This is a genomic window from Halopseudomonas sp. Lyrl_26 (assembly GCF_051948695.1).
Classification (GTDB): domain Bacteria; phylum Pseudomonadota; class Gammaproteobacteria; order Pseudomonadales; family Pseudomonadaceae; genus Halopseudomonas; species Halopseudomonas formosensis.
The window spans coordinates 172,040-395,735 of record NZ_JAYJLH010000002.1; the positions used below are offsets into that span (position 1 = coordinate 172,040).

190 protein-coding genes, 3 tRNA genes, 1 other RNA gene and 6 pseudogenes (1 of these 200 only partly in view) are annotated in these 223,696 nt (G+C 63.7%); 117 read left to right on the forward strand and 83 right to left on the reverse strand.

All coding sequences use genetic code 11. The annotated features are described in order from the left end of the window. The 4 genes from gpmI to VF673_RS04150 all read left to right on the forward strand — a co-directional run. A protein-coding gene (gene gpmI, locus VF673_RS04135; protein ID WP_440291001.1) for a 2,3-bisphosphoglycerate-independent phosphoglycerate mutase crosses the window boundary here: on the forward strand, nucleotides 1–1,427 show its 3' portion. The gene continues 112 nt to the left of window position 1, outside the view; only the last 1,427 of its 1,539 coding nucleotides appear in the window; its start codon lies off the left edge, out of view; the stop codon is at nucleotides 1,425–1,427. A 13-nt stretch (nucleotides 1,428–1,440) separates the two neighbouring features. Further along, nucleotides 1,441–2,619 carry a murein hydrolase activator EnvC family protein gene (locus tag VF673_RS04140; protein ID WP_440291002.1) on the forward strand — a complete coding sequence of 393 codons (1,179 nt, stop codon included), beginning with the start codon at nucleotides 1,441–1,443 and terminating at the stop codon, nucleotides 2,617–2,619. Between the two features lie 141 nt (nucleotides 2,620–2,760). Then, complete coding sequence (locus VF673_RS04145) at nucleotides 2,761–4,044, forward strand: S41 family peptidase (protein ID WP_273124271.1); 1,284 nt, start codon at nucleotides 2,761–2,763, stop codon at nucleotides 4,042–4,044. Continuing rightward, entirely contained in the window at nucleotides 4,041–4,970 is a 930-nt protein-coding gene (locus tag VF673_RS04150; protein ID WP_440291003.1) for a divergent polysaccharide deacetylase family protein, read from the forward strand. Before VF673_RS04145 ends, VF673_RS04150 begins: the two co-directional genes overlap by 4 nt. A gap of 67 nt (nucleotides 4,971–5,037) precedes the next feature. Here the strand turns inward: VF673_RS04150 and hisF are convergent, their stop codons facing one another. The 4 genes from hisF to hisB all read right to left on the reverse strand — a co-directional run bounded on the left by hisF (nucleotide 5,038) and on the right by hisB (nucleotide 7,904). Beyond that, complete coding sequence (hisF, locus tag VF673_RS04155; protein WP_440291004.1) at nucleotides 5,038–5,811, reverse strand: imidazole glycerol phosphate synthase subunit HisF; 774 nt, start codon at nucleotides 5,809–5,811, stop codon at nucleotides 5,038–5,040. Between the two features lie 19 nt (nucleotides 5,812–5,830). Further along, the gene (gene hisA / locus VF673_RS04160; protein ID WP_090538811.1) at nucleotides 5,831–6,565 is read right to left on the reverse strand and encodes a 1-(5-phosphoribosyl)-5-[(5-phosphoribosylamino)methylideneamino]imidazole-4-carboxamide isomerase; all 735 of its coding nucleotides are present in this window, start codon (nucleotides 6,563–6,565) and stop codon (nucleotides 5,831–5,833) included. A gap of 106 nt (nucleotides 6,566–6,671) precedes the next feature. Further along, nucleotides 6,672–7,310: an imidazole glycerol phosphate synthase subunit HisH gene (gene hisH, locus VF673_RS04165; RefSeq protein WP_440291005.1), complete on the reverse strand. Its 639-nt coding sequence runs from the start codon at nucleotides 7,308–7,310 to the stop codon at nucleotides 6,672–6,674. Next, a complete protein-coding gene (gene hisB, locus VF673_RS04170) occupies nucleotides 7,311–7,904 on the reverse strand; it encodes an imidazoleglycerol-phosphate dehydratase HisB (protein WP_090538809.1) in 594 nt (197 codons plus the stop codon). It lies immediately after the preceding gene. A gap of 139 nt (nucleotides 7,905–8,043) precedes the next feature. Between hisB and VF673_RS04175 the strand changes: the two genes are divergently transcribed. The 9 genes from VF673_RS04175 to VF673_RS04215 all read left to right on the forward strand — a co-directional run bounded on the left by VF673_RS04175 (nucleotide 8,044) and on the right by VF673_RS04215 (nucleotide 16,192). Continuing rightward, nucleotides 8,044–10,239: an AsmA family protein gene (locus tag VF673_RS04175; protein ID WP_440291006.1), complete on the forward strand. Its 2,196-nt coding sequence runs from the start codon at nucleotides 8,044–8,046 to the stop codon at nucleotides 10,237–10,239. Next, the gene (mutY, locus tag VF673_RS04180; protein ID WP_440291007.1) at nucleotides 10,236–11,279 is read left to right on the forward strand and encodes an A/G-specific adenine glycosylase; all 1,044 of its coding nucleotides are present in this window, start codon (nucleotides 10,236–10,238) and stop codon (nucleotides 11,277–11,279) included. Before VF673_RS04175 ends, mutY begins: the two co-directional genes overlap by 4 nt. Before the next feature lie 49 nt (nucleotides 11,280–11,328). Further along, complete coding sequence (locus VF673_RS04185) at nucleotides 11,329–11,601, forward strand: oxidative damage protection protein (RefSeq protein ID WP_090538806.1); 273 nt, start codon at nucleotides 11,329–11,331, stop codon at nucleotides 11,599–11,601. Between the two features lie 76 nt (nucleotides 11,602–11,677). Further along, nucleotides 11,678–11,753 (forward strand) — tRNA-Phe (locus VF673_RS04190). 195 nt (nucleotides 11,754–11,948) lie between these two features. Further along, nucleotides 11,949–12,731 (forward strand): ABC transporter ATP-binding protein, encoded by a 783-nt coding sequence (locus VF673_RS04195; protein ID WP_090538793.1) that lies wholly within the window; start codon nucleotides 11,949–11,951, stop codon nucleotides 12,729–12,731. Then, on the forward strand, nucleotides 12,728–13,480 hold the full coding sequence (locus VF673_RS04200; RefSeq protein ID WP_273126984.1) for an ABC transporter substrate-binding protein: 753 nt from the start codon (nucleotides 12,728–12,730) through the stop codon (nucleotides 13,478–13,480). The genes VF673_RS04195 and VF673_RS04200 overlap by 4 nt, the downstream gene beginning before the upstream one ends. A 51-nt stretch (nucleotides 13,481–13,531) precedes the next feature. Further along, nucleotides 13,532–14,224, forward strand: a complete 693-nt coding sequence (locus tag VF673_RS04205; protein WP_090538791.1) for an ABC transporter permease — start codon at nucleotides 13,532–13,534, stop codon at nucleotides 14,222–14,224. Nucleotides 14,225–14,244: 20 nt separating this feature from the next. Beyond that, complete coding sequence (locus VF673_RS04210; RefSeq protein ID WP_320330631.1) at nucleotides 14,245–14,922, forward strand: ABC transporter permease; 678 nt, start codon at nucleotides 14,245–14,247, stop codon at nucleotides 14,920–14,922. Next, entirely contained in the window at nucleotides 14,903–16,192 is a 1,290-nt protein-coding gene (locus tag VF673_RS04215; protein ID WP_440291008.1) for a methyltransferase, read from the forward strand. The genes VF673_RS04210 and VF673_RS04215 overlap by 20 nt, the downstream gene beginning before the upstream one ends. A gap of 431 nt (nucleotides 16,193–16,623) precedes the next feature. Here VF673_RS04215 and VF673_RS04220 read toward each other — a convergent pair. Continuing rightward, a tRNA-Thr gene (locus VF673_RS04220) sits at nucleotides 16,624–16,699 on the reverse strand. Between the two features lie 175 nt (nucleotides 16,700–16,874). Between VF673_RS04220 and VF673_RS04225 the strand changes: the two genes are divergently transcribed. Beyond that, nucleotides 16,875–17,093 (forward strand): hypothetical protein, encoded by a 219-nt coding sequence (locus VF673_RS04225; RefSeq protein WP_440291009.1) that lies wholly within the window; start codon nucleotides 16,875–16,877, stop codon nucleotides 17,091–17,093. 663 nt (nucleotides 17,094–17,756) lie between these two features. Here VF673_RS04225 and VF673_RS04230 read toward each other — a convergent pair. Continuing rightward, complete coding sequence (locus tag VF673_RS04230; protein WP_440291010.1) at nucleotides 17,757–18,458, reverse strand: ABC transporter ATP-binding protein; 702 nt, start codon at nucleotides 18,456–18,458, stop codon at nucleotides 17,757–17,759. Beyond that, nucleotides 18,458–18,565: pseudogene (gene livG / locus VF673_RS04235) on the reverse strand (high-affinity branched-chain amino acid ABC transporter ATP-binding protein LivG); the annotation flags it as partial. The gene VF673_RS04230 and the pseudogene livG, both read right to left, overlap by 1 nt. Here livG and cynS point away from each other — a divergent pair. Then, nucleotides 18,559–18,882: pseudogene (cynS, locus tag VF673_RS04240) on the forward strand (cyanase); the annotation flags it as partial. The pseudogenes livG and cynS overlap by 7 nt on opposite strands. A 72-nt stretch (nucleotides 18,883–18,954) precedes the next feature. Here the strand turns inward: cynS and VF673_RS04245 are convergent. Next, the gene (locus VF673_RS04245; protein ID WP_440291011.1) at nucleotides 18,955–19,806 is read right to left on the reverse strand and encodes a universal stress protein; all 852 of its coding nucleotides are present in this window, start codon (nucleotides 19,804–19,806) and stop codon (nucleotides 18,955–18,957) included. A gap of 193 nt (nucleotides 19,807–19,999) precedes the next feature. Beyond that, on the reverse strand, nucleotides 20,000–21,358 hold the full coding sequence (nhaA, locus tag VF673_RS04250; RefSeq protein WP_440291012.1) for a Na+/H+ antiporter NhaA: 1,359 nt from the start codon (nucleotides 21,356–21,358) through the stop codon (nucleotides 20,000–20,002). A 251-nt stretch (nucleotides 21,359–21,609) separates the two neighbouring features. Between nhaA and VF673_RS04255 the strand changes: the two genes are divergently transcribed. From VF673_RS04255 to VF673_RS04265, 3 genes are all read left to right on the forward strand, one after another. After that, nucleotides 21,610–21,846: a DUF2798 domain-containing protein gene (locus VF673_RS04255; RefSeq protein ID WP_440291013.1), complete on the forward strand. Its 237-nt coding sequence runs from the start codon at nucleotides 21,610–21,612 to the stop codon at nucleotides 21,844–21,846. Between the two features lie 224 nt (nucleotides 21,847–22,070). Then, entirely contained in the window at nucleotides 22,071–22,346 is a 276-nt protein-coding gene (locus tag VF673_RS04260) for a hypothetical protein (RefSeq protein WP_440291014.1), read from the forward strand. Then, nucleotides 22,343–22,606, forward strand: a complete 264-nt coding sequence (locus VF673_RS04265; RefSeq protein ID WP_440291015.1) for a hypothetical protein — start codon at nucleotides 22,343–22,345, stop codon at nucleotides 22,604–22,606. Before VF673_RS04260 ends, VF673_RS04265 begins: the two co-directional genes overlap by 4 nt. 9 nt (nucleotides 22,607–22,615) lie before the next feature. On the opposite strand, the gene VF673_RS04270 is transcribed toward VF673_RS04265, so the two are convergent. After that, nucleotides 22,616–23,449: an IclR family transcriptional regulator domain-containing protein gene (locus VF673_RS04270; RefSeq protein ID WP_440291016.1), complete on the reverse strand. Its 834-nt coding sequence runs from the start codon at nucleotides 23,447–23,449 to the stop codon at nucleotides 22,616–22,618. Between the two features lie 133 nt (nucleotides 23,450–23,582). On the opposite strand from VF673_RS04270, the gene VF673_RS04275 reads away from it, so the two are divergent. The 6 genes from VF673_RS04275 (at nucleotide 23,583) to VF673_RS04300 (ending at nucleotide 30,066) form a co-directional block, all read left to right on the forward strand. After that, a complete protein-coding gene (locus VF673_RS04275) occupies nucleotides 23,583–24,398 on the forward strand; it encodes a CoA transferase subunit A (RefSeq protein WP_090538784.1) in 816 nt (271 codons plus the stop codon). A 7-nt stretch (nucleotides 24,399–24,405) separates the two neighbouring features. Further along, nucleotides 24,406–25,173, forward strand: a complete 768-nt coding sequence (locus tag VF673_RS04280; RefSeq protein ID WP_273125305.1) for a CoA-transferase subunit beta — start codon at nucleotides 24,406–24,408, stop codon at nucleotides 25,171–25,173. Nucleotides 25,174–25,183: 10 nt separating this feature from the next. After that, the gene (gene pcaF / locus VF673_RS04285) at nucleotides 25,184–26,386 is read left to right on the forward strand and encodes a 3-oxoadipyl-CoA thiolase (RefSeq protein WP_440291017.1); all 1,203 of its coding nucleotides are present in this window, start codon (nucleotides 25,184–25,186) and stop codon (nucleotides 26,384–26,386) included. 209 nt (nucleotides 26,387–26,595) lie between these two features. Then, a complete protein-coding gene (locus VF673_RS04290; RefSeq protein ID WP_440291018.1) occupies nucleotides 26,596–27,360 on the forward strand; it encodes an HNH endonuclease in 765 nt (254 codons plus the stop codon). 704 nt (nucleotides 27,361–28,064) lie between these two features. Next, entirely contained in the window at nucleotides 28,065–29,237 is a 1,173-nt protein-coding gene (locus VF673_RS04295; RefSeq protein WP_440291019.1) for a DNA cytosine methyltransferase, read from the forward strand. Nucleotides 29,238–29,295: 58 nt separating this feature from the next. Then, on the forward strand, nucleotides 29,296–30,066 hold the full coding sequence (locus VF673_RS04300; RefSeq protein ID WP_440291020.1) for a GIY-YIG nuclease family protein: 771 nt from the start codon (nucleotides 29,296–29,298) through the stop codon (nucleotides 30,064–30,066). 140 nt (nucleotides 30,067–30,206) lie between these two features. On the opposite strand, the gene VF673_RS04305 is transcribed toward VF673_RS04300, so the two are convergent. From VF673_RS04305 to VF673_RS04315, 3 genes are all read right to left on the reverse strand, one after another. After that, complete coding sequence (locus VF673_RS04305; protein ID WP_440291021.1) at nucleotides 30,207–31,004, reverse strand: alpha/beta fold hydrolase; 798 nt, start codon at nucleotides 31,002–31,004, stop codon at nucleotides 30,207–30,209. A 133-nt stretch (nucleotides 31,005–31,137) separates the two neighbouring features. Beyond that, nucleotides 31,138–31,992: an acyl-CoA thioesterase gene (locus VF673_RS04310; protein ID WP_440291022.1), complete on the reverse strand. Its 855-nt coding sequence runs from the start codon at nucleotides 31,990–31,992 to the stop codon at nucleotides 31,138–31,140. Between the two features lie 237 nt (nucleotides 31,993–32,229). Further along, nucleotides 32,230–33,120, reverse strand: a complete 891-nt coding sequence (locus VF673_RS04315) for a carboxylate/amino acid/amine transporter (RefSeq protein WP_440291023.1) — start codon at nucleotides 33,118–33,120, stop codon at nucleotides 32,230–32,232. 148 nt (nucleotides 33,121–33,268) lie between these two features. On the opposite strand from VF673_RS04315, the gene VF673_RS04320 reads away from it, so the two are divergent. Further along, on the forward strand, nucleotides 33,269–34,684 hold the full coding sequence (locus tag VF673_RS04320) for a YdgA family protein (RefSeq protein WP_440291024.1): 1,416 nt from the start codon (nucleotides 33,269–33,271) through the stop codon (nucleotides 34,682–34,684). A 100-nt stretch (nucleotides 34,685–34,784) separates the two neighbouring features. After that, nucleotides 34,785–34,964 (forward strand): hypothetical protein, encoded by a 180-nt coding sequence (locus VF673_RS04325; RefSeq protein ID WP_320330540.1) that lies wholly within the window; start codon nucleotides 34,785–34,787, stop codon nucleotides 34,962–34,964. Between the two features lie 38 nt (nucleotides 34,965–35,002). Here the strand turns inward: VF673_RS04325 and VF673_RS04330 are convergent, their stop codons facing one another. Continuing rightward, nucleotides 35,003–35,776 (reverse strand): outer membrane protein OmpK, encoded by a 774-nt coding sequence (locus VF673_RS04330; RefSeq protein ID WP_440291025.1) that lies wholly within the window; start codon nucleotides 35,774–35,776, stop codon nucleotides 35,003–35,005. A gap of 60 nt (nucleotides 35,777–35,836) precedes the next feature. Continuing rightward, complete coding sequence (locus tag VF673_RS04335; protein ID WP_440291026.1) at nucleotides 35,837–36,229, reverse strand: globin; 393 nt, start codon at nucleotides 36,227–36,229, stop codon at nucleotides 35,837–35,839. A 173-nt stretch (nucleotides 36,230–36,402) separates the two neighbouring features. Here VF673_RS04335 and VF673_RS04340 point away from each other — a divergent pair, with 173 nt between their 5' ends. From VF673_RS04340 to cydC, 7 genes are all read left to right on the forward strand, one after another. Further along, entirely contained in the window at nucleotides 36,403–36,762 is a 360-nt protein-coding gene (locus VF673_RS04340) for a CidA/LrgA family protein (protein WP_440291142.1), read from the forward strand. Then, nucleotides 36,759–37,478 carry an LrgB family protein gene (locus VF673_RS04345; protein WP_440291027.1) on the forward strand — a complete coding sequence of 240 codons (720 nt, stop codon included), beginning with the start codon at nucleotides 36,759–36,761 and terminating at the stop codon, nucleotides 37,476–37,478. Before VF673_RS04340 ends, VF673_RS04345 begins: the two co-directional genes overlap by 4 nt. 156 nt (nucleotides 37,479–37,634) lie before the next feature. Continuing rightward, nucleotides 37,635–39,191: a cytochrome ubiquinol oxidase subunit I gene (locus tag VF673_RS04350; protein ID WP_440291028.1), complete on the forward strand. Its 1,557-nt coding sequence runs from the start codon at nucleotides 37,635–37,637 to the stop codon at nucleotides 39,189–39,191. Next, nucleotides 39,191–40,330, forward strand: a complete 1,140-nt coding sequence (gene cydB / locus VF673_RS04355; RefSeq protein WP_440291143.1) for a cytochrome d ubiquinol oxidase subunit II — start codon at nucleotides 39,191–39,193, stop codon at nucleotides 40,328–40,330. The genes VF673_RS04350 and cydB overlap by 1 nt, the downstream gene beginning before the upstream one ends. A 10-nt stretch (nucleotides 40,331–40,340) precedes the next feature. Further along, on the forward strand, nucleotides 40,341–40,457 hold the full coding sequence (gene cydX / locus VF673_RS04360; RefSeq protein ID WP_440291029.1) for a cytochrome bd-I oxidase subunit CydX: 117 nt from the start codon (nucleotides 40,341–40,343) through the stop codon (nucleotides 40,455–40,457). Continuing rightward, nucleotides 40,450–42,153: a thiol reductant ABC exporter subunit CydD gene (cydD, locus tag VF673_RS04365; RefSeq protein ID WP_440291030.1), complete on the forward strand. Its 1,704-nt coding sequence runs from the start codon at nucleotides 40,450–40,452 to the stop codon at nucleotides 42,151–42,153. The genes cydX and cydD overlap by 8 nt, the downstream gene beginning before the upstream one ends. Further along, nucleotides 42,150–43,772: a thiol reductant ABC exporter subunit CydC gene (cydC, locus tag VF673_RS04370; protein ID WP_440291031.1), complete on the forward strand. Its 1,623-nt coding sequence runs from the start codon at nucleotides 42,150–42,152 to the stop codon at nucleotides 43,770–43,772. Before cydD ends, cydC begins: the two co-directional genes overlap by 4 nt. A gap of 233 nt (nucleotides 43,773–44,005) precedes the next feature. Here the strand turns inward: cydC and VF673_RS04375 are convergent, their stop codons facing one another. The 3 genes from VF673_RS04375 to VF673_RS04385 form a co-directional block, all read right to left on the reverse strand. Next, nucleotides 44,006–47,290 carry a carboxyl transferase domain-containing protein gene (locus tag VF673_RS04375; protein WP_440291032.1) on the reverse strand — a complete coding sequence of 1,095 codons (3,285 nt, stop codon included), beginning with the start codon at nucleotides 47,288–47,290 and terminating at the stop codon, nucleotides 44,006–44,008. Beyond that, nucleotides 47,290–48,978, reverse strand: a complete 1,689-nt coding sequence (locus VF673_RS04380; RefSeq protein WP_440291033.1) for an AMP-binding protein — start codon at nucleotides 48,976–48,978, stop codon at nucleotides 47,290–47,292. Before VF673_RS04380 ends, VF673_RS04375 begins: the two co-directional genes overlap by 1 nt. 123 nt (nucleotides 48,979–49,101) lie before the next feature. Further along, complete coding sequence (locus VF673_RS04385) at nucleotides 49,102–51,501, reverse strand: penicillin-binding protein 1A (protein WP_440291034.1); 2,400 nt, start codon at nucleotides 51,499–51,501, stop codon at nucleotides 49,102–49,104. Between the two features lie 185 nt (nucleotides 51,502–51,686). Here VF673_RS04385 and VF673_RS04390 point away from each other — a divergent pair, with 185 nt between their 5' ends. The 12 genes from VF673_RS04390 to VF673_RS04445 all read left to right on the forward strand — a co-directional run bounded on the left by VF673_RS04390 (nucleotide 51,687) and on the right by VF673_RS04445 (nucleotide 68,858). After that, a complete protein-coding gene (locus VF673_RS04390) occupies nucleotides 51,687–52,751 on the forward strand; it encodes a pilus assembly protein PilM (protein WP_440291035.1) in 1,065 nt (354 codons plus the stop codon). Further along, entirely contained in the window at nucleotides 52,751–53,329 is a 579-nt protein-coding gene (locus tag VF673_RS04395) for a PilN domain-containing protein (protein WP_090538751.1), read from the forward strand. Before VF673_RS04390 ends, VF673_RS04395 begins: the two co-directional genes overlap by 1 nt. After that, a complete protein-coding gene (locus tag VF673_RS04400) occupies nucleotides 53,326–53,949 on the forward strand; it encodes a type 4a pilus biogenesis protein PilO (protein WP_440291036.1) in 624 nt (207 codons plus the stop codon). The genes VF673_RS04395 and VF673_RS04400 overlap by 4 nt, the downstream gene beginning before the upstream one ends. Beyond that, the gene (gene pilP, locus VF673_RS04405) at nucleotides 53,946–54,479 is read left to right on the forward strand and encodes a type 4a pilus biogenesis lipoprotein PilP (protein WP_440291037.1); all 534 of its coding nucleotides are present in this window, start codon (nucleotides 53,946–53,948) and stop codon (nucleotides 54,477–54,479) included. Before VF673_RS04400 ends, pilP begins: the two co-directional genes overlap by 4 nt. Nucleotides 54,480–54,536: 57 nt before the next feature. Then, on the forward strand, nucleotides 54,537–56,744 hold the full coding sequence (gene pilQ / locus VF673_RS04410) for a type IV pilus secretin PilQ (RefSeq protein WP_440291144.1): 2,208 nt from the start codon (nucleotides 54,537–54,539) through the stop codon (nucleotides 56,742–56,744). Between the two features lie 5 nt (nucleotides 56,745–56,749). Beyond that, nucleotides 56,750–57,265 (forward strand): shikimate kinase AroK, encoded by a 516-nt coding sequence (gene aroK, locus VF673_RS04415; RefSeq protein ID WP_440291038.1) that lies wholly within the window; start codon nucleotides 56,750–56,752, stop codon nucleotides 57,263–57,265. Nucleotides 57,266–57,328: 63 nt separating this feature from the next. Further along, on the forward strand, nucleotides 57,329–58,408 hold the full coding sequence (gene aroB, locus VF673_RS04420; RefSeq protein ID WP_440291039.1) for a 3-dehydroquinate synthase: 1,080 nt from the start codon (nucleotides 57,329–57,331) through the stop codon (nucleotides 58,406–58,408). A gap of 28 nt (nucleotides 58,409–58,436) precedes the next feature. Next, nucleotides 58,437–60,026 carry an AAA family ATPase gene (locus tag VF673_RS04425; protein WP_440291040.1) on the forward strand — a complete coding sequence of 530 codons (1,590 nt, stop codon included), beginning with the start codon at nucleotides 58,437–58,439 and terminating at the stop codon, nucleotides 60,024–60,026. Nucleotides 60,027–60,387: 361 nt separating this feature from the next. Next, nucleotides 60,388–64,836: a glutamate synthase large subunit gene (gene gltB, locus VF673_RS04430; protein ID WP_440291041.1), complete on the forward strand. Its 4,449-nt coding sequence runs from the start codon at nucleotides 60,388–60,390 to the stop codon at nucleotides 64,834–64,836. 64 nt (nucleotides 64,837–64,900) lie between these two features. Next, entirely contained in the window at nucleotides 64,901–66,319 is a 1,419-nt protein-coding gene (locus VF673_RS04435; protein ID WP_440291042.1) for an FAD-dependent oxidoreductase, read from the forward strand. A gap of 145 nt (nucleotides 66,320–66,464) precedes the next feature. Next, nucleotides 66,465–67,553, forward strand: coding sequence for a uroporphyrinogen decarboxylase (gene hemE, locus VF673_RS04440; RefSeq protein ID WP_440291043.1), 1,089 nt, complete (start codon nucleotides 66,465–66,467; stop codon nucleotides 67,551–67,553). Nucleotides 67,554–67,583: 30 nt separating this feature from the next. Beyond that, nucleotides 67,584–68,858, forward strand: coding sequence for a bifunctional O-acetylhomoserine aminocarboxypropyltransferase/cysteine synthase (locus tag VF673_RS04445; protein ID WP_440291044.1), 1,275 nt, complete (start codon nucleotides 67,584–67,586; stop codon nucleotides 68,856–68,858). A 67-nt stretch (nucleotides 68,859–68,925) separates the two neighbouring features. Here VF673_RS04445 and VF673_RS04450 read toward each other — a convergent pair whose 3' ends face one another. Both VF673_RS04450 and selO read right to left on the reverse strand, forming a co-directional pair. After that, nucleotides 68,926–70,716, reverse strand: a complete 1,791-nt coding sequence (locus VF673_RS04450) for an SLC13 family permease (RefSeq protein ID WP_440291045.1) — start codon at nucleotides 70,714–70,716, stop codon at nucleotides 68,926–68,928. A 163-nt stretch (nucleotides 70,717–70,879) separates the two neighbouring features. Next, nucleotides 70,880–72,313, reverse strand: coding sequence for a protein adenylyltransferase SelO (gene selO, locus VF673_RS04455; RefSeq protein WP_440291046.1), 1,434 nt, complete (start codon nucleotides 72,311–72,313; stop codon nucleotides 70,880–70,882). A 161-nt stretch (nucleotides 72,314–72,474) separates the two neighbouring features. Here selO and VF673_RS04460 point away from each other — a divergent pair, with 161 nt between their 5' ends. From VF673_RS04460 to VF673_RS04485, 6 genes are all read left to right on the forward strand, one after another. Beyond that, nucleotides 72,475–74,265 (forward strand): acyl-CoA dehydrogenase C-terminal domain-containing protein, encoded by a 1,791-nt coding sequence (locus tag VF673_RS04460; RefSeq protein ID WP_440291145.1) that lies wholly within the window; start codon nucleotides 72,475–72,477, stop codon nucleotides 74,263–74,265. 219 nt (nucleotides 74,266–74,484) lie between these two features. Beyond that, entirely contained in the window at nucleotides 74,485–76,269 is a 1,785-nt protein-coding gene (locus tag VF673_RS04465; RefSeq protein ID WP_440291047.1) for an acyl-CoA dehydrogenase C-terminal domain-containing protein, read from the forward strand. A 345-nt stretch (nucleotides 76,270–76,614) separates the two neighbouring features. Continuing rightward, a complete protein-coding gene (locus tag VF673_RS04470; RefSeq protein ID WP_440291048.1) occupies nucleotides 76,615–78,027 on the forward strand; it encodes a hypothetical protein in 1,413 nt (470 codons plus the stop codon). A 95-nt stretch (nucleotides 78,028–78,122) separates the two neighbouring features. Then, the gene (locus tag VF673_RS04475) at nucleotides 78,123–79,607 is read left to right on the forward strand and encodes an efflux transporter outer membrane subunit (protein ID WP_440291049.1); all 1,485 of its coding nucleotides are present in this window, start codon (nucleotides 78,123–78,125) and stop codon (nucleotides 79,605–79,607) included. Further along, nucleotides 79,604–80,815 carry an efflux RND transporter periplasmic adaptor subunit gene (locus tag VF673_RS04480; RefSeq protein WP_440291050.1) on the forward strand — a complete coding sequence of 404 codons (1,212 nt, stop codon included), beginning with the start codon at nucleotides 79,604–79,606 and terminating at the stop codon, nucleotides 80,813–80,815. The genes VF673_RS04475 and VF673_RS04480 overlap by 4 nt, the downstream gene beginning before the upstream one ends. After that, on the forward strand, nucleotides 80,812–84,054 hold the full coding sequence (locus VF673_RS04485) for an efflux RND transporter permease subunit (RefSeq protein ID WP_440291051.1): 3,243 nt from the start codon (nucleotides 80,812–80,814) through the stop codon (nucleotides 84,052–84,054). Before VF673_RS04480 ends, VF673_RS04485 begins: the two co-directional genes overlap by 4 nt. A gap of 45 nt (nucleotides 84,055–84,099) precedes the next feature. On the opposite strand, the gene pobA is transcribed toward VF673_RS04485, so the two are convergent. After that, on the reverse strand, nucleotides 84,100–85,284 hold the full coding sequence (pobA, locus tag VF673_RS04490; protein ID WP_440291052.1) for a 4-hydroxybenzoate 3-monooxygenase: 1,185 nt from the start codon (nucleotides 85,282–85,284) through the stop codon (nucleotides 84,100–84,102). Nucleotides 85,285–85,397: 113 nt separating this feature from the next. Here pobA and VF673_RS04495 point away from each other — a divergent pair, with 113 nt between their 5' ends. The 9 genes from VF673_RS04495 (at nucleotide 85,398) to VF673_RS04535 (ending at nucleotide 92,558) form a co-directional block, all read left to right on the forward strand. After that, complete coding sequence (locus tag VF673_RS04495) at nucleotides 85,398–86,288, forward strand: helix-turn-helix domain-containing protein (RefSeq protein WP_320330516.1); 891 nt, start codon at nucleotides 85,398–85,400, stop codon at nucleotides 86,286–86,288. Next, the gene (gene pcaQ / locus VF673_RS04500; protein ID WP_440291053.1) at nucleotides 86,275–87,198 is read left to right on the forward strand and encodes a pca operon transcription factor PcaQ; all 924 of its coding nucleotides are present in this window, start codon (nucleotides 86,275–86,277) and stop codon (nucleotides 87,196–87,198) included. The genes VF673_RS04495 and pcaQ overlap by 14 nt, the downstream gene beginning before the upstream one ends. A gap of 87 nt (nucleotides 87,199–87,285) precedes the next feature. Then, the gene (pcaH, locus tag VF673_RS04505) at nucleotides 87,286–88,005 is read left to right on the forward strand and encodes a protocatechuate 3,4-dioxygenase subunit beta (protein ID WP_273125744.1); all 720 of its coding nucleotides are present in this window, start codon (nucleotides 87,286–87,288) and stop codon (nucleotides 88,003–88,005) included. A gap of 12 nt (nucleotides 88,006–88,017) precedes the next feature. Next, a complete protein-coding gene (gene pcaG, locus VF673_RS04510; protein WP_273125742.1) occupies nucleotides 88,018–88,620 on the forward strand; it encodes a protocatechuate 3,4-dioxygenase subunit alpha in 603 nt (200 codons plus the stop codon). 16 nt (nucleotides 88,621–88,636) lie between these two features. Beyond that, the gene (locus VF673_RS04515; RefSeq protein WP_440291054.1) at nucleotides 88,637–90,013 is read left to right on the forward strand and encodes a 3-carboxy-cis,cis-muconate cycloisomerase; all 1,377 of its coding nucleotides are present in this window, start codon (nucleotides 88,637–88,639) and stop codon (nucleotides 90,011–90,013) included. Next, a complete protein-coding gene (gene pcaC / locus VF673_RS04520; protein WP_090538726.1) occupies nucleotides 90,006–90,404 on the forward strand; it encodes a 4-carboxymuconolactone decarboxylase in 399 nt (132 codons plus the stop codon). Before VF673_RS04515 ends, pcaC begins: the two co-directional genes overlap by 8 nt. A 167-nt stretch (nucleotides 90,405–90,571) precedes the next feature. Beyond that, nucleotides 90,572–91,720: an MFS transporter gene (locus VF673_RS04525; protein ID WP_440291146.1), complete on the forward strand. Its 1,149-nt coding sequence runs from the start codon at nucleotides 90,572–90,574 to the stop codon at nucleotides 91,718–91,720. A gap of 266 nt (nucleotides 91,721–91,986) precedes the next feature. After that, nucleotides 91,987–92,274, forward strand: a complete 288-nt coding sequence (locus VF673_RS04530; RefSeq protein ID WP_440291055.1) for a CopG family ribbon-helix-helix protein — start codon at nucleotides 91,987–91,989, stop codon at nucleotides 92,272–92,274. Continuing rightward, complete coding sequence (locus VF673_RS04535; protein ID WP_440291056.1) at nucleotides 92,271–92,558, forward strand: type II toxin-antitoxin system RelE/ParE family toxin; 288 nt, start codon at nucleotides 92,271–92,273, stop codon at nucleotides 92,556–92,558. The genes VF673_RS04530 and VF673_RS04535 overlap by 4 nt, the downstream gene beginning before the upstream one ends. Before the next feature lie 62 nt (nucleotides 92,559–92,620). Here VF673_RS04535 and VF673_RS04540 read toward each other — a convergent pair whose 3' ends face one another. From VF673_RS04540 to rpsU, 7 genes are all read right to left on the reverse strand, one after another. Beyond that, nucleotides 92,621–92,830: a hypothetical protein gene (locus tag VF673_RS04540; RefSeq protein WP_440291057.1), complete on the reverse strand. Its 210-nt coding sequence runs from the start codon at nucleotides 92,828–92,830 to the stop codon at nucleotides 92,621–92,623. A 10-nt stretch (nucleotides 92,831–92,840) separates the two neighbouring features. Then, on the reverse strand, nucleotides 92,841–93,194 hold the full coding sequence (locus tag VF673_RS04545) for a type IV secretion system protein (protein ID WP_440291147.1): 354 nt from the start codon (nucleotides 93,192–93,194) through the stop codon (nucleotides 92,841–92,843). A 178-nt stretch (nucleotides 93,195–93,372) separates the two neighbouring features. Beyond that, a tRNA-Ile gene (locus tag VF673_RS04550) sits at nucleotides 93,373–93,449 on the reverse strand. 113 nt (nucleotides 93,450–93,562) lie between these two features. Continuing rightward, nucleotides 93,563–95,941 (reverse strand): penicillin acylase family protein, encoded by a 2,379-nt coding sequence (locus VF673_RS04555; RefSeq protein WP_440291058.1) that lies wholly within the window; start codon nucleotides 95,939–95,941, stop codon nucleotides 93,563–93,565. Nucleotides 95,942–96,098: 157 nt separating this feature from the next. Further along, a complete protein-coding gene (gene rpoD / locus VF673_RS04560) occupies nucleotides 96,099–97,964 on the reverse strand; it encodes an RNA polymerase sigma factor RpoD (RefSeq protein ID WP_320330511.1) in 1,866 nt (621 codons plus the stop codon). An 87-nt stretch (nucleotides 97,965–98,051) separates the two neighbouring features. Further along, nucleotides 98,052–99,962, reverse strand: coding sequence for a DNA primase (gene dnaG / locus VF673_RS04565; RefSeq protein ID WP_440291059.1), 1,911 nt, complete (start codon nucleotides 99,960–99,962; stop codon nucleotides 98,052–98,054). A 195-nt stretch (nucleotides 99,963–100,157) separates the two neighbouring features. Further along, complete coding sequence (gene rpsU, locus VF673_RS04570; RefSeq protein WP_036989131.1) at nucleotides 100,158–100,373, reverse strand: 30S ribosomal protein S21; 216 nt, start codon at nucleotides 100,371–100,373, stop codon at nucleotides 100,158–100,160. A gap of 218 nt (nucleotides 100,374–100,591) precedes the next feature. Between rpsU and tsaD the strand changes: the two genes are divergently transcribed. Then, entirely contained in the window at nucleotides 100,592–101,623 is a 1,032-nt protein-coding gene (gene tsaD / locus VF673_RS04575; RefSeq protein WP_440291060.1) for a tRNA (adenosine(37)-N6)-threonylcarbamoyltransferase complex transferase subunit TsaD, read from the forward strand. Here tsaD and plsY read toward each other — a convergent pair whose 3' ends face one another. Further along, nucleotides 101,624–102,208 (reverse strand): glycerol-3-phosphate 1-O-acyltransferase PlsY, encoded by a 585-nt coding sequence (gene plsY, locus VF673_RS04580; protein WP_090539270.1) that lies wholly within the window; start codon nucleotides 102,206–102,208, stop codon nucleotides 101,624–101,626. It abuts the gene before it with no gap. Between the two features lie 54 nt (nucleotides 102,209–102,262). Here plsY and folB point away from each other — a divergent pair, with 54 nt between their 5' ends. Then, nucleotides 102,263–102,625, forward strand: a complete 363-nt coding sequence (gene folB / locus VF673_RS04585) for a dihydroneopterin aldolase (RefSeq protein WP_090539268.1) — start codon at nucleotides 102,263–102,265, stop codon at nucleotides 102,623–102,625. After that, nucleotides 102,622–103,185, forward strand: coding sequence for a 2-amino-4-hydroxy-6-hydroxymethyldihydropteridine diphosphokinase (gene folK, locus VF673_RS04590; protein WP_440291061.1), 564 nt, complete (start codon nucleotides 102,622–102,624; stop codon nucleotides 103,183–103,185). Before folB ends, folK begins: the two co-directional genes overlap by 4 nt. 104 nt (nucleotides 103,186–103,289) lie before the next feature. Here folK and VF673_RS04595 read toward each other — a convergent pair whose 3' ends face one another. From VF673_RS04595 to VF673_RS04640, 10 genes are all read right to left on the reverse strand, one after another. Continuing rightward, nucleotides 103,290–104,540, reverse strand: a complete 1,251-nt coding sequence (locus tag VF673_RS04595) for a multifunctional CCA addition/repair protein (RefSeq protein WP_440291062.1) — start codon at nucleotides 104,538–104,540, stop codon at nucleotides 103,290–103,292. Nucleotides 104,541–104,734: 194 nt separating this feature from the next. Beyond that, on the reverse strand, nucleotides 104,735–106,288 hold the full coding sequence (locus VF673_RS04600) for a SpoVR family protein (protein ID WP_440291063.1): 1,554 nt from the start codon (nucleotides 106,286–106,288) through the stop codon (nucleotides 104,735–104,737). Continuing rightward, nucleotides 106,285–107,559, reverse strand: coding sequence for a YeaH/YhbH family protein (locus VF673_RS04605; RefSeq protein WP_440291064.1), 1,275 nt, complete (start codon nucleotides 107,557–107,559; stop codon nucleotides 106,285–106,287). Before VF673_RS04605 ends, VF673_RS04600 begins: the two co-directional genes overlap by 4 nt. Before the next feature lie 130 nt (nucleotides 107,560–107,689). After that, nucleotides 107,690–109,612, reverse strand: a complete 1,923-nt coding sequence (locus VF673_RS04610; protein ID WP_440291065.1) for a PrkA family serine protein kinase — start codon at nucleotides 109,610–109,612, stop codon at nucleotides 107,690–107,692. A gap of 303 nt (nucleotides 109,613–109,915) precedes the next feature. Continuing rightward, on the reverse strand, nucleotides 109,916–110,728 hold the full coding sequence (locus tag VF673_RS04615; protein ID WP_440291066.1) for a symmetrical bis(5'-nucleosyl)-tetraphosphatase: 813 nt from the start codon (nucleotides 110,726–110,728) through the stop codon (nucleotides 109,916–109,918). A gap of 11 nt (nucleotides 110,729–110,739) precedes the next feature. Continuing rightward, entirely contained in the window at nucleotides 110,740–111,123 is a 384-nt protein-coding gene (gene apaG, locus VF673_RS04620; protein ID WP_320330504.1) for a Co2+/Mg2+ efflux protein ApaG, read from the reverse strand. Then, complete coding sequence (gene rsmA, locus VF673_RS04625; protein WP_440291067.1) at nucleotides 111,116–111,928, reverse strand: 16S rRNA (adenine(1518)-N(6)/adenine(1519)-N(6))-dimethyltransferase RsmA; 813 nt, start codon at nucleotides 111,926–111,928, stop codon at nucleotides 111,116–111,118. The genes apaG and rsmA overlap by 8 nt, the downstream gene beginning before the upstream one ends. Continuing rightward, the gene (pdxA, locus tag VF673_RS04630) at nucleotides 111,925–112,917 is read right to left on the reverse strand and encodes a 4-hydroxythreonine-4-phosphate dehydrogenase PdxA (protein ID WP_090539249.1); all 993 of its coding nucleotides are present in this window, start codon (nucleotides 112,915–112,917) and stop codon (nucleotides 111,925–111,927) included. Before pdxA ends, rsmA begins: the two co-directional genes overlap by 4 nt. Further along, nucleotides 112,918–114,210 carry a peptidylprolyl isomerase gene (locus tag VF673_RS04635; protein WP_440291068.1) on the reverse strand — a complete coding sequence of 431 codons (1,293 nt, stop codon included), beginning with the start codon at nucleotides 114,208–114,210 and terminating at the stop codon, nucleotides 112,918–112,920. It lies immediately after the preceding gene. Next, a complete protein-coding gene (locus tag VF673_RS04640) occupies nucleotides 114,200–116,941 on the reverse strand; it encodes an LPS-assembly protein LptD (protein ID WP_440291069.1) in 2,742 nt (913 codons plus the stop codon). The genes VF673_RS04635 and VF673_RS04640 overlap by 11 nt, the downstream gene beginning before the upstream one ends. Before the next feature lie 199 nt (nucleotides 116,942–117,140). Here VF673_RS04640 and VF673_RS04645 point away from each other — a divergent pair, with 199 nt between their 5' ends. The 15 genes from VF673_RS04645 (at nucleotide 117,141) to VF673_RS04715 (ending at nucleotide 130,439) form a co-directional block, all read left to right on the forward strand. Next, nucleotides 117,141–118,148 carry an aminoglycoside phosphotransferase family protein gene (locus VF673_RS04645; RefSeq protein WP_440291070.1) on the forward strand — a complete coding sequence of 336 codons (1,008 nt, stop codon included), beginning with the start codon at nucleotides 117,141–117,143 and terminating at the stop codon, nucleotides 118,146–118,148. A gap of 3 nt (nucleotides 118,149–118,151) precedes the next feature. Then, nucleotides 118,152–118,826: an N-acetylmuramate alpha-1-phosphate uridylyltransferase MurU gene (gene murU, locus VF673_RS04650; protein ID WP_090539241.1), complete on the forward strand. Its 675-nt coding sequence runs from the start codon at nucleotides 118,152–118,154 to the stop codon at nucleotides 118,824–118,826. Nucleotide 118,827: 1 nt separating this feature from the next. Beyond that, complete coding sequence (locus tag VF673_RS04655; protein ID WP_440291071.1) at nucleotides 118,828–119,598, forward strand: DnaJ domain-containing protein; 771 nt, start codon at nucleotides 118,828–118,830, stop codon at nucleotides 119,596–119,598. A 133-nt stretch (nucleotides 119,599–119,731) separates the two neighbouring features. Continuing rightward, entirely contained in the window at nucleotides 119,732–120,406 is a 675-nt protein-coding gene (rpe, locus tag VF673_RS04660; protein WP_090539238.1) for a ribulose-phosphate 3-epimerase, read from the forward strand. Between the two features lies 1 nt (nucleotide 120,407). Further along, complete coding sequence (locus VF673_RS04665; protein WP_090539236.1) at nucleotides 120,408–121,085, forward strand: phosphoglycolate phosphatase; 678 nt, start codon at nucleotides 120,408–120,410, stop codon at nucleotides 121,083–121,085. A 177-nt stretch (nucleotides 121,086–121,262) separates the two neighbouring features. Continuing rightward, on the forward strand, nucleotides 121,263–122,741 hold the full coding sequence (trpE, locus tag VF673_RS04670) for an anthranilate synthase component I (RefSeq protein ID WP_090539235.1): 1,479 nt from the start codon (nucleotides 121,263–121,265) through the stop codon (nucleotides 122,739–122,741). A 10-nt stretch (nucleotides 122,742–122,751) separates the two neighbouring features. Beyond that, entirely contained in the window at nucleotides 122,752–123,348 is a 597-nt protein-coding gene (locus tag VF673_RS04675; protein WP_440291072.1) for an aminodeoxychorismate/anthranilate synthase component II, read from the forward strand. A gap of 18 nt (nucleotides 123,349–123,366) precedes the next feature. Beyond that, on the forward strand, nucleotides 123,367–124,416 hold the full coding sequence (gene trpD, locus VF673_RS04680) for an anthranilate phosphoribosyltransferase (protein ID WP_440291073.1): 1,050 nt from the start codon (nucleotides 123,367–123,369) through the stop codon (nucleotides 124,414–124,416). Next, nucleotides 124,413–125,213, forward strand: coding sequence for an indole-3-glycerol phosphate synthase TrpC (trpC, locus tag VF673_RS04685; protein WP_440291074.1), 801 nt, complete (start codon nucleotides 124,413–124,415; stop codon nucleotides 125,211–125,213). Before trpD ends, trpC begins: the two co-directional genes overlap by 4 nt. Nucleotides 125,214–125,400: 187 nt before the next feature. Beyond that, the gene (locus VF673_RS04690) at nucleotides 125,401–125,976 is read left to right on the forward strand and encodes a cytochrome b (RefSeq protein WP_090539227.1); all 576 of its coding nucleotides are present in this window, start codon (nucleotides 125,401–125,403) and stop codon (nucleotides 125,974–125,976) included. Between the two features lie 4 nt (nucleotides 125,977–125,980). Continuing rightward, a complete protein-coding gene (locus tag VF673_RS04695) occupies nucleotides 125,981–126,556 on the forward strand; it encodes a YceI family protein (RefSeq protein WP_090539225.1) in 576 nt (191 codons plus the stop codon). Nucleotides 126,557–126,697: 141 nt separating this feature from the next. After that, on the forward strand, nucleotides 126,698–127,633 hold the full coding sequence (locus tag VF673_RS04700) for a siderophore ABC transporter substrate-binding protein (RefSeq protein ID WP_440291075.1): 936 nt from the start codon (nucleotides 126,698–126,700) through the stop codon (nucleotides 127,631–127,633). A 78-nt stretch (nucleotides 127,634–127,711) separates the two neighbouring features. Beyond that, the gene (locus VF673_RS04705) at nucleotides 127,712–128,722 is read left to right on the forward strand and encodes an iron chelate uptake ABC transporter family permease subunit (RefSeq protein ID WP_440291076.1); all 1,011 of its coding nucleotides are present in this window, start codon (nucleotides 127,712–127,714) and stop codon (nucleotides 128,720–128,722) included. Next, nucleotides 128,713–129,678, forward strand: a complete 966-nt coding sequence (locus VF673_RS04710; protein ID WP_440291077.1) for an iron chelate uptake ABC transporter family permease subunit — start codon at nucleotides 128,713–128,715, stop codon at nucleotides 129,676–129,678. Before VF673_RS04705 ends, VF673_RS04710 begins: the two co-directional genes overlap by 10 nt. Then, nucleotides 129,675–130,439: an iron ABC transporter ATP-binding protein gene (locus VF673_RS04715; RefSeq protein ID WP_440291078.1), complete on the forward strand. Its 765-nt coding sequence runs from the start codon at nucleotides 129,675–129,677 to the stop codon at nucleotides 130,437–130,439. Before VF673_RS04710 ends, VF673_RS04715 begins: the two co-directional genes overlap by 4 nt. A 627-nt stretch (nucleotides 130,440–131,066) precedes the next feature. Here VF673_RS04715 and VF673_RS04720 read toward each other — a convergent pair. Next, nucleotides 131,067–131,990: a LysR family transcriptional regulator gene (locus VF673_RS04720; RefSeq protein WP_440291079.1), complete on the reverse strand. Its 924-nt coding sequence runs from the start codon at nucleotides 131,988–131,990 to the stop codon at nucleotides 131,067–131,069. A 155-nt stretch (nucleotides 131,991–132,145) separates the two neighbouring features. Between VF673_RS04720 and VF673_RS04725 the strand changes: the two genes are divergently transcribed. Continuing rightward, nucleotides 132,146–133,327, forward strand: coding sequence for an acyl-CoA dehydrogenase (locus tag VF673_RS04725; protein WP_090539212.1), 1,182 nt, complete (start codon nucleotides 132,146–132,148; stop codon nucleotides 133,325–133,327). 54 nt (nucleotides 133,328–133,381) lie between these two features. Here VF673_RS04725 and VF673_RS04730 read toward each other — a convergent pair whose 3' ends face one another. The 5 genes and pseudogenes from VF673_RS04730 to ahcY form a co-directional block, all read right to left on the reverse strand. Next, entirely contained in the window at nucleotides 133,382–134,182 is an 801-nt protein-coding gene (locus VF673_RS04730) for a universal stress protein (protein ID WP_440291080.1), read from the reverse strand. 60 nt (nucleotides 134,183–134,242) lie between these two features. Next, nucleotides 134,243–134,830 carry a hypothetical protein gene (locus VF673_RS04735; RefSeq protein ID WP_440291081.1) on the reverse strand — a complete coding sequence of 196 codons (588 nt, stop codon included), beginning with the start codon at nucleotides 134,828–134,830 and terminating at the stop codon, nucleotides 134,243–134,245. A 244-nt stretch (nucleotides 134,831–135,074) separates the two neighbouring features. Beyond that, nucleotides 135,075–136,505, reverse strand: a pseudogene (locus tag VF673_RS04740) (DEAD/DEAH box helicase); the annotation flags it as partial. A gap of 272 nt (nucleotides 136,506–136,777) precedes the next feature. Further along, entirely contained in the window at nucleotides 136,778–137,614 is an 837-nt protein-coding gene (gene metF / locus VF673_RS04745) for a methylenetetrahydrofolate reductase [NAD(P)H] (RefSeq protein WP_440291082.1), read from the reverse strand. Between the two features lie 57 nt (nucleotides 137,615–137,671). Beyond that, on the reverse strand, nucleotides 137,672–139,078 hold the full coding sequence (ahcY, locus tag VF673_RS04750) for an adenosylhomocysteinase (RefSeq protein ID WP_440291083.1): 1,407 nt from the start codon (nucleotides 139,076–139,078) through the stop codon (nucleotides 137,672–137,674). Between the two features lie 80 nt (nucleotides 139,079–139,158). Here ahcY and VF673_RS04755 point away from each other — a divergent pair, with 80 nt between their 5' ends. Then, nucleotides 139,159–139,617: a c-type cytochrome gene (locus VF673_RS04755; protein ID WP_440291084.1), complete on the forward strand. Its 459-nt coding sequence runs from the start codon at nucleotides 139,159–139,161 to the stop codon at nucleotides 139,615–139,617. 69 nt (nucleotides 139,618–139,686) lie between these two features. Here the strand turns inward: VF673_RS04755 and metK are convergent, their stop codons facing one another. Further along, complete coding sequence (gene metK / locus VF673_RS04760) at nucleotides 139,687–140,877, reverse strand: methionine adenosyltransferase (protein WP_090539202.1); 1,191 nt, start codon at nucleotides 140,875–140,877, stop codon at nucleotides 139,687–139,689. Continuing rightward, a complete protein-coding gene (locus tag VF673_RS04765; RefSeq protein ID WP_440291085.1) occupies nucleotides 140,870–141,862 on the reverse strand; it encodes an ArsR/SmtB family transcription factor in 993 nt (330 codons plus the stop codon). Before VF673_RS04765 ends, metK begins: the two co-directional genes overlap by 8 nt. Nucleotides 141,863–142,094: 232 nt before the next feature. Here VF673_RS04765 and tkt point away from each other — a divergent pair, with 232 nt between their 5' ends. The 6 genes from tkt to VF673_RS04795 all read left to right on the forward strand — a co-directional run bounded on the left by tkt (nucleotide 142,095) and on the right by VF673_RS04795 (nucleotide 148,437). Next, nucleotides 142,095–144,095 (forward strand): transketolase, encoded by a 2,001-nt coding sequence (gene tkt / locus VF673_RS04770; RefSeq protein WP_440291086.1) that lies wholly within the window; start codon nucleotides 142,095–142,097, stop codon nucleotides 144,093–144,095. Between the two features lie 2 nt (nucleotides 144,096–144,097). After that, nucleotides 144,098–145,150 (forward strand): erythrose-4-phosphate dehydrogenase, encoded by a 1,053-nt coding sequence (gene epd, locus VF673_RS04775; RefSeq protein WP_320330485.1) that lies wholly within the window; start codon nucleotides 144,098–144,100, stop codon nucleotides 145,148–145,150. Nucleotides 145,151–145,189: 39 nt separating this feature from the next. Then, nucleotides 145,190–146,350, forward strand: a complete 1,161-nt coding sequence (locus VF673_RS04780; protein WP_440291087.1) for a phosphoglycerate kinase — start codon at nucleotides 145,190–145,192, stop codon at nucleotides 146,348–146,350. Between the two features lie 103 nt (nucleotides 146,351–146,453). Continuing rightward, nucleotides 146,454–147,518, forward strand: a complete 1,065-nt coding sequence (gene fba, locus VF673_RS04785; protein WP_440291088.1) for a class II fructose-bisphosphate aldolase — start codon at nucleotides 146,454–146,456, stop codon at nucleotides 147,516–147,518. Nucleotides 147,519–147,690: 172 nt separating this feature from the next. Next, nucleotides 147,691–147,966: a hypothetical protein gene (locus VF673_RS04790; RefSeq protein WP_440291089.1), complete on the forward strand. Its 276-nt coding sequence runs from the start codon at nucleotides 147,691–147,693 to the stop codon at nucleotides 147,964–147,966. 3 nt (nucleotides 147,967–147,969) lie between these two features. After that, the gene (locus VF673_RS04795) at nucleotides 147,970–148,437 is read left to right on the forward strand and encodes a hypothetical protein (protein ID WP_440291090.1); all 468 of its coding nucleotides are present in this window, start codon (nucleotides 147,970–147,972) and stop codon (nucleotides 148,435–148,437) included. 205 nt (nucleotides 148,438–148,642) lie between these two features. Here the strand turns inward: VF673_RS04795 and dbpA are convergent, their stop codons facing one another. Together dbpA and VF673_RS04805 are read right to left on the reverse strand one after the other, a co-directional pair. After that, the gene (dbpA, locus tag VF673_RS04800; RefSeq protein ID WP_440291091.1) at nucleotides 148,643–150,022 is read right to left on the reverse strand and encodes an ATP-dependent RNA helicase DbpA; all 1,380 of its coding nucleotides are present in this window, start codon (nucleotides 150,020–150,022) and stop codon (nucleotides 148,643–148,645) included. 86 nt (nucleotides 150,023–150,108) lie between these two features. Then, nucleotides 150,109–151,014: an acyltransferase gene (locus tag VF673_RS04805; protein WP_440291092.1), complete on the reverse strand. Its 906-nt coding sequence runs from the start codon at nucleotides 151,012–151,014 to the stop codon at nucleotides 150,109–150,111. Nucleotides 151,015–151,165: 151 nt separating this feature from the next. Between VF673_RS04805 and lnt the strand changes: the two genes are divergently transcribed. Beyond that, nucleotides 151,166–152,788 (forward strand): apolipoprotein N-acyltransferase, encoded by a 1,623-nt coding sequence (gene lnt / locus VF673_RS04810; protein ID WP_440291093.1) that lies wholly within the window; start codon nucleotides 151,166–151,168, stop codon nucleotides 152,786–152,788. Here the strand turns inward: lnt and VF673_RS04815 are convergent. The 4 genes from VF673_RS04815 to VF673_RS04830 form a co-directional block, all read right to left on the reverse strand. Further along, on the reverse strand, nucleotides 152,764–153,984 hold the full coding sequence (locus tag VF673_RS04815; RefSeq protein WP_440291094.1) for an NAD(P)/FAD-dependent oxidoreductase: 1,221 nt from the start codon (nucleotides 153,982–153,984) through the stop codon (nucleotides 152,764–152,766). The two genes, lnt and VF673_RS04815, sit on opposite strands and share 25 nt — an antisense overlap. Nucleotides 153,985–154,073: 89 nt before the next feature. Beyond that, nucleotides 154,074–154,226 (reverse strand): hypothetical protein, encoded by a 153-nt coding sequence (locus tag VF673_RS04820; protein WP_177197840.1) that lies wholly within the window; start codon nucleotides 154,224–154,226, stop codon nucleotides 154,074–154,076. A 14-nt stretch (nucleotides 154,227–154,240) separates the two neighbouring features. Further along, nucleotides 154,241–155,197: a cation transporter gene (locus VF673_RS04825; RefSeq protein WP_440291095.1), complete on the reverse strand. Its 957-nt coding sequence runs from the start codon at nucleotides 155,195–155,197 to the stop codon at nucleotides 154,241–154,243. A 73-nt stretch (nucleotides 155,198–155,270) separates the two neighbouring features. Further along, nucleotides 155,271–155,726 carry a transporter substrate-binding domain-containing protein gene (locus VF673_RS04830; protein ID WP_440291096.1) on the reverse strand — a complete coding sequence of 152 codons (456 nt, stop codon included), beginning with the start codon at nucleotides 155,724–155,726 and terminating at the stop codon, nucleotides 155,271–155,273. 150 nt (nucleotides 155,727–155,876) lie between these two features. Between VF673_RS04830 and VF673_RS04835 the strand changes: the two genes are divergently transcribed. Beyond that, nucleotides 155,877–156,593: a YebC/PmpR family DNA-binding transcriptional regulator gene (locus VF673_RS04835; RefSeq protein WP_090539172.1), complete on the forward strand. Its 717-nt coding sequence runs from the start codon at nucleotides 155,877–155,879 to the stop codon at nucleotides 156,591–156,593. On the opposite strand, the gene VF673_RS04840 is transcribed toward VF673_RS04835, so the two are convergent. The 12 genes from VF673_RS04840 to norR form a co-directional block, all read right to left on the reverse strand. Continuing rightward, nucleotides 156,588–157,385 (reverse strand): metallophosphoesterase family protein, encoded by a 798-nt coding sequence (locus VF673_RS04840; protein ID WP_440291097.1) that lies wholly within the window; start codon nucleotides 157,383–157,385, stop codon nucleotides 156,588–156,590. The genes VF673_RS04835 and VF673_RS04840 overlap by 6 nt on opposite strands. Continuing rightward, nucleotides 157,382–158,362: a diacylglycerol/lipid kinase family protein gene (locus VF673_RS04845; RefSeq protein WP_440291098.1), complete on the reverse strand. Its 981-nt coding sequence runs from the start codon at nucleotides 158,360–158,362 to the stop codon at nucleotides 157,382–157,384. The genes VF673_RS04840 and VF673_RS04845 overlap by 4 nt, the downstream gene beginning before the upstream one ends. 31 nt (nucleotides 158,363–158,393) lie before the next feature. Further along, nucleotides 158,394–158,660, reverse strand: a complete 267-nt coding sequence (locus VF673_RS04850; protein ID WP_440291099.1) for a DksA/TraR family C4-type zinc finger protein — start codon at nucleotides 158,658–158,660, stop codon at nucleotides 158,394–158,396. Between the two features lie 10 nt (nucleotides 158,661–158,670). Continuing rightward, nucleotides 158,671–160,317: an alpha-glucan family phosphorylase gene (gene glgP, locus VF673_RS04855; protein ID WP_440291100.1), complete on the reverse strand. Its 1,647-nt coding sequence runs from the start codon at nucleotides 160,315–160,317 to the stop codon at nucleotides 158,671–158,673. Between the two features lie 230 nt (nucleotides 160,318–160,547). Beyond that, nucleotides 160,548–160,742, reverse strand: a complete 195-nt coding sequence (gene tatA / locus VF673_RS04860) for a twin-arginine translocase TatA/TatE family subunit (RefSeq protein ID WP_177197839.1) — start codon at nucleotides 160,740–160,742, stop codon at nucleotides 160,548–160,550. Nucleotides 160,743–160,767: 25 nt separating this feature from the next. Further along, the gene (locus VF673_RS04865; protein WP_090539161.1) at nucleotides 160,768–161,343 is read right to left on the reverse strand and encodes a nitrous oxide reductase accessory protein NosL; all 576 of its coding nucleotides are present in this window, start codon (nucleotides 161,341–161,343) and stop codon (nucleotides 160,768–160,770) included. A 24-nt stretch (nucleotides 161,344–161,367) separates the two neighbouring features. Continuing rightward, nucleotides 161,368–162,195, reverse strand: a complete 828-nt coding sequence (locus VF673_RS04870) for an ABC transporter permease (protein ID WP_440291101.1) — start codon at nucleotides 162,193–162,195, stop codon at nucleotides 161,368–161,370. After that, the gene (locus VF673_RS04875; RefSeq protein ID WP_440291102.1) at nucleotides 162,192–163,118 is read right to left on the reverse strand and encodes an ABC transporter ATP-binding protein; all 927 of its coding nucleotides are present in this window, start codon (nucleotides 163,116–163,118) and stop codon (nucleotides 162,192–162,194) included. The genes VF673_RS04870 and VF673_RS04875 overlap by 4 nt, the downstream gene beginning before the upstream one ends. Then, complete coding sequence (locus VF673_RS04880) at nucleotides 163,118–164,419, reverse strand: nitrous oxide reductase family maturation protein NosD (RefSeq protein WP_440291103.1); 1,302 nt, start codon at nucleotides 164,417–164,419, stop codon at nucleotides 163,118–163,120. Before VF673_RS04880 ends, VF673_RS04875 begins: the two co-directional genes overlap by 1 nt. Nucleotides 164,420–164,497: 78 nt before the next feature. Beyond that, nucleotides 164,498–166,423 (reverse strand): TAT-dependent nitrous-oxide reductase, encoded by a 1,926-nt coding sequence (nosZ, locus tag VF673_RS04885; RefSeq protein ID WP_440291104.1) that lies wholly within the window; start codon nucleotides 166,421–166,423, stop codon nucleotides 164,498–164,500. A 37-nt stretch (nucleotides 166,424–166,460) separates the two neighbouring features. Continuing rightward, nucleotides 166,461–168,626: a transcriptional regulator NosR gene (gene nosR / locus VF673_RS04890; RefSeq protein WP_440291105.1), complete on the reverse strand. Its 2,166-nt coding sequence runs from the start codon at nucleotides 168,624–168,626 to the stop codon at nucleotides 166,461–166,463. Nucleotides 168,627–168,737: 111 nt separating this feature from the next. After that, nucleotides 168,738–170,300 (reverse strand): nitric oxide reductase transcriptional regulator NorR, encoded by a 1,563-nt coding sequence (gene norR / locus VF673_RS04895; protein ID WP_440291106.1) that lies wholly within the window; start codon nucleotides 170,298–170,300, stop codon nucleotides 168,738–168,740. Nucleotides 170,301–170,452: 152 nt separating this feature from the next. On the opposite strand from norR, the gene VF673_RS04900 reads away from it, so the two are divergent. Then, nucleotides 170,453–170,803, forward strand: a complete 351-nt coding sequence (locus VF673_RS04900; protein WP_440291107.1) for a hypothetical protein — start codon at nucleotides 170,453–170,455, stop codon at nucleotides 170,801–170,803. Nucleotides 170,804–170,830: 27 nt separating this feature from the next. On the opposite strand, the gene VF673_RS04905 is transcribed toward VF673_RS04900, so the two are convergent. After that, the gene (locus VF673_RS04905; RefSeq protein ID WP_440291108.1) at nucleotides 170,831–173,905 is read right to left on the reverse strand and encodes an efflux RND transporter permease subunit; all 3,075 of its coding nucleotides are present in this window, start codon (nucleotides 173,903–173,905) and stop codon (nucleotides 170,831–170,833) included. A 3-nt stretch (nucleotides 173,906–173,908) separates the two neighbouring features. Then, nucleotides 173,909–175,009 carry an efflux RND transporter periplasmic adaptor subunit gene (locus VF673_RS04910; protein ID WP_440291109.1) on the reverse strand — a complete coding sequence of 367 codons (1,101 nt, stop codon included), beginning with the start codon at nucleotides 175,007–175,009 and terminating at the stop codon, nucleotides 173,909–173,911. 85 nt (nucleotides 175,010–175,094) lie between these two features. On the opposite strand from VF673_RS04910, the gene VF673_RS04915 reads away from it, so the two are divergent. Together VF673_RS04915 and VF673_RS04920 are read left to right on the forward strand one after the other, a co-directional pair. Then, a complete protein-coding gene (locus VF673_RS04915) occupies nucleotides 175,095–175,733 on the forward strand; it encodes a TetR/AcrR family transcriptional regulator (protein WP_090539145.1) in 639 nt (212 codons plus the stop codon). 78 nt (nucleotides 175,734–175,811) lie between these two features. Then, nucleotides 175,812–176,048: a hypothetical protein gene (locus VF673_RS04920; RefSeq protein WP_440291110.1), complete on the forward strand. Its 237-nt coding sequence runs from the start codon at nucleotides 175,812–175,814 to the stop codon at nucleotides 176,046–176,048. Nucleotides 176,049–176,172: 124 nt separating this feature from the next. Here the strand turns inward: VF673_RS04920 and VF673_RS04925 are convergent. After that, nucleotides 176,173–176,597 (reverse strand): annotated as a pseudogene (locus VF673_RS04925) (IS5/IS1182 family transposase); the annotation flags it as partial. Here VF673_RS04925 and VF673_RS04930 point away from each other — a divergent pair. Continuing rightward, a pseudogene (locus VF673_RS04930) lies at nucleotides 176,598–176,801 on the forward strand (CoA transferase); the annotation flags it as partial. It abuts the pseudogene before it with no gap. Here VF673_RS04930 and VF673_RS04935 read toward each other — a convergent pair. Then, nucleotides 176,791–177,567 carry a GntR family transcriptional regulator gene (locus VF673_RS04935; RefSeq protein WP_440291111.1) on the reverse strand — a complete coding sequence of 259 codons (777 nt, stop codon included), beginning with the start codon at nucleotides 177,565–177,567 and terminating at the stop codon, nucleotides 176,791–176,793. The pseudogene VF673_RS04930 and the gene VF673_RS04935 sit on opposite strands and share 11 nt — an antisense overlap. A 202-nt stretch (nucleotides 177,568–177,769) precedes the next feature. Here VF673_RS04935 and VF673_RS04940 point away from each other — a divergent pair, with 202 nt between their 5' ends. From VF673_RS04940 to VF673_RS04955, 4 genes and pseudogenes are all read left to right on the forward strand, one after another. Beyond that, entirely contained in the window at nucleotides 177,770–179,464 is a 1,695-nt protein-coding gene (locus VF673_RS04940) for an L-lactate permease (RefSeq protein ID WP_440291112.1), read from the forward strand. Nucleotides 179,465–179,536: 72 nt separating this feature from the next. Further along, the gene (gene lldD, locus VF673_RS04945) at nucleotides 179,537–180,691 is read left to right on the forward strand and encodes an FMN-dependent L-lactate dehydrogenase LldD (RefSeq protein WP_320330464.1); all 1,155 of its coding nucleotides are present in this window, start codon (nucleotides 179,537–179,539) and stop codon (nucleotides 180,689–180,691) included. A gap of 12 nt (nucleotides 180,692–180,703) precedes the next feature. Beyond that, nucleotides 180,704–183,511, forward strand: coding sequence for an FAD-binding and (Fe-S)-binding domain-containing protein (locus VF673_RS04950; protein ID WP_440291113.1), 2,808 nt, complete (start codon nucleotides 180,704–180,706; stop codon nucleotides 183,509–183,511). A gap of 178 nt (nucleotides 183,512–183,689) precedes the next feature. Beyond that, a pseudogene (locus tag VF673_RS04955) lies at nucleotides 183,690–184,414 on the forward strand (transposase); the annotation flags it as partial. Between the two features lie 106 nt (nucleotides 184,415–184,520). On the opposite strand, the gene VF673_RS04960 reads toward VF673_RS04955, so the two are convergent. Together VF673_RS04960 and VF673_RS04965 are read right to left on the reverse strand one after the other, a co-directional pair. Further along, nucleotides 184,521–184,772, reverse strand: a complete 252-nt coding sequence (locus VF673_RS04960; RefSeq protein ID WP_440291148.1) for a hypothetical protein — start codon at nucleotides 184,770–184,772, stop codon at nucleotides 184,521–184,523. Nucleotides 184,773–184,873: 101 nt separating this feature from the next. Beyond that, nucleotides 184,874–187,051: a malate synthase G gene (locus VF673_RS04965; RefSeq protein WP_440291114.1), complete on the reverse strand. Its 2,178-nt coding sequence runs from the start codon at nucleotides 187,049–187,051 to the stop codon at nucleotides 184,874–184,876. A 205-nt stretch (nucleotides 187,052–187,256) separates the two neighbouring features. Between VF673_RS04965 and VF673_RS04970 the strand changes: the two genes are divergently transcribed. Next, on the forward strand, nucleotides 187,257–188,189 hold the full coding sequence (locus VF673_RS04970) for an alpha/beta hydrolase (RefSeq protein ID WP_440291115.1): 933 nt from the start codon (nucleotides 187,257–187,259) through the stop codon (nucleotides 188,187–188,189). Nucleotides 188,190–188,231: 42 nt separating this feature from the next. On the opposite strand, the gene VF673_RS04975 is transcribed toward VF673_RS04970, so the two are convergent. Further along, nucleotides 188,232–188,975, reverse strand: a complete 744-nt coding sequence (locus VF673_RS04975) for a DUF2059 domain-containing protein (protein WP_090539137.1) — start codon at nucleotides 188,973–188,975, stop codon at nucleotides 188,232–188,234. A 136-nt stretch (nucleotides 188,976–189,111) separates the two neighbouring features. Here VF673_RS04975 and VF673_RS04980 point away from each other — a divergent pair, with 136 nt between their 5' ends. Together VF673_RS04980 and VF673_RS04985 are read left to right on the forward strand one after the other, a co-directional pair. Next, complete coding sequence (locus VF673_RS04980; RefSeq protein WP_273127301.1) at nucleotides 189,112–189,756, forward strand: 2OG-Fe(II) oxygenase; 645 nt, start codon at nucleotides 189,112–189,114, stop codon at nucleotides 189,754–189,756. A 57-nt stretch (nucleotides 189,757–189,813) separates the two neighbouring features. Further along, complete coding sequence (locus tag VF673_RS04985) at nucleotides 189,814–190,332, forward strand: DUF523 domain-containing protein (RefSeq protein WP_440291116.1); 519 nt, start codon at nucleotides 189,814–189,816, stop codon at nucleotides 190,330–190,332. Here VF673_RS04985 and VF673_RS04990 read toward each other — a convergent pair. The 3 genes from VF673_RS04990 to VF673_RS05000 form a co-directional block, all read right to left on the reverse strand. Continuing rightward, on the reverse strand, nucleotides 190,296–191,195 hold the full coding sequence (locus VF673_RS04990; RefSeq protein ID WP_440291117.1) for an SdiA-regulated domain-containing protein: 900 nt from the start codon (nucleotides 191,193–191,195) through the stop codon (nucleotides 190,296–190,298). The two genes, VF673_RS04985 and VF673_RS04990, sit on opposite strands and share 37 nt — an antisense overlap. 61 nt (nucleotides 191,196–191,256) lie before the next feature. Further along, on the reverse strand, nucleotides 191,257–191,928 hold the full coding sequence (locus VF673_RS04995; protein ID WP_440291149.1) for a fumarylacetoacetate hydrolase family protein: 672 nt from the start codon (nucleotides 191,926–191,928) through the stop codon (nucleotides 191,257–191,259). 66 nt (nucleotides 191,929–191,994) lie between these two features. After that, nucleotides 191,995–193,386 carry an FAD-binding oxidoreductase gene (locus VF673_RS05000; protein WP_440291118.1) on the reverse strand — a complete coding sequence of 464 codons (1,392 nt, stop codon included), beginning with the start codon at nucleotides 193,384–193,386 and terminating at the stop codon, nucleotides 191,995–191,997. Nucleotides 193,387–193,557: 171 nt separating this feature from the next. Between VF673_RS05000 and serA the strand changes: the two genes are divergently transcribed. Further along, the gene (gene serA, locus VF673_RS05005) at nucleotides 193,558–194,787 is read left to right on the forward strand and encodes a phosphoglycerate dehydrogenase (protein ID WP_440291119.1); all 1,230 of its coding nucleotides are present in this window, start codon (nucleotides 193,558–193,560) and stop codon (nucleotides 194,785–194,787) included. Nucleotides 194,788–194,829: 42 nt separating this feature from the next. Here serA and mgtE (VF673_RS05010) read toward each other — a convergent pair whose 3' ends face one another. After that, a complete protein-coding gene (gene mgtE / locus VF673_RS05010; RefSeq protein WP_440291120.1) occupies nucleotides 194,830–196,173 on the reverse strand; it encodes a magnesium transporter in 1,344 nt (447 codons plus the stop codon). A gap of 229 nt (nucleotides 196,174–196,402) precedes the next feature. Between mgtE (VF673_RS05010) and VF673_RS05015 the strand changes: the two genes are divergently transcribed. The 3 genes from VF673_RS05015 (at nucleotide 196,403) to VF673_RS05025 (ending at nucleotide 199,128) form a co-directional block, all read left to right on the forward strand. Next, a complete protein-coding gene (locus VF673_RS05015) occupies nucleotides 196,403–197,005 on the forward strand; it encodes an outer membrane beta-barrel protein (RefSeq protein WP_440291121.1) in 603 nt (200 codons plus the stop codon). A 75-nt stretch (nucleotides 197,006–197,080) separates the two neighbouring features. Then, entirely contained in the window at nucleotides 197,081–197,758 is a 678-nt protein-coding gene (locus tag VF673_RS05020) for a response regulator (RefSeq protein ID WP_440291122.1), read from the forward strand. Next, nucleotides 197,755–199,128, forward strand: a complete 1,374-nt coding sequence (locus tag VF673_RS05025) for an ATP-binding protein (protein ID WP_440291123.1) — start codon at nucleotides 197,755–197,757, stop codon at nucleotides 199,126–199,128. The genes VF673_RS05020 and VF673_RS05025 overlap by 4 nt, the downstream gene beginning before the upstream one ends. Here VF673_RS05025 and rpiA read toward each other — a convergent pair whose 3' ends face one another. Next, nucleotides 199,129–199,809 carry a ribose-5-phosphate isomerase RpiA gene (gene rpiA, locus VF673_RS05030; RefSeq protein ID WP_440291124.1) on the reverse strand — a complete coding sequence of 227 codons (681 nt, stop codon included), beginning with the start codon at nucleotides 199,807–199,809 and terminating at the stop codon, nucleotides 199,129–199,131. A gap of 123 nt (nucleotides 199,810–199,932) precedes the next feature. Between rpiA and ilvA the strand changes: the two genes are divergently transcribed. Then, nucleotides 199,933–201,453 carry a threonine ammonia-lyase, biosynthetic gene (gene ilvA, locus VF673_RS05035; protein WP_440291125.1) on the forward strand — a complete coding sequence of 507 codons (1,521 nt, stop codon included), beginning with the start codon at nucleotides 199,933–199,935 and terminating at the stop codon, nucleotides 201,451–201,453. Here the strand turns inward: ilvA and VF673_RS05040 are convergent. The 5 genes from VF673_RS05040 to VF673_RS05060 all read right to left on the reverse strand — a co-directional run bounded on the left by VF673_RS05040 (nucleotide 201,450) and on the right by VF673_RS05060 (nucleotide 205,001). Next, nucleotides 201,450–203,294 (reverse strand): diguanylate cyclase, encoded by a 1,845-nt coding sequence (locus tag VF673_RS05040; protein ID WP_440291126.1) that lies wholly within the window; start codon nucleotides 203,292–203,294, stop codon nucleotides 201,450–201,452. The genes ilvA and VF673_RS05040 overlap by 4 nt on opposite strands. 362 nt (nucleotides 203,295–203,656) lie before the next feature. Continuing rightward, entirely contained in the window at nucleotides 203,657–204,259 is a 603-nt protein-coding gene (locus tag VF673_RS05045; protein WP_440291127.1) for a 5-formyltetrahydrofolate cyclo-ligase, read from the reverse strand. 4 nt (nucleotides 204,260–204,263) lie between these two features. Then, nucleotides 204,264–204,442: non-coding RNA, 6S RNA (gene ssrS / locus VF673_RS05050), on the reverse strand. A gap of 50 nt (nucleotides 204,443–204,492) precedes the next feature. Further along, nucleotides 204,493–204,795: a cell division protein ZapA gene (locus tag VF673_RS05055; protein ID WP_320330448.1), complete on the reverse strand. Its 303-nt coding sequence runs from the start codon at nucleotides 204,793–204,795 to the stop codon at nucleotides 204,493–204,495. Further along, a complete protein-coding gene (locus VF673_RS05060) occupies nucleotides 204,792–205,001 on the reverse strand; it encodes a TIGR02449 family protein (RefSeq protein WP_090539295.1) in 210 nt (69 codons plus the stop codon). The genes VF673_RS05055 and VF673_RS05060 overlap by 4 nt, the downstream gene beginning before the upstream one ends. A 174-nt stretch (nucleotides 205,002–205,175) precedes the next feature. Here VF673_RS05060 and VF673_RS05065 point away from each other — a divergent pair, with 174 nt between their 5' ends. The 11 genes from VF673_RS05065 to VF673_RS05115 all read left to right on the forward strand — a co-directional run bounded on the left by VF673_RS05065 (nucleotide 205,176) and on the right by VF673_RS05115 (nucleotide 219,960). Continuing rightward, nucleotides 205,176–205,739, forward strand: a complete 564-nt coding sequence (locus VF673_RS05065) for a UPF0149 family protein (protein WP_440291128.1) — start codon at nucleotides 205,176–205,178, stop codon at nucleotides 205,737–205,739. Between the two features lie 9 nt (nucleotides 205,740–205,748). Beyond that, entirely contained in the window at nucleotides 205,749–207,089 is a 1,341-nt protein-coding gene (gene pepP / locus VF673_RS05070) for a Xaa-Pro aminopeptidase (protein WP_440291129.1), read from the forward strand. Beyond that, nucleotides 207,086–208,279 carry a 2-octaprenyl-6-methoxyphenyl hydroxylase gene (gene ubiH / locus VF673_RS05075; protein ID WP_440291130.1) on the forward strand — a complete coding sequence of 398 codons (1,194 nt, stop codon included), beginning with the start codon at nucleotides 207,086–207,088 and terminating at the stop codon, nucleotides 208,277–208,279. Before pepP ends, ubiH begins: the two co-directional genes overlap by 4 nt. Nucleotides 208,280–208,302: 23 nt before the next feature. Further along, nucleotides 208,303–209,565, forward strand: a complete 1,263-nt coding sequence (locus tag VF673_RS05080; protein WP_440291150.1) for an FAD-dependent monooxygenase — start codon at nucleotides 208,303–208,305, stop codon at nucleotides 209,563–209,565. 61 nt (nucleotides 209,566–209,626) lie between these two features. Continuing rightward, entirely contained in the window at nucleotides 209,627–210,628 is a 1,002-nt protein-coding gene (locus tag VF673_RS05085) for an extracellular solute-binding protein (protein WP_440291131.1), read from the forward strand. Nucleotides 210,629–210,708: 80 nt separating this feature from the next. Next, nucleotides 210,709–212,337, forward strand: a complete 1,629-nt coding sequence (locus VF673_RS05090; protein ID WP_440291132.1) for an ABC transporter permease — start codon at nucleotides 210,709–210,711, stop codon at nucleotides 212,335–212,337. An 81-nt stretch (nucleotides 212,338–212,418) separates the two neighbouring features. Beyond that, complete coding sequence (gcvT, locus tag VF673_RS05095) at nucleotides 212,419–213,498, forward strand: glycine cleavage system aminomethyltransferase GcvT (protein ID WP_440291133.1); 1,080 nt, start codon at nucleotides 212,419–212,421, stop codon at nucleotides 213,496–213,498. Between the two features lie 65 nt (nucleotides 213,499–213,563). Next, nucleotides 213,564–213,944 (forward strand): glycine cleavage system protein GcvH, encoded by a 381-nt coding sequence (gene gcvH / locus VF673_RS05100; protein WP_440291134.1) that lies wholly within the window; start codon nucleotides 213,564–213,566, stop codon nucleotides 213,942–213,944. 59 nt (nucleotides 213,945–214,003) lie between these two features. After that, complete coding sequence (gene gcvP, locus VF673_RS05105) at nucleotides 214,004–216,889, forward strand: aminomethyl-transferring glycine dehydrogenase (protein ID WP_440291135.1); 2,886 nt, start codon at nucleotides 214,004–214,006, stop codon at nucleotides 216,887–216,889. Nucleotides 216,890–217,032: 143 nt separating this feature from the next. Continuing rightward, nucleotides 217,033–218,655 carry a magnesium transporter gene (gene mgtE, locus VF673_RS05110; RefSeq protein WP_440291136.1) on the forward strand — a complete coding sequence of 541 codons (1,623 nt, stop codon included), beginning with the start codon at nucleotides 217,033–217,035 and terminating at the stop codon, nucleotides 218,653–218,655. Nucleotides 218,656–218,766: 111 nt separating this feature from the next. Further along, nucleotides 218,767–219,960: a class I SAM-dependent rRNA methyltransferase gene (locus VF673_RS05115; protein WP_440291137.1), complete on the forward strand. Its 1,194-nt coding sequence runs from the start codon at nucleotides 218,767–218,769 to the stop codon at nucleotides 219,958–219,960. A gap of 105 nt (nucleotides 219,961–220,065) precedes the next feature. Here the strand turns inward: VF673_RS05115 and VF673_RS05120 are convergent, their stop codons facing one another. Continuing rightward, complete coding sequence (locus tag VF673_RS05120; RefSeq protein WP_090539089.1) at nucleotides 220,066–220,722, reverse strand: HAD family hydrolase; 657 nt, start codon at nucleotides 220,720–220,722, stop codon at nucleotides 220,066–220,068. A 142-nt stretch (nucleotides 220,723–220,864) separates the two neighbouring features. Here VF673_RS05120 and VF673_RS05125 point away from each other — a divergent pair, with 142 nt between their 5' ends. Beyond that, nucleotides 220,865–221,350 carry an RNA pyrophosphohydrolase gene (locus tag VF673_RS05125; protein WP_090539289.1) on the forward strand — a complete coding sequence of 162 codons (486 nt, stop codon included), beginning with the start codon at nucleotides 220,865–220,867 and terminating at the stop codon, nucleotides 221,348–221,350. An 8-nt stretch (nucleotides 221,351–221,358) separates the two neighbouring features. After that, on the forward strand, nucleotides 221,359–223,626 hold the full coding sequence (ptsP, locus tag VF673_RS05130) for a phosphoenolpyruvate--protein phosphotransferase (protein ID WP_440291151.1): 2,268 nt from the start codon (nucleotides 221,359–221,361) through the stop codon (nucleotides 223,624–223,626). The last annotated feature ends 70 nt before the right edge of the window (nucleotides 223,627–223,696 follow it).

The window sequence follows — 223,696 nt, forward strand, 5'->3', positions numbered from 1 at the left end:
TGTGGGCGAACGCGCCGCGGACGCTGATCTCCGGCTCTGGCATGGATGTGGGGCTGCCGGATGGTCAGATGGGCAACTCCGAGGTCGGCCACATGAACCTGGGTGCCGGTCGGGTGGTGTATCAGGACTTCACCCGGGTGACCAAGGCCATTGCCGACGGCGAATTCTTCGACAACCAGGCGATCTGCGCCGCCGTCGACCAGGCCGTCTCCGCCGGTCGCGCGGTGCACATCATGGGTCTGGTATCGCCGGGTGGGGTGCACAGCCATGAGGACCATATCGTCGCCATGGTCGAGCTGGCTGCCCGCCGCGGCGCCGTGCAGATCCAGGTGCACGCCTTCCTCGACGGCCGCGACACCCCGCCGCGCAGCGCCGAGCCTTCCCTGGATCTGCTGGAGCAGGCCTATCAGCGCCTGGGCAAGGGTCGCACCGCCAGCCTTATCGGTCGCTACTTCGCCATGGACCGGGACAACCGCTGGGACCGTGTCGAGGCCGCCTACAACCTGATCACCGAGGGGCAGGGCCTGTACCGGGCCGACAGTGCTGCCGAGGGCCTGAAGGCCGCCTATGCCCGGGACGAGAGCGATGAGTTCGTCAAGGCTACGGTGATCGGCGAGCCGGTACGGGTGGAAGACGGCGACGCCGTGATCTTCATGAACTTCCGCGCTGACCGGGCCCGTGAGCTGACCCGCGCGTTCGTCGAGCCGAGCTTCTCCGGCTTCACCCGCCAGCGCCAGCTGAAGCTGGCCGGTTACGTGATGCTGACCCAGTATGCCGCCGACATTCCGGCCCCCTGCGCCTTCCCGCCCTCGACGCTGGACAACGTGCTGGGCGAATACCTGGCCAAACAGGGCAAGACCCAGCTGCGCATCGCCGAGACCGAGAAGTATGCCCACGTCACCTTCTTCTTCTCCGGTGGTCGGGAAGAGCCCTTCGAAGGCGAAGAGCGCATCCTGATTCCCTCGCCCGGCGTGGCCACCTATGACCTGCAGCCAGAAATGAGCGCCCCCGAGGTCACCGACCGCATTGTCGAGGCCATCGAGCAGCAGCGTTACGACGTCATCATCGTCAACTACGCCAACGGCGACATGGTGGGTCACACCGGGGTGTTCGAGGCCGCGGTCAAGGCCGTGGAATGCCTGGACCAGTGCATCAGCCGCATCGAGGCCGCGCTGCACAAGGTCGGCGGCGAAGCGCTGATCACCGCTGACCATGGCAACGTCGAACAGATGGCCGACGCCAGCACCGGACAGGCGCATACCGCCCACACCTGCGAGCCCGTGCCCTTCGTCTATGTCGGCCCGCGCAAGGTGACCATGCGCGAAGGCGGCATACTGTCCGACGTGGCTCCCACCGTGCTGACCCTGCTCGGACTGCCGCAGCCGCAGGAAATGACCGGCCGCTCCATCCTCACCCTGCAAGACTGAGCAGGCTCGCTGCATGGGCTGGTTGGCCAATGCCGGATGCCGCGCCGCTGCCTGTGCAGCGGCGTTCGTCCTGCTGTGGCTGGTCGCTGCGCCGGCCCACGCCGAACCCGATGCCGAAGCGGCCCGGGCGGAGTTGCGCCAGACCGAGGCGGAGATCAACCGGCTCAAGCGGATGCTCGGCAATCTTCGGCAGGAGGTGTCCGGGCTGGAGAAGGAGCTGCGCGACAGCGAAAGCCAGATAGGCCGGCTGCGGCGTGAGGCCGGCGGCATCGAGCAGCAGATCCGCGATGGCGAGGCAAGACTGGCCGACCTGCAGAGTCAGGCCGCCGCCCTGCAGCAGGCGCTGGAAGAGCAGCAGGAACAGATCGCCCGCCAGCTGCGTGCGGCGCACCGCGCCGGGCAGCAGGATTACCTGAAGATGCTGCTCAACCAGGATGATCCGGCGCGCATTGCCCGCATGATGCGCTACTACGGGGATTTCAACCGCGCCCGCGTGGAAGAGATCAACCGCTACACCCAGACCATAGAACAGATCCGCCAGGCCAGTGCCAGCATTGCCGAGCAGCAGACCGCGCTGCAGCGTGATCGCGCCGTCCTGGTCGAGCGCCAGGCGGCGCTGGAAAGCGAAAGGGACAAGCGCAGCTCCATTCTCGCGAGTCTGCGCGAACGCCAGCGCACCCAGCAACAGGAGGTCAACCAGCGTGAAGCGGAGCGAGCCGAGCTGGCCGCGCTGATCAAGAAGCTGGACGAGGCCATCACCAGCATTCCTACCCCGGCCGGCAGCCTGCCCTTTGCCCAGGCGCGGGGCAAGCTGCCACTGCCGGTCAATGGCCAGATCCGCGCCCGCTTCGGCAGTCAGCGCGGCAGCGACGCGCGGCTCAAGTGGGACGGTCTGCTGATCGGCGCACCGGAGGGCACGCGGGTGCACGCCATTCACGGCGGACGGGTGGTCTTCGCCGACTGGCTGCGCGGCTCGGGACTTCTGCTGATTCTGGATCATGGCAACGGCTATCTGAGCCTGTACGGCCATAACCAGACGCTGCTGCACGAGGTGGGCACCTGGGTTCAGCCCGGGGACGCCATTGCCACTGTCGGCAACAGTGGCGGCCTGGGTGAGCCGGCGCTGTATTTTTCCATTCGCCATCGCGGCCAGCCACTGGATCCGGCCGCCTGGTGTATGCTGCCACGCTGAGAATGCTTTGAAAAAAACGCCTTCCTCGTTCATGCTGCTAGCGATACTCGAGCAAGCCAGCTGTGATCAGGGAGAGCGGGATCCCAGCACTGCGGCAGTCTGCCGATACATTTCAGGGGTGTTATGACGGGGAGAGTTTTGATGGCCGCTGTGCGTGATCTATCCATCACTGTCGGACTGCTTGTGGCCTTGGCCGGTGCACCGGCGCTGGCTCAGGAGCGGGAACCGGCGGCGCCGCTGCCCCTGAACGAGCTGCGGACCTTCACCGAGGTGCTGGAGCGGATCCGGACCTCCTATGTGGAGGAGGTGGACGACGCCACCCTGCTGGAAAATGCCATCCGCGGCATGCTCGAAGGGCTTGATCCGCACTCGGCCTACCTCGAACCCGAGGCCTTCCAGGGCCTGCAGGACACCACCACCGGCCAGTTCGGCGGTCTGGGGCTGGAAGTGGGGCAGGAGGACGGCTTCATCAAGGTCATCTCGCCGATCGACGATACCCCGGCCTCGCGGGCCGGCATCGAGCCGGGGGATCTGATCGTCAAGATCGATGATCATCCGGTCAAGGGCATGAGCCTGATGGATGCGGTCGATCGCATGCGCGGTCCCGCGGGCTCGAAGATCACCCTGACCCTGGTGCGCGGCGCCGGTCGGCCCTTCGATGTGGAACTGGAGCGGGCAGTCATCCGCGTGCGCAGCGTGCGCACCGATACTCTGGAGCCCGGTTACGCCTACCTGCGCATCACCCAGTTCCAGAACAATACCGGAGACGAGGTACGCCGCAGTCTCGCCACGCTCAAGGAGCAGGGCGAACTCAAGGGGCTGATCATGGACCTGCGCAACAACCCCGGCGGCGTGCTGCAGTCGGCGGTCGAGGTGGCCGATGCCTTCCTCAGCGACGGCCTTATCGTCTACACCAAGGGCCGGCTGCCCAACAGCGAGCTGCGCTTCAATGCCACAGCCGCCAACCCCGGCGGTGATGTGCCCCTGGTGGTGCTGATCAATGGCGGTTCGGCTTCGGCCTCGGAGATCGTTGCCGGCGCCCTGCAGGACCGTGGCCGGGCGGTGATCATGGGTACCGACAGCTTCGGCAAGGGCTCGGTGCAGACGGTACTGCCACTGAACAACGACCGCGCGCTGAAGCTCACCACCGCACTGTATTACACGCCCAACGGCCGCTCCATCCAGGCCCAGGGCATAGAGCCGGATATCGTCGTGCAGCGCGCCCAGCTGACCCGGGATGCGGATGAGGTCAGCTACCGCGAGGCCGATCTGCTGGGGCATCTGAACAACGGCAACGGCGACGGGCAGGAGCGTCCGACAGTGCGCACCCCGGCCACCGGTGCCAATGCCGAGCGCGACGCGGACTACCAGCTCAATCAGGCCTTGAACCTGCTCAAGGGGCTCAACATCACCCGTCGTCAATGAAGAGATGCATCGCCGGGCTGCTGGCGCTGTTGCTGGCAGCCTGCAGTGAACCCCAGGATCCCCCCGCCCCTGACCCCGACATCGCCGACCCCGAGCTGCAGCTGCCGGCCGGCGAGCCCCTGGTGGACGATTTTCACGAGCTGCGCTCCCGCTGGCTGGAGCTGGAACGGCCGGCGCTGGCGCCGCCGGAGCCCCTGCCAGAAGTAGTGGAAACTCCCCTCCCAGCTCCCGAGCCGGCCGAGCCACAGGACAGCACTCCAGCGGTAGCCATCATCATCGACGATGTCGGCCATAATCTGCGCCAGGGTCGTCGCCTGATTGCGCTGCCCCTGCCCGTGGCTCTGGCCATACTGCCGCAGACGCTGGCTGCCGAGCAGCTGGCCCGGGAGGCCGTGGCGGCGGGGCGCACCGTGCTGTTGCATCAACCCATGGAGAACGGCGCGGGTCTGTCCATCGGTCCCGGTGGCATGTACAGCGGCATGTCCCGGGAGCGCTTGCAGGCGCAGCTGCGCAGCAACCTCGACAGCCTGCCCGGGGTACGCGGGGTCAACAACCACATGGGCAGTCGGCTCACTGCCGAGCGCGAGCCCATGGACTGGGTCATGCAGGTACTGCGCGAGCGCGGACTGTTCTTCATCGACAGTCGGACCACGGCGCAGACCCAGGCGGCCATCGCGGCCGGTGCGGCCGGTGTGCCCCATTTATCCCGCCAGGTGTTTCTCGACAATCAGCGCACCCCGGAGGCCATTGGCCAGGCCTTCGATCAGGCACTGGCGATTGCCCGGCGTACCGGCACGGCGGTGATGATCGGCCATCCCTATCCGCAGACCATCGACTACCTTGAGCGGCGATTGACCGAGGATCTGCCGGCCATCGAGGGCGTGCAGGTGGTCAGTGTTGAGGAGTTGCTGGGACGCGGCGGCTGACCGCCCAGGGCAGGGAAGGAAGGGAACGGCTTCGCCCGGAGAGCAGGCGAAGCCGCAGGCAGGGCGCTCAGAGCCTGACTTCGATGCCCTGTTCGGCGAGGAAGGCCTTGGCCTGGGGAATGCTGTACTCACCGAAGTGGAAGATGCTGGCGGCCAGTACCGCATCGGCGCCGCCCAGCAGGATGCCGTCAGCCAGATGCTGCAGGTTGCCGACGCCTCCGGAGGCGATCACCGGCACGCCCACCGCGTCGCTGATGGCCCGGGTGACGCCCAGGTCGTAGCCGCTCTTCACTCCATCCTGATCCATGCTGGTCAGCAGAATCTCGCCGGCGCCCAGGGCTTCCATCTTCTTCGCCCATTCCACCGCATCCAGTCCGGTGGGCTTGCGCCCGCCGTGGGTGAAGATCTCCCAGCGGTCCGACTCACCGGGACCGGAGACGCGCTTGGCATCAATGGCCACGACAATGCACTGGGAGCCGAAGCGGTCGGCGGCTTCGCCGACGAAGTCCGGGTTGAATACCGCGGCAGAGTTGATGGATACCTTGTCGGCCCCGGCGTTGAGCAGGTTGCGGATATCCTGCACGGTGCGCACGCCACCGCCGACAGTCAGCGGGATGAACACCTCGCTGGCCATGCGCTCGACGGTATGCAGGGTGGTATCGCGGCCTTCATGGGTGGCGGTGATGTCGAGGAAGGTGATCTCGTCGGCACCCTGCTCGTTGTAGCGGCGGGCGATCTCCACCGGATCGCCGGCGTCACGGATGTTCTCGAACTTCACGCCCTTGACCACCCGGCCGTTTTCCACGTCCAGGCAGGGAATGATGCGTTTGGCCAGGCTCATGTCAGGTCTCCGCTGGAATCTATTGGTGGGCGTCGCACAGGGCCTGGGCCTCGGCGACATCCAGGGTACCTTCGTAGATGGCGCGGCCGGTGATGGCGCCGATGATGCCGGGGGCGCGGGCGTCGAGCAGCTGCTGGATGTCGCCCAGATTGTGGATGCCGCCCGAGGCAATCACCGGGATGCGGGTGGCATTGGCCAGTGCCGCCGTGGCTTCCACGTTGCAGCCCTGCATCATGCCGTCCTTGGCGATGTCGGTGTAGACGATCGCGGACACGCCGTCGGCCTCGAAGCGCCTGGCCAGATCGACCACCTGCAGTTCGCTGACCTCGGCCCAGCCGTCGGTGGCGACAAAGCCATCCTTGGCGTCAAGGCCGACAATCACCTTGCCGGGGAAGGCGCGGCAGGCTTCGCCGACAAATTCCGGCTCCTTCACCGCCTTGGTGCCGATGATCACGTAGCTGACCCCGGCGCGCACATAGTGCTCGATGGTTTCCAGGCTGCGGATGCCGCCGCCGATCTGGATCGGCAGGTCCGGATAGCGCCGGGCGATGGCGGTGACCACTTCACCATTGACCGGCTTGCCCTCGAAGGCGCCGTTCAGATCGACCAGGTGCAGGCGCCGGCAACCGGCTTCGACCCACTTGGCGGCCATGGCCACAGGGTCATCGGAGAAAACCGTAGCATCGTCCATCAGGCCCTGGCGCAGGCGTACGCAAGCGCCGTCCTTGAGATCAATTGCCGGGATAATAAGCATCGCAACCTTCCTGATTCAGTGTAGGGAAGCTGCAAGCGTCACGCTGCAAGCTTCAAACTAATAAAACGCACGGCCAGCTTATCGCTTGCAGCTGATAGCCTGCCGCTTACCAGCGGCCATCCCAGGCCAGGAAGTTCTGCAGCAACTGCAGGCCGTTGGTATGGCTCTTCTCCGGGTGAAACTGGGTGGCGAATACATTGTCCTGGGCCAGTGCCGCAGCAAAGTCCACGCCGTAGTGGCAGCGTCCGGCCATCTGCGTCGCCTTGCCCGGACGGGCGTAATAGCTGTGCACGAAGTAGAAGCGGGCGTTCTGCTCGATGCGGTGCCAGAGCGGGTGGTCGATGGTCTGGGTGACCTGGTTCCAGCCCATGTGCGGCACCTTCAGACGCTGACCCTGCTCCTGCAGGTCTTCTCCGAAGAAGTGCACGCCACCGGGAAACAGCCCCAGGCCATCCACACCACCGTTCTCTTCACTGTGCTCCAGCAGCATCTGCATGCCGACGCAGATGCCCAGCAGCGGCTTCTCGTCCACCAGCTGACGGACCACCTGGTCCAGACTGAGCCGGCGCAGTTCGCTGATGCAGTCGCGGATGGCGCCCACACCCGGCAGCACCACGCGGTCGGCATCCAGGATCTGCTCCGGCGAACTGGTGACCAGCACCTGTCTGGCGCCGGCGTGTTCCAGCGCCTTGGCAACCGAATGTAGGTTGCCCATACCGTAATCAATGACGGCAACTGACCCCATTTACAGCGAACCTTTGGTCGAGGGAATACGGTCGCCCATGCGCGGATCTATCTCCAGCGCCATGCGCAGTGCCCGGCCGAAGGCCTTGAACACGGTTTCGATCTGGTGGTGGGTGTTCTGCCCGCGCAGGTTGTCGATGTGCAGGGTCACCAGGGCGTGATTGACGAACCCCTGGAAGAACTCCTGGAACAGGTCCACGTCAAAGCGCCCCACTACCGCACGGGTAAAGGGTACGTGCATCTGCAAGCCGGGGCGGCCGGAGAAGTCCAGCGCCACGCGGGACAGGGCTTCGTCCATGGGCACATAGGAGTGGCCGTAGCGACGGATACCCTTCTTGTCCCCGACGGCCTTGGCAAAGGCCTGACCCAGGGTGATGCCGACGTCTTCCACGGTGTGGTGATCGTCGATGTGCAGGTCGCCGCGACATTCGATGTGCATGTCGATCAGGCCGTGCCGGGCTACCTGATCCAGCATGTGCTCAAGGAAGGGAACACCGATATCGAAGCGGGCCTGGCCGGTACCGTCCAGGTTGATCTCCACCTTGATCTGGGTTTCCGAGGTGTTGCGCTCGACACTTGCCTTGCGCTCCATCATGGCGATTCTCCGCAAATATTTCATCAGGGGCGGGCATTATACGTGTACCCCGCGGTCCGGGGCTATAGAGAGGGCAGGCGGTGGCGTGGCGACCCGACAAGCTTTACCCTGTACCCATTCGCAGAATCTGGGAGTGACCATGAAGAAACTGGCCGGAATCATCGGGCTGGCACTGCTCGCCCTTGTCATCCTGGCGGTCGGGGTGCTGTTCTTCCTTACCCGCCTGTTCGACCCCAACGACTACAAGGAACAGATCCAGCAGGCGGCGCGGGAACAGGCCAACATCGAGCTGACCCTGGGCGGCGACATCGGCTGGTCGCTGTTTCCCTGGCTGGGCATCGAACTCAAGCAGGTAGGCATTGCGCCGGTCGGCCAGCCCGAGCAGCCGCTGGCGGATGTGGGCAGCGTCGGTCTCGGCGTCGAGGTGCTGCCGCTGCTGCGTCGCGAGCTGCGCATGAGTGACGTCATTCTCGACAGCGTCCGGCTCAATCTGCTGGTGGATGAAAAGGGTGTAGCCAACTGGTCGACAGTAGGCCCCCAGGCGCAGGCCGAAGGTGAGGGCGCCGAGGCAGTCGAGCAGGGCCGGGCCAGCGCCGAGGCCGAAGCCGAGCGCCATGGCCAGCTGCAGGTCTCAGTGCAGAGCGTGCGCATCACCAATGCCCGTATCGAATACACCGATCGTCAGGCCAATCAGCACCTGCTGCTGGAGGAGGTCAATCTGCGAACCGGGGCGCTGATCGACCAGCAGCCCTTCGATGTGGAATTTCTCGGCCTGCTGCTCACCGATCAACCGGCGACCCGTGCACGTATCGATCTGAAAACCGTTGCCAGCTTCAGTCTGGCCGACCAGCTTTACCAGCTCGACGGTTTCGACCTGAAGGTCGACGCCAGCGGTGACCTGTTCAATGGCCGGGCGACCGGGATGCGCCTGCAGGGTGATGCGCTGGTGGATCTGGCCGAACAGACCGCCCAGCTGCGCCAGTTGCGCATGGCCCTGGCGGATCTGCGTGCCACCGGTGAGTTGTCTCTTACCGGACTGGACAGCGAGCCGGCGCTGGTCGGCAGTATCGACATCGCCCAGTTCGATGCCCGTACGCTGCTCCACGATCTCGGTCAGGAGCTGCCGGACATGGCCCATGCGGCGGCCCTGAGTCGAATTGCGCTGAGTGCGGATCTGGAGGGGAGCGCCAACAGCCTGATGCTGAACGATCTCAGGCTCCAGCTGGACGGGACTGAACTGCGTGGCCGGCTGGGCCTGGAAGATCTGTCCAAGCAGGCGCTGCGCTTCGAGCTGAGCGGCGACAGGCTGAACATCGATCACTACCTGCCGCCCACCGAGCAGACCGCTGACAGTGCCAGCTCGGCACCGGCGCAGGGCGGCAGCAGCTCCACCGCGAAGCCCGAGCCCTGGAGTAACGAACCGCTGCTGCCGCTGGAGACTCTGGCCGGGCTGAATGTCCACGGCAGTCTGGACCTGCAGCAGGTGCAGCTGACCGGCCAGAGCATCAGCCCCTTCACACTCACTCTGGAAGCGGCAGACGGCAATATCCGCCTGCGCCGCTTCGAAGGGGGCGTTTTCGGCGGTCAGTTCAGCGCCACCGGCACCCTGGGCGCCGGCCAGTTGCCGGCACCGCTGACCCTCAAGGGCAAGCTGAGCGGTATGGATTCACAGGCGCTGCAGCGTGCCTACGAGATGCCCGAGCAGGTACGCGGGCGTCTGAATCTGGAGATGGACCTGCGCACCCGGGGCAACAGCATGCGCAGCTGGATCGATGAGCTCAACGGCAACCTGAGCTTCGATGTAAGCGACGGCGCCCTGCTGGGCGTGAATCTCGAGCAGCGGCTCTGCCAGGCCATCGCCCTGGCCAACCGGGAGGCGCTGACCAGCGACTTCGGCGCCGAGAACACACCGTTCAACAAGCTGACCGGCAGCTTCCGCATCGTCAATGGAACCGTGCAGAGCCGTGATCTGGTGGCGTCGCTGCCGGGTATCACCGCCAAGGGCAACGGTGACATCCATCTGCCCGAGCAGCGCCTGGACTACGGCGTGGCGCTGGTGCTGGAGGGTGATCAGCGCGAGATGCCCGACCCGGCCTGCCGCATCAACCAGCGTTACGTCGGTGTGGAATGGCCGCTGCGCTGCGAAGGCTATCTGCATAACGCGGCCAAGAGCTGCGGGGTCGATACCCAGGGCGTGACCCGGATTGCCGGTCAGCTGCTGCGCAACGAGGCCGAACGCAAGATCGGCGACAAGGTCGAGGAAAAGCTCGAAGAGAAACTCGGCGAGCAGGCACCGGCGGTGCGTGATGCCATCAGAGGGTTGTTCAACCGGTGAGCGAAGACTTTTCCCGGGCGGTACTGGCCTGGTACGACCAGTTCGGGCGCAAGGATCTGCCCTGGCAGCACGACATGACGCCCTACCGGGTGTGGGTGTCGGAGATCATGTTGCAGCAGACGCAGGTAGCGACAGTGATCCCCTATTACCAGCGCTTCATGCAGACCCTGCCGGATGTGCATGCCCTGGCAGTCGCGGCGCCTGACGAGGTGCTGCACCTGTGGACCGGGCTGGGCTACTACAGCCGCGCCCGCAACCTGCACCGCACCGCGCAGATAGTGGTCAGCGAGCATGGCGGGGAATTCCCCGCCAGCGTCGAGGGGCTGCAGGCGCTGCCCGGCATCGGCCGTTCCACTGCCGGCGCCATCGCCAGCCTGAGCATGGGCCTGCGCGCGCCTATCCTGGATGGTAACGTCAAACGGGTACTGGCCCGCTACCATGCGGTGGAGGGCTGGCCGGGGGAGAAGGCGGTACATGACCGCCTCTGGCAGATTGCCGAGCGCTATACCCCGCAGCAGCGCTTCAACCATTACACCCAGGCGATGATGGATCTGGGCGCCACTTTGTGTACCCGCAGCAAGCCCTCCTGTCTGCTGTGCCCGGTGCAGGCCGGCTGCGAGGCGCGACGTCTGGGGCAGCCTGCCGCCTATCCGCACTCGAAACCGCGCAAGGCATTACCGGTGCGCGAGTGCGTGATGCCGCTGCTGGTCAATCCCAACGGCGAGATCTGGCTGCAGCGGCGGCCTGATTCCGGCCTCTGGGGTGGGCTCTGGTGCCCGCCCCAGCTGAATGATCACGGCGAGCTGGAAGATCTTCTGTCCGGCCTCGGCTGGCGCGTCGAGCAGCAGCAGGCCCTGCAGCCGCTGCGGCACACCTTCAGCCATTTTCATCTGGACATACAGCCACTGCTGGTACGGGTAGCACCCGCGCCCGGCGTGGCCGAACCGGGGCAGGTCTGGTATAACCTGCGCCAACCCGACCGCCTGGGACTGGCCGCGCCGGTCAGCAAGCTGCTCAGTCAGGTCGAGCAGCTGGTCTGAGCACCGCCTGAGGCCGTCCCCGAGCCAGTCCGTCAAGAGGAGAGTTTCCATGTCGCGCACCGTGTTTTGTCGCAAGTACCAGCAGGAGCTGCCCGGCCTCGAGCGCCCGCCTTACCCGGGCCCCAAGGGCGAGAAGATTTTCAACGAAGTCTCGAAAAAGGCCTGGGAAGAATGGCAGGCGCACCAGACCATGCTGATCAACGAACGCCGTCTGAACATGATGGATCCCGAGGATCGCAAGTTCATCCAGGCGGAAATGGACAAGTTCCTGGCCGGCGAAGATTACGCCAAGGCCGACGGCTATGTACCGCCCTCAGCCTAAGCGGCTGAAAAAAGTAAAAATATCTGCCGGCCATGCTTGACATGTCGAGTCTCGAATCGTTTAATAGCGCCCCGTTGCCCAGGTAGCTCAGTCGGTAGAGCAGGGGATTGAAAATCCCCGTGTCGGCGGTTCGATTCCGTCCCTGGGCACCATTATTCCAAGCCCGCTGGTTTTGCCAGCGGGCTTTTTTGTGTCATCTCGGTCCGTCCAGGCCGCGTCGGCAGATCTGCCCAGGTTGGCCGGGTCTGTATCGGTGTCGTAGCCTGTCGGTCCAGCGAAACGACTTATTGGTCATATCCCCCACCTGTGCTAGCTTTGCGGCATTGCTTCAGATTGGATAACTTTACGTGACACCCCCTGCTCTCGAAGTGCGCAACCTGCACAAGCGCTATGGCGATCTTGAGGTTCTCAAGGGCGTCGACCTGCTGGCCCGGGATGGCGACGTCATTTCCATCCTCGGCTCGTCCGGTTCCGGGAAAAGCACCCTGTTGCGCTGCATCAACCTGCTGGAAAACCCCCATCAGGGCCAGATACTGGTCGCCGGCGAGGAGCTCAAGCTCAAGCCCAGTCGCGACGGCTCCCTGGTGGCCGCCGACCATGCCCAGATCAATCGCCTGCGGGCGCGGGTGGGGTTCGTGTTCCAGAGCTTCAACCTGTGGCCGCACATGACCATCCTGGAGAACATCATCGAAGCGCCGCGGCGCGTGCTGGGCCAGTCCAAGGCCGACGCCATCGCCGCCGCCGAGGTGTTCCTGGAGAAGGTCGGCATCGCCGACAAGCGCCATGCCTATCCGGCCCAGCTCTCCGGCGGCCAGCAACAGCGTGCAGCCATCGCCCGCACCCTGGCGATGAAGCCCCAGGTCATACTGTTCGACGAGCCGACCTCGGCACTGGACCCGGAAATGGTCAATGAGGTGCTCATGGTTATCCGGGCCCTGGCCGAAGAAGGACGTACTATGCTGTTGGTTACCCACGAGATGGGCTTTGCCCGTCAGGTGTCCAGTCAGGTGGTGTTCCTGCATCAGGGACAGGTGGAAGAGATCGGCACTCCGGAGCAGGTATTCGACAATCCCACCTCCGAGCGCTGCAGGCAGTTCATGTCCAGCCATAAGAAGGAGCAGTATCGATGAAAAGCTACAAGGCAGTTCTTCTGGCGGCCCTGGCCGCTGTATTCCTGGGTGGCCAGGCAGTGGCAGCCGACAAGCTGCGTATCGGCACCGAAGGCGCCTATCCTCCCTTCAACGAGATCGACAACACCGGCAAGGCGGTCGGCTTCGATCTGGATATCGCCCACGCCCTGTGCGAGAAGATGGGCGCCGAGTGCAGTGTGGTGACCTCCGACTGGGACGGCATCATCCCGGCACTCAATACCCGTCGCTTCGACTTCCTGGTGGCCTCCATGTCGATCACCGAGGAGCGCAAGCGTGCGGTGGACTTCACCGACCCCTATTACACCAACAAGCTGCAGTTCGTGGCGCCCAAGAACAGCGACTTCAAGGTGGACAATGACTACCTCAAGGGCAAGACCATTGGCGCGCAGCGGGCGACCATCGCCGGTCAGTGGCTGGAAGAGAACCTCGGTGACGTGGTGACCATCCGCCTCTACGACACCCAGGAAAACGCCTATCTGGACATGGCCTCCGGCCGTATCGACGGCGTGCTGGCTGACGTCTTCGTGCAGTACGAATGGCTGCAGAGCGACGCCGGTGCCAACTTCGAGTTCAAGGGTGAGCCGGTATTCGACGACGACCAGATCGGTATCGCCGTGCGCAAGGGTGATCCGCTGCGCGAGCGCCTGAACAAGGCCCTGGCCGAGATCATCGAAGACGGTACCTACGACGAGATCAACGCCAAGTACTTCCCCTTCAGCATCCGCTGATGGAAGGCCGGGCCCTGCGGGGCCCGGTTCCGCTTATCAGACCTGACACACATGCCTGACTTACACGGATTCGGTCCAGCCCTCCTGGAAGGGACCTGGATGACCATACGCCTGTCGCTGGCCTCGGTGGCTCTCGGGCTGCTGCTTGGCCTGCTCGGTGCCAGCGCCAAGGTTTCCGGCAACCGCGCCCTGCGCGGTGTCGGCGGCTTCTATACCTCGGTGGTACGCGGTGTGCCGGAGACCCTCTGGGTACTGATGGCCTACTACGGCACCACCTCGCTGATGAACTGGCTCGGCAGCCACTTCGGCAACCCCTATCTGACCCTCAGCCCCTTCGCGGCCGGCACCATCGCCCTGGGGCTGTGTTTCGGTGCCTACGCCACCGAAGTCTTCCGCGGTGCCCTGCTGTCCCTGCATCCGGGCCAGCGTGAGGCCGGTCTGGCACTGGGCATGTCGCGGCTGCGCATCTTCTGGCGCATCACCCTGCCGCAGCTGTGGCGGGTTGCCCTGCCGGGGCTGGGCAATCTGTACCTGATCATGCTCAAGGATACTGCGCTGGTATCGCTGATCTCCCTCGAGGAGGTCATGCGCAAGGCCCAGGTGGCGGCCAACGCCACCAAGGAACCCTTCACCTTCTACTTCATGGCGGCACTGATCTACCTGGGTCTGACCGTCATCATCATGGCGGCGCTGCACTGGTTCGAGCACCGTGCCAACCGCGGCTATGCGAGGACCGAACTGTGACCTGGGCAGAACGTTGGGCAATGATAGTGCAGTGGGCGCCCATGCTCTGGGAGGGTACGCTGCTGACGCTCGAGCTGGTGGGCATCGCCGTGGTGGTGGGACTGTTCTTCGCCATCCCCCTGGGTCTGGCACGGGCTTCTCGGCACTGGTACATCCGTGCGCTGCCGTACAGCTACATTTTCTTCTTCCGCGGCACGCCGCTGCTGCTGCAGCTGTTTCTGGTGTACTACGGATTGTCCCAGTTCCAGGTAGTGCGCGACAGCTCCCTCTGGCCGTACCTGCGCGAACCCTACTGGTGCGCCCTGATCACCATGACCCTACATACCGCGGCCTATATTGCCGAGATCCTGCGCGGCGCCATTCAGGCCGTTCCGCCGGGTGAGGTGGAGGCAGCCCGGGCATTGGGCATGTCCAAACGGCAGGCCCTGCAGCACATCATCCTGCCCCGGGCCATCCGCATCGGTCTGCCGGCCTATGGCAACGAGGTCATCCTCATGCTCAAGGCCAGCGCCGTGGTCTATACCGTGACCCTGCTGGACATCATGGGCGTGGTGCGCACCCTGAACGCGCGTACCTACCAGTATGAGATGTTCTTCATGGTTGCCGGGCTGATCTATCTGGTCATTACCCTGGTGTTCACCCAGCTGTTCAAGCTGGTCGAGCGCTGGCTGAAAGTGGATGCCAGCCGCACCCGTTGACGCGGGCATCGACTACGCTGCCCGTTTTGCCGAACTGGATGCCTGGCTGCTCGAGCACCAGGCACTCTGGCGCCCGCGGCCTTTCACCACTGTGCATCTGCTCTGGGAGGCCGACTGGCCGGAACTGGCCAACTGGCTGCGCAGCCGCACGCTGGAGCAGGCCGAAGCGGCGCACAACCAGCCGCATCTGCTCGAGGGTGCACCAAGGCCCTTCGCCCAGCTGGCCCAGCGCGCCCTCGAACTGAGCCAATTGCCGCTCTATCAGCCAGCAGTCGATGCCCGGTTGTCGAGCACCCGCTCGACGACAGAACAGCGGCAGATTGCAGACCTGCTGAGCCGCCACATCCCCGGCCGCAAATGGCAGCAGATCACCCATTTCGCCGCATGTGTCCGTCATGGCTGGGGGCACCCTGCAACGCACTGGCTGGACTGGTGTGCCGGCAAGGGGCATCTGGGTCGGCTGTTGGCATGGCAGACCGGCAAGCCGCTGACCTGCCTGGAGCGCGATCCGCAGCTCAACCGACAGGGCGTAGAGCTGGGGCGTCAGCTGGGGGTAAGCAGCAGCCATGTGGATGCCGATGTGCTTAACCCGGACAGCTGGTCGCAGCTGCAGACCGAGCACAGCGTTGTGGCACTGCATGCCTGTGGGCAACTGCACATGACTCTGCTTGAACAGGCGGCTCGCCGGGGCTGCCGTCAATTGGCGCTGTCCCCCTGCTGCTACAACCGCATCGAGAGTGCCAGCTACCAGCCGATGTCCGCCCGTGCCCGTGCCAGCGTTCTGCGCCTGAGCCGGGAGGATCTCGGGCTGCCCCTGCAGGAGAGCATCACCGCCGGGCAGCGAGTGCGTCGCCTGCGCGACCAGTCCATGGCCTGGCGCCTGGCCTTCGATATCTGGCAAAGGCAGGTAAGGGGAGTGGATCAGTACCTGCCCACTCCCTCACGTCCGGAGAGCGCCCTGAGCCAGGGGATTGCCCACTTCTGCCGGGACCTGGCCGCCCACCACGACCTGCAACTGCGGGAGCCGGACGACTGGCAGGCTCTGGAACAGCAGGGCTGGCAGCGACTGGCCGAGGTGCGCAACCTGGAGCTGGTACCTGGGCTGTTCCGCCGACCACTGGAAATCTGGCTGTTGCTCGACCGGGCGCTTTACCTGCAGGAGTGTGGATATCAGGTGCGTCTGGGCCAGTTCTGCGAATCCACCCTGACCCCGCGCAACCTCCTACTGCTGGCCGAACTCCCTGACGCACAGCTCGCCCCCACCCTGTAAACCGGTTGCACACAGAGTTATCCACAGGGTTTCGCTTTCCAAAGTTATCCCCGAACGCTGTGCATAACAATGTTGATGAGCGCTTGGTAACCTGCCGCGAGCCGCGTATAACGCGGCCTGTAGCGAAGCGTACAAAAAATGATCGCTGTGAATGAGTGTGGAGAAACAATGGCTTACGAGCTTAATGTCAAGTAGCGCTGGAGAAGTAATTCACAAGTGAGGGTTTGAGGGAAATGCTTGACTGCAGATGCTTAAAGGACTCTGGGGTGACCAGGATCAAAGTGTCTGTGACCACCTCGCCACAGCTCGCGTGAAACCAGCTTTTCGATGATGACGGCCTTGGTTCGCTGTTGGGTTCCGAGAAGGTAACCCCCGGCGTAACCCACCCCAGAAACGAAAAAGGCCTGCATCTCTGCAAGCCTTGATCTACATGGTGCCGGCACCAGGAGTCGAACCCGGGACCTACTGATTACAAGTCAGTTGCTCTACCAGCTGAGCTATACCGGCGCGGGAATGCATTATATAGAGTGGGCAGGATCTGTAAAGCATTGACCTCAAAAAAGCCCGGCGGCACCGTCGGTGGGAACTCCTTGTCCTTGTGTGGTTCGGCAGGCGTTGGCCTGCTCCTTGCCTCGTCACTGCCGAGCAAAAACTCTGCAATCAACGGAACGAGGAACACACCATGGTTTCAAGTCGCGAAGAAGTTACCCGTCTGATCATCGCCAGCAAGGTGCGCAAGGGCCTTAAATGGCAGCAGGTTGCCGAGGTGGTGGGGTTGTCGAAGGAGTTTGTCACCGCCGGCTGTCTGAGCACCGCCCTCGGTGCGAAAAGGGTGTCGAGCCAGAGCACTTTCGCACCCGGGGCGGGTGCTCCTACGGTTCGAGGAGAATCCCGGTTTTGATGTGGGAGAACCCCGATTTAGATGTAGGAGCACCGCCCTCGGTGCGAAAAGGGAGTCGAGCCAGAGCACCTTCGCACCCCGGGGCGGGTGCTCCTACGGTTCGAGGAGAACCCCGGTTTTGATGTAGGAGGATCCCCGGTTTGGCTGTAGGAGCACCGCCCTCGGTGCGAAAAGGGAGTCGAGCCAGAGCACCTTCGCACCCGGGGCGGGTGCTCCTACGGTTCGAGGAGAACCCCGGTTTTGATGTGGGAGAACCCCGATTTGGCTGTAGGAGCACCGCCCTCGGTGCGAAAAGGGAGTCAAGCCAGGACACCTTCGCACCCGGGGCGGGTGCTCCTACGGTTCGAGGAGAATCCCGGTTTTGATGTGGGAGAACCCCGATTTAGATGTAGGAGCACCGCCCTCGGTGCGAAAAGGGAGTCGAGCCAGAGCATCTTCGCACCCGGGGCGGGTGCTCCTACGGTTCGAGGAGAACCCCGGTTTTGATGTAGGAGGATCCCCGGTTTGGCTGTAGGAGCACCGCCCTCGGTGCGAAAAGGGAGTCAAGCCAGAACACCTTCGCACCCGAGGCGGGTGCTCCCTACGGTTCGAGGGGAACCCCCGGTTTTGATGTAGGAGAATCCCGGTCTCGGTGGTGCTCCTGCGATAACGCCTCGGCCACGTTCAGGCGCCGAGGTAGGCGCGGCGTACTTCGGGGTCGGCCAGCAGCTCCTCTCCGCTGCCCTGCATGACGATGTGGCCGTGCTCCATGACGTAGCCCCGGTCGGCCAGTTTCAGCGCCTGGTTGGCGTTCTGTTCGACCAGGAAGATGGTCACCCCCTGACGACGTAGCTCCTCGATGATCTCGAAGATCTGCTGAATGATGATGGGCGCCAGCCCCAGGGAGGGTTCGTCCATCAACAGCATGCGGGGTTTGCTCATCAGTGCCCGGCCGATCGCCAGCATCTGCTGTTCCCCGCCGGACATGGTGCCGGCCCGTTGCTGATAGCGCTCCTTCAATCGGGGAAAGAGCTCCAGGGTCGCCTTGAGCTGGGGCTGGACTTCTTCCCGTGGCAGGAAGAAGACACCCATGGCCAGGTTTTCCTCCACTGTCAGGCGGGAGAAAACCCGGCGCCCCTCCGGCACTATGGCGATGTCCCTGCGCATGATATGGCAGGTTTCCCTGCCGACCAGCTCCTCGCCGTGGTAGCGGATGCTGCCGCTGGCCGGCGCGGGGTCGCCGCAGAGCGTCATCAGCAGGGTGGTCTTGCCGGCGCCATTGGCACCGATAAGGGTCACAATCTCACCCTGCTGCACGTCCAGACTTACCCCGTGCAACGCCTGGATCTTGCCGTAGAAGGTGTTGACGTCAGTGAACGACAGCATCAGGTTTCCCCCAGGTAGGCCTTGATCACATCGGGGTGCCGGCGGACCTCCTCCGGCGTGCCGTCAGCCAGGGGGCAACCCTGGTTGATCACCACCACGTGGACAGATGACCTTCAACAAGACCCAGGCCGAGGCGCTGGGTGACCTGTTCGAGCTGCCCGACGAGGCGGTGGCCTGGTTGCAGATCGTGTCCTACAAAGGTGCACTGCCCACCGCCGTGCCCACCGATCCCCTCATCTACCGCTGGTACGAAATCGTCAGCGTGTACGGCACCACCATCAAGGAGCTGATTCACGAGGAGTTCGGTGACGGCATCATGAGCGCCATCGACTTTTCCATGGATATCCAGCGCGAGCCTGATCCGAAGGGGGACCGGGTGAAGGTATTGCTGTCCGGCAAGTTTCTCCCCTACAAGAGCTATTAATGGTGGGCGCCTTATACGGCGCCTGCCCCCAGTAGCGAGCGGCGCGCGTCAGCGTGGATATGAGCTGGCAACTCAGCGCAGCATCAACAGCGCCGTCTGGCAACGGCGCAGCATGGTGGTCGTGGTGCTGCCGATAAAGAACTCGCGGATGCGCGAGTGGCCATAGGCGCCCATGGCCAGCAGGTCCAGCTGGTGTTCCTGCTGGTAGCCCAGCAGGGCGTCCTCGACCTCGCCGGAAAGCACGGCCACCTGGGCCTGGTAGCCGGCATCGGCCAGGCGCGTAGCGGCTGCGGCCAGCACCTGTCTGTGGTTTCCGGTGTCGGCACCTATCATCACCAGATGGATGGGCAGGCCTCGCAACAGGGGGCTCTGGCAGATCATGTCGATACCCTTTTCCGCAGTGGAGCTGCCGTCGTAGGCCAGCAGCACGCTGCGCGGGATGCGGAACACCGACGGAGTCACCAGCACCGGGCGGCGCATGCTGCGGATAGCATTTTCCAGATGACTGCCGATCACCTGGCTGGGGCGCAGGCTGCCGTCGCCGCGCTTGCCCATGACCAGCAGGCGCATGTCTGACTCCAGCTCCTGCAGGGTTTCCACCAGGCTGCCGTGGCGGTGCATCAGCTGCGGCTCCTGATAGCCGGCCTCGATGATGCGCTGACGGGCTGCTTTCAGGGTCAGCTGGCCCTGTTCCCGGGCCAGGCGGGCACGCTCTTCATCCAGCCGGGCCAGCTCCTCCATCAGCTGCTCACGACCGTCCAGGCCGATATCCACGGTCGGATCGCTGTTCTGAGGATCCAGGGTCCGGTCGAGGACGTGCAGCAGGATCAGGGGCGCGCCCAGCTGCTGACTGGCCCAGGCAGCGTGATCGCAGACCGAGGGGGTGGAAGGTGAACCATCAATGCAGGCAATGATGTGCGTCATGCGATCATCCTCTGGTCAGTGACTCATCAGCGTGTCCGCCGCGCCGGGCGCGTCATGCACCCGGAGCGGCTGCGTGGCTCTGATAAAGCCCGCGCTCGCCCTGGCACCCTAACGGCGGAACCGGGGTGCCGCCTTGTTCAGCATAGATGCTGGGGTGATATCCGTCAGGCCAGGGCGGCTGTCACCTTGGATGTCACGTGGTGATGCCACGACGTTTGATCAGCACGAAGCCCACCACCAGCCCGAGCATTGAGGCAGCTGCTGAGCCCGTCAGCACGCCCAGCTTGGCGGCGCCCAGCAGGTTGGGGTCGATGAAGGCCAGCAAGCCGATGAAGATCGACATGGTAAAGCCCACCCCGGCGAACAGGCCGACCACCCAGATGCCGGCCCAGCCGGCGCCTTCTGGCAGGGTGCACAGGCGCAGGCGTACCATCAACCAGGTCATCCCGACGATACCCAGGGGCTTGCCCAGGACCAGTCCGGCGATCACGCCCAGCATTACTCCATGGGCTCCGTTGGCCGACAGGTCAATGCCATCGAGGGTAACGCCGGCGTTGGCCAGAGCGAATACCGGCATTACCAGAAACGCCACCCATGGGTGCAGGGCATGCTGCACGCGTACCACCGGCGGCAGTATTTCCCGCTGGGCCAGACGCAGGGAGCGCAGGTGAGCGTTCATCTGCTCCAGATCCCCAGTGCTGCTCGAACTGCGCCCGGTCAGCTCCCCCGCGACGCGGGTGAGCATGTCCAGTGGGCGCTCGCGCAGGCGCACCGGCACCACGGGGGTCATCATTCCCAGCACCACGCCGGCCAGGGTGGGGTGAGCACCGGTCATCAGCATGCCGGTCCACAGGACTATCCCCGGGAGAACATAGGCAAAGGCGCTGCCTATGCCCATCTGCTGCAGGCCAAGCACCATCAGAACGCCTACGCCTGCCACCATAAAGCCGGTGATATCAAGCCCCTCGGAATAGAACAGGGCGATGATGAGAATGGCGACAATGTCGTCAATGATCGCCAGGGCCAGCAGGAAAATGCGCACCGAGCTGGGAATCGAACGGCCCAGCAGGGCCAGCAGGCCCACGGCGAAGGCAATGTCCGTGGCGGTGGGGACGGCCCAGCCTTGCAGCCCGGGGCTGCCGGGGTTCAGTGCCACATAGAACAGAGCAGGGACCACGACGCCACCAAACGCGGCGGCGATCGGCAGCAGCGCCTGGCGCGGATTACGCAGCGATCCCTCGTGTATCTCGCGCTTGACCTCCATGCCCACAACAAGGAAGAACACCGTCATCAGCACGTCGTTGATCCAGAAGTGCAGGGGTTGGGAGAAGGTCAGATCACCCAGCCCGATGGACAGCGGAATATGCCACAGATGGTGATAGGAGGAGGCGAAGGGAGAATTGGCCCAGATCAGGGCGATGGCGGCAGTCACCAGCAGAACAATCCCGCTGGACGCCTGAATGTGCATGAAACGCTCAACGGTAGCGAAGGCACGCTGAGTAATAAGCTGGGCACGCGACAACGACTGCCCGGCATGACGGTGTGGCATCATGGAGTCTCCGGCGTGGGCGGCCCGACCCTCGCAAAAACCTGTCCTTTCCGCACCATGCGGCGACACACCTTGGCACCAAATATAACGGCTCGCTTGAGCGCTGGCCACCCTGCTTTTTAACTGGAGACTAGCAGCCGGTTAAGCAGTCAGGGTCAAAATGTGGCCGCGGAATAATGGGTTACTGTATATTAGTGATCTCTAATGATTTGCGGCGCCGGTCTGGCGTGGCTGTATCTGCAGGAGAATGACAGGTGATCAAAGCTCGATACATACCCTTGGTGACAGCACTGGCGATGTCGCTGTACATGGTCAGCATCATGACCTTCGTGATTACCTGGGTGAATACCGGCATGGATCAGGCCTTCCTGCAGCGCTGGTGGCGCGCGTTCTACATAGCCTGGCCGGTGGCCTTTACCCTGATCCTGATCGGCGCGCCGCGAATCACCCGCGCCATCCAGCGTCTGAAGCGAGACGACACTCCGCGCTGAGCAGGGGCCACTCAGGCTGGCTCCACCGCAGCTTGCAGCAGACCAGTGAGTCACTCCGGGGGCGATGGGTTCCGGCGCCTGTCCCCTATCGCCTGGCCTCGGGTAAAGGGCTAGTTTCATTGATAGCAATATGATGTTGTCGATCAAACTGGGCCACCCGAGGATCCTGGCTGGATCGCAGCGGCGCGGCGCTGCCGATCTTCGAGCTGAGCCCCAGGGAAGAAATGATCAACACCTGGTCCGGCTTCCTGCTGCCCATGATTACCGTGTGGATAGCCCAGTGGTTCAACGCCCGTCAGCGCAACATGGCGGTGGCCGAGGCCGAGCGAGAGGTCGAGGAAGTGCTGCAGTCGGGGCGGCAGGTCGAGCTCAAGGAGCAGCAGCTGTCGCGCACCACCGCCCAGATGCAGGAGTTGAACCAGCACACTGCGGTGAGCAGTTCACAGATCGAGGACTGTGTCAGCCAGATGCAGGAAGCGGAACCGGCGTCACCCAGGTGACCAGCGCCGGTAGCACGCTGCTGACCACTGCGGAGCAGACCCGCAAACTGGCCGAGTCGATAGCCGCGCAGAAGCAGGCGCTGGATCAGGCCCATGGGCAACTGGTGGATGTGCGCGAATTCAGTGCCCAGCAGCGTGCCGCCACCCAGCGACAGCATCAGGCCAGCAGCGAGCTGCTCAATGCCCAGCAGGAGCTCAGCCAGCTGGGCGAGCGGCTGGCCGACCTGTCACGTCAACTGCACCAGCGCATTGCCGGTTGAGCTGCGGGCTCAGCCGGCCGCTGAACGTACCGTCTTCTGCACCGTGGCAGCCAGCTGCTGCAGGCGCGGCAGGTAGTCCTGCTCCAGGACTTCCATCGGTACCCGGGCGGCGTTGGTGCTGATATTCACTGCCCCCAGCAGATCCCCGTTGCCGGCAAATACCGGCGCGGCCACCGAGCGCAGTCCCAGATCCAGCTCCTGATCGATGATGCAGTAACCCTGATGGCGGGCCTGCAGAATCGCCTTGCGCAGTTCCTCGCGGGTGGTCAGTGACTGCGGGGTGTGGGCCTGCGGCTCGATCTGCAGCAGCCGTGCTTCCAGCGCGCTGTCGCTCAGCTGGGCGAGCAGAACCCGGCCCATGGAGGTATAGGCGGCCGGCAGACGGGTCCCCGCCGACAGGGTAATGGCCATCAGGCGGTGCGGCGCCGCCGAACGCACCACATAGACCACTTCTATCCCATCCAGCACGCTCAGCGAGGAAGACTCGCCGATCTCCTCGGTAATGTCCCGCAGGTAATGCTGAATCACCGTGTGGTACTGGTTGGATGACTGGAAGGCCTGACTGAGCTCCAGCACGCGAGGGGTCAGCTCGAAGTAGCGCCCGTCTCGCCGTACATAGCCCAGCGATTCGAGCGTCAGCAGAAAGCGCCGTGCCTTGGCCCTGTCCATATCGGTGCGGCCGGCCATTTCCGTCAGGGTCATCCGTGAATGTTCGGCATCGAACGCCGTGAGCACCTGCAGCCCCGAAGCCAGAGCCGCCACATAGTCCCGGTCACCGGGTTTGAGTTTGTTGTCCAGAGTCCTGCCTCCTGTGTTACCCGGAAATCCTACCACTGTTCGCATGGCGAACATCAGTTCCCCTGGTCGTTCGACCAAAGGATGGAGTTGACGCGCACAAATTATATGCGTCATGATGTTCGCATGTAAAACATAAGTTCGTAATGCGAACAGAGGATGTCGCTACAGGAGACATGTGATGGCTGAATTTCTCTCTCTGAAGGACGCGGTGAAGACCCTCATCAATGATGGCGACACCGTCGCGCTGGAAGGCTTCACCCACCTGATTCCCTTCGCCGCCGGCCACGAAATCATCCGCCAGGGCAAGCGCGATCTGACCCTGATCCGCATGACCCCGGACCTGGTCTACGACCAGATGATCGGCGCCGGCTGCGCGAAGAAGCTGATCTTCTCCTGGGGCGGCAACCCCGGTGTCGGCTCCCTGCACCGCATGCGCGATGCCGTTCAGTCCGGCTGGCCGCAGCCGCTGGAGCTGGTCGAGCACAGCCACGCCGCCATGGCCAACGCCTACGAGGCGGGTGCGGCCGGTCTGCCGCTGGCGGTACTGCGCGGCTACATCGGCAGCGACCTGCCGATGGTCAACGACCAGATCAAGTTCATCGAATGCCCCTTCACCGGTGAGCGCCTGGCCGCCGTGCCCTCGGTACGCCCGGATGTCACCGTGATCCACGCCCAGCGCGCCGACCGCAAGGGCAACGTGCTGGTGGAAGGCATCGTCGGTGTGCAGAAGGAAGCCGTGCTGGCGGCCAAGCGCAGCATCGTCACCGTGGAAGAGATCGTCGATGACCTGGGTGCTTCGGTTAACGCCTGTGTGATTCCCTCCTGGGCCATCACCGCCATTGCCGTCGCCGAGCGGGGCGCTGCACCGTCCTACGCCCTGGGTTACTACGAGCGCAACAACGCCTTCTACAAGGAATGGGACGCCATCGCCCGTGATCGCGAGCTGTTCCAGGCCTGGCTGCAAGAAAACGTATTCGAGAAAGGAGCTGCCTGAGATGACTATTGAATTCACCTCCTCGGAAATGATGAGCATCACCGCCGCTCGGGCGCTTACCAACGACATGACCTGCTTCGTCGGTATCGGCCTGCCCAGCGAGGCAGCCAACCTGGCGCGCCTGACCCATGCTCCCGACATCACCCTGATCTACGAATCCGGCACCCTGCAGACCGCCCCGGATGTACTGCCGCTGTCCATCGGTGATGGCGAGCTGTGCTCCTCGGCCCTGACCACAGTGTCGGTTCCGGAGATGTTCCGGTACTGGCTGCAGGGCGGTCACATCAGCGTCGGCTTCCTCGGCACTGCCCAGATCGACCGTTACGCCAACCTCAACACCACCCTGATCGGTGACTACCGCAATCCCAAGGTCCGTCTGCCCGGCGGTGGCGGCGCACCGGAGATCGCCACCAACGCCAAAGAAGTGTTCATCACCGTCAAGCACTCCAAGCGCACCTTCGTGAAGGACGTGGACTTCATCACCACCGTCGGCTTCGGTCGCGATGGCAAGGCCCGGGACAATGTGCCGAACATCGGCCGTGGCCCGACCGTGGTCATCACCGACCTGTGCATCCTCAAGCCGGACCCGGAAACCAAAGAGCTGGTCGTCACCTCCCTGCACCCGGGCGTGACCCGCGAGCAGGTCATCGAGGCCACCGGCTGGGAAATCCGCTTCGCCGAGCAGCTGGAAACCACACCCGAGCCGACCGACGAGGAGCTGACCGTGCTGCGTGAGCTAAAGGCCCGCACCACCGCCCACCACGCCGGCAACTGAGGACACCGACATGACAGACGTATTCATCTGCAACCCCAAGCGCACCGCCATCGGACGCTTCGGCGGTACGCTCGCCAGCGTACGCCCCGACGACCTGGCTGCCCGGGTATTCGAGGCCGTGCTGGCCCAGTCGCCGGAACTCAACCCCGAAGCCATCGAAGAAGTGATCATGGGCTGCGCCAACCAAGCCGGTGAGGACAACCGCAACGTCGCGCGTATGTCCGCACTGTTGGCCGGCCTGCCGACCAGCGTACCGGGCACCACCATGAACCGCCTGTGCGGCTCCGGCATGGACGCGGTCGGTACCGCCTTCCGCGCCATCCGCGCCGGGGAAATGGATCTGGTACTGGCCGGTGGCGTCGAGTCGATGTCCCGCGCGCCCTACGTCATGGGCAAGGCCGACAGCGCCTTCTCCCGCGGGCAGAAGATCGAAGACACCACCATCGGCTGGCGCTTCGTCAACCCGCTGATGAAGAAGCAGTACGGCATCGACTCCATGCCGGAGACCGCCGAGAACGTTGCCGAACAGTTCAACATCTCCCGGGAAGACCAGGACCTGTTCGCCCTGCGTTCCCAGGAAAAGACTGCCAAGGCTCAGGCCGCCGGCATCTTCGCCGAGGAAATCGTCGCCATCGAGATCCCGCGTCGCAAGCAGGAGCCGCTGATTTTCGACACCGACGAGCATCCCCGCGCCTCCACCCTGGAGAAACTGGCCGCACTGCCCGCACCCTTCCGTGAAAACGGCAGCGTTACCGCCGGCAACGCCTCCGGCGTCAACGACGGCGCCGCCGCCATGCTGGTCGCCAGTGCCGACGCAGTGCAGAAACACGGCCTCAAGCCGGTCGCCAGGATCCTCGGCATGGCCACCGCTGGCGTCGAGCCGCGCATCATGGGCATCGGCCCGGTACCGGCGGTACGCAAGCTGCTGGACAAGCAGGGGCTGACCATCGATCAGATCGACGTCATCGAACTGAACGAAGCCTTCGCTGCCCAGGGCCTGGCCGTCATGCGTGAACTCGGTATCAAGGACGACGACCCCCGGGTCAACCCCAACGGCGGCGCCATCGCCCTGGGCCACCCCCTGGGCATGTCCGGCGCCCGCCTGCTGATGACCGCAGCATTCCAACTGCAGCGCACCGGCGGTCGTTATGCGCTCTGCACCATGTGTGTGGGTGTGGGGCAGGGGATTGCCATGCTCATCGAGCGGGTGTAAGTCTCACGGCACAGAGCGCCCACAGCGCGCTCTGTTGTCGGCATTCCAACGCCCATTCAAAAACCATCCAGTCCCGGACTGGGCATTGAAATACCGATCCTTCCGACCCCCGACCGTAGGGGTGTAGCGCGCCTGCGCTACACCGGTTCTCTGTTGCTGCGAAGCAGTAGTACCATGCAGACATTCGTTGGCGGGGAAAAGGATTAACAATGGCAAGGAAGGATTGGACACCCGAGCAGGTCAAACTAGCATTTCATCTCTACTGCCAGTTGCCGTTCGGGCGCCTGCACCGAGGCAACCCCGAGGTTATCGCCCTGGCCAACCTCATTGAGCGCAGTCCGTCGGCTGTAGCGATGAAGCTCGTCAACTTCGCCAGCTTAGACCCCGTGATCACCGCATCAGGCCGTAAAGGGTTGAGTGGTGCATCGAAACTGGATCAAGCTATCTGGCACCAGTTTCATGCGGACTGGGAAGGGCTTGTGCTGGAGGTTAATCGCATTCGTCATTCCCTCGGCGACCCGGCTGCCGTCGACGACCTGCAAGACGAGGATCCGCTGCCGGACTATAGCGGACAAACCCGCGACCAGCTTGTCCAGCAACGCATAGGCCAGACATTCTTCCGCCGAACCGTACTATCCAGCTATCACGGCCGTTGCTGTATCACAGGCCTGTCAGAACCGCGTTTGCTGCTGGCCAGCCATATTGTCCCCTGGGGCCAAGACAAAGCGAATCGCCTTAACCCTCGCAACGGCCTATGTTTGTCCGCACTCTATGATCGTGCGTTTGACCAGGGGTTGATCACCCTGGATGAGGACTGGCGCGTGGTGCTAGCCGCACCGCTGAAACGGCCAGAACCCGCTTTCGAATATTACTTCCAGAATGTAGAGGGCAAGGAAATCGAAATGCCTGGACGGTTTAGGCCCGACCCCTCGTTTATGAAGCTGCATCGAGAGCAGGTTTTCGTTAAGGCCTGATTGCTCAGCGCTGGCTGCACATCACCGGTATTTAGGGTTCTCGGAGCTGGACCGCCGGCTGACTTAGAAGCGGCCCTTTTGCAGGTTCCTGCTGTACAATCGCCGTCGCCTTTAGCGACGGACTCCGTTCTTCTGAAGGCAGAAGAATAAAGCTGCGCGGCGGCCTCCCGGCAGGCCACCCTTTTAGAACAAAGATTCCGCCGTCGACTCGACTTCCAATTCGTTGTCAGCACCGCGTTCAACGATGGATCAATCCTATAGGTGAAAGACGCGCTTTGCTGCTAACGCGACATCCCCAAGCGGCTTGCCGTTTCTAGTAAACTGCTGTAATTATATACAGTGTTTGCGGTCGGTTTTGGTGGTTTTTGTCCATTATTTAGTGTATTTTGCACACTAAATAATGTTCGGAGACCGCGTGTGGAGTACAGCGAGTTTATCCGGCGGCTAGGTAAGGCGGGGCTCACGGTTAGGGAGTTCGGTAGGCTGGTAGGGATGAATCCTAACTCCATATCGAATTATGCTAAGCGGCCTGCTGTCCCTAATCACATCGCCGTCATTGTGTCTTTGCTAGCGGAGTTGGCAGAGCACGGAATTGACTGTCAAAGGCCCTTGGCTGGCCTTGACGTACATCCAAAGAAAGCGCGGGGAGTGTCTTTCAAAGTTGTTCACTCTCAAAGCGGAGCAGGGGTTGAGGAGCTTAAGACATGAGCAGCATTGAGCTATTCGCAGGTGCGGGGGGGCTAGCCATCGGTATGGTCAATGCCGGGTTTCAGCATTCTGCAGTGGTTGAATGGAACGAGGATGCGTGCCAGACCATTCGTGAAAATATTGACCATTATGAAACTGGCGGAAGCTCTTTTGATCTTTACATGGGCGACGTGCGAGATTTTGACTTCGGGCCTTATGCAGGTCAAGTCGAAGTGGTGTCAGGAGGTCCGCCTTGTCAGCCGTTTTCTCTCGGCGGGAAGCATCAAGGGTTCTTAGATGAAAGGGATATGTTTCCGGCTGCGGTTGGGGCTGTTAATCAGACTATGCCGAAGGCGTTTATATTCGAAAATGTTAAAGGATTGCTTCGGCAAAGTTTTTCTAGCTATTTCGAATATATATATTTACAACTTAGCTATCCGGAAATTACCCGTTTACCTGGCGAGGCGTGGGATGCACATCTGGCTCGACTGGAAAATATCCACAGTTCGGGTAGAGCTAAGCCAACGTACAATGTTCTTTTCAGGCTTTTAAACGCGGCTGACTACGGTGTGCCGCAGAAACGGGAGCGGGTATTTTTGGTCGGATTCCGATCCGATTTGGAAATTCAGTGGTCGTTCCCTGAGCCGACGCATTCTGAAGATTCACTTTTGATTTCGAAGTGGGTGACGGGGGAGTACTGGGACCGGCATAAAATCGCTAAAGCGGCGAGGCCAGAGCTTCCGCCGAGGCTAAGGTCGCGTGTAGCTCGTCTGGAGTTTCTAGCTCCAGGGATTAACACTAAGTTGCCCTGGATGACAGTTAGAGACGCGATTAGCGATCTGCCTGATCCGGAGAAGTGTGCCAGCCCTGTCATTCCGAACCATGTGTTTTCGCCGGGCGCGCGCGCGTACAAGGGCCATACTGGTAGTCCGTATGATGAACCGTCGAAGACCCTCAAAGCAGGCGCGCATGGGGTGCCGGGGGGTGAGAATATGCTTGTTCGTGATGACGGAACCGTTCGATACTTCACGGTGCGCGAGGCTGCTCGGCTGCAGACGTTTCCGGATGACTATGTATTCCACGGAGCTTGGAGCGAGGCAATGAGGCAGTTGGGCAACGCTGTGCCGGTTCGGCTGGCTGAAGCGGTGGCGGGCTCGGTGGCCACATCATTGCATGTCGCTTCCAACTGACCGTTTATTCATCGTTTTATCCGTGGCATAGTCTCCCTTGACCGGAAGGGAGACTATGATGTCCGAACGAAATTTTTTTGAAGAGTTCGAGTTTGATTTGCCAGCTAAGCTCCTTGAAGAGCTGGTTAAGCTATTCTCTGAGATGCCAGAAGGACCGCTGGACGCTCATTCTATTAGAGCGGTGGAAGAGCAGCAGGGTGTGTATCAGCTATTTAATGGCGGCCAGCTTGTTTATATAGGAAAAACGGATTCCGACGCAGGCTTAAAAAATAGACTGATACGCCACGCTCGGAAAATACAGGGCAGGCAGCATCTGGATGCTTGCGCTGTTACCTTCAAGGCGATACGCGTTTTTGTTTTTACCGCGATGGATTTAGAAAGCCTACTGATTAATCATTATAAAGATAAAGGGCTGACTATACCTTGGCAGAATAGTGGGTTTGGTTCTAACGATCCAGGCCGGAGGAGAGACACTAGCGAAATAAAAGACGGGCATTTTGATGCCCTTTATCCAATCGACCTGGACTTCGTTGTGGATGGTTTTAAGTATGGCGAAGCGCGAGCCGTGGCTGATGTCCTCCGGTGGCTAAAAAGTAACTCACCATATCTAATTAGGTTTGAAACGCAGGGAAGATCTCGCGTTCCGCATCCGGATCTGACAGCTACGGAAGTTCTTGTTCAGCAGGACGTTACGACGGTACGCGAATTTTTGTATGTGATAAAGAAGGCCTTAGGCGCCGCCTGGCAGATCACAGCGCTTCCGGGTTACGTGATCATTTACAAGGAAAACAGCCCGGGAAAATACAGCTCAGGATTGATAATAGAGTAAAGGTTTGCAGGCGGAGTAAGAGTAAGGTGTGTGCGGGTAGCGCATGCGTTGGCGAGCACGCCTTTTTTCGAACGTTTCGCGCTTATATGGCCAGGTGCGCTCTCCAGCTTGGCGGGCTAGCGCACCTTAATCCTTGATTCTCAGGCGCCGTTTTTCAGGCAGCTCCTAAACACCTCAACCATCTTCTCCGGACACTCTACCGCCGGCACATGCCCAATCTCCCACACCTCGGGCTCGTCCACGCCCAGTGCATCCGCCAGTGCTTCCAGTGAGCTCGGCGGCGTCGCGACGTCATCGGTACCGGCAATCACATTGACCTTGGGCAGGCTCTTGCCCTTGAAGGCCTCAGTGAAGTTGCAGCGGCCGAGCATTTCGCACAGCAGGGCATAGCTGCGCTTGTCGGTGCGGCCGAGCTGGACGCGCCAGCCGTCGACCAGGGCGGGGTTCTGCTCGCAGGCGGCGGGACCGAACCAGCGTGGCACTATGCCTTCGGCCATGGCTTGCAGTCCCTGTTCCATGACGGCAGCGGAGCGCTGCTGCCAGCCATCCGGGGTGCCGATTACCGGGCCGGTGTTGGTGAGGGTGGCGGACAGCAGCTTGTCAGCGTGCTGGCTGAGCAGTTGCTGGCCGATGACGCCGCCGATGGAGGTGCCGGCAAAATGGAATTTCTCCGCACCGGCGCGGCTGGCGAGGGTGATGGCTTCCTGGGCCAGGTCTTCGGCTTCGATGGCGCCGTTGTCTTCGGGCCAGGCGCTGCTGGCGCCATGACCGGGCAGGTCCCAGGTCAGTACCTGAAACGCTTCCAGCAGTGCGGGCAGCATTTCATCCCAGATTCCCTGGGTCATGCCCAGCGGATGGGCGAGTACCAGTAGGGGGTTCGTGGGTTGCCCCAGCAGGCGGTAGCTGATGGTGCGGCCCTTGTGCATACAGAATGTCATTGTCTCACCCTCGACTTGGTGTTTCGGTGTTCGCACTGCGAACATCTGTGCTATAGGCGAACATTCTCCGTTTGCTGTGCCGGGTCGTCAAGTACCGCTGCTCGGTCGCCTGGGGCGAGCTGGCATGCTCTCCTCAGATCAACCACCCCTCCAGCTGCTCCCGCAGCCCCCTTGGCAGCGGCGCCGGTCGGCCGGTATCCGGGTCTATTACTACCATGACGCTGGAGGCGGCTACCTGGATCTCGCCCTTGTGCAGAGCACAACCGGTGAAGCGGAAGGAGCTGTTGCCGATGTGGCTGATGCCGGAGGCCAGTTCCACCGGTGTCCAGCTCATGTGGTAGTCGGTAAAGCTGATATCCACTGCCGCGACCATGACTCTCAACCCATCGAAGTCGAGCTGGCGGATGCCGCCGAAGCGGGCCTGTTCCATGTAGCGCGCCAGGGCGGCCTCGCTGCGTTGGCTGTCGGCGTCGACATCGGCAAACCGCGGCGTGAGCTGCTGGTGCACCGGGAAGTTGTGTATGTGATGAAGGTGATCCAGATAGCTGGGCTCATCCAGCTCGGGGGCTGGCTCGACCGAGAGGCGGGCGGCGAGTTGCTCGAAGGTGGCGTCGGGCAGATCGACTCGATGACCCTGAGCCGTGGCGCCCATGGTGACGTCCTGGGTGCCGACCAGACGGCCATTCTGATACAGGGTGCTGAGCAGGCGGAACTGGTCCCGGGCGACGCTGACGACCCTGACTGTGGCCTGGATGTCTTCACCGTAGAAGGTTTCCTGGCGGAACTGGGTGTTGCTGCGCAGCGGGCGCAGGCGTACGTCATCGGAATACCAGCTGTTTTTGCCCAGACAATCCAGTTGCAGGCGCATGCGCGCTTCCTGGTGCAGTTGATAGAGGCGCGAGTTGTTCACGTGGCGCCAGTTGTCCAGGTCGGTGAAGCGCGGTGAGAGGGTGCAACTGAAATCGGTGTTGTCTGCTGTCGTTGTCATTGTGAGCTCGGTGTATCAGGAGGTTGCCAGTGAAGCATCCAAGGTTGGCAGCTGCCAGGCAAACGTCATCAACGGGGTAAATACAGGGCCATTGCGGTGCCATGGGGCGCACAAAAGGCTGAACCGCGGCGGGCGGCGCACAGTCGAATTCTTACACACTCGATAGACAGGAGTTCGATATGCTCAAGTTTCTTGCCAGTACCGCCGGTTTTATCTTTCTGGTGGGCCTGATCGTCATTATAGGCCTGTTGATGCTGATCTTCTGATGCGGGCCAACCACTGATCCCAGCGCAGATTCAGCCAGAGTGACAGGCCGATCACGGCGCCGCCGAGCCCCAGTCTCAGCAGGTCGGCCTGCTGGTTCCAGATCAGCAGGTTGACCAGCAGCCCCGCCGGGATCAGGGCGTTGTTCATGATGCCCAGAGTGCCAGCGTCGACCTGTGTGGCTCCCCGGTTCCAGAAGAAGAACCCCAGCCCCGAAGCCACCAGCCCCAGCCAGCCGAGCACCCCCCATTGCAATGCCGTGGCTGGCATCCGATCCGGATCGCCAAGCAGCAGCCAGGCCGGCAGTACCACCACCAGCGCGCCTATGAAGAACAGCCCGAACCCGGCCCACTGCTGGCTGACAGTCGCGCCGCTGCGGCGTATCAGGTGTGCATAACCGACCTGGCCTGCGGCGAAGGCCAGGTTGGCCAGCTGCAGCAGCAGAAAACCCTTGATATAGGCATCGCTGATGCCGTCGTAACGGATGATGGCTGCACCCAGCACCGCCAGCAGGGTGGCCACGACCGGACCGATGCTGAAGCGGCGACGCAGCGCATTGTCGATCAAGGCGACGTACAGTGGGGTGAAGATGGTGAACAGCAGTACCTCCGGAACGCTCAGAAGCTCGAAGGACAGGTACAGGCAGATGTAGGTGATGCCGAACTGCAGTGCGCCGACCAGCAGAAGGCCGCCGGCCATATGTCGTGGCAGGCGGCGGGGCCGGAGCAGCGGCAGGAACAGCAGGCAGGCCAGCAGGATGCGGGTAAGCACGGCAAAGTAGCTGTCCACCTGGCCGGCGAGATACTCGCCGATCAGGCTGAAGGAGATGGCCCAGAGCAGGGTGACGGCGATGAGATAAAACATGAATGACCTTCGATGGACGGGCAGGCGTGGCCGTGGGGGCACGATGATAATGGGCGCCTGCAGACGGATGCAATTTGCTGGTATCTGTGGCAGATTTGGTGGCCAGCCGCTGACCAGTGGCCGACTTCAATTCAACTAAGGAAGCATCATGAACAAAGCAGGGATTGCCGCCACCACGCTGGTGGTTCTGGCTGTCGCAGGGAGCGCGGGTGCCTGGTTTACCGGGACCCGGATGGAAGCTGTTATTCAGGACAATATCGTGCGGGCCAATCAGGAGCTGAAGGATCAGCTGCCCGATACCGACCTGGCGCTGGAGCTGGTCAGCTTCCATCGGGGGATATTCAGCAGTGATGCCCGTTACCGCCTGGTGCTGGTGGCGGATGATGCTGATGAGCCGCCGCTGGAGCTGCTCATCAGTGATCATATCGAGCACGGCCCCTGGCCGCTGTCCCGTCTTACTTCCCTCAAACTCCTGCCGGTCATGGCCACCAGCCACGCGCAGCTGGAGTCGAGCGAACAACTGGCCGGGCTCTTCGCCGCCAGTGCCGGACGTTCTCCGCTGACGGTGACCAGCAGCATCGGTTACGCCAATGGCGTGGACGGTGAACTGCAGCTGGCGCCGATGAGCTGGAGCACAGATGAGGTTACCGGGTCTTTCTCCGGCCTGTCTGCCGTATTCCGCACCGATACCGCCGGTGAGAGCATCAAGGTGCATGGCCGGGTGGATTCGCTGGAGCTGCAGGGCGGCGCGCGGGTGGGGCTGGCCGGGGTGGACTTCGAACTGGATCGTCAACGTGATGCGTCCGGCCTTTATCTGGGCACGGGGCAGGTAGAGCTGGATCAGCTGTCAGTAGTGATCGAAGGTGAGCCGGCGGTGGTGCTCAATGGTCTTGTGCAGTCGGACGTGTCCACCTTGAAGGACGACGGTGCCAACCTCGAGCTGGATTACCGCATTGACTCGGTCAATTACGGCACCACCAAGCTTGGCTCAATGCACATGGGCTGGACCCTGAGCCGCATCGATCCGCAGGCCATGGTGGACCTGGCCGGGATGTACAACAGTGCAGCCTTGGGCGGCGTTCCGGACGATACCAAAGCTCTGGAAGAGCAGTTCCAGGCATCCCTGGAGCGGCTGCTGGACGGCTTCCCCAGATTGTCCCTGGATGACTTTTCCATCCGCACCACCAATGGCGAGAGCCGTCTGAGTCTCGCCGTGGAGCTGGGGCGTCCCTCGTCGCTGCAGTTGCCGCCGGAGGCGCTGCTGCCGGAGTTGATCGGCAGTCTGGAGGCCAGGCTGGTACTGTCCAAGCCCATGCTGATGGACATGGTTCGGCACAAGGCGCTGTTCCAGCCTGGCACCGATGCGGCCACTCTGGAGCAGGAAGCGCAGATGATGGCCGAGATGGTCTCGGGCATGGCGGAGATGCTGCAGATCGGTCGGGTGGAGGGAGACAACATCCTTACCCAGCTGAGTTATGCCGGCGGCTCTCTCAAGCTCAATGGCCAGGCGATCGAGCCTTCTGCCCTGGCCGGGCTGCTGAACGGGATGCAGGGGTTGCAGTAGGCCGCGCTGGCCCGACTTGGCACCGAGATGGCAGGCCGTTAACATGGATCGCGATGGACCCGTCAGGCAGTCGCGGTCCGCTTGACCATTAAGGAAAGAGATGAGTCCTATTGACGAGCTGCACCTGATGCTGGGGCTTCTGGTGCTGGGGTTTGTACTGTTGGGTATAGGCTTCAACTTTCGGGACAAGGGGTGGGGAATCGCGGTGATGATGGCCGGTGCCATCGTCGTGCTGGGAACCATTGCGGCGCGCATCATTGATGCGGTGTCCCTTACCTGAAAGCAGGAGCTGCTCCGCCCGGAGCAGCTCCCCCTCCATTAGAAGTGCACCTTGACCAGCAGGTTGGTGACGTTCTGATCGGTCTCGAAGGCCGAACTGTCCTTGATTCCGTACTTGTTCTTCCAATAGCTGTACTCGATACCGGCGTACAGCTGCTTGGCTTTCCAGCCCATTGCCTTGCCCAGATCGTATTTGACCTGCGGGTTGAAGTGCAGATTGGCGTGCTTGCCGTCGCCGTCGTTATCCACGATCCAGTCGATGTAGCCATCGATCAGGATGTCGGAGCGGCCGGCCGGCAGGGTGATGGCCCACACCGGGGTGATCTGCCAGGAGCTGCGTACGTCGCTCGGCGAGTCGGAGTGACGGTAGTAGGTGTTCAGTTGCAGATAGTCGAAGCCGGGTACCGCCAGATCGAAGCCCGGGCCGAGCAGGTAGTTCTTGATGTCACCACGGCCGCGCTCGTAGGTGCCGGCCAGCAGGACGTCGGTGATGGGGCCGAACTTGATTTCGCGACCACTGATCTTGCCGAAGGACAGACGCGGAGCGATCTCGCCGTACCAGGTGCTGTTGTTGCCGGCGGCATCCTGCGCGCCGTTGTAGTGGATGCTGTCCACGAACAGGAACAGGTCGCCGAAGCTCCAGCCACTGACGTGCTCGAAGGTGACGGCCTGCTGAATGGGCGGGTCGACCTCGAAGTCCTTGCCGTACAGGTAGGTGAGACTGTTGTCCTGCCAGAGCAGGGGGGAAGCGGTGGCCAGGCTCGAGGCCAGCGCGAGGCTGGCGGCTACGGCGCCCTTGATCAATGTGCGCATGGTGCTATCCGGATGCAGGGTTGACGAAGCGCGCCATATTAAACTGCCTTGCCCCGGCTGTCAGTAACCGCCCCTGATCACTTCCACGCCCTTGGTCAGGACGCGGTCCCAGGCGCGGATGCCGGCTTCGTCCATTTCCGGATCGTGATGGCGGATGGTGTCCAGCAGCGCATTGATCCAATAGTTGTACAGATGGGGTTTGATGTCCATACGGTGACGGGAGTGGGATTCGGCCAGCGCCTGCAGCTTGGTTGGCGGGAGGCCGCGTGCATAGAGCACCAGGTTGAGAATCCCGGCGCGCAGCAGATGCTTCTGCGCCGCCATGTCCGTGTGGGTGAATTTTTCCGCTACTTCAGGCGAGCTGGCCAGAAAGGTGCGGTAGAAATCGTCGAAAAACTCGGGTTTGGCGCAGCAGCGCCCATAGCTCTGAAATACCAGATTCTCGTCCGTCATGGCCTGTTCCATATTGCCCGCTAATGACAGAGGCCATCAGGGGCGGTCTGTTGGAATCCGCTGCCGCAGCGGGGGCAACGGTGGTATGGTTTGTCGCAAGGACGTGCAGGATACCGCAAAGTCGGCGCGCATGCGAAAATGGTGCGCCGCACGAGATGTGAGGGGAGCTGATGTTGTTGATCAAGGGGTTGAGCTGGCTGATCCTGTTCCAGTTGATCGGTACCGCTCTGAATGTGCTGTTCCTGCCTTTTCTGCCCAGCGCCATCATCGGTATGGTCCTGCTGGTACTGTTTCTTCGTCTGCGTGGACAGGTGAGCGAGTCCATCGAGACGGCCTCCGGGGGGCTCCTGCGCCTTCTGCCCCTGCTGCTGACACCGCCCGCCACCGGCATCATGATGTACGGCAGTGAGATTGCTGCGGATGCGGCAGCCATTCTGGTGAGCCTGACGGTCTCCTTCATTCTGGTGGTGCCGCTGACCGGGCATCTGATGCAGTACCTGATCAAGCGCCAGGCGCGCCGGGAGGAGGCATGAGCGCATTGATGGCCGCCTGGTCGGCGGTGGTGGCACACCCGCTGTTTCTCATCGGGCTGACGCTGGGTGTCTACCAGCTGGGGCAGGCATTGTACGAGCGCACCCGCATGGCCCTGCTGCATCCGCTGATTGTCGCCATTGCCCTGCTGATTCCTGCACTGTGGCTGCTGGGCCTGGAATACCCCGCCTACCGCGATGCAGTGTTTCCGCTGACCATGTTGCTGGCGCCTGCCACCGTGGCTCTGGGTGTGCCGCTGTACCATAACCTGCGGCGCATCCGGCAGTACTTCTGGCCGGTGATGATCAGTCTGCTGGTGGGCGGCGTGTTCGTCACCGTGCTGACCATTCTGCTGGCCTGGCTGCTCGGCGCGAACTTCCCGATGCTGATGACCCTGGCGCCCAAGTCCCTGACCACGCCCATCGCCATGGTAGTGGCGGACCAGCTGGGCGGCATGGCGGCACTGGCTGCCGGTTTCGTCATGTACACCGCCGTTCTGGGTGCCCTGATGGGCCCCTGGTTGTTGAGCGTCACCGGAGTTACCCTGCCGTCGGCCCGGGGCATGGCGCTGGGCCTGGCTGCGCACGCCGTGGGCACCTCCCGGGCGCTGGAGGAAAGCGAGGAGACCGGGGCCTTCGCTGCGCTGGCCATGAGCCTGATGGGCATAGGTACCGCGCTGCTGCTGCCGCTGGCCGTGACCCTGTGGCTGATGTTCTGACCCTCCCTCCCTCCCGGAAGTGCCGGGTTCCATCCCGGCAATTCGGGGCTGCAGCGGGCAGGCAGTGAGCTTGCGACGACTTGTCGCTTCCGTGATCGCTTTTATATTAGATTATCCTGATATAGCATTATTCCCACTGATCAAGGGAGGCACCTGATGGATATTGTCGAGCTATCGAGATTGCAGTTTGCCTATACGGCGATGATTCACTTCCTCTTTGTCCCGCTGACCTTGGGGCTTTCCTTCATCCTGGCGATCATGGAGTCGGTCTATGTGATGACCGGCAAGCAGGTCTACCGTGACATGACGCGCTTCTGGGGCAAGCTGTTCGGTATCAACTTTGCGTTGGGGGTTACCACGGGGCTGGCCATGGAGTTCCAGTTCGGAACCAACTGGTCCTATTACTCCCACTATGTGGGGGACATCTTCGGAGCACCGCTGGCGATCGAAGCGCTGATGGCGTTCTTCCTCGAGTCCACCCTGGTGGGGCTGTTCTTCTTCGGCTGGGACCGCATGAGCAAGGTCAAGCATCTGGCGGTGACCTGGCTGATGGCGCTGGCGACCAACCTGTCGGCGCTATGGATTCTGGTGGCCAATGGCTGGATGCAGTATCCCATCGGCTCCGAGTTCAATATCGAGACCATGCGTATGGAGCTGACCAGCTTTGCTGAGGTGCTGTTGAACCCAGTGGCCCAGGTCAAGTTCGTGCACACGGTATCCGCGGGTTATGTCACCGGCGCGATGTTCGTGCTGGCGATTTCCAGCTGGTACCTGCTCAAGGGCCGGGATCTGGCCTTTGCCCGCCGCAGCTTTGCCATTGCCTCTGCCTTTGGCCTGGCGGGGGCGCTGTCGGTGATCGTGCTGGGTGACGAGTCCGGCTACGAGCTGGGCGACGTGCAGAAAGTCAAGCTGGCAGCCATTGAGGCCGAGTGGGAGACCCATCCCGCACCGGCGGCTTTCACGCTGTTCGGCCTGCCCAACCAGGAAACCCGCAGTACCGACTATGCGGTGCGCATCCCCGCAGTTATGGGGCTGATTGCCACCCGCTCCATCGATCAGCAGGTGGATGGTTTTGACCGCATTCTGGAGCAGAACCTGCAACGCATCATCCGCGGTCAGGAAGCCTACCAGTTGATGACTCGGATCCGCGCCGGAGATCGTGACGAGCAGGTTCGCAGTCGCTTCGAGGAACTGCGTGATGATCTGGGTTATGGGCTGCTGCTCAGCGTATACGCCGAGGATGTGGCCAAGGCTACCGATGCGGAGCTGGCCGCTGCGGTGGAGGCTTCCATTCCCAGGGTGTGGCCGCTGTTCTGGGTGTTCCGCATCATGGTTGCCTGCGGTTTTCTGATGCTGGTGATCTTTGCCTTTGCCTTCTGGCACAGTGCCCGTCGCACGCCGGACAAGCCGCGCTGGTTGCTGCGCCTGGCCCTGTTCAGTCTGCCGCTGCCGTGGATCGCCAGTGAGGCTGGCTGGTTCGTGGCCGAGTATGGACGCCAGCCTTGGGCCATCGGTGAGATTCTGCCGACTGCGCTGGCGGTGTCCTCGCTTACCGCCGGTGAGGTGCTGGGTACGCTGGCGGCCATCGTGGTGTTGTACAGCATTTTCCTGATCATAGAGGTCTGGCTGATGGTCAGGTTTGCCCGCAAGGGGCCGTCGAGTCTGCACACCGGCCGCTATGATCTTGAAACTGGCAAGCTACAGGAGGTCTGATCATGGACTATGAAGCCTTGCGTTTTATCTGGTGGGTGCTGATCGGCGTGCTGTTGATCGGTTTTGTGATCACCGATGGTTTTGACATGGGGGTGGCCAGCCTACTCAAGGTGCTGGGCCGGAATGACGAGCAGCGACGGGTCATGATCAACTCCGTGGGCCCGCACTGGGATGGCAACCAGGTCTGGCTGGTGACGGCTGCCGGTGCCTTGTTTGCTGCCTGGCCACCGGTCTACGCGGCTGCCTTCAATGGTTTCTACTTTGCCATGATGCTGACCCTGTTTGCCCTGTTCCTGCGGCCACTGGGTTTCGAGTACCGGGCCAAGATCGACAGTGACCGCTGGCGCAGCCGTTGGGACTGGGCCCTGACCGTAGGTTCGGCGGTGCCGGCACTGATCTTCGGGGTGGCCTTCGGCAACCTGCTGCAGGGGGTGCCGTTCCACTTTGACGAGCTGCTGCGGTTGGATTACACCGGCAGTTTCTGGGCTCTGCTCAACCCCTTTGCCCTGCTGGCCGGAGTGCTCAGCCTGGGGATGATCATCAACCACGGTGCTACCTATCTCCAGCTCAAGACCGAGGGCGATCTGCTGCAGCGCAGCGAGCGCATATCCGGCTGGCTGGCCCCGCTCTGCGCGGTGCTGTTTGTGCTGGCCGGCATCTGGCTGTGGCTGGGCATTGATGGCTTCCGGGTGATCGATGGTATCGATACCAACGCTGCCAACCGCACCATGGATAAGACCGTGGAGATGGCCAGTGGTGCCTGGTTTGACAAGTACGGCCGCTGGCCGCTGCTCTGGTTGGTGCCGCTGCTTGGGGTGGCAGGCTTTGTTGCATGCGGACTGGCGAGCCGGGTGGGGAGCCATGTCACCGCATTTGTCAGTTCGGCACTGGCCATGGCCATGGTGGTGGTCACTGCCGGGGTGAGCATGTTTCCCTTTCTCATGCCGTCCTCTACTGTGCCCAACCACAGTTTGACCATGTGGGACGCGACTGCCAGCGAAACCACCTTGATGATCATGTTCGTGGTGGCCTGTATTTTCGTGCCCATCATCCTCGGCTACACCGCCTGGGGTTACTTTGTGATGCGCGGGCGGATCTCCGAGCAGCATATCCGCGACAACACCCACAACCTGTACTGAGGAGGCGATCATGTGGTATTTCACTTGGATTCTCGGGGTGTCACTGGCTTGTGCCTTTGCCATTATCAACGCCATGTGGTTGGAGTTGAACGGCTATGAAGGGGAGGATGACCAGCCCGATGGCTGATCCCCGCAGAGGAGTGGATAGCTGGCTGCGCTGGTTGCTGGCCAGCCAGCGCACCCTCTTGCTGACAGCCCTGCTCACGGCCCTGGCCGGTGCGGGGCTGTTCATTTTGCAGAGCTGGTTGCTGGCCGGACTGTTCAGCGACTGGCTGCGCGCCTGGCAGGCGGGGGAGTTGCTGCAACCCCGGGCGCTGTGGGCCGTGTTGCCGGGCCTGGCTGTCTGCCTGGTGCTGCGGCCGTTACTGCAGCATGCGCGCGAGTACTACGCTGAGCTGGCCAGCCTGCGGGCTCGCAACCTGTTGCGTGGCCTGCTGCAGCAGCGTCTGGCCATGCTGGGCCCGGCGCGACGTGTTCTGGGGGCCGATGGTCAGTTGACCACGGGGCTGCTGGAGCAGGTCGACGCGCTGGATAGTTACATGGCGCGTTATCAGGTGCAGAGCCGGCTGGTGGTGCTGGTGCCGCTGGCGATCCTGCTGGCTACCGCCTGGTACAGTCTGGCGGCAGCGGCCCTGTTGCTGCTCACCGCGCCTCTGGTGCCGCTGTTCATGGTGCTGCTGGGGCGTGCTGCCGAGGCGGCCAGTCAGCATCAGTTCAATGCCTTGGGGCGCATGAGTGGGCGCTTTCTCGATCTGCTGCGGGGGCTGCCGACGTTGCGTCAGCTGCAGGCCCTGCCACTGGCTGTGGAGGCGGTGGACTCGGCCGCCGTGGAGTATCGCTGGCGCACCATGCAGGTGCTGCGCATGGCTTTTCTGTCCACCGCTGTGCTGGAGTTCTTCGCGGCTCTGGCTATCGCTCTGGTGGCGGTGTACCTCGGGCTTGGGCTGCTCGGTCTGCTGCCCTGGGCCAAGGGGGAGATCCCGGTGCCTTATCAGGGGGCATTGTTCATTCTGCTGCTGGCTCCGGAGTTCTACGCCCCCCTGCGACAGCTGGGCAGTGATTATCATGCCCGGGCCGAGGCCAGGGCGGCGATAACCGAGCTGCTGCCACTGCTGCAGATGGAGGTTTGGCACCCCGCCGGAACCGCGCACCCGGACCGGCCAGGGGCACCTACTCTGAGGCTGCGGCAGCTGCGCGTGGCCGGGAGTGACGGTAGATTGCGTATGGCACCGCTGGACCTGGATGTAGCGGCTGGCCAGCGGTTGCTGGTGCAGGGGCAGAGCGGCAGCGGTAAGTCGACCTTGCTGAATGTGCTGCTGGGTTTTGTGCCTTATCAGGGGGAAGCGCAGGTCTATGCTCACGAGCTGGCTGACCTTGATCGCACCGCCTGGCAGGTACGGATCGGCTATCTGGCCCAGCAACCCGAGCTGTTGGCCGCCAGTGTGGCCGACAACTTGCGGCTGGCCGCTCCCGGAGCCAGCGACGGGGAGCTGTGGCAGGTGCTGGAAAAGGTAGGGTTGGCCACCTTGTTGCGCCGTCTGCCGCTGGGCCTGGATACCCCGCTGGGGGAGCGTGGGCTGGGGCTGTCCGGTGGCGAGCAGAGCCGCCTGGCGCTGGCCCGGCTGTTGCTGCGCGATGCCTCGCTGTGGCTGCTGGATGAACCTCTGGCCCATCTGGACCCGGAAACCGCCGAGCAGATCGGGGCGCTGATCGAGCGGCTCAGTCGGGGGCGCACCCTGCTGCTGGTCAGTCATGGGAGTGGCGGACTGGATTGGCTGGAGTCGGTACATGAACTGGTGCCAGCGCAGGGGCAGACAATATGAAACGGGTACGGCTGCGTGATCTGACCCGCTCGCGCCCCGGGGCCTGGCTGCTGGCCGCTCTGCTGGGGGCGGTTACGGTGTTTTCCGTGACAGGCCTGCTGGCCACTTCCGGTTGGTTCATCACTGCAGCAGCGCTGGCCGGGCTGCTGAGTGGTGCCGCTGGTTACGGTTTCGACGTGTTTCGACCAGCGGCAATCATACGTTTCTTCGCTATCGCCCGTACGGCCGGGCGCTACACCGAACGGTTGGCCTCGCATAATGCGGTGCTGGGCCTGCTGCGGGATCTGCGGGTGCAGCTGTTCAGCCATATAGCCCATCTGCGCAGCGACCCTCGGCGTTGGCGTTCGGCCCATGTGTTGCAGCGGCTGGTGACTGATATCGACCTGCTGGACCGTTTCCCACTGCAAGTGTTGTTGCCCTGGTTGTGGGCTGGTCTGCTGCTGGCCGGAGTATCAACTCTGTTGGCTCTGCTCGATCTCCGGCTGCTGGTGGTCAGCAGCTTGTTGGCACTGGCCTGGCTACTACCGCTGATTGGCTGGCGGCTCGGTGCCAGGTTGGCTGAGGCCGCCGGGCAGGCTCAACAGCAGCGCCGGGAGTACCTGTTGGATAACCTCCGTCTGCTCAGTGACCTGCTGGTCTGGCAGCACTGGGAGCATCGGCGCTTGGGTTTTGATGAGTTGGATCAGGCTTGCCAGCAGCTGGAGTGGCGTCAGCAGCGTCTGACGGCCTGGGTAGGACTGGGGCAACAACTATTGCTGGGGCTGGCGACCCTCTGGCTACTGATAGTTGGGGCTGGATTGGTGCGTGGGCAGGAGCTGGAGCTGGCCTGGCTGCTGGCGACGTTGCTGGCGCTGTTCGGCCTGGGCGAGACCCTGGCGCCACTGGCGGGCACCGTGGTAGCGTTGGGTATGAGCCGCACCGCCCGGGATCGTATCAACAGCACCCTGGACGAAGCGCAAACCCCATCGGAGCATGTTGCTGAGCAGCCCGTGGCTCCCTGGCACCTGCAGCTGCAGGGCGTTAGTTGTCGACGACCGGGGGCACTGACCGGGCCGCAGGATATCCAGTTAGAGCTGCACAGTGGTGAGCAGCTGTGGATCAAGGGGCCGTCAGGGGCTGGCAAGTCGACCCTGCTGGATTTGCTGGCCGGAGCGTTGGCCCCTGAGCAGGGCTCATGCCTGCTCAATGGTCAGCCACTGGAGAGCTGGGATCTGCGCTGGGTGATCGGCTACCTGCACCAGCAGATCGATCTGTTCGACCTCAGTCTGGCGGCCAACCTGCGACTGGGTGCCCCCCAGGCCAGCGATGCCCGGCTGTGGCAGGTGCTGGAGGATGTGGCGCTGGCGGACTGGGCCCGGGAGCGCGGCCTGGACACCCCGCTGGGCGAGCAGGGCAGCGCCGTCTCCGGCGGCCAGGCCAGGCGCATTGCCCTGGCCCGCCTGCTGCTCGTCGAACGGCCGATACTGCTGCTCGACGAGCCCTTCGCCGGCCTGGACGCCGCCACCCGCGAGCAGGTCATGCAGGCGCTGCTGCGCCGTCAGCGCGATGGTCTGCTGATCATCGCCAGTCACCAGCTGGTCAGCGCGCCGGATCTGCAGGTGGTGAGGGTAGGGGGGTAGGTCAGGGTTATGGGCGGCCTTCAGCCGCCGTTCGCCCCGGGGGCGGGGCTCCTACAACAAAACCAAACCCAACCCCGGACCGTAGGAGCACCCGCCTCGGGTGCGAATGCGTGCCCGCCCGTTCGCACCGAGGCGGTGCTCCTACACCAAAACCAATCCCACTTCCGAATCGTAGGAGCCCCGCCCTCGGGGCGAACGGCGTGCGCAGCACGCCCCAGGGGCAGAAACAGTGACTACCAGGTATCCACAAACGGTCTGGTCCCCGCCCGCAACGACTCCGGTGGCGCCGAGCTTAGCCCGCGCAGCAGCCAGTCGCGGGTTTCCAGCGGGTCGATGACCGCGTCTATCTCGAGGAAACTGGCCATGCTCAGGCCCTTGCCCCGTGCATAGAGCTCGCCCACCAGCCTGTCGAACAGCGCCTGCTGTTCAGCCGGGTCTTCCAGCGCTGCCAGCTCCTTGGCAAAGCCCAGCCGCACCGCGCCCTCCAGCCCCATGGCACCGAACTCGCTGCTCGGCCAGCCGATGGTGAACATGGGTGCATGGAAGCTGCCGGCGGCCATGGCCTGGGCGCCCAGACCGTAGCCCTTGCGCAGCACCACGGTGAAGAAGGGAATGCTCAGGCTGGCGGCGGTGACGAACATGCGCGAGACATGGCGCACCGTGGCCTGGCGCTCCGAGTCCGGGCCGACCATGAAGCCGGGGGTGTCGCACAGGGAGACCATGGGCAGGCCATGGGCCTGACACAGCTGCATGAAACGGGCGGCCTTGTCGCCGCCGGCGGCATCGATGGCGCCGCCCAGATGCATGGGGTTGTTGGCAATCAGGCCGAAGGCCTTGCCATTGATGCGGATCAGCGCGGTGATCATGCCGGGGGCAAACTGCCGGCGCAGTTCCAGCACCGAGCCGGTATCGGCCAGCGCTTCGATGACCTGGCGGATGTCGTAGACGCGCAGGCGGTTCTCCGGAATCAGGTGGCGCAGCAGGCGCTGATCGACGCACTCGCCGCCGGGCAGATCGCCCTGGAAGTAGGACAGGTACTGTTTGGCCACCCGGGTGGCTTCGGCTTCGTCCTCGACCAGCACATCAATCACGCCGTTGGGTGCCTGCATGCTGGTCGGCCCGACCTCCTCGGGGGTATAGCTGCCCAGGCCGCCGCCTTCGATCATGGCCGGTCCGGCCATGCCGATGGTGGCATTGCGGGTGGCTATGATGACATCGCAGCAGCCGAGCAGGGCGGCGTTGCCGGCAAAGCAGCGACCCGATACCACGCCCACCAGCGGCACCTTGCCACTGAGCCGGGCCATGCGCATGAAGGTGGTGCAGTCCAGCCCGGCGACGCCGACCTTGTCCACATCCCCGGGGCGGCCACCGCCGCCTTCGGTGAAGAAAACCAGCGGCAGGCGCCACTGCTCGGCCAGCTCCAGCATGCGGTCGGTTTTCTTGTGGTTCATCACCCCCTGGGTACCGGCGAATACCGTGTAGTCATAGGCCATGGCCATGCAACGGGCGGTTTCGGCGCCGAACTTGTCGGCGTTGACCGTGCCGATGCCGGCGATCAGGCCGTCGGCCGGGCTCATCTTCAGCAGCTCCTCATGGCTGCGGCGGGTGCGCTGGGCGGCCAGGGCAAAGGCGCCGTACTCCATGAAACTGCCTTCATCCAGCAGGTCGGCCAGGTTCTCGCGGGCGGTACGCTGGCCGGTCTTGCGGCGGCGGGCCACGGCCTCGGGGCGCTGGGCGTCGGTGAGCTGGGCCTGGCGGTCCAGCACTTCCTGCAGGTCGGCGCGGATATGCGCCAGGTCGATCTGCTCCTCGGTGGTGACCTGCTCCTTGCCTGTCGCGCTGGGCTCGATGAATGCCAGGGGCGCGCCTTCAAACAGGTTGTCCCCCGGGCTGGCCTGCAGGGCGCGGATGACGCCTGCGCAATCGGCCCTGACCTCGAATTCCATCTTCATCGCCTCCATCACGGCGATCTGCTGGCCGGCGGCGACGCTGTCGCCGGGTTGCACCTGAAGGCTGACCAGTACCCCCTGTACCGGCGCGGACAGGGCGCGGCAGCCCTCCGGGGCGGCTGCTCGGTCCGTCTGCAGGGCGGTGGCTGCGGCGCCGCCGGTGGCGAACAGGGTCGGGTGCGGCTGGCCGGCCGCGGCCAGCAGTGCGGCGGCGTGGCTGTCGATAAAACCGGTGGTGACCCGGTTGGCCTGCACCTCCGGGTGCTGCAGCAGGCTCTGCAGGAAGGGCAGGTTGCTGGGCACGCCCTCCAGCCGGAACTCGCACAGGGCGCGATAGGCCCGGCGCAGGGTGGCGGGGTAGTCCGCATCGGCATGCACGATCAGCTTGGCCAGCAGCGAGTCGAAGCCGGGGTTGGTGGTGTAGCCGCTGTAGCCGTAGCCATCGACGCGAATGCCGTGGCCGCCCGGCGGCTCGTAGGCGCTCAGGGTGCCGCCGGTGGGGCGGGCGCTGCCGTCCGCCTGCATGGCTTCCAGATTGATCCGCAGCTGCACGGCGAAGCCTCGGGGCGCAGGTACGCGGGCCTGTTCCAGGGCGAGCTGGGCCAGGCTGGCCCCGGCGGCCAGGCGTATCTGCAGCTGGACCAGATCGAGCCCGGTGACGGCTTCGGTCACCGTGTGTTCGACCTGGATCCGCGGGTTGGCTTCCATGAATACGAAGTCGCCGCTGTCCTCGTCGACCAGAAACTCGACGGTGCACAGGCCGCGATAACCGACCGCCGCGGTGAGGGTGCAGGCGGCGTCCAGCAGTCGCCGGCGCAGGTCGGGATCCAGCCCCGGTGCCGGCGCCACTTCGATGACCTTCTGATGACGGCGCTGCAGGCTGCATTCCCGCTCCCACAGGTGGCTGACCTGCTGGCCGTCACCGGCGATCTGCACCTCGATATGCCGGGCACGGGGAATCAGCCGCTCGATATAGAGCTCGCCATTGCCGAAGGCGGCCCGCGCTTCGGAGCTGCAGCGCTCGAATGCGTCCGGCAGCTGGGAGAGGTCGGTGACCAGCCGCATGCCCCTGCCGCCACCCCCGGCCAGCGCCTTGAGCAGCACCGGGGTGCCCGCCGGCAGTGCCTTGATGAAGGCCTGCGCCTGCTCCAGCGTGGTGGCCTGCTCGGTACCCTGGACCACGGGTACGCCCTCGCGCTGGGCCAGCTGTCTTGCTTGAGCCTTGTCGCCGAACAGTTCCAGTACCCGGGCGTCCGGGCCGATGAAGGTGATGCCCGCCTCGGCGCAGGCGCGGGCCAGCTCGGCGCTCTCGCTGAGGAAGCCGTAGCCGGGATGGATGGCATCGCAGCCCTGCTCCCGGGCCAGCGCGACAATCTGGGCAATATCCAGATAGGCGCTGGCACCGCGGCCGCGCAGGGGTACGGCCTGATCCGCCTTGCGCAGATGCAGGCAGGCGGCATCGTCCTCGGAGTAGATGGCGACGCTGGGTATATCCAGCTCGGCGGCGGCGCGGGCGATTCGGACGGCGATCTCGCCGCGGTTGGCAATCAGCAGGCGTTGGAAGGGCATCAGATCCAGTCCTTGAGTTCGTTCTTCTTGACCTTGCCGGTGGCGGTCATCGGCAGGCTTTCAACAATGCGGATTTCCGGCACCTTGTAGCTGGCCATGACCTCCCGGCACCAGTCGGTCAGGGCTTCGGCGGTCAGGCCGCTGCCGGGCTTGGCTACCACGAAGGCCAGCGGCATCTCGCCCCGGCGCTCGTCGGGGCGGCCGATCACCGCCGAGGCCAGCAGGTCGGGATGCTGACCGAGCATGGCCTCGAGCTCCGCAGGGAACACACTCATCCCGTTGACCTTGAGCATTTCCTTGCGCCGGCCGAGGTAGCGGATAAAGCCCTGTTCGGTGATCACGCCGCTGTCGCCGGTGTGCAGCCAGCCATCGCGCAGCGCCTCGGCACTGGCCTCGGGGCGGTTCCAGTAGCCCTTGAGCAGGGACGGGGAACGTACGCACAGCTCGCCCTCGCTGCCCAGCGGCAGCAGCTCGCCGGTCTCGAAGTCGCAGACCTTGAACTCGGTGCCGGGCACCGGCAGGCCAACAAAGGTGGGCGCGGACTTCAGGTCGAAATCGTCCTCCTGCAGCCCGGCGGTAAAGGTGTCGCAGGTGTGGGTTTCGGTCATGCCGAAGCTGGTCTCGAACAGGGTGCAGCCGGTCAGTTCACGCCAGCGGCGGCGGTATTCCGGGGTGAGCTTCTTGATGAAGGAGACGCAGCTGGTGACCTGCAGCGAACTGAAATCGAACTCGCGGCATTGCGGGTGATCGAGGATCTCCGCCGCGCTGTCCACCAGCAGGCCGGTATGGTTGACCCGGTAATGCTGGACCGCGCCCATGAAGGCCAGAGCATCCCAGCGGGCCAGCAGCACCAGGGTGGTCCCGCCGAACACCGGGAACAGCAGGCCGGCGTTTTCCCCTGCTATCCAGAACTCGGGCATGAAATTCAGACTCACCCTGTCGCTGTCCAGTCCCAGTGCGGCGGGCAGGAAGCTTGCGCAGGTGTAGAGCATGTGGCCGTGGGTGTGGATGCAGCCCTTGGGCAGGCCGGTGGTGCCTCCGGTGTAGTTGAGGGCGGCGATATCATCCAGGCCCGGTTCGGGCAGCTCGCGGGACGTGGTGGCGGCCAGTGCGGGCATCAGGTCGAGGCTGTCGGTTAGCGGTAGCTTGGGTGCCAGCAGCAGATCGGGCACCGGGAAGGGTGGCTCGGCGGGGCACAGCTCCGACAGACTGGTGCTGATGATCAGGCGCAACCGGCAGTCATCGGCCACCTGGCGCACCACCGGCAGCAGCTGATCGAAGCTGACAATCACCTGAGCGCCGCAATCCTTGACCTGATAGGCCAGCTCCATCGGCATGGCCATGGGGCTGACCGGGCAATGCACGGCGCCGGCCTTGAGGATGCCGTAGAACACGATATGCATCTGCGGGCAGTTGGGCAGGTAGACCGCGACCCGGTCACCTGGCTGTACGCCCTTGTCCAGCAGCAGGCTGGCGAAGCGGCTGCTCAGGTCATCCAGCTCGGCATAGCTCAGGTCGTAGCCGTAGAAACGCACCGCAGGTTTGTCTGGGGTGGCCTTTGCCCAGTGCTGCAGGTAATGGGTGAGAGGGCGCTGACCCAGGGGGTACTGCGGTTCACGGGCGTGGCCTGCGGGCCAGGCGGCCTGTTGCAGCTGGTGAAGGCGCCCGAGGTAATCGCGCTCATGCATGTCGTCACCTGTTTTCTTATTGTCTGGTATGACAGCTGAGATTAAAGCGATCGGATTGTAAAAACAGCAAGATAGGGATTGCGAATAAGGCGGGATCAACTGGCCGGGCGCAGGCCCGGCCGCTCAGAAGAGCTCGAGGGGAGTCAGAGCGTCTTCGCTGATATAGCCACCGATCTCCAGCTCGCTGTAGGACGGCGGCATGTCCTCTTCCTTGAATATCTCCAGCAGGGCGCCGGGAGTGCCGGGCCGTGCGGTGCGTCCGGTGTAGGGGTCGATGCGTACGCTGACCAGACCTTCGGGTTGCGGCTGGCTGTGTTCCGGGCGGCCGGCCAGGGCTGCTGCCATGAACTGGGACCAGATCGGCAGGGCGGTAGTGCTGCCGTATTCCCGACGGCCCAGGGGCGCAGGCTGGTCGAAACCGACCCAGACCGTGGTGACGTAGTCGCCGTTGTAGCCGGAGAACCAGCCGTCCTTCTGATCGTTGGTGGTGCCGGTCTTGCCGGCCAGATCTCTGCGCTGCAGCTCCCGGGCGCGGGAGGCAGTGCCGCGGGTGATCACATCCTGCAGCATGCTGTTGAGCTGGTAGATGGTCCGCGGGTCGATGACCTGCTCTGCGGTCTGCACCTGGGTTGAACTGGTCGGCGCATCCAGACCGACATAGGCAAGGATGCGCCGCTGGTGCACCGCCACTGCCTCCGGCGCTACCGCGGGGCGACCGAAATCGATGACCTGCCGCTCGCTGTTCTCGATGCGCTCGATCAGCCAGGGCTTGACCGCATAACCGCCATTGGCGATCACCGCATAGCCGGTGGCAATCTGCAGCGGGGTCAGTTCCGGTGTACCCAGTGAGGCGGACAGGTGGCGGGGCAGGTCGCTGCGGTTGAAGCCGAAGCGTTCGATGTAGCTCAGGGCCTCATCCACACCGATATCCATCATCAGCCGCACGGAAACCAGATTGCGTGACCGGTACAGCGCTTCGCGAAGACGTATGGGGCCGAGAAAGTCACCGCCGGCGTTGCGTGGACGCCAGTCTTCGGCCTGGTGACCATCGTTGAACACCAGAGGAGCGTCGTTGGTCAGGCTGGCCGGGGTATAGCCATGGTCCAGAGCGGCAGCATACAGGAAGGGCTTGAACGCCGACCCCGGTTGGCGGCGGGCCTGGGTGACCCGGTTGTAGTTGCTCTGTACAAAGGAAAAGCCGCCGGTCAGCGCCTGTATGCTGCCGTCCTGGGGGGAGAGGCTGACCAGGGCGCTCTGGGCTTCGGGCAGCTGGGTGAGGCGGTACTGTCCGGACTCCTCCAGGGGCTGCACGCGGATGACGTCGCCACGTTGCAGCACGTCGGCGGGTTTGCGCGGGTTGGGGCCCATGCTGTTGGCGCTGAGATAGGGGCGGGCCCAGCGCATGTTCTCCCAGGCGATGGTGCCGAGGTCGCCGTTGCGCAGAAGGACGCTGACGGCGTCATCACCGACTGCGCTGACGATGGCCGGGCGCAGTCCGCCGAGGCTGGGCAGATTGCGAATCGCCGAGATAAGCTGATCGTCCCGCAGATCCGGATGCCGGGCCTCGGGGCCGCGGTAGCCATGGCGCTGATCGTAGGCCAGCAGACCTTCGCGCAGGGCACGATTGGCCTGGGTCTGCAGCTGGCTGTCCACCGTGGTGTACACGTGATAGCCGTCGGTATAGGCGCTGGTTCCGAACCGTTCGATCATCTCCAGGCGCGCCATTTCGGCAACATAGGGGGCTTCGAGCTCGGGATTGGAGCCGTGATAACGGGCCGTCACCGGGGTCGCAATGGCTTCGTCGTAGGCGGCCCGGTCAATGCTTCCCAGCTGCAGCATGCGGCCCAGGATCCAGTCCCGGCGGATGCGGGCACGCTCCGGATTGGCCACCGGATTGAAGGCCGACGGGGCTTTCGGCAGTCCGGCGATCATCGCCAGGTCCGCCAGCGGCAGCTCGGCGATGGGCTTGCCGTAATACACATGGGCTGCCGCTTCGATGCCATAGGCGCGGTTGCCCAGGTAGATCTTGTTCACGTACAGCTCGAAGATCTCGCGCTTGCTCAGCTGACGCTCGATCTGCAGCGCCAGGAGAATCTCGTTGAGCTTGCGGGAAAACACCCTGTCGCTGGAGAGGAAGTAGTTCTTGGCGACCTGCATGGTGATGGTGCTGCCGCCCGTCTGGATCTGCCCTGTGCTGATCAGCTCCGACGCGGCCCGCAGCAGGCTGACAGGATCCACCCCGTGGTGGTTGAGGAAGTTGTCATCTTCCGCGGCCAGAAGGGCGTCGATGAAGCCCTGCGGGATCTGTTCGAAAGTAATGGGCAGTCGACGCATTTCGCCGAACTCGGCAATCAGCTTGTGATCTTTGCTGTAAACTCGCAAAGGAGTTTGCAATTTGACATCGCGCAGTGTATCTACATCGGGTAGGGCCGGACTGAGGTAGAGTGCAACACCGCTGAGCACGAGCAGGGGACCACTCGCAGCGGCGGCCAGCAACCAGAAGAGAACAATTAGCAGGCGCATGAGGGATTGATCATTTCCCTGTTTGAAAAAGCTGTTTACGGAAGATGGTGTTGAGAACGGGTTAACAGTCCGCATTATAAGCTGATTTTTTTCCTTTTAGCCATTTGCGCTGGAACAAGGACTGTTATTTAATGTGGTCAAATATGAACCGCCCGTAAGTGGCGGATGCTGATAGGAAATTGGCTGTGCTAGGGCTCCTAAAGAAAAAATCGAACGCGTTGCTGGGTATCGATATCAGCTCCACGACAGTGAAGTTGCTGGAACTCAGCCGATCAGGGAACCGCTACAAAGTGGAATCGTATGCGGTTGAACCTCTCCCACCAGGTGCGGTAGCCGAAAAGAATATCGTCGAACTCGAGAGCGTCGGACAGACCTTGCAGAAGGTGCTGTCCCGTTCGCGTACCTCGCTGAAACAGGCGGCGGTGGCGGTGGCAGGCTCCGCGGTGATCACCAAGGTCATCGAGATGGATGCCGGGCTCGATGAGAACGAGATGGAAGAGCAGATCGCCCTCGAGGCCGATCAGTACATTCCCTATCCTCTCGACGAAGTGGCGCTGGACTTCGAAGTCCAGGGCGTTTCGCCTCGCAACCCCGACCGGGTTGAGGTGCTGCTGGCCGCCTGCCGACGTGAGAACGTCGACATCCGCGAGGCGGCGCTGGCCCTGGCCGGACTGGAGACCAAAATAGTCGAGGTCGAGGCCTATGCCATGGAGCGAGCCTGCGAACTGATCATCGATCAGCTGGACGGCGACCCCGGGGAAATGACCATCGCGGTCATCGACGTCGGCGCCACCATGATGACGCTGAGCGTGCTGAGCCAGGGGCGGACCATCTACACCCGCGAGCAGCTGTTCGGTGGCAAGCAGCTGACCGACGAGATCCAGCGCCGTTATGGTCTGTCCCAGGAAGAGGCTGGCCGTGCCAAGAAACAGGGCGGCCTGCCCGACGATTACGAAACCGAAGTCCTGCAACCCTTCAAGGAAGCTGTGGTGCAGCAGGTCTCGCGCTCACTGCAGTTCTTCTTTGCCGGCGGGCAATACAACGACGTCGACTACATCCTCCTGGCCGGTGGCACCGCGTCGATTCCGGGGCTGGATCAGCTGATCCAGCAGAAGCTCGGAACCACCACTGTGGTGGCCAACCCCTTTGCAAACATGACCCTCTCGAACAAGGTGAATGCGGTTGCGCTCAGTAATGACGCTCCGGCAATGATGATCGCCTGTGGTCTGGTAATGAGGAGTTTCGACTGATGGCTCGCATTAACCTGTTACCCTGGCGCGAGCAGCTCAGGGAAGAGCGCAAGAAGCAGTTCCTGTCCATTCTGGCCCTCATCGTTATTGTCGCCGGGCTGCTGGTCTTTCTCGGCGACCGTACGATCAACGGCAAGATTGATCATCAGAACGCCCGCAACGAGTTCCTGCGCAAGGAAATCCGGTTGCTGGATGGTCGCATCAAGGAGATCGAGCAGTTGCAGGCCCGGCGCAGCCAGCTGCTGGAGCGCATGAAGATCATTCAGGACCTGCAGGGCAATCGCCCGATCATTGTCCGCGTGTTTGATGAGATGGTCCGTACCTTGCCCGACGGTGTGTACTTCACCTCGGTGGACATGAAGGGATCCGTGATCGGCATCAAGGGTGGGGCGGAGTCCAACAGTCGCGTGTCCAATCTGATGCGTCAGATGGATGCCTCCGACTGGCTGGCCTCGCCCAACCTGACCGCCGTCAAGGCGGTCACCCAGGGAGCGTTGGATCAGGCCAACGTGTTCGAGATGTCGGTCCGTCAGACCGAGCCGGGCGCGAACGCCGCTGAGGGAGAACAGCAGCAATGAGTTTTGCTCAATCCATGGAAAGTCTGAAGAAGGTCGATTTCAACGACCTTGACTTCAACAATATCGGGTCCTGGCCGGGTGCACTCAAGGTCATTGTGGCAGCGTTGCTGTTCGCAGTGCTTCTGTTTCTCGGCTATCAGTTCCATCTCAAGGACCTTCAGGCGCAGCTCGAGCGCACCGAAGCCCAGGAAGCCACCCTGCGCAAGGAGTTCTCTGACAAGTCCTTCAAGGCTGCCAACCTGGACGCCTACAAGGAGCAATTGATCGAGATCGAGGACAGGTTCGGCACCCTGCTCAAGCAGCTGCCCAGTGATACCGAGGTTCCCGGTCTGCTGGAGGACATCACCCAGATGGGACTCAACAGTGGTCTGGAGTTTGAGTCCATCACCCTGCAACCGGAAGTTGAACGTCAGTTCTACATCGAGCTGCCGATCAAAATCGTAGTGCAGGGCAATTACCATGATATCGCCACCTTCGTCAGCAGCGTCGCCGGTCTGCCGCGTATCGTCACGCTGCACGATTTCGACATTAAGCCGGTGTCCGAAGGCAATCCCGACCTGCTGAAGATGAACATAGTGGCCAAGACCTATCGCTACAACGAATCGGGAGGTCAGCAATGAGCCTGTTCAGACCTTTCGGAGGCTGCGCATTGCTGCTCGGGGCGGCGCTGCTGACCGGTTGTGGTGGTAACGATTTCAGTGACCTGCAGGCCTACATGGAGGAGGTGCGGGCGCGCCCCGCCGGCAATATCGAGCCATTGCCGCAGGTTATTCCCTATGAGGCATTCACTTACAGTGCCAGCTCGCTGCGGAGCCCTTTCCAACCCCCGGTCCGGATCGATCTGAGCCAGCGCGAAAGAGGCTCCAAGGACATCAAGCCGGATGAGGATCGCCCCAGACAGTTCCTCGAAGGCTTCAACATCGAAGGCTTCGAGATGGTCGGTGTGCTGAGCAATCGGCAGGGCATGCAGGCGCTGATTCGCGGCGCCGGCAGTGTGCATCGAGTCAAGATCGGCGACTACCTGGGCCGCAACCACGGCCGGGTCACCAGCATCGAAGAGGGCCGTGTCGATGTTGTTGAAATAGTCCCGGATGGTGAAGGTGGTTGGTTGGAGCGACCGCGTACCCTCAGCTTGGCTGAGCGCGGATAAGGTCAACCAGGGAGAGATAACATGAACTGTAAAAAGTCGCGCGTGGAACGCAATCAAATGCCTCTGACCAGGAATTTTTCAATCGCAGCCGTACTGGCGCTGCTCAGCCCGCTGGCTCTGGCCGCCGATCTCCAGAAACTCGATGTCGCCTCACTGCCCGGTGATCGGGTGGAGCTGAAACTGACCTTCGACGAGCCGGTGACCAGTACGCCCAAGGGCTACACCATCGACCAGCCGGCCCGTATCGCCATCGACCTGCCAGGGGTGAAGAACCGCCTGGGTGAACGCAGCCGTGAACTGGGACTGGGCAATACCCGCAGCCTCACAGTGGTCGAGGCCAATGATCGTACCCGTCTGATCATCAATCTCACCGATCTGGCCCCCTATGCAACCCGCGCTGAGGGCAACAGCCTCTACGTGATGGTTGGTGCCAGCGAGGCCCCCGGTTATACCGCAGCTGCGGCAACTTCCGTGCCTGCTCAGGCCAGTGCCAGTAACTGGCGCGGTGCCAACGAGCCGGCGGTATCCAGCCCGGCAGCTGTGTCCGGTGCGCGTTCCATCCGCAGCCTGGACTTCCAGCGTGGCGATCAGGGTGAAGGCAACGTCATCGTCGACCTCTCCGATCCGAGCATCCGTGTCGATGTGCAGGAGCAGGGCGGCCGCATCCGCCTCAATTTCCCCGCTACCCAGCTGCCTGATGAGCTGCGCGTGCGCCTGGATGTGAAGGACTTCGCCACGCCGGTGAACTTCATCAACGCCAGCACCTCCGGCCAGGATGCGACCATCAATATCGAGCCCACCGGTCTCTACGAGCATCTGGTGTACCAAGCAGACAACCGTCTGATCGTCAGCATCAAGCCGCTGACCCAGAGTCAGATCGAGCAGCGCCGGGCTGATGCCTTCAACTACACAGGCGAGAAGCTGTCGCTGAACTTCCAGAACATCGAGGTGCGTTCGGTGCTGCAGCTGATTGCCGACTTCACCGACCTTAACCTGGTGGCCAGTGATACCGTCCAGGGCAGCATCACCCTGCGCCTGCAGAACGTGCCCTGGGATCAGGCGCTGGATCTGGTACTCAAGACCAAGGGGCTGGACAAGCGCAAGATCGGCAACGTGCTGCTGGTAGCTCCGGCGGAAGAAATTGCCGCGCGTGAACGTCAGGAGCTGGAATCCCAGAAGCAGATCGCCGAACTGGCGCCGTTGCGTCGTGAACTGATTCAGGTCAACTACGCCAAGGCATCGGATATTGCCTCCCTGTTTGCCTCGGTTACCGCCGGCAGCGAGCAGCGCGGGTCCATTACTGTGGATGACCGTACCAACAGCATCATCGCTCTGGAAACCCAGGAGCGCCTGGATGAGTTGCGCCGCATCGTTACCCAGCTGGATATCCCGGTTCGTCAGGTGATGATCGAGGCGCGTATCGTGGAAGCCAACGTCGGTTTCGACAAGGCGCTGGGCGTACGCTGGGGTGGTAACGTCAACCTGGGCAGACGTTTCAACGGGTACGGCGGTACCAACCGTGAAGCGCGGATGGGGGTTGTGGATAACCCTAACCCACGTGAGCGTGAGTATATCTACACCAACCCCATTGATGGGACTCAGGAAGTCAGAACCGAAACCATTCAGGATACAACTGCAGGCTTTTTGGGTATCCCGGAAATTCCGCTGAACATTCCCTTTGTTGATATGGGCGTGATCGGTGCCACTTCCGGTATCGGTATTGGCTTCATCACCGATAACGCCATCCTCGACCTGCAACTGTCAGCGATGGAAAGTTCCGGTAACGGCGAGATTATCTCCCAGCCCAAGGTAGTGACTTCCGACAAGGAAACCGCGAAGATCCTCAAGGGTTCGGAGATTCCCTATCAGGAAGCCAGCTCCAGTGGTGCTACCACAACCGCCTTTGCCGAGGCAGTGCTGTCGCTGGAAGTGACCCCGCAGATCACGCCGGATAACCAGGTGATCATGGATGTCATCGTGACCAAGGACGAGCCTGACTTTACCAACCAGGTTAACGGCGTACCGACCATCCGCAAGAATGAGGTCAACGCCAAGATTCTGGTAGCCGATGGTGAAACCATAGTGATCGGCGGGGTATTCTCCAGTGAGTCCCAGAAGAGTCAGGAGAAGGTGCCCTTCCTGGGGGATCTTCCGGTGGTCGGCCGCGCCTTCCGTCGTGATCTTACCTTCGAAAGCAAAACCGAACTGCTGGTATTCCTGACCCCGCGTATCATCAACAACGGAGCTATCAGTCTTGCCAGGTAATCCCGTTGCGTAATGTGTTTCTGGTAGGCCCGATGGGGGCAGGAAAGAGTACCATCGGGCGCCTGCTGGCCAAGGAGCTTGGTTATCCCTTCAAGGATTCTGACAGGGAGATCGAAGCCAGAACCGGAGCCGATATTCCCTGGATCTTCGATGTGGAAGGGGAGGACGGCTTTCGTCAACGTGAAGAAGCCATGATCGCCGAGCTGGTGCAGGAACAGGGTATCGTTCTGGCCACTGGCGGCGGTGTGGTCATGCGCGAGTCCAATCGTCGTGCGCTGGGTGAAAACGGGCTGGTGGTCTATCTGCGCACCAGTGTCGAGCAGCAACTCCAGCGTACCGCCAAGGATCGCCAGCGGCCCCTGCTGCAGACGGCGGATCCGGAAAAGGTGCTTCGGGACCTGATGGCCAAGCGCGATCCCCTGTACCGCGAGATAGCGCACCTCATCATAGATACCGACCAGCGTGGCCCCAAGGTGGTGGTCAATGCCATCGTCGCGGAGTTGGAGCGGAGCGCAGGCTGAGTGGTGCTCTGCCCTGCGAGGGCGGGACTGATGTATCCTAGCGGGATTGTCAGGGAGAGTTCCATGCAGCAATTGACCGTTGATCTCGGTGATCGTAGTTATCCCATCCATATTGGCAGTGGCCTGCTTGACCAGGCTGAGCTGCTCAAGCCCCATATCGCTGGCCGTCAGGTCTGTGTCGTAACCGACGATACGGTCGCGCCGCTGTATCTTGAGCGGTTGCGCCGGACCCTGTCGGACTATTCCCTGCTTTCGGTGGTCCTGCCCACCGGCGAGGCGTTCAAGAACTGGGCTACCCTGCAGCAGATTTTCGATGCACTGCTGGGGGCCCGTCACGATCGGCGCACCACCCTGATAGCCCTCGGTGGCGGCGTGATCGGTGACATGACCGGGTTCGCTGCCGCCTGCTATCAGCGCGGCGTGGACTTCATCCAGATCCCCACCACCCTGCTGTCACAGGTTGACTCGTCGGTAGGCGGAAAGACGGGTATCAATCATCCCGCCGGCAAGAACATGATCGGCGCCTTCTACCAGCCCAGGGCGGTATTGATAGACACCGATACCCTGGCCACGCTTCCGGCCAGGGAGGTCAGTGCGGGGCTGGCGGAGATCATCAAGTATGGGCTGATCCGTGACCGCGAATTCCTGCAATGGCTGGAAGACCACATGGAGGGGCTGCGCGCGCTGGAGCCGGGACTGATTACCAGGGCCATCCACCGTTCCTGTGCGATCAAGGCCGAGGTGGTGGCTGCAGATGAGCGAGAGGGCGGCGTACGTGCGATCCTCAATCTCGGTCATACCTTCGGCCATGCGATAGAGGCCCATCAGGGGTATGGCAGCTGGCTGCATGGCGAGGCGGTGGGTGCAGGCATGGTCATGGCTCTGGACATGTCGGCGGAGCTCGGTTGGCTGACCGATCAGGATCGCCAGCGTGCACGGAACATCATCGCTGCTGCAGGGTTGCCGATCACGCCCCCGCCGGGCATGCGAGCCGAGGATTTCCGGCGGCTGATGTCCGTCGACAAGAAAGTGCTGGACGGCCAGTTGCGCCTGGTGCTGCTGCAGCAGCTGGGGCAGGCGGTGGTGACTGGTGCGTTCGATGGATCTGCGCTGGATACCGTTCTGGCCGGAATTGGACAATAAGGGGCGAAGGAACGTGAGGGCGGACGAATTGAGCAGTACCGAGGATTTTCTTCTTCATTACCAATTGCAGCATGACCCCTTTGCCGCGCGACCGCCGGGGTTCAGGTTCTTTACGCCCGGCCGCAAGCCGGTTCTCGCCCAGCTCCACCACATGGCGCATTTTTCCGAGCAATTACAGGTGGTGATCGGCCCCACCGGGGCAGGCAAGACGCTGTTGCGCCAGGCACTGGTAGCCAGTTGCAACCGGGAAAAAGTTCAATGTGTGGTCACCTCCGGGCGCGAGTATGCGACCGAGGATGGGCTGCAGAAGCTGATCTGTCAGGCACTCGGGGTCACTGACATCGACGACTTGCTGGAGCGCTCCTCACAGCTCCACGCCACAGGCATGCAGATCTATCTGGTGGTGGACGATGCCCATTGCCTGCAGCAGGATGCCCTGCAGATGCTCGCAGATATCAGCCAGTCCGGAAGGGCGGCGCCTCGGGTTTTCCTGTTCGCCGAAGACAGCATTGTCGAGAAGCTGGAGTCGGTGAGCATGCCGGCAGAGCGCGCCTGGCTGCAGCTGGTGGATATGCCGTCCTTTACCCTGGAAGAGACGCGAGCCTATCTGGCCCAGCGACTGGAAGGTGCGGGGCAGGGCATCGAGTTGCTTGATGATCAGCAGGTCGCGCGAATCCATGAGCTGAGCGGCGGGTGGCCGGGTGCGGTCAACGAGGCGGCTCGTCAGGTCATGCTGGAGGAGGTTGAGCAGGACATCCGGCCAGTGCCATCCAGACGCTCCGGTTTTCCCCTGCGTTCGGTTGTCGCGCTGGTTCTGGTAGGTGTCGGGGTTGCCATCGCATGGATGATGGGTGGCGAGGAGCCGGCGCCTACCCAGACGGTGCTGAATCTGCCCGAGCCGGTGGCCAGCGTGGATGTTACTGCCGGAACCGGCGCTGCAGTGCTGCAGATGCCCGGAGATTCCTCCAGTGCGCTCGAACGGATTGCCGAGGAGCAGGACGCCGAATCAACAGCTGACGTTGAAATGGTGTCCGCACCCGCACCTGTTGCAGCTGCGGCCCGCCCGTCAGCTGGTGGCGAACTTCCGCCGCCTCTGCCCATGCCCGAGCCGCCCCGGGTGGAGGTCCCTGCGGTGGTAGCGGCTCCGCCGGTTCCGCCCGGGGGTGGAACGGCACCTGCCTCGGCGGCTCCGACGGCATCGACGCCGGTGCTGGAGTCGACACCTGTTGCTGCGGCCCCCGTGGCTGCCACGCCGGCAACGAGCAGTGCTCCGGTGAGCAGCGCTCCTGCTGTGGAAGTGCAGGCAGCCCCCCGTGCTTCAGCCGAGCCCCACGGCGCGGCCTGGTATCGTCAGCGACCGGCCAGCCAGTATGCGCTGCAGGTGCTGGGGACCCGTTCCCGTCAGGCGGCATTGGACTTCATCCGGGCGCAGTCCGGCGTCGCGGATATGGGGCTTTTCGAGACCGTCCATGAGGGCCAGCCCTGGTATGTCGTGACCCAGGGTGCCTATGCCAGTCGTGCCCAGGCCCAGCAGGGGGCTGCCCGGTTGCCCGAGTCGCTGCGCAAGCAGAAGCCCTGGCCGCGCAGCATGGCCAGCATTCAGCAATCCCTGCGCTGAAGCGCGCCTCGCCAGGCCGACCCGCAGCTGTGGGTCGGCCTGGGGCCTTCCGTTCCTCTTACTCTTCCCCTCATTGTTTTTCTCTCTCTTTGCTCTTCGTGCTCGGTTCATGACCTTCCGGTCATGCACTTTGCTGGTGCATGCGAATGGTGCATGCACCATGCTGGTTCAAAAAAACGACATCAAAATAAAAAAGCATTCCTTTTTACGACATTTGCATATGTTTTTGCGGCAAAAATTATTGTGACGCGACATGCCGCTGTGTAGAATCAGGGCATTCCAGGCGTGGTGATGGCCCTTGGCGAAGGTCCGCCGGTTGTCGGCAAGCCTCAGAAACACATCGATTCTCGAGAGCGTATTTATGCACAAAGGCCTCTATCAACCGGATCAATTCAAGGATAACTGCGGTTTCGGTCTGATCGCCCATATGCAGGGCCAGAGCAGTCATCACCTGCTGAAAACCGCCATTGATGCCCTGACCTGCATGACCCACCGGGGCGGTATCAATGCCGATGGCCGCACCGGCGACGGTTGCGGACTGCTGCTGCAGATGCCCGATCAGTTCATGCGCGCCGTGGCGCGGGACGAGCTGGGGCAGGAGCTGCCGTCCCGCTACGCGGTGGGCATGATTTTCCTTGGCAAGGATGAGGCTGCTCAGCAGCGTACCCGTGAAGCCTTTGCCGCCGCGGCAGCTGATCAGGGCCTGCGCGTCGTGGGTTGGCGTCAGGTGCCGATCGACGAGAGCGTGCTCGGCCCGCTGGCTTTGAGCAGCCTGCCTGCCATCAGCCAGGTATTTTTGGGTGGCGAGGGGCTGGACGAGCAGCAGTTCGCGATCCGTCTGTTCTATGTTCGCCGCAAGGTGGAAATCGCCCTTCAGAGCGAGGCCGACTTCTATGTCTGCAGCCTGTCCGCCAATGTCATCTCCTACAAGGGGCTGATGATGCCGGCGGACCTGCCCAGCTTCTATCCGGATCTCGGCGACGAGCGCATGCAGACGGCTATCTGTGTTTTCCATCAGCGCTTCTCGACCAATACCCTGCCGCGCTGGCCGCTGGCCCAGCCGTTCCGCCTGCTGGCGCACAACGGCGAGATCAACACCATTACCGCCAACCGCAACTGGGCCCAGGCGCGGCGTACCAAGTTCGCCAATCCGCTGCTGCCGGACCTGGAAAGTCTGGCGCCGCTGGTCAACGTCACCGGTTCCGATTCGTCGAGCATGGACAACATGCTCGAGCTGCTGCTGACCGGGGGCATGGACCTGTTCCGCGCGGTGCGCATGATAGTGCCGCCGGCCTGGCAGAACATGGAGACCATGGATGCCGACCTGCGTGCCTTCCACGAATTCAACTCCATGCACATGGAGGCCTGGGACGGTCCGGCCGGCATCGTGCTGACCGAAGGCCGCCACGCAGTCTGTCTGCTTGACCGCAACGGCCTGCGCCCGGCCCGCTACGTCATCACCCGCAACGGCTACATCACCCTGGCCTCGGAAATCGGCGTATGGAACTACAGCCCCGAGGACGTGATCAGCAAGGGCCGGGTCGGTCCCGGCCAGATCCTGGCGGTGGACACCCATACCGGCGAGGTGCTGCATACCGATGAGGTGGACAACCGCCTGAAGTCGCGCCACCCCTATCGCAAGTGGCTGAAGCAGAACGCCCTGCGCATCCAGGGCACCCTGGATGATCGCGATGCGGCCGACGAGTTCCTGGCGCCGGAGCCGCTGCAGGAATACATGAAGATGTTCCAGGTCAGCTTCGAGGAGCGCGACCAGGTACTGCGCCCGCTCGGCGAGAACGGCCAGGAGGCAGTGGGCTCCATGGGTGACGATACCCCCATGGCTGTGCTGTCCGGCCGGGTGCGTTCGGTCTATGACTACTTCCGCCAGCAGTTTGCCCAGGTGACCAACCCGGCCATCGACCCGCTGCGCGAGGCGGTGGTGATGTCCCTGGAAACCTGTCTGGGTGCCGAGCGCAATGTCTTCGAGGAAACGCCGGATCATGCCAATCGGGCCATTCTCAGCAGCCCTGTGGTCTCCCCGGCCAAGTGGCGGACGCTGATGCAGCTCGAGCGCCCCGGCTTCGCCCACGAGCGCATCGACCTGAATTTCGACGAGAGCGTGCCCCTGGGGGCGGCGATTGCCGCCATCACCGAGCAGGCCGAGGCCGCGGTACGTGCCGGCAAGACCCTGCTGGTGCTCAGTGACCGCGCCATCACCCGTGGCAAGCTGCCGGTGCATGCCGCGCTGGCCGTCGGCGCGGTGCACCATCACCTGGTAGCCCGCGGCCTGCGTTGCGACTGCAACATTCTGGTGGATACCGCCACCGCCCGCGACCCGCATCATTTCGCGGTGCTGATCGGCTTCGGCGCCTCGGCGGTTTACCCCTATCTGGCCTACGAGGTGCTGGCCGATCTGATCCGCACCGGCGAGGTCATCGGCGACCTCTACGAGGTATTCAAGAGCTACCGCAAGGGCATCTCCAAGGGGCTGCTGAAGATCCTGTCGAAGATGGGCATCTCCACCGTGGCTTCCTACCGTGGTGCCCAGCTGTTCGAGGCTGTGGGCCTGGCCGATGAGGTCGTCGACCTCTGCTTCCGCGGGGTGCCCAGCCGTATCCAGGGCGCCGGTTTCCGTGATCTGCAGGCCGATCAGGCGCTGCTGGCAGCTGAAGCCTGGAACCCGCGCAAGACCATACAGCAGGGCGGTCTGCTGAAGTTCGTGCATGGCGGCGAATATCACGCCTACAACCCGGACATCGTGCGTGCATTGCAGGACGCGGTGCAGGGCGACAGCTACGACAAGTACCTGGAGTACGCCGCGCTGGTCAACCAGCGTCCGGTGGCCACCCTGCGCGACCTGCTGCAGCTGCGTACCGACGTCGAGCCTGTTCCGGTGGATGAGGTCGAGCCGCTGGAGTCGCTGTTCAAGCGCTTCGACTCGGCCGGTATCTCCCTGGGGGCTCTGTCGCCCGAGGCCCACGAAGCCATTGCCGAGGCGATGAACCGTCTGGGCGCACGCTCCAACTCCGGTGAAGGTGGTGAGGATCCGGCGCGCTATGGCAGCATCCGCACCTCCAAGATCAAGCAGGTGGCCTCCGGTCGCTTCGGCGTCACCGCCGAATACCTGGTCAATGCCGAAGTGCTGCAGATCAAGCTCGCCCAGGGCGCCAAGCCCGGCGAGGGCGGGCAGCTGCCCGGTGGCAAGGTCAATGAGCTGATTGCCCGGCTGCGCTACGCGGTGCCCGGCGTAACTCTGATCTCGCCGCCGCCGCACCATGACATCTACTCGATCGAGGACTTGGCGCAGCTGATCTTCGACCTCAAGCAGGTCAACCCCCAGGCCCTGGTCTCGGTCAAGCTGGTCGCCGAGCCCGGCGTCGGTACCATCGCTGCCGGTGTGGCCAAGGCCTATGCCGACCTGATCACCATCTCCGGTTATGACGGTGGCACCGGCGCCTCGCCGCTGACCTCCATCAAGTACGCCGGATCGCCCTGGGAGCTGGGGCTGTCCGAGGCCCACCAGACCCTGCGCGGCAACGAGCTGCGTGGCCGGGTGCGGGTGCAGACCGACGGCGGTCTGAAGACCGGTCTTGACGTGATCAAGGCCGCCATCCTCGGCGCCGAGAGCTTCGGCTTCGGGACGGCGCCGATGATTGCCCTGGGCTGCAAGTATCTGCGCATCTGCCACCTGAACAACTGCGCCACCGGTGTCGCCACCCAGAACCGCAATCTGCGTGACAACCACTACATCGGCACCGTGCAGATGGTGATGAACTTCTTCACCTATGTGGCGACGGAAACCCGCGAGTGGATGGCCAGACTGGGCGTTCGCCGCCTGGAAGATCTGATCGGCCGTACCGACCTGCTGGAGATCCTGCCCGGCAACACCAGCCGACAGCAGGGGCTGGACCTGCGCCCGCTGCTGCACAGCGACCTGGTACCTGCCGACCGGCCGCAGTACTGCCAGGTCGAGGGCAACAAGCCCTTCGACCAGGGGCTGACCGCCGAGCGCATGGTGGAAATGGCCATGCCGGCAATCGAAGGTCTGAACGGTGGCGACTTCGAGATGACCCTCACCAATTGCGACCGTTCGATCGGTGCCCGGGTATCCGGCGAGATCGCCCGGCGTCACGGCAACCAGGGCATGGCTGCCGCGCCCATCACCTTCCGCTTCAAGGGCACTGCCGGACAGAGCTTCGGGGTATGGAACGTGGGCGGACTGAACATGTACCTGGAAGGGGACGCCAACGACTATGTCGGCAAGGGCATGACCGGCGGCAAGCTGGTCATCACTCCGCCGGCGGGCAGTGCCTTCCGCTCGGAACAGACCGCCATCATCGGCAACACCTGCCTGTATGGCGCCACCGGCGGCAAGTTGTTCGCCGCCGGGGTTGCCGGTGAGCGCTTCGCGGTGCGCAACTCGGGCTGTCACGCGGTCATCGAAGGCGCCGGCGACCACTGCTGTGAATACATGACCGGCGGCATGGTCTGCGTGCTGGGTCGTACCGGCTACAACTTCGGTGCGGGCATGACCGGTGGTTTCGCCTACGTGCTGGATCTGGACAACAGCTTCTTCGACCGCCTGAACCACGAACTGGTCGAGCTGCAGCGGATCAGCGGGGAGGCCATGGAGGCCTACCGCAGCCACCTGACCGGTGTGCTCACTGAGTACGTGGCGGAAACCGGCAGCGCCTGGGGTGCCGAGGTACTTGAAGACCTGGACAACCATATCCGCCGCTTCTGGCTGGTCAAGCCCAAGGCAGCGAGCCTGCGTGCTCTGCTGAAAACCACGCTGGCCAACCCGCAGTAAGGGGCTGGGTGACAATGAAATTTCGCTGGTGCGCTGCGGCGCACCGGCAGTGAAGAGGTGGAACATGGCAGAGCGTCCGAACAACGACTTCCAATTTGTCGAAGTGGGTCGGCAGGAGCCGAAGAAGCGTCCGCTGCGGCAGCGCAAGACCCGCTTTATCGAGATCAACGAGCTGTTCAAGCCGCAGGAGGCCTCCGAGCAGGCGCACCGCTGCCTGGAGTGCGGCAACCCCTACTGCGAGTGGAAGTGTCCGGTACACAACTACATCCCGAACTGGCTGAAGCTGGTTTCCGAGGGCAACATCATCGAGGCGGCAGAGCTGTCTCACCAGACCAACACCCTGCCGGAAGTCTGTGGTCGCGTCTGTCCGCAGGACCGTCTGTGCGAGGGGGCCTGTACTCTGAATGACGGCTTCGGCGCGGTTACCATCGGCTCGGTCGAGAAGTACATCACCGACACCGCCTTCGCCATGGGCTGGCGGCCGGACATGTCCCAGGTCAAGCCCAACGGCAAGCGGGTCGCCATCATAGGTGCCGGCCCGGCCGGGCTGGGTTGTGCCGACGTGCTGGTACGTGCCGGCGTCAAGCCGGTGGTATTCGACCGCAACCCGGAAATCGGCGGCCTGCTGACCTTCGGTATCCCCGAGTTCAAGCTGGAAAAGAGCGTGATGGCGCGCCGCCGTGAAGTCTTTACCGGCATGGGTATCGAGTTCCGCCTGAACACCGAGATCGGTCGCGATATCAGCATGGAGCAGCTGCTGGAGGAATACGATGCCGTGTTCATGGGCATGGGCACCTACACCTACATGAAGGGCGGCTTCCCCGGCGAGGATCTGCCCGGCGTTCACGATGCGCTGGATTTCCTGGTGGCCAACGTCAACCGCCATCTGGGTTTCGAGAAATCGCCTGAGGACTTCATCGACATGAAGGGCAAGCGCGTGGTGGTGCTCGGCGGTGGCGACACCGCTATGGACTGCAACCGTACCTCGATCCGTCAGGGTGCCGAATCGGTGATCTGCGCCTACCGCCGTGACGCGCAGAACATGCCCGGCTCGCGCAAAGAAGTGAAGAATGCCCGGGATGAGGGTGTGCACTTCCTGTTCAACCGTCAGCCGATCGAAATCGTCGGCAACGGCAAGGTCGAAGGGATCAAGGTCATCGAGACTCGCCTGGGCGAGCCGGATGCCAAGGGGCGTCGCAGCCCCGAGCCGATTCCCGGATCGGAGCAGATCCTGCCTGCCGACGCGGTCATCATCGCCTTCGGCTTCCGCCCCAGTCCGGCGCCCTGGTTCGCCGATGTAGAGGTGCAGGTAGACGGTCAGGGCCGGGTCATCGCCCCGGAACAGGCCAGATACAAGTTCCAGACCAGCAACCCGAAGGTCTTCGCCGGTGGCGACATGGTCCGCGGCTCGGATCTGGTGGTCACCGCCATCTGGGAAGGGCGGCAGGCTGCCGAGGGAATTCTGGATTACCTCGAGGTCTGAGGCTCATTTCATTTGCTGGAGTGTGGTTGGCGCCGAGCTGGGCTGGAGAGTTCCGTCCGGCCGCGCCCCTTTGCCGCAGCAGCCCTTATATTCGGCGCGATAACGGTTACAATGGTTGCCATTTACGCAACTGAGTACCGAATTCATGTCTGAACTGAAGAATGACCGTTTTCTGCGTGCGCTGATGCGCCAGCCTGTGGATGTCACGCCGGTGTGGATGATGCGCCAGGCGGGTCGTTACCTGCCCGAGTACCGCGCCTCCCGCGCCCGCGCCGGGGATTTCATGGGGCTGTGCATGAACCCGGAGATGGCCTGCGAGGTAACATTGCAGCCACTGGAGCGCTACCCGCTGGATGCGGCCATCCTGTTTTCCGACATCCTGACCATTCCCGATGCCATGGGCCTGGGCCTGCACTTCGAGACCGGCGAAGGTCCGCGTTTCCGCAAGCGCATCGACACCCTGGCCGATATCCAGGCACTGCCCATCCCCGATCCGGACAAGGATCTGGGCTATGTCATGGACGCCGTGCGTACCATCCGCCGTGAACTCAATGGTCGCGTGCCGCTGATCGGCTTCTCCGGCAGCCCCTGGACCCTGGCCACCTACATGGTTGAAGGCGGCTCGTCCAAGGACTTCCGCAAGATCAAGGCGCTGATGTATGACCAGCCCGAGGCGGTGCACCTGCTGCTGGACAAGCTGGCCGACTCGGTGATCAGCTACCTGAATACCCAGATTCGTGCCGGTGCCCAGGCCGTGCAGATCTTTGATACCTGGGGCGGCAACCTGTCCGCCGATGCCTACCAGAAGTTCTCCCTGGCCTACATGCGCAAGATTGTTGCCGGCCTGATCCGCGAGCACGACGGACGCCGGGTGCCGGCCATCGTCTTCACCAAGAACGGTGGCCTGTGGCTGGAGAGCATCGCCGACTGCGGCGCCGATGGCGTGGGGCTGGACTGGACCATGGACATCGGTGTAGCCCGTTCCCGGGTGGGATCCAAGGTGGCGCTGCAGGGCAACATGGATCCGACCGTACTCTATGCCAACCCCAAGGCCATCCGCGACGAGGTGGAGCGCATTCTGGCCAGTTACGGCAAGGGTACCGGCCATGTGTTCAACCTCGGTCACGGCATAACCCCGGAGGTGGACCCGGCACACGCTGGCGTGTTCATCGAGGCAGTGCACGAGCTGTCGGCCAAGTATCATGATCCGAACGCGGTCGTCGCCCAGGGCTGACGATCACCAAGACAAGGGAGTCCAACAAGAATGAAGCTCGAAACCCTGGCAATACACGCTGGATACAGCCCCGATCCGACGACCAAGGCCGTGGCGGTGCCCATCTACCAGACCACATCCTATGCGTTCGACAGCACCCAGCACGGGGCGGATCTGTTCGATCTCAAGGTGCCCGGCAACATCTACACGCGGATCATGAATCCGACCAACGATGTGCTGGAGCAGCGGGTCGCTGCCCTGGAGGGTGGTGTCGGTGCGCTGGCGGTGGCTTCCGGCATGGCGGCCATCACCTACGCGATCCAGACCATTGCCGGGGTGGGCGACAACATTGTGTCCACCGCCAAGCTGTACGGCGGTACCTACAACCTGTTCGCCCATACCCTGCCTCGTCAGGGTATCGAGGTTCGTTTTGCGCCCCATGACGATATTGCCGCGATGGAAGCGCTGATCGACGAGAACACCAAGGCGGTGTTCTGCGAGTCGATCGGCAACCCGGCGGGCAACATCATCGATCTGAAGGCGCTGGCCGATGCGGCTCACCGTCACGGCGTGCCGCTGATTGTCGACAACACCGTGGCCACGCCAGTGCTGTGCCGGCCCTTCGAGCATGGTGCGGATATCGTGGTGCATGCCCTGACCAAGTACATCGGCGGGCACGGCAACAGCATCGGCGGCATGGTGGTGGACTCGGGCAAGTTCCCCTGGGCAGACCACAAGGAGCGCTTCCCGCTGCTCAACACCCCGGATGCCTCCTACCACGGCGTGGTCTATACCGAGGCCTTCGGCCCGGCGGCCTTCATCGGCCGCTGCCGGGTAGTGCCGCTGCGCAACATGGGCGCGGCGCTGTCACCCTTCAACGCCTTCCTGATCCTGCAGGGTCTGGAAACCCTCAGCCTGCGCATGGAGCGTCACTGCTATAACGCGCAGCGGGTGGCCGAGTACCTGCAGCAGCATCCGCAGGTGGCCTGGGTGAAATATGCCGGGCTGCCCGATCATCCCGAGCATGAACTGGCCCAGCGCTACATGGGGGGCAAGCCGGCGGCGATCCTGTCCTTCGGCATCAAGGGCGGGCAGGAAGCGGGGGCACGTTTCATCGATGCGCTGCAACTGGTGCTGCGTCTGGTGAACATCGGTGATGCCAAGTCCCTGGCCTGTCATCCGGCTTCCACTACCCACCGTCAGCTGAGTGACGAGGAGCTGGAAGAGGCCGGTGTGCCGCGGGATCTGGTGCGGTTGTCGATCGGTATCGAGCATATCGACGACATTCTCGCGGATCTGGAACAGGCGCTGGAAGCCTCGAAGTAACGCCGACCGCCGCTGGATTGAAAAGGGCCTGCTTGTGCAGGCCCTTTTTTATTGCTCGCTCGGCGCCTCACGCCGGGAACAGAGGCCAGATCAGCGGGATGATGACCGTAGCCGTGGCCCACATGATCAGGTTCAGTGGCAGGCCGATACGCACGAAGTCCATGAATCTGTAGCCGCCGGCACTGTAGACCAGAGTATTGGTCTGGTAGCCGATGGGCGTGGCGAAACTGGCGCTGGCAGCGAACATGACCGCGACCACGAAGGGACGCGGGTCGGCGCCCAGCTGATGGGCAACCCCGATGGCAATCGGCGTCAGCAGTACGGCGACCGCATTGTTGCTGACGATCTCGGTCAGGGTGGATGTCAGCAGGTAGATGAAGGACAGCATGAACAGGGGGCCCAGCCAGGGCGACAGGGTCATGACCTGGGCCACTATGCTGTCCACCAGACCAACCTTGTCCATGGCGATGCTGATCGCCAGCATGCCGAAGATCAGCGACAGTATCTTCCAGTCGATGGCCTTGTAGGCATCCTCCACATCCAGGCAGCCGGTAGCCACCACCACGGCGGCGGCAATGATCGCCAGCCCCTCGATAGGCATGACACCCATGGCGGCCAGGCTCATCACCGCAACGACCGCCGCAATGGCGATGGGCGCCTTGCTCCGGCGGTAAGCCCGCTCCTGCACGGTGTTGAGACTGATCAGGTCACCGTTGTCGGCAAACTTGCGGATCTGTGCGGGCGACCCCTCAACCAGCATCACATCACCGAACTGCAGCTCGAAGTCATCCAGGTTGTCCTGGATGTGCTCGTCCTGGCGGTGCACGGCCAATACATGGATGCCGTAACGGGCGGTCAGGTTGAGGTCGCGCATGGGACGGTTGATATAGCGCGAGCTGCGCGCCACCACGGCTTCGGCCAGCACCACATCCCGGGTGGAGATGGTCTCGAAACGCTGGTCGCGGTTGAACTCCAGCACGCCGGTATGGCGCAGTTCAACGAAGTCCCGCATGCCGGCATGCAGGATAAGACGATCCCCGGCCTGCAGGGTGGTGGTATTGATCGGTGTGGACAGTTCATCCTCGCCGCGGAAGATCTTCAGCACCTTGATTCCGCTGTCGCCGTTGAGCTGGGCGTCGGCAATGGTTCTGTCGACCACGGGCGAGCCCTGGGGCACCAGCAGCTCGGTCATGAAAGTACGGCTGCGCTGGGGACGCAGACGCTCGGAGAGGCTGTCGCGATCGGGAAGCAGGCGTTTGCCGAACAGCATGATGAAGGTCAGGCCGATGGCCGCATAGATGGCGCCGGCCAGGGAAATCTCGAACATGCCGAAAGGGGCCAGCCCCTGCTGACGCGCCACGCCGTCCACCAGGATATTGGTTGAAGTGCCTATCATGGTCATGCTGCCGCCCAGAATGGTGGCATAGGACAGCGGGATCAGCAGTTTCGAGGCCTTGCTGCCGACCCGCGCCGCCAGCGTGACCGCCACCGGGGTGAGGATGGCCACCACGGGCGTATTGTTGATGAAGGTGGACAGCAGCATGGCGGTGAGCAGCAGGGCAAACAGCATGCGGGTAGGGCTGGTGCCGCCGATGCGGGCAAGTATGCTGCCGAGTCGTTCGACGCAGCCGGTACGCTCCAGCGCGGCGGAGAGAACAAACATGCAGGCAATGGTGATGGGGGCGCTGTTGGACAGGACGCCGAGAACCTCGGCCGGGGTCAGCAGGGTGCTGGCCAGCAGAACGGCCACGGCAATGCCCACCACGATATCCGGGCTGAATTTTTCCCGGACGAAGGCATACATGACCCAGCACAGCAGGGCGGCCACGCCCAGCATGGAGAGTGTTTCCCAGTTCATCGGCAACCTGAATCTCGTGTGAGGTATCGGTTCCGCACCGGGAACCAAGCTGCCGCTACCCTAACGTTTTGGAACAGCTCTGTAAAAGACCTGAATTTTATTTGCGGATTCAAAAAAAGAATAAGCAATCAGTCTGATATATCTATTTGTCTGGAGCTGGTCGTTAAGAGGAACAGCTGATCTCCAGCCGACGGCCCCAGTCCGGCGGGGGAGCGGCGTAGGCTTCCAGTCCCGACACCCGGGTGAATGGCTGGCGCAGTATCTGGTGCAGGCGCCGTACCTCGCTGAAGTCTTCCTGCTCAGCGGCACTGATGGCCTGCTGGGCCAGATAGTTGCGCAATACATACACCGGGTTGCACAGCAGGCGACCGGCCAGCGCGCTGCTGTTCATTGCCTGCCGCGCCCGGTGACGGGCCAGCCAGTCGTCTGCGGCGTCGCGGTCGATGAAGTGATCGCGGCTTGTCGGGTCATCCTCGGCCAGCAGGCGCAGCGTCAAATGGTAGTCTGCGGCGCTGGCCTGCATCAGCCCGAGCAGCTCTGCGAGCAGAGCGTCATCCCCCGGTTGCTCGCCGGCCCAGCCCAGGCGGGCATGCATCAACCGCCGATATTCGGCCTCGTAGCGCGGCATGATCTGACCCAGCTCGGTCTTCAGCGTCTCCACATCCAGGAAGGGCACCAGCGCCTGAGCCAGGCAGGCCAGGTTCCAGTGGGCGATCACCGGCTGGCGGTTGAAGGCGTAGCGACCGGCGTCATCGGAATGGTTGCAGATGTGTCCGGCGTCATAGTCGTCGAGAAAGGCATAGGGTCCGAAATCGAAGGTGATGCCCAGGATCGACATGTTGTCGGTATTCATTACCCCATGGCAGAAACCATAGGCCTGCCAGTGCGCCACCATGTGCATGGTGCGCCGCGCAACCTCGCGGAACATGGCGAGCAGAGGCTGTTCTGCCTGCTGGCAATGGGGGTAGCAGGTCTGCAGGGTGAAATCGATCAGTTGGCGCAGTTCGTCCAGCTGGTCGGTGTAGTAGAAAAACTCGAAATGCCCGAAGCGGATATGCGAGGGCGCCAGTCGCAGCAGCATGGCGGCCCGTTCCATGCGCTCCCGGCGCACCGGGTTATCACCCAGGGTAACGCACAGTGCCCGGCTGCTGGGGATGCCCAGCGCCGGCAGGGCTTCGGAGGCCAGGAACTCGCGGATCGACGAGCGCAGGACTGCGCGCCCATCACCCATCCGCGAGTACGGCGTGCTGCCGGCACCCTTCAGATGCAGGTCCCAGTGCTCACCACGATGGTTGACCACCTCACCCAGCAGCAGCCCGCGGCCGTCCCCCAGCTGGGGGTTGTAGATGCCGAACTGATGTCCCGAATACACCATGGCCCGGGGCTCGGCGTCCCGCCACAGCGTCCGGCCGGAAAACAGTTCGGTGAACAGCGGGTTGTCTGCCTCCGCCGGATCCAGCCCCAGGAGCTCGGCCGCCTCGCTGCTGGCGACCACCAGCCGGGGATTGCTCAACGGCTCGGGCATGACCGCAGTGGAAAAGCGGTCACCCAGGCGGGCGAAGCGGTTGTCGAATTGCAGGTCTGCCAGTGTCGTCATGGGTATGCCAAGGGGGTGAGGATCAGATCATGCTGCCTGTGTTATGGACCCGTATCAAGCGGTGTAATGGGCGGGCTTTTTCGTTGACTGGCTGGTCAGCGGCACATTAGTGTCAAACGTCTGTATGAATGACATACAACGCCATTGCACCGGAGATGATGATGCCCAGCTATAACGCCCCCCTGCGCGACATGCGCTTTGTCATGGACGAGGTTTTCGACTTTGCCGGCAGCTATGCTGCCCATGGCCTGACCGACGCCACCCCGGATCTGGTTGACGCAGTACTGGAGGAGAGTGCCAAGTTCGCTTCCGAGGTGCTGGCGCCGCTGAACCGCACCGGTGACGAAGAGGGCTGCCACTTCGAGGACGGGGTGGTGACCACACCCAAGGGCTTCAAGGAAGCCTACCAGCAGTACGTGGAGAACGGCTGGGCAGCCATGAGCGGGCCGGTGGAGTACGGCGGCCAGGGACTGCCCGCCTCCCTGGGCCTGGTGGTCAACGAGATGACCGCATCGGCCAACTATGCCTGGAACATGTATCCCGGTCTGACCCACGGTTGTGCCGCGGCTATCCGCGCCCACGGTACTCCGGAGCAGAAGCAGCTGTACCTGAACAAGCTGGTGCCCGGTTACTGGACCGGCACCATGTGTCTGACCGAGCCGCACTGCGGTACCGATCTGGGTCTGATCAAGACCCGTGCAGTGCCCCAGGCTGACGGCACCTACGCGGTCACCGGCACCAAGATCTTCATTTCCTCCGGCGAGCACGACCTGGCGGAGAACATCGTCCACCTGGTGCTGGCCAAGCTGCCCGACGCACCGGAAGGCACCAAGGGAATCTCGCTGTTCATCGTGCCCAAGTTCCTGCCCGACGCCAACGGCGAGGTCGGCGAGCGCAATGCGGTCAAGTGCGGCTCCATCGAGCACAAGATGGGCATCAAGGCGTCGGCCACCTGCGTGATGAACTTCGATGGCGCTACCGGCTTTCTGATCGGCGAGATCAACAAGGGTCTGGCCTGCATGTTCACCATGATGAACAGTGCCCGCCTGGGTACCGGCATGCAGGGGCTGTGTCACGGCGAAGTGTCCTACCAGAATGCCCTGGCCTACGCCAAGGACCGTCTGCAGATGCGCTCGCTGTCCGGTCCCGCCGAACCTGGCAAGCCGGCCGATCCCATTATCGTGCATCCTGATGTGCGCCGCATGCTGCTGACCATGAAGGCGTTCAACGAGGGCAACCGCGCGCTGGCCTATTACACCGCCCAGCTGCTCGACAACGCCCACTATTCGAAGGATGAGGCCGTGCGTGCCGATGCCGAGGACCAGCTCGCCTTCCTCACCCCCATCTGCAAGGCCTTCATGACCGAAACCGGCCTGGAAACCACCCTGCTCGGCATGCAGGTGTTCGGCGGCCATGGCTACATCCGCGAGTGGGGTCAGGAACAGCAGGTACGTGATTGCCGTATCGCTCCCATCTATGAAGGGACCAACGGCATCCAGGCGCTGGACCTCCTGGGCCGCAAGGTACTGATGAGCCAGGGCAAGCTGCTGCGCGCCTTCAGCAAGCAGGTTCACCTGTTCTGCCAGAGCCACGAGGGCCATGCCCAGCTTGGCGGCTATGTGGCTGATCTGGTCAGGCTGAACAGGCAGTGGGGCGACCTGACCCAGCAGATCGCGGTCCGTTCCATGCAGAACCGTGAGGAAGTCGGCGCAGCGGCCATGGACTTCCTGATGTTCTCCGGTTATGTCATCCACGCTTTCTTCTGGCTGAAGATGGCCGTGGTAGCCCAGCAGAAACTGGACGCCGGTACCAGCGAACAGGGCTTCTATCAGGCCAAGCTGGCGACCCAGCAGTTCTACTTCAAGCGTCTGCTGCCCCGCGCCCAGGCCCACGTGGCGGCCCTCGAGGCGGGTGCCGACAGCCTGATGCAGCTGGGCGCGGAGCACTTCTGATCCATTGATAACAGGCTCCCGGCCATCAAGGTCTGCGTCCGCAATCGGGCGCAGGCCTTTTTTATTGGGCGGCTCCGACGGCGGCATCGCGCAAAGCGAAATATGACTAATGGATAAGAAAAAGTCATAACAAGACGCTATCGTTTGAAAAGTTCTCAGACTACAATCAGGCCACTGATCCGGCTGAGCCGGCTTCTTATTGATTGCTGAGGAGTTACCATGGCTGAGTACCAAGCCCCCCTGCGTGATATCCGCTTTGTGCTGAACGAGGTCTTTGAAGCTGACAAGCTGTGGCAGAGCCTGCCAGGCCTGGACGGCGCCATCGATGCCGAGACTGCCGATGCCATGCTGGAAGAGGCCGGCAAGATTACCTCGCAGACCATAGCCCCGCTGAACCGCAACGGCGATGAACAGGGAGCGGTGTGGAACGACGGCCAGGTGACCACCCCCGACGGATTCAGGGAGGCTTATGCCACCTATGCCGCAGGCGGCTGGGTCGGTCTGGGCGGTAACCCGGAATTCGGCGGCATGGGCATGCCCAAGACCCTCGGCGTACAGGTCGAGGAGATGCTCTATGGCGCCAACAGCAGCTTCGCCCTCTATGTTGCCCTGACCGCCGGCAGCACCCTGGCGCTGGATGCCCATGGCAGCGAGGAACTCAAGCAGAAGTACCTGCCCCACATGTACTCCGGCAACTGGGCGGGCACCATGTGCCTCACCGAGCCCCACGCGGGCACCGATCTGGGCATCATCCGCACCCGCGCCGTGCCCGAAGCCGATGGCAGCTACTCGGTCACGGGTACCAAGATCTTCATCACCGGCGGTGAGCATGACCTGACCGAGAACATCATTCACCTGGTGCTGGCCAAGCTGCCCGATGCGCCGGCCGGTCCCAAGGGGATCTCCCTGTTTCTGGTGCCCAAGTTCCTGGTCAACGAGGACGGCAGCCTGGGCGAGCGCAACGCCGTGAGCTGTGGCTCCATCGAACACAAGATGGGCATCAAGGGCTCGGCGACCTGCGTGATGAACTTCGATGGCGCCAGGGGCTATCTCATCGGTGAGCTGAACAAGGGGCTCAATGCCATGTTCACCATGATGAACTACGAGCGCCTGTCCATTGGCATTCAGGGTATCGGCTGCGCCGAGGCCTCCTACCAGAGCGCTGTGGCCTACGCCCGCGAACGTATCCAGAGCCGTGCGCCGACCGGTGCGGTGCAGCCGGACAAGGCCGCCGACCCCATCATCGTGCACCCGGATGTGCGCCGCATGCTGCTGACCATGAAGGCCATGACCGAGGGCAGCCGGGCGTTCTCCACCTATGTGGGCATGCAGCTGGATATCAGCAAGTTTGCCGAGGACGAGGCGATCCGCCGCAAGGGCGAGGATCTGGTAGCCCTGCTGACACCGGTCGCCAAGGCCTTTTTCACCGATGTCGGGTTCGAGAACTGTGTTCACGGCCAGCAGGTGTTCGGTGGCCATGGCTACATCCGCGAGTGGGGTCAGGAGCAGCTGGTACGTGACGTCCGCATCGCCCAGATCTATGAAGGTACCAACGGTATCCAGGCGCTGGATCTGATGGGACGCAAGACAGTGGCCAACGGCGGCGCTTACTTCAAGGTATTTGCCGATGAGATCCGCGGTTTCATCGCCGGCAACGACGCCGGCCAGATGCAGGAGTTCGTGCAGCCCCTGGCGGCGGCGCTGGACAGCCTGCAGCAGCTGACCGATCTGGTGATCGAGCGCAGCCGCGCCAACCCCAATGAAATCGGCGCGGCCTCGGTCGAGTATCTGCATGCCTTCGGTTACACCGCCTACGCCTACATGTGGGCACGCATGGCCAGGGTTGCGCTGGACGCAGCAGAGGACGCCGACGGTTTCTATCAGGCCAAGCTGGGTACTGCCCGGTTCTTCTTCCAGCGACTGCTGCCGCGCATCCACTCGCTCAGCGAATCGGTCCGGGCCGGCAGTGAAGTACTGTTCGAGCTGGACGCCGCCCAGTTCTGAGTGACGCGTCGGGGTAGGAAAAGGCGTACAGAAGATAGTGACAATCGCCTCTATGTACGCCTCTGCCGCTTGCCTAATATGGCAATCGCAGGGACGCAGCGCAGGAAGCGCAAAGTAGTGACAGGGACGCAGGGACAGTCACAGGATGTGACCAGCGTTACGGAAGACCAGGACGTTATTCTGCAAAATCCCCGCAGGCAGGGTGGTGTTTACACCGCTCTGCCTGCGGGGTTTTCTGTTTCTGGCCTCCTCCCGCCCACCCCTCGGTACTGCAGCCGCTCGTGGTAGACTGATGCTCTTCGGACCCTCTGGTCCCGGTTCCATGGCTGCAGGGGAGGGCTGCGATTGTTCTCACTCAAACGCAAGGGCGATTATCGGCTGCAGTTGACCCGCACCCTGAAGAAGCCCGGGCGTTATACCCTCGAGCTCTACCTGTTCACACCCCACGAGAGCAACTTCGCTGCCTGGACCCTGACGGAGCAGCAATTCTACTTCCGTGCCATGCTGCACCGCTTCGGCCTGCTCGGGCTGCCCGCCCAGGACCGGCTCAGCAAGGATGACAGCAGCTTTGCCCTGTTGTCGCCCCATTACGAGATCACCTACGGCTCCTGGCTGTTCCGCTATACCGCCTCGATGGACCGCCTCCGCCAGCAACTGCAGAGTACCGGCGTGGCCAATGCCGAGACCATTGCACGGGGCCTGCGCCTGAGCGAGACCTACGCCCTGCGGCTGCGCCGCACCGTCCCGGAGCAGAGCGGCCAGCAACGCTATTTCCGGCAGATGGATATCTATTTTTCCTGGTATGCCGAACAGTTCCTGCTCGAATGCATGACGCTGGAAGGCTATCAGGAGCTGGACAGTGATCTGCGCGAGTCGGTGCGCGAATTCCTGCTGGAGGAATACCGCATACGCAAGGAGCGGGAGTACCTGGCGGACTTCCATGGCAAGCCGACCCGGGTGTGGAACCGCATGAGTCTGTATCACCGGTTGCTCGAATACCCGGTTCTGCTGCGGGCCAAGCTGACGGAGCTGGGCTCGGCAACCCGCAAGCTGGTCAAGGCAGCCAATACCACCCTGATCATGGGCCTGTTCACCTACGTGCTGTTCAATGCGCGCAGCGCCAGTCACCTGTCGATCACCCTGCTGCTGGGTATCGCACTGATCTATGGCATCCGGGATCTGCTGCGCGATGACCTCAATACCCTGGTCACCAGTTGGCTGCGCAAGGGCCGGCCACGCTGGAAAAGCCGTCTGCTGATGCCCTACACCCACAAGTCCATGGCCCAGCAGCTGATCTGGCTGGACTACTGCAAGGTCACGGACCTGCCGCGCGAGATAGCCGAACGCTCGGGCAAGTGGGCGGGGGAAGACAGACACATAGTGTGCTACCGCACGCAGCTGTATCTGGACAGGGACGCCCTGGAGCAGAACGAGATACAGGAGCGGCTGAACCTGGATTGCGAACCGCTGTGCGAGCTGATCGAGCCGACCCGCAACCGCTTGTTCGCCCCGGCCGGTGAGGAGGATCCCTTCGCTGCGGTGGATGCCCATCCGATCGAGAAGCAGCACGACTATAATCTGCTGCTGGTGGCAACCGAAGCGGATCAGGATTATTCCACGGCCCAGCGCTGGCGCCTGCGACTGGGGGCCAATGGCATCGTCGAGTGCGAGGCCAAGAAAATCAAATGGCCTTCGCCGGAGGAGCAGCAGCGGCTACCCTGGTACCGGCGCATGCTCATCCGTCTGGGGCGCGGCTGAGGGAATTTTCCGCTACCGCCAGGGTCTTGAGAGTAGTGTTTCAGCGGCACTATCGCGGCGGGATCGCCGCTCTTCAGTCAGGATAGGGACGGTGAATGAATTTCAGCTTCTTCCCGGGGTGGCCCGGCACGTTGCTTCTGCTTTCGTTGACCCTGCTCGGGGCCTGCAGCGTGGCACCCCCAGCGGAGCCGCAGCTGCCCTTTGACCTGCCTGATCGTTTCGACTCTTCCCTCGCCGAACCTTTTCAGCCCACCGAACGCTGGTGGACCGAGTTCGAGGATCCGCTGCTGGAATCTTTTGTCGATACCGCTCTGGTACGCAATCCCGGTGTAGCCCAGGCACTGGCCAGGGCCAGTGTGGCCGAGGCGCGGGTCAGGCTGCACCGGGGTGAGCGGCTTCCCCAGGCCGGAATCGGATTCACCAGTGCCAGACAGCGACAGAACATGGGTAGCATGGCCGGGCCTCTGGGCGAATTTGTCGATGACGAGCTGAGCTTCATCAGCAACAACCACAGTGCCTCCCTGGACGTCAGCTGGGAGCTGGATCTGTGGGGCCGCCTGGCCGCCGCCAGCTCCGCAGCCCAGGCCGAGTTCCTGGCCAGTGCCGAGCAGCTGCGTGGGGCGCGCCAGTCTGTCGCCGCCCAGGTGGTGCAGCTGTACTACGACGTGGTGCACGCCCGGGCCCAGGAGGAGTTGTCGGCGCGCACCGTCGATACCCTGGCCGAAATGGCCAGGCAGATCAGCAACCGGGTCGATGTGGGTATCGCCTCGCCGACTGATGCGATGCTGGCCGAGGCCAATCTCGGCTCGGCCCGGGCCGGACTGGAGCAGCGCCGTGAGGCACTGGCGCGCATCCGCCGGCAGCTGGATGTATTGCTCGGCTATTACCCCAGCGGCGCGCTGACTACCGCCGGGGCGCTGCCCGAGGTGCCCGCACGCCCTGCCGCCGGCGTGCCCGCCGAGCTGCTGGAGCGCCGCCCGGATGTGCGTGCCGCCGAGCTGGCCCTGCGGGCGGCGGGGTACCAACTGGGCGCGGCGGAGCGTTCCTTCCTGCCCAGTCTGGCCCTGACCGGCTCGGCGGGGTACAGCAGCGACCAGCTGTCCGGCCTGTTCGACAGCAGCAATCTGGTCTGGTCCATCGCCGGTCAGCTGATGCAACCCATCTTCCAGGGCGGCAGGCTGGTGGCCCAGGTGGACATTGCCGAGGGGCAGCAGAGCGAGGCGCTGCACAGCTATGTGGAAACCGCGCTCAATGCCCTGGCCGAAGTGGAGAGCCTGCTCGCCGTGGACGATCTTCTGGCCCGGCGCGAGGACAGCCTCGATGCCTCCGCGACGGCTGCCGAGGAGGCGGTACGGGTGTCCTACAACCGTTACCAGCAGGGCATAGACCCCTTTCTCAATGTGCTCGAGAGTCAGCAACGCGCCCTTGACGGGCGCAGCGCCTACATCAGTGCCCGGCATGCCCGGATTGAAAATCGCATCTCCCTGCATCTGGCCCTTGGCGGTGGCTTCGAACCCCGCATCGAGGCCGCCGAACCTGCCCCCCAGGACACCCCAGCCAGGACCGCCGATCGCCCATGAAGACATTCAACGCCACCCGCCCTCGCCTGTATCTGCTGCTGACCGGAGTCCTGCTCGCCGCCGGCTGCGGGGGCGGCAGCGAACCGGAGCAGGCCGCCGAGCAGACCGGTCAGGACAGCGTCGGCCAGGCACGACCGGTCAGTGTCCGGGTGACGGCGGTGGAGCCGCGCACCCTGCAGTCCTGGGTCTACAGTCAGGGTACCGCCCGATCCAGACAGCGCGAATTTCTCACTTTCACCCAGCAGGGAACCGTGTCCTACGTGGATCCGGAGCTGCGTGTCGGCAGCCCGGTGAAGAAGGGACAGCTGATCGCCCACCAGGCCCCGGACAGGGTGCAGGCGGAGCTGCAGGCGGCTCGGGCAGCCCTCGCCGAGGCCGAGGCCAACCTGGCGCTGGCTGAGGTGACCCGGCGGCGGTACGAGACGCTGATCGAGCAGCGCTCGGCCTCGCGGCAGGAGCTGGATCAGGCAGTGGTGCAGGTGGAGCAGGCCAAGGCCATTCGCGACAACAGCAAGGCCCAGCTGGCCCAGTCGCAGTTGACCGTCGACGAGTCCAGACTGGTATCGCCCATCGATGGCGTACTGGCGCGGCTGAACGTGGAGCAGGGGCGCTATTTCAATCCCAGCGTGGTGCAGACCAATACCGAGCAGAATGCCCTGCGCACCGTCCCGGCGCTGGTGATAGATCCTGATCGTTTCGAAGTGCGGGTGGACCTGCCGTCCTATGTCTACCGGCAGATTGCTGTCGGATCCCGGGCGGTGATCGGCGATACGCCCCCCCGGGACGGACAGGGCATGGACCCGTTGCAGCGCGAACAGCAGGTGCTGGGCAAGGTGCATGCGGTGAGCCCCTCGCTGGACCCGGAAACCCGCACCTTCGAAGTGATAGTTCATACCGAAGGTGACAATCCTCGACTGCAGGACGGCGAGTTCGTCGCGGTGTGGATTGCCCGCCCGCCGGAGAACGAGGTGCTGAGTGTGCCGCTGGAAGCGCTGCGCTACCGCAACGACCAGTCCTTCGTGCTGGTTCTGAACGAGGACACCGGGCGGGTCAGCGAGCGTCGGGTCGAGCTCGGCCAGCAGGCCGGCGCCTACCGAGCGGTGACCGAGGGGCTGGAGCAGGGCGAGCTGGTGGTAACCGATGGACGCGCCGCGCTCAACGACGGCCAGCCGGTTCGGGTTCTGGATACGGACGGAGCGCAGCCATGACCGAGCCTGATCAGCACCGGGCCGGGGATGGCGCAGAGGTGCCGGTGGAGACCGAGGAGGTGCGCAGCGCGCACCCGCTCGCACGCTTCTTCTTCCTGCAGCCGGTGTTTGGCATTCTGCTGCTGGTGACCCTGGCTCTGGGGGGCTGGATGGCCTACCTGCAGCTGGTCAAGGAGTCGTTGCCCGATCTGGACATTCCCCAGGCCACCATCACCACCGCCTGGCCGGGCGCCGACCCGCGCACCATCGAGGAGCAGGTCACCGATATCATCGAGGACGAGGTGACCACCCTGGAGGGCGTACGCCGGGTGGACAGCGCCTCCTACGACTCCTTCTCGGTGATTTCGGTGGAGTTCGACGCCTCCATCGACCCGGTGGACGCCATGACCCGGCTGCGTGCCGCCGTGGCGGATGCCGAGGCGGAGCTGCCGGACGAGGTGGACCGCCCGGCGATCGAACAGGCCTCCGTGGACCAGCTGCCGATTCTTACCTTCACCCTGCACGGGGATATCGGCTCGGCCACCATGAACCAGCAGGCCAGACGTATCCGCGATACGCTGGAACGGCTGCCCGGGGTCAACGAAGTCAACATCGGTGGTGAACGCGAAGAGATAGTGCAGATACTCCTGCGTCCCGAGCGCATGCTGGCGCTCGGGCTGTCCCCCTCCGCCGTGCGCAATGCCGTACAACAGGCCAACGTGGAGCAGCCCTTCGGCGAGATTCACAGTGACGACATCGGTGCCGTGGTTCGCCTGGAGGGCCGGTTCCGCGACGTGGATGATCTGCGTGCCCTGCCGGTGGCCCGCCTCAGCGGTGTGGGCGCAGGGCGCCCGATACGTCTTGATGAGGTCGCCACCGTCCGGCGCATGCAGGAAACCGAAACCAGCCGGGCCTTCTTCAGCGGAGAAGGCGGGACCTATGCCCAGTCCCTGGAGATGTCGGTGCGCAAGACCCCGGGTGCCGATACGGTCAACCTGGTGGCCACCCTGCGTGAGGCTCTGGAGGACATGCGCAACCAGGGCAGCTGGCCGTCCGGGCTGGACTACACCGTCACCCAGGATGAGGCCGAGCAGATATGGGACTCGCTGTCCGATGTCTTCGTCAGTGCGTTGCAGACCATGGTGGTGGTCTTTGCCATCCTGCTGCTGACCATCGCCTGGCGCGAGGCGATCATTGCCGGCCTGTCGGTGCCCGTCACCTTCGCCGGAGTGCTGCTGGTCATCTGGCTGATGGGGTATTCGCTCAACGAGCTGGTGATCATCGGCATGGTGATCGCGCTGGTGATGATCGTCGATGTGTTCATCATTCTGCTGGAGGGCCTGCACGACGAGATCTACAACGGCGGCAAGACCTTCGGCCAGGGCGTGCTGGCCACCGTCAGCCGCTATGGTCTGCCGGCCTTCGCCGCACAGATCACCACCATACTGGCGCTGGCCCCGCTGATGTCCATCAGTGGCACTGTCGGCGAGTTCATCCGGGTGCTGCCCACCACCACCGTGGTCTGTCTGGTACTGGCTTTCATCGTCGCCATGCTCTGTACCCTGCCGCTGTCCCGGGCTCTGCTTGGGAAACAGCGACCGGCAGCGCAGGCCGAGCGCCAGGGCCTGTCGGACCGGGTCACCGCCCGGGCGGTGAGCACGCTGGAAAGCTGGAATGCGCGCTGGGTGGTGGCCAGCCGGCGTCGCGCCTGGCTCTGGGTGGTGGCGGCGCTGGGGGTATTCTTCCTGTCGATGCTGGCCTTCAGTCAGGCCCGCGTCGAACTCTTCCCGCCCACGGACGGTGAGCGGCTGGGGATCAACATAGAGCTGCCGCCGACCACCCAGCTGGCCGGCTCCCAGGTCATTGCCGACGAGGTGGGCGAGATGCTGCGCGGCAAGCCGTACTTCGAGAGCGTGGTCAAGCTGGTCGGGCTCAAGAGTCCCTTCGCCAGCGGCTCGATGGCGGCCAACCTGCAACCCAGCGAGGCGGAGAACTATATCGGCTTTTCCGCGATTTTCCGGCCGCTGGAGGAGCGTGACGCGACCTCCTACGAGCTGGCCGACGCCCTGCGCCAGGAGCTTTCCGATTATCTGGAACAGCGGGTGGCGGCGGCGCAGCTGCTGGTGGTGGCCGAATCCAGTAGCCCGACCACCGGCGACCCCATCGAGATCCAGCTGATCGGCGCGGACATGGATGAGCTGCAGCGGTTGTCCCGTCAGGTTCAGACCCTGCTGGCCGAGCTGGATGGGGTGGTGGATGTCCGGGACAATATCGGCATGCTCAAGCCCCAGCTGGCGCTGCAGCCCGACCGGGAGGCGGCGGACTTCTTCGGCATAGACCACGGGGATCTGGCCTCCCAGCTGCGCATTGCCTTCAGTTCGGACGAGATAGGGCTGTTCGTCACCGGTGATGAGGATGATGACATCGATATCCGCCTGGGTACCGAATGGCCCAGCCGCCCCGGTGAGACGGGCGGTCCGCGCAATATCGAGGAGTTGTCCCGGGTGCGGGTCTTCACCCAGGACGGCCGTTCCATCGACATGCGCCAGCTGCTCAAACCGAACCAGTCCGAGGCGGCCATCGCCATATCCCACGTCAACGGCGAGCGCGCCATCACCGTCATGGGCAAGAACGAGGGCCGCACCGTCGGCGAGATCATGGCCGAGCTGCAGCCTCGGCTGGACGAGATTCAGGCGGACTGGCCGGCGGGTTACCGCACCGTGATCGGTGGTGAGGCGGCCGATACCAGCGAGACCTTCGGTTCGGCCCTGATCGCGCTGGTCATTGCCATAGTGCTGGTGGTGGGCGTGCTGGTGATCCTGTTCAACAGTTTCCGCCAGGCCCTGATCATCTTCGCCACCATGCCGCTGGCGATCATAGGAACCGCATTGGGGTTCTGGGCCTTTGATATCACCTTCAGCTTCTTCGCCATGATAGGCCTGGTGTCGCTGATCGGCATCGCCATCAACAACGGCATCATCATGGTCGACACCATGAACAGCTTCATCAGGGAGGGGATGGGGATTGCCGAGGCCGCCGCCGCCGGCTCGGCCCGACGTCTGCGTCCGTTGCTGACCACCGCTGTGACCACCATCGTCGGGCTGGTGCCGCTGGCCGTCAGCAGCGCCTTCTACCGGCCGCTGACGCTGGTCATCATTTTCGGACTGATTTCGGTGTCGGTGCTGGCACTCTTCGTGGTGCCGGCGCTGTATCTGCTGCTGACGCCACGGGACGCAGGTCAGCCGAAGGTGCTGGATTGAGGCAGGCAACGGCGGCCCCGCCGGGGCCGCCTCAGATCAGCGGGATTACCTGATGTCGGGGTAGGGCAGACCGACGTAGTTCTCGGCGATGGTGGTCTGACCCGCCACCGAACCGACGAAGTAGTCCAGCTCGCTGCTCTGGATGCGCTGGCTGAAGTCGTCCATGTCCGGGAACTGGTGCAGCATGGAGGTCATCCACCAGGAGAAGCGCTCGGCCTTCCAGATACGCTCCAGACAGAACTCGGAGTAGCGCTCCAGCAGGTCGGTACGGCCTTCCTGATACACCTTCACCAGAATGCGGTACAGGCTGTTCACGTCGCTGGCAGCCAGGTTCAGACCCTTGGCACCGGTGGGCGGAACAATGTGGGCGGCGTCGCCGACCAGGAACAGGCGGCCATACTGCATGGGCTCGACCACGAAGCTGCGCAGCGGGGCGATGCTCTTCTCCAGCGACGGGCCGGTAACCAACTTTGCTGCCACCTCGTCAGGCAGGCGGCGCTTGAGCTCTTCCCAGAAGCGCTCGTCGCTCCAGTCCTCGACCTTCTCGGCCAGGTTGACCTGCAGGTAGTAGCGCGAACGGGTCGCCGAGCGCATGCTGCACAGGACAAAACCACGCTCGTGGTTCAGATAGATCAGCTCATCGCTGACCGGCGGAGTGTCGGACAGCAGACCCAGCCAGCCGAAGGGGTAGACCCGCTCGAAGGTCTTGATCGAGTCTTCCGGAATGGAGCGGCGTGCCACACCATGGAAACCGTCGCAGCCGGCGATGTAGTCGCAGTCCAGCCGAACCTGCTGGCCTTCATGGGTGAAGGTCAGGTAGGGTTTGTCGCTCCTGGCGTCATGAATGGCCACATCCGGTACCTGGTACAGGGTGGTCTGACCGCTGGCGGCGCGGGCTTCCATCAGGTCGCGGGTGATCTCGGTCTGACCGTAGACCATGACTGTCTTGCCTCCGGTCAGCTCCTTCAGGTCCAGGCGCTCGCTGCGGCCTTCAAAGGCGATTTCGATGCCGTCGTGGACGATGCCTTCACGGTCCATGCGCTCACTGGCGCCGGCCTCACGCAGCAGATCGACCATGCCCTGCTCGAGAATGCCGGCACGGATACGTCCCAGAACATAGTCCGGGGACTGGCGTTCAATGATGATGTTGTCGATACCGGCCTTGTGCAGCAGTTGACCCAGCAGCAATCCGCTGGGGCCGGCTCCGATGATGGCGACTTGTGTTTTCATGGCTCACCTCTGGTTATCGTTATTTGAATCTGATTGTTTTATATATTTCGTTGAATATGCGGCGCCGGGAAGGCAGTATCAGATTCAATACTTGTACTTTTCGAGGATTTCACATGAGCGCAATAAAGGAGGTGCCGGTCTTCAAGCTGTATGGCGAGACGGTCAACTGGTCGGCACCTGACCTGTTGCATATGGAGTCCATCGCCGAGCGCAGCGTGCTGCATGACTGGCATATCCACCCGCATCAGCATGCGGACCTGGTCCAGGTGCTCTATGTACAGCATGGCCACGCCACGCTGGAAATCGAGGGCCGGGAGCTGAGTTTTCGCCAGCCGGCGCTGCAGGTGGTGCCCCCGCTCTGCGTACATGGCTTCCGCTTTGCCGAGGATGTGAATGGCTTCATCCTCAGTCTGGCGCTGCCCCTGGTGGAGGACTCGGCGCAGACCATGGGTACCCGGCTGCTGACCTCACCCCATTGCCATCTGCTGGAGCACGACGACCATCTGTTCATGACCAGCCTGTTCGAACGCCTGTGGTTGGACTATCAGGGCCGGGAGGAGGGGCGTGATGCCATGCTGGCCTCGCTGGTCAAGGTGCTGCTGATCTGGTTGCACCGGCGCGAGCGGGAGACCGGCGGCATCCGCAGCAGTCTGGACCGGGGCGAGGAGTACGTCGCCCGTTTTCTTGAGCTGCTCGAGCAGCATTTCCGTGAACACTGGCCCATCGAGCGCTATGCCAGCCAGCTGAAGATCAGCACCCCGCACCTCAATTCCCTGTGCCGACGGCTGTGCCATCAGTCCGCTCTGCAGGTGGTGCATCAGCGACTGGTGCTGGAGGCCAAGCGCTGTCTGGTCTACACCAGCATGACGGTGAGCGAGGTGTCCGACAGTCTGGGCTTTACCGAGCCGGCGTACTTCTCGCGCTTCTTCAAGCGTTATACCGGGGTGCCTCCCCGGGAGTTCCGCCTGCATGGCGGCAGGCAGGGCATCAATGAATCCCGATAACCGCATCAAGCTCAGGCACCTGCACTGCTTCCTGGAGGTTGCCCGTCAGGGCAGCGTCCAGCGCGCGGCTGATGCCCTGGCGATCAGCCAGCCGGCGGTGTCCAAGACCCTGCGCGAACTCGAGGAGCTGCTGTGCAACCGGCTGTTCGAGCGCAACCGCCAGGGGGTGGTGCTGACCGAGGCCGGTACGGCTTTCCTGCACGTGGCCGGCCCAAGTCTGCAGGCGCTGCGCCGGGGCATCGAGAATCTGCGCAGCGACGAGTTCAAGGCCGGGGAGCTGCGTCTGGGGGTGCTGTCCTCGGTGGAGACCTGGCTGATGCCGGAGATCATCAGTCGTCTGCACCTGCATCACCAGGGCTTGCGCATCAGCGTGCAGAACGGCCCCGCTGTCTACCTGCTGGGGCTGCTGCGCAGCGGCGAGGTAGACCTGGTGGTGGGGCGCCTGAGCGACAGTCCCCATCTGGCCGGATTGCAGTTCGAACACCTCTATGGTGATGAGCTCAGATTCGTAGTCGCACCCGGACATCCGCTGCAGAATTGCTCCAGTGATCTGCTGCCGGGGCGGCTGGCGGACTTTCCCATGGTGCTGCCGCTGCCCGGCACCACCATCCGCCAGCATGCCGACAGCCTGCTGCTGCAGACCGGTGCGCGACTGCCGATCCGTTGCCTGGAAACCCTGTCCAATACACTGGCCCGGCGCTATGCGCTGACCGCTCAGGCAGTGTGGATCGCACCCCATGATGCGGTGCGCGAGGATCTGGCCGGCGGGTTGCTGCAGGCGCTGGCCATTCCCGCCAACCTGGCCGGCGGTTCCATCGGCGTATGCACCAATCCCATGATGCACCAGAGTGTGGCGTTGCAGTGGTGTCTGGAGGAGCTGAGAACGCTGGCGACCCACAACATGTCATAACCATACGGTTATGTGAGGGCGACGTGATTTCATTGGCTTCTCCCTGCCCCGCCGGACAGAATGCCGGCAGGCAACAGGAGAATGACCATGCACTCAGATCAAGAAAGCCGTTTTGTTATACGTGACCGTAACGGTCGTCATCCCAAGGCATACTTCCCCGACTACAAGACCTCCATCACCCGCTCCCCGCGCCAGGCGCTGGTGAGCATTCCGCAGTCGGTCTCGGAAACCACAGGCCCGGATTTCAGTCACCTGGGCTTCGGCAAGCATGACAACGACCTGCTGCTGAACTTCAACACCGGCGCGCTGCCGGTCGGTGAGCGCATCATTGTTCACGGTCGTGTGCTTGATCAGTACGGTAAGCCCGTGCCCAATACCCTGGTCGAGATCTGGCAGGCCAACGCCGGCGGCCGGTACCGTCACAAGAATGACCGCTACCTGGCTCCCCTGGACCCCAACTTCGGTGGTGTCGGCCGTACCCTGACCGATCGTGATGGGCGTTACATGTTCCGCACCATCAAGCCGGGCCCCTATCCCTGGCGCAATGGTCCCAATGACTGGCGTCCGTCGCACATCCACTTTTCCGTCAGTGGTCCGGCCATTGCCACCCGTCTGATCACCCAGCTGTACTTCGAGGGCGATCCGCTGGTGCCCATGTGCCCGATCATCCGCACCCTGAACGAGGATGCGGCCCAGTCGCTGATCGCCCATCTGGACATGGGCATGGCCAACCCGATGGATGCGCTGGCCTACCGTTTCGACATCGTGCTGCGCGGTCAGCGTCAGACCCATTTCGAGAACCAGTGAGGAGATCCTGCGATGACCAAGCAATTGCTGCCTGAAACCCCTTCCCAGACCGCAGGTCCCTACGTCCACATCGGCCTGGCTCTGGCTGCCGCCGGCAACCCCGAGCGGGAGGTGGAAATCCTCAACCGTCTGGCCGCATCCGAGGCCGCCGGCGAGCATATCCGTGTGGTTGGCCGCGTCTTCGACGGCAACGGCCACCTGATGCGTGACGCCTTCCTGGAGTTCTGGCAGGCGGACAGCGAAGGCAACTACCAGACCGAGTACCGCACCGAAAACAGCTTCAACTCCTTCGGCCGGGCCGCCACCATCTTCGATACCGGCGAGTGGGAGCTGCACACGGTCAAGCCGGGTGTGGTGAAGAATGCCGCCGGCGTACCCATGGCGCCCCATATAAATGTTGCGCTCTTCGCCCGGGGCATCAATATTCAGTTGCAGACCCGCATCTATTTCGAGGACGAGGCCGAGGCCAACGCCGCCGATCCCGTTCTCGGGCTGATCGAGCAGCCGGAGCGTCGTCTGACTCTGGTGGCCAGCCGCTGCACCGAGTCGCCGGACACCTACCGCTTCGATATCCGGGTGCAGGGCGACCGGGAAACCGTGTTCTTCGACTTCTGACCCGAGGGGTAACGCCTTGAACGAAACAGCCAACCGCCTGCTCGAACCCTACTTCGGCTACGGCCGGATGCGGGAACTCTTCTGTGACCGCGGCCGTGTAGCCGGCATGCTCGAGTTCGAGGCGGCGCTGGCACGTGCCCAGGCCCGGGTGGGGCTGGTGCCCGCCGAGGCGGCCGAGGTCATCGGCCGCCATTGCCAGGCACAGGATATGGATCTGGATGCGCTGGCCCAGGCCATAGTACTGGCCGGCAACACCGCCATTCCACTGGTGAAGATGCTCGGTCGGCAGATTGCCGCCGAGTCGCCGGAGGCCGAGCGCTATCTGCATCTGGGTGCGACCAGTCAGGATGCCATGGACACCGGCCTGGTGCTGCAGTTGCGCCGGGCGGTCGACTTGCTGGAGCAGCAACTGGCGGAGCTGGGCGAGCAGCTGAGTGCCCAGGCCCGCCGGCATGCGGCTACCGTGATGCCCGGCCGCACCTGGCTGCAGCACGCCACCCCGGTCACCCTGGGGATGAAACTGGCCAGCGTGCTGGGCTCGGTCAGCCGCCATCGCCTGCGTCTGCAGGAGATGCGCCATCGTCTGCTCAGCCTCCAATTCGGTGGCGCCTCGGGCACCCTGGCGGCACTCGGCGAACAGGCCTGGCCGGTGGCCGAGGCGCTGGCCGATGAGCTGCAACTCAGCCTGCCCGAACAGCCCTGGCACACCCAGCGCGACCGTCTGGCCGAACTGGCCGGCTGGCTCGGCAGTCTGGCCGGTACCCTGGGCAAGCTGGGTCGGGATTTCAGCCTGCTCATGCAGACCGAGGCCGGTGAGGTATTCGAGCCGGCCGCGCCGGGCAAGGGTGGCTCCTCGACCATGCCGCACAAGCGTAACCCGGTCGGCGCTGCTGTACTGATCCATGCCGGCACCCGCGCTCCCGGGCTGGTTGCCACCCTGTTGTCGGCCATGCCCCAGGAACACGAGCGCAGCCTGGGTCTGTGGCATGCCGAGTGGGACAGCCTGCCTGAGCTGTGCTGTCTGGTGTCCGGTGCCATAGACCAGGCCAGCCAACTGGCGGCCGGGCTGGAGGTGGACACCGAGCGCATGCTGCGCAACCTGGAGCAGACCCGTGGTCTTATCCTGGCGGAGCCGGTCAGCGTCGAGCTTGCCCGGCATCTGGGACGGCAGGACGCCCACCACCTGCTGGAACAGTGCTGCCGCAGAGCAGTGGAGCAGGGCCGCCATCTGGGCGAGGTGCTGCATGCCGAGCCCGGGGTCACGGAACATCTGAGCGGTGATCTGATCGACCGGTTGCTGGATCCGGCCAACTACACAGGTCAGGCCGCCCGCTGGGTCGAGCAGGCCTGCCGCGAACATGAACAGCTACAACGAGACATGCACAATGGATGAGAAACAGCGTTATGAAGAAGGCCTGAAGGTACGCCGCGCGGTACTGGGCGACGCCCATGTAGACCGCTCGCTGGCCAGCCGCACGCCCTTCAACGAGGAGTTCCAGGAGCTCATCACCCGCCACGCCTGGGGTGACACCTGGACCCGCCCGGGACTGTCCCGCCATACCCGCAGTCTGATCACCATCTCCATGCTGATCGCCATGAACCACAGGGACGAGCTGCAGATGCACCTCAAGGCGGCGCGCAATAACGGAGTGACGCGCGACGAGATCAAGGAGGTGCTGATCCACAGCGCCATCTACTGTGGCATTCCCGCCGCTAACGGCGCCTTCCATCTGGCCATGGAAGTCTGGGATCAGATCGGCGTGGAGTCCCTGGAGCAGGACTGAACCCAACCTGTAATGCCCTCGAGCGGCCGGCAATAGGCCGCTCTGCTGTTCCCGCCCCGCTCGATAATGGGGCAGAGTCGCCCCTGTGCTAGAATGGGCGCCTGCTTCAACTCTTTCCATTCCCGGAACAATCGATGTCCTCTACTCCCAGGTACGCGCTCGTCGCGGTGCTTGCATTGCTCATTGGTCTCAATCTGCGCCCGATCATGGCTGCGGTAGGGCCGCTTCTCGATGTGCTGCAGCAGGATCTGGGCTTGAGCAGCACTCAGGCCAGCCTGCTCACCACCCTGCCGGTACTGCTGATGGGCATCTGCGCCCTGGGCGGTCCCTGGTTGCAGCGGCGGATAGGGGAGGTCCGCGGCATAGCCCTGGGCATGCTGCTGATAGTGCTGGCGGGAACGGTGCGCTTCGTCATCGACACGGCAGCGACATTGATTCTGTCGGCGGCGGTGGCGGGTACGGGTATCGCCATGGTGCAGGCCTTGATGCCTGCCTGGCTCAAGCGTCACCACCCGGCGCGGGCCGGTTCGCTCATGGGGCTGTTCACCACAGGTATCATGGGCGGAGCCGTGGTCGCTGCCGCCGGCGCCGCGCCTGCCGCCGAGGCTGCGGGATGGCGCCTGGTGCTGGGCTCGGCCATGCTGCCCGCCTTGCTGGCGCTGGTTGCCTGGCTGCGCCACGCCGGCAGTCAGCAGCGCCACAGCGAGAGCCCGGTGCTGCCCTGGCGTCGATCCCGGGCCTGGGCACTGATGGCCTACTTCGGTATCGGCACCTGCGCCTACACCCTGGTGCTGGCCTGGCTGCCTGTGTACTACATGGATCTGGGTCTGAGTGCGTCGCGGGGCGGTCTGCTGCTGGGCGCCGTCTCGGCGATGGAGGTGGTTGCCGGGCTGCTGGTGTCCTCCCTGGTACACCGCTTCCCCGATCGCCGGCCACTGCTGAGCCTGGTGCTCTGCATCATCCTCGCCGGCCTCGGCTGTCTGATCATCTCGCCCATCGAGCTGATGCTGCCTGCGGTACTGCTGGTCGGGCTGGGTATAGGCGCGCTCTTCCCGCTGCAGCTGATCGTCACCCTCGACCACGCCCGCACGCCCTCCGAGGCCGGCGCACTGCTGGCCTTCGTCCAGGGCGGCGGCTATACCATAGCCGCCCTCATGCCCCTGCTGGCAGGCCTCATCCGCGACACCACCGCTTCCCTCGAATGGGCCTGGGTCTGCCTGCTGGGCGGCATGCTGCTGGTGCTGCTGATGACCTGGAAACTGAAACACCCCGCAGCGCAGCAGACCATCGAAGGGGCGGCCGGGGCCGTGCGCTGAGTTTGGAGATGAGATCCGTTGACCAACGGAGATGGTGAGTCCAGCAGAACGCAGGCGGGGTTTCGTAAAGCGCAGCTTTGCGCCGCTGGAGCGACCGAAATCTGTGATTTCGCAGGTGGCCAAAACTGATGTGTGTACCGCTACTGTACCGCTGGTGAAGGCAAACTCGGGTGCAGGTCACCCTCTGCTATGGACATCAATCTCATAGAGACATTCAGGGTGTAGTGCTACTCTGCACATTGCGTGTAACACATGAGGATGGTGCCATGAGTGATGCCACTTTTACTTTTCGAGTCGATGACGCTCTGAAGGCTGAGTTTGCCAACGCCGCCAAAGCTAATGACCGTACCGGAGCCCAGCTTCTTCGCGACTTCATGCGCAGTTACGTGGCCCAGCAGGAAGAAGCACAGCAATACGATGCCTGGCTGGCGAAGAAGGTCGAGCAGTCGCGGGCGTCTGCGGAGGCTGGCAACCTGATTCCCGCGTCTGATGTCGAAGCCCGCTTTGCCGCTCGCCGCGCAGCGACCCGCGCCCGTATGGCTGCACCTGAATGATGGAGCTGCTATGGACGCCAGAAGCCGTCAGGGATCGTGAAGACATTTACGACTACATCGAGGAAGACAATCCGCTTGCTGCCCTGGCACTTGATGACCTGATAGCAGAAAGAACAGCAGTGCTCCTGGATTTCCCGAGAATCGGCCGGGGCGGGAGGGCGCCGGACACCTTTGAGCTGGTCGTCCATGGCAGCTATATGGTCGTGTATGACATCGTGGGAACGCAGGTGCGAATATTGAATGTCGTGCATACCGCCCGGCAGTGGCCGCCGCTGCAAAAATAAGTGATTGATACCATGCAGGCCAGTTGCCCCTAGACTATGCATAGGGTTGGCTGTATTCATATTCAGAATTTTCGTTCGTGCCGTAACGTTACCCAAAAATAGAGGGTGGTAAGAGCCGCGAAGATGGTTACCCCATCGAGGGCCATCATGTGCGGCGTAAGGCGCATCAACTCTTTCGATTGGCCTAGCCGGTGAACGCAACTCCAAAACCGATAGAGACCAAGACTGATGAGCGTTACAGGAACAAGCGTAAAAACAAAAAAAGCATTCATGGCGGCCTCCTTAGCGACGAAGTGAAAAGTTCATGGGCTCGACGTTGAGGCCGCCGCGCTTGGCCGCTTCCTCCATAACCGTTTCCTGTTCGCGCTGTTCTTGAAGCCGGTTTTCGGCTTCGGCCACCATCGCGTACATTTGCAGTTTCGTTTGTTCATTGGCAATCATCGCTTGCTCAGCCGCTATACGGCCTTGCAGTTCTGCAATGTCTTTCGGGTCTTGGGTGGTGTTGATGCGGCCCATCAACTGGTCAATCTGGTTCAGGCGGTCGCGGGCGGCATCGTAGGCGTCCAGGGCGAAGGCTTTGTCTTGGGCACCTTTCACTGCCCGAGCTTCACAGGCCAGGGGAGCTTGCCGTGAAATTGCTAATGGCTTATCCCTTTATTTTTAAGGAATAATCTTCACGTTTCCTGAGGGAAATGGTGGGCCCAGCAGGGTGCAAGCGGGGTTTCGTAAAGCGCAGCTTTGCGCCGCTGGAACGACCGAAATCTGTGATTTCGGGCTGGAATAGTCCAATGAGGTCCGACATGACCGAAGGGAATGGTGGGCCCAGCAGGACTTGAACCTGCGACCAATCGATTATGAGTCGACTGCTCTGACCAACTGAGCTATAGGCCCCCGAGTGCAACAGTCGCGAATTATACGGGCTGTGTCTGGCTCTGGCTAGGCTGCAGTGGGCTTATTGGCGAAAGGGCAAGGCACCTGCCGGTGCCTTGCCCTCTGCCTGAGGTTTACTCGCTGATGTCGATGCTGGAAATGCGAGCTGCCTCGATCTGCTCGCGGGTGTAGGGGAACAGGTGCCAATCCTTGTCCAGGTAGGCCTCTGTGTACTCGGTATAGTGGGGGCTGGCCGGATCGCTGGTAACCCCGTGGGTCAGGAAGGTCCAGGCGCGGACCGGCTCGCCTTCGGGGAAGTCCACCACGTGCATGTAGGAGTTACGCAGGACGGTGAAATAGCCCTCGCTGCCTTCCCCGCCAAACTGCGGGATCTGCGTCCCGGGCTTGAGGTAGAACTGCACCTCGCCCAGCTGGGCATCCAGAGCAATACCGGCGTCCACCAGCTCGGCGACGGCTTCGCTGAAGGCGGTACGCAACATCTCCAGATTGTCCGCACTGGTATTCAGGCCGTTGGGCGTGTTGACCGGATCCGCGGCATCGAAGGGAGTGGCGTAGAGGTCGCTGGTTCTCACTTTCGACCAGAAGGCACTCCAGACATGGGCGCCGACGGCGTCTATTTCCCCGGTATTGTTCCATGCTCCCAGTACCTGGCAGGCCTGCTGCTCGGTGTCCGGCGCGCTGTCACTGCATACCTGGGCGAGGATCTCGTCCTTCAGCAGCTCGGCACTGTAGACCCGGTTGTTCAGTGATATCTCCCGGATGTTCTCGCTGCTGGCCAGATGACCGTTGAGACCGTCAGCGCCGTTCAGGCGGTCCAGCACCAGCGTGTGGCCCATGCGGCTGCGCAGTGACTGCTGATACTCCTCCTGACCTATGATGCCGGCGTAGCCGGTCAGCGGCTGCTGCGGATTGCTCAGCCAGTAGCTGTCGTTCATGTTCACCACATAATCGGTGGTGAGCAGGCTCGGCAGGTTGCCCGGACCGAAGGCGCCGGGTTGCCGCGAGTCGGGATCCGAGCGCCAGTTGCACGCGCTGCGGCTGCCGTCGAGCAGGGGGAGGCCGGGTACGACCTCGATCACGATCGGACCGAGCGGCTGCGCCAGGCAGTCAGCGAGCATGCTGTCAGGTACGTTCGGCACCGCGGTGATGTCCGAATACAGCGCCCGGTCGTCATCGCGGCCGATGGCCGTGGTATTGACCCAGGGAATACCGACGTACTGCTGGATGATGCCGTAGAACTCATCCAGGGATTCGGCGGTGTTCCAGGCGAAGAAGTTCTGGAAGGCTCGAGTGTTTTCCAGATTCACGTCACGCAGGGTAAAGGCACGCTCCTCGCCCCAGGCCGGAAGGCCCATTGCGGACAGATTGATCATGGGGCCGTAGACCGAGCGGTAGAGGGTGCGTGACACGGGCACGAGCGAGTCGTCGGGCTGCCTGACCTGGACGGTCAGCTCGGTCGCCTCCAGCGCGCGCTCCTCGCCGTCCAGCACGTAGCGTGTCGGGTCACCCGGGACCATCTGCAGTTCGAACAGGGTGAAGCGGTAGGCGGTGGAAACGGTGTGGGCCCAGGCGATGTGATCGTTGAAGCCCATCTGCACCATGGGTGAGCCCATGATGGAGGCGCCGGAGATATCCATCTCCCCGGGGATGGTCATGTGAACCTGGTAGAAGCGGTCGATGCCGATCGGGTACCAGTGGGGGTTGGCCAGCAGCAGGCTCCGGCCGGTTTCGGTGGTGTCGCTGCCGAAGGCGAAGGTGTTGCTGCCGATGCCTTCCTTGCGGCCCAGCTTGAAGCGCTGCGGGTCGATATCCAGTTCCGGCGCGCTGCGGCTGCGCATTCTGAGGCTGGCAGCGCCGACGGCCGGTGGCTGGGCGCTGGCAATCTCTTCCACCCAGTTTGCCGAACTGGCGGAGAGATTGAGGGCGATCAGGCGGCGCATGAGATCGTCTTCGGAGATCTCCGCGAGCCAGGGCTGGTTACGGCAATCGGCATGACGTCCGGCATGGCCGTCGTCGAGGATTTCCCGGACATACCGGTTGTAGCCGGCAGTGAAGCCGCTCACCAGATCGCGCACATCCTGGTTCTGGTCATCCCTGAACCGGGTGACCGCCTCGTCGTTGACGATGAAGCGGAAGAAGAAGTCGGCCTCCAGGTTCGGCGGCGAGCCGAAGGTACTGGCCAGGGAAGCCGGGGCATCAGGGCCGAAATACTGCGAGCGCTCGCCACGGTAGGTAATGAAGGCGTCGGCCAGCACGCAGAGATTGTCCTCGGCGATGGCATAGCCGTGACCGTAGCCAGCACCGGCATAGTCGTCGGCGGTGATGTGCGGGATACCGTAGGTGGTGCGTTCGATGGTGGCGCTGAAACGGGTCGACGGCTCGGAGCTGCTGCTCCCACCACCCCCGCCTCCACCGAGACAGGCACCCAGGGCAAGAATACTGGTGATGACTCCGAGCCTGGCGAGATTGCCGGGCTGCACATACTGCGGCATGGTTGCGTCCTCTTGTTATTGTTATCACCCGTTCGAGGGGCGTAGGAGGCAGAATAGGCGAAAATCGAAGCGCTGGGTACAAAAATGCGCGTATCTGGCAAGATCCGGAAACAAGAACGCCCGGCGGGTGCCGGGCGTTCGGGCAGGAGCAGACAGCTCAGTCGTCGAGGAAGCTGCGTAGATGGTCACTGCGGGTGGGGTGACGCAGCTTGCGCAGGGCCTTGGCTTCGATCTGACGGATACGTTCCCGGGTGACGTCGAACTGCTTGCCGACTTCTTCCAGGGTGTGATCCGTATTCATGTCGATACCGAAGCGCATGCGCAGTACCTTGGCTTCCCGTGCGGTGAGTCCGGCGAGGACCTCGCGGGTGGCTTCCTTGAGGTTTTCCACGGTGGCCGAGTCGATCGGCGATTCCATGGTGCTGTCCTCGATGAAGTCGCCCAGATGCGAATCTTCGTCGTCGCCGATCGGGGTCTCCATGGAGATCGGCTCCTTGGCGATCTTCAGCACCTTGCGGATCTTGTCCTCGGGCATCTCCATGCGCTCGCCCAGCTCCTCGGGGGTGGGCTCGCGACCCATCTCCTGGAGCATCTGCCGGGAAATCCGGTTGAGCTTGTTGATGGTCTCGATCATGTGTACCGGGATACGGATGGTCCGGGCCTGGTCGGCGATCGAGCGGGTGATGGCCTGCCGGATCCACCAGGTGGCATAGGTCGAGAACTTGTAGCCGCGACGGTATTCGAACTTGTCCACGGCCTTCATCAGACCGATGTTGCCCTCCTGGATCAGGTCCAGGAACTGCAGGCCGCGGTTGGTGTACTTCTTGGCGATGGAAATCACCAGGCGCAGGTTGGCCTCGACCATTTCCTTCTTGGCACGACGGGCGCGGGCTTCACCGATCGACATGCGACGGTTGATGTCCTTGACCTCGGCAATGGTCAGCTGGTTTTCCTGTTCCAGGGCAATCAGCTGCTTCTGGGCGCGGAGGATGTCGTCGGCCACGGCGGCCAGGCCTTCGGCATAAGCCGGTTTTTCGGCCAGCAGGCTCTCGACCCACTTCTCGTTGGTCTCGTTGCCGGGGAAGCTGCGCAGAAAATCGGCGCGCGGCATGCGGGCATCGCGCACGCACAGTTGCATGATGCTGCGCTCACGGGCACGGATCTCGTCCTGAACGCCGCGGATGCGGGCGACCAGGGCGTCGTACTGCTTGGGCACCAGCTTGATGGGCATGAACAGCTGGGCCAGGGCTTCCAGTTCGGCGATGGCCTCGGGGCTGCTGCGGTCGTGCTTCTTCAGGACCTTGCGGACCTTCTCGAGCTGCTCCTGGACGGCGCCGAAGCGCTGACGGGCGACTTCCGGGTCGGGACCACCATCGGTCTCTTCCTCGGTTTCGCTGTCGTCCTCGGCTTCCTCTTCATCTTCCTCGTCGTCCGCAGGCTTCTTGTCACTCTTGGGCTTGACGGCTTCGGAGGGCACAACGGCGTTGTCGGTGCCGGACAGACCATCGTCATCCGGGTCGATATAGCCGCTGAAGATATCGGTCAGGCGACCGCCTTCCTCGGCGATGCGCTGGTATTCGGTGAGGATGCCTTCGACAGTGCCGGGGAACATGGAGATGGCTGCCATGACCTCGCGGATACCTTCCTCGATGCGCTTGGCGATTTCGATCTCGCCTTCGCGGGTCAGCAGCTCCACAGTGCCCATCTCGCGCATGTACATGCGCACCGGGTCGGTGGTACGCCCGATATCGCTTTCGACAGCGGCGAGTGCGGCGGCGGCTTCCTCGGCAGCAGCTTCATCAGCGTCACTGTCTGCCAGCAACAGGGCATCGGCATCGGGCGCAGTCTCGAAGACCGTGATCCCCATGTCGTTGATCATGCGAATGATGTCTTCAACCTGTTCCGGATCTGAGATATCCTCCGGCAAATGGTCGTTGACTTCCGCGTAGGTCAAGTAGCCCTGCTCGCGACCGCGGGCGATGAGCTCCTTGAGACGGGATTGCTGTTGCGCTTTTCCGGACATAACAACCCTATGTGGATGCCTAGGTGTGCAAAAAATAAGCTGCGGATTATACCCTGAAATCGGGGTGTCTGGCCAGTTTGCCGATTGTCAGGTCCCGGCAGTTGGTGTATGCCGACGGCTCAGGAGGTCTCGCAGCTGCTGTTTTTCCTCGCTGGTGAGTGGGGCCTGGGCCGACTTGTCGAGGAGCTGTTGAATCTGGCGATCAATCTGTCTCGCCATCAATGTATTTATAGTGTCGAAAAACTGTTGTTCAAGGTTGGCGCTGGGAATATTCAGCAGCCACTCCTTCTCCGCCAGCTGATTCAGCTGTTCTCCCAGTGCCGTTCCATGCCATCGCGCCAGCAGCTCTATGGTGCTCAGGCGCGGGTTCTTCTGCAGCGTATCGATCAGGGCGACCAGCAGCTGCGCCTCATCCTCGCCCTCGTTGGCCAGCAGGCTGGCCTGCTGCGCCAGTCCGGCCAGGTGGGGGTTGTGCAGCAGGGTGCGCGTGGCGCTGGTTACCGGGCTTTCCACCGTTCTGACATCCGGCCGACGCGGACGATTGTAGTCCCTCCGGGTGTTCTGTGGTCTGGACCAGGCGGGCGGGGCGTCGAAGGCCGGCTCGAAATCCTCCCTGTCGGCCCAGTTGTAGTCCTCATCCATCGGCGGCGGTGCGACCATGCTCTGCGGCGGCGCCTCTGTGGAGGCGGTGGGCGTCGGGCCCGGACGCAGGTCATCCAGGTCCATGCCGGTGCGTTCCTGCAGGGACTGGCGCAGCAGCCGTCGCAGCAGACTGCCGGGTACCTGCTCGATCAGGGGCAGGGCCAGGGTGGCCAGATGGGCCTTGCCCTCCAGGCTGTCCGGTGGTGCTTCCTCGGCCAGATGCCGGAACAGGTATTCGGTCAGCGGCTGGGCCTGATGGTGCATGCGCGCACGGAAGGCGTCGTGGCCCTCCTGGCGGATCAGGCTGTCCGGGTCGTGTCCCTCGGGCAGGAACATGAAACGCACGTGGCGTCCATCCTCCAGCACCGGCAGGCAGGACTGCAGCGCGCGCCAGGCGGCCTGCCGGCCGGCATTGTCGCCATCGAAGCAGAACACCACGCTGTTGACCAGGCGGAACAGGCGCTTGAGATGCTCCTCGCTGGTGGCGGTACCCAGGGTGGCCACGGCGTTGGTGACACCGTGCTGTGCCAGGGCGATGACATCCATGTAGCCCTCGACGACCAGGATATCCTCAAGCTGGCGGTTCTGCAGGCGGGCCTCGTACAGCCCGTAGAGTTCGCGTCCCTTGTGGAACACCGGGGTTTCCGGAGAGTTCAGATACTTGGGCTTGTCATCGCCCAGCACCCGGCCCCCGAAGCCTATCACCCGGCCGCGGCTGTCGCGGATGGGGAAGGTGATGCGGTCACGGAAGCGGTCGTAGCGCTTGCCGCTGTCCGGGTTTTCCACCACCAGCCCGGCCTCGACCAGCAGCTTTTCCTCGCTGCTGTTGGTGGCCAGATGTCCCATCAGGTTGTTCCAGCCTGGTGGGGCGAAGCCGATATCGTAGAGCTTGGCGATGTGGCCGGACAGACCGCGCTGCTTCAGGTAGTCCACCGCCCGCTTGCGCTGGGCATGCTGGCGCAGTTGCTGGCGATAGTAGGCGGCCGCGCTCTCCAGTACCGGGTACAGCGGGCTGTCCTGGCGCGTGGGGCGCGGGCCCCGCCGGTCACCCCGTTCCTCCCGTGGAACCTCCACGCCGGCCTGGCGTGCCAGTTCCTCCACCGCCTGGGGAAAGTCCAGGCGCTCGAAGTCCATCAGGAAGCCGATGGCATTGCCGCCGGCGCCGCAGCCGAAGCAGTAGTAGAACTGCTTGTCCGGGCTGACGCTGAAAGAGGGGGACTTCTCGTTGTGGAAGGGGCAGAGGGCCGAATAGTTCTTGCCGGTCTTCTTCAGCTTGATCCGCGAGCCGATCACCTCGACCACATCGGTGCGTCCAAGAAGATCGTCAATGAAACCCTGCGGGATCAGCCCGGCCATGCATGCTGCCTTGCGAACGTGGAGGAACAGGGAAGGGATGATAGCATGTCGAACAAACACGAAAATCCAGCTGCTTCCAGGTCAACCGGAAGGCCGGACGTGTTGCTTGCTATATCCAGATGAGTTCGTGCGTCCGTGAGCGGGGAACGGCTCGGCGGGCCTGGGATCAGGCCCGGCAGGACGCTGCGACTGAACTCAGTACAGGCGCTCGCGGCGGCGATTTTCGCGCTGCAGCTTCTTGGCGTGACGCTTGACGGCAGCAGCTGCCTTGCGCTTGCGCTCGGTAGTGGGCTTTTCGTAGAACTCGCGACGACGGACTTCAGCCAGGACGCCGGCTTTTTCGCAGGAGCGCTTGAAACGACGCAGGGCGACGTCGAAGGGTTCGTTCTCTTTTACTTTGACGGCAGGCATTTCGTACCTTTCTCAAAAACTGTGGTTAGTAGCTCTGATGAGGATCGGAGCAATCGCATTTCAAGGGGAGCGGATGTTACCGCCTTCGCCGGGAAAATGCAAAGGGCTTTTGGCGTTGAAACGAAGGGGCCGGATGTCGGCTGAGCGCGGAAAGGCTGGTCTGCAGGGACGGTGGGGATTATCATGCACGGCTATTTTCAGCCGAGGCCTGTCCCGCCATGCGCGTTCTGGGTATTGAAACCTCCTGCGATGAAACCGGCGTTGCCCTCTATGACAGCGAACGCGGTCTGCTGGCCGACGCCCTGTTCAGCCAGATCGACCTGCACCGCATCTATGGGGGCGTGGTGCCTGAGCTGGCCTCCCGCGATCACGTCAAGCGCATGATACCGCTGGTACGCGAGGTTTTCGAGCGTGCCGGGGTGCCCCATGGCGAGGTCGACGGGGTTGCCTATACCGCCGGCCCCGGGCTGGTGGGGGCGCTGCTGGTGGGGGGCGCCTTTGCCCGGGCGCTGTCCTTTGCCTGGGGCGTGCCGGCGCTGGGCGTGCATCATATGGAAGGTCATCTGCTGGCGCCCATGCTGGAGGAACGTCCCCCGGCGTTTCCCTTCGTCGCGCTGCTGGTCTCCGGGGGCCATACCCAGCTGGTGGAAGTAACCGGGATCGGCGAATACCGGCTGCTGGGCGAATCCCTGGATGACGCCGCCGGCGAAGCCTTCGACAAAACCGCCAAGCTCATGGGGCTGCGCTACCCCGGTGGCCCGGAGATTGCGCGCCTGGCCGAGCAGGGCACCCCGGGGCGCTTCCTGTTTCCCCGTCCGATGACCGACCGTCCCGGTCTGGACTTCAGTTTCAGCGGGCTCAAGACCTTTACCCTGAACACCTGGCAGGCCTGTGTCGCCGAGGGTGACGACAGTGAGCAGACCCGCGCCGATATTGCCCTGGCCTTCGAGCAGGCGGTGGTGGAGACCCTGACCATCAAGTGCCGGCGGGCGCTCAAGGAGACCGGCCTCAAGCGTCTGGTGATTGCCGGTGGGGTGAGCGCCAATCGCCGGTTGCGCCAGTCACTGGAAAAGATGGCCGCCGGTCTGAATGGCGAACTGTTCTATGCCCGCCCGCAGTTCTGTACCGATAACGGTGCCATGATTGCCTATGCAGGCTGCCGGCGCCTGATGGCCGGCCAGCAGGACGAGGGCGGCCTGTCACCGCGGGCGCGCTGGCCGCTTGAGGAGTTGCCGGCTATCGTCAGTTGATCAGAACCGGAAGCGGTTCTCGTTGCCGGCCAGCAGACGGCCTATGTTGAGTCGGTGGCGCAGGAGAATGATGAGCACCATGAGGCTGACCGGGATCTGCAGTTCCGGGCTGTGCCAGGCCATCCAGGGTACCAGCGCGACACAGGCGGCCAGTGAGGCCAGCGAGGCGATGGAGCGGATGGTGAAGATGGCCAGCCAGACCAGTCCGGCGATCAGCGCCGCGGGCCAGGAAAGCACCAGCAGCACGCCTGCCGCCGTAGCCACGCCCTTGCCCCCATGGAAGCGGTGATACAGGGGCAGTATGTGACCGATCACCGCCAGCAGTCCCACCCAGGCCTGTTGTACCGGTATCAGTCCCATCTGGGAGGCCAGCCACACAGCCACAGCGCCCTTGCCCATATCCCCGATCAGGGTTGCCAGGGCCAGGCGTCGGTGGCCGAGGCGCAGCATGTTGCTGGCGCCGGGGTTGCGTGAGCCGAAGCTGCGCGGATCCGGCTGATGGCGCAGACGGGCCAGCAGCACGGCAAAGGACACCGAGCCCAGCAAGTAGGCAGCGCACAGCAGCAGGAAGAATTCGACGGTCATGGTACGCCTGGCCGAATGATTGAAAGGCCATTGTAGACGACACGGGAGCAGACAGTGGATCAGGTTTTCATCAGAGGACTGGAAGTGCAGGCGGTGATAGGCGCCTATGACTGGGAACGGACCATCCGTCAGCGCCTGGTGCTCGACCTGGAGATGGACTGGGACATCCGCCCGGCGGCGGCTGACGATGATCTGACCCTGGCGCTGGACTACGCCGCGGTCAGTCAGCGGGTGCTGGACTATGTCAGTGCCAGCAGCTTCGAGCTGGTGGAAACCCTGGCCGACCGTCTCGCCACCCTGATCATGGAGGAATTCTCCGTTCCCGGCCTGCGTCTGGTCATCACCAAGCCCGGCGCGGTGCCGGAGGCGCGCCGTGGTGTGGGTGTCATCATCGAACGGGGACGCTCCCGCGCATGACCCGGATCTATCTGGGGGTCGGCACCAATACCCGCCGCGAGCATCATCTGCATCGCGGGCTGGATGCACTGCAGCAGCTGCTCGGTCCGCTGCAACTGTCGCCGGTGTTCGAGAGCGATGCGGTGGGCATTCTCGGGGCGCGGTTCTACAACCTGGTGGTGGCGGCGGACACGCCGCTGCCTTTGGCGGATCTGAATTCAGCGCTCAAGGCCATCGAGGCCGCCTGCGGTCGGCGCGAACAGAAGGTGCCCGGGCGCATCACCCTGGATATCGACATCCTGTTGTACGGCGAGCTGAGCGGCTGTCATGGTGGAGTGCAACTGCCCCGTCCCGAGATCAACCACAACGCCTTTGTGCTCTGGCCGCTGACCCTGCTGGCGCCTGAGCTGGTGCTGCCGGGTACGGACACCAGCTGTGCCGCCCTGTGGCAGGGCTGGCGGGGGCAGCAGAAGGTGTGGCCGGTCGCCTTCGACTGGCACGGTCAACCACTGACGCCGGCATTGCTGCTGCGTCAGTATCCTGCCCAGAGCAGTCCTGCGCCGGGCAGTGGCGCGGCCTGAGATCCGTTTCAATGTGTTTTGAGCAGGCGTAGCGCGGGTGCGCTACACTTCGCATTGCCGGGTTGGCGAGCACCAGCTCGTCCACCGGGGCTGCCAGCACCCCTTCATCGAGCTGGTGCTCGACGTTCCCGGCAGTACTCGGTTATCCGCTGCAGTCGCAGCTTCTCCATTTCCGCGCCCAGTGCGGCACCTTTGAATCCCTGTTCCAGCAATATCTTTACCTCCGCTGAGCGGGCTGCGTTGGCGGCGCCGCGCAGGTAGTCGGCCTGCGGATAGTCGCGTTCTTCCAATCCGGCCCGCCCGCGTGCGTCGGCTTCGCAGGCACCGAGAAAGAGTTCGAAGCGTTCCGGGCGACGGTAGATATCGAAGGCCTTGAACAGCTTCAGCAGGGTGGCCGGCTTGAGTTCCAGGGCGCGGTGGCAGTGGGTGTGGTACTCGCAGGTCAGCAGTGCCAGCTCCTGACATTCCCGGGGGGCCTTGCAGCGCTGGTTTACGGCCTTGACCGCAGCCAGGCCGGATTTTTCGTGACCATGGTGTTTCGGCCAGAAGCGCTCCGGGGTACGGCCCTTGCCCAGGTCATGCAGCAGGCAGGCCCAGCGTGCCGGCAGCGGCAACTGCATCCTCGCTGCCTGCTGCAGCACCAGCAGCAGGTGCTCGCCGGTGTCCACCTCCGGATGGTGGGCCTCCGGCTGGGGGACGCCGAACAGCACATCCACCTCGGGCAGCAGTTCGGCCAGTGCGCCGCAGTCGCGCAACACCTGTATGAACACATCCGGGCGCGGTTCCATCAGCGCCCGGCTGATCTCCTTCCAGCTGCGCTCGGCGGTCAGGTGTTGCAGTTCCCCGGACTCGGCCAGCTCCCGCATCAGCGCCAGGGTGTCCGGCGCGACACGAAAACCCAGCGGTGCATAGCGGGCGGCAAAGCGGGCGACGCGCAGTACCCGCAGCGGATCTTCTGCAAAGGCCGGAGAGACATGACGCAGCAGGCGGGCCTGCAGGTCCTGCTGCCCCCCGTAGGGATCGATGACCTGACCCTCGTCATCCATGGCCATGGCGTTGATGGTCAGGTCGCGGCGCTGCAGATCCTCCTCCAGGGTGACCGAGGGGTCGGCGTGGAAGGTGAAGCCGCCGTAGCCGTGACCACTCTTGCGCTCGGTTCGGGCCAGCGCGTACTCCTCGCCGGTGTCCGGGTGCAGGAATACCGGGAAGTCCTGCCCGACCGGGCGGAAGCCGGCCTCCAGCAGCTGATCCGGCGTGGCGCCGACCACTACCCAGTCGCGCTCATGCCAGGGCACGCCCAGCAACTGGTCACGGACGGCGCCGCCGACCAGATAGGTCTTGAAGTCTGTTTTCATGGGCGAAGCTTAGGGCGGGGTGGGGTGGTGCTGCAAGGGGGCATGCAACCCCCAATTGCCGGGATGGAACCCGGCACTCCATGGAAGAGGCGACCTGCTGGGAGCGTCGAGCACCACGGGCCGCGATCGGACTCGATGAAGGGGTGGCTGACAGTGCCGGTGGACGAGCTGGTGCTCGTCCTTCCCAGGGGAGGTCAGATCGGCGGTATGTTCATCTCGAAGCGGGGGATGCTTTCCTCGGTTTCGCTGGGTCGGGGTGGCATGTGCTGTTCTTCCTTGAGCGCATCGCCGTCCCAGCTCTGCAGATGGACATCGAAGCCCCACAGCCGGTGCAGGTGCTTGAGCATGCGCTCGGTGGTCTTGCCCAGCGGTTTGCCCTCATGACGCTGGTGACGCAGGGTCAGTGAGCGGTCACCGCGGCGATCCACTTCCCAGACCTGGATATTGGGCTCGTTGTTGCCGAGATTGTACTGGGCTGCCAGCAGCTCGCGCACCCGGCGATAGCCGGAATCATCATGGATGGCGGCGACTTCCAGGTAGTCGTTCTGTTCATCGTCGACTATGGCAAACAGTTTCAGCTCGCGAATCACCCTGGGAGACAGGTACTGCAGTATGAAACTCTCATCCTTGAAGGTGCGCATGGCGAACTTGAGGGTTTCCAGCCAGTCGCTGCCGGCGATGTCGGGGAACCACCGGCGGTCCTCCTCGGTGGGGTTTTCGCACATGCGGCGGATGTCCTGCATCATGGCAAAACCCAGGGCATAGGGGTTGATGCCGCTGAACCAGTCGCTGTCGAAGGGTGGTTGGTAGATGACGCTGGTGTGGGACTGCAGGAACTCCATCATGAAACCGTCGGTGACCTTGCCCTCGTCGTAGAGATGATTGAGCAGGGTGTAGTGCCAGAAGGTGGCCCAGCCCTCGTTCATCACCTGGGTCTGGCGCTGGGGATAGAAGTACTGCGCGATCTTGCGCACGATGCGCACCACCTCGCGCTGCCAGGGTTCCAGCAGCGGCGCATTCTTCTCGATGAAGTACAGCAGGTTCTCCTGTGGTTCGGCGGGGAAGCGTGCCTCCTGCTGGCGCCGCTCATGGCTTTCCGGGTTAACCGGTATGGTCCGCCACAGATCATTGACCTGACGCTGCAGGTATTCTTCGCGCTCGCGCTGGCGGCGCCGTTCCTCCTCGGCGGACACCGGTGCCGGGCGCTTGTAACGATCCACACCGTAGTTCATCAGGGCATGACAGGAGTCGAGCAGGTCTTCCACCGCATCGATGCCGTAGCGCTCCTCGCACTGGGTGATGTACTGCCGTGCGAATACCAGGTAGTCGATGATGGAGCCGGCGTCGGTCCAGCTGCGGAACAGGTAGTTGCCCTTGAAGAAGGAGTTGTGGCCATAGCAGGCATGCGCGATCACCAGCGCCTGCATGGTCATGGTGTTCTCTTCCATCAGGTAGGCGATGCACGGATCGGAGTTGATCACAATCTCGTAAGCCAGACCCATCTGGCCGCGCTTGTAGTGCTTTTCCGTGTGCAGGAAGTGCTTGCCGTAGGACCAGTGGTGATAGCCCAGGGGCATGCCCACCGAGGCATAGGCGTCCATCATCTGTTCGGCGGTGATGACCTCGATCTGGTTCGGGTAGGTGTCCAGACCGTAGACCTCATGGGCAATGCGGCCGATTTCCCGGTCATACTCGCGGATCAGGTCGAAGGTCCATTCCGATCCGGTGGAAATGGGCTGACGGCTCATGTGACCATCCTCTTCTGGAACAGTTTGCGAAAGACAGGGTAGATGTCACCGGCATCCACTATCTGTTGCTGGGCGAAACTGTCGGGGAACAGCTCTGCGACCTTTTCGTATTCGTACCAGAGTGCCTGGTGCTCCCGCGGGGTGATTTCCACGTAGCAGTAGTACTGCATGGCCGGCATCAGCTGGCGGGCCAGCAGCTCCCGGCAGATGGGCGAGTCGTCGTTCCAGTTGTCGCCGTCCGAGGCCTGGGCACAGTAGATGTTCCATTCGTTGGGCGAGTAGCGGTCGGTGATGATCTGCTGCATCAGGCGCAGGGCGCTGGAGACTATGGTGCCGCCGGTTTCCCTCGAGTAGAAGAATTCCTCTTCATCGACTTCCTTGGCGCTGGTGTGGTGGCGGATGAACACCACCTCGATGCGCTCGTAGTTACGCTGCAGAAACAGGTAGAGCAGGATGTAGAAGCGCTTGGCGATGTCCTTGGTGGCCTGGGTCATGGACCCGGAGACGTCCATCAGGCAGAACATCACGGCCCGGGAGCAGGGGTCAGGCTGCTTGACCAGCAGGTTGTAGCGCAGGTCGAAGGTGTCGAGGAAGGGGACCCGGTCGATGCGCGCCCGCAGTTGCTCGATCTCCTTTTCCAGCGCCTGAATGTCGATGAGATTGTCCGGCTGCTCACGGCGCAGCATCTCCAGTTCGCGCTGGGCTTCGCGCAGCCGCGCCCGGCTTGCGCCGGACAGGGCGATACGGCGGGCGTGGGCAGCGCGCATCGAGCGCACCACGTTGATGCGCGAGGGGTTGCCCTGCTGGCTGAAGCCGGCGCGCACAGTGCGGAAGTTGTCTGTGCCGGTCAGGTGGCGCTTGATCAGATTGGGCAGGGCCAGATCCTCGAACATGAAGTCGAGAAATTCTTCCTGGGTTATCTGGAAGACAAAATCATCCTCTCCTTCACCGGTGTTGCCAGCTTCGCTGCCGCCACCGGCTCCGCCGCCACCTCCTTCCGGCCGGGGAATGCGGTCGCCGGCGGCGAAGTCCCTGTTGCCGGGAAAAACCCGGGTCTGGCGCCCCCCGGGACCATGGTGGAAGATCGGCTCGTCTATATCCCGCGCCGGTATGCTGATCTGCTCTCCATGCTCGATGTCGGTAATGGAGCGCCGACCGACCGCCTCTTCCACGGCTTTCTTGATGTGCGCCTTGTAGCGACGCAGGAAGCGCTGGCGGTTGACCGTGCTCTTGTTCTTCCCGTTAAGTCGACGGTCGATTACATAACTCATGGCCCCTCCAGGGCCAGCTGCAAGCCACTGGCTGCAAGCTTGAAGCTGGCCGTGCTGCTTCATTTGTGCGCGATGCCTGTAGGCACCTGCGGTCAACCTGCCGCTTGAAGCTGCAAGCTTGCCGCTGCATTTATTGGGCCTTGCGGACGCGCAGGTACCATTCCGACAGCAGTCGCACCTGTTTCTCGGTGTAACCCCGCTCCACCATCCGGGTGACGAAATCGTTGTGCTTCTTCTGGTCCTCGGTCGAGGCCTTGGCGTTGAAGCTGATGACCGGCAGCAGATCCTCGGTGTTGGAGAACATCTTCTTCTCGATCACCACACGCAGCTTCTCGTAGGACAGCCAGCTCGGGTTCTTGCCGTTGTTGTGCGCCCGGGCGCGCAGCACGAAGTTGACGATCTCGTTGCGGAAATCCTTGGGGTTGCTGATGCCGGCAGGCTTTTCGATCTTCTCCAGCTCCTCGTTGAGGGCGCTGCGATCGAGGATTTCGCCGGTGTCCGGATCCCGGTATTCCTGGTCCTGGATCCAGAAGTCGGCATAGAGCACATAGCGGTCGAAGATGTTCTGGCCGTACTCGCTGTAGGACTCCAGATAGGCGGTCTGGATCTCCTTGCCGATGAATTCCACGTAGCGCGGCGCCAGGTACTCCTTGAGGAAGCGCAGGTAGCGCTCGCTGGTCTCGGTCGGGAACTGTTCCTGTTCGATCTGCTGCTCGAGCACGTAGAGCAGGTGCACCGGGTTGGCGGCTACCTCGGTATTGTCGTAGTTGAACACCTTGGACAGGATCTTGAACGCGAAACGGGTCGACAGACCGCTCATGCCCTCGTCCACACCGGCGGCATCGCGGTATTCCTGGATCGACTTGGCCTTGGGGTCGGTGTCCTTGAGGTTCTCACCGTCGTAGATGCGCATCTTGGAGTAGACGTTGGAGTTTTCCGGCTCCTTCAGGCGCGACAGCACGCTGAACTGGGCCAGCATCTTCAGGGTGTCCGGGGCGCAGTGGGCGCTGGCCAGGGAACTGTTGGCCAGCAGCTTCTGATAGATCTTGATCTCATCGCTGACCCGCAGGCAGTACGGGACCTTGACGATGTAGATACGGTCGATGAAGGCTTCGTTGTTCTTGTTGTTGCGGAAGCTGTGCCACTCCGATTCGTTGGAGTGGGCCAGCACCACGCCGTTGAAGGGCAGGGCACCGAGACCTTCGGTACTGTTGTAGTTGCCCTCCTGGGTGGCAGTCAGCAGCGGGTGCAGCACCTTGATCGGCGCCTTGAACATCTCGACGAACTCCATCAGCCCCTGGTTGGCACGACACAGGGCGCCGGAGTAGCTGTAGGCATCCGGGTCGTTCTGCGGAAACTCCTCCAGCTTGCGGATATCCACCTTGCCGACCAGCGCGGAGATGTCCTGGTTGTTCTCGTCGCCGGGTTCGGTCTTGGCGATGGCGATCTGCTGGAGGATCGAAGGGTACAGCTTGACCACGCGAAACTGGCTGATGTCCCCGTTGTATTCATGCAGACGCTTGACCGCCCAGGGCGACATGATGCTGTTCAGATAGCGGCGGGGGATGCCGTAATCCTCCTCCAGGATATGACCGTCCTCGCTGGCGTTGAACAATCCCAGGGGTGACTCGAACACCGGTGAATCCTTGATGGCATAGAAGGGTACCTGTTGCATCAGCGCCTTGAGCTTCTCGGCGATCGAGGATTTGCCGCCGCCTACCGGCCCGAGCAGGTAGAGGATCTGCTTGCGCTCCTCCAGGCCCTGGGCAGCGTGCTTGAAGAAGGACACTATGCGCTCGACCGCGTCCTCCATGCCGTGAAAGTCGGCGAAGGCGGGATAGCGTTTGATCACCTTGTTGGAAAAGATCCGCGACAACCGCGGGTCCAGGGAGGTATCAATCAGTTCCGGCTCGCCAATGGCCATCAGCAATCGTTCGGCCGCAGAGGCGTAGGTCGAGGGGTCGGCCTTGCACAGTTCAAGGTATTCCTGCAGGGACATCTCTTCCTGCTGGGTGGTCTCGAATCGATTCTGGAAGTGACTGAATATGCTCATGGCATGACCTCGCTGTTACCGGGAATGTGATCCGGGGCTTCCGGGTAGGAACCCGCCTGCCACGCAGCGAAGGGCGAAGATCTGGACAACATGTGCAATCCCCCGTTACCGCTGGTCAGTCAAGGCCCGGGAGTGCGGCCAGGGCTGGATACGCCCGGGCGTGATCCCCTTTATCGGAAGCCGGCGGACCGGCTCTGCTTGTTCTGATTGCCTTGACTTCAGGATAGTTGGTTTGCGCGGGGGTGACAGGAAGATTGGAAAATATTTACATGAGACTGGCGGGGGGCTGCAGCGGGGCAACACTCATTGGTGGCATTTGCAGCGCAGCTTTTCACCGGTGTCGACATTCATCAGGGTCATGCTGTTGCCCCAGACGCAACCGGTATCCAGCGCGTGGATACCGGGTTCGGAGACCTTGCCCTCCAATGCTGCCCAGTGACCGAAGATGACCTGTACTTCGGGGTTGCGGCGAGGCAGTTTGAACCAGGGCCTGTAGCCGTTGGGCGCCCCTCCGGGACCTTCCTTGGACTTGAGATCCAGGGTGCCGTCGGCTCGGCAGAAACGCATGCGGGTGAGGTAGTTGGTGATCACGCGGAGCCGTGTGGTGCCCTCCAGGTCGTCGCTCCAGCACGCCGGTTCATTACCGTACATATCATCCAGAAAACCGGGAATGCGCTGATCGTCCCGCAGCGCGGCGCTGACTTCCGCGGCCAGGGCGCAGGTCTGCTCCACAGTCCAGATCGGCGGGATGCCGGCGTGGGTCATGAGGATGTTGCGCTGGGGGTCGAAGTGCGCCAGGGAGCGCTGGCGCAGGCTGTCCAGCAGCAGTTCGCTCTCCGGGGCGTCGAGGATCGGCATCAGGGTGTCGGATTTGCGCAACCGTTTCGGGTTCTGGGCGCAGGCCAGCAGGTGCAGGTCGTGATTGCCCAGCACAGTGATAAAGGCGTTGCCGAGACCTTCGAGAAACCGCAGTGTTTCGAGGGAGTCGGGTCCGCGGTTGACCAGATCGCCGACCGCCCACAGGGTATCCCGCGACGGGTTGAAGTCGACCTTGCGCAGCAGGCATTGCAGAGGCTTCAGGCAGCCCTGAATGTCACCGACCGCATAGACAGCCATACCCTCAGTCCTCAGTGGAGCGCATTGGGTTTGGCCAGGCGAAACACCGCAATGGGTGCGCGGAACAGCTCGCCATCGCTGCTCTGCATGCCATAGCTGCCCTGCATGCTGCCTACCGGTGTCTCCAGCAGACAGCCGCTGGTATAGGTGTGGCAGGCGCCGGGCTGGATCAGGGGCTGCTCGCCTACCACGCCCTCGCCGCGCACCTCCTGGATCTTGCCGTTGCCGTCGGTGATGATCCAGTGCCGATCCAGCAGCTGGGCAGCCCTGTCACCCTCATTGCAGATGGTGATGGTGTAGGCGAAGGCGAAGCGGTTGTCGGCCGGCTTGGACTGCTCGGTGAGATAGCGTACCTGCACCTGGATGCTGATGCTCTTTGCCAGGGCGTCAGTCATGGCTGGCGCTCCGCTCGCGGCTCAGGCGGTTGGCCAGTCGCACGAAACCGGCCAGATCGACCTGCTCCGGCCGCAGGGTCGGGTCCAGACCCTCTTCGGCGATGGCATCGGCGTCCAGCAACGGCTTGAGCGTATTGCGCAGGGTCTTGCGGCGCTGGTTGAAGGCTTCGCGCACCACGATCTCCAGCATCTCCACGTCGTCGGCCGGATGAGGCAGCTCAGCATGGGGGGTAAGCCGGACGATGGCTGAATCGACCTTGGGGGGCGGATTGAATGCGCCGGGGCCGACATCGAACAGATGCTCCACGGCACACCAGTACTGGACCATGATGCCCAGGCGGCCGTAGTGGTTCATGCCCACACCGGCGGCCAGGCGCTGCACCACTTCCTTCTGCAGCATGAAGTGCATGTCACTGATGCAGTCGGCCTGACTCAGCAGGTGGAACATCAGCGGCGTGGAGATGTTGTAGGGCAGGTTGCCCACCACTCGCAGCTTCTGTCCGGGCTCGGCCAGGGCGCGGAAATCGAACTTCAGGGCGTCGCCCTTGTGCAGGGTGAACCGGGGGTTGTTGCCGAAACGGGCGAGCAGCAGCGGGTGCAGGTCGTGGTCCAGCTCGACCACGTCAAGGGTGGCGCCGCTGTCGGCCAGCTCCTGGGTCAGGGCGCCCTGGCCCGGGCCGATTTCCACCACGCGCTGGCCCTCGCGGGGGGCGATGGCCCGCAGGATGCGGTTGATCACTCCGTGGTCGTGCAGGAAGTTCTGACCGAAGCGCTTGCGCGCCCGGTGCGGAGCAAATTCACTCATGGTTTACCTTGGGCTTCGATCATGCTGATCGCTGTATGCAGGGCTACCCGCAGGCTGCCGACATCGGCGCGGCCGGTGCCGGCCAGATCCAGGGCGGTGCCGTGATCCACCGAGGTGCGGATGATGGGCAGGCCCAGGGTGATGTTCACCGCCTGGCCGAATCCCTTGTGCTTGAGCACCGGCAGGCCCTGGTCGTGATACATGGCCAGTACTGCGTCGGCATGGTCCAGATACTTGGGCGTGAAGAGAGTGTCCGCCGGCAGGGGGCCTTCCAGCAGCATGCCCTCGCCACGCAGGCGCTCGAGCAGCGGGATGATCACATCCAGCTCCTCGCGGCCCAGATGGCCACCCTCGCCGGCATGGGGGTTCAGCCCGCAGACCAGGATGCGTGGGGCGGGCAGGCCGAACTTGGTCTGCAGGTCCCGGTGCAGTATGCGTATGACCTGTTCGAGGGACTCGTGGGTGATGGCATCGGCTACTGCGCGCAGTGGCAGGTGGGTGGTGGCCAGGGCCACGCGCAGGCCGGGGCAGGCCAGCATCATCACCACCTTGGGGGTGCCGGTCTGCTCGGCGAAGAATTCGGTATGTCCGGAGAAGCTTACGCCGGCATCGTTGATGACGCCCTTGTGCACCGGGGCTGTCACCACGGCGGCAAAGTCACCGTCCAGGCAGCCCTGGCCGCCCAGGCGCAGGGTTTCGAGGACGTAACGGGCGTTGCCCGGATCAAGCTGGCCAGGGACGCAGGGGCTGGCCAGGGACACCGGCAGCACGCTCAGCTGGCCGGCCTGTTGCGGTTGTGGGGACTGCGTGGGGTCAAAGAGATCCAGCTGAATGTCGAGGCCGAGCATGCTGGCCCGCTGGGCCAGCATGTCGGGATCGGCGATCACGACTCGCTGATGGGCGCAGGGCTCGGTGGCCAGCTGCAGGCACAGATCGGGCCCGATGCCGGCGGGTTCGCCGGCGGTCAGGGCAATGGACAGAACGCTCACTTAACTCTTGATCTCTATGTAGGCCTCGTCGCGGATCTCCTGCAACCAGCTCTGCAGTTCTTCGTCGAACTTGCGGTTCTGCAGCATGTTGCGGGCCTGTTGCTCGCGCATTTCATCGGTCATGTCCACTTCCCGCTGGTCCAGCACCTGCAGGATGTGCCAGCCGAACTGGCTCTGGAAGGGCGCAGAGACGGTGCCCTTCGGGGTGCTGAGCATGGTATCGCGGAACTCCGGCACCATGGCGTCGGCGGTGATCCAATCCAGTGAGCCGCCATTGAGCGCAGTGCCCGGGTCTTCGGAGAAGGAGCGGGCCAGGGTTTCGAAGGATTCGCCGTTGCTGATGCGCTCATAGAGTCGCTGGATCAGTTGCGCGGCTTCGGCCTCGCTGCGGATCTCGCTGGGCTTGATCAGGATATGGCGCACATTGAATTCATCCACCAGCAGGTTGTCCCCACCGCGCTTGTCGAGCAGCTTGAGGATGTGGAAACCCACCGGCGAGCGCAGCGGTGGGGTGATGCCGCCGATTTCCAGGCGGTCCACCGCATTGGCAAACTCGGGGGGCAGCTGTGCCGCCTTGCGCCAGCCCAGCTCGCCGCCCTCCAGTGCGTGCTCACCGCCGGACCGACTGACAGCCAGGCGGGTGAAGTCGGCACCTTCCTGCAGCTCGCGGTGGATCTGTTCGGCCATCTCGGCCTGACGGCGTGCCTGCTCGTTGCTCGCGGTTTCAGACACGGGCAGTACTATCATGGCCAGGCGATAGTCCGCCGAGGTCTGATAACGGCCCATCTCCGAATTCAGGAAGTTGCGCACTTCCTGATCACTGACCTGGATGCGTTCGGCCACCCGGCGCTGACGTACCCGGTTGATGATCATTTCGCGGCGAACCTGCTCCCGGGCCTGCCTGTAGCTGATGCCGTCCCTCTCCAGCGCAGCACGGAACTGCTCGAGGGTAACGCCGTTGCGCTCGGCCAGTTGCTGCATGGTCTGGTTCAAAGAGGCATCATCGATCTGGATACCGGCCCGCTCACCCATCTGCAGCTGAATGCTTTCCAGGATCAGCCGGTCCATTACCTGCTTGCGGATCTCTTCGGTCGGTGGCAGCTCGCCGCTGCCGCCCTGACTGAGCTGGGCGCGGACGCTGTTGACCCGTTCCTCCACCTGGCTGGCCATGATGACATCGTTGTCGACGATGGCCACCACCCGGTCCAGCTCGACCATCTGCGCCTGCAGGCCGGTGCTGATCAGCAGACCGGCGCACAGGCCGATCAGTTTTGCGTGTAGCTTAAAATGCATTGGATTCTCGCTCTCGGTAACCGGTGATGCTGTCTTCTAGGAGCGTTTCCATGCCACCACCGGCGATATTGCCGAGGCCTTTGAAGACAAGCTGCAGGAAGATGCCACGGTCAGGCTCGTCGTTGAGCTTGGGGTTCAGACTGGTTTCATCGTAATCGATCCAGTAGCGGTTGATCACCCGCAGCTTCCAGCAGCAGCTGTCGTACTCGAAGCCGCCGAAGGCCTCGACGGTGCGGTTGCGGCCGTAATCACGCTGCCAGCGGCCGATCAGGCTCCACTGGTTGGAAACCGGCCACATGAAGGAAATGTCATGCTGGTCGGTCTTGTAGTAGTTGGCGATGTAATCGGCATCACCCGGTTGGCCGAAATCCGGGTCCGTGGTCCAGGTACCGGTGGCACGGTCGAAGCGCATGGTCTCGTTGCGGTACAGGTAACCGATATTGAGAATCTTGCGCGGATTGTCGGCCGGCTGGTAATGCCACATGGCGCTGCCGCTGCGGGTCTGGCTCTGGTCCGGATCCCAGTTGAAGGTGGAGGTGAAACGCCAGTCCTCGTTGTGACGATACTGGTAGGCCAGGGCGATCGGCGACTGGGAGGCGGTGGATTCCGGGCGGTCGCGGTAGTCGATGCCAGGCATCTGCACCTCGCGGTCGCGGAAGTACCAGGCCTGACCGATACTCAGGCGCTGACGCTCCACGCCCCGTGCGTCGATCCAGCGGTTGGTCAGGCCGAGCGACAGCTGGTTGGCGTCGCCGATGCGGTCGCGCCCGGCGAAGCGGTTGTCGCGCCACAGCGAGTCGTAGCTGAAGGTGGCCTCGCTGGTGTCGAACACAGGAATGTCCCGCTGATCCTCATTCGGTACGTAGAGATAGAACAGACGGGGTTCCAGGGTCTGGGTATAGCTGTTGCCGAACAGGGTGGTGGCACGGTCGAAATACAGGCCGCTGTCCAGGCTGGCGATCGGAAGCGACCGATCCTGATTGCTGTCGAAAGTCTCGTCCGCGCCCAGCGTGGTGCGGCCGCGGTTATCCAGCGACAGGTCGTAGCGGGTGTAGGCGTATTTCAGCGAAGGCTTGATGAAGCCCCAGCTCCAGTCCAGGGGCAGACTGACCCCGGGCTCCAGGTGCAGCCGGTCACCCTCGGCGCGGGTCAGGCCGGTCAGGCGATCGTCGTACCAGCGGTGCTCCTCCAGCCCGGTATTGCCGTTCTGGTCCGTATAGAAGCCGCTCAGCAGGCTGCGCTGGAAGCTGACGAACTCGGTGTCATAGCCCAGACGCAGGCCGCCCGGCTGATAGGGCAGGGTGCCGCCCAGCAGCAGTTGCGGCAGCCGCTCGTAGGGGGTGATCTCGGTTACCGTGGCCCGTTCGTAGGCGTGCACGTTGAGGGCGGCGAAGTGGTTGTCGCCACGCCATGCAAGGCTGCCGCGCTGGTCGAGGAAGTCCCCGGTATTGATGCCCAGGAAGGTTTCCAGGTCCTGGAAGTAGTAGTAATCGCTGATGTCGGTGTAATCGACACTGCCGCGCAGGCGCGGAGTGAAGTCACTGGTGTGCTGCCAGCTGTACATCCAGCGCTGGTCCTTGTATCCGGTCTGCAGCTCCCGCTCGTCCTCGCGGTCATCCAGCACCGAGGCACCGATCTGGCCGGAGCTGGTGGGCGTCAGGTAGCGGAATTCACCCTCCAGTTGCAGGCCCCGGTCGGTCATCAGCGTCGGATAGAGGGTGGCGTCGTAGTTCGGCGCCAGGTTGAAGTAGTAGGGCTGGGTATAGGAGCTGCCCGAGTTGCTGCTGTAGGACAGGCTGGGCACCAGCAGGCCGCTCTGGCGCCGGTCGTCCAGCGGGAAGTAGAAGTAGGGGGTGTAGAACACCGGCACGTCCTTGACCTTGAGGGTCACGTGTCTGGCTTCACCCCAGCCCTTTTCCCGGTCCAGTTCGATATCGTCACTGTGCAGGCTCCAGGTGTTGCGTCCCGGATCGCAGGTGGTATAGGAGCCGTCGGCAATGACGATCACCGCATCATCCCGGCGACGCAGGCTGTCGGCGGTACCCCGGGCATTGGCCTCGTGTACCACATAGCGTACCTGGTTGACCCGGGCCTCGCCGGTCTCGATGTGCATCTGGCCGTCTTCGCCGAGAATCAGTACGCCCTGGTCGCGCAGACGGACGTTGCCTTCCAGGCGGACCAGGTTGTTGGCGCGGTCGAAACTTGCCTGATTGGACTGTGCCTGCAGGCGGCCCTGGCGCAGCACCACGTCACCCTGGAGGGTGCCCGTCTGCTGGTCCTGTTCGAAGCTGCTGGAGTCGGCACTGGCGTAGACAGGCAGCTCATCGAAGGGGGTGTCGTCGTCGCGGCCGATGCGATCCGGCTCGATATAGTCGCCGCTGCAATAGGGCGCTATCGCCGCCTGCTGCGCCGCTGTCAGCTGGTCGCGGGGAACCCAGTCCAGTTCGCTGAAGTCCACCGCCCGGGCTTGTCTGGCGGGCGCGGGCTCGCGGGGTTGTTCAGCCGAGGCCGGCTGCCGGGCCGGCTCGCTGGCACGCACCACCGGTGCCTGGGGGCGTGGTGGCAGCTGACTGGTGGTTTCCAGCGGGTTGCAGGCCCAGCCGCGGCCGTCACTGCTTGGGCGGCACTCGACCTGGCTGGCAGCCAGACTGGATACCGGCTGGGCCAACAGCAGTCCGCTGGCCAGCAACAGGGAGAATGTGGGGCGAAACGGAGGTCTTTGGTTGGCCATTATAATTGTCCGGGCTTCCAGTCGGTCGTACAGGTCGCGATGACTCGGTGAGCTCTGCGAGGTAAATGCAACATGGGCTGCTTCTACTTATAGAGATCGTGGATAATAAAGCATTGTTGGGCAGCAGAGCCAGCGCCGTACCAGCGTGACTGTCGCCTGTGCGAGCTAATCGACCTTCGCGGTCCCTAGGAGCTGAATGATGGATGCAAGACGACGTCTGCTGGATACCTGGTTGCCTGAGGCACTGCTGCAGGCACAGCAGACAACAGGCTGGTCGCTGCGTTCCGGTGAGTTGTCGCCGGCCAGCAGTGATGCCAGCTTCCGGCGTTACTTCCGCTGGCATGACGGGCAGCACAGCCTGATCATCATGGACGCGCCGCCACCGCAGGAGGATGTGCGTCCATTCATGCGTATCGCCGCTCTGCTGGCCGAAGCAGGTGTGCATACGCCGGCGATCCTGGCGGCCGATCCCGCGCGGGGGTTCCTGCTGCTCGAGGATCTCGGCACCCATACCTACCTTGAAAGCATCCAGGCCGGTGTCAGCGATGCCGAACTCGAGCGCATGTATGCCGGGGCCATTGCCGTGCTCATCCGCTGGCAGCTGGCGAGCCGTCCGGGGGAGTTGCCCGAGTACGACGAGGCGGTACTGCGGCGCGAGCTGCAGCTGTTCCCCGACCGGTTTGTCGCTCACCACCTGCAGCGCGAGCTGAGTGCCGAGCAGGCTGCGGACTGGGACGCCCTGTGCAGGACGCTGCTCGATTCGCATCTGGCGGAAAGCCGGGTGTTCGTGCACCGGGACTACATGCCGCGCAACCTGATGACTACCACTGGTGAGCCGGGTGTGCTGGACTTTCAGGATGCCCTCTACGGTCCGGCCAGCTATGACATTACCTCGCTGCTGGCCGACGCCTTCTTTCACCTGCCGCTGCAAGAGCGCGATCGCTGGCTGCGTCGTTACTGGGAACAGGCGCGGGCCGCTGGGGTACCGCTGCCCGAGCAGTTCGAAGTGTTTCACGGGCAGTCGCGGCTCATGGGCGTGCAACGGCATCTCAAGGTGCTGGGCATTTTCGCCCGGATCCGTTACCGCGACGGCAAGCCGCGCTACCTGGAGGATGCGCCGCGCTTCGTTCAGTACCTGCGCGATGCCTGTGCCGGCGATGGGCGCCTGCAGCCGCTGACGCGACTGCTGGACAGTCTGGGGCTGTAATCCATGAAGGCAATGATCCTCGCCGCTGGCAAGGGAGAGCGCATGCGTCCCCTGACCCTGCATACCCCGAAGCCGCTGTTGCCGGTGGGTGGCAAGCCGCTGATCCAATGGCACATCGAACGTCTTGCCCGGGCTGGCTTGCGGGAGCTGGTCATCAACCACGCCTGGCTTGGCGAGCAGCTGGAGGCACGGCTGGGTGACGGTACCGACCTTGGCGTGCGCATCCGCTGGTCCGCCGAAGACGAGCCCCTGGAAACCGCCGGCGGCATCCGCCGTGCCTTGCCCCTGCTGGGTGAACAGCCCTTCGTGCTGGTAAACGGGGACGTCTGGACCGATTTCGATTTTGCCCGACTGCAGCTGCCGACCGGCATGCTGGCCCACCTGGTACTGGTGGACAACCCGCCCTTCAAGGCCGCCGGCGACTTCCTGCTGCAGGGCGGGCGCATTGCCAACCCGGGCGCCGGAGAGCAGGCCGATGCCATGACCTACAGCGGTATTTCCATCCTGTCCCCGAGCCTGTTCGACGGGCTCGGTGAGGGGCCGCAGCCGCTGGCGCCGCTGTTGCGCCGAGCGGCGGAGCAGGGGCTGGTCAGCGGTGAGCGGCATACCGGGTGCTGGGTAGACGTGGGAACGCCGGAACGCCTGCGGCAGGTCGACCAACTGGCCCGGGAAGCCTGAGATGCTCTGGCCGCTGACGCTGGGAGGAATAGCGCTGGGCGCCGTGGTGGCAGGCGTGTCCGGGGCTATCCTCGGCGGCATTCTCGGGCATGCCCTGGATCGTCACTGGCAGCTGCGGCGCTGGTCCGATCTGCTCCAGCGTCTTGGGCTGCGGCCCGATTTCGAACAGGTGCTGTTCCTCTGTCTCGGACGCATCGCCAAGGCGGATGGCCAGGTAACTCAGCAGCACCTGCAGCTGGCCCGTGAGTTGATGCAGCAATACCGTCTGGACGAATCCCAGCGACTGGCCGCCATGCGCGCCTTCAATCAGGGCAAGCAGCAGGCGCGGCGGGTCGAGCGGGCGGTCGAGCGACTGTTCCGTCAGCAGCCGGCGCGCAGCGCCGAGCTGCTCGACGGTGGCTGGCGCATGGCTCTGGTACACGGCCGGGTAGGGCGGGCGGGCCTGCTGCTGGATGACTGGGCGCAACGCGCGGGCCTGGGCAAGGCCGAGCAGCAGCGTCTGCGTCAGCGGCATCAGCGTCGTCAGACGGGGGCTGCCGCGCCGGCGCGCACCACGGGCAGTCTGCAGCAAGCGGCGCGGCTGCTGGGAGTGGAGCTGGACAGCAGCCCCGAACAGATCAAGCGCGCCTACCGCCGGCAGCTCAGCCGGCATCATCCGGATAAGTTGATAGGTACCGGTGCCAGTGAGGCGAAGCTGGCCGAGGCCAGTGAGCGGGTGCATCAGATCCAGCAGGCCTACGAAAGGCTGCGTCGGTATCACGGTATCCGCTGAGTGTGCCTCCTGCCACACCGCGGACGAGCCGGACGAGCTGGTGTCCGTCCCTCCCGGGGCTGGAGCTCGTCGCTCCCGGAGGAGCTGGGCATGGTAGAATGGCCCGGTTCCGATCACTCCCCTGAGGTCTGCCATGCCTGATTACGCGATTGCCCCGTCCATTCTGTCCGCCGATTTCGCCCGCCTCGGGGAAGATGTGGATCGGGTGCTGGCGGCGGGTGCTGACATTGTCCACTTCGATGTAATGGACAACCATTACGTGCCCAACCTCACCATAGGTCCCATGGTCTGCAGTGCCCTGCGCAAATACGGCGTGTCGGCGCCAATCGACGTACATCTGATGGTGCGGCCAGTGGATCGCATCATCGGCGACTTTCTCGAGGCGGGGGCCAGTTACATCACCTTCCACCCGGAAGCCAGCGACCATATCGACCGATCCCTGCAGCTGATCCGTGATGGCGGCGCCAAAGCCGGGCTGGTATTCAATCCGGCGACCCCGCTGGATGTGCTCAGGTACGTGATGGACAAGGTCGACATGATCCTGCTGATGAGCGTCAACCCCGGCTTCGGCGGGCAGAAGTTCATCCCCACCACCCTGGACAAGCTGCGCGAGGCGCGAGCGCTGATTGACGCCAGCGGGCGTGATATCCGTCTGGAAGTGGACGGCGGGGTCAACACCCAGAACATCCGCCAGATTGCGGAGGCCGGGGCCGACACCTTCGTGGCCGGCTCGGCCATCTTCAATGCACCGGACTACAAGGCGGTGATTGACCAGATGCGTGCTGAACTGGCCCAGGTCCAGCGTTGACGTGAACGCCCTTATGCGCCTGTTCGACGGGGCGCTGCCGCAACTGGTGATGTTCGATCTGGACGGCACCCTGGTGGATTCGGTGCCGGATCTGGCGGCGGCGGTGGACCATATGCTGGCGCTGCGCGGCAGGCCGCCTGCCGGTGTCGAGCGGGTGCGTGACTGGGTCGGCAATGGCGCGCTGGTGCTGGTGCGCCGTGCCCTGGCTGGTAGCCTCGCGCATGATGGGGTAGGTGAGGCTGAGGCCCGGGCAGCGCTGGATGATTTCTTCGAGGCCTACTCCGGTGATCACAGCGCCACCGCTGTATACCCCGGGGTAATGCCGTTCCTGGCCTGGTTGCGCGAGCGTGGCGTGGCACTGGCAGTGATAACCAACAAGCCCGGGCAGTTTGTGGCCCCGATTCTCGAGGAAAAGGGGCTGGGGGATTTCGACTGGATCATCGGAGGCGACACCCTGCCGGTGAAAAAGCCGGATCCGGCAGGCCTGCTGCATGTGATGCGGGCCGCTGGCGCCGCTCCCGATCGCAGCCTGTTTATCGGTGATTCGCGCAACGATGTACTGGCGGCGCGCGCGGCCGGTGTCACCGTGGTGGCGGTGGATTACGGCTACAACCACGGCCGGCCGGTGGCGGCAGAGGGCCCCGACCTGCTGGTTGATTCGCTCGCAGCGCTCATATAGTCTTGTCCCGTTACACACCTTCGATAGATGGATCAGCCGTGTTTGTCAGCAACCGCATACTGATGGGAATCCTGAAAGCGCTCGCGCGCTGGCGTTGGCGTTCCTGACAGTGCTTTGCCCGCCACCGCTGCGGGTACCGGTTTGCATGTGACTTTCACCCGCCCCATGAGGCTGATCATGAATCAAAACGAATTTCTCCGTCTGGCCGCCCAGGGTTTCAACCGCATTCCCGTGGTGCGCGAAGTGCTGGCCGACATGGACACCCCCCTGTCCACCTACCTGAAACTGGCCGATGCGCCCTATTCCTACCTGCTCGAATCAGTGCAGGGCGGCGAGAAATGGGGGCGTTACTCCATCATCGGCCTGCCGGCCCGTACCGTGCTCAAGGTGCAGGGTCGTACTGCCCGGATCCAGGTCGATGGCGTCCTCACCGAGCAGCATGAGTGCGAGGATCCGCTGGCCTTCGTCGAGCAGTTCAAGGCCCGTTACCGGGTGCCGGACATTTCCGGGCTGCCGCGCTTCAACGGCGGTCTGGTGGGCTATTTCGGTTATGACTGTGTGCGCTATGTGGAGCCGCGACTGGCAAGATCGGTCAATCCCGATCCACTGGGCAACCCGGATATCCTGCTGATGGTTTCCGATGAGGTGGTGGTATTCGATAACCTTGCCGGCAAGCTGCATGTGATAGTGCTGGCCGACACCGGCGCGGATGACGCCTTTGCCCAGGCCAACCAGCGGCTGGAGCAGCTGCTGCGGCAACTGACTGCACCCTTCACTCCGCGTCCGGGCCTGAACCTGACGGCGGTGGCCGAACGGGAGCCGGAGTACCGCGCCAGCTTCAGTCGGGAGGACTATCAGAACGCGGTGCGGCGCATCAAGGAGTACATCCTCGCCGGCGACTGCATGCAGGTGGTGCCCTCCCAGCGCATGAGCATCGACTTCAGCGCTGCACCCATCGACCTCTATCGCGCCCTGCGCAGCCAGAATCCCACTCCCTACCTGTACTTCTTCAATCTCGACGATTTCCATGTGGTCGGCAGCTCCCCGGAGGTGCTGGTGCGCGTGGAAGATGGCGAGGTTACTGTCCGTCCCATCGCCGGCACCCGCCCCCGGGGTGCCACCGAGGAGGCCGACCTGGCGCTGGAGCAGGACCTGCTGTCCGATGCCAAGGAGCTGGCCGAGCACCTGATGCTCATCGATCTGGGGCGCAATGATGTGGGTCGTGTATCGCAGATCGGCCAGGTGCGGGTGACCGAGCAGATGGTGATCGAGCGCTATTCCAACGTCATGCATATCGTCTCCAACGTGCAGGGCCGGCTGCGTCCGGAGCTGACCGCCATGGACGCCCTGCGCGCCATTCTTCCGGCGGGCACCCTGTCCGGGGCGCCGAAGATCCGGGCGATGGAAATCATCGACGAGCTGGAGCCGGTCAAACGCGGCGTCTATGGTGGCGCGGTCGGCTACTGGGCCTGGAACGGCAACATGGACACCGCCATCGCCATCCGCACGGCCGTGATCAAGAACGGTGAGTTGCACGTGCAGGCCGGTGCCGGCATCGTCGCCGACTCCGTGCCGGAAACCGAGTGGGAAGAAACCATCAGCAAGCGCCGCGCCATGTTCCGTGCGGTGGCGCTGGCCGAGACGACCATGCAGTGAGGGGAACGTCATGTTATTGATGATCGACAACTACGATTCCTTCACCTGGAATCTGGTGCAGTACTTCGGCGAGCTGGGTGCCGAGATCAAGGTGGTGCGCAACGATGAGCTGAGCGTGGCCGAGATCGAAGCGCTGCAGCCCGAACGCATAGTCGTCTCCCCCGGCCCCTGCACGCCCAACGAGGCTGGGGTATCGGTGCCGGTACTCAAGCACTTTGCCGGCAGGCTGCCGATCCTGGGCGTCTGCCTCGGCCACCAGAGCATCGGCCAGGCCTTCGGCGGCGAGGTGGTGCGTGCCCGCCAGGCCATGCACGGCAAGACCAGTCCGGTGTATCACAGTGATCAGGGAGTATTCGCCGGCTTGGCCAATCCCCTCACCGTCACCCGCTACCACTCGCTGGTGGTAAGCCGTGACAACCTGCCGGACTATCTGGAAATCACCGCCTGGACGCAGCATGCGGACGGCTCGATGGACGAGATCATGGGCCTGCGTCATCGCCGGTACATGATCGAGGGTGTGCAGTTCCACCCCGAATCCATCCTCAGCGAACAGGGCCACGAGTTACTGGCCAACTTCTTAAGACAGCAGGGCGGAATGCGCAGCTGACGAATCAGGAGAGTCATAATGGACATCACCACAGCACTGGCCAGGGTCGTTGATCACATCGACCTGTCCACCGAGGAAATGCAGGACGTCATGCGGCAGATCATGACTGGACAGTGCACCGACGCCCAGATTGGCGGTTTTCTCGTTGCCCTGCGCATGAAAAGCGAAAGCCTGGATGAAATCACCGGTGCGGCGCTGGCCATGCGCGAGCTGGCGTCGGGGGTATCCATCCAGGGCGAGCATCTGGTCGATACCTGTGGCACCGGTGGTGATGGCGCCAACATCTTCAACGTGTCCTCAGCTGCAGCCTTTGTGGTTGCCGCAGCGGGCGGCCAGGTGGCCAAGCACGGCAACCGCGCGGTGTCCGGCAAGAGTGGCAGCGCCGACCTGCTGGAAGCCGCCGGCATCAACCTGAACCTGACCCCCGAGCAGGTGGCCCGCTGCGTCGAGCATGTCGGCGTCGGATTCATGTTCGCCCCGGCGCACCATGGCGCCATGAAGTACGCCGTCGGCCCGCGGCGCGAGCTGGGCCTGCGTACCCTGTTCAACATGCTCGGGCCGATGACCAACCCGGCCGGGGTCAAGCGTCAGGTGATCGGCGTGTTCAACAAGGCGCTGTGCCGACCCATGGCCGAAGTGCTGCGCCGGCTCGGCAGCGAGCATGTGCTGGTGGTGCATTCGCGCGACGGGCTGGACGAGATCAGCATCGCCGCCCCGACCCATATCGCCGAGCTGAAGAACGGTGAGGTCAGCGAATACCAGATCAGTCCCGAGGAGTTCGGCATCAAGAGCCGCAGTCTGATCGGCCTGACCGTGGAAGGCCCGGCCGAGTCCCTGACCCTGATCCGCGATGCGCTGGGCAAGCGCACCACCGAGAACGGTGAAAAGGCCGCGGACATGATCATCCTCAACGCCGGTGCGGCGCTCTATGCGGCAGATGTAGCCTCGTCGCTGCGCGAGGGTGTGGAGCTGGCCTCGGATGCGCTCTACTCCGGCATGGCCCGGGAGAAAATGGCGGAGCTGGCCGCTTTTACCGAAGTATTCCGTGAGGAGGCACTGCAGAAATGAGCCTGCCTACCATTCTGGAAAACATCGTTGCCCGTAAATATGAGGAAGTGCGGGAAAACCGCGCCAGGGTGTCCCTGGATGACCTTCAGCGTCAGGCCGCATCAGCCGATGCGCCGCGGGGCTTTGCCCGGGCACTGCGGGCGCAGGCGCAGGCGCGTCAGCCAGCGGTGATCGCCGAGATCAAGAAGGCCTCGCCCAGCAAGGGGGTGATCCGCGAGGACTTCAACCCGGCGCAGATCGCGGTCAGCTATGAGCAGGGCGGTGCTGCCTGCCTGTCGGTGCTGACCGATATCGACTTCTTTCAGGGCAGCCCGGAGTACCTCCAGCAGGCCCGTGCGGCCTGTGCGCTGCCGGTCATCCGCAAGGACTTTCTGGTCGATCCCTACCAGGTGGTGGAAGCCCGGGCCATGGGCGCCGATTGCATTCTGCTGATCGTAGCCTCGCTCGAGGATGCCCAGATGGCCGAACTGAATGCGGCGGCGGTGGAGCTGGGCATGGATGTGCTGGTAGAAGTGCACGACGCCCCGGAGTTGGAGCGCGCGCTGGCACTGGACACCCCGCTGGTGGGGGTCAACAACCGCAACCTGCATGACTTCAGCGTGTCACTCGATACCACGCTGGAGCTGCTGCCAAGGATTCCGGCCGACCGGCTGGCGGTCACCGAAAGCGGCATCCTCTCCCGGGCCGATGTGGAGCTGATGCTGGACAACGGCGTCTACAGCTTCCTCGTTGGCGAGGCTTTCATGCGCGCCGAGGATCCTGGCACCGAGCTCAAGCGCCTGTTCTTCCCCGGCTGAGCACACTCCTTTCTTTCAGCTGGTCTCATGACATGATCGGTGCAGTGGCAAGTCCACTGCACGGATCGCTGTCCCATTTGCGACCGTGGTCATATCGAATTATCAGATCGGTTGAAGCCAGTATTTGCGCTTTTTCTATCGCCCAGGCGATGTATGATCTTGGCAAAGGTTACAGGGAGCATCCGCCATGCACTGGAAGAACACCGCAACCCGTTATGGTCTGGTGGCCATAGTTCTGCACTGGGTGGTTGCCGTGACGGTTATAGGTCTGGCCATCCTGGGTTTGTGGATGGTCGATCTGAGTTACTACAGCCCCTATTACCGCAGTGCGCCTTTCTGGCACAAGAGTATCGGCCTGGCGCTGTTTGCGGTACTGGTGCTGCGGATTCTCTGGCGCTTGTTCACGCCGCGTCCTGCCCATCTGCCCAATCACAGGCGCTGGGAGAGGATCAGCGCTGCGCTGGTGCATGCTCTGCTATACCTGATGCTGTTCGTGATCCTCATCAGCGGCTATCTGATTTCCACCGCCAAGGGGCAGGGCATCAGCTTCTTCGGCTGGTTCGAGGTGCCGGCGACCCTGACCGGGTTGCCGAGCCAGGCTGATCGGGCCGGGCAGATACATTATTGGATGGCAATGGCAGTACTGGCGCTGGCAGGGTTACATGCCCTGGGCGCCCTGAAGCACCACTTTCTTGACCGTGACGACACGCTGCGCCGGATGCTCGGCCTGCGCCCTCGTCATCTGACTGATAGACAGGAGTAACTGTATGAAGAAGATTGTTGCCGGCATTGCACTGGGTAGTCTGATGGCAGTATCCGGTTCGCTGCTGGCCGCCGATTATGTGATCGACAAGGAAGGCCAGCACGCCTTCATCAACTTCAAGACCGGCCACATGGGCTTCAGCGTTCTGCATGGGCGCTTCAATGACTTTGACGGCACCTTCAGCTGGGACGCCGCCAAGCCCGAAGAGAGCAAGGTCGAAGTGACCATCAACACCGCCAGCGTGGACTCCAACCACGCCGAGCGTGACAAGCACCTGCGCAGCCCGGACTTCCTCAATGTGGACAAGCATCCGCAGGCCACCTTTGTCTCCACCGGTGTGGAAGTGACTGGCGAGAATACCGCCAGGGTCACCGGCGACTTCACCTTCAACGGTGTGACCAAGCCGGTGGTGATCGACGCGCAGTTCATTGGTGAAGGCGAGGATCCCTGGGGCGGCTACCGCGCCGGCTTTGTCGGTACTACCAGCATCAAGCTGGCTGACTACAACGTATCGATGGACCTTGGTCCGGCCTCTGCGGTGGTTGATCTGGATCTGACCATCGAGGGTGTGCGCAAGTAACCTCTGCGGCAGTAACCAGGGGCGAGCTTCGGCTCGCCTTTTTTATGCAGGAATTCCCGCTTCTCCGATTGCACCAGCGGAGCGGTCTCTGGTAGCATCGCAAACAATAACTATTCTCACTATTGCTTTCCAGGGGTGATCATGCTGTCAGCCGTTTCCCGTTTTGCCGCGGTGTCGGGTATCTGTGTTTCCATGCTGTTCGGCGCCGCGCAAGTGCAGGCCGAGTCCGTCACCATCAGCCACTCCAGCGGCCAGACCGAGGTGCCGGTGCAGCCGCAGAAGGCGGTAGTACTGGACTGGTCGACGCTGGATACGCTGGCACAGCTGGGGGTGACTGTGGCCGGTATTCCATCCGGCAATCCGCCGGAAGTGCTCAGGCAATACCGGGAGGGCGAGTTTATCCGAGCCGGCAGCCTGTTCGAGCCTGATCTGGAAGTGCTGCGCACTGCCCAGCCTGATCTGATCATTCTCGGCCGTCGCGCCCAGGGCAAGTACGAGGAAGTTTCGGCCTTCGGCACCACCATCGACCTGACCCCCGATCCCAACGACCTGCTGGGCAGCGTGGAACGCAATACCCTGCTGCTGGGCGAGATCTTCGGCAAGCAGGAGCGGGCGGCTGAGCTGGTCGCTCAGCTCAAGGCATCGGTGGACGAGCTGCGTGCGCTGACAGCCAAACAGGGCGATGGCCTGTTGATCCTTACCACCGGTGGCAAGATGGCCGCCTTTGGCAAGGGTACCCGGTTCGGCCTCATCCATGATGTCTTCGGTGTAGAACAGGCGGTTGCCGAGCTCAAGGCCGGTCGCCATGGTCAGGCGGTATCCTTCGAGTTTCTGCTGGAGGCCGATCCGGACTGGCTGTTCGTCATGGATCGTGATGCGGCCATCGGCCGGGAAGGCACCGCAGCCGCCGAGCTGATGGACAATGAACTGGTCAGGGCGACCAGTGCCGGCAGCAAGGGGCAGATCGTCTACCTCGACCCGGCCAGCTGGTACCTGCTGGACAACAGCGGCATCGGGGTGATGCAGGCCAGTGTGGACGAGCTCATCAAGGTGTTCTCCGCCGCCGCTGCGCGATAATCGACCCCGCAAAGGACGTTGGCGAAACCCCATTCCTGCTGCAGTCGGGAATGGGGTTTCCTGTTGCAGGTAGAGTGCATGACTGATTCCCGTTTTTCTCCTCCGAGGGCGTCTCGCGCTGGCGCCCTCTGGCTGTTGCTGTTGTTGGTCCTGGTGCTGGTTCTGGCGGTGTGCAGCCTGAACGTCGGCGCCAGCCGGCTGAACCTGCTCAATGTATTGACCGCTGACCCGGATGACCGGGTCTCGAAGATCCTCTTCGCCAGTCGGCTGCCGCGAACCCTGGCACTGATTCTGGCCGGCGCGGCGCTGGCGGTGGCCGGCGCCATATTGCAGATGATGGCGCGCAACCGGCTGGTGGATACCTCGACCACGGGGCCCATGGCGGCTGCGGCGCTGGGCATGCTGGTGCTGGCCATTGCGCTGCCGGACGGCCTGCCTTTGTGGGCGCGCTTTCTGCTGGTCAGTGGTTTCGCCGCCGGCGGCATTCTGCTGTTTCTCGGTGTACTGCAGCGCATCCCCCTGCGCTCGGCGCTGATAGTGCCGCTGGTTGGATTGATCATCGCCGGAGTGGTGCATGCCGGCAGTGGCCTGATCGCCCATCATTTCGATCTGTCCCAGTCGCTGCGTGCCTGGAACAGCGGCGATTTCTCCGCGGTGTTGCGCGGTCGTTACGAGCTGCTGTGGGTGGCGGCGGGGCTGACGCTGGCTGCCATGCTGCTGGCCGACCGCTTTACCGTGATCGGCATGGGGCGGGATTTTGCGGTGAATATCGGCGTCAACTATGGGTTGCTGATGGCCATCGGCGTGGCGCTGGTGGCCATGATCGTCGGCAGCGTGGTGGTCACCGCCGGGGTGATCCCCTTCATCGGACTGGTGGCACCCAATGTGGTGCGGGTGCTGACCGGCGACAACCTGCGGCGGGCGGTGCCCATGATTGCGCTGCTGGGGGCGGCCATTCTGCTGGCGGCCGATCTGCTCGGGCGGCTGCTGATCCATCCCTATGAGGTGCCCTCGTCCAACCTGCTGTCGATTGCCGGCTGCGTGGTATTTCTCGGGGTTCTGCTGCACGGGAGGAAAAAATGGTCCTGACCCTGTGGCGACAACCGGCCGTGCGTGTACTGCTGCTGGCGATAGCGGCGGTGCTCTGCTTGCTTGGCTTCATGACCATCAATGTCCAGACCGACTGGGCCTTCATCCTGCAGCACAGGGGCAGCCGCCTGCTGGCGTTGCTGCTGGCAGCCAGCGCCATCGGCCTGTCCACCGTGCTGTTCCAGACCATCACCCACAGCCGGCTGCTGACGCCGGCCCTGATGGGCTTTGATGTGCTCTTTGTACTGGTCAACACCCTGGGGCTGCTGATCTTCGGTGGGGCGGAGCTGGCCGGTTGGCCGAGCTCGCTGCGGGTCGGGCTGCAGATGCTGCTCATGGTGGGGCTGGCGTTGTTGCTGTTTCGCCTGCTGTTTTCCGGTTCAGTGCGCAGCCTGCACCTGATGATCCTGCTGGGCATGCTGGCCGGCATGCTGTTCCGCGAATTGTCGGAGCTGGGTGCCCGGGTGCTGGACCCGAGCGAGTTCGGTATCAGCAGCGGTGTGCGCCAGGCCAGTTTCAGCCGGGTCAATACCGAACTGCTGGCGGTCAGCGCGGTGGCCCTGACCCTTGGCGGGCTGTTGCTGCTGCGCTGGCGGCGCTATCTGGATGTGCTGTCGCTGGGCCGGGATATTGCGGTGAATCTGGGCGTGGCCCATGGCCGTGTGGTGCTGGGCATCATGGCAGTGGTCGCCATCATGGTGTCGGTGGCTACGGTACTGGTCGGCCCGACCCTGTTCTTCGGCCTGCTGATTGCCAACCTGGCCTACTGGATCACCGGCACCCAGCGCCATCGGTGGACGCTCCCGGCCAGCGTGCTGGCGGGCATCATCTGCCTGGTCGGTGGTCAGGTACTGCTGGAGCAGTTGCTGGCCTCAACCCTGCCGCTGGCACTGGTCATCGAGTTGGCCGGCGGCCTGTTATTCATAGCGCTGTTGTTGCGTGGAGTCAGACAATGATTGAAACCCGGGGCGTATCCAAGCGCTACGGCGATACCCTGGTGGTGGATGATGTCAGCCTGAGCATTCCCAAGGGCGGGTTCACCTCCATCATAGGTCCGAACGGGGCGGGCAAGTCGACGCTGCTGTCGATGATCAGCCGCCTGACACCCATGAACGCCGGTTCGGTAGTGGTGGATGGCATGGACGTTACCCGTACACCGGGCAATGTGCTGGCCCGGCGCTTGTCGATCCTGCGCCAGGACAATCAGACCAGCCTGCGCCTGAGCGTGCGGGATCTGGTGGCCTTCGGTCGCTTTCCGCACTCGGGCGGCCGCCTCACCGCCGAGGACCTGCGCCATGTGGATGAGGCCATGGAGTATCTGCAGCTGCACGAATACCGCGACAGGCCGATTGATGAACTGTCCGGCGGCCAGCGCCAGCGTGCCTATGTGGCCATGGTCATGTGCCAGGACACCGACTACGTGCTGCTCGACGAACCGCTGAACAACATCGACATGCGCTTTGCCGTGGACATGATGCAGCTGCTGCGCCGGGCGGCGGACGAGAAGGGCAAGACCGTGGTGGTGGTGCTGCACGACATCAACTTCGCCTCCTGCTACTCCGATCACATCATTGCCATGCGCCGGGGCCGGCCCGTGTATCAGGGAGCCCCGGAGGAGATCATCCGCGACGAGGTGCTGCGCGACCTCTACGAGATGGATATCCGCGTACACGAGGTCAACGGGCAGCGGATCTGCGTGTACTTTCGAATGGGCTGAGGCAGGTCGCAGGCCGCCCGGCCCGGGTGCGAATGGGGCTGGCGGTTTTCGCACCGAGGCGGTGCTCCTACAGCAGGTCCCGATATCCTCGTTAGGCCTGTCCCCAGTAGGAGCACCCGCCCCGGGTGCGAATGGGGCTGGCGGTTTTCGCACCGAGGCGGTGCTCCTACAGCAGATCCCGATCTCCTCGTTAGCTCTGTCCTTGCAGGAGCACCCGCCCCGGGTGCGAATGGATGTGGCGGTTCGCACCGAGGCGGTGCTCCTACAGCAGGTCCCGATATCCTCGTTAGCTCTGTCCTTGCAGGAGCACCCGCCCCGGGTGCGAATGGATGTGGCGGTTCGCACCGAGGCGGTGCTCCTACAGCAGGTCCCGATCTCCTCGTTAGCTCTGTCCTTGCAGGAGCACCCGCCCCGGGTGCGAATGGATGTGGCGGTTCGCACCGAGGCGGTGCTCCTACAGCAGGTCCCGATATCCTCGTTAGCTCTGTCCTTGTAGGAGCACCCGCCCCGGGTGCGAATGGGGCTGGCGGTTTTCGCACCGAGGCGGTGCTCCTACAGCAGATCCCGATCTCCTCGTTAGCTCTGTCCTTGTAGGAGCACCCGCCCCGGGTGCGAATAAATTGGGTACTACGCCTGATGGTGCATTGCTGCGGCGGGGCCTGCGCGATACTGCTGCGCCTCGGCAATCACCCAGTCACGGAACCCCTGCAGGGTCGCCGACTCGGCCTTGCGCTCGGGAATGACCAGATAATAGGCGTTGCGGCTGTCGACGCTGTGATTGTTGGCGATCACCAGTCGGCCGCTCTGCAGCTCGCTGCGGATCAGGAAAGGCGGTATCAGCGCCACGCCCATGCCATGCATGGCCGCCTGGGCCAGCATGGAGAACAGCTCCAGGCGCGTGCCGTTGAGATCGTGCTCGATGCGCATGTCGCAGGACTCGAACCACTGGCGCCAGGCGTAGGGCCTGGTGGACTGCTGCAGCAGCGGCAACTGGCTGATCTGCTCGGCGCTCAACTCGCTCAGCCCCTGCATCAGGGCAGGGCTGCAGACCGGCACCGGGGACTCGTTCATCAGAAAGTGCACCTCGGTACCCGACCATTCCCCGTCGCCGAAGTAGATGGCGGCATCGAACTCGGTGTCGGCGAACAGAAAGGGGCGGGTGCGGTTGGTCATGTTGACCGTGACGTGCGGATGTTGCACAAGGTACTGACCAAGCCGGGGCAGCAGCCATTGGGTGCCGAAGGTCGGTACCAGGGCCAGCTCCAGGGTGGCGCTGCCCTTGTTGCCCATCAATGACAGGGTATCGCGCTCCATGGCATCCAGCCGATTGGCAATGCGACGATGGTAGGTCAGTCCCGCCTCGGTCAGCCGTACTCCGCGCCGGGTACGGCGGAACAGCTCGACGTCGAGAAAGCCCTCGAGATTGGCGATCTGCCGGCATACCGCGCTCTGGGTCAGGGCCAGTTCCTCGGCGGCCCGGGTAAAGCTCTCATGGCGGGCGGCGGACTCGAAGCAGATCAGGGCCTGGGTGGGGGGTATCTTGCGGCGCACGGTGGGACTCTCGAAGTGAGGGTGTGTTTGCGGAGTTCCAATCTAGCACAGGTCGCTGAAAAAAACGCGTTTGCTTGTGTGCCTTGGCAGGACTAGGCTTTAAACCATCCTGCGGCGTTGTGCCGCGCCAACACCACGATATTCACGGAGTACCCATGGCTAACAAGGCATCCTTCAACTGGGCAGACCCGCTGCTGCTGGACCAGCAACTCACCGAAGAAGAGCGCATGGTGCGCGACTCCGCAGCACAGTATTGTCAGGACAAGCTGATGCCGCGCGTGCTGGAATCCTTCCGCCACGAGCAGACCGATGCCAGCATCTTCCGTGAGATGGGTGAGCTGGGCCTGCTGGGTGCAACCATTCCCACCGAGTACGGCGGCAGCGGCCTGAACTATGTCTGCTATGGCCTGATTGCCCGTGAGGTCGAGCGGGTGGATTCCGGTTATCGCTCGATGATGAGTGTACAGTCCTCGCTGGTCATGGTTCCGATCAACGAGTTCGGCTCCGAGGCCCAGAAGCAGAAGTATCTGCCGAAACTGGCCAGCGGCGAGTGGATCGGCTGCTTCGGCCTGACCGAGCCCAACCACGGTTCCGACCCGGGCTCCATGGTCACCCGTGCGCGCAAGGTCGAGGGCGGCTATCGCCTCAAGGGCGCCAAGATGTGGATCACCAACAGTCCGATTGCCGACGTGTTCGTGGTCTGGGCCAAGACCGAGGACGATGTGATCCGCGGCTTCATCCTCGAGAAGGGCTGGGAAGGTCTGAGCGCTCCTGCGATCAAGGGCAAGGTCGGCCTGCGCACTTCGATCACCGGCGAGATCGTGATGGATGATGTGTTCGTGCCGGAGGAGAACCTGATGCCGGGCGTGACCGGTCTGCGCGGTCCCTTCACCTGCCTGAACTCCGCCCGTTACGGCATTTCCTGGGGCGCCCTGGGTGCCGCCGAGTTCTGCTGGCACACCGCCCGCCAGTACACCCTGGATCGTCATCAGTTCGGTCGCCCGCTGGCGCAGACCCAGCTGGTACAGAAGAAGCTGGCCGACATGCAGACCGAGATCACTCTGGCCCTGCAGGGCTGCCTGCGCCTGGGCCGGATGAAGGACGAAGGCACCGCTGCGGTGGAGATCACCTCCATCATGAAGCGCAACTCCTGCGGCAAGGCGCTGGATATCGCCCGGGTTGCCCGTGACATGCTCGGCGGCAACGGCATCTCCGACGAGTACGGCGTGATCCGCCATGTGGTCAACCTGGAAGTGGTCAATACCTATGAGGGTACCCACGACGTTCACGCACTGATCCTGGGCCGTGCCCAGACCGGTCTGCAGGCGTTCTTCTGAGGCGTCGCTGAGCAGTACCGAAACGGCCCCGGCAACCCCGGGGCCGTTGTCGTTCTAGAGGCCGGTACCGGCGGGCACCAGCAGTACCGGGCGGCGGCTTTCCCGGGCTACCCCTTCGGCGGTACTGCCGATCATCAGATCCTGAATGGGCGTGGTGCCGCGCTTGCCCAGGATCACCAGCGCCACCTGCTCATCCTCTGCGGTGCGGACTATCTCGCGAACTGCCGAGCCCTTGCCCAGACGGGCCACTGCCTGCTCGTGCCTGGCGGTGAGATCGGCTATCTGCGATTGGACAAGGGCGCTGTTGTCCGCCTCCTCGGTCTCCACCCAGAGCACCAGTCCATGGCGACCGTCCACCAGATAGTGTTCGAACATGCGCTGCGCCGCCTGGGCCGGGTCCGAGCCGTCGGTGGCGAGCAACAGGGTGCCGGCCGGCTCGATCGCCGGTCCGTCAGCGGGCAGCACCAGCAGCGGCAGGCGTGTCAGACGCGCAAGGTTCAGTGTGGTATTGCCGTAGAACAGTGCCCGGCCCGCGGAGTGGCTCTGATTCAGCATGATCAGGCCGTCAGCCTTGTGCCGCCGGGCCACTTCGTGGAGCTCGGTCGCGGCAAAACCGCGGCGAACCTCATGATCGACGGCGATGCCGAGCTCCGTCGACAGCGCGCCCGCAAGCTTCTCCAGATGGCTGTCGGCGGCCGCTTCGCTGTCCTCGACGTTGATGCGCCGGGTGGTGTCCACGACGTGCACGAGCGTGAGTCGCTTCACGCCGAGCAATTGCACTATCGGGGGAAGGCGTTCGCAGGTCCTGTCCCAGCTGTCCGAATAATCAAAGCCAAGAATGCAGTGGTTCAACATGGTGCCCCCTTTGCGCTGTCCTGAGCTTCAGTCTAGACGAGGGCGGGGATAAGACGAGGATCAGAACGCCATGCGGTCGTGGGGTTCGTACTGCCCACAGTCAGGGGATGCCCAGCGGTGAACCTCATGCTGCTGGATGATCAGTCCCGAGGGGGAGTTACTCTCTGGCTGGCCGGGGGTGGGTGCACGGCCGAGGAACGACGCGTGAATCTCATGGGTGCTGACAAACTCGACCAGGCCTTCCATCTTGCCGTTGAAACGTTCGGGGTCCTGGCAATCGCCACGCACCTGAACGATGGAGCGGCCGACCTTCTGCAGGCTCAGGTCGCACTCCGGCAGTTTGCGCTGGAGGATGTTGTGGAGACTGTGATGGCTGCCCAGCTCGGAGGCCTGTGAAGGCGTGAGGCAGACCAGTTCGATCTTGGGTTGTGCCACGCGTCTGGCCGTCTCGTGCAGGATGCGGTAATCGACATGGGAGAAGGTGAGACCCGGCTGAACGGAACGCATCCGGCGCAGGCTACCCTCGTTGTCGGTAATCAACCGGCTTTCGGAACGCCACAGGCCGGCTTCGGGGGGCGGAGCCAGACGGTTCTCCGCTTGAAGGTCCAGTGCTATGAGCAGCATCAGTATGGCTAAGGTGCCTCTCATCAGAACCTCCTGTCGGTATGTGACAACTTTTGGTGTGGAACGTTGACTATAACCTCTTGCCCAAAATTTACACGGCGCCGTTTGAGGCGCTCTGGACCATGGATTCCGTAGGGTTCATGTGGCACAACGCCACGTGGCTGATAGCTATGAAAAAAGAGGATGGAAGCGGGAGATGGCGAGAAAATGAACAGGTTCTGCGACCTGTTCATTTCTGACGAACGGAGGCTCAGCTGCCGAGCAGGGCAGGCTTTTCGCGACGCGGGCGGTTACGTTTGGGGGCCGGTGTTTCCGGCACGACCCGGTTGCCCATCGCCTGCAGACGGCGCTCGCGGGCGACTGCATCCTCGGGCTCGGCGATACCCGGCATGGCCTGCTGCGGACGGCGTGGCTTGCTGCCGGGGCGGGGCTTGTCAGCACGACCCTGCCCCCGCGGAGCGGCGTTACTGCGGGGCTGGCCGCGACCCCTGCTCGGGGTATTGGCGCCACGCGGACGCTCGGGGCGGTCGCTGTTGAGTTCCGCCTGCGCCGGGGGCACGAAGCCCTGCAGATCGCCTTCCTCGAAGCGCTGACGGGTCAGTCGCTCGATGGCCTTGAGCAGCTTCTCCTCATCGGGGCTGACCAGGGAAACCGCCTCGCCACTGCGTCCGGCGCGGCCGGTACGGCCGATGCGGTGCACATAGTCCTCAGCCACGTTGGGCAGCTCGAAGTTCACCACATGGGGCAGCTGGTCGATATCCAGGCCGCGGGCGGCGATATCGGTTGCCACCAGCACGCGGATGCTGTTGCTCTTGAAATCCGCCAGTGCCTTGGTGCGAGCGCTCTGGCTCTTGTTGCCGTGAATGGCGGCCGCCGGCAGGCCATGCTTGGACAGGTATTCGGCCAGGCGGTTGGCACCATGCTTGGTGCGGGTGAACACCAGTACCTGTTCCCAGGCGCCCATGGTGATCAGGTGGGCGATCAGGGCCCGCTTGTGGCCTGCCTCTACCCGGAAAACCCGTTGCTCGATGCGTTCCACCGTGGTGTTCGGCGGGGTTACTTCGATCCGTGCCGGATTGTGCAGCAGGCGGTTGGCGAGCTGGGTGATCTCGCTGGAAAAAGTCGCCGAGAACAGCAGGTTCTGGCGCTTGGCCGGCAGCTTGGCGATGACCTTCTTCACGTCATGAATGAAGCCCATGTCCAGCATGCGGTCAGCTTCGTCCAGAACGAAGTATTCCACGGCAGACAGGTCCACGGCGCGCTGGCCAACCAGGTCCAGCAGCCGTCCGGGGCAGGCCACCAGGATATCCAGGCCAGGGGCCAGCGCCTTGATCTGCGGGTTGGCACCCACGCCGCCGAAAATGCAGGCGCTGTGCATCTGCAGCTCGGTGGCGTAGGAGCGGATGTTGTCATGCACCTGGGCCGCCAGCTCGCGGGTAGGGGTCAGCACCAGTGCACGAACCTGACGGGCAGTGCGCTTGTAACCGGACGGACGCTGACCATCGGGGAACAGCAGCTCGAGAATCGGCAGGGAGAAACCGGCGGTCTTGCCGGTGCCGGTCTGGGCCGCGACCATGAGATCACGACCTTCCAGCACGGCCGGGATGGCCTGCGTCTGGACCGGAGTGGGGGTGGTGTAACCAGTGGCAGCCACGGCGCGCACCAGCGCGTCGGACAGGCCGAGAGAAGCAAAGGACATTCAGATAAACCCTGTGATGGCCGTTTGCGAACAGGGGCTGTCCGTGCGGCCGGAATGAAGATGAAGAGCGGCGAGTCTAACAGAAAGCTGCAGATCTCGCAGAAAAATAGCGGAGACGGTTGCCGAAACGTCACTGCGCTCCCGACAGCCGAACCGCTGGGAGGGCCCAGCCGAACTCCCGGGAGGGACGAAAATCAGTACGTTCGGCACAGCAGCCGCTACGGATAATTGCCACGGCCGTGCCGGGCTGCACCCGGCACGGCGCACCTGACTCAGAGGTTGCGCAGGATCGCCAGGCTCGGCTCCGCCTGGTTCAACGTATAGAAGTGCAGGCTGGGTGCACCACCGGCGATCAGGCGCTGGCACATGTCGCTGATCACTTCGGTGCCGAAGGCGGCAATGCTGGCTGTATCGTCGCCATAGGACTCCAGCTGCTTGCGGATCCAGCGGGGGATCTCGGCGCCGCAGGCATCGGAGAAACGCGACAGGCTGCTGTAGTTGGTGATCGGCATGATGCCCGGCACTATCGGCACGTCCACACCGGCCTTGCGAACCCGGTCGACGAAGTGGAAGTAGCAGTCGGCATTGTAGAAGTACTGGGTGATGGCGCTGTTGGCGCCGGCCTTCACCTTGCGCACGAAGTTTTCCAGATCCACTTCGAAATTGCGGGCCTGGGGGTGGGATTCGGGATAGGCAGCCACCTCGATGGTGAAGTGATCACCGGTCTCCTGGCGGATGAACTCCACCAGCTCGTTGGCGTAACGCAGTTCACCCGAGGCCCGCCCCATGCCCGAGGGCAGGTCGCCACGCAGGGCGACGATACGGTGGATGCCCGCTTCACGGTACTCGTTGAGCAGCTGGCGCAGGTCTTCCTTGCTGTCGCCGACGCAGGACAGGTGTGGCGCGGTGGGCACCTTCACCTGCTGGTCCAGCTGCAGCACGGTGTTCTGGGTACGGTCGCGGGTGGAGCCGCCGGCGCCGTAGGTGACCGAGAAGAACTCGGGCTTCTGTTCGGCCAGCACATGGGCTGCGGCGATCAGTTTTTCATGGCCGGCATCGGTCTTGGTCGGGAAGAACTCGAAGCTGACCGGGATGTTCCTGTTGTTCATATCCTGTCTCTTGGCAAACGCCGGGGGTGGCGCGCTCGCGACACCCCCAGGCGGGTATCAGTAGCGGTAGGTATCCGGCTTGAACGGACCTTCCACCGGCACGCCGATGTAGTCGGCCTGCTGCTGGGTCAGACGGGTGACCACGCCACCGAAGCCCTTGACCATTTCCAGCGCCACTTCCTCGTCCAGCTCCTTGGGCAGCACTTCCACGCGCAGCAGCTGCTGGCGGGCGGTGGCGTCGAGGTCGGCATAGCCCTGGCGGAACAGGTGGATCTGGGCCAGCACCTGGTTGGCGAAGGAGCCGTCCATGATGCGGCTGGGGTGACCGGTGGCATTGCCCAGGTTCACCAGACGGCCCTCGGCCAGCAGGATCAGGTAGTCGTCGTTGGCCGGATCGAAGCCGTCCCTGCCGGTACGGTGGATCTTGTGTACCTGCGGCTTGACCTCTTCCCAGGCCCAGTTCTGACGCATGAAGGCTGTATCGATCTCGTTGTCGAAGTGACCGATGTTGCACACCACCGCGCGCTTCTTCAGCGCCTTGAGCATGTTGGCGTCGCACACGTTGATGTTGCCGGTGGTGGTGACGATCAGGTCGGTGTTGCCCAGCAGCTCGCGGTTGATGCTGGCTTCGGTGCCGTCATTGACGCCGTTGATGTAGGGCGAGGTGACCTCGAAACCGTCCATGCAGGCCTGCATGGCACAGATCGGGTCGGCTTCGGCCACGCGCACTATCATGCCTTCCTGGCGCAGGGACTGGGCCGAGCCCTTGCCCACGTCACCATAACCGATGACCAGCGCCTTCTTGCCGGACAGCAGGTGGTCGGTGGCGCGCTTGATGGCGTCGTTCAGGCTGTGACGGCAGCCGTACTTGTTGTCGTTCTTGCTCTTGGTTACCGAGTCGTTGACGTTGATCGCCGGTACCTTCAGGGTGCCCTTTTTCAGCATCTCCAGCAGGCGGTGTACGCCGGTAGTGGTTTCCTCGGTGATGCCGTGGACCCTGTCCAGTACCTGCGGGTACTTCTCGTGCAGGATCTGGGTCAGGTCACCGCCATCGTCCAGTACCATGTTGGCGTCCCAGGGCTGACCGTCCTTGAGAATGGTCTGCTCGATGCACCATTCGTACTCCTCTTCGGTCTCGCCCTTCCAGGCGAATACCGGAATGCCGGCGGCGGCGATGGCGGCGGCGGCGTGGTCCTGGGTGGAGAAGATGTTGCACGAGGACCAGCGCACTTCGGCGCCCAGCTCGACGAGGGTCTCGATCAGCACCGCGGTCTGAATGGTCATGTGGATGCAGCCGAGGATGCGTGCGCCCTTGAGCGGCTGCTCGGCCTTGTACTTGCGACGCAGCGCCATCAGCGCGGGCATTTCCGATTCGGCGATGACGATTTCGCGGCGGCCGTAATCGGCCAGGGTGATGTCCGCTACCTTGTAGTCGGAAAAATCTGCTTGCATGACTGCGCTCATAATCAGCTCCAATAAGAGTAAGCTTGCGAGGGCCGATTCCGGCCCCACTATCAATTCCACGTACGTCAGGGAGAAATCCGTTGTCTGTTTCCCTTCCCCGAATACTGCTGCCTGCGGCCCTTGGCCTGGCTCTGGTCGGTTGCGGCGGTCCTGCCGATCCCGATTCGCCTGAGGGCAAGCGTCAGGCGGTGTTCAAACAGTTCCTCCAGCACAGCGAGCCCATGGGCGGCATGCTGTCGGGTCGCGTGCCCTTCGATGGCGAGGCCCTTGCCGGTCACGCCGAGGGCCTGGCCGAACTGGTCGAGGCGCCCTGGGACTACTTTCCCGAGCCCGGCGACTCCAGGCAGCGCAATGCGGCCCTCCCGGACATCTGGCAGCAGCCGGATGCCTGGCAGCAGGCCATAGCGGATTACCGCCAGGCCGTGGCCGATCTGCTTGCCGTTACCCGCGAGGGTGTCGACAGTCCCGAGCAGGTGGCTGCCCCTGTGGCAGCGATACAGCAGGGCTGCAAGGGATGCCACGACGGCTTTCGCCGCTGATTCCACTTCCCTGCAGGGCAGGGCCGCACCGCGTATGCCGGGACGGCCTGCTCCGGATTCCCCGGTCTGTTACAGCCCGGCGTCGGCGCGCAGGGCGTCGGCGCGGTCGGTCAGTTCCCAGGGGAAGGCGGTGAAGGTGTCGCCCTTCACTGTCATCTCGTAGGGGTCGCGGCCGAAGTGACCGTAGGCCGCAGTGGCCTGGTACATCGGGTGCAGCAGGTCGAGCATGCGGGTGATTGCATAGGGCCGCAGGTCGAAGTGCTCGCGAACCAGCTGAACGATGCGCTCGTCGCTGACCTTGCCGGTGCCGAAGGTGTTGATCGACACCGAGGTCGGCTGCGCCACGCCGATGGCGTAGGACACCTGGATCTCGCAACGATCGGCCAGGCCGGCAGCGACGATGTTCTTGGCCACGTAACGACCGGCATAGGCGGCGCTGCGGTCGACCTTGGACGGGTCCTTGCCGGAGAAGGCGCCGCCACCGTGACGGGCCATGCCGCCGTAGGTATCGACGATGATCTTGCGTCCGGTCAGACCGCAGTCACCCACAGGGCCACCGATGACGAACTTGCCGGTGGGGTTGATGTGGTACTGGGTGCCGGCATGCAGCAGCTCGGCCGGGATCACGTGCTTGATGATGGTCTCCATCACCGCCTCGCGCAGGTCTTCCTGGGCGATCTCCGGATTGTGCTGAGTGGACAGTACGATGGCATCGATACCGACCACCTGGCCGTTCTCGTAGCGGCAGGTGACCTGGGACTTGGCGTCCGGGCGCAGCCAGTTCAGGGTACCGTTCTTGCGCACCTCGGCCTGACGCTCGACCAGACGGTGGGCGAAGGTGATGGGCGCGGGCATCAGCACGCTGGTCTCGTTGCTGGCATAGCCGAACATCAGGCCCTGGTCGCCGGCCCCCTGATCCTCGGGCTTCTGCCGGTCCACACCCTGGGCGATATCCGGTGACTGCTTGCCGATGATGTTGATCACGCCACAGGTATCGGCGTCGTAGCCGACCTCGGAGGAGGTGTAGCCGACATCCTTGATCACCTTGCGTACCAGATCCTCCAGGTCGACCCAGGCGCTGGTGGTGATTTCCCCGCCGATGATCGCCACGCCGGTCTTGACCATGGTTTCGCAGGCCACACGGGCCAGCTTGTCCTCGGCGAGAATGGCGTCGAGCACGGCGTCGGAGATCTGATCAGCCAGTTTGTCCGGATGGCCTTCGGATACCGATTCGGACGTGAAGATGCTGTATTCACTCATGGTTCTGGTCCTTGGAAAATTGTTGAAGCTGAATCTGAAATCCGTTGCGCAGTCCCAGATAGAGGCTGACGCCACTGTTCAATCCCGCCTGTGAAGCCCAGCGGGCGAGGTCGCTCTGGTCGAAGCCCAGCCACAGGTCACCGCAGGTGTCCTGAACCCAGCTCTGATCATGTCGGCACAGCTCGGTGAGGATCAGGCTGCCGCCGGGCCTGAGCAGGTCGGCGAAGCGCTTGAGCGCCTCCGCTGGCGCCGGCATGTGGTGCAGCACCATATTGCACACCACGGCGTCCGCCGGGGGCAGGGCCTGGGGCTGCAGGGCATCGGCCAGCAGGCATTCGACATTGACCAGACCGGCCTCGCTGCACTGCTGGCGGGCGCGCTCCAGCATGGCCGGGGCGTTGTCCAGGGCCAGCACCCGGGTGAAGCGGCCGGCCAGATCCGGCAGGAAGCCGCCTTCCCCCGGCCCGATCTCGATGGCCAGCGCCCGGTCCGGCAGGGCCAGGCTGTCGATCAGGTCCAGCAGCGGCTCGCGGTACAGGCCGAAGTGGGCAATCAGGTCCTGCTGGGCCGGAGTGCCATCGGTAAAACGGGCGAAGAACTGCCGCGATACCTCGCCGCGCTGACTGTGCACCAGGGCGATGGCGCTCTGCAGCCGGTCTTCCAGCGGCAGGGCGTCAAGTTCGCCGAGCAGCTGCTCGTGCAGCACCGGCCATGGGCTGGCGTCGGCCAGGCTGCGCCGGTAGAAGATCGAGTTGCCTTCACGACGGGTGCTGACCAGACCTGCGCTGGCCAGTACCTTGAGGTGGTGGCTCATGCCTGACTGGCGCATGTCGAAGATCTGCGCCAGTTCCAGCACGCCGAAGGAGTCATTGCGCAGTACCCGCAGGATATCCAGGCGCAGCTGATCCCCTGCCGCCTTGAGAAAGGCAGCCAGTTGCTCGGAACTCGAGCTGGCGACGAGGGCGAGGGAGGCGGTGCTGTTCATGCTGGGGGATTCTAGTCAGCCGCGACCGGTCTCGCAATGGCTATATCAAAATATTTTGATATTCGTCTCGGATTCGGGCCGCTCGTCCACAATTCCCGGCGTTTTCCATGGTCGGTCCGGGTTTTCATTGCCCGTTGCAGCAGTTTGGGCGAAAATGCCGTCCTTTCATTTTCCGGGGGCGTGGACCAGTCCTGGGCCCCTCCCAGTCTTGCCAAAATCACAGGAGTTGTTCATGCCCAGTCGTCGTGACCGAGCCAATGCCATTCGTGCCCTGAGCATGGATGCGGTGCAGAAAGCCAACAGTGGTCATCCGGGTGCGCCAATGGGCATGGCGGATATCGCCGAAGTGCTCTGGAGGGACTTCCTCAAGCATAACCCGGCCAACCCGCAGTGGGCTGACCGCGACCGTTTCGTGCTGTCCAACGGCCACGGCTCCATGCTGATCTATTCCCTGCTGCACCTGACCGGCTATGACCTGACCATCGATGATCTGAAGAACTTCCGTCAGCTGCACAGCCGCACCCCCGGCCACCCGGAATACGGCTACACCGCCGGTGTGGAAACCACCACGGGTCCGCTGGGGCAGGGCATCGCCAACGCCGTGGGCTTTGCCCTGGCGGAGAAGATCATGGCCGCCCAGTTCAACCGCCCCGGGCACAACATCGTCGATCACGACACCTATGTGTTCCTCGGTGACGGCTGCATGATGGAGGGCATTTCCCATGAAGTCTGCTCGCTGGCCGGTACTTTGGGCCTGAGCAAGCTGACTGCCTTCTATGATGACAACGGCATTTCCATCGATGGTGAAGTGCATGGCTGGTTCACCGACGATACCCCCCGGCGCTTCGAGTCCTACGGCTGGCAGGTGATCCGCAACGTCAACGGCCACGATGCCGACGAGATCAGGCTGGCCATCGAGACTGCTCGCAAGAGCGACAGGCCGACCCTGATCTGCTGCAAGACCATCATCGGCTTCGGCTCGCCGAACAAGCAGGGCAAGGAATCCTCCCACGGCGCAGCCCTGGGTGAGGACGAGATCGCTCTGACCCGCGATGCGCTGGGCTGGAAGCATGGTCCCTTCGAGATCCCCGAAGACATCTACGCCGAGTGGGACGCCCGCGAAGCCGGTGCCCGTGCCGAGCAGCAGTGGAACGAGAAGTTCGCTGCCTACCAGGCCGAGTACCCCGAGCTGGCTGCCGAGTTCAAGCGCCGCATGGCCGGTGAGCTGCCGGCGGACTTCGAGGAGAAGGCCAGTGCCTTCATCCGCGAGGTAGCGCAGAAGGGCGAGAACATCGCCAGCCGCAAGGCCAGCCAGAACTGCCTGAATTTCTTCGGTCCGCTGCTGCCCGAGCTGCTTGGCGGCTCCGCTGACCTGGCCGGTTCCAACCTGACCCTGTGGAGTGGCTGCAAGCCGGTGGTGGCCGAAGATGCCTCCGGCAACTACATGTACTACGGCGTGCGCGAGTTCGGCATGGCCGCCATCATGAACGGTGTCGCCCTGCACGGCGGTCTGATCCCCTATGGCGCCACCTTCCTGATGTTCATGGAGTACGCCCGCAATGCGGTGCGCATGTCGGCGCTGATGAAGCAGCGGGTCATCTATGTGTTCACCCACGACTCCATCGGTCTGGGCGAGGACGGCCCGACCCACCAGCCGGTCGAACAGCTGACCAGCCTGCGCACCACCCCCAATCTGGATACCTGGCGTCCGGCGGATACCGTCGAGTCGGCGGTGGCCTGGAAGCAGGCACTGCTGCGCAAGGACGGCCCCAGCGCGCTGATCTTCTCCCGCCAGAACCTGCCGTGCCATGTGCGTGATGATGAAACCGAGGCGGCCATCGCCCGCGGCGGTTACATCCTCAAGGACTGCGCCGGCGAGCCCGAATTGATCCTGATCGCTACCGGCTCCGAGGTTGGTCTGGCGATGCAGGCCTGGGAAAAGCTCAACGAACAGGGTCGCCGCGTGCGCGTGGTCTCCATGCCCTGCACCAGCGTGTTCGACCAGCAGGACGCCGAGTACCGCCAGGCCGTGCTGCCGCTGGAAGTGGGTGCGCGCATCGCCATCGAGGCGGCCCACGCCGACTATTGGTACAAGTACGTTGGTCTGGACGGCCGCATCATCGGCATGCACACCTACGGTGAGTCAGCGCCGGCCGGGGAGCTGTTCGAGGCCTTCGGCTTTACCCTGGACAATATCCTGGCGGTGGCCGACGAGCTGCTCGAAGACGAGTGAACATGTCGCGCGGCAGGCCCTATCGCATCGCCCTGAACGGCTACGGCCGTATCGGCCGCTGCGTGCTGCGCGCCCTGCATGAGCGGGGCGGGCAGGACATGCAGATAGTGGCCCTCAACGATCTGGCCGATCAGGCCAGCGTCGAGTACCTGACCCGCTTCGACTCCACCCACGGACGCTTTCCCGGTGAGGTTCGGGTCGACGGCGACTGCCTGCACATCAATGGCCACTGCGTGAAGGTGCTCTGTGCGTCCACCCCCGAAGCGGTGGACTGGGCGGCGCTGGATATCGACCTGCTGCTGGAATGCTCCGGGCAGTACACCCGCCGTGACGAGGGTGCCCGCTTCGTCGAAGCCGGTGTACCCCGTGTGCTGTTCTCCCAGCCGATGGCCAACGCCGAGGCGGTGGATGCCACCCTGGTCTACGGCGTCAACCACCACAGCCTGAATCCGCACGCGCGGCTGATCTCCAATGCCTCCTGCACCACCAACGCCAGCGTGCCGGTGCTGCATCTGCTCGACCGCGAGCTGGGTCTGGAGCAGGTGTCCATCACCACCATCCACTCGGCTATGAACGACCAGCCGGTGATCGACGCCTACCACCATGCGGACCTGCGCCGTACCCGCTCGGCCTTCCAGTCGGTGATCCCGGTGTCCACCGGGCTGGCCCGGGGCATCGAGCGGCTGCTGCCGGAGCTGGTCGGGCGGGTGCAGGCCAAGGCCATGCGGGTGCCCACGGTCAACGTCTCGGCGCTGGACATCACCCTGCAGACCCGTCGTGACACCAGCGCCGAGGAAGTGAACCGGCTGCTGCAACAGGCGTCAGAGTCTGAGTATTCCGGCCTGCTGGGCTATACCGAGCTGCAGCACGCCAGCTGTGATTTCAACCATGATCCGCACTCCGCGATCATCGACGGCAGTCTGACCCGGGTCGCCGGCCCGCGCCTGGTCAACCTGCTGGTGTGGTTCGATAACGAATGGGGCTTTGCCAACCGCATGCTGGATGTGGCGCAGTACTGGCTGCAGCAGCTTGAGAGTGCGGCGGCCCGCGACTGAACAACAGTTAATTTCCAATCTCTGGACAAGGAGCACTACATGCCGGTACTGACCATGGAGGCACTCGACCTGAACGGGTTGCGGGTTCTGATTCGTGAAGATCTCAACGTCCCGGTCAAGAATGGCCAGGTCGCCAGCGATGCCCGCATCCTGGCCGCACTGCCGACCATCCGCCTGGCGCTGGAAAAGGGTGCAGCGGTCATGGTCTGCTCACACCTGGGCCGCCCGGAAGAGGGCGTGTTCAGCGAGGAGAACAGCCTGGCACCGGTCGCCGCGTACCTGAGCAAGGCGCTGGACCGTGACGTCCCGCTGGTGCGTGACTACCTCGGCGGCGTGCAGGTGCAGCCGGGCGAGCTGGTGCTGCTGGAGAACGTGCGCTTCAACGCCGGCGAGAAGAAGAACGCCGATGAGCTGGCGCAGAAATACGCTGGCCTCTGTGATGTCTTCGTCATGGACGCCTTCGGTACCGCCCACCGTGCCCAGGCCTCCACCCATGGTGTAGCCAAATTCGCCGCCACCGCCTGCGCCGGCCCGCTGCTGGCAGCCGAGCTGGAGGCCCTGGCCCGGGCGCTGGACAAGCCGGCCAAGCCGATGGCCGCCATCGTTGCCGGCTCCAAGGTGTCGACCAAACTGGATGTGCTCAACGCCCTGTCCGAGAAGTGCGACCAGCTGATCGTCGGTGGCGGCATCGCCAATACCTTCCTTGCTGCGGCCGGTCTGCCGGTGGGCAAGTCCCTGTACGAGGCGGATCTGGTGGAAACCGCCCGCGCCATCGCCGAAAAGGTCAGCGTACCCCTGCCGGTGGATGTGGTGGTGGCCAAGGCCTTTGCCGAGGACGCCGAGGCCACGGTCAAGGCGGTCGAGGATGTGGCCGCGGATGACATGATTCTGGATATCGGTCCGAAAACCGCTGAGCAGTTCGCCCAGCTGCTCAAGTCCTCGGGTACCATCCTGTGGAACGGCCCGGTCGGGGTATTCGAGTTCGACCAGTTCGGTGAAGGTACCCGCGCGCTGGCCGAGGCCATTGCCGAGAGCCCGGCGTTCTCCATTGCCGGCGGCGGCGATACGCTGGCAGCCATCGACAAGTACGGCGTTGCCGATCGCATTTCCTACATTTCCACCGGCGGTGGCGCCTTCCTCGAGTTCGTCGAGGGCAAGGTGCTGCCGGCGGTCGAGATACTGCAACAGCGCAGTAACTGAGCAACCGTTATCCTGCCCCGCGCGCGGGGCACTTGCAGCCACGGGCCTGCTGCGGCAGGCTACGCGGCAGTGATTTGAATACAGTTAACCGGAGAATATCACCATGGCTTTGATCAGCATGCGCCAGATGCTGGACCACGCCGCCGAGTTCGGCTACGGCGTCCCGGCCTTCAACGTCAATAACCTGGAACAGATGCGGGCCATCATGGAAGCGGCTGACAAGACCGACTCCCCGGTGATCGTGCAGGCCTCCGCCGGCGCCCGCAAGTACGCCGGTGCGCCCTTCCTGCGCCACCTGATCCTGGCCGCCATCGAGGAGTTTCCGCATATCCCGGTGTGCATGCACCAGGACCACGGCACCAGCCCCGCCGTCTGCCAGCGCTCGATCCAGCTGGGCTTCTCCTCGGTGATGATGGATGGCTCGCTTGGCGAGGACGGCAAGACGCCGACCAGCTACGAGTACAACGTTGACGTAACCCGTCGCACCGTGGAAATGGCCCACGCCTGTGGTGTTTCCGTAGAGGGTGAACTGGGTTGTCTGGGCAGCCTGGAAACCGGCCAGGCCGGCGAGGAAGACGGCATCGGTGCCGAGGGGATCCTGGATCACAGCCAGATGCTGACCGACCCCGAGGAAGCCGCGGACTTCGTCAAGAAAACCAAGGTTGACGCGCTGGCCATCGCCATCGGCACCAGCCACGGCGCCTACAAGTTCACCCGCCCGCCGACCGGCGACATCCTTGCCATCGACCGCATCAAGGCGATCCATGAGCGCATTCCCAACACCCACCTGGTGATGCACGGCTCCTCCTCGGTACCCCAGGAGTGGCTGGCGATCATCAACGAGTACGGCGGCGACATCAAGGAGACCTACGGCGTGCCGGTCGAGGAGATCGTCGAGGGCATCAAGTACGGCGTGCGCAAGGTCAACATTGATACCGACCTGCGTCTGGCGTCCACCGGGGCCATCCGTCGCTACATGGCGCAGCACCCCAGCGAGTTCGACCCGCGCAAGTTCTTCAGCGAAACCGTCAAGGCCATGCGCGATATCTGCATCGCCCGGTACGAAGCCTTCGGCACCGCCGGTAATGCTTCCAAGATCAAGCCGATCAGTCTGGAAGCCATGTACCAGCGTTACGAAAGCGGTGAGCTGGACCCCAAGGTCAACTGATCAGGGCGTTCCCAGCCGGGGTTGGCGAGCGTCTGCTCGCCGAGCCCGCAGCAATGCGCTGCTGTGCGCTCCACCCGCCGGGACGGCCCGGGCTTGCCGGGAACGTCGAGCACCAGCTCGATGAACCTCGGAGCCCCGTGCCACCCGGAACAGAACACCAACGAGACCAAGCATGTCCCAAGCCGATAACGAAGCCGACGAGGCTTTCACCCACGAGAAACTGCTGGAAGCGATCGAGAACCAGCTGGCCGAAGGCTCGCCCGCCGCTGCCCAGGCCACGCTGAACAAGCTGACCCTGGTGGGTTATGAGCGCGCCGACAGTCTCGACCTGATGGCTCAGGTGCTGGCCTTTCATATCAACCGGATGCTCGAGCAGGACGCCCCCTTCGACCTCGAGGGCTATGAGCAGTCCCTGCGCAACCTGCCGGATCTGCCTGACAAGGACTGAACGATGTCACCCATAGCGATACTGCGCATCATCGCCTTCTATCTGCTGGCGGTTGTGGTGGCGACCATTCTGGGCGGCCTGGTGCAGTCCCAGATCGAGATCGCCGCCCTGGCCGAGGCACCCCTTGACCTGAACGAGCGCGTGGCGGCCGGCTGGCCGGCGCTGCTCGGTCTGCTGCCGACCCTGGCGGCCGTACTGGCCGTCGCTCTGCTGGTAACCCTGCCGATTGCCGAGGCGCTGGCGCGGATCTTCCGTCCCTGGCGCTGGTTGCTGTTCGCGCTGGCCGGGGCAGGGGGGATCTGGGCGGCCCACAAGCTGTTGCCGGTACTGCCGCTGACGCTGCCGAGCCTCACCACCCCCGCAGGTGGATGGCAGTGGCTGGCCCTCTGCGCGGCAGTGGCCATCGGCAGCTGGTTGTTCGGCCACCTGACCCGCCCCAAGGCTAAACGGGGCCTGCGCGTACTGGGCTGAGATGGGCGTGCCGGGTTCCATCCCGGCAAGGGTTGCGGCGAGCGCGCCATGTCGAGATGTAACCTCGACACTCCCGGGAGGGACGAGCACCAGCTCGTCCGCGGTGTCGGGTCGGCAGCGCATGCGCTGCGTGTCAGTCCGCTCATCGACCTGGTGCTCGAGATTTCCCAGAGGGAAGCCTGGAAAACCTACGCTGCGCCACGCCTTACAGCAACCGCACCTTGAACCGGCGACCCTTGATCTTCCCCTGCTCCAGCCGCTCCAGCGCGGTCTGGGCCAGATCCCAGCGCACCGCTACCAGCGCCTGGAAATCACTGATACTGATCTTGCCGATGGCATCGCCGGGCAGTCCCGCCTCTCCGGTCAGGGCGCCGAGCAGGTCGCCGGGGCGAACCTTGTCCTTGCGTCCACCGGCCACCGCCAGGGTGCGCATGGGCGGCAGCAGGGGTTTGTCCAGATGTTCCGGCAGCCGGTCCAGTGAAGCCCAGTTCAGCGGCTCACCCAGGGCTTCCTCGATACGCCGGGCTCGTCCCCGTTCGGCCGGGGTAACCAGGCTCAGGGCCAGCCCCGGCTGACCGGCGCGGCCACTGCGACCGATGCGGTGGGTATGCACCGCCGGGTCCGGTGACAGTTCGGCGTTGATCACCGCCGCCACCCCCTCGATATCGATGCCCCGGGCTGCCACGTCGGTGGCCACCAGCACGCTGCAGCTCTGGTTGGCGAACAGGGCCAGTACCTGATCCCGTTCACGCTGTTCCATATCGCCGTGCAGGGCCAGGGCGCTGACCCGGTTGCCATTGAGCAGTTGCTGAAGTTGCTGGCACTGCTGGCGGGTCTGACAGAACATCATGCAGGGCTGCGGCCGTTCGGCCGCCAGCAGGCGCAGCACCGCCGGCAGACGCTGTTCGGCGCTGACCTCATAAAAGCGCTGGCTGATGGGGTTCCTGACCTCGGTTTCCTCGATCACCACCTGCTGCGGGTTGCGCATGAAGCGCCCGGCCAGACCTTCGATCCCAGGTGGATAGGTGGCGGAGAACAGCAGGGTCTGACGCCGGCTCGGGGTGCATTCGATGATCTCGCTGATGACCTCGATGAACCCCATGTCGAGCATGCGGTCGGCCTCATCCAGTACCAGACAGTTGAGTCGATCCAGCTTCAGCGTGCCGCGCTGCAGGTGGTCGCGTACCCGCCCCGGGGTGCCGACGATGATGTGCGCGCCCTGCTCCAGGGAGGCGGCCTGTGGACCGAAGGGGGTGCCGCCGGCCAGGGTCAGGATCTTGATGTTGCCGGTGCCCCTGGCCAGTGCCCGCAGGGCGTCAGCGGTCTGCCCGGCCAGCTCCCGGGTGGGGCTGAGCACCAGGGCTTGACAGCCGAGGAAGGCGGGATTCAGCGGCGCCAGCAGGCCGATGCCGAAGGCGGCGGTCTTGCCGCTGCCGGTGCGTGCCCGGGCAATGAGATCCTCACCGCCGAGGATGACCGGCAGTGCCGCGCGCTGGATCGGGGTCATCTGCTGATAGCCCAGCTGCTGGATGCTGTCGAGCAGAGGGGCGGGCAGCGGCAGAGTGGAAAAGTCGGAGTGGCTCACGTCATTGACCTGCAGGGAAGGGGCGGGGAGTGTAGCAGATGCGGCCGCCCGACGGGCGGGCGCCGGTCGCCCCGGCGCGGCAGCCTTCAGGCTCCGCCCCTGTTGGCCAGCTCTGCGCGCAGTTCGGCGATACGCTGATCCTTGGCATCCCAGATGCTGTTGACCCAGTTCTGGAAGTACTCGCGGAACTGCGGATCCTCGCTGTAATCGCCATGGAAGAGGTCGGCCGGCAGCGTCTGCGAGCGGATGTCCACCAGCACATAGGGTACCCGACCGCTGATCAGGGCCCAGAAGCCCGGCGGCGTCTGCTCCGGATAGATGATGGTCACATCCAGCAGCGAACGCATTTGCTCGCCCAGCGCGGCGGTGACAAAGGCAATGCCACCGGACTTGGGCCGCAGCAGGTGGCGGTAAGGGGATTGCTGGGCGGCATGCTTGGCCGGGGTGAAGCGGGTGCCTTCCAGGAAGTTGACCACGGTCACCGGCAGGTGGCGGAACTTCTCGCAGGCGCGGCGGGTGATTTCCAGATCCTTGCCCCGGTCCTCGGGATGGCGTTCCAGGTGCGCCTTGCTGTAGCGCTTCATGAAGGGGTAATCCAGCGCCCAGAAGGCCAGCCCGAGAAAGGGCGCCCAGATCAGCTCCTTCTTCAGGAAGAACTTGAAATAGGGCGTCTTGCGGTTGAAGGACTGCACCAGTGCCGGTATGTCCACCCAGGACTGATGGTTGCTGATGACCAGGTAGGAATGGTCGCTGTACAGGGGAGTATCGCAGCGGATGTCCCAGACCGTCGGCAGCATCAGGCGGAAGATGGCCTTGTTGGTCTCGGCCCAGGTTTCGGCAATCCACATGACCCAGCGTGAACTCCAGCGGCGGAAACCCTGGTGGGGAATCACTACCTTGAGCACCGCAAGCACCATCATCGGGCCGATCCCGATCAGGGTATTGAGCAGGACCAGCAGGCTGGTCAGGGTTCCGGTCAACCAGTGGGGCATGGTGTGTTATTCCTCGACGGTCAGAAACGAGGCCAAGCATAGCGGCTTTGGGCGTTACTGTGGCAGGGGTCACGATTCACTCGGACAGGGTATTGCCTGCGACCGCCTGACGGGCAAGGATGGGGCTGAACTCGTACCGGATTGCCGACCCATGCTGCCTACCAGTTCCCGTCTGCCAGCGCAGCCGGCCCTGATCGACCGACTGCAGGCTGGGTACCGATCGCTGCTGCTGCGTCTGCTGCTGGCCGCACTCAGCGGTCTGATGCTCTGTGTGCCCTGGCTGAACAATCAGCTGTTCTGGAGCGGATGGCTGGGCTGGGTGCCGCTGCTCTATGCCGTGCGGGGGGCCGGCCCGGGCATGGGACTGCTGCTGGGCTGGGTTGCCGGCACCCTGTGTTTTGCCGGGGGCAGCTACTGGCTGGCCCAGTTCATGATCAACCTCAAGCAGGTCAACCCCGGCCTGAGCCTGGTGCTGGCGGCGCTGTTCTGGAGCTACCTGGGGTTGACCCTGGGCCTGACCTGCATGCTCTATCGCTGGCTGGTGCGCCGGCTGGGTGGCTGGGAGCTGCTGGCCTTCCCGCTGTCGCTGGTGGTGGTGATGGCGTTCTATCCGATGCTGTTCAAGACCCACTTTGCCGATGGTCAGGTGCAGTTTCTGCCGGCGCTGCAGGCGGTGGAATGGACCGGCGCCGCCGGCCTGGACGCGGTAATGGCGCTGTTCGCGGTGCTGCTGTACCGGATGCTGACCCGGGATGGGCCACGGTCGGCGATGGCCAACCGCATCGCCTGGATCGCCCTGCTGCTGTGGCTCGGCTACGGCGTCATCAGTCTGCAGGACTGGGATCGGCGGATGCATGACTGGGAAACGCTGCGCATCGGTCTGGTCCAGCCCAATGACCCCATCACCCTGGATATTCCCCCTCCGGCGCCTGGCTTCACCCGGGAGTTTCCCCAGGAGATGGAAGCGACCCGGCGGCTGATCGAGGCGGGCGCCCAGTGGGTGGCCTGGCCGGAGGCCCGTTACAAGGGCTATTTCGACACCTACAGCGTACGCCAGGCCTATGCCCGGGAGGTGTCTCGCCGGGGGGTACCGCTGATCTTCCATGATGTCGAGCGCCAGTGGCAGGGCAGCGAGCGAATCAGCTACAACACGGTGGCGCTGCTGGATGCCGAGGGTGAGCTGGCGGCCCGATACCGCAAGATGCTGCGCATGCCCTTCGGCGAGTATCTGCCGCCGCCCTGGTCATGGTCCTGGCTGCGCCCGATCAATGACCGGGTGTTCGGCGAGTTCCTGCGGCCCCTGGGTGCCGGGGAGGCCCATGTGGAATTTCCGGCGGCAGGCATGCGGGTCATGCCCATGGTCTGCTACGAGGCGGCCTTTGCCGACTTCGTAGCCGCTGCGGTAGGTGCCGACGGTGCCGGCAAGATGCTGCTGTTCCTGTCCCAGGACAACTGGTTCGGTGAGAGCACTCAGCCCCGGCACCACGCCAACATGTCGATCCTGCGCGCGGTGGAGAACCGTCTGCCGATGGCCCATCTGATCAACAATGGCCCCTCGGTGGTGGCTGCACCCCATGGACGGATTCTCGGTGAGGGGCAGGCCTTCAATGCGGACGAGCTGCTGGTGCGGGTGCCCTTCGATGCGGCCTCGGGTGGCAGCTTTTTCAGTCGCCATCCGCGGCTTTTCATCCATGGGGCGACCTGCCTGCTGGGACTGCTGATTCTGGGGGCGCTCTGGCGCAGCCGGTCTCAGACTGCCAGTCCGGCACTGTAGCCGGATGACCAGGCCCACTGGAAATTGAACCCGCCCAGGTGACCGGTGACGTCCAGCACCTCGCCGATGAAGTAGAGCCCGGGGCAGTCACGGGCTTCCATGGTGCGCGAACTGATGGCGGTGGTATCCACGCCCCCCAGGGTCACCTCGGCGGTACGGTAGCCTTCGGTGGCCGAAGGCTTGATGACCCAGCCATTGAGCTGGCCGGCGATGCGCAGCAACTGGCGGTCGCTGAACTCGGCCAGGGGTTTGTCCGCCGCCTCCGGCCACCAGAGCTGTTGCAGCTCGGTGACCAGGGCTCGTCCCAGCTTCTCGGCAAGTACCGTCCTGAGCAGCTGGCGGGCCTGCTGCTGCTTGGCTTCCCGCAGCCACTGGGCAGCGTCGATCCCGGGCAGCAGATCCAGGGTCAGGCTGTCGCCGGGGTGCCAGTAGCTGGAGATCTGCAGAATGGCCGGACCACTGATTCCCCGGTGGGTGAACAGCATGTTCTCGGTGAAGCTCTGGCCGTTGCAGCTGGCTTCGACTTCCAGCGCCAGCCCGGACAGGCGTTCGCAGAGACCCTTCATGCTGTCACTGAACATGAAGGGCACCAATCCGGCGCGTCGCGGCGTCACCGACAGACCGAACTGCTCGGCAATCTGGTAGCCGATACCGCTGCCGCCGAGGGTGGGAATGGACAGGGCGCCGCTGGCCACCACCAGCGAGTGGCACTCGATGCGCAGCGGTTGCTGGCCCTGGCGCAGCTCAAGACGGTAGCGAAGGTGCTGCGAATCCAGTGCGCTGACCTGCAGCAGTTCGCAATGGGTACGGATCTCCACGCCGGCAGCGGCACATTCGTCCAGCAGCATGTTGAGCACATCCCGTGCCGAATGCCGGCAGAACAGCTGGGAATGCCGGCGCTCTTCGTATTCGACGGCGTGGCGTTCGATCAGGCTGATGAAGTCCCACTGGGTGTAGCGCTTGAGCGCTGCCTTGCAGAAGTGCGGGTTGGCCGAGATGAAATTGTCCGCTTCGACCTGGTAGTTGGTGAAGTTGCAGCGCCCGCCACCGGACATGAGAATCTTCTTGCCCGGCTTGTTGGCCTTTTCCAGTACCAGTACCCGCCGGCCGCGCTGACCGGCGGTGGCGGCGCACATCAGGCCGGAGGCGCCGGCGCCGATGATGACAACATCGAAACTCAGAGTGGGGGCGTGCACGGGCAGGTCCGTATCGTTACATGGAAACGGGCGCCGCCTTGGTTGCGGCACCGGCGCGCAATGGTAGCACGCCGGTGGCGGTCAGATGCCTACTTGAGCAGTGCCTTGCGTCGCCAGGCCGGCAGGGGCTGATGGCGGTTGATCCGGCACAGCGGATCATCCTGAGCGGCAAAGGGGCGGCACCACCAGAAGGTGGAGTTGCCGCTCGGGTTGTGATGGGGACCGGGGTTGGGTTTCCACATGATCGGGCTCCTGTTCAACGGTTGATTTTCTCGACCGGCATGAGGATCAGGTCATACAGACGCCAGTCCAGCTCGGTGGCCACGGCAATCAGCTCCTGTGCCCGCCGGGCCAGTTGCTGCTGTTGCGGGTCGAATACCACGAAGATCTCGCCACCGACCAGGTGGCCCTCCTCACGCAGACGCGCCTCTACATCCAGAACGTCAGGCTCGCGCATGAGCCGGCGGGAGATCAGGGTTTCCAGACCCAGCGGGGTATTGCTCATGATCTCGGTCGGTCTCTGGTCCATCAGCTGGAACATCGCCTTGCGCACGTGGGTGCTGCCGTCCTTCAGCACATCCAGGGCGATGATCGAGGCCGCCGCCGCGTCGGCCCACCAGAATCCCAGCCCGATGCCGATGATGCCCAGGATGGCGGCGGCGGAGGTCATCCAGTCGGCCTTGTTCATGGTGGCGTCGGCATACAGGGTGCTTTCGTGCAGCTCGCGGGACAGCGGCAGCTTCATGCGCCCGAGAATGATCGGCGGAATCATGGAGTACACCAGGGCCAGGATCATCACCCAGCCACCCCAGATCGGATAGGCCTCGCCGAACAGCTGGAAGTGGCCGATGCTGGGCCTTTCCTGGCGCAGCAGCGAGCTTGCCGAATCGATCAGCATGAACAGGCCGAACAGGACTATGGCCATGGCGGCAGCAAGGAAGGCCAGCAGGATGGCGCGACTGTAGCCGTAAGGGTGCTGCTCGTCCGGAGGCCGCTTGCGCATGCGCATGGCCAGCAGGAAGACCACCGGCGGCACCAGGGCCAGCAGATCCTCGAGCAGGGCCATCTTCATCGTCTGGGAAGAACCCATGCTCAGGTACATCACCAGCACTATGCTGAGCACGAAGCCCAGCGAGATCCACTCGAGGCGGATCGCCTTGTGCAGCAGGGCTTCCCGGTCTGCGGGCAGCCGATAACCCTGACGTACCCTCATGGCTGGCCGGCGGCTCGCAGCGTGGGCAGGTAGTGTTCCGGGTCCTGGCGGGTGAACAGGAAACGCTCCAGCGTCAGGAGCAGGGCATTCTCGCCGGGCGCCGTGAGGATGACATGTTCACCCAGTGTGCCCTGCTGGTTGCGTTCGTTGAAATAGATAAAGGTCTGGCCGACCTCGGCGCGCCAGGGGTGGTGGCGGAGAAACCACCGATCAGCAGGTCCAGTTCATGTCGACGCAGGGACTCCACCAACTGCTCGACCCCGCGATGATGCCATTGGATATCCAGATCCTGACGCTCGGCGAACTCGCGCACCAGTTCACTTTCCAGGCCGACCGGCGCCGCCGGGTCCGGCACTTCGACCCAGGGTGGGTTGGCCACCACACCGACACGCAGGGCGCCCCGTTCCCGGGCCGCGGTCAGGGAACGTTCGGGATCGGCGGGCCATTGGCAGCCGGTGAGCATCATGGTCAGGGCCAGGGCCGTGGTGAGCGGCCTGAAGAAGCCGTCAGTCAGGGAATGCAGCATCATCGTCAGCACCTCGAATGGGTATCAGTTCTGACTGGATAAACGACGCGGGAGTTCAGACCGGATTTTCCGCTGGGCGGGGAGTGGAAAATACTCCAGCGCAGCGGGCAACTGACGTAGAATGACGGCTTTTCAATCAAACGGGACCGCCGGATGGGACGCGCTTATCAGAACCGCAAGGAATCCATGGCCAAGACGGCCGACGCCAAGACCAAGCTCTACAGCAAATACGCACGGGAAATCTATGTCTGTGCCAAGTCCGGCGGTGTCGACCCGGCAGGCAACCTGTCCCTGCGTGGCCTGATCGAGCGGGCCAAGAAGGATCAGGTGCCGGCCCACGTGATCGACAAGGCCATCGACAAGGCCAAGGGCGGCGGTGGTGAGGATTTCTCGGTGGCGCGTTATGAGGGTTTTGGCCCGGGTAACTGCATCGTGATTGTCGAGTGCCTGACCGATAACCCCAACCGCACCATTGCCGATGTGCGCCACTGTTTCACCAAGACCAAGTGCAAGATGGGCACCCCCGGCAGCGTCAGCCACATGTTCGACCACTGCGCTATCCTGGCCTTCAAGGGCGACGACGAGGAAGCCGTGCTCGAGGCGCTGATGATGGCTGATGTGGATGTCACCGACATCGAGAACGAGGATGGCCTGATCACCGTTTTCACTCCCAACACCGAATATGCCAAGGCCCGCCAGGCGCTGACCGAGGCCCTGGGTGAGGTGGAGTTCGAGGTCGACGAGATCCAGTTCCTGCCCCAGACCTTCACCGCCATCGGCGAGGAGGATCGACCCATGTTCGACCGCTTCCTCGACATGCTCAATGATCTGGATGACGTGCAGAACGTCTACCACAACGCCGAGCTATAGGTCGCTCAGGCGCAGCTCGCTGCGCTCGACCTCCACGAAGCCCTGACCCGCCAGATAATCCCAGCGGGTCAGGCAGCAGCGCCGCGGCACGCCGGCGTCGTATTCGATCAGATTCACCGAGTTGGGCACGGCGCCGCGGATGCGCGTCGAGAGCCCCGTGCCCGCCTGCACTGCCCAGCCGCGCCGCTCGGGCTGGCTGCCCTGCAGCGGTACCAGATAGGGCAGGTGAATGTGTCCACCCAGCAGCAGATCCGCCCCGGCATCCACCCACTCCGGTACTGCCCGCTCCCGACCGATCAGCAGGTTGCTCAGGTCCGACTCTTCTATGGCGCGAACCGGATGGTGCAGCATCACTATGCGCAGCTGTCCGGGTGCGGCCTGTTGCAGGCGCCGGCTCACCCGCTGCACCTGGGCGGCGGACACCTGACCGTCCTTGTGTCGCGCTGGCCGAGTACTGTTGACGCCGATCACCAACAGCCGTGGCGTGTCCAGCACGGGCTCCAGATCCTGCCCGAACGCCTGGCGGTAGTTGCCGTAGGGATTGAACAGACGTGCCGCCAGATTGAACAGCGGCAGATCGTGATTGCCGGGCACGGCCATCACCGGGGCGCCGAGACGCCGCACGAAAGCCCGGGCGGCGGCGAACTGGCCGCGCCGCGCCCGCTGGGTGATGTCGCCGCTGAGCAGGCAGTGATCCGGCCGCAGTTGCTGCTCCAGTTGCAGCAGGGCCTGAACCACTCCGGGATCCTCGGTGCCGAAGTGCAGATCTGACAGGTGCAGCAGACGGGTCATGGATGCTCCGGTGTGGGGGCGCTGCGCGGAATGAGCAGCGGCAGCACATGCGGGGCAATGCGGAAGGTCAGGGGCGTGCGCATGCGCAGTATCTCGCCATCCACCGCCACCTTGACCATCCGCGGCCGGGCATTGGGGCGCACCGTCAGGTTTTCGAAACCGAAGCTGATGACATTCTCCGCTTCACCCATGCGGCTGAGCAGGCCCTGCAACAGCAGCAGGTAGAGCGCGCCGGTGCCCACCGGTCTGGAGGCCAGGGCCACCAGATGGTCGCGATTGTCCGGCAGCGCCGGATCCACACCTATGTGCTTGAGCTGCAGGGCGTTGTTGCAGACCACCAGGGTCGGCGTGCGCAGGCGCTCGTGGCGGCCGCCATGCTCCAGGGTGATGTCGAGCTGGCGATGGGCCCGCGCCAGGGTGACCAGGGCGGCGACCAGGGCGATCCAGCGGCTGCGACCGTAGCGCTGCTTGTACTCCTCGCGGTCCTCCAGCAGTTGCGGATAGAGGCCGAGACTGGCATTGACCAGAAAATAGCGTCCGTTGATCTGACCCAGACTGATGTATTCCAGACGGGCGTTGAGCAGGTCGTGCATCGCCTGGCCGGTGTCCTGGGAAATGCCATGGGCGCGGCCGAAATAGTTGAAGGTCCCCTGGGGCAGGACGCCGAAGGGCACGCCCTGGCCCACCACCGCCTGACACACCGCATTCAGGGTGCCGTCGCCACCGACGGCGACCACTATGCCGCCCTGTTCACGGGCCAGGGTCACGGCCTTCCGTGCGGCGCTGGCCAGGTCGGCGCCGCGCTCCACCACCAGCAGCTCGCAGCGGCGCCCGGCCTCGGCACAGGCTGTCCTTATGGCCTGGCGTGTGGCCTCGCTATCCTGTTTTCCGGAGCGGCTGTTCATGACCAGGAACAGGGGTTCGCAGCCGGTCAGCTGGACCACCGCGGCAGGGGTTTCGGGAACGGCTGTATGCAAGCAAAGCTCCTTCCGGTATCGGGCCGGCATTTCAACGTAATTGACTGTCCTTGCTGCCGCGGCGGTTGTAACCGGCGGACTGGCGCTGGTCGGCATCATGCTCGGTCTGGCAGGGTACGCACAGGCGCACCCCGGGCAGTGCCTCGCGTCTGGCCTGCGGAATGGGGTCGCCGCATTCCTCGCAGTGGGTCAGGCTCGGCCCCGTCGGCAACTGGCTGCGTGCCCTGTCCACCGCATCCTGGATGCTGTCTTCTATCTGTTCCTGAACGGCACCGTCCTGCGCCCAACCTGTGGCCATGGCGTTCTCCTCAGGGGTTGTACATGAGTTCGTAGTACTGGTGTGCCAGCCGGTCGGAGTCGAAGCGGGGCTGTACATCGCGCATGCCCTGTTTCATCAGCTGCAACCAGCGTCCAGGTTGATCGTAGTACATGGGCAGGGCCCGGTTCTCGAGCAACTCCATCAGCTGCAGAGCGTCTTCGGCGCGCTGGGCCTCGACATCCCCGGTCGGATCGGCCGGCGGTATCAGCAGACAGTTGTGCCCGTCCACGGCGAACTCCGGTACCCAGCCGTCGCAGATGGACAGGTTGACCGCACCGTTCATGGCGGCAGTCATGCCACTGGTGCCCGAGGCCTCGCGCAGCCGTTGCGGCGTGTTCAGCCAGATATCCGCACCCTGTTTGAGCAAGCGCGACAGGCGGATCTCGTAGCCGGTGAGCACCGCGATCCGGGGATGGCGCCAGGTCAGACGCACCAGCTGGTCGAACATGTCCACGGCGGTCTGATCGAAGGGGAAGGGCTTGCCCGCCCAGATGATCTGAACCGGTCGCTCCTGCTGCTCCAGCAGCCGATTGAAGCGATAGAGGTCGTGCAGCAGCAGGTCGGCACGCTTGTAGGCGGCAAAACGGCGGGCCCATACCAGGGTCAGCGTCTGTGGGTCGAACAGCTTGCCGGTCTGATCGGCCACCTCCTCGAACAGCGCCCGCTTCATGGCCTGCTTGCGTGCCACCAGCGCCGCATCGTCATCGCTGTCCAGCGCCTGGCGCAGCTGCGGGTCCTGCCAGAAACGGGCATTCTGGGCATTGGTAATGCCGATGATCGGACAGATCCCGGCATTCTCGCTCCACATGTCCCGGGCCACCTGCGCGTGCAACCGGGATACGCCGTTGGCCCGTGCGGCCAGGCGCAGGGCAGCCAGAGTGTGGCTGAACAGGGCGCCGTCGGTCCCGGTAGCCTGCCTGACGGTCTCCAGCGGCAGGCCGGCGAAGTAACCCATGCTGTGCAGGAACTGCGGGTCGCTTTCCTCGTTGCCCGCCTTCTCCGGGGTGTGGGTAGTGAATACCACGCGTCGGCGGACCTCAGCCACATCACCGAGTCTGGCCAGCAGATGGAAGGCCAGGGGCAGCGCATGCGCCTCGTTGAGGTGGTGAATGGCCGCGCCACCGAGCTGTTCAACCACCTGGGCACCGCCGATGCCAAGAACTATGCTCTGGGCCACCCGGGTTGCCGGTTCCGTGTCATACAGGCGGTGGGTGATGGTGCGGGCGAGGTAGTCGTTTTCCGGAATATCGGTGGTCAGCAGATAGACGGGGGCAGTGCCGAAGGTCTCCGGCGCCAGACGCAGTACCCGGATATGTACCGGATGACCATTGACGCTGACCTGGGCACGCAGATCCGTCGGCTGCAGGAAGGGGTAGTACTTCCTGATGAACTGCACCCGCATGCACTGATCGTCCTGGCGTACCTGGTCGTAGTAACCGTACTTCCAGAGGATGCCGATGCCGATCAGGTTCTGCTGCAGATCGTGGGCGCTGCGCATGTGCGAGCCGGCCAGAAAGCCCAGCCCGCCGGCGTAGATCTTCAACGCCTGATCGATGGCGTACTCCATCGAGAAGTAGGCCACGGCCTTGCGGTAGCGCGGATCGGGCTCCCAGGGGAGCGGTCGAGGTGAATCCATGAGGCGTGCCCTTGAGCGGTTGCCACGGGGTTACCTCTTACAGACAACGGAGAAGGGCATGGGTGCCGCTGACACCGTCGGGATGTTGAACACGCGCTCGACGACGGGGTCTCTGCCGCCTGAGGCTGTGCAGGCGCAGCGCGGGTGCGCTGCACCCCGGGCAACAGGCGACGGGGCGTGCGCCCGCGGGCGGCGATCGGACTTGCCGACCCGATAGGCGCGAAGCCTGTTCAGGAATGCTGTTGGCTCTTGAGCTTGTCGCTTTCCAGCGCTGCGGGCGTGCTGTCACCCTCGTTGACGGCCTTGCGGAAGCCGCTGATGGCGCTGCCGACATCCGACCCCAGGCCGCGCAGGCGCTTGGTGCCGAACAGCAGCACCACGATCAGCAGAATGATTGCCAGTTGCCAGATACTGATACCCATCATCTCGTTGAACTCCTCGGTACCGACCTCAGTGGCCGGTGTGACTGTGTGGATCCATCGGCTGGGAGTGCATGTCATGCCCCATACCGCCGTGCTGCGCAGCTGCGGCCTGCTGCAGGAACTGCTCGTCGATGTCGCTGAAGGCTACTACCCGTGCGCCCTGGTGTCGGGCGGCCAGTGCCTCGGCGGCCTCGCGCTCGGCAAAGGAGGCCAGCGATGCGCCCATGGCGCCTTCCAGCCCGGTGCCGGTGACGTACCAGGCCTGGGTGGCATCGACCAGGTACGCGTCATCGGGCTGGCCCCAGTGACTGCGACCCATGTCATGGACGTAGAGGCGCAGCTGCAGGATACGGTTCTCCGGTTGCAGCCACCAGCTGAGCATTTCCGCAGTGGAGCAGAACTTCCGCACCCCGTCGCGGGCTACCGCCTGCCCCTTGGGCCCGGGGAAATCCATCACCACCATGCCGCACACATGGCATTCGTCCTCGCTGTGGAAGGCCACCGGGTCCAGGGATACCTCGGCCTCTTCCCGGTCGCCGCAACCGGCCAGGCCCAGCAGCACTGCCAGGATCAGCCCCAGGGGAAGGTTGTATCGCAGTTTCATGACAGTTTTCCTCTTTCCTTGAAATCAGGCAGCCCGACGGCGGAAGGCCGCCCAGGCCAGCAGCAGGGCGGCGCCGGCCCAGCCCAGCAGACAGGCCCAGAGCACGGCGCCGTGCACGGGCAGATCCTCGGCCAGCGACAGCACGCCGATGGCGTTGCCGCCGTCGAAGCCGCCGTGGTTGATCAGCCGGTAGATGTCGGTGGGGTTGAGCAGCAGCAGCCAGGGCAGCAGTTCGGGGTTGAACTTGCCTTCACTGAACACCAGCAGGGCCAGCAGCACCAGATCGAATACCAGCACGAAGAGGAACCAGACCCCCAGGGCCAGTCCGGCGGCACTGGACTTCTCGCTGACCAGGCTGCTGAGCAGGTAGGCCAGGGCGAGGAAGGCCCAGCCCAGCAACGTGGAGGACAGCATGAAGCGGCCGAAGGCCCAGACCAGCAGGTTCAGCTCGATATCCTCGACCAGGGCGCCGATGGCGACTGCCGCGCAGCCGAAACCGATGAGTACCGCCAGCGCCAGGATCAGGCCGTGACCGACGAACTTGCCGAGCAGTATCTGCCCGCGGCTGATGGGGTAGGTCATCAGCAGCATCAGGGTGCCGCCTTCGTCCTCACCGACGATGGCATCGTAGGCCAGCAGCAGGGCGATCAGCGGCATCAGGAAGGTGGCCAGGCTGGCCAGACTGGCGACGGTGGCAGGAATCGAAGTGAAGCCCAGCTGCCCGGACGCCGCCGCGCCGAGCCAGGCGATACCCACCGCCAGTACCGCAAACAGCACACTGATGGCCAGCAACCAGCGGTTGCGCAGGCCGTCGCTGAGTTCCTTGCGCGCAATGTTCCATACCTGGTTCATGCCTTGTCCTCCGCCGCACGCGCGCGGCTGGCGCGTTCGGTGTAAAAGCGGTACAGATCCTCCAGCGAGGGCTGCAGTATGTCGATATCGCCGGGCTGGTCCCGGTCCAGCAGCTGACGCAGCAGGCTCATCTTGGTGGCGGCGCTGCCGGTCAGCTCTATGCCGTCGCCCCCCAGCGGCCGCGCGTTGCCATTGAGCGAACTGAAGCTCTGCAGTACCTGCTCGCGTTGCTTGAGGCCGGTAGCGCGGATACGCGAGGGCAGACCGGCGCCGGTGCGCAGGCTGCTCAGGGTGCCCACGGCTTCCAGCTGGCCGCCGGCCAGGATCGCCGCCCGGTTGATATGGGCTTCCACCCCCGGCAGCACGTGGGAGCAGAGGATGACGCTGGTGCCCTGCTGGCGCAGCCTGTCGATCAGTACATACAGGTCCTGGGTGGCGATGGGGTCGAGGCCGACAGTGGGCTCATCGAGCAGCAGCAGGCGCGGCTCGCCGAGCAGTGCCTGGGCCAGCCCCAGACGCTGGCGCATGCCCTTGGAGTAGGTCTTCACCCGGCGATCGGCGGCGTGGGCCAGACCCACCTGTTCCAGCAGCTGGTCGGCCTGCTGCCGCGCCGCCCCCTTGATGCGGGCGAAGTGGTGCAGGGTCTCGCGGCCGGTCAGCTGCGGATAGAACATGACGTTCTCCTGCAGGTAGCCCATGCGGCGGCGAACATCGGCATCATTCGGCGCCTGACCCAGCACCCGCAGCTGCCCTTCGCTGGGGGTGAGCAAGCCGAGGATGAGTTTCATGGTGGTGGTCTTGCCAGCGCCGTTGTGACCGAACAGCCCCAGCACCTCACCTTCCTCCAGATGAAGGTCCAGTTGGCGCAACGCGGTCATCTTGCCGTAACGCAGACTGACGCCCTGGATATCAACTGCATTCATCAATGGGTTTCCTGTGTAGGTTGAATCAGATGGGTGGTGGGCATCCGCATCAGGGGGTGGCTGTCCTGCACGCCCTGCATCCTGATGACCGGGAAGGCCCGCTGTACCCAGCGCAGCACCTGGATGGCCGGACTGTTCATCAGCAGGCGCACCTGGGGATACATCCACAGCAGGCGGTCGACGTTGTCGTTGGGTTCGTAGGGCACATCGCCGAGCCCGTCATCGTTGCGATCCCAGCCCAGATAATCGCTCCAGAAATTGCCGCGGCCCTCCACCGACCACTCCTGGGTGCGGGTGGCCACGTACTTTACCTGCTGCTCGTTACCGGCAAAGGTGTTGCTGCTGATCCTGTTGTTCTCCGAACCGGCGGTCAGGTGAATGCCCAGGTTGCTGTGTTCGAAGTGGTTGTTGGCGATGGTGTTGAACAGCGAGTTGTAGATGAACAGCGCCTTGCCCTCGCCGCCCTTGATCATGCTGTCATCACCGGTCTGCCCCCGCTGCACGTTGGAGACGAAGTTGTCGGTGATGGTCGAGTAGGTGATGAAGTTCATCAGGATGCCGTAGTTGCGGTCATCTTCGGAGCGGTTGTGCTCAACCGTCAGCATGCGGCTCTGCATCAGCGCGTAGCCGGTGCGGGTGCGGCGTGTGGTGTTGCCGATTACCCGGTTGCTCTGGGAGAACATGTAGTGGATGCCGAAGCGCAGGTCCTCCATCAGGTTGCCCTGGATCAGGTTGTTGTTCGAGTTGCCCAGGTAGATGCCGTCGCGGGTATGGCGCACCCGGTTGTTGAGCACCCTGGCTTCATTGGTATTGATCAGGTGGATGCCGTTGCCCCGGTCCTGGGAGCGATAATCGGTGTCGCCCTCGACCTGGTTGTTCTCCACCACCAGATTGCGGGTGCCGTCCGACCAGATGCCGAAGCCGGGGCCGCGCAGCCGGTTGCCCTGTAGGGTCACGTCGGTGGCGCTGGGCTCGACGAAGATGCCGGCGTTCATCTCGGTCAGGTTGGAGCCCCAGTTGCGCAGGGTGCAGCCTTCGATGGTGACACCTGGCGCCCGTATGGTCAGCAGGTTGTCATGGCCACCGCCATCGAGCACCGCCTCCGGTGCACAGCGCAGGTGAATCGGGGTCTCCAGTACAAAGTTGCCGGTATGGGTGCCGGCGGGCAGAACGGAAATCTCGCCATCAGCCTGCAGCGGCAGGCTGTCGATGGGCAGGGGTGAGGCCTGGGTGTTCGCCCAGAGGCCACAGGCGATCACAAGTGCCGCAAGGTGCCGGCCTGGAGCCAGATGCGTGAACAATGCTGCATTCCTTCATGCCGGTTGAGTGGATCAGGGATGGTGCGATCCGGGCGCGGCCAGCGCGCCCGGGTTCCCGGTTTATGCCGGCTCGACCAGCATGCGGCCGCACATTTCCATGTGCAGAGCGTGGCAGAACCAGCTGCAGTAGTACCAGTGCACACCGGGTTTGTCGGCGGTGAAGGTGATCGACGAGGTCTGCTGAGGACTGATCTCCATGCTCACACCATGGTTGACCATGACGAAACCGTGGGATACGTCTTCGATCTGGTCAATGTTGGTGATGATCACGGTGACTTCATCGCCCTGCTTGACGGTGAACTCGTTGATGCCGAAGGACGGCGCCATGGATACCATGTACACCCGGACCTTGTTCCCATCACGGATGATCTTGTTGTCGGTGGTCAGGTTGATGCCGTCGGCCTCGGCCATCTTCACGGTTTCGGCGAAGAAGGGGTCGTCCCGATCCCAGATCTTCTTGGTGCGGATCTGGTCGCGGCGGCACATGATGCAGTCATGCGGCTCGGCGTAGGTCGGGCCGTCGTGCACCAGCACCATTTCGTCGCCGGAGATGTCGATCAGCTGGTCGTTCTCCGGGTGCAGCGGGCCGGTGGGCAGGAAGCGGTCCTTGGAGAACTTGGACAGCACCACCAGCCACTGGCCGTCGGCTTCCCGGGTCTCGGTCAGCGAGGCGTGGGTGTGACCGGGCTGGTAGTGCACGTCCAGCTTCTGCTTGATGTAGTTGACGTTCTCGCCGTTGTGCGCGCGGATCGCCTCCTCGATGTTCCACTTGACGATCTGGCTGTCGATGAACAGGGTGGTGTAGCCGTTGCCGCGGCCGTCGAAGGTGGTATGCAGCGGCCCCAGGCCCAGTTCCGGCTCCGCCACGACCACGTCACGGGGGTCGCTGATCTTGCCGTCGAACAGATCAGGCAGCTTGTCGATGGCGATGACGGAGACGGTCGGCGACAGCTTGCCCGCTGCGATGAAGTACTTGCCGTCCGGCGAGGTGTTCAGGCCGTGGGGGTTCTTGGGCACCGGGATGTAGCGGGTGACCTTGCTGTCCTTGCCGTCCTTCCTGCGACCGTCGACCACCGGTACCTTGGAATCACCCAGGGTGATGAAGTTGCCGGCCTTGACCTCGGCCTCGATGGCGTGGACGTCGAACACCACCACCCAGTCGCGTTCGTTGCGCATGGTGCCGCCCAGGTCCAGGGCCTTTTCCGAGTTGTAGCAGGTGGAGGCGCAGAAGCGGCCGGTGTAGTCCATGTCGGTGTTGTCGAGGTTGCCGTCGACGATCACCTGCCAGGCCACTTCCATGGTTTCCGCGTCCACCGCGTTGTACATGGTGTAGCTGTTCTCATCATCCATGGCGAAGATCTTGCCATCGTTGGGATGGGGGATGATGAACTCGGCGTTACCGAACACGTACTTGGTATGGGGCACCTTCTGCAGGCGCAGACCGTGGATGGCCTGGACGTTGGGGATGGTGACCATCTTGTCCGTCTTCATGATGTCCAGACGGATACGCGCAATGCGGCTGTTGGCCTTGTCGTTGATGAACAGGTACTTGCCGTCGTACTTGCCATCGGTCATCGACAGGTGCGGGTGGTGGCAGTCGCCGTTGGTAAACCTGGCACTGTCCCCCATGATCCGCTTGCTTTCGTTGGTCATGCCCCAGCCGGTGGCGGAGTCATGGTTGAACACCGGGATGCGCATCAGCTCGCGCATGGACGGAATGCCCAGCACGCGGACTTCGCCCTGGTGGCCGCCGGACCAGAAGCCGTAGTAGGTATCCAGCTCGCCGGGGCCGACATGGATCTTGTCCATCGCCTTCTTCTGGGCGTCGCTGACGGCCTGGGCCCAGGCCTCACGGCTCATCACCGCGCCGCCGAAGGCAGTAGCGGCCACTGCCGCACCGGTGGCCGCGCTGGCGCCGAGGAAACCACGCCGGCTGAGGCCCCTGGCTTCCGGACTGGCCGGAGGATTGTTGATCTTGTCGCTCATGTTGAAGCTCCTTGTTGGCACACTTGGTTGACGTTGGTCAGGGTTCTACTACTTGCACTACCGGAATCAGCTGCTCATCCGGCGCTTTCTTGCCACGTGTCTTGCGTTTGTTCTTCAGGATCAGCGGCGGACACTTGTTCTCGTTGTGGTAGGTCATCTGGCAATCGAGGCAGTAATGGCACTCGTTGTGGTTGATATGGCCGTCCGGGTGGATGGCCTGGATCTCGCATTCCTTGGCGCACAGCTGGCAGGGGTTGCCGCATTCCTTGCGGCGCTTGAGCCAGTCGAACAGGCGCACCCGGCTGGAGACGGACAGGGCGGCGCCCAGCGGGCAGAGGTAACGGCAGAACACCTTGCGGGTGAAGATATTGACCACCAGCAGGATCACCGCGTAGAGCACGAACCACCACTGGCGGTCGAACTTGAGCATGATGGCGGTCTTGAACGGCTCCACCTCGGCGGCCTTCTCGGCCAGCATCATCGATTCCAGGGAGATGCCGAACAGCACCAGCAGGATGATGTACTTGATCGCCCACAGCCGCTCATGCACCGCAAAGGGCAGCTCGTACTGGGGTATTTTCAGCTTGCGCGCGACCTCGTTGATCAGCTCCTGCAGCGCACCGAAGGGGCACAGCCAGCCGCAGAACACGCCGCGGCCCCACAGCAGGATGCTGGCGGCGGTGAAGGTCCAGAGAATGAAGATCACCGGATCGCTGAGGAACAGTTCCCAGCGGAACTCGGTTACCAGGGCATGCACGAAGGTCAGCACGTTGACCACCGACAGCTGCCCCAGAGCGTACCAGCCGATGAACACCACGGTGAAGGTCAGGTAGCCGTGGCGCAGCCAGCGCAGGAAATTGGGGTGCCGGGCGAAGCTGTCCTGGAAGAACAGGATGATGGTCAGCAGCAGCAGGGCAACCAGAATCACGCCGACCTGAAAGCTCTTCTGGTACCAGATGTTGACCCACATCGGCCGGTTGGCCTCCTCGATGGCGCGCAGCTCCTCGGGGGTGGGTTCGGGGCGCTGGATGTAGTCCTCGGGTGTCTGGTAAGGCAGCTCGAAGGTGACAAATGTGCTGTCCACCGGCCCGGTCTGGCGGCGTACCAGCAGTTCCAGGGTCCAGGGGGTGCCGGGATCGAACTGGGCGTCCTCGCGCAGAATGAACACGCCCAGCTCCTGGAAGCGCGGCGCGCCGTCGGCCATGAGGTCATACAGGCGCTGGTGATCCAGGTCGCGGAAGCTGTGGATGTTGCCGAACTGTCGGATCTGGAAGCGATCGTAGATGCCACCGCGGACAAAGCCAGAGCCCTTGTAGGAGTAGCGGCCATTACTCAGCACGGCAAAGGCGTGTTCGCCGGGCTTGAGATCCTGCATCAGGAAACGGTACTGGTTGTCGCCCAGCAGGTTGCGGCCGACGGTCGGCGGATTCAGGTAGGCCACGTGCAGGTCGATGAAGGTCTCTTCAAGCTGGTCCGCCGGCACCTGATCGACCTGTTCGGCAGCGGTGCCGACAAAGGCCTGATTGACCTCGGCATTGCTCAGCAGCAGGCGGCGGATGGATCCATCCCCGATCAGTTCGGTCCAGCTGGCTGGCCGATAGACCTCCTCGAGCACAGTGGCCGGGCGACTGCGGGCCAGGGTATTGCTCTTGACCAGACCAAGGGCTGCGCCCACCTCCTGGGCGGCGCGCATCACTATTTCGTTGACCACCATGACGGTCACGGTGGCCCCGGCAACCGCGTCGACGGTGACCGCATCGGGATCCTTCGAGCGTCCGACCACTACCCGCTGGTCGGCGCGAATGCCGTGGTACAGGGCATTGAAATCGTGCAGGCGCTGCTCGGGGATGCCGATCAGCAGGATCGGCTCATGGTGCTCCAGCACATAGGCATCCTGGATCACGCCCTCGGTGTCCAGCAGGATCAGCATGTTGATCGGCTTGCCTGAATAGGCGGGAATGTTGAGCACGTTGATGCTCTCGAAGGCATAGCCGTAGACGGTACCCACGCTATCGGCCAGGGTGCGTATCCCATACTCGCCTTCGGGCTCGGAAATGGCGGTCACCTGCGGGAAGAACTGGCTGATGCGTTCCTCTATCAGTGCCTGCTCGGCGGAGGCCGTCGCGGTGAGGAAGAAAGACAACATCAGTACCAGGCACAGCAACCATCGGCTGGGTCCTGTGGCAGTGCGCGACGCGTTCATGGCAGACACTTCCCGTGTTCAGGGGTTCATTATCGTTATCCCGGCATGCTTGAGCCTTGCTCAGCATCAATGTCCTGTCAAATCGCCGGGAGAACGGCTCGGTAATTCGGTTCAGTTTTTGCTTCGGCCGCCCGGTGATGCTCCTTCCAGTCCCAGGCGGCGGGTCAGCCGGTGCAGGTTGCCCCGGTCGATCTTCAGCGCCCTGGCGGTCGCCGACAGGTTGCCCCTGTTGTGCTGCAGCAGGGTGCCGATCAGGCGACGCTGGTAGTCATCCACCGCTTCGCGCAGGCCATTGACCGGCAGGACGGCATCGGGGGCTGGATCCCACCCACAGGCCGACAGGCCCTCATCCAGCCCGAGGTCTGTGGCGGTCAGCTGCAGGTTGCTGCCCTGGGCCCGGGCTCGGAGCAGGGCGCGGCCGATCAGGTGTTCCAGCTCGCGCACGTTGCCCGGCCAGCCGTGTTCCAGCAGTGCCTGCCTGGCGCTTTCGGTGAGGCCGGCGCTGCGGATCTGCAGGCGGGCCCGGTTCCGTTCGATGAAATGCCCGGCCAGCAGCAGCACGTCCGTTCCGCGCTCACGCAGGGCCGGCACCTGCAGCGGATAGGCACCGAGGCGGTGATAGAGGTCGGCGCGAAAGCGTCCCTCGCGCACCGCGCTGCCCAGATCCCGGTTGGTGGCGGCGATGATGCGCACATCTACCTGATGTTCGCGGTCCGACCCCAGGCGCTGCAGCTGGCCGCTCTGCAGTACCCGCAGCAGCTTGGCCTGGACCGGCAGCGGCAACTCGCCGATCTCATCGAGAAACAGGGTGCCGCCATCGGCCAACTCGAACTTGCCGGCACGCGCCGCGGTGGCCCCGGTGAAGGCGCCGCGGACATGGCCGAACAGCTCGCTTTCCACCAGAGACTCGGGCAGGGCGGCGCAGTTGATGCTGATCAGGGGTTTGTCGTGGCGCGTGGACTGCTGATGTATGGCCCGGGCGACCAGCTCCTTGCCGGTTCCGGTCTCGCCGCAGATCAGGACGGTCAGGTGACTGCGCGCTACCAGTGCCATCTCGCTCTGCAGGTGGTGCAGGGCCGGGCTGTCGCCGATCAGCTCGGGGGCTGCGATCGGCGTGGCGGCATCCCGCCAGGTCTGTGCCGAGCGCTTCTGCTGCTCGGCAACCCGGGTCAGCCAGCGCATGCGCTCGCTGGCCTTGACCGTGGCGGCGGCCAGATGGCCGAAAGCTTCCAGGGTATCGAGACTGATGCTGCCGAAGCGTGCCGGATTCAGCGAGTCGAGGGTGAGCACGCCCCAGGCTCTGCCATCGATGTGCAGGGGGCAGCCCAGGCAGTCATGCACCTGCAGTGGACCGCTGGTGCCGCTGATCAGGCCGTCATAGGGATCGGGCAGATCGCAGTCGGCGGCAAAACGGGTGGCCCGCTGCTGCTCGAGGATGTATTGCAGGCGCGGGTGTTCGTCCACGTGGAAACGTCTACCCAGGGTATCGGTACTCAGCCCCAGCACCGCCACGGGTACCAGGCGACCGCCGTCCAGCCGCAGCAGCGCCAGGGCGTCACAGGGCAGGCAGGCCTGCAGTGTCTGCAGCAGGCGCCGGTAGCGCTCGGCCTGGGGCAGGTCACGGCTCAGGTCGTCGAGCAGTGGCAGCAGCGCGGTGAGTGGCGAGGGGCGCATGGGTGTGTTTTCCACATCGTCTGGGCGTTCTTACCCGGTTGGTGGTTGTTAATGTGACGACTTCACCGGCGCATATCCTTGATTTTGGTCAAATCCGCCACTGGCATGCTTCCTGAATAGGTCCCGGTACACTTATCCACAGGAGAAATGGCATGAAGGTGAAAGCAGGCGTGGTAGCAGCGGTATTTGCTCTGGGCAGTATCCCCGCAATGGCGGAGCAGGTGGTGGCGGAAGTGGGTGATACCACAGTCGGCGCTGGGCTGGGCGTGAGCACCGGGCTGATGGTCGGCGGCGCTGCCGGTGGTCCGCTGGGCGCGCTGGTGGGTGCCGGTGCCGGGCTCTGGCTGGGCAGGACGGTGCAGCAGGCAGGCGGGCTGGAGGAGCGCGCTTATCAGGTCCGCGACGGGATGGGTGAGCTGGATATCGTGCGCTCACCGACAGCGCAGTTCGCCGTCGGCGATCGGGTCGAGCGCCGCGGCAACCGCCTGTACGCGGTGCCGTAGCAAGGTGAGGGGGCCTGTGGCCCCGGATCAGCTGTGCTGCGGCGGCCTGACCCTGAACCAGGCGGCATAGAGTGCCGGCAGGAACAGCAGCGTCAGGGCTGTGGCCACCGTCAGTCCACCCATGATGGCCACGGCCATCGGGCCGAAGAACACGCTGCGCGACAGCGGTATCATCGCAAGGATCGCCGCCAGCGCGGTCAGCACTATGGGCCGGAAACGCCGCACCGTGGCATCGATGGTGGCGGTCCAGCGGTCATGGCCGGCGGCGATGTCCTGATTGATCTGGTCGACCAGGATCACCGAGTTGCGCATGATCATGCCGGACAGGGCGATGGTGCCGAGCATGGCGACGAAGCCGAAGGGTTCGCGGAACACCAGCAGGAACAGGGTGACTCCGATGATGCCCAGGGGCGCGGTGAGAAATACCATGGCTGACAGGGAGAAACTGCGCAGCTGGATCATCAGCAGGGTCATGACGACCAGCCCGAGCAGTGGCAGCCCCTTGATGATGGACTTCTGTCCCCGCGCCGAATCTTCCACGGTGCCCCCGGTGTCGATGCGGTAGCCGCTGGGCAGCTGTTCGCGGATCGACTGCAGGTTGGGCAGGATCTGCTTCACCACGGTGGCCGGCTGCTCGGCGCCTGGGATGTCTGCCAGCACTGTCACCGTGGGCAGCCGGTCCCGACGCCAGATGATGCCTTCCTCGAAGCCGTACTCCAGAGTCGCGACCTGCTCCAGGGCAACGCTGCGTCCGTCCCCGGTGGGAATGGCCAGACTCGGCAGGTGCTGCAGCTGGTCCCGCTCCTCGCTGGTACCGCGCAGCAGTATCTCGATCAGCTCGTTACCGTCGCGGAACTGGCTGACCCGATTGCCGGTGAGCTGGCTGGCGAGGAAGCCGGCCACATCGGCGGTACTCAGGCCCAGGGCCCGGGCGCGTTCCTGATCGATGTTCAGGTGGACTATCTTGCTCGGCTCCTCCCAGTTCAGATGGACATGGTTGACCGCCGGGTTGCGCCGTACCTGGGCGGCGACCTCCCGGGCCACACGGCGCACCTCATCGATATGCTCGCCGGAGATACGGAACTGGATCGGATAGCCCACCGGCGGGCCGTTCTCCAGTCGGGAGATGCGGGCGCGCACCTCGGGGAAGTCGCGGGCGAAGACCTCCATCAGCCAGCTGCGGATCTCCTCGCGATCTTCGATGGAACGGGCCTTGACCACGAACTGGGTGAAACGGGTGGCCGGCAGCTGCTGATCCAGCGGCAGGTAGAAGCGCGGGGAGCCGGTGCCTATGTAGGCGACAAAGTTCTCGATGCCCGGGTGATCGCGCAGGCGCTCCTCCAGACGTCTGGCCTGTGCCTCGGTCGCCTTGAGCGAGGAGCCCTCGGCCAGGGTCAGGTCGACCATCAGCTCCAGCCGACCCGAGGGCGGGAAGAACTGCTGGGGAACCAGCCGGAACGCCAGCAGCGAACCGATGAACAGGGCCAGGGTCAGCAGCAGCACCAGCCAGCGGTGGTTCACGCACCAGACGATGGTAGCCCGCACCCGGTGGTAGAAGGGGGTGGCATAGGGATCCTGACCCTCGGCGTGGCTGCCGTGCTTCTTTGCATGCAGGGCGGCCATGTCCGGCAGCAGCCGGTAGCCCAGCCAGGGTACGAAGATCACGGCGGCAATCCAGGACACCAGCAGGGCGATGGTCACCACCTGGAAGATGGCGCGGGTGTATTCCCCGGTGGCCGAGGCGGCGATGGCAATGGGCAGAAAGCCGGCGGCGGTGATCAGGGTCCCGGTCAGCATGGGGAACGCGGTACTGGTCCAGGCGAAGCTGGCTGCCTTCATGCGGTCAAAGCCCTGCTCCATCTTGATCGCCATCATCTCCACGGCAATGATGGCATCGTCCACCATCAGGCCCAGCGCCAGTACCAGCGCGCCCAGGGAGATCTTGTGCAGACCGATGTCGAACTGGTTCATCAGGGTGAAGGTCATCGCCAGCACCAGCGGGATCGACAGGGCCACGACCAGGCCGGTGCGCAGGCCCAGGGAGAAGAAACTCACCACCAGTACGATGATGACCGCCTCGGCCAGTACCCGGACGAACTCGCCGACACTGTCGCGTACCGCTTCAGGCTGATCCGAGACCTTGTGCAGCTCCATGCCCAGAGGCAGGGTCTGGCGCAGCCGATCGAACTCGGCCTCCAGGGCATCGCCCAGTTGCAGGATGTCGCCCCCGGGTTTCATCGATACCGCCAGGCCCAGGGCATCCTGCTCCATGAAGCGCATGCGCGGGGCCATGGGGTCGTTGAAGCCGCGGAAGACGTCGGCGATATCCTCGATATGGAAGGTGCGGTCACCGACCCGCAGGGGGAAGCGGCGGATTTCCTCGACGCTGCGGAACTGACCGGAGACCCTCAGCCGTACCCGCTCATCCGGGGTCTCGAAGAAGCCGGCCTCGCGCAGATTGTTCTGCTCCTGCAGTGCCTGCTGCACTGCCGGCATCGACAGGCCCAGGGTAGCCAGCCGCGGGTTGGATATCTCGATCCAGATCTTCTCGTCCTGCACGCCGATCAGCTCGACCTTGCCGACGTCGCGGATGCGCTGCAGCTGCAACTGCAGGCGCTCGGCATAGTCCTTGAGCACGGCGTAGTCGAAGCCTTCACCGGTCAGGGCATAGATGTTGCCGAAGGTGGTGCCGAACTCGTCGTTGTAGAAGGGACCGACGATATCCGGCGGCAGGGTATGGCGGATATCGCCTACCTTCTTGCGCAGCTGGTACCAGAGCTCCGGAATCTCCCGGGGCGGCAGATCGTCCCGGGCGACGAAGGTGATGGTGGACTGCCCCGGGCGTGAATAGGACACCACCTGCTGGTAGTCCCCGGTCTCCATGACCTTCTGTTCGATGCGGTCGGAGATCTGCTGGGCTACCTCCTCGGCGGTAGCGCCGGGCCACTGGGTGGTCACCACCATGGCCTTGAAGGTGAAGGGCGGGTCCTCGCTCTGGCCCAGCTGCCCGTATGACAGGACGCCGGCCACCGCCAGCACCAGCATGAAGTAGAGCACGAGCTGGCGGTTACGCAGCGCCCAGCTGGAGAGGTTGAAATTCATGGCTCACTCCCCGGCGATCTGGACGCTGCGGTTCTGCCGGTCGACCGGCAGAACCTGCTGGCCCTCAAGCAGCATGTGAACCCCGGCGGCCACTATCCAGTCGCCTGCCTCCAGGCCCTGGAGAATGGTGGCGCGGTCGTGCTGATAGTTGCCGACCTGCACCGGCTGGCGGCGCAGGCGGTGGGACTCCGACTCCACCACCCAGACAAAACTCCGGCCTGCCTCGGCACTGACTGCCGCCAGCGGTACTGCAAGGGCGCTCTGGCTGGGGTTCTCGATGAATACGCGAGCGCTCTGGCCCAGCTCGATCTCCGCTTCGGGCGCCTCGAAGGCGACCCGTGCGGCGAAGGTGCGGGACTGCGGGTCGGCTGAGGGGGACAGTTCTCGCAGGCGCCCCGGGTATAGCTGATCCGGACGCGACCACAGCTGCACCTGTACCGGCAGGCCCAGCTGCAGCTGTCCGAGGCTGCCCTCGGGCAGACTGAACAGCACCTCGCGCTCGCCATCGGCGGCCATTACCAGCACCGTCTGGCCGGCGGCGACGACCTGGCCGCTTTCCAGCAGGCGGCGGGTGATGACCCCGTCCTCCGGTGCGCGCAGCACGCTGTAGGTGGCGTGGTTCTGTGCCACGTCGAACTCGGCGCGGGCCTGCTTCAGCCGCGCGGCGGCGGAGCGGTAACTGTTCTCGGCGTTGTCATACTGCGAGGAACTGATCATCTGCCGCTCCAGCAGGGTGCGGTAGCGGTCGCGTTCGACCTGGGCAAGACTCAGGTTGGCCTCGGCGGCAGCCACCTGCGACCGTGCCGCTTCCAGCTGCAGGCGCGCATCCTCGGGATCCAGTTCCGCCAGCGGCTGGTTCTTTTTCACCCGATCACCGACCTCGACCAGGCGCCGGGTGACCTTGCCGCCGATGCGGAACGCCAGTTCCGGTTCGTGGCGGGCCCGCACCTCTCCGGGGTAGCTGAGTACCTGGGCGCTGGCGGGCCGGGGCTGGGTGACCAGTGCCGGGCGGGGTTGCTCGTCCACCGTCTGTGGATCGCTGCAGGCTGACAGCATCGAGCAGAGAAGGGCAATGACGCCAAGGGAAGCAAGATAGCGGTGCATGGTCGTGTGCCTGAATCAGAGTGGAATAAGTGTACTGGCGAGTATAGTATAAATAGTGAACCCACCAGTCCAGTATTGGCAAGATATGTCGAACGCGAAAATTCCTGCTCCGGGTCCCGGGCGTCCCAAGGACCCCGCCAAGCGTGCCGCGGTGCTGCAGGCAGCGCAGCAATTGTTTCTGCGCAATGGCTACGAGGGCACCAGCATGGATGCGATCGCCGCCGAGGCCGGCGTATCCAAGCTCACTGTCTACAACCACTTCCGGGACAAGGAGACACTCTACGCCGCTGCCATCAGACTGGTCTGCGAGGCGCAACTGCCCGACCTCTACAGTGGTATAGCGCCGCAATGCGATATCCGACAGACCCTGGAGCGGATCGGGCTGTCCTTCTGTGCGCTGGTCAACAGTCCCGAGTCCCTGGCCTTGCACCGCCTGCTGGTGGGGATGGCCGGGCAGGATGCCAAGCTGGCCGAGCTGTTCTACGAGGCCGGTCCGCAACGGGTATGTGAGGGCATGACCCTGATCCTCGAGCAGGCCTGCGCGCGCGGGGAGTTGTGCATCGACCAGCCGATGGATGCGGCGCGCCACTTCTTCACCCTGCTCAAGGGCGATCCCCACTTCCGGCTGCTGATCGGATTCGCGCCGGCCATGGACCAGGGGCAGCTCCAGGAGCACGTCGGGGGTGTAGTCGAGTTGTTTCTCAGGCTCTACGGCCCGGCCTGAGGCTGCTGGCAGAGGGCCGCCGCTGGTTGCCTGTCGCGCTTTGCTATATGCTCTGCGGCTTTTTGCCGGGGGCTCAAGATGTTGGAAACCACGCTTACACAACTGGAACGTCTGCTGGATGATCTGCTGCAGCAGAACAGTACACACCAGGAGACGATCGCCAGACTGGAGCGGGAACTGCTGCAGCTGCGTGAGGAGAACGACAACCTCCAGCTGAGCAATCTGGAACAGGAAGAACAGCTGGCCACGACGCTGGAGCGGCTCAAGGGCATGCTCGAACGCAGCGGTGCCGGTTCCCAGGGTGCTCCTGCCTGATTTGGGATATTCCGAAGTTCGATGAAAAGGCCGCTTATCAGACTGTGTGAAAACACACTGACAGGCCCTGGAGCAGACGTCCCGACTTGTTCGGGGCGTTTGTTTTTGTTCTGAAAAAGGCTCTTCAGCCCATCAGCTGCATCATTTTCCTGGTACCCAGTACGCTGATCGCCCGCTTGAGGTTGTATGCGGTCACAGCCAGGGCCATTTCGGCTCTCGTCCCTTCAAGTTGCCGCAGCAAGAACCGTCCGTTCCCAAACAGCCATTGTTTGAGATTGCCAAACGGATGTTCCACGAGACGTAGCGGCGCTTGGCCGTCGTACATTGGGCCTTCAGCGCGCATCTGGCACAGTCGCTGATTGCTGCCTGGTAGATCCGGTCGCCTTTGTAACGCTGCTTCAGGGTTAGCCACTGGCCTGCTGGACACTGGTACCGATCCTGGTCAGCATGGTAGGTAAAGTCTTGGCGGTTGAATAATGCCTCTGCGCCTGGGTTCGAGGTTCGGTTTGGCGGCACGTACGCGGTAATGGAGGCGTCCACACACGTTTGGTCAATGATCTGGCGCAGGTGTTTGCCGATCCGCAGGTGCAGGCGCGGGGTACGCGCATTCGCATGGCCCACCCGCTGGCCGGTGAGGTGGACCTGGTCGCCAACCCGATCAGACTGTCGCGCACGCCGGTTGACTACCGGCGCCCGCCGCCGCTGCTGGGTGAGCACAACAGCGAGGTGTTCGCTGACTGGCTCAGCGACTGAGCGGCCGCTCGCGTCTCTGCGCGCGGGCCAGCCGTCTGCTTTCCTCCTCCCGCTCTTCCAGCACGTCCTGCACGTAGCTGATGTGCTCGCTGGCGATGCGTCTGGCATCGTCGGCGCGGCCCTGCATGATGGCGTCGAACAGCGCCTGATGCTGCCCGACCAGCATCCGCCGAGTTTCGCTGCGCAGCGCATACATGCCGCCGATATTGGTTACCACATTGCGTTTGAGCAGGTCGAACAGGCCGCGAATGGTGTGCAGCAGCACCAGGTTGTGGCTGGCTTCGGCAATTGCCAGGTGAAAGCGCGCGTCGGCGGCGCCTTCCTCGGCGCGTGACGCCTTGCCCTCGCGGGCGTAGCAGGCCTGCAGGGCGTCAAAGGCGCTCTGCAGGTGCTGGCGGTCCAGATCGGTAGCGCGCAGCGCGGCGTAATAGGCGCAGTCGGCTTCCAGCGTGTGGCGGAACTCCAGCAGGTCTCGGTGCGCTTCCGGATGACCTTCGAGCAGGCTGAGCAGGGGATCGCTGAAGCTTGAACCGAGTGAATCGCTGACATAGTTGCCGCCGCCCTGGCGGCTGATCAGCAAGCCCTTGGCGACCAGTTTCTGTACTGCCTCGCGCAGCGACGGGCGGGACACGCCGAACTGCTCGGCCAGCGCGCGCTCGGCCGGCAGGCGCTGCCCCGGCTGCAGCGTGCCCTCAAGAATCATGGTTTCCAGTTGCTCAACGATGTTGTCCGACAGTCTGCGCTGTTGAATCTGACCTATTTCCATTGCTGTTCCTTTGGTCTGACCAATCGCCTGTAGAGGGTAGCCAGCATGACCTTTACAGGCAACCCGTCAGGATAGATCTATACCAAAGTCTAGCGTTATGGGTTTGACATGGCTCTGGCGCTTTTTTAATCTGGTCATCCATTTTGTAAATTGGTCTTACCAATTGATGCTCGACAGCCAATAACAACTACAGGAGCGCTCCATGTCTTCCGGTTTCCTTGCCTTCATGGCTTTTGCCCCGATCCTGCTTGCAGGTGTATTGCTGATCGGTCTGCGCTGGCCGGCGCGTCGCGCCATGCCGCTGGTGTATCTGCTCAGCGCCGGGATTGCGCTGTTTGTCTGGGATATGAGTTTCAACCGGGTGCTGGCGTCGACCCTGCAGGGCCTAGTCGTCACCGTGGGGGTGCTGTGGATCATTTTTGGTGCGATTCTGCTGCTGAACACCCTCAAGCATTCGGGGGGTATCACCGCGATTCGTGCCGGGTTTACCACCATCAGCCCTGACCGCCGCATTCAGGCGATCATCATCGCCTGGCTGTTTGGCTGCTTTATCGAAGGTGCGTCCGGCTTCGGCACCCCGGCGGCGATTGCCGCGCCGCTGCTGGTGGCGATCGGTTTCCCGGCGATGGCTGCGGTGCTGATGGGCATGCTGGTGCAAAGCACGCCGGTGTCCTTTGGTGCGGTCGGTACGCCGATCATTGTCGGGGTCAACACCGGGCTGGATCACGCCGCGATCGGCGAGCAGCTGGCCGCCAACGGCTCAAGCTGGGACGCCTACCTGCAGCTGATCACCAGCCAGGTAGCCATCGTGCATGCGCTGGTCGGTACGGTCATGCCGCTGGTTATGGTCATCATGCTGGTGCGCTTCTTCGGCAAGGACAAAAGCTGGCGCGCGGTATTCGAGGTGCTGCCGTTTGCTCTGTTTGCCGGCCTGTCGATGACCATTCCCTATCTCATCAGCGGCCTGTTGCTTGGCCCCGAGTTTCCGTCGTTGATCGGTGGTCTGGTCGGTCTGGCAGTGGTGACCAGCGCCGCGCGTTTCGGTTTTCTGGTACCCAAGCGTCAGTGGGACTTTGCGCCCCGCGACAGCTGGCCGGAGGCCTGGATGGGCACGGTCGAGATGAAGCTGGAAGAGCTGACTGCGCGCCCCATGAGCAGCTTCCGTGCCTGGCTGCCCTACCTGCTGGTCGGTGTGCTGCTGGTGATCAGCCGGGTGTTCCCCGAGGTCAGCACCGCGTTCAGGTCGGTGGCCATCAACTTTACCGATATTCTTGGTGAGACCGGTGTCAGCGGTGGGGTTCAGCCGCTCTATCTGCCGGGCGGCATCCTGGTCATGGTGGTGATCGCGACCTTCTTCCTGCATCGCATGAAGGTCCGTGAGCTGGGCAAGGCGCTTGGCGAGTCCGGTGGCGTGCTGCTGAGTGCCGGTTTTGTGCTGCTGTTTACCGTGCCGATGGTGCGTATCCTGATCAACTCCGGAGTGAACGCGGCTGACCTGCCAAGCATGCCGATTCTGATGGCCCGTTATGTGGCCGACAGCGTCGGTGGCATCTACCCGTTGCTGGCGCCGACCATCGGTGCATTGGGCGCGTTCCTCGCGGGTTCCAATACCGTCTCGAACATGATGTTCAGCCAGTTTCAGTTTGGCGTGGCCAGCAACCTTGGCCTGTCGACCGCGTTGATCGTGGCGGTGCAGGCCGTGGGTGCTGCTGCCGGCAACATGGTGGCGATCCACAACGTGGTGGCTGCCTCGGCAACTGTGGGCCTGCTCGGCCGTGAGGGCACCACCCTGCGCCGGACTGTCTGGCCGACTCTGTACTATGTGCTGATGACTGGTGTGATTGCGCTGTTTGCTGCCTATGTGCTGGGTGTCAGCGATCCGCTGATGGCTGGTTGATGTGTTGACTGCTCGCGCTCCGGCCCTGGCTGCCGGGGCGTTGCCCGTTGAAGAACCGATGAGAGTTTGCTGATGATCATTTCTGCCTCGACCGATTACCGCGCCGCCGCCCAGCGCCGGCTGCCGCCCTTTCTGTTTCACTATATCGACGGTGGGGCCTATGCCGAGCACACGTTGAAGAAGAACGTCGAGGATCTGGCCGGTATTGCCCTGCGGCAGCGGGTGCTGAAGAACATGTCGGAGCTGAGCCTGGAAACCCGTCTGTTCGATGAAGCCCTGAGCATGCCGGTGGCGCTGTCACCGGTCGGCCTGACCGGCATGTACGCCCGTCGCGGTGAAGTGCAGGCGGCGCGCGCAGCAGCTGACAAGGGCATTCCCTTTACCCTGTCGACCGTCTCGGTCTGTCCGATTGAAGAAGTGGCACCGGCGATCAGTCGCCCGATGTGGTTTCAGCTCTATGTGTTGAAGGATCGCGGATTCATGAAGAATGCGCTGGAGCGCGCCAAGGCCGCCGGCGTGACCACCCTGGTGTTCACCGTCGACATGCCGGTGCCCGGTGCGCGCTATCGTGACGCGCACTCGGGCATGAGCGGCCCGAACGCCGCGATGCGTCGTTACCTTCAAGCTGTGACCCATCCGCGCTGGGCCTTTGATGTGGGGCTGCTCGGCAAACCGCACGACCTGGGCAATATCTCCGCCTACCGGGGCAATCCGACAGGCCTGGAAGACTACATGGGCTGGTTGGGTGCCAACTTCGATGCGTCCATCTCCTGGAAAGATCTGCAGTGGATTCGTGACTTCTGGGACGGCCCGATGGTGATCAAGGGCATTCTCGATTCGGAAGACGCCCGCGATGCGGTGCGCTTTGGTGCCGACGGTATAGTGGTATCCAACCACGGCGGCCGTCAGCTCGATGGCGTACTGTCCAGCGCGCGAGCGCTGCCGGCGATTGCCGATGCGGTTAAAGGTGACCTGAAGATTCTGGTCGACTCGGGTATTCGCACAGGTCTGGACGTCGTTCGTATGCTGGCGCTCGGCGCCGACTGCACCATGCTCGGCCGCGCCTTTATCTACGCGCTGGCGGCTGATGGTGAGGCGGGCGTGAGCAATCTGCTGGAACTGATCGAAAAAGAGATGCGGGTGGCAATGGTACTGACCGGTGCCAAATCCATCAGTGAGATCAACGCCGATCTGCTGGTGCGTGAACTGCAGCATCTGAGCAAGTAATACGGAGATAGCATGAGCCTGCCTGCCGACTTTCTGACCGGTGCCCGTCGTCTGATTCCGCCCGAGCGTCTGTTCGACGATCCGCTGTCGACCCTGGCTTTTGGCACCGACGCCAGCTTTTATCGGCTGATTCCCAAGCTGGTGGTGCGGGTCGAGTCGGAGGCAGAGGTGGTGCGTCTGTTGCATCTGGCCACCCGGCATAAGGTGCCGGTCACTTTCCGTGCGGCGGGCACCAGTCTGTCCGGACAGGCGATCAGTGACTCGGTACTGATCGTGCTGGGCGATTACTGGAACGGTCGGGAGATTCGCGACGGTGGTAATCAGATTCGCCTTCAGCCTGGCGTAATCGGCGCGCAGGCCAACGCTGTACTGGCGCCGCTGGGGCGCAGGATCGGGCCGGACCCGGCCTCGATCAACGCGTGCAAGATCGGCGGCATTGTTGCCAACAACGCCAGCGGCATGTGCTGTGGCACGGCGCAGAACAGCTACCAGACGCTGGCTGGTATGCGCGTGGTGCTGGCCGATGGCACCGTGCTGGACAGCGAAGACGAACGCGGTGTGGCGGCGTTCCGCCAAAGTCACGGCGCGCTGCTTGAGCAACTGGCCGAGCTGGGCCGCGAAACCCGCGCCAATACCGCGCTGGCCGAGCGGATTCGCCACAAGTATCGGCTGAAGAACACCACCGGTTTGTCGCTTAACGCGCTGGTCGATTTTGACGATCCGCTGGATATCCTCACCCACCTGATGGTCGGCTCTGAAGGCACCCTCGGTTTTATCAGCTCGGTGACCTACAACACCGTTCCCGAATACCCGCACAAGGCCAGTGCGCTGATCGTGTTTCCGGATGTGGACACCTGCTGCCGCGCAGTACCGGTGCTCAAGCAGCAGCCGGTGGCAGCGGTGGAGCTGCTGGATCGCCGCAGTCTGCGCTCGGTGCAGGATCAGCCGGGGCTGCCGGGTTGGGTGGCTGCGCTGTCGGATGGCGCCTGTGCGCTGCTGATCGAGTCGCGCGCCGCCAGTCAGTCGCTGCTGCACGAGCAACTGGCGCAGATCCGCGCGGCGCTGGCCCCGTTCCCGGTCGAGCAGCAGGTGGACTTTACCGAAGATCCGGCGGTCTCCGGACAGCTGTGGGCGATTCGCAAGGGCACCTTCCCGGCGGTTGGTGCAGTGCGCGCGACCGGAACCACCGTGATCATCGAAGACGTCACCTTCCCGGTCGAGCAACTGGCGGCCGGTGTACACCGGCTGATCGAATTGTTCGAGAAGCACGGGTACGACGAGGCGATCATCTTTGGCCATGCGCTGGAGGGCAACCTGCACTTCGTGTTTACCCAGGGCTTTGAGGACCCGGCGCAGGTCGCCCGTTACGAAGTGTTCATGGGCGATGTGGCCGAACTGGTCGCGATCGAGTTCGGTGGTTCGCTCAAGGCCGAGCACGGCACCGGCCGCAATATGGCGCCGTTCGTTGAAAAGGAGTGGGGCAGCGACGCCTATCAGTTGATGTGGCGCATCAAGCGGCTGCTTGACCCGCAGGGCATCCTGAACCCGGATGTGGTGCTGTCCGATGACCCGCAGATTCACCTGAAAAACCTCAAGCCGCTGCCGGCCGCGAACGACATCGTCGACAAGTGCATCGAGTGCGGCTTCTGTGAGCCGGTCTGTCCGAGCAACGGTCTGACCCTGACGCCGCGCCAGCGCATCGTCATCTGGCGCGATATTCAGGCAAAAAAGCGCGCGGGTATCGATACCCGTGAGCTGGAAGCCGCTTACCAATATCAGGGCATCGACAGCTGCGCCGCGACCGGCCTGTGCGCCGAGCGCTGCCCGGTGGGCATCAATACCGGCGATCTGGTGCGTGAGCTGCGCGCCTCGCAAGCGGCTTACCCGGAGCGCGCCAACTGGCTGGCCAAGCACTTTGCCGGTGCACTCAAGGGCGTGCGGTTTACCCTGCGCGCCGCAGATCTGGCCCACCGCCTGCTCGGCGCACCGCGTCTGCAGCGCTGGAGCGAGGGCGCGCGCAAGCTGTCTGGCGAACGTCTGCCGAGCTGGACGCCGGCCATGCCGCAGCCGGTCAAGCTGATTCCGCCGCTCGATCAATGGCAAAGCGGCAAGCCGCGGGTGGTTTACCTGCCGGCCTGTATCTCGCGCAGCATGGGGCCGGCGCGCAGCGACAGCGAGCAGATGCCGCTGATCGACAAGACCCGGGCGCTGCTGGAAAAGGCGGGCTATGAAGTGGTACTGCCGGCGCAGCTCGATGGCTTGTGCTGCGGCCAGCCGTTTGCCTCCAAGGGCTATCCCGAGCAGGCCGAGGCCAAGCGCAATGAGCTGCTTGCAGCGCTGCGCGAGGCTAGCCGCAACGGTCAGTATCCGATCTACTGCGACACCAGCCCCTGTACGCTGAGTCTGATCAATGGCGAGGCCGATGGGTTGGATATCCTTGATCCGGTGCGCTTTATCCGCACCCATCTGTTCCAGCGGCTGGAGTTCACTCCCCAGGCCGGGGCGGTCGCGGTGCACGTAACCTGCAGTACCCAGCATCTGGGCGAGGGGCAGGCGCTGATCGAGATCGCCCGGCGCTGCAGTACCAACGTCGTGGTGCCGGAAGGGATTCACTGCTGCGGCTTTGCCGGCGATAAGGGCTTCAACCTGCCCGAGCTGAATGATCATGCACTGCGCACGCTAAAGCCGGTGGTGCAGCATTGCAGCGAGGGGGTATCAACCAGCCGTACCTGCGAGATTGGCTTATCCAGCCATAGCGGCGTCGACTATCACAGTCTGGTCTATCTGGTGGATCGGGTGACCAAGCCCATCGCGCTCTAGCGGCTCACGGGTGGCAGGGCGGTGCGCCGCTGCCACCGTGGACGCAACTTACTCATCCTCCCAGCGCGCATCCCGTTTGGTGATGCACTGAGCCAGCAGGCCTTCCAGCGAGGTCTGCAGGTCCTGCATGAAGGCGTTGCTGTCGTCACCCGGCAGCAGTGCTTCACCTATCACCACAGAGGCCAAACAGCAAGACAACCGCAGTTGCCAAGCCTTGATGCAATCGATGGGGCTGGAGCAATTCAACACGCACGAAAGCGATGCCCGAATGATGCGCACGCCCAAGGGGGGGCGTGTTGCCTATAACGTGCAGACCGCTGTCGATGCAAAACACTGCCTGATTTTGCATCATGAAGTAACGCAAGATGGTGATGACCGAAAACAGCTTGACCCCATGGCTAAAGCGGCCAAGGCCGAACTTGGGCAAGCTGCTCTGACCGTGACAGCGGACATGGGCTACTCAAACGGCCAGCAGTTCCAAGCGTGTGAGGACGCCTCCATTACCGCGTACGTGCCGCCAAACCGAACCTCGAACCCAGGCGCAGAGGCATTATTCAACCGCCAAGACTTTACCTACGATGCTGACCAGGATCGGTACCAGTGTCCAGCAGGCCAGTGGCTAACCCTGAAGCAGCGTTACAAAGGCGACCGGATCTACCAGGCAGCAATCAGCGACAGTGCCAGATGCGCGCTGAAGGCCCAATGTACGACGGCCAAGCGCCGCTACGTCTCGTGGAACATCCGTTTGGCAATCTCAAACAATGGCTGTTTGGGAACGGACGGTTCTTGCTGCGGCAACTTGAAGGGACGAGAGCCGAAATGGCCCTGGCTGTGACCGCATACAACCTCAAGCGGGCGATCAGCGTACTGGGTACCAGGAAAATGATGCAGCTGATGGGCTGAAGAGCCTTTTTCAGCACAAAAACAAACGCCCCGAACAAGTCGGGGCGTTTGCTCCAGGGCCTGTCAGTGTGTTTTCACACAGTCTGATAAGCGGCCTTTTTCAGGTTCATCGCGCGTTTCCGGGAGGGGCGGCGTTCTTCCGGGTGCCGCGCAGATTCATCGCGAACAGCCCCAGCTGCAGCACTATCAGCGCCCAGGCCTGACTGTGCCAGCCCCAGGTGACCCAGAGTATATTGCTCAGTATGAAGCACAGGAAGCCGGCACAGCGGCGGGCGCGGTGGCGCGAGCCCACCAGCCAGGCGGCGATGAGGGTGACCAGCATGGCCGGCCACTGCAGCAGGTCGATCAGCGATTCCATAGTCATGCAGGTTCAGACCGGAGCGCTGGGCTGCCGTTCATTGATGGTACCGGAAACGCAAAACCCCGGCATGAGCCGGGGTTTTGCTGTTACGCGGGTTCTCAGCAGCCGAAGCGTGCCTTGAACTCGCGGCGGCGACGGTGCAGGACCGGCTCGGTGTAGCCATTGGGTTGCTTGGTGCCTTCGAGGATCAGTTCCAGCGAGGCCTGGAAGGCAACGCTGTCATCGAAGTTCGGTGCCATCGGGCGGTAGGCCGGGTCACCGGCGTTCTGCCGGTCAACCACCTCGGCCATGCGCTGCATGCTCTCGATCACCTGTTCCCGGGTGATGATGCCGTGGCGCAGCCAGTTGGCCAGCAGCTGGCTGGAGATACGCAGGGTGGCGCGGTCTTCCATCAGGCCGACATCGTTGATATCCGGCACCTTGGAGCAGCCCACGCCCTGATCGATCCAGCGTACAACGTAACCCAGGATGCCCTGGACGTTGTTGTCGATCTCGTTCTGCTTCTCCTCGGCACTCCAGTTGGTGTCCTGGGCCAGCGGAATGGTCAGGATATCGTCCACCGAGGCGAAGGGGCGCTTGGCCAGTTCCTTCTGACGCTCGAACACGTTGACCTTGTGGTAGTGCAATGCGTGCAGCGCGGCAGCAGTCGGGGAGGGTACCCAGGCGGTGTTGGCACCGGCCATCGGGTGGCCGATCTTCTGTTCCAGCATGGCGGCCATCAGGTCCGGCATGGCCCACATGCCCTTGCCGATCTGGGCGCGGCCGGACAGGCCGAGGTTCAGGCCGTGGTCGACGTTCCAGTCCTCGTAGGCAGCAATCCACTTCTGGGCCTTCATGGCAGCCTTGCGTACCACGGGGCCGGCCTCCATGGAGGTATGGATCTCGTCACCGGTACGGTCGAGGAAGCCGGTGTTGATGAACACCACGCGCTCGCTGGCCGCCTTGATGCAGGCCTTGAGGTTGACGGTGGTGCGACGCTCCTCGTCCATGATGCCCATCTTCAGGGTGTTGCGGGCCAGGCCCAGCAGATCTTCCACCCGGTTGAACAGCTCATTGGCGAAGGCCACTTCCTCGGGGCCGTGCATCTTCGGCTTGACGATGTACACCGAGCCGGCGCGGCTGTTCCGGCGGCTGGTGTTGCCCTTGAGGTTGTGGATGGCAATCAGGCTGGTGACGATACCGTCCATGATGCCTTCAGGCACTTCGTTACCGTCCTTGTCGAGGATGGCATCGTTGGTCATCAGGTGGCCGACGTTGCGCACGAACAGCATGGAACGGCCGTGCAGGCTCAGCTCGCTGCCGTCGGCGGCGGTGTAGGTGCGGTCCGGGTTCATGGTCCGGGTGAAGGTGCTGCCACCCTTGCTCACGGCTTCGGCCAGGTCGCCCTTCATCAGGCCCAGCCAGTTGCTGTAGGCCAGTACCTTGTCGTCGGCGTCGACGGCGGCAACCGAGTCTTCACAGTCCATGATGGTGGTCAGGGCGGCTTCCATCAGCACGTCCTTGACCCCGGCGGCGTCGGTCTGGCCGATCGGGCTGCTGCGATCGATCTGGATCTCGAAGTGCAGACCGTTGTTCCTCAGCAGAACGGCGCTGGGCTCAGCGGCATCACCCTGGTAGCCGATGAACTTCTCAGGCTGGGCCAGACCGGTCTGGCTGCCGTCCTTGAGGCTGACCTGCAGCTGGCCATTGACGACGGCATAGGCTGTCGCATCGCTGTGGGAACCTTTGGCCAGGGGCGCTGCCTCATCAAGGAATGCGCGGGCATAGGCAATTACCTTGTCGCCCCGTACCTGGTTGTAGCCCGGGCCCTTCTCGGCGCCACCTTCTTCACTGATGGCGTCGGTGCCGTACAGAGCATCGTACAGCGACCCCCAACGGGCGTTGGCGGCGTTGAGCGCGAAGCGGGCGTTCATGATCGGCACCACCAGCTGGGGACCGGCCATGGTGGCGATCTCTTCGTCCACGTTCTGGGTGGTAACCTTGAAGTCGGCCGGTTCCGGCAGCAGATAGCCGATCTCCTGCAGGAAGGCCTTATAGGCGGCGGCATCATGGGCCTGGCCGGCGCGCTGCTGGTGCCATGCGTCGATCTGGGCCTGGAGGTCGTCACGTTTTTTCAGCAATGCGCGGTTTTTCGGTGCCAGATCGTGAATCAGCGTGTCCACACCGTTCCAGAAGGCGGTGACGTCAACGCCAGTACCGGGAATGGCCTGCTCATTGATGAAGTCATAAAGAACCCTGGCAACCTGGAGATTACCAGCCTGGATGCGATCACTCATGAAAACCCCTCACTCTTCGGAGAAACTGCGCCATGGCGCATAAGGACGTGACATTTCGAGACGCAGCATGTTACACGATGATTCATTGCAAAGCATGTTCACTACAATGAATTGTTCGGCAGACAAGGCAATTCAGCAGACTTTTACCCGTTTGGCAGGGTAATTCGCTACCGATGCGGAAAAAAACCGTCACAAGGCCCATTGGATGAATCAAACGTTTTTCGAGGAACTGGTCGCGCAGTTACCGCAACTGGAGGCAGATCGGCCCATCAATCCCCAGGCCAGGCAGTACGCCGCCTATTACGGAATCGACTTCAGTGACGAGGTACAGCAGCATCTGGGACGCATCCGGGTGGACGGGTTCGATGTGGCTCTGCAGGTCTGGCGACCCTCCGCTCCGCGGGGCACCCTGTTCATCCTGCATGGCTACTACGACCATATGGGACTCTACCGGCACGTGATCCGCTGGGCGCTGGAGCAGCGTCTGGCGGTGCTCGCCTTCGATCTGCCGGGGCATGGTCTGTCCAGTGGCGAGCGGGCCAGTATCGACAGCTTCCTGCGCTATCAGCAGGTGCTGGATGGTGTGATCGAGCATGCGGGGCTGTGGAAACTGCCCGCACCCTGGCACTATCTGGGCCAGAGTACCGGCGGTGCCATCCTCATTGACCGTCTGCTGCACGGGGAGGTCCCCGAGCAGAGCGGGCGCACCATCCTCATGGCGCCCCTGGTACGCCCCCGGCAATGGGGCGTTTCCCAGTTCAGTCTGAAACTGCTCGGCGGTTTCATTCAGCAGCTGGGGCGGCGCTTCACTGACAACTCCACGGACGAGGAATTTCTAGCCTTCATCCGTGAGCGCGACCCGCTGCAGCCGCAGGTGCTGCCGGTGGCCTGGGTGCAGGCGCTGGACAAGTGGATTCCCCATATCGAGGCGGCGGTCCCGGCTGACCACCGGCCGCTGATAGTGCAGGGCCAGGCCGATGGCACCGTGGACTGGCAGCACAATATCCGTGTTCTGCAGGACAAGTTCGACGATCCGGAACTGCTCTACCTGGCCGATGCCAGGCACCACCTGGCCAATGAGAAGGCCGACTTCCGCCAGCGCTATCTGGACTGGCTGGGCGAGCGCCTGGGGTACTGACGAAGGTGCTGCGGTATCGCCGGGCGATACTGCAGGAGTCGATCAGGGATTGAGGGCGTCCTGCACCGCCCGCTCGGTGGCGCGGTAGAAGGCGCGGCCAGCCGCCGACTCGCTCCAGTCGGCAAAGCGGGTCAGCTCGGCGTCAGACAGGTCCCGGTAGATATAGGCGAGGGTATTGGGCAGTTCCGGGCGCATCTGCTGACGGAGGCGCTCGCGGCCGCCATCGCTGGCCGCCTGGGCGGTGCCGAGCAGGCCACCGAGCAGGTCGTTGGCGCTCTGGGCCGCCAGGCCGGTCAGGGCAGTGGAAACCTCGACGCCCATTTCCAGCGCCGGCAGCTGGCTGGCCAGACGATCGATCAGCGCCCGCCGCTCGGGGCTCAGCTGCATCACCGGCAGACCGCCCTGCATGGCGGCCACCGAGGCCGGCGAGCTGGCGTTGGTTTCGATCTGCACTATCTTCCGGCCCAGGGTGCTGTCGAAGAATTCCAGGGCCTGGCGCATATGCCCCTCATCCAGCTCGAGTGCCAGCCGCGTCTGCGCCCGGTCATGCATGCCGCGCAATTCGAAGCGCTGGCTGCTGTTGCGTTGCAGGGTGTCGCGTACCGCCGGTGGAAGCTGGGCGCCATACTGCTGCTGGGCCTTGGCCAGCGCGGCCTGGAAGTGCTCCTGGTGCTGGGCCATGCCGCTGGCCTGATACAGGCGGCCGGTATCGGCCAGGGCGTTCAGGCTGGTCAGCAGCAGACCGAGGAACAGGCCGAGGGGCAAGCGCAATAGGGTGAAATGCATGTGGACTCACTATTAATGACAGAGGGGTGTTTTCAGCAACTTTTATCCGGGTTTACACTGAGCGCCGCCCAGTCCGGTGGGTCTTTTCCGTTGACCGGCGTCCGTCAGCCAACGCCTTTCCAGTCCCGATTTGAGTATGAAGATGATGCCCGAGTTCCCCTTTGCGGTGCCAGACCGTCTGTTGTCGATTGCCGATCTGCTGGCCGAGCAGGGCTGGGCGGTGGCCGAGAGCGGCCTCGCCCCCGAGGTGCTCGACCAACTGGAACGCAACTGTCGGGCCCTCTGGCAGGATGAGGCCCTGCGCCCGGCCGCCGTGGGCCGGGCCGGCGAGCGTCAGGTGGTGCCGGAGATCCGCGGGGACCATATCCGCTGGCTGGATGACTGCCCGCCCTGTGCCGCCCAAGACGCCTACGTTGAGGCCATGGCCAGACTGCGTCTGACCCTCAACCGCACCCTGCTGTTGGGTCTGGACAATTACGAGACCCATTACGCGCTGTACCCGCCGGGGGCCGGTTACAGCCGGCATCTGGACAGGTTCAAGGACAATCCCCTGCGCACCGTGTCGGTGGTGCTCTACCTCAACAGTCAGTGGCAGCCGGGGGATGGCGGCGAGCTGCGCCTGCATCTGCCGGAGGGCTCCGTGGATGTGGCGCCCCGCGCCGGCATCCTGGCGGTGTTCATGAGCGACAGTATCCTCCACGAGGTGCTGCCGGCCCGCCGTCACCGGGCCAGTCTGGTCGGCTGGTTCCGCCGGCGTCCGGACAACCCGCTGCTGCGCTGACAGGCGGGTCCGCGCCAGCCTTGCAGCAGGCAGCCCCGAGCCTGTAGCGTACCCTGCATGGAAAAGATTCTGGTCAGTGCCTGTCTGCTGGATCAGCCGGTGCGTTACGACGGCACCGGTGCCGGTTGTCACGCCTTGCTGCAGCGCTGGTGGGCGGAGGGCCGGATAGTGATGGTCTGCCCGGAGGTCAGCGGCGGGCTGCCGACCCCGAGACCGCCGGCGGAGATCCCCGGAGGGCAGGGCGCTGCGGTGCTGGAGGGGCGTGTGCCGGTACGCGACATCCATGGCGCCGATGTCACCGCGGCCTTTATCGCCGGAGCGGAGACGGCGCTGGCCCTGGTTCGGGAACATGGCATCCGCTTTGCCGTGCTCAAGGCGCGCAGTCCCTCCTGTGGCAATCACGAGACCTATGACGGCAGTTTCAGTGGCACCCGGGTGCCCGGCGAGGGTGTGGCCGCCGCCGCCCTGCGGGGCCAGGGTGTACAGGTATTCAACGAGACCGAGCTGGCGCAGCTTGAGCAGCTGCTGCAGCAGCAGGTTCAGTCCTGCGACCAACCCTCGGGTACAAAGCGATAGAACAGGTTGGGCTCGCTGGCGATATAGACGCGCCGCTGTGAATCTATCGCCAGTCCCTCGGCCTGGGGAATGCTGCGGGCCAGACCATGGGAGCCGCGGCGCAGGCCCAGCATGCTCACCGGCACACCCTGCTGGTCATATTCCACCACCATGCGTGACTCATCGCTGAGCAGCAGCAGGTGGCCGCTCGTCTCATCCGCTACCACAGAGGACAGGTCGCTCAGCTTCAGGGTCTGCTGATTGAACAGTGGCTTCTCGCTGATGCTTATGTTGCCTTGGCCGTCATCAGTGACGAAACCCTCTATCACCAGCACCCTCAGCGGATCCCGCTCGCGCACTACCAGCAGCTGCTGGCGCTTGCTGTCCCAGGACAGACCTTCGAAGCCCTTGTTGTCACCTTCATCCATGGCCACCGTCAGCTGCGGCGCCTGGCTGAGATCCAGCTCGGTGGCTGCTTCCGGCAGCTCGATGAGGTGCAGGCGCTGGCGCTGCTCCTCGACCACGACATAACGGTTTCCGCCGACGTGGGTCAGGCCTTCCATGTCCTGCAGTCCTGTCAGGTGCACACGGCGCAGCACCTCGCCATCGAGGCTCAGCTCCAGCAGATAGGGGTCGCCGTTGAGCAGGGCGAAAAGCGTGTCGCGTTCGGCGTTGTAGGTCAGTGCCGACAGATCATCCTCTACCCCCTCCAGCACCAGCGCGTCGATATCGACGCGATAGCGACCGAGATCCACCGCCTGGGGCGGTAGCTCGCGACCAGCCAATTGCCATTGGTACCACAGATACAGCGGCAGCTGGGTTTGATGCAGGGTCAGACCGGCCAGCGCCAGCAGGATGGCGAGCAACAGCAGAAAACGCTTCAAGGGTGTACTCCAGGATTTCAGACAGCCCTTTGAGGGGCGATCGGGCCTTGGGTTCCCGGGGTCAGTCGTCGGCAACACAGGCCGACTGTTGCAGCGCCCCGGGAATGTCCAGCGCCAGTTCATCACCGGGCTGCAACACACCGACGCCCGCGGGGGTGCCGGTCAGAACCACATCCCCCGGCAGCAGTGTGAAGATACCGGCGATATGCTGCAGCAATGTGACAATCGGCGTGATCATCTCGGCGCTGCTGCCGTCCTGGCGCAGCTCGCCGTTGATCCGCAGCTGCAGGCCGATGCTGTCCAGCGCCGGCACGGCGTCGGGCCGCAGGAAGGGTGACAGCGGGCAGGCCCCATCGAACGCCTTGGCACGCTCCCAGGGGTGACCCTTGGCCTTGAGCTGATCCTGCAGCTCGCGCAGGGTCAGGTCCAGGGCCAGGCCGATACCGGCAATCGCGGCGCTGGCCTGGGCATCACTGACGACGCCCGACAGGGGCGCACCTATCAGCACGGCGATCTCGGTTTCGTAGTGCACCGCGCCGCGCCCACGGGGCAGATGGATCGGCTCGGCCATGGGCGTCACTGCCGTGGCCGGCTTGATGAACAGCAGGGGTTCGCTGGGTACCGGGTTGTTCAGCTCCCGGGCATGTTCGGCGTAGTTGCGCCCCACGCAGACCACCTTGCCCAGCGCGTGGGGGAAGGGGCTGCCGTCGGTGTACTGGTGCTGGTAGGTCATGGTCATTGTCTCGAGCCGGGCCCATCGGGGCGGCGATTGGCACCGGCCCCGAGAGCGGGTGGTGCATCAGGCGAAGATCTTGCCCGGGTTCATGATGCCGTTGGGGTCGAACACCGCCTTGACCGCCTTCATGATGGCAATTTCCTCGGCGCTGCGGCTGTAGCCCAGGTAGTCGCGCTTGGTCATGCCCACGCCATGTTCGGCGGAGATGGAGCCGTTGTACTTCTGCACGATATCGAACACCCACTGGTTGACGCTGGCGCACTTGGCGAAGAACTCTTCCTTGGGCATGGCGTCGGGCTTGAGGATGTTCAGGTGCAGGTTGCCGTCACCGATGTGGCCGAACCAGACGATCTCGAAATCCGGATAGTGCTCGCCGACGATGGCGTCGATATCCCGCAGGAACGCCGGTACCTGGCTGACGGTGACCGAAATGTCGTTCTTGTAGGGCGTCCAGTGGGAAATGGTCTCGGAGATGAACTCGCGCAACTTCCACAGGTTCTGCAACTGCTGCTCGCTCTGGCTCATCACCCCATCGAGCACCCAGCCCTGCTCGACGCAATATTCGAAGGTGGCCAGTGCTTCGTTGGCCACCTCCTCGCTCACCGCCTCGAATTCCAGCAGGGCATAGAACGGGCAGTCGGTCTCGAAGGGCGCGGGGACGTCGCCCCGGGCCAGCACCTTGGCCATGGCGCGGTCGGAGAAGAATTCGAAGGCAGTCAGATCCAGCTTGCTCTGGAAGGCATGCAGCACCGGCATGATGGCATCGAAATCCGGTGTGCCCAGTACCATGGCGGTGAGGTTCTTCGGTGCCCGCTCCAGGCGCATGGTGGCTTCGACGACGAAGCCCAGGGTGCCTTCGGCGCCGATGAACAGCTGGCGCAGATCGTAACCGGTGGCGTTCTTCATCAGGCCCTTGTTCAGTTCCAGCAGCTCGCCGGTACCGGTGACCACTTTCAGCCCGGCTACCCAGTTGCGGGTCATGCCGTAGCGGATCACCTTGATGCCACCGGCGTTGGTGCCGATATTGCCGCCGATCTGGCTGGAGCCGGCGGAGGCGAAATCCACCGGGTAGTACAGCTCCTGTTCCTCGGCGAACTGCTGCAGCTGGGCGGTGACCACGCCCGGCTGGCAGGTCACGGTGCGGTCGTAGGCATTGAAATCGAGAATGCGGTTCATGTAGTCGAAGGACACCACGATCTCGCCATTGGCGGCCACCGCGCCGGCGGACAGCCCGGTGCGGCCGCCGGAGGGGGTCAGCGCCAGTTTGTGTTCGTTGGCAAATCGCACCACAGCCTGCACATCCTCGATGCTGCGGGGGAAGACGATGGCCAGCGGCGCCGGCTCGAACTGCTTGGTCCAGTCGCGGCCCCAGTTGGTCAGCGACTCGCTGTCGGTACGCACCTTGTCGGCGTCAAGCAGCGTTTTCAGGTTCTCGATGATGGCTTCTGGGGTCATGGTCGCTCTCAAACAGGATTCAAGCTGGGCCTGAACAGATTTCATGCTGTCCGGGCAGTGAAAAAAGGGAGATTATGTTAGCATGTGCGGCTTCCGAAACAGGTGTCCGACTGAGCAAACGCCGAAAAACCTGACGGACCATCATACATCAGCATTACGGGTAACTCACTCATGGCTAAAACCTCGCTGGACAAGAGCAAGATCAAATTCCTGCTCCTCGAGGGTGTGCATCAGACTGCCGTTGACACGCTGAAGGCAGCCGGCTACACCAATATTGACTACCACAAGGGCTCGCTTCCTGAAGAGGAGCTCAAGCAGGCCATCGCCGATGCGCACTTCATCGGCGTCCGCTCCCGCACCCAGCTCACCGCTGAGGTACTGCAGCATGCCAACAAGCTGGTCGCTATTGGTTGTTTCTGTATCGGCACCAACCAGGTGGATCTGGACACTGCCCGTGAAATGGGTGTGGCCGTGTTCAACGCGCCCTACTCCAATACCCGTTCGGTGGCCGAGCTGGTGCTGGCCGAGGCCATCCTGCTGCTGCGCGGCATTCCCGAGAAGAACGCCGTGGCCCACCGCGGTGGCTGGCTGAAGAGCGCCACCGACTCCTTCGAGATCCGTGGCAAGACCCTGGGCATCGTCGGCTATGGCTCCATCGGCACCCAGCTGTCGGTACTGGCCGAAGGTCTGGGCATGCATGTGATTTTCCATGACGTGGTGACCAAGCTGCCGCTGGGTAATGCCCGTCAGGTGGGCAGCCTCGACGAACTGCTGCGCACCGCTGACATAGTGACCCTGCACGTGCCGGAAACCCCCTCCACCAAATGGATGATCGGTGAACAGCAGATCCGCGCCATGAAGAAGGGCGGCATCCTGATCAACGCCGCACGCGGCACCGTGGTGGATATCGACGCACTGGCCGCGGCGCTCAAGGACAAGCATCTGAACGGCGCTGCCATCGACGTGTTCCCGGTCGAGCCGCGCTCCAACAACGACGAGTTCGTCTCTCCGCTGCGCGGCATCGACAACTGCCTGCTGACCCCGCACATCGGCGGTTCGACCATGGAAGCCCAGGCCAACATCGGTCTGGAAGTGGCGGAGAAGCTGGTGCGCTACAGCGACAACGGCACCTCCATCACCTCGGTCAACTTCCCCGAAGTGGCCCTGCCGTCGCATCCCGGCAAGCATCGCCTGCTGCACATCCACCAGAATATTCCGGGTGTGATGAGCGAGATCAACCAGGTGTTTGCCAGCAACGGCATCAACATCTCCGGTCAGTACCTGCAGACCAACGAGAAGGTCGGCTATGTGGTCATCGACGTCGATGCCGCCTATTCCGATCTGGCGCTGAAGAAGCTGAACGAGGTCAACGGAACCATCCGCTGCCGCGTGCTGTTCTGATGCCTGCCCGTGGCGGGGTTGCCCCCGCCACGGGCTCTGCCGCTACGCCGGCATGTTCAGCAGCACGCTGGCGATGCTGAAGTAGATGAGCACCCCGGTCGCGTCGGCTATGGATGTGACCAGCGGCGTGCTGGCCGTCGCCGGGTCCAGCCGGAAACGGCTCAGCAGGAAGGGCAGCAACATGCCGATCAGGCTGCCGACCACTACGATCAGCACCATCGACAGGCTGATCACCAGGGCTATCTGCTGCCCGCCCCGCACTACCCCTATCACCCCGATGGCGCAGGCCATGCTGACCCCCAGCAGGATCGCCAGCACCAGTTCCCGGCCGAGTACCCGGGTCCAGTCCGACAGGCCTATCTCACCGGTTGCCAGCGCCCGTATCATCAGGGTGGCGGACTGAGAACCGGCATTGCCTCCGGAGGAGATCAGGATCGGCAGGAAGAACATCAGCGCCAGGTTGGCGGCTATGGTGTCCTCGAAATGGGCTATGCCTGCTCCGGAGAAGATGCTGCCGAAGACCAGCAGCATCAGCCATACGATCCGCGCCCGGTAGAGCATGGGAATGGAGGCGGAACCGACGCCGGATTCCAGATGGGTAATGGTTCCCACCCGGTGGAAGTCCTCTGTGGCGCCGGCCTGCAGGACATCCAGGGCATCGTCATGGGTGATGATGCCCACCAGGCGATCATCGGCATCCACCACCGGGAGCGCTATCACATCGTAATGGGCAATCCGTCGGGCGGCCTCCTCCGCATCCTCATCGACGCGGATCTGGTAGGAGCAGTTCTTCATGAGCTCGCTCACCCGGGTCTGCGCCGGAGCGGTGATCAGGTCCTGCAGGCGCACCGACCCGAGCAGCTTCCTGTGGCTGTCGATCACGTAGGCGCGGTAGATGGTTTCCTTGTTCGGGGCCTCGCGGCGCAGTACGGCCAGGGCGTCGCTGGCGGAAATGTCGGGCGGCAGGGCAGCATAGGCGGAGGTCATGATGGCGCCGGCGGTGCCTTCACGGTAGGACGCCAGGCGGCGGATATCTTCGCGCTCGGCCTGGGCCAGCGCGGGCATCAGGGTCTCGCGTTGCTCCTCGGTCAGTTGCCGGTACAGGTCAGCCCGATCGTCCGCTTTCATGTGCATGACGATGGCGGCCAGGTCCTGGTGCGGGATGCTGTTGACCAGCAGCGTGCGGAAGTCCGGCTCCAGATAGCCGAACACGGCGGCCTGGCGGGGAATGGCTGCCTGATGCAGGATGGCCCAGGCGGCAAACGGTTCGAGGTCCTGCAGTGCGGCGGCAAGATCGGCCGGATGATGGGCTTTGAGTGCAGTAGCCAGCTCGTCGCTGCTGCCACGCCGCAGGCTGTCCCGAAGGAGGTTGATGTCGAGTTCCATAGCTTGCTTCTGTAGATACCAGGCAGAGAGGCTGGCGGCGGGCAGCCGGACAGGGATGCCTGCTGCACGATAGCCCGAGGTTCGGGAGGTTGGTCCGGAATATAGCAAAACGCCGCTGGCGGTCGGGCGGCATCTCGCTCTCGTTCAGCCCGGGTTCAGCGAGTGTTCAGCTGCGGTTCAGGGCTGCTCAGGCAGTCTGTATTCCGACATTTACAAGGAGACAGCCCTTATGCAGAACACTCTGAAAGCACTGACGGTCGGTACCGCCATCGCCCTGGCCAGCGTGCCGGCATTCGCCCAGGACAGCTTCGTCGGTCTGACCTGGGGTGAGACCAGCAACAACATGGACCGCTCCGGCAGCCTTACCGGCAACCCGCTGGCCCGTAGCCTGGACAGCACCATCAACAACGAGAGCACCTGGGGGGTGCGCAGCGGTGTGCAGGATGACACCGGACGCATGTACCTGAGCTATGAATACATTTCCGGTACTGGCAATGGCTACAAACTGCGCCAGCAGAACCTGCTCGGCAGCTACGATCTGTTCCTGCCGATCGCCGACAGCACCCGTCTGTTCGGTGGTGTGACCGCCGGTCTGGTGAAGCTGGAGCAGGACTCTCCGGGCTTCCACCGTGACAGCGATCTGGGTCTGGCCGGTGGCCTGCAGGCCGGTATCCTGCACCAGTTCGATGCGCCGGTCTCCCTTGAGGCGGGTTATCGTTACCTGCGTACCAGCGCGGATGTCAGCCTCAATGCGCGCAGCGGCGCGGTAGGCGGCTCGGCTGATCTCAAGAGCAGCGAGCAGCTCTATCTGGGGCTAAACTACCACTTCTGATATCGGCGCTAGCCGTACTCTGCCCGGCACTGACCGGGCAGAGTCGCATGCGTCAGTCCTGCCGCGGAGGGTGACATGAAGCTGCTGTTGGTCGAAGACGAGGCGCTGCTGCGTCACCACCTGGCGACGCGTTTTGCGGAGCTGGGGCATGTCGTCGATGCAGTGGCCGATGCGGAGGAGGGGCTGTACCGCGCCCAGCAGTATAATCATGATATTGCCATCATCGATCTGGGACTGCCCGGCATGGGCGGACTGGACCTGATCCGCGAGCTGCGCAGCATGGACCGCAGCTTCCCCATCCTCATCCTGACGGCCAGGGGCAACTGGCAGGACAAGGTCGAGGGGTTGACCTCCGGCGCCGATGATTATGTGGTCAAACCCTTCCAGTTCGAGGAACTGGAGGCCCGTCTGAATGCCCTGATACGCCGCGCTGCCGGCTTTGTTCAGGCGCAGATCCAGGCAGGCCCCCTGGTGCTGGACCTGAATCGACGCCAGGCTACGGTCGACCAGGAGGCGGTCCCCCTGACGGCCTTCGAGTACCGGATTCTCGAGTATCTGATGCGCCATCATCAGCAGGTGGTCTCCAAGGATCGGCTCATGGAGCAGCTGTACCCCGATGATGAGGAGCGTGATCCCAACGTCATCGAGGTGCTGGTCGGTCGGCTGCGCCGCAAGCTGGAGGCGGCTGGCGATCTGCGCCTGATCGAGACCGTGCGCGGCCAGGGTTACCTGTTCAGCGAGCCGTGCCGTTGACCCGCTCACTGCGTTCACGCCTGGTCGTCAGCGCTGCGGGGTTCGCTGCGCTCTTCGTGCTGGCACTGGTGCCGGCGCTGGAAAGGGTATTCGATCAGACCCTGGAGCAGGTGGTGCAGCAGCGACTGGCGGCGGACGCCTCGACCCTGATCGGCGCCGCCAGTGTGGTCGATGGTCAGCTGGTGATGCCCGAGCAGATGCCCGACGAGGAATTCAATCTGCCCGAGGCCAAGCTGCTCGGCTATGTGCACGATGCTGAGGGCAGGGTCGTGTGGCATTCGCGCTCCACCACCGATGAGGAGCTGCACTACCTGCCGTTCTATACCGGCAACCGCATCGACTTCCTGCGCATCCGTGATCGCCGCGGCAATGAATACTACGTCTACGACGTGGAGGTGCAGCTGTCCGGCGAGCAGGGTCTGCCCCTGAGTTTCGTTACCATGCTGCCGACCAGTGAATTTGCGGGGCTGCAGCGGGATTTCAGTCGGCGCCTGCGCCTGTGGCTGGGCGGTGGCCTGCTGGTGCTGCTGGGTATGCTGTGGCTGGCACTGACCTGGAGTCTGGGTTCGCTGCGCGGCGTGCGCCGGGAGCTGCAGGAGATCGAGAGCGGCGGCCGCGAGCATCTGAGCGACCAACATCCCCGGGAGCTGAACCGCCTGACCCAGTCGCTCAACCGCCTGATTGACAGCGAGCGCCTGCAGCGTACCCGTTACCGGGACTCGCTGGCGGATCTGGCGCACAGTCTGAAGACGCCGCTGGCGGTGCTGCAGACCGTGGTGGAGAATCTGCGCGCCCAACCGGCCGGGCGGGAGCAGGCGCGCATTCTGCGCGATCAGATCGAGCGCATGAGTCAGCAGATCGACTACCAGTTGCAGCGCGCCAGTCTGCGTCGCAGCGGGCTGGTGCGGCACAGTGCGGCCCTGCAGCCGCTGGCGGGCAAGCTGGGCGAGGCGCTGGGCAAGGTCTACCGGGACAAGGACGTGACACTGCAGCTGGACATGCCCGAAGGTACCCGGCTGCCGATCGAGGAGGGTGCCCTGCTGGAGCTGCTGGGCAATTTACTGGAGAACGCCTACCGTCTGTGCCTGTCGCGTATCCGCGTCAGCGCCCGGGCGTTGCCCGGTGGCTGGGAAATCTGGGTCGAGGATGATGGTCCGGGGGTGCCGGAGGATCAGCGCGAACGGGTCATCGGCCGAGGGGAGCGCCTGGATGCGTCGCACCCGGGACAGGGCATAGGCCTGGCCGTGGTCCGCGATATCATCGAGAGCTACGGGGGCAGTCTGAGTCTGGATGCCTCGCCGCTGGACGGCGCGGCATTCCGGGTATGGCTGCCGGGAGATGCCCGGCCAGTGAAGGGCTGCGCGCTCTGATCAGGGCCGTGCCCGTTCCATGCGCTTGACGCCCTCGCTGGTACCCAGCAGCAGTATGTCCGCCGGGCGTGCGGCGAACAGCCCGTTGCAGACTACACCGACGATGGCGTTGAGTTTTTCCTCCAGGCCGCGCGGGTCATGGATCTGCATGTTGTGCACATCCAGAATCACGTTGCCGTTGTCGGTGACCACATCCTGGCGGTAGACCGGATCCCCACCCAGCCTGACGATCTCCCGGGCTACATGGCTGCGCGCCATGGGGATGACCTCCACCGGCAGTGGGAAGCTGCCCAGAGTATCCACCAGCTTGCTCTGATCGGCAATGCAGATGAAGGTCCGGGCCACCGCGGCGACGATCTTTTCCCGGGTCAGGGCGGCGCCGCCACCCTTGATCAGCTCCAGATGGTGATTGCTCTCATCCGCGCCATCGACGTAGAAGTCCAGGCTGGCAACGCTGTTGAGGTCATAGACCGGAATGCCATGCTGGCGAAGGCGCTCGGCGGTCGCCTCGGAGCTGGCCACGGCGCCGTCGAAGCTGGCCTTGTGGCGGGCCAGGGCGTCGATGAAGAAGTTGGCAGTGGAGCCGGTGCCGACACCGACGATGCTCTTGTCCTCCAGTTGCGGCAGCAGAATGTCCACTGCAGCCTGGCCAACGGCCTGCTTGAGTTCGTCCTGGGTCATGCCGGATACCTCTGTATGCTGAAAAACCGGGGATTATACGATCCCGTCCGGATACCGTGTAGTCGGAGGAAGGCGGATTCGTTTAGACTGGCCTCTTTTCCCTTACCTGCCAAGCCGAACGCGATGCCTACCCTTGAAAACTATGTAAAGAAGATCCTCTGCTCTCCGGTCTACGATGTGGCGGTGGAAACCCCCGTGCACCGGGCCAACTTCCTCTCCGAGCGTCTGGGCAACACCGTCCTGCTCAAGCGCGAGGACCTGCAGCCGGTGTTTTCCTTCAAGATTCGCGGGGCCTACAACAAGCTGGCGCGCCTGACCGATGAGCAGCGCGCCTGCGGTGTGATTGCCGCCTCGGCGGGCAACCATGCCCAGGGGCTGGCCTTTGCCGCCCGGCACATGGGGGTCAAGGCGACCATCGTCATGCCGCGCACCACCCCGGAGATCAAGGTCAAGGCCGTGCGCGCCCGGGGCGGCAAGGTGGTACTGCACGGGGATGCCTTCGACGAGGCACTGGCCTATGCCCAGAAGCAGGTGCAGGAGAAGGGGCTGGTGTTCATCCACCCCTATGATGATCCCGACACCATTGCCGGCCAGGGCACCGTGGCCATGGAGATCCTGCGTCAGCACCAGGGCCGGCTGGATGCCATTTTCGTACCGGTGGGCGGCGGCGGGCTGATTGCCGGGATCGCCGCCTATGTGAAATACCTGCGCCCCGAGATCAAGGTGATCGGCGTCGAGCCGCGTGACTCCAACTGCCTGCAGACTGCTCTGCAGAAGGGGCGGCGGGTGACCCTGAGTCAGGTCGGGCAGTTTGCCGACGGCGTGGCGGTGGCCCAGATCGGCAAGTACACCTTCGATATCTGCAAGAAATACGTGGATGAGGTGATTACCGTCTCCTCCGACGAGATGTGCGCGGCCATCAAGGACATCTACGATGACACCCGCTCGATCTGTGAGCCCGCCGGTTGTCTGGGTGTGGCCGGGATCAAGAAGTATGTCGAGCGTGAGGGCTGTACCGGCCAGGTGCTGGTGGCCATCGATTCGGGTGCCAATATCAACTTCGATCGCCTGCGTCATGTGGCCGAGCGCGCCGAGATCGGCGAGCAGCGCGAGGCCCTGCTGGCGGTAACCATTCCGGAGCGTCCGGGCAGCTTCAAGGCCTTCTGTCAGGCGATCGGCAAGCGTGCCATCACCGAGTTCAACTATCGCTACCACGACAGCCGCGAGGCGCATATCTTCGTCGGCGTCCAGACCCATCCGGAGACGGATCCGCGCGAGGCGCTGGTGGCGGGGCTGGTGGAGAAGCAGTTCCCGGTGCTGGATCTGACCGACAACGAGCTGGCCAAGCTGCATATCCGTCACATGGTTGGTGGCCACTCGGTGCAGGTGGAGGACGAAGTGGTGTACCGCTTCGAATTCCCCGAGCGCCCCGGCGCGCTGTTCAACTTCCTCAACAAGCTGGGCGGCCGCTGGAACATATCCATGTTCCACTATCGCAACCATGGCGCCGATTACGGCCGCGTGGTGGTCGGGCTGCAGGTGCCGGAGGCCGAGCGCGGTCTGGTGCCCGAAGCACTGGATGCCATCGGCTATCCCTACTGGGACGAAACGTCCAACCCGGCCTACCAGCTGTATCTGGGTTAACTCACCAGTTCGGCACAGGCGCTGCGGTTGCGTCCGGCCTTCTTGGCTTCATAGAGCGCCTGATCGGCGGCCTGCACCAGGCTCTCCGGCGGGTGCTCGCAGCCGGGCAGGGCGCAGGCGATGCCGATACTGATCGACAGTCGCCGCTCCGGCTCCACCACGTGGGGGATCTTCATCTGCCGCACTTCGGCATGGATCAGATCCGCCACCTTGCGACACTGGGCAATATCGGCACCCGGCAGCAGAATGGCGAACTCCTCGCCGCCGTAGCGACAGACCCTGTCCCCTTCACGGCCGACATGCTGTTGCAGTGCCCGGCTGACACTGCGCAGGGCATCATCCCCGGCCAGGTGGCCATAGGTGTCGTTGTACAGCTTGAAGTGATCGACATCGACCATCAGCATGCCCAGGGGCAGCTGCTGGCGCTGCAGCCGGCGCCACTCGGCGGCCAGGGCCGCATCGAAGGAACGACGGTTGAACAGCCCGGTCAGGCCGTCGATCTGGGTCAGTCTTTCCAGTTGCGCCGTGACCTCCAGCTGCTGGTGGTTGTTGCGGCCGACGCACACCAGGTAATCGATGCCCAGGCGCTTCATCGGACGCACACTGATCTCCAGTGGAACCAGCTTGCCGGTACGCGTGAGTGCGTGCCGCTGATAGATGGCACTCTCGCCCTTGCGCGACTGCTCGCGCAGGGTCTCCAGCCAGTCCTGCGCGCCGGGCACGACATCGTCCGGGCAGATACCTAGCAGATTGCGCAGCTGCTCGGCGCTGTATCCCAGACTCGCCCAGCAGGTGCGGTTCATGTACACGATCTCGAAGGGTTCCAGGTTGAGAATGAAGAGCGCGTCGTAACTGTAATCGGTCATGTCCAGTACCAGCTGCAGGCGCGACTGGCTTGACTGCAGCACCTGTTCGACCTGTTGGCGACGGGCGATCTCGCTTTGCAGGGTCCGGTTGGTCAGCTGCAGCGCTTCGAGTCGCCGGGTGGCCAGCAGGGCCAGCCAGAGCGCGTGGCACAGCAAGGCGCTGGCCAGCAGGCCGCTGATCAGGGTGATGGTCGGGATCGGGCTGTTGTGCAGGGTTGCTGCATTGGGATAGCTGTACAGGGTGAAGTTGTCGCTGTCCCCTAGGTGGACCCGGGCCTGGGCCGGCGGCAGGCTGTAGTGGGTATCGGCGCGCAGGCGCTGGAACAGGGTGCCGCGCTGGTCTTCGAGCGTCAGGCTCAGGTGGGCGGTGGGCAGCTCGGCCAGCAGGCTGTGCAGCAGCGCTTCCGCGCGGAAGATGGCGATCAGGTAGCCGTCGAACTGCGGATTGCCGCCGGCGTCGCGATACAGCGGGATCTGGTAGGCCAGCCCGGCGCCACCCTGGACCAGCTCGAACTGGTTGCTCAGCACGGGTTGCCCGCTTTCCCGGGCGATCTGCAGATAGGGCAGGTTGGGGTGGTCATCCGGGTACTGGAATTCCACCGCCGGCTCGTTGCCCTGCAATGGGCGTATCCAGCGGATGCAATGGCTGGCGTCCAGCCATTCGATGGCCTGGATGTTGTCGAAGTCCTCCAGCAGGGCGTCGGCGTCCCGCTGCCAGGCCGGGGGATGGCGCCGATAGTCGCTCCAGCGTCGCGCCATGCGCTGGATGGCGTCAGTCTGGTAGTCGAAACGGGTTTCCATCTGCCGCGCCAGACCCTCCAACTCCTGTTGCAGCAGCTCCTGCTGGCGGTGGGTTTCGTTCTGCACCAGGGTGCGCCAGACGCTCAGCGTGCCGATCACCAGGCACAGCAGCAGAACCATCACCAGAATGGCGTGGAACAGTCGTGGCTGGGGCTTGTGCGGCAGGGCATCCATGGTGGGAAGGTACGTCCTGTAGCTGGCATTGGCCCAGCTAGTATATGACGGCGCCGGGAATTGCGCTCGGCCTCCGGTCGACTGATGGCTGCAGGCTATCAGCCGATCGGGGGCTTATCTGTTGATTTTTGCCGCTGGATGGGGTATAGGGTGTCGGTCAAAGTTTTGAAGTGTTCCAGAACGATAATAATAATGGACTCCGTCTCATGGTCTGAGTGCTTCAGGTCGGAGTCGGCCGGAAAGGAGAGCAGGTGTCATGCGCCGCAAGCCGGATCTTATCTGGATTCTCGTCTTGATATTCACCCTGGGGGTGGTCACCACCGGGTACACCCAGAGTTACCTGGAACGATCGGAGTCACCGATCAGCCATTTGCCTGCAATAGAATGATCTGCTGATCGCTGACGATCCCGTCCAGCGGGACATCCCAGGGCGCGACCGGAAGCTGGTCGACCTTCTGGCAATGGTGCGCCAGCCCCAGCAGACGGGGGCCAGGCCAGTGTGCGCGGGTCCGGCGGTAGGCGAACATGCGGTCATAGTAGCCGCCGCCCATGCCCAGGCGATTGCCCCGGGCATCGAAGCCGACCAGTGGCATGAGCACCAGATCCAGGCGCCAGGGGCTGACCTGCCAGCGGGGGTCGGGTCGGGGTTCACGGATACCGTATCTGTTGGTGGTCCAGCGCTGGCCCGGGCGCAAGCGCTGGAAGTGCATCTGATTGGCTGGCCAGCGGCGCAGTACCGGCAGGTAGCAGTGCTTGCCCAGTTCGCGGGCGCGCTGCATGAGCAGATGCGGATCGATCTCGCCGTCGTTGGCCAGGTAGAAGGCGATATGCCGGCTGCGGCGGAACAGCGGATGATGTACCAGCTGGCGCAGCAGCTGCTCACTGGCGGTGCGTTGTTCGCGGGGAGTCAGGGCGCGTCGGGCCTGACGCAGCTGGCGACGCAACAGAATACGCGGGTCGCTCATTGAATGGATCCCCAGGACGCCGCTGTCAGGTTAGCCCTTGAACCGTAAAGTTCAAGGTGGGGGACACGGTACCGGCTTAGGCTTTCCGTCTTGCGGACATGCACACTGACGGCAACGCGTGGCCTCCTTCTGCAGGAGTATCGGCTCAGGGACGTCTCCGACTGGCAAACACCCCAGGGATGTGACCGAGTATACAGAATATTCACCCGATTTCCACTGACCCGCCGGTCGAACTATTCCTGGTGGCGCGCCAGCGCCTGATCCAGGCGCTGGTTCAGTTCGTTGATCTGCTGTTGCTGCTCACCGGACAGCTGCTGTTGTTGGCGCTTGCTGATGAGCATCTCGTGGCTGATGTTCAGGGCCGCCATCACGGCAATGCGCTCCAGGCCTATCACCTTCCCGCGGTTGCGGATGTCCCGCATGGTGGCATCCAGATGACGGGCAGCCTCCTCCAGGTTGTAGCGTTCTTCAGGGGGACAGGCGACCTGATATTCCTTGTCCAGAATACGCAGGCTGACGGTGAGGGGCTGGCTCATGAATCGTGCTCCAGGGATTTCAAACGCAGTATCATGGCTTCGACCTTCTGGCGGGCCAGATCGTTCTTTTCGATCAGTTGCAGACGCTCTTCCCGCCAGTTGCGTTCCTGAGCCAGCAGTTGACGATTCTGCAGTTGCAGCTGGTCGCAGAGATCGATCAGCCGGTCTACCTTTTCAATCAGGGTGGTTATTTCGGGTTGTTCCATGGGTGCCATTCTGTCATCCCGGTGTGCAGCTCACTATAGAGTGGCCCGCAGGGGCGGTCAAACTCCCGTGGGTCGCCGGTTGTTGGCTGCGACGCTGGGTCGGTAGGATATGCCGCCGGTCTGGAATACACTGCTGGGTTCATCGACCTGAGAGATTGCAAGAATATGCTTCGGATGTCTGCCGCTTTTGATTATGACCGCTTCGACCAGTTGTTCCGGCAACTGGGCGCCGCCGGTTACCCCGCCGAGCTGCACGGCCACCTGGTGGGCCGTCTCAGTGCCGGCAGCCGCCTGGACCATGGCACCTGGCTGGATGTGGCCAGGGAGGTCATTGACGGTCGCGGCGCCCCCGGTGAGGCGGACCGTGTCCTGCTGCTCCAGCTGTATGACTCCAGCCTGGCCCAACTGGCCGGCAGCGGTTTCGATCTGCAGCTGCTGCTGCCCGACGATGAGGCGCCGATCGACCAGCGCACCCAGGCGCTGGGTCAGTGGTGCGAGGGTTTCCTCGGCGGCTTCGGTCTGGTGGCCCGTGAACGGGCCCTGAGCGAGGAGGCCGACAGCGTGCTGGCCGATTTTGCCGCCATCTCCCAGGTGCAGAGCGATCTGGAGGAGTCCGAGGCCAACGAGGTGGACTTCATGGAGGTCATGGAGTACGTCCGCATGGCCGTACTGATGTTGTTCAGTGAGTGCCAGCCGGCCGAGGCCAGTCAGGACCAGCCGCCCGCATCACTGCATTGAGGAGAATCCATGCGCATCAGCAAACAGGAATACGCCCGTCGTCGCAAGGCCCTGATGAGCCAGATGGAGCCGGGCAGCATTGCCATCCTGCCCGCTGCACCGGTTCACGCACGCAACCGGGACACCGAATACCCCTACCGCCAGGACAGTGATTTCCAGTACCTGACCGGCTTCCCCGAGCCGGAGGCGGTCATGGCACTGATTCCCGGGCGCGAGCATGGCGAGTACGTGCTGTTCTGTCGGGAGAAGGACGTGGAGCGGGAGCTGTGGGACGGTTACCGCGCCGGCCAGACCGGCGCCGTGGCGGATTATGGTGCCGATGACGCCTTCCCCATCGCCGACATCGACGACATCCTGCCGGGACTGATCGAAGGGCGCGAGCGGGTCTACTACGCCCTGGGTGCCAATCACGAATTCGACATGCAGCTGACCGGCTGGATCCAGGCCATCCGCAGCAAGACCCGTCTGGGTGCCGAGCCGCCCAAGGAGTTCGTCGCCCTCGATCACCTGCTGCATGACATGCGCCTGTATAAAAGCGCCGCCGAGGTACGGGTGATGCAGGCAGCGGCGGATATTTCCGCCGAGGCCCACGTCCGTGCCATGCAGGCCTGCCGTCCGGGCATGTACGAATATCAGCTCGAGGCCGAGCTGCAATACACCTTCATGCGCCACGGCAGCCGGGCACCGGCCTATTCCTCCATAGTGGCGGCTGGGGCCAACGCCTGCATCCTGCATTACACCGAGAACACCGCGCAGATCCGCGATGGCGATCTGGTGCTGATCGACGCCGGCTGCGAGCTGGACTGCTACGCCAGTGACATTACCCGTACCTTCCCGGCCAATGGCCGCTTCTCCCCGGAACAGCGGGCCATCTATGATCTGGTGCTGAGGGCTCAGGCGGCGGCCTTCGAGGCGATCGGCCCGGGGCGCACCTGGAACGAGGCCCATGACGCCACCGTACGGGTGATCACCGAGGGGCTGGTGGAACTGGGTCTGCTGGCGGGCGATCCCGAGGAACTCATCGCCAGCGGTGGCTACCGCTCCTTCTACATGCACCGCGCCGGTCACTGGCTGGGCATGGATGTGCACGATGTCGGCGAGTACCGGGTCGGCGGCGAATGGCGGGTGCTGGAACCGGGCATGGTGATGACCGTGGAGCCGGGTATCTACATCGCCCCGGACAACCTGCAGGTGGCGGCCAGGTGGCGGGGTATCGGCATCCGTATCGAGGATGATGTGCTGGTCACCCGCGACGGTCACCAGATCCTCACCGGCAAGGTGCCCCGTGAAGCTGACGAGATCGAGGCGCTGATGGCAGCGGCGCGGACCGCGGCGAGCGTGCCGGCGTGAGCTACAGCCTGAATATCGTCGGCGGTGGCATGGTCGGGGCCAGTCTGGCACTGGCGCTGCAGGACTGTGCCCGCCAGTCGGGCTGGGCCATTCGCCTGATCGAGGCCCAGCCGCCGGTCGAGGGGGGCTGGCAGCCCAGCTACGACAACAGATCCACCGCCCTGTCCCATGGCAGCCGCCGGCTGTTCGAGCGCCTGGGCATCTGGCAGGAGCTGTCCCGGCGCGCCGAGCCTATCCGGCAGATACACGTCTCCGACCGGGGGCATCCGGGCTCGGCCCGCATGCATGCCGAGCAGGAGGGAGTGCCCGCCCTGGGCTACATCGTGGAAAACGCCTGGCTCGGTGAGGTGCTGCTGGGCAATCTGGATCGCCAGGCCATCGAGTGGGTGGCGCCGGCGCGGGTTGCCCGTGCCCGCCCGCGTCCCGGCGGCTATCAGCTGGACCTGCAGGCGTCCGGTGGTACCCGCCAGCTGGAGTCGGACCTGCTGGTGATTGCCGACGGCGGCCGCTCAGGACTGCTGGATCAGCTGGGCATCCATCGCCGGGTCAATCCCTATCAGCAGGTCGCCGTGATTGCCAATGTGACCACTGCCAATGGGCATGCCGGTGTGGCCTACGAGCGCTTCACCGAAACCGGGCCGCTGGCCCTGCTGCCGCTGTCCGGACAGCGCAGTGCGCTGGTCTGGACCCTGGCGGTGGACGTCGCCGAGGAGGTGGCGCAGCTGCCGGACGAGGCCTTTCTCGAGCGCCTGCAGGCGGCCTTCGGTTTCCGCATGGGCGCGCTGCTGCGGGTCGGCGAGCGGGCCAGCTATCCGCTGAACCTGATCGAGGCCGAAGAGCAGGTACGTTCCAATCTGGTGGTGCTGGGCAATGCCGCGCACAGCCTGCACCCCATTGCCGGACAGGGCTTCAACCTGTCCCTGCGTGACGCCATGGCTCTGGCCGACCAGCTGCAGCGGGCCTGGCGCGAGGGACATCACCCCGGCTCGCTGTCGGTACTGCAGCGCTATCTGGACGGCCAGCGCGGCGATCAGGCGGCAACCGTGGCCTTCAGTCATTACCTGACGCAGCTGTTCAGCAATCGCAACCCGGTGCTGGTGGCCGGACGCAATGCCGGGCTGCTGGCCATGGACCTGCTGCCGCCCTTGAAGACCAGACTGGCCCGTCAGGGCATGGGGTTGCGCGGATGAGTGAATCGATATCGGGAGGCGCCATGGTGCAACAGTACGATCTGATTGTCGTCGGCGCCGGCATGGTCGGTGCCACTCTGGCGCGGGCCATGGCCGACAGCCCGCTGCGGGTGGCCCTGCTCGACGCCATGCCGCTGGACAGGCCCCTCGAGGCCCGCCCCACGCCCTCGGGTTACGATCCCCGGGTCAGCGCCCTGAGCGCCGCCTCGGAGAACATCCTCACCCGTCTCGGCGCCTGGGAGCGGATCGCGGCCGATTGCCGCAGTCCCTACAGGTACATGTGCGTCTGGGACGGCGCAGGCACCGGCGAAATCCGTTTCGATGCCGGCATGGTCGGTGAGAATCGCCTGGGCCATATCATTGAGAACTGGCGGGTGCAGCAGGCGCTGCTGGACAGTCTGAACACCAACGATGTCAGCCTGCTGGGTGGCAGGCAGGTCGAGCAGCTGGTGCAGGAAGCCGATGGCTGGGCACTGCAACTGGCCGATGGCGAACGCCTGCAGGCGCCGCTGATAGTGGCCGCCGACGGTGCCCGCTCGAGGCTGCGGGAGCTGGCCGGGTTCGCCATGCGCGAATGGGATTACCTGCACCATGCGGTGGTCACCACGGTGCAGACCGAGCGTCCGCATGCCGAGACCGCCTGGCAATCCTTCCTCGATGCCGGGCCGCTGGCCTTCCTGCCGCTGCAGGACAGGGACGGTCGGCATTACTGTTCCATCGTCTGGTCGCTGGTACCCGAAGAGGCCCGGCGGGTCATGGCGCTGGACGAGGCGACCTTCGCGGCGGAGATCGAGGCGGCCATCGAGGGGCGTCTCGGCCGGATTCTGCAGGTCGATGCGCGGCACTGCATACCCCTGCGCCAGCGCCATGCCCGGCGTTATGCCCAGCCCGGGCTGGTGCTGATCGGCGATGCGGCGCACAGCATCCATCCGCTGGCCGGGCAGGGGGTCAACCTCGGCCTGCTGGATGCGGCGGAGCTGGCGGCGGTGCTGCAGGCGGCACTGACCCGGGGCGAGGCGTTCGCCAGCCTGCCGGTATTGCAGCGCTACGAGCGTCGCCGCATGGGAGCCAACCTGTCGATGATGCTGGCGATGGAAGGCTTCGAGCGCCTGTTCCACGCCGATACGCTGGCGCTGCGCTGGGTGCGCAATACCGGGATGCGCTGGATGGACGGCCTGCAGGGGCTCAAGGCCGGGATAGTCCGGCGGGCGCTGGGGCTCGAAGGCGAGCTGCCGCCGCTGGCTCGCCCGGTTATCGAGGAGGAAAAAGTCCGGCTGCCTGGTTGATGATCTTAATTAAAATCATTATCATCCAGGCTTCCGAACTCCCTAATCGAGGCTTCCACAGATGTCATTTACCCGCAATCTCGTCGTGCTGAGTCTGGCCCTGAGCGCCTTCACCAGCGTCGCCCAGGCCAAGGAACTGGTGGTCTACTCCTCCCGCCAGGATCATCTGATCAAGCCGGTATTCGAGATGTACACGGAGAAGACCGGGGTCAAGATCAACTTCATCACCGATCGTGAAGCTCCCCTGATGGCCCGTCTGCGAGCAGAAGGCGCCAACACCCCGGCGGACATGTTCATGACGGTGGACGCGGGCAACCTGTGGCAGGCAGAGGAGCAGGGTCTGTTCCAGCCGGTACAGTCGGAGGTCATCGAGGGCAACATTCCCCAGCACCTGCGTTCGAGCAACAACATGTGGACCGGGCTGTCGCTGCGTGCGCGCACCATCGCCTACTCCACCGAGCGGGTGAAGCCGGAGGAGCTGAGCACCTACGAAGCCCTGGCTGACGAGCAGTGGAAGGGCCGGGTGTGCCTGCGTACCTCCAAGAAGGTCTACAACCAGTCGCTGGTTGCCACCATGCTCGAATCCATTGGTGAAGAGAAGACCACCGAAGTGATTCAGGGCTGGCTGGCCAATCTGGCCACTCCGGTCTTTGCCGATGACACCGCCCTGCTGCAGGCCATCGACGCCGGTCAGTGCGACGTGGGTATCGTCAACTCCTACTACTTCGGCCGCCTGCAAAACGCCCAGCCGGATGTGAAGGTCAAGCTGTTCTGGCCGAACCAGGAAGACCGCGGCGTGCACGTGAACATCTCCGGCGCCGGTGTCACCAGACACGCGAAGCATCCGGAGGAGGCCACCCGCCTGCTGGAATGGATGACTACCGAGGAAGCCCAGCGCATCTTTGCCGATGTGAACATGGAATTCCCGGCCAATCAGGCCCTGGAGCCCTCCGCGGAAGTGGCTGCCTGGGGTGACTTCAAAGCCGACAACGTGAACATCGAGGTGGCCGGTCGTCGTCAGCCCGAAGCCATCATGCTGATGGATCGCCTCGGCTGGAACTGATTCCGCCCCGGTCATTTGTTTGTATACTGCACGCCCGGCTTCTGCCGGGCGTGTTTTTTTTACCGTTACAGGGAGTATGCGTGGCCCGTCCAAGTCCCGCCCACAAGCTGCGCTGGCAGCTGATCACCTATCTGGCTGCCGGGCTGGTGCTCATGCCCTTACTGGTGTTGCTGTTCAGCTGGCAGAGCGTGGATCAGACCATCTGGGGTCACCTGCTGCAGACCCAGCTGGCGCGCCTGATCGGCAATACCCTGTGGCTGGTACTGGGCGTCGGGGCCGGGGTGATACTGCTGGGTGTGAGTCTGGCCTGGCTGATCAGCCTGTGTGAATTTCCCGGGCGCCGCTGGCTCGACTGGGCACTGATGCTGCCCTTTGCCATACCGGCCTACGTCCTGGCCTTCGTCATGGTCGGGCTGCTGGATTTTGCCGGCCCGCTGCAGACCCTGCTGCGCGGCTGGTTCGGCAATGACTTCAGGCTGCCACCGATCCGCTCCACCGGCGGGGTGATCCTCACCCTGGTGCTGGTGTTCTATCCCTATGTCTACATGCTTGCCCGCAGTGCCTTCATGGCCCAGGGCAGGGGACTGATGGAGGCCACGCGCATCCTCGGCCAGACGCCCTGGCAGGGTTTCTGGCGGGTGGCGGTGCCCATGGCGCGGCCGGCCATCAGTGCCGGCGCGGCTCTGGCCATCATGGAAACCCTGGCCGATTTCGGCGCGGTTTCGGTGTTCAATTACGACACCTTCACCACGGCGATCTACAAGACCTGGTACGGTTTCTTCAGCCTGCAGAGCGCCACCCAGCTGGCCAGCCTGCTGCTGCTGTTCGTGTTTCTCGCCCTGTTCGCCGAGCGCCACGCCCAGGGGCGCAACAAGCGTTTTCCGGCCAACGACAAACCGCGCAAGGGCGCCCTGTACCGGCTGCAGGGGCCGTTGGCCTGGCTGGCCAGCGGCTATTGCCTGCTGGTGCTGTCGATCGCCTTCATCATTCCGGTGGGGCAGCTGCTGTACTGGCTGTTGAGCAGCGGGATTGCCGATCTGGACAGCCGCTACTGGACGCTGATCCAGAACACCCTGCTGCTCGGGGCGATTGCCGCGCTGATGACGGTGGTCGTGGCCACCCTGCTGGTGCTGGCGCTGCGCCTGCAGCCGACCCGCCGGGTGCGCGGTGCGGTGGCCCTGGCCAATCTGGGTTATGCGCTGCCCGGGTCGGTACTGGCGGTGGGCATCATGTTCTTCTTCAGCTTTCTCGACAACAACCTGGTGGTGCCCCTGCGCACCTGGCTGGGGGCGGCCAATCCCGCGCCTGTCCTGCTGGGCGGCCTGTTCGCCTTGCTGCTGGCCTATCTGATCCGCTTCATGGCGGTGGCCTATGGTCCCCTGGATACTTCGTTGGCGCGCATCCGGCCGTCGCTGCCGGAGGCGGCCCAGAGTCTGGGGCAGTCCGGCTGGCAGGTCTTCTGGCGCGTCTATGTACCGCTGCTGCTACCCGGCATCCTCAGTGCGGCGCTGCTGGTGTTCGTCGACGTGCTCAAGGAAATGCCAGCCACTCTGCTGATGCGGCCCTTCGGCTGGGATACCCTGGCGGTGCGTATCCACGCCCTGACCAGTGAGGGGGAATGGCGACGAGCTTCCCTGCCGGCGCTGACCCTGGTACTGGTCGGGCTGGCGCCGGTGATAGTGCTGATCAGACGTTCCGCCCGCCGCTGAATGCGGATCGGCGCAGGGAGCAATGGACCCCGTTTGTGGCTACAATCAGCCAGTGGGTCGACGATAACAAGGAACAACGCCATGGGTCTGCGCACACCCCTGTATGACAGTCACCTGGCCACCGGTGCCAGGATGGTCGATTTCGGCGGCTGGGACATGCCACTGCATTACGGTTCGCAGATCGAGGAGCACCATCAGGTGCGCCGCGAGGCCGGGATCTTCGACGTTTCCCACATGGGCGTGGTGGATATCACCGGCGCTGACGCCACCGCCTTCCTGCAATACCTGCTGGCCAACGACGTCGGTCGTCTGCAGGCGCCGGGCAGGGCGCTGTATACCGCCATGCTCAACCCGGACGGGGGCATCCTCGACGACCTCATCGTCTACCGCCTGGCCGACGGCTACCGGCTGGTGGTCAATGCCGGTACCCGCCAGCGTGATCTGGAATGGATCCGCGGCCAGGCTGCCGGGCGTCAGGTCGAGGTGACCGAGCGCCGGGAGCTGGCGATGATCGCGGTCCAGGGCCCTCTGGCCCGGGGCCGTTGCGCCAGTGTGATGACAGATGCGCAGGCCGCGCTGGCCGAGCGGCTCGAACCCTTCCATGGGCAGGCCGAGGGTGACTGGTTCATAGCCTGTACCGGCTATACCGGCGAGGACGGTCTGGAAATCATGCTGCCGGCCGCGGAGGCGGCAGCCTTCTGGAACGCCCTGCAGGGCGCCGGCTGCAAGCCCTGCGGACTGGGCGCCCGGGATACCCTGCGACTGGAGGCCGGACTGAATCTCTACGGCGCCGATATCGACGAACAGACCTCGCCCCTGGCGGCCAACATGGCCTGGACCATCGCCTGGGAACCCGAGACGCGGGACTTCATCGGCCGCCGGGCGCTGGAGCGCCAGCGCCAGGCCGGCGATCTGCCCCGGCAGGTCGGTCTGGTGCTGGAGCAGCGTGCAGTGCTGCGCAGCGGCCAGAAGGTCATGATCGACGACCGCGAGGGTGTCATCACCAGCGGCAGCTTTTCCCCGACCCTGGGCTGTTCCATCGCGCTGGCCCGGGTGCCCCGCAACACCGGTGACAGCGCCCGGGTGGACATCCGGGGCAAATGGCTCGATGTGCAGGTAATCCGCCCCGGGTTCGTGCGCAACGGCAGAAAACTCTTTTAAATCAACGGAGAACGCATCCGCCAGGCGGAGCGAACTTCACCATCCATGCACCGAGGACATAGAAGATGAGCAACACCCCCAGCGAACTGCGCTACGCCAGCAGCCACGAATGGAGCCGCGAGGAAGCGGACGGCACCATCACCGTGGGCATCACCCACCACGCCCAGGACGCGCTGGGGGACGTGGTCTTCGTCGAGCTGCCGGAAGTCGGCCGCCAGCTGACTGTCGGTGACGAGTGTGCGGTGGTTGAATCGGTCAAGGCGGCCTCGGACATCTACGCGCCGGTCAGTGGTGAGGTCGTTGCCATCAACGAGGCACTGGCCGATTCCCCCGAGCTGGTGAACTCCGATCCCTACGGTGAAGCCTGGTTCTTCAAGATCAAACCGAACGACAGCAGTGAGCTGGACAAGCTGCTGGACGCTGACGGATACCTCGCCAGCCTCTGATACGGCGCCTCCGGGCGCAGCGGTACAGGATCTGGGCCCGATTGATAGGAGGTGAGCGTATGAACCCCACCCGGAGTCTTGCCGAGCTGGAGCAGCAGGATGCCTTCATCCGGCGGCACATAGGTCCGGACGCCGAGGAGCAGCGCAGCATGCTGCAGACCCTGGGCCTGAGTTCGCTGGATGAGCTGATCGACCAGACGGTACCGCGCAGCATACGCCTGAACAACCCTCTGGAACTGGCCGGCCCGCGCAGCGAGACCGATGTGCTGGCCTGCCTGCGCGAGATGGCTGCGGGCAATCAGCTGTTCACCTCCTGCATCGGCATGGGGTATTACGACACCATCCTGCCTCCGGTGATACTGCGCAACGTGCTGGAGAATCCGGGCTGGTATACCGCCTACACCCCCTATCAGCCGGAGATCTCCCAGGGCCGGCTGGAGGCGCTGCTCAACTTCCAGCAGCTGACCCTGGACCTGACCGGGATGCAGCTGGCCAACGCCTCGCTGCTGGACGAGGCCACCGCTGCCGCCGAGGCCATGACCCTGGCGCGGCGGGTGGCGCGCAGTCCGAGCAATGCCTTCTTCATCGACCAGGACTGTCACCCGCAGACCATCTCGGTGGTGCGCACCCGGGCCGAGGCCTTCGGTTTCGAGCTGATCGTCGGGGACGTCGCGCAGTTGCAGGACCATCCGGTATTCGGTGCGGTGTTGCAGTACACCACCACCTGGGGCGAGGTCCGCGATCTGCGGCCATTGATCGAGCAGGTCCAGGCGCAGCAGGGCCTGGCGTGCGTGGCGGCCGATCCCCTGAGCCTGGTATTGCTGACCCCGCCCGGGGAACTGGGCGCGGACGTGGTGTTCGGCTCCTCCCAGCGTTTCGGTGTCCCCATGGGCTACGGCGGCCCCCACGCCGCCTTCTTTGCGACTCGGGATGAGTACAAGCGGGCCATGCCCGGGCGCATCATCGGGGTATCGGTGGACAGCCGTGGCCGCCGGGCGCTGCGCATGGCGCTGCAGACCCGGGAGCAGCACATCCGCCGCGAGAAAGCCAACTCCAATATCTGCACCGCTCAGGTACTGCTGGCCAATATCGCCGGATCCTACGCGGTATACCACGGCCCGGAGGGGCTGCGGACCATCGCCGAGCGGGTGCACCGGCTGACCGCCATCCTCGCCCTGGGTCTGGAACGCTGTGGCATCACGCGCAGCAACCGGCACTTCTTCGACACCCTGACACTCAGGGTGCCGGGCCAGGCCCGGCTGATTGTCGGCCGCGCGCGGTCCCTGCGTATCAATCTGCGGCTGATCGATACCGATCACCTGGGAGTAAGTCTGGACGAGACCAGCACGGCGGCCACGGTGGCGGCCCTGCTGCAGTGTTTTGCCGGGGACGCCCATGGTCAGGAGGTGGAGGCGCTGGATCTGGCGGTGCGCGGCGCCGACACCGGCATTCCCCTGTCGCTGCAGCGCCGTTCGCCCCTGCTGACACATCCGGTGTTCAACAGTCACCACTCCGAGACGGCCATGCTGCGCTATATCAAGTCGCTGCAGAACCGCGACCTGGCGCTGGATCATGCAATGATCCCGCTGGGCTCCTGTACCATGAAACTCAATGCCACCAGCGAGATGATTCCCATCACCTGGCCGGAATTCGCCCGCATGCATCCCTTTGCGCCTCGGGAACAGGCTGCCGGCTACCGTCAGCTGATCGACGAGCTGGAAACCATGCTGCGGGCCATCACCGGCTTCGATGCCATCTGCATGCAGCCCAACTCCGGTGCCCAGGGCGAATACGCCGGACTGCTGGCGATCCGCAAGTTTCACGAGGCCAATGGCAACGGCCACCGGGATGTCTGTCTCATTCCGACCTCGGCCCACGGTACCAACCCGGCCTCGGCACAGATGGCCGGCATGCGTGTGGTGCTGGTGGCCTGCGACGAGCAGGGTAACGTCAATATCGACGATCTGCGGGCCAAAGCCGAGGCCCATTCCGAGCACCTGTCCTGCCTGATGATCACCTACCCTTCGACCCACGGCGTGTACGAGGAGGGGATAGGCGAGATCTGCGACATAGTGCACCGGTACGGCGGGCAGGTGTACATGGATGGCGCCAATCTCAATGCCCTGGTGGGTCTGGCCCGCCCGGCGGATTTCGGTGCCGACGTGTCGCACATGAATCTGCACAAGACCTTCTGCATTCCCCATGGGGGCGGTGGTCCGGGCATGGGGCCGATCGGCGTCAAGGCGCACCTGGCGCCCTATGTGGCCAATCACGTGGTGGTGCCACTGGACGGCCCGGACCCCGAGAACGACGCGGTCAGTGCCGCGCCCTGGGGCAGTGCCAGCATATTGCCGATCAGCTGGACCTATATTGCGCTCATGGGTGGTCGTGGTCTGCGTCGGGCCACGGAGGTGGCCATTCTCAATGCCAACTACATTGCCCGGCGGCTGGGCCAGGCCTATCCCGTGCTCTACAGCGGGCGCAATGGCTGGGTTGCCCACGAGTGCATCCTCGACATACGCCCACTCAAGGCGGCCACCGGCATCACCGAAGAGGACATCGCCAAACGCCTGATGGACTTCGGCTTCCATGCGCCCACCATGTCCTTCCCGGTCCCCGGCACCCTGATGGTGGAGCCCACCGAGAGCGAGTCGAAGGCGGAGCTGGACCGGTTCATCGACGCCATGCTGACCATCCGCGAAGAGATCGTCCGGGTCGAGCAGGGGCAGTGGGACGCCGAGGACAACCCTCTGCGTCAGGCTCCGCACAGCATGGCGGATCTTACCGGCGACTGGCAGCGAGGCTACTCGCGGGAGCAGGCAGTATTTCCCTTGCCCTGGGTAGCCGCCAACAAATACTGGCCGGTGGTCAACCGCATCGACAATGTCTATGGCGACCGCAATCTGTTCTGCGCCTGTCCGCCAGTGGAGGAGTGGGCGCAGTAGGGGGCGCCCAGGTTCCCGGGGCAGTCTGCCACGCGCCTGGGAGCGTCCCGTTGTGGTATTTTAGGAGCCTTGCCGCCACGCCTGCCTGTAACCCGGAGGCGCGGTGGCGCGTCAACCGATCCACCGCCTGACGGAAACGCGCCATGACTGAAGAAACCCCTGTCGCAGCTGAAACCCAGGAGTCCATCGCCGATGCGCTGGCCAAGGGCAAGCTCAAGCGCGTGCGCCGGATACTGCGTGACCTGTCGCCGGCGGAAACCGCCGAGCTGCTGGAGCAGCTTGATGAAGATCAGCAGCAGATCGTCTGGGACCAGATCGGGGACGTCGAAGAGCCGGCCATTCTCGAACTGCTGGATCCTGCCCTGGCCGAGTGCCTGCAGGTCAACAGCGACGACAACCAGCTCGAAGCCCTGCTCGACAGCGAGGACGAGACCGACATCAGCCCCATCGCCATAGTGCGCGAGGCCCTGGAGGCCGGTCGCTTCAAGCGGGCGCTGAAGGTCTTTGCCCTGTTGCACCCGTCCCAGGCTGCCGGTCTGCTCGAATCCCTGCCTCCCGGGGAGCGCAGCAGCATCTGGTCACGGCTGGACAGCGCCCGGGCCGGTCAGATCCTGGTCCATCTGCGTGAGGAAGTGGCCGCCAGCCTGGCCCTGGAGATGTCCGACGCCGAGCTGCTCGAAGCCGCGCGCCAGCTGGATCTCGATGACCTGGTGGACCTGATCCAGGCACTGCCCTTCGGCCCCGGCCGGCAGCTGCTGCTGTCGATGGATGTGAAGAAGCGGCAGCAACTGGCGGACATGCTGTCCTACCCCGAGGACTCGGCCGGTGGTCTGATGAACATCGACCACATCTCGGTGCGCGCGGACGTCAAGGTCGGCTCGGTGCTGCGCTACCTGCGTCTGCTCGAGGATCTGCCCGACCATACCGACAAGCTCATGGTGGTGGACCGGGAGAACCGCTATCAGGGCGTACTGCGCCTGAGCCGGCTGGTCACCAGCATGGCCGACGAGCTGGTGCGGGATGTGATGGACGCCGAGTTCAAACCGCTCGACGTACTGATGAGCAGCCAGGAGGTGGCCCGTCAGTTCGAGGATCTGGACATGCTCTCGGCGGCGGTGGTCAGCGAGGATGGTGTGCTGCTCGGACGCATCACGGTGGACGACGTGATGGACAGCATCCGGGACGATTCCGAGCGGGCGATCATGGGTATGGCCGGTCTGGACGATGAGGCGGACATGTTCGCGCCCATCCTCACCAGTACCCGTCGCCGCTCCGTCTGGCTGGGCTGCAATCTGATCACGGCCTTCCTGGCCGCCTCGGTGATCGGTCAGTTCCAGGGGGCACTGGAGCAGATAGTGGCCCTGGCGGTGCTCATGCCGGTGGTAGCCAGTATGGGCGGCATCGCCGGCAGCCAGACCCTGACCCTGGTCATCCGCGGTCTGGCGCTCGGCCAGGTGGATACCGGCAACCTGCGGGTGCTGCTGGGCAAGGAGCTGGGCATAGGTACGCTCAACGGCGTGTTATGGGCGCTGCTGGTGGCAGCGGTGGCCATCATCTGGTTCGGGGATCTGGGCATCGGCTGGGTGATAGGCCTGGCGATCCTGATCAACCTGGTCTGCGCGGTTCTGGCCGGGTTGCTGATACCGCTGATCCTGCGGCGCTTCGGCATAGATCCCGCGCTGGCCGGCAGCATGGTGCTGATGGCGGTCACCGATGTGGTCGGCTTCTCCTCCTTCCTCGGGCTGGCGACCCTGTTTCTGATCTGAGTCAGGGCGCGGCTGGCTCAGGGGCCATTGAGTCTGGTCGCAGACGCGGGACCCTGCTGCCGCTATACTGCCGCCCCGAGCCCTTCACGCCTGCTACCCGGAGAGATCAGCATGAATCTGCCCACCCTGCGCCTCAAATCCAACTGTGACCGTCGCCTGCGCGCCGGCCACCTGTGGGTATTCAGCAACGAGGTGGATACCGCTCAGACGCCGCTGACCGCCCTGGCTGCCGGCGACGAGGTGCAGGTGCTCAATGCCTCGGGCAAGCTGCTGGGGCTGGCCACGGTAAGCCCCGACAACCTGATCTGCGCCCGGCTGCACAGCCGTGAGGCCAGGCATGGTCTGGACAAGTCCCTGCTGGTGCACCGCATCAAGATCGCCCTGAGCCTGCGTGAGCGGCTGTTCGACCAGCCCTTCTACCGTCTGGTTTACGGGGATTCGGACCTGCTGCCCGGACTGGTGGTGGACCGTTTCGCCAACTATCTGGTGGTGCAGATCACCACCCCCGGAATGGAGCGGGTGCGCGAACAGATCGTCGAGGCGCTGGTGCAGGTGCTCAGACCCGAGGGCATCCTGCTGCGCAACGACGGTGGTGCCCGCAAGGCGGAGAATCTGGCCAGCTATGTCGAGGTGGTACACGGGCAGATGCCCGAGCGGGTCGCGGTCGAGGAGAACGGTGTGCGCTTCGAAGCCCCGGTGCACAGCGGCCAGAAGACCGGCTGGTTCTATGACCACCGCATGAACCGGGCGCGCCTGGCGCCCTATGTCGCCGGCAAGCGGGTACTGGATCTGTACAGCTATATCGGCGGCTGGGGTGTGCAGGCGGCGGCCTTCGGTGCCAGTGAGGTGATGTGTGTCGACAGCTCGGCGCCGGCGCTGGATCTGGTCGAGCACAATGCCGAACTCAACGGTGTTGCCGAACGCATGAGCGTGGTCGAGGGGGATGTCATGGACGCCCTGCGCGAGCTCAAGGGTGCCGGGGAGAAGTTCGACGTCGTCATCGCCGATCCGCCGGCCTTCATCAAGAAGCGCAAGGATATCCGCAATGGCGAGGCTGCCTACCGTCGTCTGAACGAACAGGCCATGCGCCTGCTCAACCGCGATGGGATTCTGATCTCGGCCTCCTGCTCCATGCATCTGGCCGAAAACAGCCTGCGCGACATGCTGCTGGCGGCCAGCCGCCACCTGGACCGTCACCTGATCATCACCGAACGGGGCTTCCAGGGCGCCGACCACCCGGTACATCCGGCGATTCCCGAGACCAGCTACATCAAGGCGTTCTTCTGCCGCGTACTGCCGGTCTGATGAGGTATTGCGGTTGCTCCGCGCCGGGCCGCGCCCGCGGAGCTGCGGGCGAGCAGGTGCTCGTCAACCCGACCTCGGTTGCCGGGATCGGACCCGGCAACCCGCTCAATCGCGCAGGCTGATCACCGGCCAGCCATGCTCACGGGCATGGGCCAGCAGGACATCGTCCGGATCCACCGCCACCGGGTTGTCCACCAGGGACAGCAGCGGCAGGTCGTTGCGTGAGTCACTGTAGAAATAAGCGCCCTTGAGATCATGGCCGGTTTCCTCCAGCCAGCGCTGCAGGCGGGTGATCTTGCCCTCGCGGAAGCAGGGGATATCGCAGGGTTTGCCGGTGTAGCGCCCGTCGATCTCCTCGCATTCGGAGGCCAGCATGATATCGATCCCATAGCGGCGGCCGATGGGACCGGCGACGAAGCGGTTGGTGGCGGTGATGATCAGGGTGGTGTCGCCGGCCTGTTCATGGCGCCGCACCAGCTCGATGGCCCTGGGCAGGATGAAGGGCTCGATCTTCTCCTCCATGAACAACGCATGCCAGCGCTCCAGTTCCTCGCGGCTGTAGCGCGACAGGGGCTCCAGGCAGAACTCCAGATAGGCGTTGACGTCCAGCTTGCCGTCCAGATAGTCGTTGAAGAACCGGGTGTTCAGCGTGCCGTAGGTTTCCGCATCGACTATGCCCCGCGCCACGGCGAATTCGCCCCAGGCGTTGTCACTGTCGGTCCCCAGCAGGGTGTTATCAAGGTCGAAGATGGCCAGTGCCACGGTGCGCTCCTGTCTACTGAATCGGGCTGAGGCGCAAGGATAATCCAGCTGCGGAATAAATGCGCGACTGGCGCCCACGGGCAATTGCTGGTACGCGCGTCTTTGTGGAACAATGCAGTGGAACTCACACAAGGATATGGCAGTGATCGACTCCGACGGCTTTCGTCCCAATGTAGGCATCATCCTGACCAACGGGTCCGGGCAGGTGCTCTGGGCCCGGCGTATCGGTCAGGACGCCTGGCAGTTTCCCCAGGGCGGCATACGCCGCGATGAGGACCCCGAGCAGGCGCTGTATCGCGAGCTCCACGAGGAGGTCGGGCTGCTGCCCGGCGATGTGGAGATACTCGGCTGTACCCGGGGCTGGCTGCGGTATCGTCTGCCGCAGCGGTTGATCCGCAGCCATTCCCAACCGGTTTGCGTGGGCCAGAAGCAGAAGTGGTTCCTGCTGCGTCTGACCTGTGCCGATGAACGCGTGTGCATGACCCGGACCGCCAAGCCCGAGTTCGATGGTTGGCGCTGGGTCAGCTACTGGTATCCGCTGGGGCAGGTCGTCTCCTTCAAGCGCGACGTCTACCGTCGGGCCATGAAGGAACTTGCCCCCCGGCTGCCCCTCGATGAGTTCAGCTGATGCTGAACATGCTCAGTACGCTGCGGCGTATCGTTCAGGAGGTCAACTCCGCCAAGGACCTGGCCACCGCGCTGGATATCATCGTCAAGCGGGTGCGCGAGGCGATGGAGACCCACGTCTGCTCTGTCTATCTGCTCAATCCCGATACCGATCGCTATGAGCTGATGGCCACCGAGGGCCTGAACAAGAGCGCCATCGGGGTGGTGAGCCTGGCCAGCAACGAGGGTCTGGTCGGTTATGTCGGTGTCCGCGAGGAGCCGGTGAACCTCGAAGACGCCGCCTCGCATCCCCGTTTCCGCTACTTTGCCGAGACCGGCGAGGAGCGCTATACCTCCTTCCTCGGGGTTCCCATCATCCACCACCGGCGGGTGATGGGCGTGCTGGTCATCCAGCAGAAGGAGCGCCGGCTGTTTGATGAGGTGGAGGAATCCTTCCTGGTCACCATGAGTGCCCAGCTCTCCGGGGTGATTGCCCACGCCGAGGCCACCGGTGCCATCCGTGGCCTGAGCTGGAGTGGCGAGGTCATCCAGGATACCCGGTTCGACGCTGTTCCCGGCGCACCGGGCGTGGCCATCGGCCGCGCGGTGGTGATGTTGCCGCCGGCGGATCTCAAGTCCGTTCCGGACAAGGAGATCAAGGATGTGGATGCCGAGATCGCTTTGTATCGCCGCGCGGTCGAAGCGGTGCGGGCGGATATCCGCCAGCTGGCGAAGAAGCTCTCGGCCCAGTTGCGGCCGGAAGAACTGGCCCTGTTCGACGTCTACCTGATGATGCTCGAGGATGCGTCCCTGGGGAACGAGATCATCCAGGGCATCCGCCAGGGCCAGTGGGCCCAGGGCGCCCTGCGCGACGTGATCAGCGCCCATGTCGGTCGCTTCGAGGTGATGGACGATCCCTACCTGCAGGAGCGTGCAGCGGACATCAAGGATCTCGGGCGGCGCCTGCTGGCGCGGTTGCAGGAAGCTGACCGTCAGCAGCTGGTGTTTCCGAAGAAGACCATCCTGGTGGCTGAGGAACTGACCCCGTCGATGCTGGGCGAGGTACCGGAGGGGCGCCTGGTCGGTCTGGTCTCGGTGCGCGGTTCGGGCAGCTCCCACGTGGCCATCCTGGCCCGTGCCATGGGTATTCCCACGGTGATGGGGGCGCTGGATCTGCCCTACCTGCGCATGGATGGGATGGACCTGATCGTCGACGGCAATGCCGGGGAAGTGTACTGCAACCCGTCCCAGGAGCTGCGCCGGCATTACCGCGAGCTGATCCGCGAGGAACTGGAGCTGTCCCATGGTCTGGCCAAGCTTCGCGATCAGCCCTGCGTGACGCTGGACGGCCATCGCATTCCCCTGTGGGTGAATACCGGGCTCTATGCCGACATCGCCCGCTCGCTGGATCGTGGCGCCGAAGGGGTAGGCCTGTACCGCACCGAAGTGCCCTTCATGATCCAGGACCGCTTTCCCAGCGAGAAGGAGCAGCAGACCATCTACCGGGAACAGCTGCAGGCCTTCCACCCGCAGCCGGTGACCATGCGTACCCTGGATATCGGTGGTGACAAGGAGCTGAGCTACTTCCCGATCAAGGAGGACAACCCCTTCCTCGGCTGGCGGGGCATCCGCGTCACCCTGGATCACCCGGAGATCTTCCTGGTGCAGATCCGCGCCATGCTCAAGGCCAGCGAAGGTCTGGAAAACCTGCGCATCATGCTGCCCATGGTCAGCAGCGTGCCCGAGGTGGAGGAGGCCCTGCACCTGATCCACCGTGCCCATGGTGAAGTGCAGGATGAAGGCTGCAAGGTACCCATGCCGCCGATCGGCGTGATGATCGAGGTGCCGGCGGCGGTGTATCAGGCGGCCGAGCTGGTCCGCATGGTGGACTTCCTGTCGGTCGGCACCAACGACCTGACCCAGTATCTGCTGGCGGTGGATCGCAACAACCCGCGGGTCGCGGATCTCTATCACTCCTTCCACCCGGCGGTGCTTAAGGCACTGCAGCTGATTGCCAGGGCCTGCCGCGAGGCGGGCAAGCCCATGAGTGTGTGCGGTGAGATGGCCGGTGACCCCGCAGCGGCGGTGCTGCTGCTGGCGCTGGGCTGTGACGTCCTGTCGATGAGCGCGTCGAGTCTGCCCCGGGTCAAGTGGCTGCTGCGCCAGATCAGTCTCGATGACGCCCGCGCGCTCCTGCGTGACGCCCTGCGGGAAGACAACGCCTATCTGGTGCAGAGCATGCTGCACCTGTCGCTGCGCAATATGGGGCTGGGCAAGGTTCTGCAACCCCTGCGCTGAGTTCCGCGGACCTGGAGCCTTTCGGGGCTCGTTCGGATTCGGTCACCCCTCGCGTTATCCTGCACCTGCG

Coding starts and splice junctions, on each gene's coding strand:
- hemE (WP_440291043.1), top strand. CDS start 66,465: ATGTCTGAACTGAAGAATGACCGTTTTCTGCGTGCGCTGATGCGCCAG.
- hisA (WP_090538811.1), bottom strand. CDS start 6,565: ATGCTTATTATCCCGGCAATTGATCTCAAGGACGGCGCTTGCGTACGC.
- VF673_RS05055 (WP_320330448.1), bottom strand. CDS start 204,795: ATGAGCCAGCCCCTCACCGTCAGCCTGCGTATTCTGGACAAGGAATAT.
- nhaA (WP_440291012.1), bottom strand. CDS start 21,358: ATGATGCCACACCGTCATGCCGGGCAGTCGTTGTCGCGTGCCCAGCTT.
- VF673_RS04385 (WP_440291034.1), bottom strand. CDS start 51,501: ATGCGCCTGCTAATTGTTCTCTTCTGGTTGCTGGCCGCCGCTGCGAGT.
- VF673_RS04830 (WP_440291096.1), bottom strand. CDS start 155,726: ATGATGCTGCATTCCCTGACTGACGGCTTCTTCAGGCCGCTCACCACG.
- VF673_RS04610 (WP_440291065.1), bottom strand. CDS start 109,612: ATGAGCATATTCAGTCACTTCCAGAATCGATTCGAGACCACCCAGCAG.
- VF673_RS04875 (WP_440291102.1), bottom strand. CDS start 163,118: ATGAATGCAGTTGATATCCAGGGCGTCAGTCTGCGTTACGGCAAGATG.
- VF673_RS04725 (WP_090539212.1), top strand. CDS start 132,146: ATGGCTAACAAGGCATCCTTCAACTGGGCAGACCCGCTGCTGCTGGAC.
- rpe (WP_090539238.1), top strand. CDS start 119,732: ATGCCTGATTACGCGATTGCCCCGTCCATTCTGTCCGCCGATTTCGCC.
- mgtE (WP_440291136.1), top strand. CDS start 217,033: ATGACTGAAGAAACCCCTGTCGCAGCTGAAACCCAGGAGTCCATCGCC.
- VF673_RS04950 (WP_440291113.1), top strand. CDS start 180,704: ATGAGCCTGCCTGCCGACTTTCTGACCGGTGCCCGTCGTCTGATTCCG.
- VF673_RS04310 (WP_440291022.1), bottom strand. CDS start 31,992: ATGACAACGACAGCAGACAACACCGATTTCAGTTGCACCCTCTCACCG.
- VF673_RS05040 (WP_440291126.1), bottom strand. CDS start 203,294: ATGGATGCCCTGCCGCACAAGCCCCAGCCACGACTGTTCCACGCCATT.
- rpsU (WP_036989131.1), bottom strand. CDS start 100,373: ATGCCTGCCGTCAAAGTAAAAGAGAACGAACCCTTCGACGTCGCCCTG.
- VF673_RS04325 (WP_320330540.1), top strand. CDS start 34,785: ATGAGTCCTATTGACGAGCTGCACCTGATGCTGGGGCTTCTGGTGCTG.
- VF673_RS04275 (WP_090538784.1), top strand. CDS start 23,583: ATGGCTGAATTTCTCTCTCTGAAGGACGCGGTGAAGACCCTCATCAAT.
- VF673_RS04795 (WP_440291090.1), top strand. CDS start 147,970: ATGTCACCCATAGCGATACTGCGCATCATCGCCTTCTATCTGCTGGCG.
- VF673_RS04870 (WP_440291101.1), bottom strand. CDS start 162,195: ATGAACCAGGTATGGAACATTGCGCGCAAGGAACTCAGCGACGGCCTG.
- VF673_RS04300 (WP_440291020.1), top strand. CDS start 29,296: ATGTCCGAACGAAATTTTTTTGAAGAGTTCGAGTTTGATTTGCCAGCT.
- VF673_RS04295 (WP_440291019.1), top strand. CDS start 28,065: ATGAGCAGCATTGAGCTATTCGCAGGTGCGGGGGGGCTAGCCATCGGT.
- VF673_RS04175 (WP_440291006.1), top strand. CDS start 8,044: ATGAAGAAACTGGCCGGAATCATCGGGCTGGCACTGCTCGCCCTTGTC.
- VF673_RS04210 (WP_320330631.1), top strand. CDS start 14,245: ATGATAGTGCAGTGGGCGCCCATGCTCTGGGAGGGTACGCTGCTGACG.
- VF673_RS04675 (WP_440291072.1), top strand. CDS start 122,752: ATGTTATTGATGATCGACAACTACGATTCCTTCACCTGGAATCTGGTG.
- apaG (WP_320330504.1), bottom strand. CDS start 111,123: ATGACTGACGCCCTGGCAAAGAGCATCAGCATCCAGGTGCAGGTACGC.
- VF673_RS04965 (WP_440291114.1), bottom strand. CDS start 187,051: ATGAGTGATCGCATCCAGGCTGGTAATCTCCAGGTTGCCAGGGTTCTT.
- VF673_RS05080 (WP_440291150.1), top strand. CDS start 208,303: ATGGTGCAACAGTACGATCTGATTGTCGTCGGCGCCGGCATGGTCGGT.
- VF673_RS04655 (WP_440291071.1), top strand. CDS start 118,828: ATGCTCTGGCCGCTGACGCTGGGAGGAATAGCGCTGGGCGCCGTGGTG.
- nosZ (WP_440291104.1), bottom strand. CDS start 166,423: ATGAGCGACAAGATCAACAATCCTCCGGCCAGTCCGGAAGCCAGGGGC.
- VF673_RS04460 (WP_440291145.1), top strand. CDS start 72,475: ATGCCCAGCTATAACGCCCCCCTGCGCGACATGCGCTTTGTCATGGAC.
- pcaG (WP_273125742.1), top strand. CDS start 88,018: ATGACCAAGCAATTGCTGCCTGAAACCCCTTCCCAGACCGCAGGTCCC.
- VF673_RS04205 (WP_090538791.1), top strand. CDS start 13,532: ATGCCTGACTTACACGGATTCGGTCCAGCCCTCCTGGAAGGGACCTGG.
- metK (WP_090539202.1), bottom strand. CDS start 140,877: ATGAGTGAATACAGCATCTTCACGTCCGAATCGGTATCCGAAGGCCAT.
- VF673_RS04475 (WP_440291049.1), top strand. CDS start 78,123: ATGAATTTCAGCTTCTTCCCGGGGTGGCCCGGCACGTTGCTTCTGCTT.
- VF673_RS04485 (WP_440291051.1), top strand. CDS start 80,812: ATGACCGAGCCTGATCAGCACCGGGCCGGGGATGGCGCAGAGGTGCCG.
- VF673_RS04335 (WP_440291026.1), bottom strand. CDS start 36,229: ATGACGGACGAGAATCTGGTATTTCAGAGCTATGGGCGCTGCTGCGCC.
- ilvA (WP_440291125.1), top strand. CDS start 199,933: ATGCCTACCCTTGAAAACTATGTAAAGAAGATCCTCTGCTCTCCGGTC.
- pcaQ (WP_440291053.1), top strand. CDS start 86,275: ATGAATCCCGATAACCGCATCAAGCTCAGGCACCTGCACTGCTTCCTG.
- fba (WP_440291088.1), top strand. CDS start 146,454: ATGGCTTTGATCAGCATGCGCCAGATGCTGGACCACGCCGCCGAGTTC.
- lnt (WP_440291093.1), top strand. CDS start 151,166: ATGCTGCCTACCAGTTCCCGTCTGCCAGCGCAGCCGGCCCTGATCGAC.
- VF673_RS04640 (WP_440291069.1), bottom strand. CDS start 116,941: ATGGCCAACCAAAGACCTCCGTTTCGCCCCACATTCTCCCTGTTGCTG.
- VF673_RS04260 (WP_440291014.1), top strand. CDS start 22,071: ATGATCAACACCTGGTCCGGCTTCCTGCTGCCCATGATTACCGTGTGG.
- pepP (WP_440291129.1), top strand. CDS start 205,749: ATGCGCATCAGCAAACAGGAATACGCCCGTCGTCGCAAGGCCCTGATG.
- VF673_RS04705 (WP_440291076.1), top strand. CDS start 127,712: ATGACTGATTCCCGTTTTTCTCCTCCGAGGGCGTCTCGCGCTGGCGCC.
- pcaF (WP_440291017.1), top strand. CDS start 25,184: ATGACAGACGTATTCATCTGCAACCCCAAGCGCACCGCCATCGGACGC.
- VF673_RS04995 (WP_440291149.1), bottom strand. CDS start 191,928: ATGACCTACCAGCACCAGTACACCGACGGCAGCCCCTTCCCCCACGCG.
- VF673_RS04225 (WP_440291009.1), top strand. CDS start 16,875: ATGGTTTCAAGTCGCGAAGAAGTTACCCGTCTGATCATCGCCAGCAAG.
- epd (WP_320330485.1), top strand. CDS start 144,098: ATGTCGCGCGGCAGGCCCTATCGCATCGCCCTGAACGGCTACGGCCGT.
- VF673_RS04910 (WP_440291109.1), bottom strand. CDS start 175,009: ATGCACCGCTATCTTGCTTCCCTTGGCGTCATTGCCCTTCTCTGCTCG.
- VF673_RS04695 (WP_090539225.1), top strand. CDS start 125,981: ATGAAGAAGATTGTTGCCGGCATTGCACTGGGTAGTCTGATGGCAGTA.
- VF673_RS04730 (WP_440291080.1), bottom strand. CDS start 134,182: ATGTTGAACCACTGCATTCTTGGCTTTGATTATTCGGACAGCTGGGAC.
- metF (WP_440291082.1), bottom strand. CDS start 137,614: ATGAACAACAGGAACATCCCGGTCAGCTTCGAGTTCTTCCCGACCAAG.
- VF673_RS04315 (WP_440291023.1), bottom strand. CDS start 33,120: ATGTTTTATCTCATCGCCGTCACCCTGCTCTGGGCCATCTCCTTCAGC.
- VF673_RS04435 (WP_440291042.1), top strand. CDS start 64,901: ATGGCAGAGCGTCCGAACAACGACTTCCAATTTGTCGAAGTGGGTCGG.
- VF673_RS04375 (WP_440291032.1), bottom strand. CDS start 47,290: ATGCCCTTCCAACGCCTGCTGATTGCCAACCGCGGCGAGATCGCCGTC.
- trpC (WP_440291074.1), top strand. CDS start 124,413: ATGAGCCTGCCTACCATTCTGGAAAACATCGTTGCCCGTAAATATGAG.
- VF673_RS04600 (WP_440291063.1), bottom strand. CDS start 106,288: ATGAGCCGTCAGCCCATTTCCACCGGATCGGAATGGACCTTCGACCTG.
- ahcY (WP_440291083.1), bottom strand. CDS start 139,078: ATGAGCGCAGTCATGCAAGCAGATTTTTCCGACTACAAGGTAGCGGAC.
- VF673_RS05115 (WP_440291137.1), top strand. CDS start 218,767: ATGAATCTGCCCACCCTGCGCCTCAAATCCAACTGTGACCGTCGCCTG.
- VF673_RS04820 (WP_177197840.1), bottom strand. CDS start 154,226: ATGTGGAAACCCAACCCCGGTCCCCATCACAACCCGAGCGGCAACTCC.
- VF673_RS04395 (WP_090538751.1), top strand. CDS start 52,751: ATGGCTCGCATTAACCTGTTACCCTGGCGCGAGCAGCTCAGGGAAGAG.
- glgP (WP_440291100.1), bottom strand. CDS start 160,317: ATGGATTCACCTCGACCGCTCCCCTGGGAGCCCGATCCGCGCTACCGC.
- trpE (WP_090539235.1), top strand. CDS start 121,263: ATGAATCAAAACGAATTTCTCCGTCTGGCCGCCCAGGGTTTCAACCGC.
- folK (WP_440291061.1), top strand. CDS start 102,622: ATGACCCGGATCTATCTGGGGGTCGGCACCAATACCCGCCGCGAGCAT.
- hisH (WP_440291005.1), bottom strand. CDS start 7,310: ATGGGGTCAGTTGCCGTCATTGATTACGGTATGGGCAACCTACATTCG.
- cydD (WP_440291030.1), top strand. CDS start 40,450: ATGGCTGATCCCCGCAGAGGAGTGGATAGCTGGCTGCGCTGGTTGCTG.
- VF673_RS04540 (WP_440291057.1), bottom strand. CDS start 92,830: ATGAATGCTTTTTTTGTTTTTACGCTTGTTCCTGTAACGCTCATCAGT.
- VF673_RS04215 (WP_440291008.1), top strand. CDS start 14,903: ATGCCAGCCGCACCCGTTGACGCGGGCATCGACTACGCTGCCCGTTTT.
- VF673_RS04605 (WP_440291064.1), bottom strand. CDS start 107,559: ATGAGTTATGTAATCGACCGTCGACTTAACGGGAAGAACAAGAGCACG.
- VF673_RS04230 (WP_440291010.1), bottom strand. CDS start 18,458: ATGCTGTCGTTCACTGACGTCAACACCTTCTACGGCAAGATCCAGGCG.
- VF673_RS04380 (WP_440291033.1), bottom strand. CDS start 48,978: ATGCATGAGCGCGATTACCTCGGGCGCCTTCACCAGCTGCAACAGGCC.
- VF673_RS05065 (WP_440291128.1), top strand. CDS start 205,176: ATGTCTGCCGCTTTTGATTATGACCGCTTCGACCAGTTGTTCCGGCAA.
- VF673_RS04765 (WP_440291085.1), bottom strand. CDS start 141,862: ATGAACAGCACCGCCTCCCTCGCCCTCGTCGCCAGCTCGAGTTCCGAG.
- VF673_RS04530 (WP_440291055.1), top strand. CDS start 91,987: ATGAGTGATGCCACTTTTACTTTTCGAGTCGATGACGCTCTGAAGGCT.
- dnaG (WP_440291059.1), bottom strand. CDS start 99,962: ATGGCCGGGCTGATCCCGCAGGGTTTCATTGACGATCTTCTTGGACGC.
- VF673_RS04790 (WP_440291089.1), top strand. CDS start 147,691: ATGTCCCAAGCCGATAACGAAGCCGACGAGGCTTTCACCCACGAGAAA.
- norR (WP_440291106.1), bottom strand. CDS start 170,300: ATGCGCCCCTCGCCACTCACCGCGCTGCTGCCACTGCTCGACGACCTG.
- VF673_RS04920 (WP_440291110.1), top strand. CDS start 175,812: ATGTTGGAAACCACGCTTACACAACTGGAACGTCTGCTGGATGATCTG.
- VF673_RS04835 (WP_090539172.1), top strand. CDS start 155,877: ATGGGACGCGCTTATCAGAACCGCAAGGAATCCATGGCCAAGACGGCC.
- VF673_RS04140 (WP_440291002.1), top strand. CDS start 1,441: ATGGGCTGGTTGGCCAATGCCGGATGCCGCGCCGCTGCCTGTGCAGCG.
- hisB (WP_090538809.1), bottom strand. CDS start 7,904: ATGATGGAGCGCAAGGCAAGTGTCGAGCGCAACACCTCGGAAACCCAG.
- VF673_RS04700 (WP_440291075.1), top strand. CDS start 126,698: ATGCTGTCAGCCGTTTCCCGTTTTGCCGCGGTGTCGGGTATCTGTGTT.
- VF673_RS04330 (WP_440291025.1), bottom strand. CDS start 35,776: ATGCGCACATTGATCAAGGGCGCCGTAGCCGCCAGCCTCGCGCTGGCC.
- VF673_RS04615 (WP_440291066.1), bottom strand. CDS start 110,728: ATGGCTGTCTATGCGGTCGGTGACATTCAGGGCTGCCTGAAGCCTCTG.
- VF673_RS04150 (WP_440291003.1), top strand. CDS start 4,041: ATGAAGAGATGCATCGCCGGGCTGCTGGCGCTGTTGCTGGCAGCCTGC.
- selO (WP_440291046.1), bottom strand. CDS start 72,313: ATGACGACACTGGCAGACCTGCAATTCGACAACCGCTTCGCCCGCCTG.
- VF673_RS04595 (WP_440291062.1), bottom strand. CDS start 104,540: ATGAAAACAGACTTCAAGACCTATCTGGTCGGCGGCGCCGTCCGTGAC.
- VF673_RS04305 (WP_440291021.1), bottom strand. CDS start 31,004: ATGACATTCTGTATGCACAAGGGCCGCACCATCAGCTACCGCCTGCTG.
- VF673_RS05015 (WP_440291121.1), top strand. CDS start 196,403: ATGCAGAACACTCTGAAAGCACTGACGGTCGGTACCGCCATCGCCCTG.
- pilQ (WP_440291144.1), top strand. CDS start 54,537: ATGCCTCTGACCAGGAATTTTTCAATCGCAGCCGTACTGGCGCTGCTC.
- VF673_RS04345 (WP_440291027.1), top strand. CDS start 36,759: ATGAGCGCATTGATGGCCGCCTGGTCGGCGGTGGTGGCACACCCGCTG.
- trpD (WP_440291073.1), top strand. CDS start 123,367: ATGGACATCACCACAGCACTGGCCAGGGTCGTTGATCACATCGACCTG.
- lldD (WP_320330464.1), top strand. CDS start 179,537: ATGATCATTTCTGCCTCGACCGATTACCGCGCCGCCGCCCAGCGCCGG.
- serA (WP_440291119.1), top strand. CDS start 193,558: ATGGCTAAAACCTCGCTGGACAAGAGCAAGATCAAATTCCTGCTCCTC.
- VF673_RS05020 (WP_440291122.1), top strand. CDS start 197,081: ATGAAGCTGCTGTTGGTCGAAGACGAGGCGCTGCTGCGTCACCACCTG.
- VF673_RS04825 (WP_440291095.1), bottom strand. CDS start 155,197: ATGAGGGTACGTCAGGGTTATCGGCTGCCCGCAGACCGGGAAGCCCTG.
- VF673_RS04850 (WP_440291099.1), bottom strand. CDS start 158,660: ATGGCCACAGGTTGGGCGCAGGACGGTGCCGTTCAGGAACAGATAGAA.
- gcvT (WP_440291133.1), top strand. CDS start 212,419: ATGGGTCTGCGCACACCCCTGTATGACAGTCACCTGGCCACCGGTGCC.
- cydX (WP_440291029.1), top strand. CDS start 40,341: ATGTGGTATTTCACTTGGATTCTCGGGGTGTCACTGGCTTGTGCCTTT.
- tatA (WP_177197839.1), bottom strand. CDS start 160,742: ATGATGGGTATCAGTATCTGGCAACTGGCAATCATTCTGCTGATCGTG.
- VF673_RS04350 (WP_440291028.1), top strand. CDS start 37,635: ATGGATATTGTCGAGCTATCGAGATTGCAGTTTGCCTATACGGCGATG.
- VF673_RS04245 (WP_440291011.1), bottom strand. CDS start 19,806: ATGACGCACATCATTGCCTGCATTGATGGTTCACCTTCCACCCCCTCG.
- VF673_RS04985 (WP_440291116.1), top strand. CDS start 189,814: ATGGAAAAGATTCTGGTCAGTGCCTGTCTGCTGGATCAGCCGGTGCGT.
- cydC (WP_440291031.1), top strand. CDS start 42,150: ATGAAACGGGTACGGCTGCGTGATCTGACCCGCTCGCGCCCCGGGGCC.
- VF673_RS04465 (WP_440291047.1), top strand. CDS start 74,485: ATGGCTGAGTACCAAGCCCCCCTGCGTGATATCCGCTTTGTGCTGAAC.
- VF673_RS04715 (WP_440291078.1), top strand. CDS start 129,675: ATGATTGAAACCCGGGGCGTATCCAAGCGCTACGGCGATACCCTGGTG.
- VF673_RS04975 (WP_090539137.1), bottom strand. CDS start 188,975: ATGCATTTCACCCTATTGCGCTTGCCCCTCGGCCTGTTCCTCGGTCTG.
- VF673_RS04450 (WP_440291045.1), bottom strand. CDS start 70,716: ATGAACTGGGAAACACTCTCCATGCTGGGCGTGGCCGCCCTGCTGTGC.
- aroB (WP_440291039.1), top strand. CDS start 57,329: ATGCAGCAATTGACCGTTGATCTCGGTGATCGTAGTTATCCCATCCAT.
- gcvP (WP_440291135.1), top strand. CDS start 214,004: ATGAACCCCACCCGGAGTCTTGCCGAGCTGGAGCAGCAGGATGCCTTC.
- VF673_RS04900 (WP_440291107.1), top strand. CDS start 170,453: ATGAAGGTGAAAGCAGGCGTGGTAGCAGCGGTATTTGCTCTGGGCAGT.
- VF673_RS04480 (WP_440291050.1), top strand. CDS start 79,604: ATGAAGACATTCAACGCCACCCGCCCTCGCCTGTATCTGCTGCTGACC.
- VF673_RS04270 (WP_440291016.1), bottom strand. CDS start 23,449: ATGCGAACAGTGGTAGGATTTCCGGGTAACACAGGAGGCAGGACTCTG.
- VF673_RS05085 (WP_440291131.1), top strand. CDS start 209,627: ATGTCATTTACCCGCAATCTCGTCGTGCTGAGTCTGGCCCTGAGCGCC.
- rsmA (WP_440291067.1), bottom strand. CDS start 111,928: ATGAGTGAATTTGCTCCGCACCGGGCGCGCAAGCGCTTCGGTCAGAAC.
- VF673_RS04445 (WP_440291044.1), top strand. CDS start 67,584: ATGAAGCTCGAAACCCTGGCAATACACGCTGGATACAGCCCCGATCCG.
- VF673_RS04865 (WP_090539161.1), bottom strand. CDS start 161,343: ATGAAACTGCGATACAACCTTCCCCTGGGGCTGATCCTGGCAGTGCTG.
- VF673_RS04960 (WP_440291148.1), bottom strand. CDS start 184,772: ATGGAATCGCTGATCGACCTGCTGCAGTGGCCGGCCATGCTGGTCACC.
- tkt (WP_440291086.1), top strand. CDS start 142,095: ATGCCCAGTCGTCGTGACCGAGCCAATGCCATTCGTGCCCTGAGCATG.
- VF673_RS04905 (WP_440291108.1), bottom strand. CDS start 173,905: ATGAATTTCAACCTCTCCAGCTGGGCGCTGCGTAACCGCCAGCTCGTG.
- mgtE (WP_440291120.1), bottom strand. CDS start 196,173: ATGGAACTCGACATCAACCTCCTTCGGGACAGCCTGCGGCGTGGCAGC.
- gltB (WP_440291041.1), top strand. CDS start 60,388: ATGCACAAAGGCCTCTATCAACCGGATCAATTCAAGGATAACTGCGGT.
- VF673_RS04735 (WP_440291081.1), bottom strand. CDS start 134,830: ATGAGAGGCACCTTAGCCATACTGATGCTGCTCATAGCACTGGACCTT.
- VF673_RS05060 (WP_090539295.1), bottom strand. CDS start 205,001: ATGGAACAACCCGAAATAACCACCCTGATTGAAAAGGTAGACCGGCTG.
- VF673_RS04645 (WP_440291070.1), top strand. CDS start 117,141: ATGGATGCAAGACGACGTCTGCTGGATACCTGGTTGCCTGAGGCACTG.
- VF673_RS04320 (WP_440291024.1), top strand. CDS start 33,269: ATGAACAAAGCAGGGATTGCCGCCACCACGCTGGTGGTTCTGGCTGTC.
- nosR (WP_440291105.1), bottom strand. CDS start 168,626: ATGAACGCGTCGCGCACTGCCACAGGACCCAGCCGATGGTTGCTGTGC.
- VF673_RS04980 (WP_273127301.1), top strand. CDS start 189,112: ATGAAGATGATGCCCGAGTTCCCCTTTGCGGTGCCAGACCGTCTGTTG.
- murU (WP_090539241.1), top strand. CDS start 118,152: ATGAAGGCAATGATCCTCGCCGCTGGCAAGGGAGAGCGCATGCGTCCC.
- VF673_RS05000 (WP_440291118.1), bottom strand. CDS start 193,386: ATGACCCCAGAAGCCATCATCGAGAACCTGAAAACGCTGCTTGACGCC.
- VF673_RS04635 (WP_440291068.1), bottom strand. CDS start 114,210: ATGCATTTTAAGCTACACGCAAAACTGATCGGCCTGTGCGCCGGTCTG.
- VF673_RS04935 (WP_440291111.1), bottom strand. CDS start 177,567: ATGGAAATAGGTCAGATTCAACAGCGCAGACTGTCGGACAACATCGTT.
- rpoD (WP_320330511.1), bottom strand. CDS start 97,964: ATGTCCGGAAAAGCGCAACAGCAATCCCGTCTCAAGGAGCTCATCGCC.
- gcvH (WP_440291134.1), top strand. CDS start 213,564: ATGAGCAACACCCCCAGCGAACTGCGCTACGCCAGCAGCCACGAATGG.
- VF673_RS04840 (WP_440291097.1), bottom strand. CDS start 157,385: ATGACCCGTCTGCTGCACCTGTCAGATCTGCACTTCGGCACCGAGGAT.
- pobA (WP_440291052.1), bottom strand. CDS start 85,284: ATGAAAACACAAGTCGCCATCATCGGAGCCGGCCCCAGCGGATTGCTG.
- VF673_RS04970 (WP_440291115.1), top strand. CDS start 187,257: ATGAATCAAACGTTTTTCGAGGAACTGGTCGCGCAGTTACCGCAACTG.
- VF673_RS04780 (WP_440291087.1), top strand. CDS start 145,190: ATGCCGGTACTGACCATGGAGGCACTCGACCTGAACGGGTTGCGGGTT.
- VF673_RS04690 (WP_090539227.1), top strand. CDS start 125,401: ATGCACTGGAAGAACACCGCAACCCGTTATGGTCTGGTGGCCATAGTT.
- VF673_RS04710 (WP_440291077.1), top strand. CDS start 128,713: ATGGTCCTGACCCTGTGGCGACAACCGGCCGTGCGTGTACTGCTGCTG.
- tsaD (WP_440291060.1), top strand. CDS start 100,592: ATGCGCGTTCTGGGTATTGAAACCTCCTGCGATGAAACCGGCGTTGCC.
- VF673_RS04805 (WP_440291092.1), bottom strand. CDS start 151,014: ATGCCCCACTGGTTGACCGGAACCCTGACCAGCCTGCTGGTCCTGCTC.
- VF673_RS04915 (WP_090539145.1), top strand. CDS start 175,095: ATGTCGAACGCGAAAATTCCTGCTCCGGGTCCCGGGCGTCCCAAGGAC.
- plsY (WP_090539270.1), bottom strand. CDS start 102,208: ATGACCGTCGAATTCTTCCTGCTGCTGTGCGCTGCCTACTTGCTGGGC.
- pilP (WP_440291037.1), top strand. CDS start 53,946: ATGAGCCTGTTCAGACCTTTCGGAGGCTGCGCATTGCTGCTCGGGGCG.
- pcaH (WP_273125744.1), top strand. CDS start 87,286: ATGCACTCAGATCAAGAAAGCCGTTTTGTTATACGTGACCGTAACGGT.
- VF673_RS04145 (WP_273124271.1), top strand. CDS start 2,761: ATGGCCGCTGTGCGTGATCTATCCATCACTGTCGGACTGCTTGTGGCC.
- VF673_RS04940 (WP_440291112.1), top strand. CDS start 177,770: ATGTCTTCCGGTTTCCTTGCCTTCATGGCTTTTGCCCCGATCCTGCTT.
- VF673_RS04185 (WP_090538806.1), top strand. CDS start 11,329: ATGTCGCGCACCGTGTTTTGTCGCAAGTACCAGCAGGAGCTGCCCGGC.
- hisF (WP_440291004.1), bottom strand. CDS start 5,811: ATGAGCCTGGCCAAACGCATCATTCCCTGCCTGGACGTGGAAAACGGC.
- VF673_RS04535 (WP_440291056.1), top strand. CDS start 92,271: ATGATGGAGCTGCTATGGACGCCAGAAGCCGTCAGGGATCGTGAAGAC.
- VF673_RS04555 (WP_440291058.1), bottom strand. CDS start 95,941: ATGCCGCAGTATGTGCAGCCCGGCAATCTCGCCAGGCTCGGAGTCATC.
- VF673_RS04400 (WP_440291036.1), top strand. CDS start 53,326: ATGAGTTTTGCTCAATCCATGGAAAGTCTGAAGAAGGTCGATTTCAAC.
- ptsP (WP_440291151.1), top strand. CDS start 221,359: ATGCTCAGTACGCTGCGGCGTATCGTTCAGGAGGTCAACTCCGCCAAG.
- VF673_RS04200 (WP_273126984.1), top strand. CDS start 12,728: ATGAAAAGCTACAAGGCAGTTCTTCTGGCGGCCCTGGCCGCTGTATTC.
- rpiA (WP_440291124.1), bottom strand. CDS start 199,809: ATGACCCAGGACGAACTCAAGCAGGCCGTTGGCCAGGCTGCAGTGGAC.
- VF673_RS05045 (WP_440291127.1), bottom strand. CDS start 204,259: ATGAGCGACCCGCGTATTCTGTTGCGTCGCCAGCTGCGTCAGGCCCGA.
- VF673_RS04495 (WP_320330516.1), top strand. CDS start 85,398: ATGAGCGCAATAAAGGAGGTGCCGGTCTTCAAGCTGTATGGCGAGACG.
- pcaC (WP_090538726.1), top strand. CDS start 90,006: ATGGATGAGAAACAGCGTTATGAAGAAGGCCTGAAGGTACGCCGCGCG.
- VF673_RS04290 (WP_440291018.1), top strand. CDS start 26,596: ATGGCAAGGAAGGATTGGACACCCGAGCAGGTCAAACTAGCATTTCAT.